Genomic DNA, 230,686 nt, shown 5'->3' on the forward strand with positions numbered 1-230,686 from the left:
CACGGAGAGAAATGGCTTCCCGGTACGGCCTATCTGGAAATGGCCAGAGCGGCGGTCCAGCAAGCTGTTGGACTTTTCGACAAATCCTTGCAGGTACGGTGTATTCAGAAAGTCACATGGATGACGCCTCTACAGGTTGATCAGCCGGTTGATGTTCTGATCGAACTTAAACAGCAGAATGATGAAATCGTAGGTTTCGAGATCTATAGCTTCACTCATGGATCTGAGCAACTCAAACGAACACATTGCAAGGGTTCCGTTCTGCTGGGGGGAATACAGGCATCCGTTCAACCAACCGGAAACAAACCTTGGCTGGTTGAGAAGGCGGAACGTGTCCTTTCAGGTAAGGAGTGTTATTCCTTGTTTGACGGATTGGGTCTATCCTACGGGCCCGCCTTTCAGGGACTTACACAGCTATTCATCCAGGATCATCAGGTTTGGGCACCGTTGCGGTTGTCTCCGGCAGTCGGACATACAGAGCAATATGTAATGAATCCATATTTGCTTGATGCGGCGTTCCAGGCCTCCATGGGTCTTTTGCTGAAGCAACATGTGGAGGGGGGCCGAAGTCCTGATTCAGTGCCACTGCCGTTTACACTAGATCATCTGGAACTCCTGCATCCTTGCACAGAAGAGATGTGGGTGCGTGTCCAACGGATGGATCACTCTTCTGGGGCACAGGGGCTGATTAAGTTTCAGATTGAAATGTATAGTCCAGACGGAAAGTTATGCATTCGGATGACCGAATTGGCATGTAAAGCGCCCACAGCGGATAGGCTTCCTTTATTTCAAAATCCGTTGACGACCGGGGGTACACCTCCTGTTGGACATGTTCTGATGACACCCATATGGAGTGTATTTACGCCGGAGGAGACAGCGCATCCGCTATCCGTTGATAACAAGGTGCTCATCATTAGTGACAACGATACAAGTCATAAGCAAGCCCTGAAACTATATCCGGGCGCAATGCACATGTTGCCCCATAACAGCATACGCGGTTGGAAGGACAGCCTGTCGGAGTTTGCCATTCTGGATCATATCGTATGGCAGGCCCCGTCTCCCGGTAATGTTGGCATGACAGATGATTCCATTGTTGAGGGACAGGAGCAGGGGGTTCTTCAGCTGTTCAGAATGATCAAGAGTCTACTAGAGCTTGGATACGGTAATCGAAGCTTGAGTTTGACCCTCATTACGACAAATGCGATCCCATCCTCTCCAATGGACGAAATTAATCCTACCCATGCAAGCATTCATGGTTTTGCGGGCTCTTTGGCCAAAGAATACTCCCGGTGGAGCATAAAACTGCTCGATCTGGAGCATGAGGTGGAATGGGCGGAGACCCAAATGCAGGAACTTCCTTGGAATGCGCAAGGAAACGCCTATCTGTACAGGGATAACGAGTGGTTACGCCAGGAGTTGATCCCGGTAAATGTGCACAATGAACATGCAATCCAGGATGCTTATCGCCAAGAGGGAGTATATGTGGTCATTGGTGGGGCAGGTGGCATTGGACAGGTGTGGAGCGAATACATGATCCGGCAGTACAATGCACGTATTATCTGGATCGGGCGCAGGGAACCTGATTCAATCATTCAACGCTGTATAGAACGTTTGGAGTCTCTGGGGAGTGCTCCCGAGTACATTGTGGCAGATGCGACAAATGGAGATTCCCTCCAGAAGGCCTATGAACAGATCAAGCAAAGACATCCCTATATTCATGGTGTAATTCATTCTGCGATTGTATTGCAGGATCAGAGTATCGCCAATATGGAGGAGGATCGTTTTCAGGCTGTCTTATCTGCAAAAGTCGCTGTAAGTGCACGCATGGCTCAGGTATTTGGACAGGATGACCTCGACTTCATGCTGTTTTTCTCATCCTTTAATTCGTTTACCAGGTCACCTGGGCAAAGCAATTATGCGGCTGGCTGCACCTTCAAGGATGCGTTTGCTCATCAGCTTGCGAGGGAGCGTTCCTATGATGTCAAAGTGATCAATTGGGGTTATTGGGGAAGTGTGGGAAGTGTAGCCTCGGAAGAATACAACACACTTATGAGCAATGCCGGTATCGGTTCTATTGAAGTAGCTGAAGCCATGAAAGCACTGGAAATCCTTTTGACAGGATCACTGGATCAACTGGGGCTTGTCAGAACGACCAGACCTCTTTTTATGCAAGAGCTGAACTTGAACAAAGTTGCATCCCTGAATGTGTAACAGAACGAAGTGTTGACAGGGTGCATGAACCGTTTTGCACGGTACGGGAGAGCAGCAGAACATAAATGTTTCTGATGAATGGGCATCTGCTGCCACAGGGAGGTTAAAACAATGGATGATCAGGTGTATATTCCGATTACAAAACATATTCCCGAGGGACTTCGCAGTGAGACAGATCAGTTACACGGGTGGCTTGTCGCATTATTGTCAGCGGAATTAAAGGCAATGGGGTTGTTTGAAAAAAGCTATTCCAGCACCCGGGAATGGTTAGAGAAAAACGGGATACCCGTTTTGTTTCATCGCTGGATGGAAGAGACACTTGCTGTGTTAGCCAAAGAAGATGGGAATAGCGCTGCAGGCGGGCAAACCGCTACTACCTTCGAGAATGTGTGGCAGAAATGGGATGAAGTTAAACAGCAATGGCTGCAAAAGGGCCATCTTCGATCCCAGGTCCTTTTGGCAGAAACGGCATTAAAACACCTGCCTGATATTCTTCGGGGCCACAAGCAGGCAACGGATGTTCTTTTCCCCAATTCAAGCATGACACTTGTCGAAGGCATATACCAAAACAATCCCATCGCCGACTATTTCAATGAGGTTCTGGGATCGCAACTTATAACAATTATTGAAGAAAAAAGAAAAAAGAATGCAACCATCCGGTTGAGAATCATCGAATTTGGCGCGGGTACAGGCGGAACCAGTACCCCTGTGCTGGACATGCTCAGACCGTATGCCCAGCACATTGAGGAATATTGTTATACGGATATCTCTTCCTCTTTTCTGTTGCAGGCAGAGCAGCGCTATGGGAATGAACACTCATATTTGACCTACAGAAAAATAGATGTGACCAAGCAGCTGAAGGGTCAATCCATTAATGAAGCTGTCTATGATATAGCGATCGCGGCCAATGTGCTGCATGCTACACCGAATATTCGTCAAACCCTCAGACATATCAAAGCAGCACTCAAAAAGCAGGGGCATCTGCTCCTGAATGAGATAACTGATAATACACTTTTTGCCCATATTACGTTTGGTTTGTTGGAGGGCTGGTGGTTATACGAAGATGAGGCACTGCGTATTCCGGGCTGCCCGGGACTTACACCTAATACATGGAAAAAGGTACTCGCCAAAGAGGGGCTCAGAAATGTTCGTTTTCCGGCATTAAATGCTGAAGAGTGGGGGCAACAAATCGTTGTATCTCAAAGTGATGGCATCATTATACACGAATTAGAACAGAGCCCTGCATCTCATTCTGTACAGACACAAACAAAAGCGATTCCTGAGGTGGAGTGGAAGCCCAGTCCGTCCTTGGTCACGGGGACTGGAAACATTCAGCCTACAGCAGATATTCCGGACCACCTGATCCGGGATCATATGATTACGGTCATCCGGGACAGCATAGAGACATCCTTGAAGATGAGCCAGGACCGGATCGATAATCATCAAAGTTTCTCTGAATATGGCGTCGATTCCATTGTTGCCGTGAATCTGGTCAATCTCATTAATGAGCAATGTGGAATAGTGATGCAGACTACAGTGCTGTTCGATCATAACACGGTCCATGCCCTAAGCAAGCACATGCTGGAGCAATATCGACAAGAAATTGTGGCGTCCATGCTGCCTGCCCCGGCTGTTACATCTCCACAGAGGAAAGACGAACAAGTCAGCATTATGGACATAAGCAGCGATAATCATACGGCTGAGAAGTCTGCTGTGCATAGGAATGAGGATCGGTTGCCGGTTCGGGATGAGAGGACTAATCCTAATTCGACTTGGACAAGCACAAGGGTTGATAACGTAAAGCTGGGATCCGGTTCGGAAGGTGTATATTATCGATTGCTGCTGGAGAAACCTGGAGAACCGGAAGAGCTTCAACTGATTCGGGATCAATCGCGTTCACTCCAGCCAAACGAAGTACAAATTGCTGTGCATGCTTTTTCACTTAATTTTGGAGATCTGTTATGTGTAAAAGGGCTGTATCCAACCATGCCCCTTTATCCGTTTACCCCTGGCTTTGAAGTCAGCGGGGTCGTCGTTCAAACAGGTTCCGAGGTCACAGACCTTCGGCGCGGTGATGAAGTGGTGGGCATGATGGGTGAGCAGATGGGTGGTCATGCCAATATGGTGATCTGTCCGGCAGCTCATGTTGTACCCAAACCGAAAAGATTAACATTTGAAGAAGCCTGCTCACTGCCGGCCGTCACGATGACCATGCTTGATGTGTTCCACAAAGCCAAACCGCAGCCAGGTGAAAAAATATTGATACAGACGGCGGCCGGAGGGACAGGTCTTATTGCGGTACAGCTGGCCCAGCACTATGGTCTGGAAATCTATGCCACAGCCGGTTCAGATGTGAAACTGAACTATCTGCAACAGCAGGGTGTGCACCATACCATTCAGTATGTGGAGCAGGATTTTGCCGAGGAGATTCACCGTCTTACGAACGGGCAAGGTGTAGATATGGTCATCAATACCTTATCGGGTGATGCGATTCAAAAGGGTATGGCTTGTCTTGCTCCAGGTGGCAGATATATTGAAATTGCCATGACTGCCCTCAAATCAGCCAAAAATATTGATTTATCCTTGTTATCGAACAATCAGGCATTCTTTTCGGTAGATTTGCGACGGATGGCCTTCCGTGATCCTTCTATCATTCGAACCTATATGAAGGAAATGGCGATTCTAATTGACCAGAACATCATTCGTCCGACGATATATGCCACTTATCCTTTTCAGCAAGTGAAAGAAGCGTATAAGGCTATGGGAAACCGCAGTAATATCGGCAAAATTGTGGTACATATCCCTGAAGAAGAACGTTTTAAGCCGGATTCTGTTAAGCCATGGGAGCAAAACGTTGTGGTAGAAGAGGCCACAATGAATCAAGAAACACTGCCCGTCCGGGATGAAATAGCGATTGTTGGAATCAGTGGTCGATTTGCACAAAGTCGCAATCCTGAGGAGTTATGGCAACATTTGCAAGCCGGGCATGATCTGATTGGAGAGGTAAAACGTTGGGATCTGGACGCTTATTACGCTGATCAGCAGTCCTATTGTCGACATGGCAGCTTTATAGAGGATTTTGATCGTTTCGATCCTCTGTTTTTTAATATATCCGGCGTGGAAGCCACCTATATGGACCCGCAGCAGCGCATTTTTTTGGAGGAGTCCTGGAAGGCGCTTGAAGATGCAGGTTATGCTGGCAAAAAGGCCGAGGGCCTTCAATGCGGCGTTTATGTAGGCTGCAGTGGTATGGATTACCAGAGCATTTTTGGACATGAGGCCCCCCCGCAAGCTTTCTGGGGGAACGCCAATTCTATTGTGCCTGCTCGTATAGCCTATTACCTGAATCTGCATGGTCCGGCCATTACAGTGGATACGGCCTGTTCCAGTTCATTGGTAGCCATTCATCTGGCATGTCAGGGATTATGGTCAGGAGAGACCAATATGGCCGTTGCCGGAGGCGTATTCATCCAGTCCACCCCTGGCTTTTACCTTGCCTCCAATCGAGCGGGAATGCTGTCTCCAACAGGACGGTGTCATACCTTTGATGAAGCGGCAGATGGTTTTGTACCGGGAGAAGGTGCAGGGGTTGTTATCCTGAAAAGGCTCAGCGAGGCGCTGGATGACGGTGATCAGATTTACGGAGTCATTCGAGGGAGCGGAATAAACCAGGATGGGTCCACCAATGGAATTACTGCTCCCAGTGCGAAATCTCAGGAACGGCTTGAGCAGAACGTATATGAGACTTTTAATATTAATCCTGAACATATCCAGCTTGTTGAGGCTCATGGGACAGGGACCAGGCTGGGAGACCCGATTGAGTTCAATGCATTGACGCAGGCGTTCAGAAAACATACGGACCAAAAACAGTTCTGTGCGATCGGCTCGGTAAAAAGCAATATCGGTCATACGGCCACGGCAGCCGGAGTAGCGGGTTTGTTTAAAATTATGCTGGGGATGCGTCATCAAAAAATAGCCCCCTCTATTCATTTTCATCAACCCAACAGCCAGATTGCCTTAAATGAGAGCCCGTTTTATATCCCTACAGCCACGATGGAATGGAAAGCCGGATCAAGTGGCAGAAGATGTGCTGCAATCAGTTCATTTGGTTTCAGTGGTACGAATGCCCATATGGTCATTGAGGAGGGACCACTGCGATCCAGACCGTCAGAGCCGATGCCGGGATATTTGATTGCACTTTCAGCTCGTACCGCCGAACAATTGCGTCAGCAGGTTGAACAACTCACCGCCTACGGAAGACAATTGCCGGAACTCGATTGCGGTAACCTGAGCTACACCCTGTTATTGGGACGCAAACATATGGATTTCCGCCTAGCTTGTGTGGCCCGAAGTCTGAATGAAGCGATAACGTTACTTCAACGCTGGTTGGGCAAGGGAAGTGCACCACAGGTTCGGGTTTCACAAGGAACACCGGACACTTCACGTGAGCACTCCTCATTGCAGCGATATGGGAATGAATGTTTGCGGAGCTGCCGGAAGACGACACATGCAAGCGAATATTTGGAGCAGCTGGGCACTGCGGCGGATCTGTATATCCAGGGATATGAACTGGATTATGATCTGTTGTTTGAGCGGGGTCACTATCGAACCATTTCACTCCCCACCTATCCATTTGCCAGAGAGCGGTATTGGGTGGAGCCCGAAGAAATGAATGACTCAGCATTAGCAGAAAAACCAACAACGGTTAAGCCATTAAATGAAAGCATATTACTGCACTCCATGCTGCACCATAACCGCTCGGATCTGCTGCGAGGCCAGTGGTACAGTAGCCAGTTTAATGGCAGAGAGCCCTTCCTAAGCGATCATGTGGTACAGGGGCACAAGCTGCTTCCCGCTGTCGTTCAACTGGAGATGGCCCAGGCAGCAGCAGCATACGCAGCGAACTGGCCTCCGCGCACACATAGCCTGTTACTGCGCCATGTCATGTGGAGCAGGCCGCTCATCGTTGGGGAGGAGCCTGTGGAGGTTCATCTTGCACTTGAAGCCGAGGCCGATGGGAGCCTGTCCTATGAAATATCGGCAGCGTCATCCACCGAGTCTGCCATCGAGTCTGGGGAAGCGGTGTATAGTCAAGGGCGTGTGAGCATCGGACGCCCCCTGGCAGAAGCCGTGCAAAGTCTGGATTTGCAGGCCGTACGCAGCCGTTGCACCCAAGGACAGGCCAGCGGGGAAGTCTGTTATGAAACGTTCCGGAAGCTGGGCTTGGAGTACGGTCCGTCCCATCAGGCGATTGTCGAACTACACTGGGGGGCGGACGAGGCCTTGGCGCAGCTTCGTCTGCCACACGCCCTCTTCGAGGGGCAAGCGGACACCGTGCTGCATCCGGGTATGGTGGATGGAGCCTTGCAAGCGACCATCGCCCTATTGGCAGGAGATGAGATCGCGGCAGCGTTGAGATCCACACCTCTGAAGGGTGAAGTAAACTTGGAGGGCGCTGCCCTTGGGAGCACAGGAGAACGGTATGGAAACCAGCCGGCTTCCGCTCCGTTACCTTTTGCGCTGGAGGAGGCGGAAGTGATGGCTCCTTGCCAAGCGCAAATGTGGGTGGTAGTGCGTGTTCGCCCCGATCCTGCGGCATCTTCCGCCGCGGAGGTGAGGGTCCGTAAACTGGATCTGGAACTGTGTGATTCAGAGGGACAGGTTTGCATTCGGCTGCGGGGCATTACCTCGCGTGTACCGGAAAGCCGGGAAGGCGTACTGTTGGTGCAGCCCGAGTGGCAGGAACTGCCGCAACGCGCTCTAACGCCTGGGGTTCCGGCAGTCGAGCCGGCGGTGCTGCTGTGTGATTGGGCCCCGCAAGGTTTCGCGAATGCAGATGCGGATTTGCCCTGGGAGCAGATGGTGTTAACGGGGGCGTTGGAGGCGCGGTACGGACAAGCTGTTCAGGCCGTCCTGCATCACATTCAGCAGCAACTTTCAAAACAGCGAAGCGGCGGAATGGCCTTGCAAATTGTCATAGCTGGAGATGAAGAAGGAAGACGGTTCGCTGGCCTGAGTGGGCTGCTGCGGACGGTGCGGTTGGAGCATCCGGGCTGTCTGGCACAGCTGGTCGAAGTCCAGCCAGAGACAGCCGCCGCAGTGTTGGCTGAACAACTGCACCAGTGTGCGCTCCATGCGAAGGAAACTCACCTGCGTTGGGAAGCAGACGGGCTGAAGCGAGCAGGCTGGAAGGACGTGGACATGGATGAACATTTGATTCGAAATGTACATGCGGAAGCCGAGATGGAGCCGAAGACAAAGACGGGATTCCCGCTGTTGTCCCCCTGGAGGGACGAAGGCGTCTACGTCATTACAGGTGGAGCTGGTGGACTGGGACGGATTTGGGCCCAGGAAATTGCTGCTCAAACAGAAGGCAGTACACTCATTTTGACCGGCCGATCTCCGGCGATGCCAGAGACGGTACAACGAGAGATGGCGCAGCTTCCGGCCCGGGTGCTTTATGAAATGGTGGACGTCACCAACAGAGAGGCGGTCGATGCACTGTTTCGGCGTCTTCGTCAGCAATACGGTCGGGTGAACGGGGTGCTGCATTGTGCCGGAGAGATCCGGGACAGTCTGATTCGGTACAAAACGGAAGCCGACTGGCAGGCGGTGCTGGCCCCGAAAGTAAATGGCACACGGAACCTGGAAGAAGTGATCGGGACAGAGGCGCTGGATGTACTGCTGCTGTTTTCCTCCGGTGCAGCGGTGACGGGGAATGCAGGGCAGGGCGACTATGCCGCCGCGAATGGGTATATGGATGCGTATGCGGTGAGCCGAAATGCACGGATGAAGCGCGGGGAGTGTCAGGGTCGAACCTTGTCCATCAACTGGCCGCTGTGGGAAGAAGGCGGGATGCAGCTGGAGGAAGAGGGGAAGGCACGTCTGTGGAAACAGCATGGGCTGAGACCGATGGGAACCGCTTCGGGTGTGAAGGCGCTGTATCAGGCCTGGGCGAGTGGAAGCAGTCAGGTGGCGGTTGCGGAAGGCAATCTGTTGGTGCTGCGCAGAAGCCTGCTGGAACCGGGAGATTCGTGGTCGGGCCAACCGATCGAGCCGGTAAAGGCAGACAAACTTGAACCGGTGTCGGAATGGCTACCCACCCACACGGAAACGCCACAAGTTGCGTCTCAGACGTCTCAGGCGGGAAGCGCAGCTGAGCTGGAAGCAGTGCTTACGTTGGAAGTTGCCGCCTTACTAAACGTGGCGGAGCAGGAGATTGATCCGGATATAGACTGGAGTGAATATGGTTTGGACCCGGTACAATGGAGCGAGCTTTCCCGCAGACTGCTGACCCGGCATGGATGGGACATTTCCGCAGAGACACTGTTGGAACACTTAAACATGAGTCAAACGATCCGGCATGTTACCGGTCAGATCCACCCACTGGGGAAGGAGCGAATGGACCTGGATATGAATGAAGAGAAACATGACCTTGCGCAGAAGAATGATGCTGATTTGCGAGTAAAAACAGTTCTATTTCTGCAAGAGCGTTTAGCCCGTGTCATCGGACTTCCAACATCAAGGATTGATGCAGATACAGCCATGGATCGATATGGTATAGATTCGCTGCTTATTATGCAGATGACTACCCATTTGGAAGAACAGTTTGGTCTCTTGCCCAAAACGCTTTTTTTCGAGTATCAGACCCTTCGGGCTCTGAGCGAATATTTTCTTGAGCACCATCATGAACAACTGCGACTCATTGTAGGGGGAGAACGTTCTAAGGAGTCCGTTAGTATATCTCCAACCTCGGTTGCTGTACAAAAGCCAAAAATAGAGGACGTTAACTCCAAGGGCATTTTACGCCAAAAGAGGACGTTAAAGAATCAACAAGCTACTAATCCAGAGTCGAAGAATGCAGCCCCAATGAATTCTTTGAATTCGATAAATCCAACTGAATCATCCATTCAGGTGCAAGAGAAGGAGGAGAAGCAGGACATCGCCATTATTGGTGTGGCGGGAAGGTATCCGGGAGCGCGGAATATCCATGAGTTTTGGGAGAATCTACGCAGTGGAACAGACAGTATCACCGAAATCCCGCCAGAACGCTGGGATCAGGAGCAGGTGTATGATCCGGCGCCGGGCACGCCGGGCAAGACCTATGGACGCTGGGGTGGATTTCTGGACGGTGTGGACGAATTCGACCCGTTGTTCTTCCAGATCTCTCCCCGGGAAGCCGAGATGATGGACCCGCAGGAACGATTGTTCATGCAGTGTGTGTACGAGACGCTGGAGGATGCGGGGTATACGCGGGAGCGTTTGGCGGCGGACATCGTGGGGGTGTACGTGGGTGTGATGTACGAGGAATATCAGCTGTACGGGGCCGAGTCCTCAATTGCGCTCTCGGGTAATCCGGCGTCCATCGCCAACCGGGTGTCGTATTTCTGTAATTTCCGCGGACCAAGTTTGGCGGTGGATACGATGTGTTCGTCTTCGCTGACCTCCATTCATCTGGCGTGCCAAAGTCTGAGACAGAACGAATGTCAGGTAGCGGTGGCGGGCGGGGTGAATGTGTCGGTCCACCCGAACAAATATATCATGTTGTCCCAGGGACGATTCCTGTCCAGCAAAGGCCGTTGTGAGAGCTTTGGTGAAGGGGGCGACGGGTATGTGCCGGGTGAAGGCGTTGGCGCGGTCCTGTTAAAGCCGCTCGCACGAGCCGTTGCAGACGGGGACCGGATTTACGGCGTGATCAAAGGGTCGGCCTTGAATCACGGTGGAAAAACGAACGGATATACCGTGCCGAATCCCAACGCTCAAGCGGACGTCATCGGCCGGGCCTTGCGTGAGGCGGGAGTTGACCCGCGGACGATCAGTTATGTGGAAGCCCATGGCACGGGTACGTCGCTTGGTGACCCCATCGAGATTGCGGGGTTGAGTAAAGCTTTTCAGCAAGAGCCATCGGAAGAAACCTACTGTGCCATTGGCTCAGCGAAATCCAATATCGGACATGCGGAGAGCGCAGCAGGCATCGCGGGAGTCACCAAGGTGCTGTTGCAATTGCAGCATGGGGAGCTGGCGCCGTCCCTGCATGTGCAGCAGACGAACCCGCATATTGACTTTAGTCAAACCCCGTTCAGGGTCCAGCGGGAGTTAGACGTTTGGGCACGGCCAAGGGTGGACGGTCAGAACGTACCGCGACGGGCGGGAATTTCCTCGTTTGGTGCAGGTGGAGCGAATGCTCATCTCATTTTGGAGGAATACCGGGAACCCGAACTGGGGCAAGAACAGGCGAACGAGCAACACGAGAAAAGCGAGAAAAATGAAGTTCCCGGGATGGTTGTGCTGTCGGCGAGAAACGAGGAACGACTGGTCGTTCAGGCGCGTCAGCTGCGGGATACACTTCGCATTGGGCAGAGCAGCTGGAGTGTAAGGGAGATCGCCTATACGCTGCAAACCGGACGTGAAGCAATGGAGGCTCGGTTGGGCGTACTGGCGCAAACGGTGGACGAGCTTCTCGCCAAGCTGGACAGCTATGTGGAACAGGCGGGTCAGGCGGAACCGGTAGGCAAAGGAAGCCAGTATTATCAGGGTCATGTGAAGCAAGGGCAGGACAATCCGGGCTGGTTAACAGACGAGGAAGACATGAAGGAGAATGTGAAACGCTGGCTGTCCCAGGGTCGTTATGAGCATGTACTGGACGCCTGGACACGAGGGGCAGTGATTCAGTGGATGGAGCTATACGGGGACAACAGACAGCAGCACCCGCGTCGAATCAGTTTGCCGTCCTATCCCTTTGCAAGAAATCGTTATTGGGCTCCAATGAAATTAGAGGTAGCATCGTCCAACTCCAACGTAATTGGAAGTAATGGGCCAGCCATGCTTCATCCACTTGTGCACAGTAATACTTCGGATCTTCATGAGCAGCGATACAGTTCACTCTTCACGATGGATTCACCTATGCTTATGGAGATCCATGAAGAACAAACAGCAAAATTATTGCCTGACTTACTTCATCTGGAGATCGCCTATGCAGCTATGGAATTGGCGATACCTGATCATCATGATCCAGAAGAATCTGAATTATCGATCCAGTTGCAGGATGTGATATGGGACAGCTCTATTTACGTGTCTGATCAGACACTTCCGTTACACGTCTCATTGCAATCCGAACCACATTTAACCGTGGGATACGTCATATATGGTGAACATGCAGGGGGACTCCAACCCATATACAGTAGCGGAATGGCCAGAAAGGTGGCTTCTGAGTTTACAGCATCAGATGCTCTGGAGATTGGTTCTATCGATGAGCTCGACACGGTTGAGCTGGATTCGTCGATCACTGCTTTTGCGAACCATGCTTCAAAGCCACTCTTGTCCTCATCTCCTTATGCGGTAGAACGTATATATGCGGGGGAAGGTCATATCCTGATCAAGTTTGAACATGCAACGGATGTGTTATCTGTACCATCAGTGTACAAACTGCCAGTAGATGCCATTCAGCTTGCCGTTTATGGGGGGCTGGGCTGGACGGAAATCGAAAATGAAGCAAATCAGCAGTTGGATATGTCTGCTTCACGTCCTGTTTACATTCAATCCCTTCAAAGACTTGATGCAATAGGAGCATCAAACATTTCTTGGGCGAGAGTAGACAGAAGAGAACGGATGAACGGGGCACCAGGGCTTGAAGTGTTGGACATTCGTTTGTATTCATCAGAAGGACGCATAGTGTTAAAGATTCAGGGATTAGAAGCAGGATTTACAGCCATATCGCCAGAGGCAGAAAGCGAAGGAATGGTGGTCCATTCGGATACTGCAAGTACAAGTACAAGTACAAGTACAAGTACAGGTGCATTTGCACTTGATTCTTCATTTAGTAAATCCGAGAAAGAAACCGTGATCCTCTCAAAAGAAGCTTCATCTGCTCTCATGGTTTCTCGCCGGAGACCGGAGCTTTTGGGCCTAACAACGTCGGAGTGTGTAAGATGGGAGTTAAGGGAACTGGCGGGGCAAACGTTGAAAATTCCAAGAGAACTGATTGATGGCAATGAAAATCTTGCGGAATATGGATTTGATTCCATTAGCCTGACTGAATACGCAACGGTTCTTAATCAGCATTTTGGAGTGGATCTGGCACCATCCATATTTTTCGATCACACCACACTCTATGAATTGGCTCATTATCTGGAGCGAGAATTCGAGCAGGCCATCACGGATCAATATGCAGATCACGAAATCCAAACGGAAGAAAAACATACAGAGCAAGCTGCACCGATTAAAAGCAAAGCGGCACAGCATCGTGCCAAAGCCCGAAAGTCTAAGGCCCAAAGACAAGCATCTGGCAAGTACTGGCGTTTGGGAGATACACGTCGAATGCAAACGGCCGATGAACCTGTTGCCATTATTGGCATCAGCGGACGATTTCCCGAAGCGCGCAATGTAGATGAGATGTGGTCGATTCTCGTAAATGGGCAAACGGCTGTTAAGAGCGTTCCCTCGGATCGATTCACCAGCAGTAAAAAGGATGCCTGGAAATGTGGTCTTGTGCCAGGGGTACGGGAATTTGACCCCCGCTTCTTTGAAATTTCTCCGCGTGAAGCCGAGAGCATGGACCCGCGTCAGCGATTGCTATTGCAGGAATCCTGGAGAGCGCTTGAAGATGCCGCTTATGGCAAAAGACAGCTTTCCTCCGGCCGGGTCGGTATGTTTGTCGGGGTGGAGAACAATGAGTATTTGCAATTTGTTGGCCTGGACGGCCCGCTTACATCCAATCACAATGCCATTCTGGCCGCTAGATTAGCCTATTTACTGGACCTGAATGGTCCCAATATGGCGATTAATACGGCTTGTTCTTCGGGGCTGGCGGCTGTTCATCAAGCCTGTGCCAGCCTGCGAGCCGGAGAGTGCGATACGGCTCTTGCGGCAGGGGTGAGTCTGCTGCTTACCGAGCAGGGATTCGAAGCGATGTCCCAGGCGGGCATGCTGTCCGAGGATGGACGCTGTTATGCGTTTGACCAGCGTGCCAATGGCATGGTTCCGGGAGAAGCGATAGCGGTTGTTGTATTAAAGACCTTATCGCAGGCTGAGGCGGATGGAGACTCGATCTACGGGGTCATTCGGGGCAGTGGCATGAACTATGATGGCAAAACGAATGGAATCACCGCGCCGAGTGGGGTGGCACAGACAGCACTGATGAATGAGGTATATACCCGGTACGGCATTCGAGCGGAGAACATGCAGTACATTGTGACTCACGGGACGGGAACACGTCTCGGAGACCCAGTCGAAATCAATGCTTTGCAGGAGGCCTACAAAACGCGAAATATGGAGCCAGGCTCCTGTGCACTGACGTCGGTAAAAACGAATTTGGGTCATACCCTCGCCGCTTCGGGAGTGGTGAGCCTGATTAGCCTGGTACAGGCGATGCGTCATGAGACGATCCCGGCAAGTCTGCACTGTGAAGAGGAAAGTGAATATATCCGGTGGTCGGAGGGGCCGTTTTATGTGAATAAAAGCAATCGGTCTTGGCCACGAACAGAGCAGGCGAGGTTGGGTGCGGTAAGTGCCTTTGGCATGAGTGGAACCAACGTGCATGTCGTAGTGGAAAGTTATGAAGGCAACAGGCAAAAACAAATGGCTGGAAATGCAGCGCCTTATTATTTGCTGGCACTGTCGGCCAAAACGGAAGCAGCACTACAACGCAAGGTGGAAGACATGATCGCTGTACTGGAACGGGAAGAGATGCCGGATCTGGCGACAATCAGCTATACGCTGCTGGAGGGACGACAGCATTTCCGTCACCGCTGCGCGGTGGTTGTACAGTCCAGGGCGGATGCTGTGCATGTCTGGAAACAGTTCGGTACGAAAGAAAATAACGGGAAGATGTTCCGCGGGACAGTGGGCCGGGAGTTCATTGAACAGCGCATTGTCCGGGAACATGGTCATGAGCTATTACATCAACTTCAGCATGAAACTCAAGTACCCTCAACCGGGGCATACCGTGACATTCTTCATGTCCTGGCTGATTTATACTGCCAGGGTTACGCGCTGGATTGGGTGAACATGTACGGCGAGGCTGCTCCTGGACGTATTCATCTGCCATCCTATCCGTTTGCTCAGGAAGAATATTGGGTGACCCCGTCATCCGCTGCAACAGTCCAGATGAACGAGCAGCATCATACAGCAAAGCTTCATCCGCTTATACACCGGAATACGTCAACGCTGCGCGAACAGCGGTATAGCTCTATTTTTACACTGGAAGATCCGTTACTGCATGAGCCTATGGAATCGGGTTACAAATGTCTTCCTGATGCAGCCCATGTGGAGATGGTGCGGGCAGCGGTGTCATGTGCGTTAAAAGGAGCGGACGGGATGAATCAGGCTCCGGTTCACATGAAGCTGTTCGACCATCAGTGGGTTAATCCAATGGTGGTGACAGAGGAAGCTCTGGAGGTTCATTTGGTCATCATTCCACAATCAGATCAATCCTTAATCTATGAGATATTCAGTGAAAGAGATGAGGGTGATGAAGAGTTATGGGGCAGGGGTCGCATCGAGTATGAACTTCTGGAATTCGTGAGGCCCCCAATGGATGTGCAGTCCATTACCGAAAGATGTACGCAAGTGGAGCTTAGGAACCTATCGTCAGAAGGTATATGCTCATCCATTGTTTGTTGTTATACCGGAGAGAATGAAGTGTTAATAAAGCTCTCGCCTAATCGCAATGATCAGGATCGGGCTTTGCTGATTACACCGAAGTCGCTGACTGAAGCCGTATCACTGGCGGCAAACATCTTTCAGACAAGAACGGGAGCGGCAGCAGATTATCGTAACAAAACGATACCAGTAAGTGAGGTAGGCGACTCGCTTGTACATGAGATAGGAGAATCGCTTACACATGAGGTACAGAGTCAAAGACATACCTGGCTTTCCATGGAGTCTATGGAATTTTCCGCAGATCACTTGCAGCATCCGCTGTGGATGTGGATCAGGGAGTTGGATTCCGGGCTGGATGTTACTTTCTATGATGCGAAAGAACAGGTAGTTGCACACATGGCGGGTTTACAGGTCCAAAAGAATCTGATGACAAAAGATGTACCGGAGGACATGGAAAGAAAGGAGATCGGACGCGAGGTTGCAGATGATAACCTTCTGATGGCTTTTGAGGAAATATGGGAAGAATCGGAGCCAGAACTTCATCATGAAGAGAACCCACAGACTATGTTATGTGTACTTTCCCGTCAGGAGAATCAGGAGAGGTTCGTTTCACGGATGAAACATCACAACCCTGAGATCCAGCTGGTCTTCATCGATCCGGGACTGTGGGAAAACGAGACGGATACCGTTCATCTAGCGAAGTACAGAGAAGCGCTTCAGGAGATCAGCCAGCAATATGGGAACGTGGATACTGTACTATATTTGTCGGCACTGGAGGAACCGCTACTGCTGCAGGACACGAAGCCGATATTACTTTTGCTTCAGGCATTGGCAGCAGAGAAGATCAAGCCTGGCCGAATTCTGCTCGCCGGGGAATACAGAACAGGGATCGAGCGGTGTTACCTGGATGCATGGATTGGTTTTGAGCGTTCACTTGGGCTCGTTATGCCCCATACGAAATTACAGGTAATCAGCAGTGATGTGCAATCCATAAACGAAGTGAACTGGCAATGGTGGAGTGAACGGTTATGGCAAGAATTAAGGTCGAACCAGCGATGCAGCGTACGTTATGAGCATCAGCAGCGCAAAGTAAGCCGTATCAGATCAATCCCACCTGTCGAGCATTACAAACAGGGAACAGAATACGTGTTGCCAGGAAAGACATATTTGATTACAGGCGGATTGGGAGGAATTGGCCTCGCTTTTGCCAGAGCATGGGCTCCGTTGGGAGTAAATCTGGTGTTGATGGCCCGATCTTCCCTGGATTCTGTGAAACAGCAAAGAATTGATGAGTTGACCGAGGCGGGCAGTCAGGTCATGTATGTTCAGACTGATGTTGCTGTATTAGAACAAGTCGAAGAAGCGGTGCGAACAGTTAAACGAAGATTTGGCGAAATTCACGGACTGATCCACGCTGCCGGGATTGAAAGTCGGGTAAGTGTGCTGGATAAATCAGCAGCAGATTTTGAGCGTGTGCTTGCTCCCAAAATCCGGGGAACAATGGCATTGGACAAGGCGCTTGGTAACGAACCGCTGGAGTTCCGCAGTTATTTCTCTTCCTCATCGGCTATTTTGGGAGACTTCGGTTCCTGTGATTATGCTGTGGCGAATCGATTCCAGATGGCCTATGCCCAAGAACAGCATCGCACGGGTCCTATTCACACGGTATCCATCAACTGGCCGCTTTGGAGAGAGGGCGGAATGGGCACAGCAGAAAAGAATGCTTCGGCCATGTATCTCAAAACCAGCGGTCAACGTTTTCTGGAAAAAGACGAAGGGCTAGCATTATTTCCAAAAATTCTAAATGAACCTTACGCTCACCAACTCGTTATGGCGGGGAAACCGGAACGCATATATCGTTTTCTGGGTGTTGAATTCACACCTGATGGAGCTGACAGCATGCCTCAGCCTTCACATGGAGTTAGGAATCCGGTTTTTACGAATCCTTCGGTGAAGCGGCGTGTACGTATGGAGTTACGTGGCAAAACGGTGGCTGAATGCGCGCAATGGGAGCTTGGAGAAATAGCAAGCGAGCTGTTAAAGATACCTCATGAAGAATTGGACCCTCAAGCCAATCTTGCGGAGTTTGGATTTGATTCCATCAGCTTGACGGAGTATGCAGCACGGTTAAGCCATCATTACGGAGCGGAAGTGACACCATCCATTTTCTTTGGACATTCTACACTGAAGGGATTGGCTGAATATCTGGAAAACGAGCATCGGGATGTTTTAATTGGCATGTACGAAGAAAGGGAAGTCGTGACCGACATGAAATCCGATGTCGCGGACCGAGGTTACCGATCTGAACGTTCCGGAAGATGGGCTGGCGGCAAATCCTTCCCTGCATCCGATCTTCGCCCAACTGCACGTAATCTGGACAAAATGGATCAATTCACGGAACCTGTTGCCATTATTGGTATGAGCGGACGGTTCCCCGAAGCACGTGATGTGGACGAGATGTGGTCGATGATCAGTCAGGGTAAGGAAGCGATAAAAAGGGCACCGGAGGACCGGTTTTCCACCCGCAATGGGCGTGGACCTTGGAAATGCGGTCTTGTGCCAGGGGTACGGGAGTTTGACCCCCGCTTCTTCGAAATTTCTCCGCGTGAAGCCGAGAGCATGGACCCGCGTCAGCGATTGCTATTGCAGGAATCCTGGAGAGCGCTTGAAGATGCCGCTTATGGCAAAAGACAGCTTTCCTCCGGCCGGGTCGGTATGTTTGTCGGGGTGGAGAACAATGAGTATTTACAAGTTGTTGGTCTGGACGGGCCGCTTACATCCAACCACAATGCCATTCTGGCCGCTAGATTAGCCTATCTACTGGACCTGAATGGTCCCAATATGGCGATTAATACGGCTTGTTCTTCGGGGCTGGCGGCTGTTCATCAAGCCTGTACCAGCCTGCGAACTGGAGAGTGTGACACAGCTCTTGCGGCAGGGGTGAGCCTGCTGCTTACCGAGCAGGGACTCGAAGCGATGTCCCAGGCGGGCATGCTGTCTGAGGATGGGCGCTGTTATGCGTTTGACCAACGTGCCAATGGCATGGTCCCGGGAGAAGCGATAGCGGTTGTTGTATTAAAGACCTTATCCCAGGCTGAGGCGGATGGAGACTCGATCTACGGGGTCATTCGGGGCAGTGGCATGAACTATGATGGCAAAACGAATGGAATCACCGCACCAAGTGGGGTGGCACAAACGGCACTGATGAATGAGGTATATACCCGGTACGGCATTCGAGCGGAGAACATGCAGTACATTGTGACTCACGGGACGGGAACACGTCTCGGAGACCCTGTCGAAATCAATGCTTTGCAGGAGGCCTACAAAACGCGAAATATGGAGCCAGGCTCCTGTGCGCTGACGTCGGTAAAAACGAATTTGGGTCATACCCTCGCTGCTTCGGGAGTGGTGAGCCTGATTAGCCTGGTACAGGCGATGCGTCATGAGACGATCCCGGCAAGTCTGCACTGTGAAGAGAAAAGTGAATATATCCGGTGGTCGGAGGGGCCGTTTTATGTGAATAAAAGCAATCGGTCTTGGCCACGAACAGAGCAGGCGAGGTTGGGTGCGGTAAGTGCCTTTGGCATGAGTGGAACCAACGTGCATGTCGTGGTGGAAAGTTATGAAGGCAGCAGGCAAAAACAAACCTCTGGTTATGCGGCATCTTATTATTTGCTGGCGTTGTCAGCCAAAACTGAAGAGGCACTACAGCGCAAGGTAGAAGATATGATCACCGCACTGGATCGGGAAGAAGAGCCGGATCTGACGGCAATCAGCTACACGCTGCTGGAGGGACGACAGCATTTCCGACACCGTTGTGCGGTGGTTGTGCAGTCCAGGGAAGATGCCCTATACATGTTGAAACAACGGGGGCAATCCAAGTCAGGGGTTTTGTTTGAGGGCGTGGTGCCAAGAAGGTTTACTGGACAAAAGCTGTTACAGGAGCATGGGGACGAATGGATTATCAAAAGCACCGAAAGAAGTCTGTCCGCGGAGAAACAGAGGGATATACTCCATGTGCTGGCTGATCTGTATGCCCAGGGCTATGATCTGAACTGGGGCCAGATGTATGGCGATGTACCACCATTACGCATCAGCCTGCCAACGTATCCTTTTGCCCGAGAGGAATATTGGATGGCGTCAAAGGAAAGGGAGCAAAGGGAAGAGCCGCCATCGCGGGAGCGCTCTTGGACTTCTCTTCACCCCCTGGTGCAACAAAATACGTCTGATTTCACTGAGCAAAGGTTCAGCTCGGTCTTCAATGGAAGAGAATTTTTCCTTAAGGATCATATTATTCATGGAGTCTCCGTACTTCCCGGGGTGGCCCAATTGGAGATGGCCCGGGCTGCATTGCAGCTTACCGTTGCCGGAACAAGACCTGTTTTTCTGCAAAATGTGGTGTGGATCAGTCCCGTTGTCATGGACGGAGATGCAGCAATTCATAACAGCATTCAGGTCGGAATCGGATTACATCCTGTCACAGAGAATCCCGAGCTTATAAGTTATGAGATATACCGACAAGGCCAGCAGGCTGAGGGGAAACGTCATGTATACAGTCAAGGACAGTTGGGATGGAATGAAAAGACTGAAATGGCTCCAATTCATGATCTGAACGAACTCATGACTGCATGCAGCCGATCGACTTGGACGGGTGAAGATTGTTACAAGGCATTTAGGCAAGCTGGTATCCAGTACGGACCTGCATTTGAGGGAATACAGCAATTGTTCATCGGTGAAAGGGAAGTTTTGGCCCAACTGAAGCTACCTGAGCATTTGTTGCCGGAAATGAACTCACATGTCCTTCATCCCTGTATATTGGACTCCGCGTTGCAGGCCTCTATTGGCATGATGCTGGAGCAACCTGATGTGGATGGGAAAAAGGCGGGACATGGTTCAGGTGAACCACAGCCTTCGGTTCCTTTTGCGTTGAAGAAAGTCCAGATCTACAAAGCTTGTGCTCAGGACATGTGGGCATGGGTGCGCTACAGCTCCGATTCCAGTTCGGATGGGAAAGGAATGACGCTTGATATGGATTTGTTTGATCAAAAAGGAGATGTCTGTGTTCGTTTAATTGGCTTTTCCTCCAGACAGCTTCCCGATCCAAAATCCACAGCGCCAGGTGCTGACACACCCGCTCAGTCTGAAATGCTGCTGTTAAAGCCGTACTGGCGGGAGATGGAGGTGGAGGTGGAAGGAGCAGGTCGGAGCCGGAAGACTCCAGACGCTGAGCATATCGTTATTTTATGTGGTGCATTCGCTTGCAGGTTGAGTGAGATGGAGCTTGAATTTCCGTCAGCATCGTTTATACCGATTGGGTTGGATCAGGGAATGGCCACTGCCGAAAAGTGGTTTGAGGATGGTGCCTTGCAGGTGTTTGGTACACTTCAAACGATACTGTCCAGTGAATCGAATAAACCGCGGATTATACAGGCCGTTGTGCCTAATGATGGAGAGCAGCGTTTGTATGCTGCGCTGTCAGGTATGTTGCAAACTATTAAACTCGAGTATCCGGCTGTTGCAGGACAGTTGATCGAAATGGACGAACAGTTGGACAACGCAGATATTTTACAGCAATTGAAGTTGGACGTTTGCGAGCCTAAAGATAGCTGGATTCGTTATACGGGTCGTCGACGGGAATGGGCAGACTGGCAAGAGATTGATCCGTCCACTGTTCTTGAACAACGGTTTTGGCGTGATCATGGTGTTTACCTCATTACAGGCGGTATGGGAGGGATTGGCCTTGTATTTGCGCAAGAGATCGCTACTCAGGCCAAGCATCCAACGCTTGTTCTCGTGGGCAGATCACCGATGGATGGTCTCATGGAACAATCCCTTGAAGTATTGCGAGAGCAGGGGGCACGGGTGGACTATTTGCAGGTTGATGTAGCGGATGGTGAAGCCGTGGAGAACCTTGTTGATAGCATCAAACAAGTCTATGGCGCTATCCACGGCGTTATTCATGGAGCAGGATTAATCAGAGACAGCTTGTTTCTTGCCAAGACAGAGGAAGAATGGCGTGAGGTTATGAAACCCAAAGTGGCGGGCACTATACACCTGGATCGTTCTACACAGCAGGAAGCCTTGGATTTCTTCATCCTGTTCTCCTCTGGAACTGCCGTGCTCGGCAATATGGGGCAGAGTGATTACGCTACAGCCAATGCATTCATGGACCTATACGCAACATACCGGGAAACGATGGTGAGTCAGGGCAAACGAAGCGGCAGGACACTGTCCGTAAACTGGCCATTATGGGAAAATGGCGGCATGAAGGTGGACGCATCTGTCAAACAAATGATGTGGCGGCAAATGGGAATGAGACCCCTGCATTCGAGTCAGGGAATAAAGGCATTAACCCTTGCACTATCATCCGGTTCTTCCAGAGTGATGGTCATGGCAGGGAACCCTGAACGAATTCGGGACAAGATCAGAACTGTAAAATCACAAACACTAGATATTTCCTCTCCAATGTATACAGCTTCTCCCAAAGGGGAAAAGCACAGGGACGACCTCTATTCGGAACTGGTGGATCGTGTTCTGGACGGGGAACTAACGGAAGCGCAATTTGTTGAAGCGTTCATGAAGGAATAGGAGTGATCGGATGAAAGACGACTTGTATCAAATATACAATGATATCAGAACACGTAAACTAAATCCGCAAGATGCTGCCAATCAACTAACCTCTTTAATGGCGCAAAATCAACACAGCCAGACTTCCGGCGAGTCTCAGGAATCCGGGAATACGCTTCAGGCTAATACCGAGTTACATGAAAAGACACGCCGAATGTTGACTAAGGCTGTAGCTGATCAATTGAAGGTACGACCGGAGGAAATTGAAGCCGATGTGGAGCTCAGTGAGTATGGATTTGATTCCATTATGTTAACCGAACTGAGCAACTCCCTGAACAAGAACTACAGACTGAATCTGACGCCGGCCGTTTTTTTTGAACATTCAACTTTAGCGCAATTTACAGACTATGCTTTGGAAACCTATGTTGATCAATTTGCAGAACTGTGGACATCTCCTGCCGAGGCAAGAGATGTCCAGAAAACACATATTTCATCTGAATCCACAATGAAGAACAGATTTAAGTCATCCGAGAATTTCGAAATGGCTCACCATGATGAGAACGCTGAGACTTCTGAGAATGCTGGAACTTCCGTAAATGATGAGAGCTTTCATAAAGCTCAGGAAAACGCCAAGCATGGAAACTCCCGTCTGATGAGAGATACCAGCCCGCGATCTCAGGAAAGCCAATCTCGAACCCTTCAGCGAGCAGATAAGGCGATAACAACGTTTGAACCTGTTGCGATCGTAGGCATGACAGGAAGGTTTCCGATGGCAAAGGATACGGATGCGCTGTGGGAAAATTTAATCGAAGGAAGAGACTGTATCACCGAGATTCCATTGTCACGCTGGGATTGGAAGTCCATTTATGGAGATCCCCTAAAGGAATCGAATAAAACCAACATTAAATGGGGCGGATTTATAGATGGGGTGGATGAATTCGATCCTTCATTTTTTGGCATCTCCCCGCGGGAAGCGGAACTTATGGACCCACAGCAGCGTCTGCTAATGCTCTATGTATGGAAGACCATTGAGGATGCGGGCTATGCTGCTCAAAGCTTGTCTGGAAGTAACCTGGGTATATTCGTAGGCACCTCCGGAACGGGATACAGCAGTCTGATTTCCCGTTCCGGAATGGCTATTGAGGGGTATAGCTCAACCGGAATTGTTCCATCCGTAGGACCTAATCGAATGAGCTATTTTCTGAATGTACATGGTCCAAGTGAACCGATAGAGACGGCTTGTTCAAGCTCGCTAGTTGCCATCCACCGTGCAGTAACAGCGATGAGAAATGGGGATTGTGATGCAGCCATCGTTGGCGGTATTAATACCATCCTGACCCCGGAAGGACATATCAGCTTTAACCGTGCTGGGATGCTGAGTGAAGACGGACGTTGCAAAACCTTTTCCGAACAGGCTGATGGGTATGTTCGCGGTGAAGGTGTCGGCATGCTGATGCTAAAGCGGGTGAAAGATGCAGAACAAGCGGGAGATCACATCTATGGACTGATTCGGGGTACAAGCCAGAACCATGGTGGACGGGCTAACTCCTTAACGGCACCCAATCCAAAAGCACAGGCTGACCTATTGATCCAGGCCTATCGCAAAGCCGATATTGATCCAAGAACCGTCGGTTATATCGAAATCCATGGAACGGGGACACCTCTGGGTGACCCCATTGAAGTGAACGGGCTGAAGGCCGCTTTTAAAGAGCTGGCTCGTCAATCAGGAGATGAACCGCTTGGAACACCGCATTGCGGTTTGGGTTCTGTAAAGTCTCATATTGGACACCTTGAGATGGCTGCTGGTGTGGCGGGTGTCATGAAGGTATTGCTTCAGATGAAGCATCGTAAGCTCGTGCCAGGCTTGCATCTGGATCATATTAACCCCTATGTCCAATTGGACAACAGCCCGTTTTATATTGTGCGGGAAACAAGAGAGTGGGCTGTCCCGAGAGATAGCTATGGCAGGGAAATGCCTAGACGTGCGGGCGTGAGCTCCTTTGGTTTTGGCGGCGTGAACGCACATATCATTTTGGAAGAGTATATTCCGAATCGGGAGAATCATGAAAAAAATACAACAGCAATCCCCGGACAGCACCCTGCGATCGTAGTGTTGTCGGCCAGAAACGAAGCACGATTGCGTGAACAAGTGAATCAATTGCTTCTGGCCTTGCGTGAAGGAAAGTATGCAGAGAACGATTTGGCTAATATGGCCTATACGTTACAGATCGGACGCGAGCCTATGGAGGAGCGATTGGCACTGATTGTGGGAACTATGGCTGAATTGGAGACTGGCCTGACACATTACATGCATGAAGGAACAGTCACAGGTCATGACGGGATTGAAATCTACAGAGGGCAAGCCAAACGCAAGGATACACTCCTGTCACTAACAGAAGATGAGGAAATGCAGGATCTGGTCCATAAGTGGTACCTGCGTGGCAAGCTGGGCAAAGTCGCAGAGATCTGGACAAAAGGGTTCATTGTCCAATGGTCAGCCCTGTATGATGGGAAGAAACCAGCCAGAATCAGTCTGCCAACGTATCCGTTTGCCCAAGAGAAGTATTGGGTTCCTATCCCGGATTCCCGAATGCCGCGGCCATTCGAAGATGAATATTCGAACTGGGCAGGGGTTCTGCATCCCCTTGTACACAGTAACATTTCCAATTTATACTCACAGCGCTATGGCTCTATTTTTACTGGAACCGAGTCATTTTTGCAAACTTCTGCTACATCGGACAAACGGACTTTTCCCGATGTAGCCTGTATGGAAATGGCTCGTGTGGCGGCGCAGCATGCCATGGAGTCATCAGACGGGGATGGGCAATCGGTGATGGAGCTCAGATTATCCGATGTGAGGTGGGTGCAACATGACACAAACACCCTGAACACGGAGTTTCCATTACAGATTAAAATTGAGATTTACCCTGAAGAAGATCAGGAAGAACTTTTTTTCGAAATCAGCAGTGCAGGCAACAACAAGGGACGGCAGTTATTAACGTCGGGAAGAGTCTCCAGACTGGAAAGCTCTGCCTATGACCTAACAAGGTTTGACTTGCAAGCTGTACGTAAACGGTGTGAGTTGGATTCCAACCCAGCTACATCGGATGCAGATAATGCATGGTCTGGCGGGCAGACGACGGGCCGTGTGAAACAAAGTTATAAGGGGAATGGAGAAGTGCTGCTGCACATCTCCAGTTCCGTAGAAACTACAAGATCTACGAACATGATCATTGACCCGGAAATGCTGAATGACGCCATTCAAGTTGGAATGTGTGAACTTTGTGGGCAGCAGGGTCAAGTGAACCTCGGGGGAGCGGTTACATTAAAATCAGTCCATTCCTTGGAGGTTGTGCAGGATGGACAACCTGTTTGGGTATGGATTCGCCTGGGCACGGCGCCACATCATGACTCGACTGGAGCGGTTAGATCCGATCTCAGACTGGACGTAGCCATAGCCAATGATGCTGGTCAGGTTCTGGTCTGGATGGAACAAGTCACCGTGAGTGTGCCCGAGGTAGAAGGCGTAATCCTTCTGGAGCCATACTGGGAAACGGTCCCCAACCGCATGTCTTCTTCCGTACCGGTTTCATACAGCGAACACCGGATTATTCTGTGTGGTGAGTTGACAAATTTCACGATGACCGAAATGTTGAAACAGGAAATGCCAGGGGTTTCCCTGATACAACTCGGTTCAGCAGGGACCCTTGCAGAGCGTTACGAAGCATATGTGCTTGCCCTGCTGGAGCAGTTCAAAGATGGTGAGAGCCTCCGTCATGAAGGAAGCAAATTCATTCAGGTTGTCATACCTGATGATGCAGAACAATCCAGACTCTGTACAGGGCTGTCTGGTCTGCTTCGTACCGTTCAGCTTGAACATCCGCAGGTGCGCTGCCAGCTTGTTGAAATGCAGCGTGATACTTCACTGGAACAATGGCTGGAACGGCTTAAGTCCTGTGCAAATTTGCCGAATGAGGATCACTTGCGATATATGGAGAATCAACTGTACCGTGCATCATGGAAAGAACTTGTTCAGGACGTATCCGCCGAGGCAGTGAGTTCCATCGGTGAGCGTTCGAATCGGGATGGCCATGAGCATCTGCCAGCCCATCCGTGGCAAGACGGGGGCGTATACGTGATTACTGGAGGCGGCGGTGGTCTTGGAGCCATCTTTGCACAGGAGATCGCACTCAAGGCGACCGGGACAACGATTATTTTGACAGGCAGGTCTCCAGCGTTGCCAACTGCCGTCAGGCAGAGGATACAGGAACTGCCCGCCCACATTCAATATTTGACCATGGATGTAGCGGATGGAGAGAATGTTCAGACAGTGCTGGCGATGGTCCGTCATACGTATGGGAAAGTGAACGGGATTTTGCATGGCGCTGGCATTACCCGGGACCGTCTGCTTGAAAATAAAACAGGTGCAGAATGCAGAGAGGTGTTGGCATCCAAAGTTGCAGGGACGGTTTATCTGGATGAAGCAACACGGAGGGATGATCTGGATGTCATGATTTTATTTTCTTCCGGTACAGGCGTGACAGGTAACATTGGACAGGCAGACTACGCAGCAGCCAATGCTTTCATGGATCGTTATGCTGCTTATCGCAATACGCTTGTCCAACGAGGAGAGCGGACCGGACAAACGTTATCGGTGAACTGGCCTCTTTGGGAATCGGGAGGTATGCAGATCAATGAACACCAATTACGCAATTTGAAAAAACAGACGGGCATGCACCCTCTGCGTGAAGAAGAAGGAACGGCAGCCTTGTATCAGGCATTGGCAAGTGGAAGAAGTCAGGTACTGGTTGCGGCAGGTGAAGTGACCCGATTGAGACAGAAGTTTTTGTCTTCCCCCGATGCTCTTGACTCACGGAATGCGGGGGAGCCAGCAATCCCAGAGGAACAGACGGATACAGCCTGGCTTGAACATAAGGTCAGGGAAACGATGGCTTCCATGATTTCGTCACTTCTTAAGGTGCAGGTTACACAAATTGATCCCGAGGTTGAACTTGGGGAGTATGGACTTGATTCCATCATGCTGACGGAACTGACCAACACACTTAACGAGAATTTCAACATGAGTCTTACCCCGGCACTGTTTTTTGAATATTCGACGCTGCAAGCCTTCTCGCAATATGTAACACGTACCTATCAACAACAATTTTTGACGAGATTCTCATCCCAGATGGTTTCCACACAAGCGAAGAGTGGGACTGAACGAGCTGAACCTCTTGTTTTCCGACGATTTGCAAGTAAACATGCCTCGGACGCGGGAAGGATGAAACCAACGAACGTCATGGAGGATCAAGGCATTGCCATCGTAGGCATGAGCGGTATTTTCCCGAAGGCTGCTGACCCGGACGAGCTGTGGGACAATCTGGCAGCCCAGCGGGATTGCATTACGGAAATTCCTCGGTCTCGGCGGGAAAAGTATGCCAATCAAAGGGATTCTTTTAACGAGACTGGGGAGCTTGACAAGATCTGGGGAGGGTTTATTGAGGGTGTGGATCAATTTGATCCCGGATTCTTTGGTATTTCTCCCCGTGAGGCGGAACTTATGGACCCGCAGCAGCGGCTGCTAATGTTGTATGTGTGGAAAGCGATTGAAGACGCCGGATATGCTCCGCAAAGCCTTTCTGGCAGCAAGCTGGGCATATTTGTGGGAACGGCTGGTACGGGATACAGCAATCTCATCGCGTCTTCAGGTATGGCTCTGGATAGCTATACGTCTACGGGAATTGTACCTTCGGTTGGACCGAACCGGATGAGTTATTTTCTTAACGTCCATGGCCCGAGCGAGCCGATTGAAACCGCATGCTCCAGTTCGCTGGTTGCGATCCATCGCGCAGTCACGGCGATGAGGAACGGGGATTGCAATGCAGCCGTTGTAGGCGGTATTAATACCATTTTGACACCCGAAGGATATATAAGCTTAACTAAGGCAGGTATGTTGAGCAGTGATGGTCGGTGTAAAACGTTCTCCGCTCAGGCTGATGGATATGTTCGAAGTGAAGGGGTCGGCATGTTGATGATCAAACCGCTCAAGGATGCCGAGGAAGCAGGAGATCATATCTATGCCGTTATCCGTGGAACAAACGAAAACCATGGAGGTCGCGCCAATTCATTAACGGCACCCAACCCCAAAGCTCAGACGGAATTGTTATTCGAAGCGTACCAAAAAGCAGGAATTGATCCGAGAACGGTAGGTTATATCGAAACACACGGCACAGGCACTCCTTTGGGCGATCCGATCGAGGTCAATGCGCTTAAAGCGACGTTTAGGAATCTGTATGAACACACAGGGGATAGCCAAATGGGTGAGGCGCATTGCGGACTAGGCTCGGTAAAAAGCAATATAGGGCACTTGGAGATGGCTGCTGGCATTGCAGGTGTAATCAAAGTGCTGCTGCAATTAAAACATCAAAAACTGGCTCCAAATCTCCATCTGGATGAAGTGAATCCCTACGTGCAACTAGAGGACAGTCCGTTCTACCTTGTTCGTGATCTCCAAGAATGGAAGCCGATTACAAATGCGGACGGAAAGGTGATGCCAAGACGAGCGGGGGTCAGTTCGTTTGGTTTTGGTGGTTCCAATGCTCACGTCATTCTTGAAGAGTATACGGGAAAATTGGATAAAAAAGAGGCGGATCACTCAGCGGCACCTGAATATCCGGAAATGATTGTTCTGTCTGCACGGAATAAAGGTGAGCTTCAGGAGCAGGTTCGTTTGTTGCTGAAGAGATTGCAGTACAATTCATATATGGATGCTGATCTCCGCGATCTGGCCTATACGTTACAAGTGGGACGTAATGCAATGGAGGAGCGGTTGGGTGTGCTGACTTCCAGCATCGCCGATCTAAAGGAAAAGCTTAGCGTAGCACTGGATGAAGGCATGAAACAACTACCAGAAGGTTTAATGTACCAAGCGAGTCTGCATGGTGGCAGTGAAGCATTACGGTTTAACATGGACGAAGGCACAGAGGAAATCGTAAACCAATGGCTGCAAAACGGATCCTATGGAAAGGTGCTGGATATGTGGACCAAGGGATATCCGGTTCGTTGGGAGCATTTATATAAAGATGATCCAGATAAACCTTCCAGGTTAAGCTTGCCCACGTATCCATTTGCCAAGGAAAAGTATTGGGTGTCGTATCAGTCCGTCCAAAAATTCGAATCGGGTTCCCCGGCCGAAAGACAACAATTTGGTTCTGAGAGTCAGCACGTACCATCGGAAGAAGCAACGGAACTGCTTTCTTTTCAGGAAATTTGGGAAGAATCCTCTCGTCTTGACTCAGATTCGGCCAAGCTGGCGAGAGAAGATGTCAGGGGACTGATATGTCTGTTATCGGATAAAAACAAACAGTCTATCATTCGCGAAATGTTGGCTCGCCGCAGTCCGAATACCGAGGTCTATTTTGTTGAAGAGGCAGGCCCGGAGGCCGGGGAAATGGATCGGGAAGCATACTGTCAGCAATTTCGTATGATCGCCAAGCAAGGAGATCATATTGATGCGGTTCTGTATCTGTGGCCGTTGGATGATGCCCAATATTTACGTGATACAAGTCCGATTGTACACATGATTCAAGCGATGGTTATGGAGAATATACATCCCAAACGTATTTTATTGGCTGGTGAACATGCCACTGCGCTGGATCAGTGTTACCTCGACTCATGGATTGGCTTTGAACGTTCAATAGGTCTGAGTATGAAGAAGACGAAACTAACCGTATGCAGCTCGCAGGCACGACAGAACTCGGATATGTTGGGATTTGCGGACCTGTCGAACCTGCTGTGGGATGAACTTTTATCGGAATCGCCACAAAGTGTTCGTTTTGAGCATGGACGTCGTTTGGTAAGTCGAATGAAGCAAGTTGATTTAACGAAACATGCTGATGAGTATACCCGTTATCCGAAGCCTGGACAGACTGTATTGATTACAGGTGGACTTGGCGGATTGGGTGTTATTTTCGCAAAAGTCTGGGCTTCAAAGGGAATCAATCTTGTTTTGATGGGGCGATCTCCGCTGGATGAGCTGAACAGGCAATTGCTCAAGGACCTTGGAAAAAATGGCAGTCAGGTCATATATGTTCAGGCAGATGTGAGTGAAGCGGCAGAAGTAACAACGGCTCTGCAATCCGCCAAAATGCAATGTGGCGATATCCACGGATGGGTCCATGCCGCCGGAATGGAAAGTCAGGAAACCCTTCTGTCCAAAAGCGTACAAGCATTCGAACGAGTGTTACGTCCCAAGGTTAAAGGATTACTTGTGATGGATGAAGCATTGCAAAACGAACCTCTGGCTTTTCGCTGTTATTTTTCATCCTCGTCGGCGCTGCTGGGGGACTTTGGTTCCTGTGACTACGCAGTGGCCAATCGTTTTCAGATGGCGTACGCCCAGATGCAGGATCAGAATATTCGTACAATCGCCATTTTATGGCCACTTTGGAGAGAAGGCGGAATGGGCTCCAGGACGTCAGAAGGTACGGACATGTATCTGAGAACAAGTGGATTGCGTTTTCTGGAAAAGGATGAGGGGATCGCTTTTTTTGATCAGGCGATCAGACAATCCGGTACACATCAGCTTGCTCTAGCAGGAAGGCCAAGCCGGATACATCGTTTTTTGGGCTTGGACATGCCGGCTTCCAAGCAGTCTTCCCCTGGATTGCGCACGAAAGCGAGAAATCAGGATCAGGCCCAGGTAAGGAATTCACATTCACCATTAGGCAAGACTTTACAGGAATGTCTAGAACAAGAACTGAGAGGCTGGGCTGCCCAACTGTTGAAAATGGAAGCAACCAAGTTGGACCCGGACCGGAATCTGGCGGATTATGGTTTTGATTCGATCAGTCTAGCAGAATTCGCTGAGCTTATGAGCCAGCAATTCCGGCTTGAATTGTCGCCGACCGTCTTTTTTGCACATTCCACCCTGAACAAACTTTCTCAGCATCTGATCACATCCTTTTCCGAAGAAATGGAAGCAAGGTACAGCATGATGTCAACCGCATATCCAACACCAATACAAGATCACTCCCATACAGATAGAAACACCAATCCATCTGTAATGGAGCAGCTTGACGGACCAATGGAGCATCCTGTCCCTGAGCCTTCCGAACTTCACAGGGAAGAGCCTATAGCCATCATCGGCATGAGCGGAAGGTTTCCGCAGGCAGGCACCATCGAGGATTTGTGGACAAATGTTGAATCAGGTTCTTCCTGTATATCGAGATTGCCCCGCAGTCGTTGGACCTCAGAAGGCGGGAAGGATGTAACCGATGAGAATGCTGGTATTCCTGCATGGGGAGGTTATTTGGCGGATATTGATCGCTTTGATCCAATGTTTTTCCATATTTCACCGAATGAAGCAGCGATGATGGACCCCAGACAACGTCTATTCCTGGAAGAGGCATGGCATGCTCTGGAGGATGCCGGTTATATGGGGGATCGTATTCGTGGTCAGAATTGTGGTGTATATGTTGGGGTTGAAGAAGGCGAGTATGGTTATTTGACAGCAGAAAAAGGATCGATTAACGGTAATCAAAATGCCACACTTGCGGCCCGTATTGCCTATGTTCTGGATCTGAAAGGGCCCAATATGGCGATCACCGCCGCATGTTCTTCAGGGCTGGTAGCTCTTCATCAAGCGTGTCAAGCGTTAAGAAGCGGAGAGTGCGACACAGCCTTGGCCGGGGCAGTGAGTCTGATACTGTCTCCCATGCTGCACACAGCTCTCCATCGGGCAGGCATGTTATCCCCCGACGGCCAGTGCCGCGTATTTGACGAACGTGCTAACGGAATGGTGCCTGGTGAGGCTGTGACCGCGTTGATGCTCAAACCTTTGAAACAGGCCATTCAGGACGGAGATCATATTTATGGCACAATTAGAGGCAGTGGTGTTAATTATAGCGGACGAACCAATGGATTGACCGCGCCTGATCCTGAGTCACAGGCAGCGTTGATGAAAATGGTGTACAAACGGTATCGGATTGATCCACGCAGCGTGCAGTTCATCATGTCGCAAAGTGTGGGATCACCGATAGGAGATGCAATTGAGATGCAGGCATTATCCAACGTATATGGTTCTTACAACAATCAGGATATATCCGTGGCGATTGGCTCCGTAAAACCTTTAATCGGACATACCTTTGCGGCATCCGGTTTGGTTAGCCTTATAACGATGTTGATGGCCATGAGGCATAGAACAATTCCGGCTGTGCATTCCTATGAAGAGCCTAATCGGCATATCAACATGAGCATGGGCAGCAACCTCATTATCAATAAAGAAAACAGACCGTGGAGAATGCCGTTGAATGCATCAAGGATGGGAGCGATTAGCACCACAGGCATCAGTGGGACAAATGCACATGTGGTCATCGAAGAGTACGTTGCCGCGGAAACAGAGCAAAATGATGCAGTGAGCGAAGATTCGGTGGCCCAAGTTGTCATTCTGTCGGCGTTGAACAAGGAACGCTTGCAGGCCGCTGCACAGCAACTCCTGAATACAGTCATATTAAATAACGAGCTGAGCTTGAGGGATGTGGCGTATACGCTGCAAGTGGGCAGAGAAGCGATGCCGGAACGCTTGGCTCTAATTGTGAGTAATAAAAAAGAACTCATTATCGGGCTGAAGAAGTTTTTGAAAGCGGAAAAGGCAAATAAAAGCATGGTCGATTCTTGTCCGATGTTTACTGGAAGGGCAGAAGAAGACTCGGCAGTGAAGGAGCTGTTGTCAGGAAGGACTGGCGAAAAAATATTGAGAGCTTTCATGGCTGAGGGCAGCCTTGATAAAATTGCACTGTATTGGTCCAAAGGAGGCAACGTTTCATGGGAAGGTCTGCATGAAGGAAAGCCTGCCCAAATCATTTCATTGCCTGGTTATCCATTTGAAAAGAGAAGATGCTGGGTTGACCTTACTCATACTCACACTCATGCTAAATCTGTGGTCATTTCCAGCCTGGAGGAAGGGGCTCCTGATTCCGGTGTGGATGTAGCCGGGAATACATCACTGGAACACAGGATCACAGCCATCATCCTGAATCTGCTTGGCTTGGAAAGCGGTGAGATTCAGGAAGAAACACCTCTTGTGCAATATGGAATGGACTCCATCGTGTTTATCCAGTTCATTCAACGATTGCAAACCGAGCTGAATCCTGAAATCAATGCAGCAGATTTGCAACATTGTTTGACTTTGGCAGACCTCATAGCAAGTCTGACAGACAGATTAAATCAGACCCCTATGCTTCAGGGCAAGCCAACAAGTTTTAGTGTCACCGGACCGGAAGAGCAAACAAATGGCTCTTTGAAGTCGGTTGCTAAGGCATGGCCACAATTCCCCGAACTTGTTCGGCTGAATCATGCTTCTGAAGGCAGACCCATCTTCTGGTTTCATGCCGCAATGGGTGGGGTTGAAGGTTATCAGGTTATTGCATCCCGGTGTACGCGACCCTTCTACGGTATTCAGGCAAGAGGCTGGATGACTGACCGCTCTCCGTTATATGGGATCGAAGGCATGGCGATGTATTATGTGCATGTCATAAAAACCGTTCAGCCGGAAGGGCCGTATGATCTCGGTGGTTATTCTCTTGGCGGCCTGATTGCATATGAGGTGTGCAGGTTACTTCAGAATCAGGGTGACCAGGTGAACAGCATGGTGATGCTGGATTCGATCTATCTCTCTGATGAAGACGAAATGACTTCGTCGGACAAAGGTTATATTTTACAGTCCGTTAATATGTCGCTAATGTCTTCGATTCTTCATCAACCGGAGAAAATTGCAGACACGTTAATTCACCGCGATGAAATCAATATGGAATTAAGTAATGAGGATTTTCTTAAACACTTAACAGAAATTGCGAAATCCAGAGGGCTTTTCAAAAATGAGAAGCATCTGCAGCAGCTCATTGAGCAATGTGTCAAGGTTCAGCAGGCGTATCAGGCAGACCAGTACCAAGTTCAATCGCTTGCAGATCGAGATGCTGTGGCATGTTATTATTTCCGCAATCAAAGCGGACATTTCTTTGGTGAACTTGAGCCTTACTTTGTCACAGATGAAGATTGCATCGAACTGAACAACTCAACCTATTGGAGCATATGGGCGGAGAACATTCCGAATTTTAATATGTTTGACATCGATGTTTCCAACCATATGTTACTGTTGTCCAATCCCGCAAGCTCTGATCGAATAGGTGCTTTCTGCAAGCAGTTGTATTCAAATGAAGGGGTTACGGAAAAAGACATTCAATCCTTCAAAAAAAGCACCAAAGCAAAAGTCCCACGCAAGAGTTCCAAAAACCAGATCAAATAAGATCAGAAAAAAGCGTTGCTCATGAAAAGAGCGACGCTTTTTTTCGATCTTACGATCTTACATAATGGTCATCTATTGTTCAAGCGGACAAGCAACCGTTGAAGACCGCGAAAGCCTACATTGGAAAGCCATTCAGGCTCATCCTGTATCCATTCCATATGGGGATACCTTGCGATTAGGCGGCTCATGGCAATCTCTGTTTCCATCATCGCCAACTGGGCACCGATGCAAGAATGAATTCCTACACCAAAGGCCAGATTCCGCGCTTCATTACGTTCAATATCAAATAGATGAGGATCGGTAAATTTTCGCGGATCATGATTGGCTGAACCGAAGCAGAACATGATCAATTCTCCCTTTTTAATCTGCTGATCTAGAATTTCCATGTCCTCAAGGGCGGTTCTTACGGTAATCTGTGCAGGGCTTTCATAGCGAAGGACTTCCTGAATGGTGCTTTTGATCAGACCCGGAGATTCTTTCAATTTCTGAAGTTGTTCCGGATGTTTCATCAGTGTAAGCATGCCATTCCCAATCAGGTTACGTGTGGTCTCATGTCCGGCGAAGAGAAGCATGGCACATTGTGCATGAATTTCTTCAATTGTCAGGTGCACACCATCATCATCAGTTGCTTCTATAAGGTAAGTAATAAAATCTTCCTGAGGATGTATTCTTCGTTCTTCAATCACATCTGTTAAATAGGCAGTCAACAGAACCAAAAGATTTTGTGCACGCGTGACATCCTCATATGTAACCGTCATGGAACCGAACAAGTGAACGAGGCTATCTGCACATTCGGCCACACGTTCATATTGTTCCTCAGGCAGACCCAGCAGTTTCATAATGACTTTGGTGGGAAGCGGGTAAGCATAATCCCGAATCAAATCCACCTCTTCTTTTCCTTCCAGTTCATCAAGAGAGTCGTCGATCAGATCCATAATGTAGGGAGCCAGATTTTTGACCGACACGGAGAAGGCCTGGGTTAACATTTTGCGATATCTGATGTGAGAAGTGCCATCCTGAAGGGACATCCACATCGAGAACAGACGAATAAACTCCAGAATTCCATAGAGCTGTTGCTCCGAAAACTGGACGGCCCAATATTGTTGTGCCGTGTTATGGGAAATGCGTGGGTCTGCAATGTACTTGTTTACGGTTTCATATCCACCGATGTACCAAAGTCCTCCATAAAGATTCACTTTGTGAATTTCGCCTTGCTGAATCAGCTGTCGATACACGTCATACGGATTACCGAAGAAGTTTTCATTATAGAATGTGGTTGGATCATTGACATCAATGACAGGCATTGACAAGTGGTTTCCTCCTTTTATCACGCGCTTTTTGAAAAATAAAGGAAATTATACAAAAATAGAGTAGCATGTATACTAGAATCTGTCGAGTTATCCTCAGAATATTCGCCAAATTTTACTTTCATTTTACTTAATAAAGCAAATAAGTAAATATATTGACATGGAAATTTCAGGATAATATAATAAAAGTATTCTGCTTACAAAGGAAGGATATCGTTATGATTACTGGACATTCCAATATCAGAGAGAATCCGACAGTGAAAGAGAACAGATCAGACTATCCCCGCAATCATACCATCCATCAGTTATTTCAAGAACAGGCCAGTCTGCAACCCGATGCCATTGCGGTAGCTTCAGACACCATTCAATACACGTACAAGGAAGTAGATCAGTATTCAAATCAGATTGCCGCATTTCTTCGTCAGAAGGGGGCAGACCGCACCAAAATAATCGGTATTATGTTAGAGAGATCCCCTGAAATGATAATTGCTTTAATAGCCGTTCTCAAATCAGGGGCTTCTTATTTACCGATTGATTCCGAAACACCTGAGGAACGAGTGAATTATATGCTCAAGGATAGTGGGGCATGTATGCTACTGACATCTCATCCTCAAGAGAATTACATAGAATGTATCGGTATGGAGGTTATTCATCCCACGATCGAGGATTATCGTGACTTTCCATCCGATGCACTCACGGATATTAACCAAGCAGAAGATCCGGCTTACATCATTTATACATCCGGATCAACGGGTCTTCCCAAAGGAGTGGTCATCTCTCATCGATCAGCCATCCGTGTTGTATGTAATACCAATTACATCACTATTACGGAACAGGACCGCATGCTTCAGATGTCCAACTATTCATTTGATGCATCAGTGTTTGAAATATTTGGAGCCCTACTGAACGGAGCCAGATTGGTCATTATTCAGAAGGAAGAGGCACTTCACATGCCCAGCCTGGCCCGGTCCATTGAAAAAAATGGGATTACCGTTATGTTCATCACAACTGCTTTTTTTAATGCTATCGTGGAACGTGAAATATCCTGCTTCCAATCGGTTCGTAAAGTGCTCTTTGGCGGAGAAAGAGTTTCGTTAACCCATGTAAAAAAAGCGCTTGATTATATGGGGGGCAATAAGCTTATTCACGTTTATGGACCTACGGAAAGCACGGTTTTTACCACATATTATCCTGTAAATGGAATTAAAAAGGAAGCGCTTACAATACCGATTGGCGTTCCAGTCGCTAATACCTCCGTTCTGGTATTAGATGAGCATGATCAACCCGTCCCTGTCGGAACAGCCGGGGAATTATGCATATCCGGTGATGGACTTGCGCTCGGTTATTTGAATAACGATGAACTCACAGAACAAAAATTCATTCAGCATCCCTTCTTTACATCAGAACGGATGTACCGCACGGGTGACTTGGTTCGCTGGACGCCTGAGCATACCCTTGAATTTTTGGATCGAATGGATCAACAGGTGAAGCTTCGTGGTTTTCGGATCGAGCTGGGTGAAATTGAAACCCATTTGTCCCGGCATGATGCGGTAGCAGAGGCATTTGTCATGCTGCGAACAAACGATGCAGGCCATTCTTATCTGTGTGCATATATGGTGTTGATCCAGGAAACCTCGATTGAGGAGCTGCGTCTTTTCCTGGAGCAGAGAATACCGGAGTATATGGTACCGAGCTATTATGTCAAACTGGAGCAGCTTCCGCTGACTGCTAATGGCAAGATTAACAAGAGTGAATTACCCGAGCCGGATAGCAGTATCCATTCAGGCAGAGTTTACGTTGCTCCAACAACGGAGTTGGAACAGCGTCTGTCCTTGATTTGGAAGGATGTACTACAGATCGAGCAGTTGAGTGTAAATGACAGTTTTGCACATCTGGGCGGTCATTCCCTTAATGCCATTGAAGTGATTGCACGGATCAATGAGGATTTAAGTTCAAGTCTGCCATTAAACCAGCTTTTCCGTCTTGGAACGATCCAAAATATAGCAACATTTTTGGAAGAAAATAATGATGAGGATAACACGGAGGCTTACTTCACGGATCAAGGTGATCCTGCCAATATGCTTGAGCCATTTGGTCTAACGGGTATTCAGCTGGCTTATTTAATTGGACGTGACCCTGCATTTGAGATGGGTGGAGCTGCGACCAATTTTACGGTCGAATTCGAAGCCGAGGCGCATATGGATTTGGTTAATGCAACCTTGCAGAAATTGATCAATAGGCATCCTATATTACGAACAGTTGTGTACGAGAACGGGACACAGCAAATATTGAAAAGCCCACCGTTATACACGGTAGAAGTGATAGACGTGTCAGAATGGGATACGGCATATCGTAGCTCGCAAATGGAAGCAGAGAGACAACGAATGATGACAAAAGTGATTGTTCCAAGCGAGTGGCCCTTATTTGAAATGAAAGCTTACCGAATGTCAGAGAATCAATATTATTTCTATCTGAATCTGGACCCGCTCATCTGTGACGACAGCAGCTTGAAACTGCTCATCAAGGAATTCAAATGGCTCTATGCAAACGGGGATCAGGAGCTGCCGGAGCTTCAATATAATTTCAGGGACTACGTTCAGGCAATGGCCCGTTTCAAACAGTCTGCACGTTATTTCAAGGATCAGCGCTATTGGATGGACAAGCTGGAAGACTTTCCGGGTTCTCCGGCTTTGCCGCTCAAATGTAATCCGGCAGACATAAACGTGCCCCAATTCAGCAAATTCTCGAACTTTATAACGGGTGAACATTGGAATAAGCTCAAACAGCAGGCAAGGCAGCACAACGTTACCCCAACCTCCATTTTATGCGCAGCCTATGCCTATGTACTTGCGCATTGGTCGAACCAGGAGAGATTTGGGGTCAACCTGACCGTATTTAATCGGATTCCGTTTCATGAAGATGTGAAGAGGATGGCGGGAGACTTTACAACGCTGATGTTGCTGGATATTGATGCCCAAAAATCTCTGAATTCGTTCTGGACATTTACAGAGTCGGTGCAACATTCATTGCTGGATGCATTGGATCACAGACATTATGATGGCGTTGATTTTATAAGACAATTGGGCAAAAAACATGATATGCACAAAAGAGCAGTCATGCCAATTGTATTTACAAGTGTCTTAAATGAAAATGTGGAAGATTCATTTGACGCTTTGTTTAACTTTGACCAGATCAAGTATTTCAGTACAAGAACCTCACAGGTTTATATTGATAATCAGGTCTATGAAATCAATGGCGGGTTGTATATCACATGGGACTTTGTGGATCAATTGTTTGAAAAAGAAGTGATTGAATCGATGTTCCAGCAATATCTGAACATTCTGAACCAAGTGATCTCTGCAACACAAGTTACCAAGCTTGCGTTGAGTCAAGCGAGCAGGCAACTCATCAAACAGTATAACGATACGAGCAAGCCGTATACTCTGAAGCCTCTGCATGACTTGTTAACTGCAACAGCGATCAGCTTAGGAGATCGGGTGGCGATTCAGCATCATGAACGTTCCATTTGTTACATAGAGTTGGAACGCAGATCGAATCAGATTGCCAGGTATTTGATCGATCACGGAGTACAGCGGGGCGATTATATTGGTGTGTATGGCAAGAGATGCATTGACACCATTGTGAATATATTCGGTGTGCTCAAAGCGGGAGCAGCTTATATTCCGCTTGATCCGGACTATCCGGAGGAACGTAAGCAATATATTCGCGAAAAGGCCAACTGTAAATTTTTCATCATGCCAGAGTTATATGAGACGGAATCGTTAGAAACCTACTCTGCGGAATCCATAAACAGCGGAGTGACGAATGATGATATGGCCTATGTTATTTTTACTTCTGGCAGCACGGGCAAGCCCAAAGGTGTGCAGATCAAGCACGGCGCAGCAGCCAATACGATCCTGGATATGAATGAAAGATTCAACGTAACCTCCAGTGATCGAATGATGGGCATATCTTCATTATGTTTTGACTTATCCGTCTATGATATTTTCGGCGCAGTCAGCTGCGGGGCTTGTCTGGTTCTTATTGATGATCAGCGTGACATGTTTCAGCTCAAGAACGTGATGGAGCAAGAAAAAATCACCATTTGGAATTCGGTTCCTGCTCTTATGGACATGTGTGTTGATCTGTATTCACCGGGAGAGAAGAACAACGACCTTCGTCTGGTATTGCTTAGTGGTGACTGGATATCTCTGCGGCTTCCTCAGAAAATAGTAGATGTATTTCCTGCATCTGAGGTGGTTAGTTTGGGAGGAGCCACTGAAGCATCGATATGGTCCATCTATTATCCAATCACGGCAGTGTCTGAGCAATGGAAGAGTATCCCTTATGGTAGACCATTAGCCAACCAACAAATTCATGTGTTGAACAGACAACTTCAACCATGCCCTGTAGATGTTGAGGGGGAATTGTACATTGGTGGAAGCGGTGTAGCAAGCGGTTATCTTCATGACGAGGAAAAAACAAGACAGTCATTCATTGTTCATCCACAGTTCGGGTACATCTACAAGACAGGAGATTTTGGAGTCCTTCGATCCGAAGGCTATGTGGAGTTCCTAGGCAGAAAAGATAGTCAGGTCAAAATCAAAGGGTATCGGGTAGAACTTGGTGAAATTGAGAACGTACTTTTGCAAGCTGATGAAGTGCAAAAGACAGCCGTTATTGATGTTGCTGACGAGAATGGAGTCAAGAGCCTCTTTGCCTTTGTTGTTGCAGATCAGGATGTGGACACACTGCCACTGAAAGCACTTTTGCAAAGTAAATTACCAAATTACATGGTTCCGTCCATGTTTCTGAATGTAGATGAAGTTCCGCTTACTGCCAATGGCAAGGTCAACAAAGCGACACTTGAACAAGTGGCAAGACAGCATCAACTCAGTGTTCGTGAACATGCTGTAGTAGATACAGAGCCTGTCAATTCGATTCAGGAACAGCTGCTTCAGATCTGGAGTGATGTGTTTGGCTTGAAGCAGATTGGCATGAACGTAAGCTGTTTTGATCTCGGCGGAGATTCGCTGAAAATTATGGCAATGGTGGCTGAAGTGAAGAAGCGTCTTCATGTTGAAGTTCCCATTGGTGAAATGTTCCGAAATGATACGATATACAGCTTGGAACAATACTTGGTTACCAAAGCACATGTCAAACCTGCTGTGCTCATTGAGAAGTTAAGTCGCCGTGACCGGTATAAGGCTTCTGCAGCCCAGAGAAGCATGTACACCCTCTCGCTGCTTGAAAATAATAGGGGAGCTTATCACATTCCCATGGCGCTGCTTATGGAAGGAGAAGTACACTTCGTAAGGCTTGAGAGAGCGCTTCAAACGTTTATTGAGAGGCATGAAATACTGAGAACTGGATTTGAAGTGATAGAGGATGAGCTTGTCCAGACGGTTCATACAAGCGTAGCCTTTGAACTTGAATATGATGATCTCGGAGAACTCGATCCAGATGACCATGAACTTGTTCGTATGACAAGCAACCTGTGCAAACAGTCCACTCAAGCTTTTGACCTCTGCCAGCCTCCTTTAATGAGGGCAAAACTGGTGAGAATTGGCCATGGACGTCATTTGTTTATTATCAATTTCCACCATATTGTGGCTGACGGTACATCTCAGGGCATATTGATGAACGAATTGCTGGAGCTCTACAGTGGCTCGATTCTGCCAGACGTTGATGTGCATTATCAGGATTATACGGCATGGCAGGAACAGTACAGTCATTCGGATGAGATGGCAAAACAGGAGGCGTACTGGCTGGATATCTATAGTAGTACCCCGCCAACGCTTGAGCTTCCGTACGACTTCAAACGACCTGAAGTTAACAGGTATGAAGGAAACAACATTTACAGTCACTTGGGCGAGAGCCTGACCCGCGACATCAGGCAGCTTGCCAAGGATACCGGATCAACGTTGTATATGGTGATGCTTAGTGCCTATTTCCTCTTACTGCACCGGTATACACATGAGAAAGACCTGGTTGTGGGTACGGCTGCCTCCGGCCGTCTGCATGAGCCGTTACAACATATGTTTGGAGTATTCGTGAACACCATTGCATTGCGAAACCAGATGAACGAATCGGATACGGTCAGACAGTTTATTGAGCAAATCAAACAATCAACCGTAGCAGCCTTTGAACATTCAGAGTATGCATTTGATGAACTGGTGCGAAAAACAGGTGCGCAGCGTGAGGCCAATCGTAATCCGTTGTTTGACACAATGTTCTCGCTGGAGAACGCTTCGCTGTTTACTCGTGAAAAAGAGGGTATCCAGGTGTCGCCTGTCATGTTTAATCTGGATAATGCAAAATTTGATCTGACATTCAACATCCTTGAGTTTGAAAATGAAATCGTGCTTAACGTGGAGTACTCCACCGATTTGTTTGGTCAGGAAACCGTTCAGCGCATGAGTGACAACTATATTGCCTTAGTGGGCAACATGATATCCGGTCTGGAACAGCCGCTTAGCGAGATTGAAAGTGTGTCTTCGGGAGAAAGAGATCAGTTGATTCATACCTTTAATCCACCATCCATGGAGTATCCGTTGCATCAAACTGTGGATGAGCTCTTTGAACAGCAAGTGAGACGTACACCGGATCATGTTGCTCTGGTGATGGGCGAAAAACATGTAACCTATCGCGAGTTGAACCATCGGAGTGAACAGCTTGCTGATGTATTACGAAAAAAAGGAGTGCGTGATAGCAACATCGTCGGGGTTCTCGCAGAGCGTTCAATTGATGCGGTGATCGGAATGCTGGCGGTTCTAAAAGCAGGCGGAGCATACTTGCCCATTGACCCTGCTTACCCTAATGATCGTATCCATTACATGCTTGAAGACAGTCAGACCCGATGGGTATTAACACCGAAGGAACGGTTTGAACATGTCGTTCAGGGAAAAGAAAGCTCTGTCCATATTATTGATTTACAGACTGAACTTGTGCAAATGGACGAATTCCTGATTTCCTCTTCCTTGCAACCCATCCGGGGACAAAGCCAGAATCTGGCTTATGTGATTTACACATCAGGTTCCACAGGTGAGCCTAAGGGAGTGATGGTTTCGCACCAATCACTTGTTCATTTGTGTACATGGCATCAAAAGCGGTATCAGATCACCGATGCTGATCGCAGTGCCAGCTATGCAAGTTTGAGCTTTGACGCCTTTGTGTGGGAATTGTTCCCATATCTGTTGTCAGGCGCGTCCGTGCATCTTATTCAGGATGAAATCAGGCTGGATGTGGTTCGCATCAATGACTATTTCCATCAGCATCAGATCAGTGTTGCGTTCCTGCCTACAGCGATTTGTGAACAGTTTATCCGACAGGAGAACCATTCTCTTCGAACATTGCTGACGGGGGGAGACAAGCTGAATTATTTCGAACCCCGGAAGTATGAAATTGTGAACAATTATGGCCCAACTGAAAATACAGTCGTCACTACCAGTTTTACCATCGATCAGATGTATTCCAATATTCCTATAGGTCACCCCCTGCCGAATACCAACGTGTTTATTCTGAGTGGCAGTGACCAGCTGTCGCCCATAGGGGTTCCGGGTGAATTGTGCATAAGCGGAGCTGGACTTGCAAAAGGGTATTTGAACAGGCCCCAGTTAACGGCAGAGAAGTTTGTACAACATCCGCTTAATCCAGAACAACGGATGTATCGGACCGGAGATTGGGTGCGTTGGCTGCCGGATGGCAATATTGAATATCTGGGTCGCATGGATGATCAGGTGAAAATTCGCGGATTTCGTATTGAGCTTGGAGAAATTGAACATCTGCTGTTGCAGGACCCAAGGGTGTTAGAGGCGGCAGTTGTGGCGCAAATGGACCCGACAGACTCGACGTTTCTTTGTGGTTATGTCGTTTGTCATGAGGGGTATTCTGTGGAAGTTATCGATGAGATTAAAGAAGAATTGACCCGGCGTTTGCCTTCGTATATGGTGCCTGCCCATTTCGTGACGATGGATCGCTTGCCTTTAACAGCTAACGGTAAAGTGAACCGCAAAGCATTGCCGATTCCGACACTATCGGACAACCGGACGGCTATCGCGTATGAACCACCAAGGAACCCTGTTGAAGTTGCACTGGTCACTCTTTGGCAGGATATTCTAAAGGTTGGCAATTTGGGTGTCCATGAACGGTTCTTTGATATTGGCGGACATTCCCTGCTGGCCACCATACTAATCTCCAGATTACACAAGGAGATGCAGGTAGAAATGCCATTGGTACAGATTTTCCGTACGCCTACAATCCGGGACATGGCCCAATTCATTCTGGATCATAAAAAAAGCAAATATACATCTATTCCCCATGCGCCATTGCAGTCCTTGTATGATTTATCAGCAGCGCAGCAAAGAATTTATATTTTGAGCAATTTGGACCCTACGGGTACAGCCTATAATATGCCTCTTGCCATGAAATTGAAGGGAAGCATAAATAAAAAACAATTGAATGAGGCGTTCTCCCGCCTGATTGCAAGACATGAATCCCTTCGAACTTCATTTGTCATGAATCAGGGTAAGCCGGCTCAAAGAGTTATGCCAAGTGTCGACTTTGAAGTTCAGTACAGTTCCCTCCTTACAGAAGGGGAATCACCTGTTCTATCCGAGTGGGTACAACCTTTCTCATTGGAGCAAGCCCCATTGATGCAGGCTGAACTTGTGCAAATCAAAGCAGATGAACATGTCCTTTTGTTTGACATGCATCATATGATTTCAGATGGGATCTCGATTGGAATTCTGTTGCATGACCTGGCCGAGTTCTATAATGGCAAAAAATTGCCACCTGTAGCAGTGCAGTACAAGGATTATTCCCTCTGGGCACATGAACGGCAATCAAGTGACTCGGTCCGGCATGAAAATTATTGGTCTGATGTGTTGAAGGAAGAGGTTCCTGTTCTTGACTTGCCTTTGGATTTTGCACGGCCTAAGACCAAGACGTTTAACGGGGATCAGGTTCGTCTGCATCTGGACCAAACACTGACGGCTGCGCTTGAGCAGCTGGCCAATGATCAGGGAGCCACTATGTATATGCTGTTTGTCTCTGCATTTACAACACTGCTCTCCAGATATACCGGACAGGAAGATATCCTGATTGGTACGCCGGTATCAGGTCGGAATCATGATGATCTCAACCGTGTTGTCGGCATGTTTGTAAACACAATAGTTCTCAGAAATGCGCCGCTGGGCCATTATACCTTCCGGCAATATCTGGAACAGGTGAAGGAGAACACACTTCAGGCCTATGAGCATCAGGAATATCCATTTGAACGTTTGGTGGAACAGGTTGATGTGAAGCGTGATCCTTCACGCAATCCACTGTTTGACGTAATGCTTGTTCAAAATACAGATCATCTTCATCTCCAGATGAACGATGTGGAGGCCATATTGCTTGAAGATGGCATTCAACGTTCCAAATTTGATATGACGGCCAGAATGAACAAAACCAACCTGAGCTGGAATCTCGAACTGGAATATAACACGGATGTGTTCCGGGCGGAGCGTATTCAGCGCTTTGTTGAACATTTTGTCGAGATATTGAGACAGGTCGCTGCTGCTCCAGAAGTGCGACTGGATCAATTAGATATTCTGACGCAACCAGAGAAAACCGTTCTGACAGGGTTCAACCCGCCGAGACAGGCCTATGAACGGGACAAAACACTGGTCCAAATGTTTATGGAGCAGGTTGAACGCAATCCGGACAACATCGCTTTAGTTTTTGAGAATGAACAGCTGACCTACCGCATGTTGAATGAGAGGGCGAATGTCCTGGCTTGCGAGTTACGTAAGGAAGGAGCAGGACCAAATCACATTGTAGCTGTGATGGTGGAGCGCTCCATAAATATGATCGTTGCGATTGTAGGTGTGCTCAAATCAGGTGCGGCTTACATGCCGATCGACCCTGAACTTCCTACTGAGCGCAAGCGTTATATGCTGACTGACAGTGGTGCGCGTTTATTATGTACAGCAGATCATTCCATGGTGGATGACCTTGCGTTTGAAGGTACAGTTATTTTATTGGATGCATTGGATCGTTCAGGGGTACGTGAACCAGTACGTGAACCGGACATGATCAACCATTCCAGCGATGCGGCTTATGTCATTTACACTTCGGGATCTACTGGCAGACCCAAAGGAGTCGTTGTTGAACATTACAATGTTCACAATCTGGTGGACGGACTGGTGGAGGCGGTATATCAGCACTATGAGACCCCTTTGAATATTGCATTGATTGCTCCATATATCTTTGATGCATCCGTAAAGCAGATTTTTGCTGCTTTGCTGCTCGGACATGCACTGCATATCGTGCCTAAGAGCACAGTCTGGGAAGCAGATCTTTTGCTGAATTATTATGCTCATCATCATATTCATGTGTCCGATGGTACGCCTGCTCATCTGAAATTGCTCACCCTGGCCTCGGCCGGATGCAAACAGCAGTATGAACTGCAAGAGCTGATTATCGGTGGGGACGTGCTGACCTTTGACCTTCTCGATGAAGTATATACCACGCTCCCTGGAATGAGAGCAAACGTTACAAACGTATATGGACCGACGGAATGCACAGTGGATGCGGCTTGGAACAGAATCGTGTATGGAACAGCCGAGCGAACAGGGACGATTCCGATCGGCAGACCGATCCGAAATACAAGCATCCTGATTATGGATCGTTACAATCGTCCACAGCCGGTTGGTGTACCGGGTGAGTTGTGCATTTCGGGTGAGGGAGTGGCACGCGGGTACTTGAATCAACTGGATCTTACGGCAGAGAAGTTTGTGGATTCACCTGTAGATAGTGACCGGAAAATGTATCGTACAGGGGATATCGCCAAATGGCTGCCGGATGGAACCATTGAATTTGTTGGCAGACAGGATGATCAGGCTAAAATCCGTGGTTATCGAATCGAGCTGGGAGAAGTGGAATATCAGTTAACCCGTCTGGAGGTAATTCAAGAGGCGTTTGTTAACACAGGTCAGGATGACAGCGGTAACGACTATCTCTGTGCTTATATTGTGATTACTGATCCGGGGACTTCTATTATGGATGTTCGTGAGAAACTTGAGTTACAGGTTCCTTCATATATGATACCAGCCCATTTTGTCAAAATGGATCACTTGCCGAGAACGGTAAGCGGAAAAGTCGATCGCTCTCGACTTCCTAAACCGGGCAACAGCATACTGGATGACGCGAAGTATGAATCGCCAAGGAATGACAAAGAGCAAAAGCTTGTTCAGATATGGGAGAAGATCTTGAATCTGGATTGCATTGGGATTCATCATAACTTTTTTGTCATGGGTGGAGATTCCATCAAGGCACTCCAGACGATTTCGGGATTGTCCAAACTGGGTTTAAAAGTAGAGATGAAGGATCTTTTTGCCAATCCGACCATCCGGCAGCTTAGTCCATATGTCAAACAGTCACAGTCCCATTCTACTGGGAATGTTGAGGTGACAGGTGAGGTTTTCCTAACACCTATTCAGCAGCGTTTTTTTGCGAGAAATCATACTGAGCATAACCATTACAATCAGGCTTTTATGTTATTCAGGCAGGAAGGGTTCGATGAGAACGCCATTCGGCTTAGTTTCGACAAACTGATGGAGCATCATGACGGGTTAAGAATAGTTTATGAATATAGCTCTTCTGGGGAAATGACACAGACCATCCGGAACTATAGAAAGGGCATGTTTGAGTTCGACGTTGTGGATGCCAGAGGCGTAGTACAACCGGAAGTATTTATTGAAGAGCAGGCATCGTTGCTGCAAAAGAAAATGCGGATTCACGAAGGACAGCTTGTTAAACTCCGTCTCTTCAGGCTCGATGAAGGCGAACACCTGTTAATCACTATTCATCATTTGGTCATGGATGGAGTGTCCTGGAGAATTTTGCTCGAAGATTTTGAATGGTTATACATGCAAGCGGTTGAACAAAAGCCGTTTGATGTGGGACCCAAAACCGTTTCCTACCAGCAATTTGCTGCTGCATTAAAGTCATATGCTAAACATCACCTTCTGCAAAGAGAACAGGCATTTTGGGAAAACGTATCCAGTGTGTATACGCCATTCATGGATCATCAGCGTCCAGCAACGGATACAGTCCATGACTATGGTCATAGCGATACCCTTGTATCTGAGCTTGATCGTGAACAAACCGGCTGGCTTCTTCAACAGACAAACAGAGCCTACCAAACCGAGATTAATGACATTCTGTTGACTGCACTTATGCTAAGTGTAACCGAGATGACTGGTCAAACCCGGTTTAAAATCATGCTGGAGGGGCATGGCCGACAAGCGCTCGCAACCGAGATGGACGTCAGCAGAACGGTAGGGTGGTTTACATCCGTATATCCGTTGGTATTTGATCTGTTTCAGGAGCTGGAATTGCCCGAGGCAATTAAAACAGTCAAGGAAACACTAAGAGCCGTTCCCAATAAAGGGATCGGATACGGAGTTCTCAAGTATATGGCTGATCAGCATTGTTTTGCGGATGAAAAGGAAGCACCTATTTTGTTTAATTATATGGGTGAACTGGACAGCAGTCTGGAACGGAACTTGTTCTGTTCGTCTCCTATCCCGGTAGGACAAACGGTGGGTGGGCAACTCATCAGATCGCATGATTTTGAAATAAATGCAGTTGTAATGGATGGGAAGTTCACCGTTCATACGACTTACAGTGATGGAGTATACGAAGCTGAGATTGCTGAAAAGCTTAATCGGTTGTTCATGTACAACTTGCATCAAATCGTTCAACACTGCCGGAACAAGCAGGGCGCAGAGAGAACCCCGTCCGATTATGGGAAGCATCCTGTATCCATAGCGGAGTTGGAGGCTATACAAAATAAGGTTGATCCACTTGTGATCAGCAAAATTTATCCGTTGACCCTTATGCAATCCGGCATGCTGTACCATTCGCTGGGGCAAGAAACATCACATGCCTATTTTGAGCAGGTATTTGTGGAATTAAAGGGTAACGTTGATGTGGAGATATTGAAATACAGCTTTGGGCGGGTAATACAGCGCCACGAAGGGCTTCGTTCCATATTTGAATATCAACTTGTGCAACAACCTCGCCAGCTTATTATTGACCGGCAACAGGTTGAATGGTTGATGCTGGATTGGACCGGAAAGAGTCAGCATGAGCAGCTTCAACGGATGGAGCAGTTCATGACTGATGATCAGGAAAGAGGGTTTGATCTCAGCCGGGAGTTATTAATCAGATTTTGTCTGATCTCCAGAGGGGCGGATGCGTTCACACTGGTCATCAGTCATCATCATATTTTGCTCGACGGCTGGTGTCTGGACATCCTGATTCGTGAAATGTTTGAGATTTATGCCAGTCAGCAGGCTGGGCAGCCTGAAAGGTTGGAAGAAACCAGGCCGCTGGGGGACTACCTCGACTGGCTTGATCAACAGAACAAGGAGGAAGCACTGGCGTATTGGAAACAGTATCTCCAGGGCTACTATGAACGAGTCTCTTTGCCCAAAACAGGGACTAACCTGGATACAGCAGCGCCCACGTTGCGGGAGCAGGAAATTCAATTCCCGCGTGAACTCACAAGTCGGCTGAAACAGTTCGCTGTGAACAATCAGGTTACCTTTAATGCGTTGATTCAGGCGATATGGGGCATGATTTTGTGCAGATACAGTGGTACAGAAGATGTCATATACGGCACAGTCATTTCCGGCCGAGACGCTGACGTTGAAGGAATAGAGAACATGGTGGGGCTGTTTATTAATACCATTCCTACCCGGGTGAAGCTTGAACCGGAAGAGCTTTTTGCCGATGCTATCCGCAGGGTTCAACAGGAAGGAATGGAAGGTCAAAAGTATGGCTATGTACACCTGGCAGATATACAGGACCAAAGTGAATTAAAAGCCGATTTGCTTGACCATGTACTGGTGTTCCAAAATTTTGGGAATGAACAGGCTGCGGGCCTTGCGGCGGAACAAGGGACAGGAATCACGCTGGAGCGTGTTTATGGCAATGAGCATACACACTATGATTTGAGTGTGACTGCTGTTCTGGACGATACATTCAGACTTAAATGGTCTTATAACAGTAACGTACTGGATTCAGATCTGATGAATGGTCTGGGTGATCATGTTCTCTATGTGGCGGAGCAGATTAGTGCAAACCAGAATATTCGTGTAAGAGAAATTGCGCTTATTGGCGAGCAGGCCCGCCATAAGATGGAGTTGTTATCCCATGGCCCGATGACACCATTTCCCAAAGAAAAGACATTATCGCAGCTATTCGACGAACAGGCAGAGCGAACTCCAGATGCAGTTGCACTGGTAATGCAAGAAAAACAGCTCACCTATCTGGAGCTGCAGGAGAAATCAAATCAGATGTCGGAACGTTTGCGCATGCGAGGCATTCAAAATTCATCCATCGTAGGACTGATGGTGCAACGCTCTTCCGAGATGATTATAAGTATTCTTGGAATTCTCAAATCCGGAGCAGCCTATTTACCGATCGATCCGGAATGGCCAAGAGCGCGAATTGTGCACATGCTGCATGACAGTGGTGCCGCCTTGCTGCTTACGGAAAAACAATGGATGGAGGATTTCTCAGACGTCATTGAAGTCATGAATGTACGTGCAGATGTTGAAGAAGCCATCCGATTAGAGAGCCTAGGCATGAAGGAATCAGCCCCAACCTTGGCATTCAAGGATAAGGCAGGAGACGATCTGGCCTATATTATCTACACCTCGGGTTCTACGGGGAAACCAAAAGGTGTAATGATCTCCCATGCCAATGCCATTCGGGTAGTGAAAGATACGAATTATATTCAGATCTCTTCCTCTGATTCAATATTGCAGATCTCAAATTATGCTTTTGATGGCTCGATATTTGACATCTTTGGAGCGCTATTAAACGGCGCGAGGCTGGTCATGATTGAACAGGAGACCCTGCTGGATATCAACCAATTGTCTAAAGTGATGACAGAGGAGAGAATTACGGTCTGTTTCATGACAACTGCGTTGTTTAACTTGCTGGTTGATCGTGCGCCTCATTGTTTGCTGGGACTTCGGAAACTCCTGTTTGGAGGGGAGCGGGCTTCTGTCTCCCATGCCCAGAGAGCTCTTTCCCATATGGGAGCAGACAAACTGATTCACGTATATGGTCCTACGGAAAGTACAGTGTTTGCAACAAGTTATCCTGTACAAGCTATAGGTGACCATGATGGAAGTCTTCCGATTGGTAAGCCCATTGCGAACACATCTGCATGGATTCTGGACGACAATCAACAGTTTGTTCCAAATGGAGTACCTGGAGAGCTTTATCTCTCAGGTGATGGATTAAGTATCGGTTATCTGAACAATGAAGATCTGACCGAAGCCAAATTTGTCAATAATCCATATCAGCTCCATGGACGAATGTACCGCACTGGAGATCGGGTGCGCCGACAGTCTGACGGAACGATTGAATTTCTGGAGCGGATGGATCATCAGGTGAAACTGAGAGGTTATCGGATCGAACTTGGGGAGATCGAACAGGTCCTGATTTCACATGAGCATGTCCGTGAAGCCATGGTTGTTGCTGTCAAAGATTCGAGTGGGCAGGATTCATTGTGTGCTTACATTACTGCCTTGCAGGAAGTCAACCGGATAGGTATGCAATCCTTTATGGAAGCCCGTTTGCCAGGCTATATGATCCCATCCTATTTCAAGGTGTTGGAGCAGTTCCCACTTACGCCAAACGGGAAAATAGATCGCCAAGCGTTGCCTCGCCCTGAGATTGAAGTTAAATCAGAGACAACGTATGAGGCACCTTCCAATTATGTGGAGGAACAGTTAATAAACATATGGGAAGAGGTGCTGAATGTGAAGCCAATTGGCACCGCCCACCATTTCTTTGAATGCGGTGGGAATTCCCTGAAAGTGATGCATGCAGTTCAGCTGACTAACCGAAAGTTCCAAATGGAATTAAAAATCAGCCAATTTTTTGAATATCCAACGATTAAACAACAGGCCATTCATATATTGAGCGGTAGTACAGCTGGCCCTGATGTGAATGAATATGTAGAAGAAGAGATTTAACAGTTCGTTCTTTAAGTTCAATAAATGACTCAATGATCCGAGAGAGACTGCATCGTGTATTGCCTCTTCATTAGACGAGGTGTAAAGGTGCAGTTTCTCCCGGAATTCCATGTCTTAGGCGTCATACTGAAAGGAATGGTGAATTCCTATGAACATTGCGGAGTTTATGAATCATTTACAGAGAAGAAATGTGAAATTGTACCATCAAGACGGAAAAATCAAAATGATCGGACCGCGTGAGGAAATCGATGCTGACCTTAAATCACAGATTAAAGAACACAAACAGGCTCTTATTCAGTTTCTGATCCATCAGGAAGAAGTATGGAATGCGCCTATTCCAAAGGCTCAAGAGTCGACCAACGAGATGTACCCTCTGTCCAGGGCTCAGAAAAGAATGTATATTCTGTATCAAATGGACGATCAGGGAATTGCTTATAACATTCCAATGGCGGTGAAGCTGACGGGTCATCTCGAACTGGATTTACTTGAAGAAGCGATTGGATGCGTGATGGAGAGACATGAAGCACTTCGAACGTCATTTGTGGATGATCAGGGTGAGCCTGCTCAGAAGATTCACTCTGAAATTCGGTTTAAGCTTGATTTCAGTGAACGGAATGAATCAGATATGTTGGTCAAGATCAAACAATTTATTCGACCTTTTGATCTAACGCAGGCTCCGCTGCTGCGGGCTGAACTGGTCCGCTTGGATCAAGATCAGCATGTACTGCTCATGGACATGCATCATATTGTATCCGATGGGATGTCATTTGCGCTGTTTTTGAATGAACTGGCTGAACTGTACAGTGGCAAACCGATGACACCTGTTTCCATCCAGTACAAGGACTATGTAGCATGGGAGAAAGCCAAAGAACGTTCAGGTGATCTGAAAAAGCAGGAGACCTATTGGTTGGAAACGCTGAGTGGGGAACTGCCACAACTTCAAATGCCTCTGGATTATGCACGCCCCCCAGAGCAAAATTACGCCGGTCAACGAATGGTTACCGAATTGGATCAGGAATTAACGAGAAATTTGCAGCGCCTTGCCGATGAGCATGACGTAACGATGTATATGCTGCTTTTATCAGCCTACGTAGTACTGTTATCCAAATATACTGGACAGAAAGATATTATCGTGGGTACCCCGATCGCAGGCAGGTCGCATGATCATCTCAAATCAGTAATCGGTTTGTTCACCAATACAATAGCAACACGACATAACATAGACCCGGAGCAGACATTCAGCGCGTTTTTGAATCAGGTGAGAAGACATACCTTGAACGCATATGAGAATCAGGATTATCCTTTTGATGAACTGATTGAAAAACTGAACTTACCCATGGATCGAAGCAGACACACGCTGTTTGATACGATGTTTGATTTGCAGCACGCAGAGGATTATGTGTTCCAACTTGGTCAGCTTCAAGCGGAAATGTGTGAATTCGATCTGCCCGTCTCCAAATTTGATCTCAGTCTCACTGTAATCCATTACGGCAGTCACATGAAACTGGATCTGCAATATGCTTCCGAATTGTTTGCCCGAAATAGCATGGAACGTTTTTTAAGTCACTTGATGGATATGTTGAATGAGATTGCGTCAAACGCCATGCAAAAGGTAAGTCAGCTTCGCATGTTGTCCAGGCAGGAAGAAGATCAGGTGTTGTACCAGTTTAACAGCAAGCGAGTGGATTCGTACCAGGGCACATTAAATGATTGGTTTGAAGAACGCGCTGCATCTACACCTGAACGGATCGCAGTAGTCCACGGGGAAAAATCCATGTCGTACAAGCAACTTAATGAACGAGTAAATAAGCTGGCACGCCTGCTTCGAGTGAAAGGGGGAAAGCCCAATTCGATCATCGGTGTTATGGTGGAGCGATCCTTGGACATGATTGTTGGAATACTGGCAGTTCTCAAGGCAGGGGCTGCCTATCTGCCCATTGATCCTGAATTGCCTGATGACCGGGTATCATACATGCTCAGGGATAGCGGGGCTGTGTTGCTTTTGAACGGGTGTCCTTTCAGAGACAGGCTCCACATCACATCCGAGCTGGCGATGGACAATCCGGAGATTGAACATATGGAACCAGGCAACCCGGAACGAGTGAATCATCAAGGTGATTTGGCCTATGTGATCTATACTTCCGGTTCGACAGGTGCGCCGAAGGGAGTTATGACGACTCATGGAAATGTATTGAACTATATCTCTGCATTTTTGAACAGAGTACCGCTAACAGAGGAAGATACGGTTCTTCAGGTGGTGTCCTTTTCGTTCGACGCGTTCACTGAGGAAGTATTTCCGTTGCTGGCTGTATCTGGACGTATTGTTCTTAGTGGCAAGCTCAACGAAACGCATGTGGATGACCTGGTTATGCAGATTGAAAAAGAGAACATCACTGTTTTAAGCTGTTCCCCGCTTCTTCTGAACGAGTTGGACAAAAACAGGCACCTGCGTCCACATGCCAACATGAAATTTATCAGTGGTGGGGACGTCCTGAAATACGAATATGTCCGGAATATGGTCGGTTCGGCTCAAGTGTACAATTCATATGGACCTACCGAAGCAACGGTATGTGCTACATATTATCGTGTGATGCCACAGGACGAAGGAAGAGTATCTATTCCCGTAGGTAGTCCGCTTGGTAACTATGAGGTGTTTATACTTGATGAACATCAACAACCCGTTCCGATTGGTGTAGCAGGGGAATTATACATCGGGGGGGCAGGGGTCGCTAAGGGATATCTCAACCTTGCCGAGCTAACAGAATCCCGTTTTGTAGATCATCTGCTTGCATCGGGGACCAAAATGTACCGCACCGGGGATATGGGGAAATGGCTGCCGGATGGAAATATAGAGTTTCTTGGAAGAAATGATGAACAGATTAAAATACGTGGATATCGCGTTGAAATTCGGGAAGTGGAGCATCATCTGGCAGATCATCCTGATGTAAGCGACGCTGTGGTTATCACTCAAAAGGATCAGAAAGGTCAGCTCTGCCTATGTGCGTATATTGTCTGGAATTCGCCAGAGCATGTGCATGGCTTTGATGAACTGAAAACACATGCGAGAGAGCGATTGCCGGCTTATATGATTCCTTCATGGTTTATGAGTTTGGAGCAAATTCCACGTACCCTCAATGGTAAGGCAGATCTTAACGTTTTGCCCCATCCCGATGTGGACAGCATGGCCAATACGACGTATGTGGCCCCAAGCAATGAGCTGGAATGTATACTGGCGTCCATCTGGGAAGAGATACTGGAGCTTCGGCCGATTGGTGTAGATCATAGCTTTTTTGAGCTGGGTGGTCAGTCTTTGAGAGCCTTTGCTATGATGTCAGCCATTCAGAGAAAGTTAGAGCTTCGGATTACACTCAAGGATATCTTTAACATGCCTACAATCAGGCAGCTGGCTGCATGGCTTCGAACAGTGGAGACACAGCGCACTTTCCGAATCCAAAAGGCAAACGAAAAGCCACATTATCCATTGTCCGCTGCACAGCGCAGACTTTACATTCTGGATCGGGTGCAGCAAACGGGTTTGATGTATAACATGCCCCTTATTATCCGATTGTCAAAAGAAGCTGAACAGGTACGTATGGAGCAGACATTGCTTGAAATTATTCATAGACATGAAGGGCTGAGAACTTCTTTTACAGAAATCGATGGTGAGCCCGTGCAGCGTATTCATGCCCAAGTGAACTTCAATCTTCTTGTAGGCAACGGGTTGCAACAGGATTTCGATCCGTTCATACATTCATTTATCCAACCCTTTGATCTGGAGAAGGCCCCTTTGTTCAGAGCTGCATTATGGCGAACGGAGATCAGCCAATATTTATGTCTTGATATGCATCATTTGATTTCAGACGCGGTGTCCATAGATATCCTTATCCAGGAAATAGGGCAAATCTATGAACATAAACAACTGGCACCATTCACCCTTCAATATAAAGATTATGCTGAATGGTCTCTGGCTCCGGAACAACAGGAACAAAGGCAAGAGCACCAGCAATATTGGACAGACATGCTTAAAGGTGAATTGCCCGTGTTAAATTTGCCGCTCGATTTCTCCCGACCTGCGATTCAGAGTTATGAAGGAAACCGGCTTCAATGTGCAGTGGATTTCGAACTGACACAAAAACTGCGTTTGTTGGCTGCCGAAAACGGTGTAACGCTGTTTGTTTTGCTGTTAACCGCATATACGATACTTCTTGCCCGATACACTTCCCAGGATGACATCATTATAGGGACTACGGTGGCAGGAAGAGAGCATCCAGAATTGGAAGATATGGTGGGTATGTTTGTTAATACGCTGGCATTACGCTTCTATCCTGAACCCGATATGTCCTTGCAGCAGTTGCTTCATCATATTAGAGATACTACGCTTGACGGCTTTGCCCATCAGGACTATCCGTTTGATGAACTGGTAAGCAAACTTGAAGTGAAAAGGGATGCGAGTCGGAGTGCGCTATTTGATACCCTGTTTACCCTTCAGGCTGAACAGACAACGGGAATGGACGCTAATGGTTTGCTGGCTGAATACTATCCGTTCAGTCATCCCACAGCCAAGTTTGATCTGAGCGTAACCGCGTTGGAGACAGCGGAGGGGATAGAGATGTTTTACGGGTATGCCTCCAGGCTGTTCAAAGAAGAGACCATTGAGAAACTGGCCGGACATTATAACGAAATTTTGAAAGAGATTGTAAACGATACTCAACGCACCATTGGTGAGATCAATCTGGTGACAGAAAAGGAAAGGGAGCTGCTGCTGTACCAGTTCAACAACAATGTTCGGGACTACGCCCAACGAAAATCCGTTCCGGAACAGATTGCAGACCATGCAGTTCATTATCCCAATAAAGTAGCTGTTGTATATGACGGGCAACAACTAACCTATAGCGAACTGAATGAACGGGCTACCGATGTTGCGGAAGCTCTACTGGATCTTGGAGTGCATAAACAAATGCCTGTAGGCATTATGATGGATCGTTCATTGGAAATGATGGTTGGTTTACTTGGTATTCTCAAATCGGGTGGAGCATATATGCCTTTGGACCCTGCCTTTCCCGAGGAACGTATTCGCTACATGCTGGAGGATAGCGGTGCCAGCGTGGTTGTAACTCAAGCACATTTGTTATCTCAAGTGAACAGAGTCGGGGTTTCCTGTGAAGCCTTGGTGGTTGACGATCATTGCTCACCAATACAGAGCATTCGGGAGAAGGGTGGAAGAACGGCTCGGCATGGCGTGTCAAAAATAAGACATAATGACCATGATCTGGCCTACATCATTTATACCTCAGGCTCAACCGGATTGCCCAAAGGTGTATTAATTGAGCATGGATCATTCGCCAATTTCTGTTATGGCTTCATTGAATCTCAGCAGATAACGGAACGAGATCGTGCAGCAAATTATTTACAAATCACATTTGATGGGTCTATTATCGATATTTTTCCGACATTGGTGGTGGGGGCAGAGCTGCACATCATCCCATCTCAGTTGCGCCTGGATATGTCTCAGCTAAATGCATATATGAATGCACACTCCATTACATTGATCACGTTGCCGCCAAAGGTGTGTGAAGTTTTTATCCATCAACCTAATACCTCATTGCGTTTGCTAATTGCTGGAGGAGAACAGCTGAAACTTTCGTTTCTTCCTGACTACCCGCTGATCAATGCATATGGGCCTACCGAGAACACAGTTGCTACCACCTACCAACGGGTAGATCAGGTTCACGGCAATATCCCGATCGGCAAGCCGCTCCCCAACATATGGACGTACGTGATGAATAGTGATCATCAATTATGTCCAGTTGGTGTAGCAGGAGAGTTATACATTGCGGGCAACAGTGTAGCCCGGGGCTACCTTAATAATCCGGAACTGACGGCCGAGAAATTTGTAGACAACCCGCATGAACCTGGCGGCAAAATGTACCGGACAGGTGATCTGGTGCGCTGGCTACCTGGTGGCAACCTGCAATTTATGGGGCGTACCGATCAACAGGTGAAAATCCGTGGATACCGGATTGAGCTTGGCGAGATCGAGCAACAACTGCTGAAACATCCGGCGATCCGGGAAACAGCGGTTCTGGCTCATCAGGACCCGCAGGGAAATGGGGCGTTATGCGCCTATGTTGTAGCCGAAGGCGAAGCAGTGTGGACAGCTGCTACCGTTCGGGACTGGCTGGAAGCGGAACTGCCGGATTATATGATCCCAGCCTATGTGGTGCAGCTGGATCAGCTGCCGCTGACGTCTCATGGCAAGCTGGACCGCAAGGCGTTACCTGAGCCGGACCACCATCTGCCTGCCGCGCCGGAGACAGAAGCACCGCGCAACGAGGTGGAACACCTACTGGTGGACATTTGGCGTGACGTGTTAAACATGGAGGAGCTGGGCATCAATCACCAGTTCTTTGTCTCCGGGGGAGACTCCATCAAGGCACTCCAGATCGGATCACGTCTGGCCCGAGCGGGACTGCGGATGGAGGTCCGGGATTTGTTTGCCTATCCAAAGATTCGGGATCTCTCCCCGTATGTGAAATGGGATCAGCGTGAGCGCCGGAGCCAGGAGCCGGTGGAAGGAGAAGTGCAGCTGACCCCGATTCAGCAGTGGTTTTTTGCGAACAACACGACGGAACAAAACCACTTCACACAGTCCTTCATGCTGCATCGGGCAGCCGGGTTCAAGCCGGACGTGCTGGAACAGGTGCTGGATCGGTTGCTGGAGCATCATGATGCGCTGCGCATGAGGTATGAGATGCAAGCAGATGGTAGCATCCGCCAATTCAACCGTCCGGTTCAAACTGGAGAGCGGATGTATACCCTGCACCGATTTGATACACGGGGCTGGGATGAACCGGAGCGTCAGGTCTATGAGGCGGCTACCCGGGTGCAGCAGGCATGTAACCTGGAAGAGGGCAAGCTGGTACAGGTCGGGTGGTTTGAAGCCGAGAACGGGGACCATCTGCTGCTGGCGATTCATCACCTAGTCGTGGACGGGGTGTCCTGGCGAATCCTGCTGGAAGACATGGAAGTGCTGTATCAGCAGGCGGAGCGGGGAGAAGAGCTGGATGCGGGCGAGAAGACCGACTCTTACCAGCGTTTCGCAGAAGCTGTGCAGGATTACGCGAACAGCCCGCAGGCCGCGAAGGAGCGAGCCTACTGGAGTAGACTTGCAGCGGAGGGGGCGGGGCTGAACCTGGGAGAGCGGGAGGAATCGGCGGAACCAGATCGATTTGCGGACAGCCATACCGTGCAAAGCACCCTGAGTACGGAAGTCACCCGGCAGCTGCTGCGGGAGAGCAATCGGGCCTATCAGACGGAGATCAATGATCTGCTGCTTAGTGCGCTGTACCTCGCGGTGCGGAAGCTGACGGGTGAGCTGAAGCTGAAAGTGAACCTGGAAGGCCATGGCCGGGAGGATGTGCTGGAAGGCATCGATCTCAGCCGCACCGTGGGCTGGTTTACGACCCTGTACCCGGTACTGCTGGAAGGGGAGGCAGAGGACGAGCTTTCGGTCACCATCAAACGGGTGAAAGAAGGATTGCGCAAGGTACCTCATAAAGGCTTCAGCTATGGAGCGCTGAAATATGTGGCCCGGATGCCGGAGTTACAGGCGGAGAAGAAGGCTCCAATTCTATTTAACTATTTGGGAGAGATCGGAGCATCTGCAAATTCCGGGTGGGTTCATGCCTCGCATTTTAAACCGGGAGAAAGCATGGGCGAGCACATTGCCCGCATGAATCCGATTGAGCTAAATGTAGCCATCTATAACGGAAGCCTGGCCCTTAGCACAACCTATACCAAGTCTGCGTTTTCAGAAGAAATGATTCTTAATTTAAACCAGTATTATATTGAAGCCATTGAACAGGTGGTTGATCACTGTATCAGCAAAGAACATGCGGAGAAGACATCTTCCGACTATGGATTTAGTGACTTGTCATTAGAGGATCTTGAAGATTTATTAAGCGAATATGAGCTGATTGAGGATTAATATTTGTCTATTTTCATCCCAAGTTTAGGACAGCTTAGGTACGATCCAATAAGGAGATGATATCGGTCCATGAAGGCAAAAGTCGAGAAAATATACCCATTATCCCCGATGCAAAGAGGAATGCTGTTTCATGCGCTCGAAAATCCGTCTGAAGATGCCTATTTTGAACAAACGGTACTGGATATCCGCGGGGAGATAGATCCCGAAATTCTGGAGCAAAGCTTCAATCAGTTGCTTGAACGACATGAAATATTGAGAGCCTCAGTTCATACCAAATTGGAGGAGCCCGTTCATGTTGTGCTTGCGAGGCGGACGATCGGGTTTACCTTTCACGATCTGAGGGGCAGGTCAGACGATGAAGTCGCTGCCTTAATGCAAGATTTTATGGAGAAGGATCGTGCAAAAGGATTTAATTTGTCCAAGGACAGCCTGCTTCGAATCGCTCTTGTTTGTACTGGTGAACAGCATTTCCAGATGATCTGGACGTTTCACCATATGATACTGGATGGCTGGAGCATGGGCATTCTCTTCAATGAATTGCTGGATATATATGCTGATAGATCCAATGGCTTACCGTCTAAAATGGCAGATACCCGTCCCTATAGCAATTACATGAAGTGGCTCCAGCAGCAGGAACAGGAATCGGGCCTTGGGTACTGGGAGCATTATCTGTCAGGATACAGTGAGAAGACCGGCTTGCCTTCGATAAACCGACCAACAAGTGAGATGGCGTTCTCCAGAAGAGAGAAGAAAATAGAGTTTTCCCAAGCTCTCACCACAAAAATGAAAGAGATGGCGCAGAAACATGCCGTGACACTCCACACCGTCGTTCAAGCGATGTGGGGGTTTCTGCTCGCCAAATATAATGATAACGAAGATGCTGTCTTTGGGACCGTTGTATCTGGGAGGGATGCAGCCGTGGATGGCATTGAGAATATGGTTGGTTTGTTTATCAATACCATTCCTACACGTGTCACCTTTTCTGGAGAGCAACCATTTGTGGAGCTTATGAAAAAGATTCAGTCGGACGCATTGAACAGTCAGGCGTATCAATATTTAAGTCTGGCCGAGGTGCAGGCCCGCACTGAACTCAAACATGATCTGCTTGATCATGTCGTTGTGTTTGAAAATTATGCTCTGGATACGAGGAAGATGGCAGAGCGGTCCAATCTGGGTTTTGAAATCAACGAGATCACTGGAGAGGAACGAACTAACTATCCGTTTACAATGGCTGCTGGACTTGGAGAGAAGTTGACGCTGCTGCTCATTTATGACGAACATGTCTATGAACCGGCTCTGATGGATCAGATTGAGACGCATATGAAAGCGATTATCCATCAAATTACGTCAGATGAGAGTATTCATATCCAGGATATTACTCTCGTCTTGAACGATGAACTTCCGATGCTTGAAATGGTTTCAAATGGGGCTGTGACGGATTATCCCAAATGGAAAACCATTCCCCAGCTTTTTGATGAACAAGTCCAGAAAACGCCTCATGCCACCGCCCTTATTATGGATGATATGCACATCACCTACCGTGAATTGCAGGAAAAAGCGGATCAAATGGCATCCCGGTTATACGAATTTGGGCTACCCAAGCAGGCAGTGGTAGGACTGCTGGCAGACCGCTCGGTAGAGATGATTGTGGGCATACTCGGGATTCTGAAAGCAGGGGCAGCTTATCTTCCCATGGACCCGGGCTGGCCGGAAGAAAGAATAAGTCATATGCTTCAGGACAGCAGGTCTGCGGTGCTCTTGACACAGCCCGAATGGATCAGCCAGGCACCGCTGAATTTTCCAATGTTACCGCTGTATGGGGACTACATGAATCATATGCCTGCGGTCATGGAGATGGCGGCTGCCACACAGGTAATGGAAGTGAAGCCTGACAAGGAGAGCCGCATGGATGATCTGGCCTACATGATCTACACGTCTGGCTCTACCGGATTGCCCAAAGGAGTGATGATCTCTCATGCAAACGTAATTCGGGTTGTATGTGAGACGGATTACATTGATATTTGCCCGGAAGACCGGATTTTGCAGCTTTCGAATTATGCGTTTGACGGATCTGTCTTTGATATTTTTGGCGCACTTTTGAACGGAGCCAGTCTGGTTCTGCTCAAGCAGGACACGGTTCTGGACACCCAAGCGCTCGCCGAAGTTATCGTTCGTGAGAAAGTCACGGTTTCTTTCATGACGACCGCACTGTTTAATCTGCTCGTTGATCGTGAGCCGGAATGTCTTCGCGGCTTCCGCAAAATATTATTTGGGGGCGAGCGGGCATCCGTGGCCCAGGCCAGGAAAGGACTGGATATTCTCGGATCGGATCGCCTGATTCACGTATACGGACCCACAGAAAGCACGGTTTTTGCTACAGCTTATCCCATTAGGTCCATCGAAGCAGCGGTTACCAACCTTCCCATCGGAAAACCAATTGCCAATACTTCGGTCTGGGTGATGGACCGGTACCAGAATCCCGTTCCAGCTGGTATTCCAGGAGAGTTATGTATCTCCGGAGATGGTTTGAGCTTGGGGTATTTGAATAACAAGGAACTAACCGATTCCCGATTCGTTCCACATCCCTTGCTTGAGGGAACACGGATGTATCGCACAGGTGATCGAGTACGCCGGCTCCAAAATGGAGATATTGAGTTTCTCGAACGCTTGGACCATCAGGTTAAATTGCGCGGTTACCGCATTGAATTGGGCGAGATTGAGCATGTTCTGCTGGAGCATGAAGGGATTCGCGAAGGGGTCGTAGTGACGAGAAAAGATGCAGCCGACCAGGACATATTGATTGCATATCTAAAGGCTGATCCAGCGCTGACAACCACCGGAATTCGTACGTATGTATCGGAGCGCCTGCCGGACTACATGGTTCCTTCCTATTTTATCCTGCTCAATGAGCTTCCCCTAACAGGAAATGGAAAGGTTGATCGCAGGGCGCTACCTGAACCGGCAGAATGTATAGAGCATTTGAAGCATGACCAATATGAAGCACCAAGTACGGTGCTGGAGAATCGCATTTGCACCATATGGAAAGAAATTTTGGGAGTGCAGATTGCGGGGGTTCATGATCACTTCTTTGAGTCCGGCGGTCATTCACTCAAAGCGACAGCACTGGCATCACGAATTCACAAAGAGATTCAGGTGATGGTGCCGATTCGACAGCTTTTCCTTGCTCCAACCATCCGAGGTATTGCCAATTACATTGAATCTGCTGCCAAAGAGGACTATCTTTCCATACAATCGGCCGAATCAAAGCCCTATTATGCACTCTCTTCTGCTCAACGCAGACTTCATATGCTGCATCAGATTTCGGATACCGGAACTTCATATAATATGCCTGCAGTGATGAAGGTATCTGGAGAACTGGACGTGGTGCGATTTGAAGAGGCATTCCGGCAATTGGTACAGAGACATGAGTCATTCAGGACGTCCTTTGTCATTGTGGATGGCGAACCCGTCCAACGGATTCATTCACATGTTCCGTTTGCTGTTGAACATATTGAACTGGGAAGCCGATCTCTGGAAGAAACGCTTTCGGATCGAATTCGTCCATTCGAGCTGGACAAGGCCCCATTAATGCGGGTTGAACTTGTGAAAATCAGTGAACAGGAACATGCAGTCGTGATGGACATGCATCATATTATCGCAGATGGTGTGTCAACGGGTGTGCTTGTTCAGGAGTTTCATGAATTGTATGAGGGGAAATCTCTGCCTGAGCTGAAGTTACAGTACAAGGATTACTCCGAGTGGCAGAAGGATTGGTTTAATAGTGAAGGGCTGAAGACACAGGAGACCTACTGGCTCAATCGATTTGAGGGAGAAATTCCGGTTCTTCAATTGCCAACAGACTGGCCAAGACCGCAAGTGTACTCTTTTAAAGGAAACCGGGTGCGATTTGTTTGTGACGAACAGCTCACACGTGAACTGCATCAATTGGCCAGAGATCATGAAGCGACACTATATATGGTACTGCTGGCTGCTTATACAACTTTACTTTCCAGATATTCAGGACAAGATGATATTGTCGTGGGATCTCCGATTGCGGGGCGTAAACACGCAGATCTCCAGCAGGTGATCGGTATGTTTGTTAATACACTTGCCATGCGGAATTATCCTGTAGCGGAACGGTCCTTCAGTGATTTCCTGAGAGAAGTGAAGGAGAATGCATTACAGGCTTATGAAAATCAGGATTATCCGCTTGATGAGCTCATCAACAAACTTCGTGTCTCAAGAGACAGAAGCAGAAACGCATTGGTGGATACGATGTTTGTGCTGCAAAATCTGGAGCTTGAGCGTACATCCGGACAACAATGGATTGATTTACACGTTGAGCCTTATGAGACGGAACTGCCCATTGCCAAATTTGATCTGACTCTTGCTGCTGTTGTACAGAATGGCCAACTTGAGTTTGAACTGGAATATTGCAGTGATCTGTTTTCCCTTCAAACGGTTGAAAACATGAGCCATCATTTTATTCAATTGTTAAAAGGGATATTAAGCAATCCCCAAGGCAAGCTGGGTGAGTTTGAAGTCGTATCTGAGGAAGAGAAGCAGACGCTACAGCATGTCTATAATGATAACGCCTGCTCTTATCCGCTGCACCAGCGGGTGTACGAGTGGATTGAGCAAAATGCTCTGCGGACACCTGATCAGGTTGCGGTTATGCATGATGGCAGAAGCATGACCTATTATGAGCTAAATGAGGCGGCAGACTTCCTGGCAGCTCGCCTGCGTCAGCGTGGTGTAACCAGAGAAACGGTCGTTGGTATTATGATGGATCGGTCTGTAGAAATGATTGCGGGCATTCTCGGTATTATGAAATCAGGAGGAGCTTATTTACCACTGGACCCATCAACTCCGGTTGAGCGAATCCGGTACATGCTTCAGGATAGCGGGGCAGGACTGGTTGTGACCCAGAACCTTTGGTCAGATCGGCTCAGAGCTGCTGATTCCGAATGTGTGACATTCATTCTGGATGAGGCAGCATTGAAGGATTGGAATGCTGCGGCATCACTCCAAATTCCGTCTGTAGCTGATTCGGCAACGATGACCACAAACCCTGATGATTTGGCATATATCATCTACACTTCAGGTTCTACAGGTATGCCAAAGGGGGTACAGGTTGAGCAAAGCGCCTTGACCAACTTCTGTTGTGGATATATAGATGCTCTACAGTTAACTGAGAGAGACCGGGTGGCAAACTATCTCCAAATGACCTTTGACGCTTCGATTAGTGAAATTTTCCCTGCACTGATGTCAGGGGCTACACTTCATATCATTCCGACCGAGCTGAGACTGGATATATTGAGGCTGAATGAATACTTATCGGAGTATGGAATAACGGTTGCGACTCTTTCTTCCAAGGTATGTGAATCATTTGTTGAACTGCCAAATTCGTCATTACGTTTGCTCGTTTCGGGGGGAGAGCAGCTTAAACTTCATAATCTTCCGAATTACAAGCTGATCAACGCTTACGGACCAACGGAAAATACGGTGGTTACCACTCTGCATGAAGTCGATTCCATAGAGGGTGTCATTCCTATAGGCAAACCTTTTACGAATACAAGAATTTTTATTTTGAATGATCATCTTCAATTCTGTCCGATAGGTGTGACCGGGGAGATGTACATTGCCGGTCACAGTCTGGCACGGGGCTACCTTAATAATCCGGAACTGACAGCCGAGAAATTTGTAGACAACCCGTATGAACCCGGCGGCAAAATGTACCGGACAGGTGATCTGGTGCGCTGGCTACCTGGTGGCAACCTACAATTTATGGGGCGTACCGATCAACAGGTGAAAATCCGTGGATACCGGATTGAGCTTGGCGAGATCGAGCAACAACTGCTGAAACATCCGGCGATCCGGGAAACAGCGGTTCTGGCTCATCAGGACCCGCAGGGAAATGGGGCGTTATGCGCCTATGTTGTAGCCGAAGGCGAAGCAGTGTGGACAGCTGCTACCGTTCGGGACTGGCTGGAAGCGGAACTGCCGGATTATATGATCCCAGCCTATGTGGTGCAGCTGGATCAGCTGCCGCTGACGTCTCATGGCAAGCTGGACCGCAAGGCGTTACCTGAGCCGGACCACCATCTGCCTGCCGCGCCGGAGACAGAAGCACCGCGCAACGAGGTGGAACACCTACTGGTGGACATTTGGCGTGACGTGTTAAACATGGAGGAGCTGGGCATCAATCACCAGTTCTTTGTCTCCGGGGGAGACTCCATCAAGGCACTCCAGATCGGATCACGTCTGGCCCGAGCGGGACTGCGGATGGAGGTCCGGGATTTGTTTGCCTATCCAAAGATTCGGGATCTCTCCCCGTATGTGAAATGGGATCAGCGTGAGCGCCGGAGCCAGGAGCCGGTGGAAGGAGAAGTGCAGCTGACCCCGATTCAGCAGTGGTTTTTTGCGAACAACACGACGGAACAAAACCACTTCACACAGTCCTTCATGCTGCATCGGGCAGCCGGGTTCAAGCCGGACGTGCTGGAACAGGTGCTGGATCGGTTGCTGGAGCATCATGATGCGCTGCGCATGAGGTATGAGATGCAAGCAGATGGTAGCATCCGCCAATTCAACCGTCCGGTTCAAACTGGAGAGCGGATGTATACCCTGCACCGATTTGATACACGGGGCTGGGATGAACCGGAGCGTCAGGTCTATGAGGCGGCTACCCGGGTGCAGCAGGCATGTAACCTGGAAGAGGGCAAGCTGGTACAGGTCGGGTGGTTTGAAGCCGAGAACGGGGACCATCTGCTGCTGGCGATTCATCACCTAGTCGTGGACGGGGTGTCCTGGCGAATCCTGCTGGAAGACATGGAAGTGCTGTATCAGCAGGCGGAGCGGGGAGAAGAGCTGGATGCGGGCGAGAAGACCGACTCTTACCAGCGTTTCGCAGAAGCTGTGCAGGATTACGCGAACAGCCCGCAGGCCGCGAAGGAGCGAGCCTACTGGAGTAGACTTGCAGCGGAGGGGGCGGGGCTGAACCTGGGAGAGCGGGAGGAATCGGCGGAACCAGATCGATTTGCGGACAGCCATACCGTGCAAAGCACCCTGAGTATGGAAGTCACCCGGCAGCTGCTGCGGGAGAGCAATCGGGCCTATCAGACGGAGATCAATGATCTGCTGCTTAGTGCGCTGTACCTCGCGGTGCGGAAGCTGACGGGTGAGCTGAAGCTGAAAGTGAACCTGGAAGGCCATGGCCGGGAGGATGTGCTGGAAGGCATCGATCTCAGCCGCACCGTGGGCTGGTTTACGACCCTGTACCCGGTACTGCTGGAAGGGGAGGTAGAGGACGAGCTTTCGGTCACCATCAAACGGGTGAAAGAAGGATTGCGCAAGGTACCTCATAAAGGCTTCAGCTATGGAGCGCTGAAATATGTGGCCCGGATGCCGGAGTTGCAGACGGAGCGTCCAGCATCCATTTCGTTTAACTATCTCGGTGAGATGGACGGAGGCATGATTGGGGAAGCCATGTTCCGGGAGTCTCGTTTCTCTACGGGGCAAACGATTGGTGGCCATATCGCCCGAAATAACCCGATTGAACTGAACGCCTTCGTTTCCGGTGGGAAGTTACATCTCAACGTAACAGCAAACCAAACTGCGGTGGACATGCCGCTTGTAAGCCGATTTGCAGAGACGTTTTTCGAACGATTAACGGAAATTGTGGACCATTGCTTGTCTCAGCGTGAAACGACATATACGCCTTCCGACTATGGTGATCCAAACCTGGCACTGGAGGAGTTAGATCTTATTAAGTCAGCCTGTCCGGGCGTGATCATTGAACGGATTTATCCATTAACCAATATGCAGCAAGGCATGCTCTTTCACGCGATGGAAGATCCGTCATCAACTGCGTATTTCCAGCAAACGGTCATGGAGATTCGCGGGGAAGTGAACCCGGATGATCTGCAATCCAGTTTCAATGAGCTCATGAACAGACATGAAGCGTTGAGAGCTTCATTTATACATCGAGATTTGGAAGAACCGAGACAGGTCATTATGCAAAATCTCACCATTGAATTTGAATTTCAAGACTGGACAGCTTTGGAAGCAAATCAATCAGCAGCACAGTTGGAAACTTTTTCACAGCAGGATAAGGCTCGCAGTTTCCGTCTGGATACACAGCCGCTTATGCGTGCAGCTCTGTTTCGCACCACAGATGAATCCTATACCCTTGTATGGAGCCATCATCATATTTTGCTGGATGGATGGTGTCTGGGAATTATATTATCCGAGCTGTTCCAGATCTATAAGGCCAAGCTTGAGAATAAGGCGCACAACCTGAAGGAGCCGAAACGATATCATCAATATATTGAATGGCTCATTCGTCAGGACAAGGATGAGGCCCAAGCGTATTGGAGACGTTATCTGGAGAATTATGACACACAGTCGAGTGTTCCAGGTTTGCTTCTTACAGAGCATGATGTTCCGTATTTGCGAAAAGAACAGACGATATCTTTGGGTCAGGAGTTAACCCGCCAATTAAATGAAATAGGTGCTCATTATGGGGTGACGTTGAATACCGTCATTCAATGTATCTGGGGTCTGGTGCTGGCCAGATATAATGATACGGAGGACGTCATATTTGGAACCGTAGTCTCTGGCAGAGAAGCGCCAGTTGAAGGCATAGAAGAGATGATAGGGTTGTTCATCAATACGATTCCCGTTCGGATTGGTTACCCGCATCAAAAGCATTTTGGCGACGTACTCCAGGCCGTTCAGAAACAAGCCGTTGAAAGTCAGCGATTTAATTATTTGAATCTGGCTGAGGTTCAGGCATTGAGTGATCTCAATAAGGAATTAATGGATCACGTCTTTGTATTTGAGAACTATGCCCTGGATCATGGAGCCGTTCAACAATCCAGCACTGGGGTTGGTTTTGAAATTACCGGACTGCATGCGGAGGAACAGAGCAACTACGGATTCCTGATTTCGGCAACACCTGGCGACAGCCTGACCCTTGTGATTACGTATGATGGTAATAAATATGATTCATCCATCATCGAGCGTATGGATCAACATTTTAGGAGTGTGGCAGAACAAGTTACTTCAGCTGATCATCATCAGCTTGCTGACATTCAACTTGTGATTGGTCAAGAGTGTGAGGTGCTCCTGAATTCTTTCAATAACTCTGATGCGGATTACCCGCGAAATATGACCATTCATGAGCTATTCCAGCAGCAAGTTCGACGTACGCCTGATCGAATTGCTGTCCGGGATGAGCATCGTCATATGACGTACATGGAGCTGAATGAGCGTTCCAATCAACTGGCCCGTACGTTGTTTTCGCTTACAGGAGGAACAGAGCAATTCATTGGGATTATGGCGGATCGGTCAATCGATATGATCGTTGGCATTATGGCAGTGTTAAAAGCGGGAGCCGCATATATACCTATTGATCCCACTTATCCGGATGATCGTATTAGCTATATGCTGGAGGATTCGGGCATCCGCCTGCTGGTAGTTTCTGAAAAAGGAATGGATCGTGGACTTCACCGGGGTTCATACGTTGTCTTGGAGGAAGAGAACTCGTATCACCTGGATGCAGGAAATCTGGAGACATCCGTTCAGTCACATGATCTCGCCTATGTCATTTATACCTCAGGTACGACTGGGAATCCGAAGGGAACACTGATTGAGCATAAAAATGTCGTGCGTTTGTTGATCAATGACCGTAATCGATTTAATTTCAGCGAGAACGATGTATGGACGATGTTCCATTCCTTCTGTTTTGATTTTTCGGTGTGGGAGATGTATGGAGCACTGTTGTACGGAGGAACCTTACTTATCGTTCCACATCTGGTCGCCCAACAGCCTGGAGAATTCCTGCAATTATTAATCCGTGAAAAGGTAACCATTCTGAATCAGACGCCATCTTACTTCTATCGATTGATGCATGAGGAGGCAAAACGTCCGAGGAAGGAATTGAGTTTGCGAAAAGTCATTTTTGGCGGAGAAGCGCTAAGTCCGTCATTATTGACAGCATGGCATAAGCGTTATCCATCTACAAAATTAATTAATATGTACGGCATTACGGAGACTACGGTTCATGTTACCTATAAGGAGATTACCCTGTCTGATATGCAAATGGGCAGAAGTAATATAGGTCAGCCCATCCCTACACTCCGGGCATATATTCTGAACCAGTATCTCCAATTACAGCCTGTAGGATGTGCAGGTGAGCTATACGTTGCAGGAGAAGGGCTTGCCAGAGGATACCTCAACCGATCCAGTCTTACGGAAGAACGATTTGTCGAAGATCCGTTCTATCCTGGTGAGAAAATGTATCGTTCAGGCGACTTGGCCAGATGGCGTGCAGATGGCAACATGGAGTACTTGGGCCGCATGGACCATCAGGTCAAAATTCGGGGATATCGAATTGAATTGGGTGAAATCGAACATCAATTGCTTCAGCTTCCTGTCGTCAAGGATGCATTCGTTGTAGCCAGGGCGGATGAAGAGCATACACAATATATCTGCGCATATATCACCCTAAACGAGGTAGCAGATGACGCAGTTACGCAACAGATCAGACAACAGTTGTCTCTTCAATTGCCGGATTATATGATGCCAGCCTACATTGTAAAGATGGATCAATTGCCATTGACCTCCAACGGGAAAGTGGATCGTAAAGCGCTGCCAGCCCCGGAAGCGGGCATGTCTGCACTTGGGGGTTATGAAGCTCCGGGAAGCAGGGTGGAAGCGGAATTGCTTGCACTCTGGCATCAGCTTCTAAAGAATGACCGTATTGGCGTAAGCCACAATTTCTTTGAAGTTGGAGGACACTCGCTGAAGGCTTCGGCTCTCGTATCTCGTGTCCATAAGGCATTCGGTGTGGCCATACCCTTGAGACAAGTATTTGCAACGCCTACGGTTAGAGCCTTGTCCCAGTGGATTGATTCTGCTCGTTCCAGCAAATATGTGACCATAACCAAAGCGGAAACCAAGGAGTTCTATCCGCTTTCGTCCGCACAAAAAAGGCTTTTTATTATGCATCAGCTGGAAGATTCGAGCCTGGCCTACAATATGCCTTATGCTATGAAAATATCTGGAAATCTGGATGTACGCCAATTGGAAAGAGCCTTTCAGGATCTGATCAAGCGTCATGAATCATTCAGGACTTCCTTCCATATGGTTGATGGACAGCCAGTTCAACGAATTGATCAACAGGTGGAATTCAGGATCACATCTCTCGAGCTGGGTGACCAGACTTTAGAAGCGTGGCAGGCGAGATTTGTACGTCCATTCAATCTGACTCAGGCTCCGTTGCTGCGGGTCGAACTTGTGCAGATGGGGCCGGCTGAATACAGTCTGATTATGGATATGCATCACATTATTGCGGACGGTGTTTCTATGGGCGTTTTGACCAGGGAGCTGATCGCCCTGTATGAAGGACAAACGTTTGAACCACTACAATTGCAATACAGGGATTATGCCGAGTGGCAGGCACTATCCAGAACAACGGAAGTGATGCAGGCACAGAAGGACTACTGGCTCAGTGCCTATCAAGAGGAAGTCCCGCTCCTGGATCTGCCTATCGATTATGCAAGACCACAACACCGCAATTATGAAGGCGAACTGTTTCCGTTCGAGTTATCTGAGGGTGTGTCGCAACGGCTGTCTCAATTGGCTCATCAAGAGGGCGTAACCTTATTTATGCTTCTGCTTGCTGGTTATACAACACTGTTACATCGATACACCGGGCAAGAGGATATCATCGTGGGGACACCAATAGCAGGTAATTCACAGCCGGAGCTGGAAAATGTAATCGGTTTGTTCATTAATACGCTGGCACTTCGGAATCGTCCCGTAGGCACGTTTACGTTCAAGGAGTATCTGAACGAGATCAAGGAGAACACACTTCAGGCCTATGAAAACCAGGATTATGCATTTGATGAACTGGTTGAACAGCTTGCCTTGGCAAGAGATATGAGCCGAAGTGCCTTGTTTGATACGATGCTGGTATTCCAGAATTATGACAGTGAGGAGCTTGCGATAGAGGGTGTGCAATTCAGCTCACTTCCTCCAAGTAACATCCGATCCAAATTTGATATCACTTTAACCGCAATGGAAGCTGAGGGCCGGATCAAATGTGTATTTACGTACTCTACGGAGTTGTTTAAGCCTGAAACAATAGAGCGTATGGCAGGCCACCTGACTGAGTTGCTGGATAATATCAGTAACGATGCCGCGTTGCGGTTGCAGGATATTCAATTCATCACGTCAGAAGAGACAAAATCCATTATGCAGCTATCCTGTGGTCAACCTGTGCAATACAGAACAGATGCAGCCCTGATCGAACTGTTCGAGGAGCAAGTGAGGAAGTCATCCGGGCAACGGGCAGTTGTGTCAGGAGAAAACGAATTATCTTATGAAGAGTTGAATCGCAGCGCTAATCAACTGGCTCGCTCGTTGAGAGCAAGAGGGGCTGTACCGAATTCGGTTATCGCAGTAAGCATTAATCCATCTGTGGACTTGATTATAAGCATGCTGGCCGTTCTTAAAACGGGAGCCATCTATTTACCGATTGATCCTGAGCAGACTGTGAACAGGACAAATGTTATTTTGAAAGACAGTCAGGCTATCCTTCTGTTGACGGATCATCCGTTGTCCAAGGAGTTATCTTTCAGTGGCGATGTGTGTCAGGTTAACGATGGCAGTATCGAGAGCTTTGACTACACGGATCTATCTCTGCCGACTTCGCCTGAACAGCAGGTCTATATGATCTATACATCAGGTTCAACAGGTACTCCGAAAGGTGTCTTGGTTCGCAACCGAAATATTGTTAATTACACACAATGGTTCATCCGCGAGGCGGGAATTTCTACGGCAGATCGAACGATGCTGATGTCTTCCAGTGCTTTTGATCTGGGATACACAGGTGTATTTTCATCCTTGTTGCAGGGCGGAGAGCTTCACGTTCCAAGCAAGGAAGACTACACCAATCCGGCTAGAGTATTACAAATGATGGCTTCACAGCGTATCACATTCATCAAACTGACACCTTCATTATTCAATCTGCTGCTCCATGATCCTGCATTTACAGAATGGCAGCCTGTGCTGAGGCTGGTTGTGCTTGGTGGAGAGAAGACGAATACAACGGATGTGGAAAAGTATCTTCAAGAATATCCAAACAGCCGGATCATGAATCATTATGGTCCAACTGAAACGACGATTGGTGTCGTTTTTCATCACATATCGTCTGTAAATGTTCATTCCTTTATGGATTATCCGGTTATTGGCAGACCGATCGATAACACAGCGGTATACGTGCTGGATAACCATAATCATCTGGTGCCCCGGGGTGTTTTCGGTGAAATTTGTGTTACGGGTGAAGCAGTATCCACCGGCTACTTCAATCAAGCAGAACTGACCCGAGAGAAATTTGTTGAAGATCCATTTCAGCCGGGGCAGATCATGTACAAAACAGGAGATCTTGCCCGTTGGACACATGATGGTGAGCTGGAACTGGCAGGTCGGAAGGATAACCAGGTGAAAGTGCGTGGTTATCGGATTGAATTGGATGAAATCAAAAAACAAATGCTGCTTCTGGAAGGTGTACGCGAGGCCGTTATCGTACCTGGAGCCCAGGAACAGGCTGCCGTACTCTGTGCCTATTTCACCGCAAACAGATCGATACCATTGGACGAAATTCGCATTCATCTGGGTGTCGAATTGCCTGAATATATGATTCCTACGCATTGTATGCAATTGGATACCCTGCCTCTGAACGGCAATGGGAAATTGGATGTACGTGCACTTCCCGAACCGGATGCAAGCATGGGTGGAGAGACGGTCTATGAGGCCCCAAGAAACGAGGCGGAGAGGTTGCTCGTTTCGATCTGGGAAGAGGTGCTTGGCTTCAAGCCAATGGGCATTAACCATCACTTCTTTGCTTCCGGTGGTGATTCCATCAAAGCATTGCAAATTATATCCAGACTGTCCAGAGCTGGCAAAAAGCTCACCATGAAAGAGCTATTTGCCCATCCACAGATCAAGTTGCTGGGACGTTACATGAGAGAAGATTCCCTTATAAATCGGATGAAGCAGCCTGTGACGGGTCCAGTTGATCTTACACCCATCCAGAAGTCTTATTTCTTGCAGCATCAACGTACAGGAATGAACCACTTTAATCAGTCCCTGATGTTGTACCGCGAGGAGGGATTCAATCCAGAGACAGTCCGGCAGATCATGGAAGGGTTAATGATGCATCACGATGTCTTGCGGATGTCCTATCATGAGGAACAAGGCAAGGTGGTGCAGACCCAGCTCGATTATGAAGCAGGTCTTTTCCAAATGGAGGTACAGGACATGAACGGTCTTGATGAGCAGGAATTGTTCATCAAGGTGCAGCAGGCAGCCTCCCGTATACAGGAATCCATAGACATTTTCGAGGGGCCGCTGGTGCGAGCTGTCATTTTCAGAACCGATCAGGGAGATCACCTGCTCCTTGTAATCCATCATATGATAATTGATGGTGTATCCTGGAAAATTTTATTGGAAGATTTGGCGATAGGATACCAGCAGCTTCTGGAAGGACAAGATCTTTCTTTTTATCCGATTACGGATTCTTACCCGTACTATGCCTCTTTCCTGAACGACTATGCGAAGGGAGGGCGTCTCGCGAAAGAGCGGGCGTATTGGATCAAGACGGATCAGGAAGAGACCGGTTTTCTTCCAAGGCATGAAGTTCATCTGGATGAATACCGTTACGGTGATAATCGAATGAGCAGTGTGTCGCTGGACCGGGAGATGACCACTCAACTTTTACGAGAGACAAACCAGGCCTACTATACCGAAATTAATGACATTCTACTGGCTGCTCTCGCTCTCTCCATCAGGAAGTGTGCAGGAGCGAGCAAAATTAAGGTAACGATGGAAGGTCACGGTCGCGAGCTTATGGGAGACGAATTGGATATCAGTCGTACAGTTGGCTGGTTTACAAGCAAATATCCGGTATGTATCGATCTCGGGAATGAGGAAGGGCTTGGCACAACGATCAAGGATGTTAAAGAGCAGCTAAGAAGAGTTCCAGCCAAAGGAATCGGTTACGGCATATTGAAGTATATGTCCAATGAGTTGCCAATGTTGAAAGAGCAGACACCGCCCCTGTTGTTTAACTATTTGGGACAGATGGATCAGGACATCAATAGTGGTCTGTTTCGTTCTTCCTGGTTGTCAGCAGGCAATCCGGTTGGTGATGATGTGATTCGTGCCAATCCAATGGAAGTTATTGCCTATGTGGCTGATGGTCAATTGATGATTAACATCACTTACAATCACAAGTTGTTTGATGAATCCATTGTAGTGAACTTTGCAACAACCTACCAAAAAATGCTTCAACAGGTCATTGAACATTGCGCGCAGCAACAGCAGGCCGAAAAAACGCCATCCGATTATGGAGATCCATATGTAACGCTGCAAAATTTGAAAGTGATTACGCAAAAGTTCGGCCCAGAGCGAATTGAGAAAATATATCCTTTGGCCAACATGCAGCGCGGGATGCTGTACCATGCACTTGAGAATCGCGGAGACAGGGTTTATTTTGAGCAGCTGATCATGAATATCAGAGGAAATCTTGACATTGATCGGTTTCAGGAGAGTCTGACCCTGTTGATGCAACGTCACGAAATGCTTCGTGCTTCCATTGAATACCAAGTTACGGAAGAGCCGCGGAATATTATTTGTCAAAACCGCGGGGCTGCTTTTGTATACCGGGATCTTCGAGGATTGCCAGAACAGGACAGAGGCACTCGTGTATTGTCAATTGCTATGGAGGACAAAAGAAAAGGCTTTGACCTTGGAAAAGATACACTGGTTCGATTTGAATTGTTGCAGACCAATGAGGAGCAATACTCGTTAATCTGGAGTAACCATCATATCTTGCTTGATGGCTGGGCAAGAGGCATCATTCTTGCAGAGCTGGTCCATCTCTATGAATGCAAACGTACTGGGAAAAACATTCAGCTCCACGAGCCTGTACCTTACAGTGAATATGTGGAATGGTTGCAGGCGTTGAACAAGGATGAAGCCATCTCGTACTGGAGGAATTATCTGGGCGGATATGAGAACAAGGTTCAGTTGCCAGCAGGAGCTTCTCGTTCATTGAACGATGGGGTCACTCCACAGGAGCATCAATTCCGCATTTCCAGACAGCTCACGAAGCAAATGAATGACCTTGCCAACCGGAACCATGTCACATTTTATACGGTTATGCAGTGTGTCTGGGGAATCATGCTTGCGAAGTACAACGATACTTCGGATGTCGTCTTTGGAACGGTGGTATCCGGGAGAGAAGCGCAGGTAAGAGGGATTGAAAACATGGTTGGTTTATTTATCAACACCATTCCTGCACGGATTCAATGGGATGAGGGACATACCTTCAAACAACTGGTTGGAGATATGCAGGCCTTATCGATTGAAGGGAGTCAGCATCACCATCTGGGTCTGGCTGAAATTGCGTCTTTGAGCAGTCTGAAAAGAGATTTGATCGATCATATTATGGTTTTTGAAAATTACTCGGTGGATTCAAGTCTCGTGGAACAGGGCGCGAGTGATATTGGGTTTGTCATTGAGGATGTCCATAGTCAGGAACAGACGAATTATGGATTCAATCTCATTGCAATACCTGGTGAAGAGCTTGTAATCAAGTTTGCTTATGATTCGGGCAAATATGATGAAGCCCTGATGAAAGTCATGGAAGACCATATGCTTACGCTGTTGAAACAAATTGTGACAGATGAAAACTTGCGGGTTGATGATATCCAAATCATGACCAAACAAGAGCAGGTCATCCTGTTGGATCAGTACAACGATACCGCATCAGCCTATCCAAAGGGCAAAATGATGCATCAGTTGGTCAGTGAACAGGCCGCCAAGACTCCTGAACATATTGCCGTAGCGTTGGGCGATAATGCGCTGACTTACAATCAGCTCGACATAAAATCGAATCAATTGGCAAGACATTTAAAGGCTATCCATGTTGGTCCAGGTTCCATGGTGGGTATTATGGTTGAGCGCTCACCCGAGATGATTGTTGGCATTCTGGCTATTATGAAGGCGGGCGGAGCGTATGTGCCCATTGACCCGGAATATCCCGCAGAACGAATTACATTTATTTTGGAGGATAGCGGTTCACCGATTATATTGGAAATGGGAGAAGGCCATACCGTGTCAGGCAGAACATCCGTAGCGATTGATGCGGATTATAGCCATTATTCAGCAGAACCATTGGAACTGCAAGCTGGACCGGAGGATATAGCGTATATGATTTATACCTCAGGATCGACCGGGAAACCAAAAGGCACAATGATTCCGCACAGCGGTCTGATCAACTATATTTTCTGGGCGAAGGACGTTTATTTGCAGAATCAGGAGCTTGATTTTGCCCTGTACTCTTCCTTTGCGTTTGATTTGACGATCACTTCGATCTTTACACCGCTGGTTACTGGAAATAAAATAGTGGTATATCCAACCAGCGGAGATGAACCGGTGATCCTGAATGTATTCAGGGATCGGCAAGCAGGCGTGGTTAAATTGACACCATCACATCTGAATCTGATTAAGGATATGGACAATACCCGTTCCAGTATCAAGTGCCTGATTGTAGGTGGTGAGGACCTGAAATCGGAATTGGCTCGGGAAGTGTACGAAAGTTTCGGAGGCAAGGTTCAGATCTTTAATGAATATGGGCCAACGGAAACGGTTGTAGGCTGTATGATCCATCCGTACAATCCCGAGACGGACACGAGAATCTCAGTACCTATTGGGAAACCTGCTGCAAATGTACAGTTATATGTGCTGAATCAACAGCAGCAACTGCTTCCGGCTGGTTCACCAGGGGAACTTTACATTGGAGGTGATGGAGTATCCCGAGGATACTTCGGACGTCCAGAACTAACGGTGCAGAAGTTTGTACCCAATCCGTTCAAAGAAGGGACTACCCTATACCGGACAGGTGATTTGGTGCAATGGCTGCCTAATGGCGACATGGAATTCCTCGGACGAATCGATCATCAGGTGAAAATTAGGGGATACCGTATTGAGCCGGGAGAAATTGAACATCGTTTGCTACAACAACCGGAAGTCAAAGATGTAATTGTGACCCCCCGGCAAGATGATGCTCAGCAGAGCTATCTCTGTGCGTACATCGTACCTGTGGACCCGAGTAAAAAGATGGACATCGTTCAACTGAAACAGGGATTGCTTGACGAGCTTCCCGCATATATGATACCTGCATTCTTTATTGTGATGGATCAACTCCAATTGACGGTGAACGGAAAAGTGGACTTGAAGGCATTGCCTGAGCCCGAGGGCAGTGTGACAGCTCTACATTCCTATACACCACCGGAAACGGAACTGGAACGCCATATGACAGATATTTGGGAGGACATTCTTCCAGTGAAGCCGATTAGCATACATGCAAATCTGTTTGAGCTGGGTGCGAATTCGTTAAACGTGATGTCTTTTGTATCCCGTTTGTACAGTCTGTTGAATTTTAGAATCCCGTTTAAGGACATTTTTGAAAAACCGACCATTGCTGATCTGGCGGCCTTTGTTGAGAAAGCCAAAGATCTGCTGGAGGACTACACCGAAGATTACATGCAGCTAACCCGGACGAGCGAAAAAAATCGGATTATTTTCTGTTTTCCTCCCGCTGCTTCCATGGGGATTGCCTACATGACGCTTGCTCAGCATCTGGACTCGTTCGGAGTTTACAGCTTTAATTTCATCACTTCAGAAGATCGGATTGCTCGTTACGCCCAAATGATGATTGATATTCAAAAGGAGGGCCCGTTCACACTGATGGGTTACTCCTCGGGTGGAGTGCTGGCCTTCGATGTAGCCAAAGAGCTTAATCGCAGAGGATATGAAGTGCGTGACCTGATTATACTGGACTCAAAATACCGAACAGAGGTGGAAGAGCATCGTCTGACTGAAGAACAAATCAGGCAGGAGATTCAGCAAAAGTTCAACATGAGTCAATATCAAGACCTTGAAAAATTGGCGAATGACTATTTGCTGGAGCTGATTACGAAGTCTTACCTGTATGTTCATGAAGCCATAACCTTTGGTACGATTGATGGTAACATCAGTTATGTGACTTCAGGACTTTTGAATGCCAATGCTTCGATTGCCTTGTGGGCCCAATCCACCACAGGACAATTCAGACAAGTGAAAGGTTACGGCAAACATATGGAGATGATCGACAAAAACTATCCAGAAATTGTGGAACAGAATGCAATGCTCATCAACGAACTCTTGCTGACAAGCACTAAATAACATTATAAGGTTGGCGTTTCGTGAGTCAGAAACGCCAACCTTTTTTTAACATGAAAGTAGGTTGAAATCATGCAGAATATTCGTGTACTCATTGCGGATGACGATAAGGAGATTCGAGACCTGATCCGAAAATACCTGGAGCGAGAGATGTACACCGTGGATACTGCCGCAGATGGTGAACAAGCGCTGCAGCTGTTCCAACAGCACAAATATAATATGGTCATTCTTGACCTGATGATGCCTCAGATGGACGGTATGGAAGCTTGTCGAAGAATTCGCAGTATCAGTAATGTACCCATCATGATGGTAACAGCCAAAGACCACGAAACAGACAAAATTATAGGTCTTGGCATAGGTGCAGATGATTACATTACCAAACCATTTAGCATTCATGAGCTGGTTGCCAGAATTAAGGCACTTATGCGCAGATTTATGGTTCTTGGGACGGAGGTTCCTGACCACAGTGAGGTCATTCGTTTCAAAGGATTGATGATGAATTTGAAAACATACACAGTTGATGTTCAGGGAAAAGAGACCGATCTGACTGGCAAAGAAACGGAATTGCTCAAATTTATGATGTCCAATCCTGGCCAGGTATTTACCAAAGCCCAATTATTCAGAAATGTATGGGATAACGGGTACTTGGATGATGACAATACCATCATGGTACATATCCGAAAGCTGCGAATGAAGATTGAATCCGATCCTTCGAATCCACAATTCATAAAAACCGTTTGGGGCATCGGTTATAAATTTGTAGGTGAACGGGATGAGTAGAGATGCCGTCTTGATGTTATCCGGTCTACAGTTGATCATCGGAGCTGGGGCACTTGCCATGGAATACTACACGAGCTTGACGCATGGTTCACGAATGTGGTTGTTTGCAGCTTTCGTTTTCACCAGCATCATGGTACTCGTTAATCAATATCAGAATCGAAGCAAGCAGCAATCGATTGCTTCTGAACTGCATCGGGCGGTCAATGGAGAAGGAAAAAGAAGAATATTAAGCAAAGGGAATGTACTGCTGGATGAGATCGTTTTTGCAGCAAATGACCTGATGGAGCAGCTTGAAAGCATAAAGATCGATGCCCAGCGCTCTCAGGCAGTAAGAAAGAGTCTGTTTTCCAGCATTTCTCATGATATTCGCACACCTCTAACTTCGATGATTGGTTATGTGGATGCGCTCAAGGATGACATTGCTTCGACAGAAGAAGAGAGAAGAGACTATATGGATATTTTGTCGCGAAAATCGAAGGATTTGAAAAAAATGATAGATGAGATGTTCACCATGGCCAAACTGGATGCAGACGAGATGCCCATGCAGGCTGAACCGTTGGATCTGGCCGAATTGACTAGGGAGATTTTGATTGAATTTATACCCAGTCTCAAAAAAGCAGAGATGGATCTAAACATTCAGATTCCGGATTACCCTTGTTTCGTTATGGCAGACAGGCTGAGTATCCATCGTCTCATCAGTAATCTGATTCAAAATTCTATCCAGTATGGGCATGAAGGGGGCGTTCTGGGAATTGAAATAGCATGTTATCATCTTAATTTCCAATTAACCGTATGGGATCAAGGACCAGGGATATCGGAGAAAGAGCTAAATCTGGTGTTTGAACGTATGTATCGCAGTGATCACTCACGTAGCCCTGTCTTTGGGGCAAGCGGGCTTGGGCTTTCAATTGCCCGGACACTGGCTGAGAAAAATGAGGGGCATTTGCAGGCAGAGAGCACACCTGGCGTGAAAACATCCTTTATATTCACAATCCCCAAGTATAAGCTGCTGTCAAAGTCACAGCACAATTAAGAGATAGTTAAGATTTGGATAAGCGCTATTTAAAATCTGAAACCTAGAATGAAATTATCAGTTCTTGGAAGGAAGGTGCGCTAGACGTGAGTGTAATTATCAAAACAACAAATCTTACCAAACAATACGGGACTCAAAAATCAGTTAATTCACTGAACATGACCGTTCAACAAGGTGGGATATACGGCTTTCTTGGACGCAACGGGGCAGGGAAAACGACGACAATCCGTATGCTGCTCGGTCTAATCAAACCAACGCATGGTGAGATTGAGATATTTGGAGAGAACCTATTTACCAATCAAAAAGAAATATTAAGAAGAACCGGCTCGATTGTAGAGGTACCCGGGTTTTATGAGAACCTGACTGCCCGCGAAAATTTATCCATCAACGCTCGAATTATGGGAATATACAAAAAGAATGCAATCGAGGACGCGCTCGAAATCGTAGGTCTGCAAAATGAAACCAAAAAATTGGTTGGCAAATATTCTTTGGGAATGAAACAAAGGTTAGGCATTGCCCGAGCCCTGTTGCACTATCCAGAATTGCTGATTCTTGATGAACCTACCAATGGACTTGATCCGATTGGGATCAAAGAAATTCGCAGGCTGATTAAAAATTTGGCCACGGAGAGAAATATTACCATCTTGATTTCAAGCCATATTTTATCGGAAATTGAACAACTGGTTGATTACATGGGCATTATTCATGAAGGGAACCTGCTAGAGGAAATTTCATTTGAGCAGCTTCGGAAGAGGAACCGTAAATACACCGAATTTCAAGTTTCAGATGATAATAAGGCTGCGGTCATTCTAGACGGTTTGGATCAGGCTGAATATGAAATTCATGATGAACGCAATATCCGGGTGTATTCCCATCTTGGACAACAAGGGAAGCTAAACAGAATCTTTATGGAAAATGATATCAACGTAACCAAAATTATGGTGAGTGAGGATCGTTTGGAAGATTATTTCACCAAGCTGGTTGGAGGTGGAACCATTGGTTAATTTGCTCTACACTGAACTTCTCAAGCTGAAACGCTCCAAAATGTTTCTGCTTAGTATCATCGGAGCGGCCGTTGCCCCTTTGATGGTAGCTGCTGCCATGTTTGTGCAAATGAAAACAAAGGAGCCTTATCTTGTTGCACAATTCAGTGTGCTAATGTCCAACACAAGCATATATGCTGTACTGGTCATTGGAGTTCCGTTGTATGGTGTCATTACCGCTTATCTGTATAACAGGGAATATGCGGAGGATACAATGAAGAATCTGCTGACCATTCCGGTTTCCAGAGTCGCTCTGCTAATGTCCAAATGGATTTTGTTGCTGGGATGGATTATGCTGCTTACATTATCTGCGTGGGCGCTGGCGATCATTTTTGGTTCGCTGGGTCAATTTGCAGGTCTTACTCCACAGTTTGTGCTTAACTCGTTCAGCAATTATGTAGTGGCAGGTCTGCTGTTGTTTCTGTTGTCGACCCCGATCATTCTGATTACGCTCGTATTAAAAAGTTTTGTGCCGGCGATTATCGTAACCATTATTATTACACTGGTGAATGTGATGCTGGCTACAAGTGAACATCGCGGACTATTTCCATGGACCGCAGCACTGGATATCGCGAATGGAACACTGGAAGCCAAATATCCTCCAGAGTATTCATATATTTCGATCGCTGCTACATCCATCATTTGTCTTGGACTGGCCATTGGTTATTTTAAGAAAATAGATATTCATTAGTCTTGTCTTCAAACTTATCAAGAAACCTTCTCGGAAACATGCAAAATCCTAATCAAGTTGGTCGCATATGACTGCGAAAAACATAACGGAGAAGCCCTGATTAGTATGGATGAGGGCTTCTTTTTCAATGATCAGGTCAACCCGTAATTACGGGTTGGCCTTTTTTGTGCTCGTTTTCCGATGGGGGAAGCTGGGATGAAAAGCATAACGTCCACTGCCTGTTCCCCAATATCACTTAATGATATATACTTACCTGATCAAATATGATATTGATAATCAATATCAATTATTGAGTGATGTATACATTGGAAAAAGTGAAACGAGGAGTGCGGATAGATGCAAGAGGAAGAAGCAAGACAGGGATTTACACCGGAGATGATTGATATGATGGCCAGTATCTGGACACGTTCGATCATTACATTAATAGATGTACGCTTTCAGAACATAGCGTCACAATACCCGTTGGAGCAATATAAAATGCCTAGTAGCATGTTTATCTATGCATATGGGGGAGAAGCGCAAATCCAACTGAATGAAACCACATTTGCAATGGAACGCTTCGGTTTAGTTCACGGCGGGAAGGGGAGCATGCTCAGTATTACGCCTAAAGAGGAGATGGTGAAGACCTTTATGGTGTTTTATAGAGCAGAATCACCTCTTTTTTTCAAGAAACATCTGCAACAATTACTGGAGCAAGTAAATCCATTTGTTCAACAGTTTGGTTATACGCCAAGTAATCCCATCTTGTTACGCGATTGGTTCCAACGGATGATGAATGGCTGGAAACGTGGCAAAGCGATGGATCAGCTACAGGCCAAAAGTTTTTTATATCAATTGATTCATGAGGTCTACAGGGATTTGGAGAATGGTGAGATTCGGTATCTCCAGCCAGATCCAGCCGGTTCTGCCAAGATATATCTCGATAAACATTACAGGGAGCCGATTATGTTTCAACAAATTGCCGATATGTTTGGGATCAGTGGTGGACAATTAACGCGGTTGTTCAAAAAAAGGGAAGGGATGAACTTACAGGAGTATCTCATTCAGAGAAGGATTGAAGCTGCCTGCCATGACCTGAAACATACAGAAGCGACGGTTAAAGAAATCGCGACAGGAGCTGGTTTCGCAGATGAGAAAAACCTGTTCCGAATGTTTAAGAAGCTTTACAAGATGACACCAAGTGATTATCGGAAAATAAACGCACTATCCATGCAGGTTGATGGTATTGATAATGATTCTCATCTACCTTACGATGAGAGGGAACTAGCAAGTCTAGTCAAGTCTTATAGAGATGGGGAATCAACGATGTTTGGAACATTAAGAAGTAAAGAAATGATTTTGGCGGCGGCGATAAGCATGATGCTGTTATTGACGGCATGTACGTCAGGGACGCCAGCGAATAATGGGGGAAAGGCAAATACAACACCTGCGCAGACACAGCAGACGACACAACAGGAAGGGTCGGAGACAAAAGCTTCAGAAGCAGTCTCGCAGACCAGAACGATATCCACAGTTAAGGGTGATGTTGAGGTACCTAACAACCCTCAGCGAGTTGTAGTTGATTATTTGGTTGGTGATGTGGTGGCCCTAGGTGTAACTCCTTTAGGTGTGGCTAGAGCTGCACGGGGGGAGACAGAGCCTGTTTATGCTAACCAGATTACAGACTCCATAAAAGTAGCCATGGAGCCGGAAGATATCATGACGCTTGAGCCTGATCTTATCATTTTGGCATGGAGTGATGAGTCGTATGATGATTTATCCAAAATTGCCCCGACCATTTATGTTCCCTATGGTGATATGACTACAGAAGAGCGGATACAATTTATTAGCGATGTTTTGAACAAACAGGAAGAGGCTAAGGATGTTTTGAATGCTTATACCGGAAAAATCGAAGAAGCAAAGCTAGCCTTTCAGAATGCGGGCCTATCCGATGTGACGATTACGGTTGGAGAATTCAGTGATAAAAGTAACTACATAGCTGGAGCCAAGCATGCCGTTGGTGAGCTTATTTACGATGAACTTCAATTGCAGGCACCTTCAAAAGTCCAAACGGATATTATTGATGCAAATAAATATTGGGGTGATGTCTCCATGGAAGTATTACCCGCTTACTCTGGGGATTATATGATCTTCTTAGGAGATGGAAACGTTGCTGCTAATAATGCAGTGTGGAATGCCATACCTGCTGTGCAACATAATCGGATCGTAAAGGTGGATTCTTCGCTATCTTGGTCCACCGACGTAATGACTTCCAGTGCATTGATTGATTATATTGTTAGTCAATTGCTGGCATTAGCTAAATAAGAGTTAGAACGAAATTTTAATTGAGCACTCCAAATTTTCAAACATGACCAGTCGAATTTATGGACGTTAATAACCATATTCGTTTGGATTGTAAATAGGTGATGAAAGGGAAACGAGATGAAAAGCAAGCCTGAACAAAAACGCCGTGAGGCGATGAACTTCACCATGTACATGGTAGTAGGGCTTGGATTAACGGTTCTCATGTCGGCGGCATCAATTATGTTTGGTGCTGCTGATATGAGGTTAGCAACGGTATGGGAGGCTATTTTCCGATTTGATCCAATGCTCACTGAACATCAAATTATTCAAACCATGCGTCTTCCGCGTACCGTAGCTGATCTGATCGTCGGGTGTAGCCTTGCAGTATGTGGCGCGATCATGCAGGGGACAACGCGTAATCCGCTGGCCGACTCCGGGCTCATGGGGATTAGCTCTGGCGCAGCATTTGCAATTGCACTTTGCCTGGCCTTTCTGCCGGGCTATTCGTATTGGCAGATGATGTTGTTCGCTTGTCTGGGAGCAGCGATCGCCACCGGTATGACGTACTTTACCGCGTCACTGGGCAATCGCGGAATGACGCCTCAGCGGCTTGTACTGGCAGGTCTGTCTATTTCAATGTTGTTTGGTGCACTCAGTCAGTATTTGGCAATTAATTATGATTTGGGGCGAGCATTGACATTCTGGACGGCGGGTAGTACAGCGGGTGTCAAATGGGGTGAACTGTTGATTATCTCACCGCTTTTTGTTGGTGGTATACTGCTGGCACTGGCGCTTTCCCCTTCGGTTACATTGCTCAGTTTGGGAGATGATGTAGCAAGTGGACTCGGCATTCGTAGCGGACTGGTCAAAATTTTGTCGACAATTATTGTACTTGTACTGACTGGATTGGCTGTTGTTGTGGTTGGCCCGGTTGGTTTTGTGGGTCTGATTACCCCGCATATTGTGCGATATATGGTAGGTGTCGACTATCGATATATTATTCCGGCAGCGGCGTTATATGGTGCGTTGCTGACCGTATCGGCCGATTTGGCTGGACGTTTGATCAATAAACCGTTCGAAACGCCGATTGCCATTATATTTTCTATCATTGGTGTGCCGTATTTTCTCTTCTTGGCGCGAAGACAAAGGAGGGAATATGAATGACCAAGCGGCGTTATACGGTGAAACGAGGCATTATCATCAATGTAGTGCTTATGGTGCTCATCCTTGTGTTTGCGATCATTAGCATGAATTCTGGCAAGATGAATCTTTCACCGCTAGAAGTGCTGAACGTTCTCATAGGAAACGGTACCGATAAGCAAAATCTGATTGTGTTTGATTTTCGTCTGCCACGAATTGTACTTTCGATTTTGGTAGGTCTGGGAATGGGAGCGGCGGGGGTCGTGATGCAGAGTTTGCTGCGTAATGACATGGCTAGCCCGGGTACACTGGGAATTAGTTCGGGATCGGGTTTGTTTGTCCTGTTCTTCGTTGTATTCATTGAATCCACAGGCAAGAGTTCCTTTATTGCTCTGCCTCTGTTGGCTTTTGTTGGCGGACTATTGGCAGCGGGTTTGATCTTCTTATTATCGTATCGCCGCGGACGAGACATCTCGCCAATCGGTTTGATCCTGACCGGGGTCGCGTTAGGAAGCGGGTACGGGGCGCTGACGACCTTCTTGACACTCAAGCTGGATGATTCGCAGATGAACTTCATGCTGTATTGGCTGGCGGGGAGCCTATGGGGCGATGATTGGGGTTATATTTCCATACTGACACCATGGGTCTTGATCTTACTCGGCTATATTTTTTACAAGGCTCGCATACTGAATGCCCTCCATCTGGGCAATCAGACAGCACAGGGGCTTGGTGTTTCCGTGAAACGGCAGTTTTTTGGGTTGTCAATCGCTGCTGTTGCTTTATCCTCTGGCAGTGTAGCCGTGGGGGGAAGCTTCTTTTTCGTTGGCTTGATCGCTCCGCATATGGCCAGAAAACTGGTCGGTCCCGATCACAAATTGCTCATTCCGGCTGCCAGCTTGGCCGGGGGACTAATCGTGGTGTTGGCTGACACGATTACGCGCACGGTTAGACTCGTAGGAGATGTGCCGACAGGAATCGTTATTACAGTTATTAGTGTTCCATATTTTCTTTATTTACTAGCAAAAGCCAAATAACACAATCAATGATATGGTCTGAATATTTGTGGAAAACGGCTTGGCAGGATTGTGCGTTGCTTATTAAAGCAGAATGCACGATATCAAAAGTTCAACGATCGAAGCTAGCCTGCATTACCGCTAGGCTTCTTAATAAATAGCATATAGAAAAAGATGCCATTACGAGGATGTCGTATTGGCATCTTTTGATTGTACTCATTGTTTGATAGCCAAGTTGATTATCGGGAAATTACATCAGGATTTATAGGGCAGGCTCATCTGACAGCTGAAAACGGGAAACAAAATACCAGATGAGCTCGCGACGCGAGGATATCTTGGTTTTGGCGAAAATGGATTTTAAATGATCCTGAACCGTGTAGACGGAAATATGCATCGCAGCAGCAATTTCTTTGGATGAATAGCTGCGCAGCACATATCCGAGCAGTTCCCGCTCTCGACTGGATAATCCATGGCTTTCGGCAAGCAAGGGCAGCAAATCCTGCGGCATCGCCTGCTCCAAACGGATAGCAATCTGATCCGGTCCTTTAAGCTGTTGCATGAGACTGGCATGAAGTATGAGGTAACGCCCATCCGGAAGTTGAATGCAAACTTTGGATGGTGAGTCGGGAGCAAGTTGAGTATCTTCAGCCCGTTCAGCCCGATTCTTGCGCTGCAAGTGGGAACTCACTGCACGTACCGGACGGGGCAGAATGTCTGGCCCTACATGTTCCAGCGTACGCAATTGGGACAGCCAATACTGAGCGGAGGCGTTCAGCGATAAGAGCTGGAACGTATCTGAGCTGATCAAAATTCCGGGTTCTTCGGGACTTCCACTCGTGAGTTCATCGATCAGTGTCAGACTTGTGGACCGCAGCATCGATGCAATCGAAGCAGTCCAGGTCTGAATCAGCAACCGTTCTTCTTTTGTGAAAAAAGAATTCCCAGTCTTGCGATACAGTGTCAGATATCCCCAACAAGCGTCTCCGTTGACGAATACAGCGCGAAGTTCATCACCGAACCCCGCTGGCTGAAGAATGTTGATATAACGTGGGCTTTGTTCAAGCTGTGAGTTCATGGACGTATGAAGTGTAGCTGTGTGCTCACCGCTGCGAATTAATTCAGCGTATTTATGTATATCTTCTTCCATGTATTCATTGATGAATAACCGATCATGAATGGCCTCAATGCCATCTTCTGTCACGGCTCCTGTGGAGAGAAGAGTCAGAGGATCAACGGTAGTGAAACAGTATGCATCGTAAGGTATAACCGTATGGATCTGCTTGAGAACAGCTTCCCGATAAGTACGTGAGGTCCAGGTTCCTTTTTCAAGAGAAGTGATAAGTCTGTGGTTCCGATCAATACGTGATGTCAACAAGATTACTCCTCTCTCTGTGCGCATATCCCAATGTTCTGGGATTGTAGGCTCGGCGTATCCTTCTATAATGAAATTAGACGAACAACGAGTCAAGTCTAACTTCAATTCAAGAGGAGTGCGATATCCATGAATCACAATTCATCACCGATGAGCTGGGAAACAGCAGATGTTCATCGTTACGAACAATCGATAGCCCTGAAAATTCCGGGTTATTCTCATATGCATGATCTAATGGAACGGCTGCTTTCAGCATCTTTTGCAGATAACAACGATATTCATATCCTTGTTGCCGGTGCGGGAGGGGGAAAAGAGATTGCTCTGCTCGGATCACGTCATGCCGGTTGGACATTGACTGGAGTAGATCCATCACAGCCCATGCTGCAACTTGCTGAGAAACGAGTCACGGAAGCAGGCATCGGTTCCAGAGTGACGCTGCAACCTGTCACGGTTGAAGAGTTGCCGGAGGATATTTTATATGATGGGGCGACAAGCATGCTCATGTTGCATTTCCTTCAAGGGATGGAGGCCAAGAGAACGTTTCTGACCAGCCTCGCAACGAGACTTAAACCGGGTGCACCACTGATCATTGCGGCTGTAAATGCCGATCTTCGTTCACCTGCGCATCCAACTATGATGCAAGCTTGGAAGAATCACATGTTGAGTGTGGGCGTGCTTCCTGAAGAGTGGGAGCGCTTTGCTGCTTCTCTGGGCCGCGAATCTGATCCCATATGCTCTGAAGAGATGACTCAGCTACTCACCGAATGCGGTTTCTCACAAATCACACGTTACTTCGGGGCGTTCTGGGTGGAGGGGTATTATGCAATTCGAAACTAACGTGAAGCCGATGAAAGATCAGATCTGGGTGGTTGGTGGTTATGGTCAAGTGGGGCAGATGATATGTAGTCAACTGGGGAAATTGTTCCCAGGTAAAGTATGGGCTGCGGGTACACGCATGAACCGTGCGGAAGAGTTCAGTAGGTCTACAGGTGGTGCTGTGCTACCGCTTCAACTGGATGTAACACGACCTGTAGAGCCATCCATGTTAAGGCCTGTGAAGCTGGTCATCATGTGTGTTGATCAGAGCGATACCCGGTTCGTTGAAGCCTGCGCACAAGCCGGAACCGATTATATTGATATTTCTGCAAAATATGATTTTCTCGCTCAGGTTGAACAGCTGCATACCAAAATGCAACGTTCCCAATCGACCACGATCCTCAGCGTTGGATTGTCACCGGGAGTAACGAACTTGCTTGTACGCGAAGCGACCATGCATATGGATCGGGTAGAGGAAGCAGATATTACCGTGATGCTGGGACTTGGAGAGAAACACGGAAAAGCTGCTGTGGAGTGGACCGTTGATCAGATGAATGCCACCTACCAGGTGATGCAAAAGGGCAAGCCTACGGAAGTGCAAAGTTTCGGAGATGGCAAAAGGATCGATTTTGGAGCGGTATTGGGGAACCGGAAGGCCTATCGATTTAACTTTTCAGATCAACACGTGGTTGCTCGGACGTTACGAATTCCAACTGTATCCACCCGACTATGCCTGGACTCCCGCTGGATCACAGGATCCATGGCAATCTCCAAACGTGCAGGGTTGTTTTCGTTGTTGCGTATCCCGTCTATTCGGAATGGAACGGTGAAGGCCTTTGGTCTTATTCCTGGAGGAGAGCCGATGTATGCGGTCAAGGTCGATGCCATTGGATGGGAAAATGGGGAACAAGTCCGCGTCGAACAATTGCTTGTTGGCGATAAGGAAGCAGATGCAACAGCAGCCGTAGCAACAGCCGTGGCGGAACGCGTATATAGAACGGAGTCAGCGTTGCCTCATGGTGTGTTTCACATTGAACAGTGTCTCTCTTTACAGGACATTCAGGATGCACTTCATACGCCACTAGAGGTGACCACCCAGATCACCTAGTTTCATGTTCTTTTGCTGGGAACCTCCGATCTGCTATGATGGAACAATAATCATGGCATGAATGGAGGGAGGGAGATCATGAACTGCGTTGCTGTATTACCTTATTACAAAGTACAGAGAGAAGTGACGGGTCTCGCCCAAGAGATTGAGATGAATGCCCGCTCCATGATTCTGTATTCAGATAAAATCGTGACCAAATACCGCGAGTTCAACATTACGGAAGTGTTTGATATGTCATTTCGCCGTATGGGTGATGAAGGTGGATTTTTCTATCTGCACACAAGCACAGGAGTATATCCATATATGGTCGAGATTGACCCCAAACCCTTTATACAAACTTTCAGAAAGATGACGATCCAAAAATTAAAATGACTTGACCTTTCCGTTACGTGAAGGCTTACCCTCGGATATGGAATGAACCATAACCAATTCAGAGGAGCTGTGAATGTAATGAGTATACTGATTCAGCAAGCTACGATCCTGACGATGAAAGATGCCGATGCCCCCTTCACGGGGGATATTCGTGTTGAGGGAGATCGCATTACGCAGATTGCTGATCACATTGTGCCTCAACCGCAAGATGAGATTATCGATGGTCGCAATAAGGTTGCCATGCCAGGACTGATTAATGCCCACCAACATACACCAATGAGCCTGCTCCGGGGATTCTCGGATGATCTGAAGCTGATGGACTGGCTCGAACGCAAAATGTTGCCTGCCGAAGCGCGGATGAACCCGGAAGATATCTATTGGGGGGCCAAGTTATCCATTGCCGAGATGATCCGTTCGGGTACCACTGCGTTTGCGGATATGTATATCCATATGAACGAGATTGCAGAAGCGGTGAAGCAAACGGGTATGCGGGCATCGCTTACACGTGGAATGGTATTCATGGAGGATGATGGGGGACGCAGGTTGCAAGAGGCGATCGATCTTGTACAGCGCTGGTCTGGAGCGGCCGAGGGGAGGATTACAACCATGTATGGACCGCACTCTCCCTACACTTGTCCCATGGAGCCGCTCCGTGAAGTCGTTGCCATGGCTGTGACGGAGGATATCCCGCTGCATATTCATCTGGCTGAGACGAAGGAAGAAGTTGTGAAGATTCGTGAACGTTATGGCATGACACCGACAGAGTATTTGGAAGAGGCGGGTATGTTCGAACAGGCACATGTGTTGCTTGCGCATGGTGTACACCTCAATCGAAGGGATATCAGCAGATTGAAGGGTATGCGCGGTGGTGTAGCACATAATCCGGTCAGCAATCTGAAGCTGGGATGTGGAATTGCTCCGATTACCGAGATGTTGGCCCAGGGGATTAACGTGGGGATCGGAACCGACGGAGCGGGAAGTGCCACAACCGTGGATATGTTCGAAGAGATCAAAGCCGCGACCTGGCTGCAAAAGCTGGACTATGGCGATCCCACTTGCTTGCCAGCCAAGGATGTACTAAGCATGGCTACACGTGGAAGTGCTAGTCTGCTTGGTCTACAGGATGAAGTGGGTATGCTTGAGGTGGGGTGCAAAGCTGATCTGATCCTGATCGATCTGGCAAAACCACATCTTCAACCGGTACATGAGGTAGAATCGTTACTGGCTTACAGTGTAAATGGGGCGGATGTGGACACAACGATTGTGAACGGTCAGATCCTCATGCAAGGCAGGAAGTTGTTAACGATTGATGAGAATGAACTTTACCGTGAGGTGAAGGTTAGAGCCAAACGGATTGTTGAGGGAATTTAATTTTAGGGTGAATATGATCCAAACTGGAAAAATATCTGTGCTCAAAACGCTATGGAGGCTTACTCCATGGCGTTTTTTGTCGAATTATAGCTGGAAATAGTTCCATGGTCCTGTTCAGAATTGGTTCAGAATGACTCGTTATACTGAGCGTGTAGTTGTTCAAATTAGAAATGTATACGAGGAGGAACATGAATTGAAGGGGAAACAAAACAAAAAACGGCTTAAGCCGATATTGAAAAAAAGCATGTTGACTGCGCTCGGATTGGGTATTGCACTGCCTATAGGTGGAACGCTCCCGCAGGCTGACGCAGGTGCAATTGGTCCGGTAATAAACATTTCACGACCAGTTCTTAACGATGGCATCAACTGGTTTAGTTATTCATCGGAAGAAAATAATCCTTCTTTTGTGTCCGATGTGCCTATCGAGGTAACCATCAATAATATCGTCAGAATCAATCTAAGTACACATTTTCGATCCGATGAGTATAGTACGCTCACAGCTATCTCAAGTGATAGCAATATAGCTGAGACTTATGTAGAAACGAGACAAGATGAGAATACGCAAACGCCTATCAGTACATTGGTGGTTATTCCTCGCCAAAGCGGCATAATCAACATCGAATTGAAAGCAAATTATATGATCTCTGGTGCACCAGAAACGGTTACGGATAACATTGAACTTTACATTAGTAAAAAAGGGGATGTAAATGCAGACGGGAAAGTGAATTCTTTGGATGCAGCTGACCTTTTCAATTATCTTCGTAACATGATGACTCGCCGCAGCTTTTCTTATGTAGAGATGAACCGAATGGATGTGGATCGTAATATGGAACCCACTCTGGGGGACATGGATGCTTTGTTAATAGGATACAAAGGCAAAACACTTGGTGGAAAAAACAATGACTATGTGTTGACCTTTAAACAAGTAGATGATGCGCCGTATGTACTAAATGGTGAATTGAAGAATGCCATGTTAATTGGAAATGAAATTGGCGTTAGTCATTATATAATGGATATTGATTACAATGATTACATTAATACTCCTTCTTACCAGTGGTACCGCGCAACGGAAGCTTCGAGAGAAGATATGGTGCCAATCGAGGGGGAAACAGGAGCAAAGTATACCGTTAAAGATGAGGACGAAGGTTATTATCTTGTGCTCGAAGTTATTACTCAGTCCACTTGGGACTCGAATACGGAGCCTAGAAAAGTATACATTGTTGGAAAAGAAAAAATACAACGCCTTGATTAATTCATATTTTTATTTTAGATAACGAATAACAATATTTTTTTCAATCGATACCATCATTCCAATTGATACAGACATGGAGGCTAATACATGTTTCAACCGAAAAAGAAACGTCCAAGAATCAGAAGAACAATGTCAGGTCTTATCGCACTGACGCTACTCTCGTCTCTGGTATTCCCGAGTATAGCTGGGGCAGAACCGGTAGAACCAGCACAAGTACAATTTGCAAATGTAAGCGTACAAGCAGGGCAGACCGTTCATGTACCCGTTGCATTGAAGAAGTCATATTTCGGGGTGAAAGCTTATAATATGCAGATTGATTATGATACGTCTGCACTGGAAATTGTTCGGATCACTCCTAAATCGATCAACGCCATCACCACATCCCCAAATGAAGATGGTGTAGCAGATTTTCAGTACGAAATTAACAGTGCGGAAGGCTGGGTTCGAATCATATGGGTCGATTTTACCGGGGGTGACCATTCAATTGTAGATGAAACCCAATTATTTGATATGGAGATCAAAGCCAAAAGCAACGCGACGCCTGGAACGAAACAGCTATCCGTAGATCAAACGGATTCAGAACATTGGCATTTTACGAATGTGGAACATCAGAGCTACACTGAATTGTCCGGTGGAACAATCACAATTACAGCAGCAAACTCAGGTGGTGACAATTCTGGTTCGACACCTACACCGAATCCTGGTAACTCTTCGGGTGGAGGAGGAGGAAGTGTATCGCCAACCTCCCCTGTCATTACCCCTGTTCCATCGACTCCGGCGGTAAACAAAGGTGTAGACATCTATGTCAACGGACAGAAACAGGAACAATCTGCATCGGCTACCACATCAACGGTAAACAATCTGGTTACCACTACTGTTCACGTGGATAATGACAAAGTCATCAATCAGATTGGAAGTGGACTAAGAACGCTTCTGCTACCGATTACAGGTACTGGCAAGGGTGCGGTCGTTGGCGAACTGAACGGCAAATTGGTTAAAACGATGGAAGGAAGTAATGCCGAAGTTGTCATTCAGACAGACAGTGGTACGTACACTCTCCCGGCAAATCAGATTCAGATTGATCAGGTTCTGAACCAATTTGGAAGCACTGTTCCAATGGAAGATATCACCATTCAAATCGCTATTGCACCTAGTGCCACATCCAAGCAATCAGCCATTCAGGCCGCAGTGGATAAGATGCAAAATACTTCGGTCGTTGCAGCTCCAGTTGATTTTGAAGTAAAAGCCATCTGGAATGGACAACAAGTTAATGTGGATCGTTTCAACTCTTATGTAGAGCGCTCCATCACATTGCCAGAGGGAGTGGATGGTTCAAAGATCACGACTGGTGTTGTGCTTCAGCCTGATGGCAGCCTTCTGCACGTGCCGACTAAGGTTATCAAAGGCAATGGACATGATTCTGCTGTTATTAACAGCTTGACGAACAGTACTTACGCCTTGATCTATCACCCGACAACATTCAGTGATGTCACGAGTCACTGGAGTCGGGATGACGTACAGGATCTGGCATCCCGTCTGATCGTACAAGGTACTGGTGAGAACGTGTTTGCGCCAGACCGGAGTATTACGCGGGCAGAGTTTACGGCTGTTCTGTTAAGAGGTTTGGGTCTGCACTCCCCGATTAGCACAGAAGCGGCATCGTTCACAGATGTGAAGACTGGCAGCTGGTATGAGGGTGAGGTTCAGACGGCAGTGTCCTACGGCCTGATCTCAGGTTATGCTGATGACAGCTTCCGTCCGAACAGCGAAATTTCTCGTGCTGAAGCGCTGACCATTGTATCACGTGCGATGAAACTGGTCGGTCTGGCACAGGCCGATGCTTCAGAGACAACAAGTCTGCTGAGCACATACAGCGATAGCGCTAAAGTACAAGCATGGGCAGCAGAGCCGGTTGCATCGGCAATTAAACAAGAGCTGGTACAAGGTGCTGATGGCAAACTGATGTCAGATGCAGACATTAGTCGTGCACAGTCAGCCGCGATTGTGAAAAGGTTACTTGCAAAAGCTGGACTAATCTAATCAAATTTTGGACACCTACACTTCCTTGAAATGATTTATTTCAAGGAAGTTGTAGGTGCTTTTTTGTATATAGTTCTTTTGAACAACCTCTTATAGGTGCAATGGTCCAGTTCATTATCAGTTCATACTGATTTGTTACGATATGAACATCAAATAGATAGATATTGTGCTTGATCAGGAGAGGAAGAGATCCATATGAAAATACTAGAAGTTAAAAATGTGAAGAAATCCTACACCTTATATGGAAAAGAAAGAGTTCCGGTACTCCACGGTTTGAACTTAAGTTTTGAGACAGGGGAATTTGTCTCCATCCTTGGCGAATCTGGCTGCGGTAAGTCAACGCTGATGAATATCATTGGTGGCATGGACTCCGATTATGAAGGGGACGTTGTTGTTCGTGGCAAGAACTTAAGTTCCATGACCGAGAAAGAAATGGATGATTATCGGAAGAATAACATCGGCTTTGTCTTTCAAAATTTCAATCTGATCCCGCATCTGTCTGTCCTCGAAAATGTGACGATTGCGATGCAAATGACGGATACCAATGAGAAGGATCGCAACCAACGTGCTGTTGATATTTTGACAGAGGTCGGGCTGAAGGATCATCTGAACAAACGTCCCAACCAGTTATCTGGCGGTCAGAAGCAACGGGTTTCCATCGCACGGGCGTTATCCAACAATCCGGATATTATTCTTGCAGATGAACCAACGGGTGCTCTGGATAGGGAAAACGGAGATCAAATCCTCGCTCTGCTCGACAGTATAGCCAAAAAAGGAATGCTGGTGATTGCCGTAACTCACTCGCAGAAGGTCGCTGACTCCGGTACACGGATTGTGAAGGTTGAAGAGGGGCGCATTAGTGACGATATTCACCTGAAAGATCCTTCTACGGCTGTTTACGAGAGTGGTCAGGGTTCTTCCCGGAGCCTGGGCTTGCTTGCTTCGTTCAAGATGGCACTCAAGAATATGAAACTCAACGCCAAGCGTAATGTTCTGGTAGCATTGGGTGGATCGATAGGTATATTAAGTGTACTCCTGATGCTCTCCTTGGGGAATGGTATAACGACGTATATGAATGACGAAATCAATTCAAGTATGGACCCTTTGCTCGTGGATATAACCAAGCCGAGTGAAGAAGCCAAGGACATGCAAGGTCCTGAGGCCTTGATGGCACCAGGTGAACCTTTTACCGAAGCTGATGTTGAGACGATCCGCAATTTTCCTAATGTGGATCATGTAGAGACAATTACAACTATTACAGGCAAATCCACTATGGTGAATGAAAAACAAAGTGTAGGACTCACACAGTTAACGACATTAACGGATGCTTTTGATCCAGCACTGATGACAACGGGGGTTCTCCCGGCAGAAAATGAGATATTGTTACCCCTCGATACGGCGAATAAATTAAGCGGAAATGACCAAGCTGATTCCATGATCGGCAAGTCTGTGTTTCTATATATCAATGAGATGGATAGTAATAATAAACCAGTGACCTTGGAGAAAGAAGTAACGATCTCAGGGATCTATGAAGCCGCAGATCAACGATCTCCAATGCAACAATCCCCGGGATACATTTCATCAGAGACGTTGGAGCAAATGTATGCGGACAAAGGAATAACAATCGGGCCAATTCAAGTTAACGCCTATGCAACCGATATGAAATATGTAAATGATATCAATGAAGCTGCTGTGGATGCTGGTTTCGCAGGCTCTCAAATGGCCAAGGTCATGGAGAATATCACTACATATGTAAGTATGGCTTCCATTGTACTCGCGGGTATTGCAGGCATTTCGTTGATCGTATCCGGTATTATGATACTGGTTGTACTCTATATTAGTGTCGTGGAACGGACGAAAGAGATCGGGATACTGCGGGCGATTGGAGCAAGAAAGAAGGATATCAAACGAATATTCTTCTCCGAATCTGCCTTATTAGGCATATTTAGTGGTATTATTGCTGTAATCTTTGCAGTGATCATAAGTTATGTGTTAAATATACTTCTGGACAATGCGTTTGGAGCAAAACTGATTAATCTCTCTGGATATTACATCTTGTTTGGTCTCGTGGTAAGTACGGCGATTAGTATCGTGGCCGGTTTGATGCCATCATCAAAAGCGGCGAAGCTGGACCCGATGGAATCCTTGCGATACGAATAAAACCAATGGCGGAAAGGATAGGGTTACATGAACACGATTCTGGTGGTTGACGATGATTCCCATATCCGCAAATTAATCCGAATCTATCTTGAAAAGAATCAATTTTCCGTGCTGGAAGCAGCAGACGGTCAAGAGGCGTTAGATCTTCTCTCTCATACGAAAGTTGACCTGGCAATTGTGGATGTAATGATGCCGAGAATCGACGGCATTGAACTGACGGAAGATATCCGGTCTTATCTGGATATTCCGATCCTGATGGTGACAGCCAAGGGAGAATCCAAGGACAAAGTCAGAGGATTTAATGCCGGGTCAGACGATTACCTGGTTAAACCTTTTGATCCTGTGGAGTTAATCCTGCGTGTGAAATCGTTATTGAAACGATATAACAAAAGTTCATCAAATATCATTCAGATCAGCGGTGTAACGATTGATTTGGGCAATTTGATGGTCGTTGCGGACGGACAAACCATCGAATTGAAAAAGAAGGAATGTGAATTGTTATTTTCTCTGGCGAGTTCGCCAGGGAAAATATTCACACGTACACAGCTTATAGATGATCTATGGGGCATCGATTATGAAGGCGATGAGCGTACGGTCGACGTGCATATCAAACGGTTAAGGGAACGGCTTGAACCTGTACCTGAGCTAGTGATCTCAACGATAAGAGGACTTGGATATCGTCTGGAGCGGACATGAACATGTTGAGGAAGAGCCTGCGACTTCGAATTGTAGCTACGTTTATCGGGATTGTTCTGGTGAGTTTAATTCTCTCCTTTATGATCAATAACGGGTCCCGCGAAAAGGCGCCGAATCGTTTTATGGTTACCTTTGCTGAAGACATCGCTACAATGATTAACCTGATTGATGATCCGGAAAAAGTGAAATCTAGCTTGGGTATTTTTGCCCGCTATGGCTTGAATATCACGCCCGTGAATGAACAAAGTGACGTGTTGTCTTCCTTGCCAGAGGATAAAGTTCATTCGTTATTCGAGGCCGGGACAACCGATGCCATGTTCATGTCCAGTAAAGATGGCATTGCGACCATAGGTGTTCCCGGAACAAACGACGGGAACGGCACATTTCTGATTCAAAGTGATTTCTCCTCTCTTTTTCATACACTGCGAAACACGCTCTTAACTTCACTATTAACAGTACTGGTCATTGGCAGCCTACTGATCCTGTTCATGTCCGGGTACATTGTGAAACCAATTAAGAGATTAACGGTTGCAGCGAAGGAGATGTCGTCAGGTGACCTGTCGGTTCGGTTGAAACATAATAATCAGGATGAGTTTGGGGAACTGATGGAGAGCTTTAATCATATGGCCAGTGAGTTGCAAAAAATCGATTCGGTTCGTGATGACTTTGTCAGCAACGTCTCTCATGAAATGCAGTCTCCGCTCACTTCGATCAGGGGATTTACCAGAGCCTTACAAGATGGTGTTATTCCATTAGAAGAGCAGAAAGAGCATTTGGATATTATTTATGAGGAAACGCTGCGCTTATCGAGGCTCAGTGATAATCTGCTCCGGCTAGCCTCGCTGGATTCAGAGCATCATCCGGTTCATTTCACCACATTCCAGGTAGATGAACAATTAAGAAGGGCGATTTTACTGGCAGAGCCGCAGTGGGCGCAGAAGGACATCGAGATCGAACTGGACTTGTTGCCCTGTGAGATCACGGTGGACAAAGATTTGTTCGATCAGGTCTGGCAGAATTTAATAAACAATGCCATCAAATACACCGGTCCTGAGGGTACCATTCATGTCGAGATTGAGACGACATCTTCATTCGTGAAGGTAGTGATTAGAGATTCTGGACAAGGTATACCTGAGGAAGCACTTCCGTATATCTTTGATCGATTCTACATGGTGGACAAAGCGCGAAGCAGCTCGCTTCGAGGCAATGGGTTAGGGTTGTCCATTGTGATTAAAATTTTGAAATTGCATCAATGTACCATTGATGTAGAGAGCGAAGTGGGAAAAGGTACGCAGTTTATGGTCACGATTCCCAGATCGACCATTACACCTACATCTTAAGGCAAGCCAAAACAGAGAGAGCAATATGGAAACAATCGGTCCCTTTGCGTTCAGGGATTCAGATGGCTGCCAGATTGCTTTTTTTGATATCTGTATTCGCGACAAAATTTCACATATAGTTTTGTTTAGCAGTGGATCATTTGATAAAATAGAAGAGACGTTATGTGAATCTATGAACTTAATCAATTTATCATACACAGAATGGAGCCATCCAATGAAATATCGCAATATGGAAGATTGTATTAACGATCTGGAGCAGCATGGTCATTTGATTCGGGTCAAAGAAGAGGTTGATCCTCATCTGGAGATGGCAGCGATCCACATGAAAGTGCACGAGGCTAAAGGCCCGGCGTTGTTATTCGAAAATGTAAAAGGCTCAAAGTTCCAGGCCGTATCCAATCTGTTCGGCACGGTGGAACGAAGCAAGTTCATGTTCCGCGGTACGCTGGAAGGCGTACAACGGGTCATGGCAGTTCGTGACGATCCCATGAAGGCGCTTAAGACGCCATTTCAGCATGTCCAAACAGGTCTTGCTGCTTGGCAGGCGCTGCCAAAACAGAAATCTATTAGCCTGCCGGTGTCCGCGCAAGAGATTCAAATCTCGGATCTGCCGCTCATCAAACACTGGCCTATGGACGGTGGGGCATTTGTGACGTTACCACAGGTTTATTCGGAAGATCCGGACAAACCAGGCATCATGAATTCAAACTTGGGGATGTACCGGGTTCAACTGAATGGCAATGATTTTGAAATGAACAAAGAAATTGGATTACACTATCAGATTCATCGCGGAATTGGTATACATCAAGCCAAAGCGGTCAAAAAAGGAGAACCACTGAAAGTCAGCATTTTCATTGGGGGTCCACCAGCACATACACTCTCAGCGGTTATGCCTCTGCCTGAAGGACTCAGTGAGATGACATTTGCCGGTTTGCTCGCCGGACGTCGCTTCCGGTACAGTTACAAGGACGGGTATTGCATCAGTAACGATGCTGATTTTGTCATCACGGGTGATATCTATCCAGGAGAGACAAAACCCGAAGGTCCGTTCGGGGATCATCTGGGTTATTACAGTCTGACACATGAATTCCCGCTAATGCGTGTGCATAAAGTCTATGCCAAACCTAATGCTATCTGGCCGTTTACGGTTGTTGGTCGACCACCGCAAGAGGATACGGCTTTTGGTGATTTGATTCATGAGATTACTGGAGACGCGATTAAACAGGAGATTCCTGGTGTCAAAGAAGTGCATGCGGTCGATGCGGCAGGGGTCCATCCATTGCTGTTTGCAATCGGCAGTGAACGTTACACGCCGTATCAGGCGGTGAAGCAGCCGACAGAGTTGCTCACGATTGCTAATCGCATTTTGGGTACGGGTCAGCTCAGTCTGGCGAAGTACCTGTTTATTACTGCTGAGGATCGGCAACCTCTGGATACCCACAAGGAAGTTGAATTCCTAACCTATATCTTGGAGCGTATGGATATGCAGCGGGATATTCATTTCCATACCCATACGACGATTGATACTTTGGATTACTCGGGTACAGGACTGAACAGCGGCAGCAAAGTTGTTTTTGCAGCATATGGCGACAAGGTTCGAGAGTTGTGCACGGAAGTGCCGGGGTCTTTGAAAAACATTCGTGGTTATGAGAATCCACAGCTCATCATGCCGGGTATTGTTTCGATCCAGACATCGGCCTTTACGAGTTATGCGAATACAGCACAGGAGATGCAAGCATTCACATCTCTATTGAAAGAACAGGGAGGCCTGGACTCGTGTCCGATGATCATTCTATGTGACGACAGTTCGTTCCTGAGTGCTAACCTCAGCAACTTCTTATGGGCAACCTTTACTCGCAGCAACCCTTCACATGACATGTATGGGGTTAACAGCGGGTATGACCACAAGCATTGGGGTTGTGATCAGGTGATTATTGATGCACGTACCAAACCCCATCAGGCACCGCCGCTGATTCCCGATGCTTCGGTCGAGAAGAGCATTGAACGATTTTTTGTTAAAGGTGCTAGTCTGGGTTCGATCAAAATCTAATTTGAGATGATTTGAAGAAGTTCAAACGGAGCGTTTGAACTTCTTTGGCTTACTCTGATACGGCAATGAGGCATAAAAGTGTGTGAAAGTTTAAAACCGGGACTAATATAGATATTGGAGTGAGGATAAAGTCTTAGACGTTCGTATTTACCATTGTGATTAAGGTCGTTTGAACTATGTATGAAATGAAGAATTATAACGATATAAAGAAGTATAGGTATTTTTGTGGCCCCGTTCCGTTGGGTGCTGTTACTATAATGAATTGTTCAGGGGGAATACCGATTTGAGAATCCATATTATGAACCTGCAAGACGGAGACCGTCTAACTGCGGATACATTCAGCGATGCAGGATTACACGTTCTCGGGAAGGGAACTGTGATCAAAGGTGAGGATATCACCTTGCTTATGCAGCACCGTGTAGATTATGTAGATATTGAATCACGCGAAGAGGAAATCACTGAAGCAGAATTTTTTGCTGCAGCCGCCAAGCACGCTTCCGGGATAACTACGAAGGAAGAACCGCCTGAAGAAGAGCTGAAGTCCCAATTTATTCAGACTGTACATAATTATCAAAATGCTTTTCTCGAAGCTCTGACCGTTGGCAAGTTCAACGCCACCATGGTGGATGATGCACTGCAACCGATGGTTGAAGGACTGGATGAGCAGAAAGATGTCGTTCATCTCCTGATGATGCTGGAGCGGGATGACGTCAATAACTATACACATTCAATCCAGGTAGGATTGTTGTCCTTCTACCTTGCGAATTGGCTTGGATATTCTCAGAAGGAGAGTTATCAGATTAGTCGCGGTGGTTATCTGCATGACATTGGAAAGTGTAAAGTTTCCCACCGGATTCGGAACAAAACAGAACCGTTGACGGCTGATGAGCAGCTTGAAATGCGGCGTCACACGATATATGGTCATGAAATTATCAAAAATTCGATGACGGATGAAGCGACAGCACTGGTTGCTCTGCAACATCACGAGCGGGAAGATGGGTCGGGTTATCCGATGCAACTTGAGAAAAGTGAAATTCATCCATATACCCAGATTGTATCTGTAGCGGATATCTATATAGGCATGAGATCCGGGAACCACGGAGGCAGCAATCCAAATCTGATCAACAACCTTAGAGATATCTATGGAATGGGATTTGGTAAATTGAATGAAAAACCGGTTCAGGCATTGATGCAACATTTGCTTCCTAATTTCATCGGGAAACAGGTATTGCTCAGCAATGGAGAAAAAGGAGTTATTGTCATGAACAATACATCTGATATTTTCAAACCACTCATCAAAGTGGAGTCTGAAGAATATCGAGATCTCTCCAAAGAGCGTACGCTTGCCATTGATGAATTGCTTATTTAATCTAATTATGATCTGTATTCCTTACTTATATTGAGAACGGGCCTCCTGTACGAAGACAGGGGACCCGTTTTTTGTTATATCATGCTAAATGTGTTGTTCGACCAAGAAAGCAAGCGTATACTTTGCAAAGACCTTATTTTTCCTGCCAAGGAGCGATCGCCATGATTGAAGTGACTACCGAGATTACGATACATGCCTCGATTGAACGGTGCTTTGACTATGCCCGGGATATTAATATACATACTCAGACCGTCTGGCAACATACGCGAGAGCGAGCAGTCGCAGGAGTAACCACAGGAAGAATTGGAGCAGGGGATACAGTTACATTTCAGGCTACTCATTTTGGTATCAGACAGAAGTTGAAGTCCCGAATTGTGCAGTTTGAACGACCGTTCCTCTTTGTGGATCAGATGGAGAAAGGGGCTTTCAAGAGCATGCGACATGAACATCATTTTAGCGAATGCGGAGATCAAATGACTTGCATGAGAGACACACTTCGATTTGAAGCGCCATTTGGATTGTTGGGATGGGCAACGGAGCGCCTTGTGCTGAAGAGATATATGCTGGCATTTCTGGAGAGTCGTAATCGTAAACTCAAAGTGATACTTGAGCAGCAGCCGGAATTAAACGGATAAAGGAGAGAAGACGTTTGATGGATAATGAATATTTTGTAGGTTGGGGCACACTTGCCTTGATTAATGCCGGACTGGCTCAGGGAAAAAACAGAAGTGGTCGGAACTGGTTTCTGATTTCCCTGTTATTTGGTCCGTTGGCAACCCTCTTTATTGTAGTGTGGAATAAACTGGACTAATTCAACGATCGAGATTCCGATGCATATAACGATCGATCATCCAAAACACAAGGGCTGCTGCACTAACGCCAGCACCTAACCAGCATACGGCTGTCCAGCCCGCCCATGCATACACTTGGGTAGAAACGATGGAGCCGGTTGCACTGCCGATGGAATAAAAGATCATATAAGCTGCCGTCAGGCGGCTCTGTGCTTCGGGGCGAACTTCGTAGATCAGGCTCTGGTTGGTAACATGTACGGCCTGCACGGCGAGATCAAGCAGGATAACACCCAGGATCAGGAACCAGAGGGAATGATGGACATAACCGATGGGCAGCCAGGACAAGAGCAGAATGACAAGGGCGACACCGGTTGTTTTCTGCCCAAGGCCCCGATCGGCGAGTTTACCTGCACGGGCGGCAGCCAGTGCTCCAGCCGCTCCAGCCAGACCGAATGCACCTATGACCGTATGAGACAGGGACAGTGGAGGGCTACTTAGTGGCAGAACCATGGAAGTCCACAAGATGCTGAAGGCTGTAAAAATCAGCATTGCCAGCACACCTCGTACTCGTAACACACGCAACTCACGGTACAGTTGCAAGACGGAACCGAGTAATTGGATATAGCTTTGTTTCATTTGTGGGGATTGCTGCCTTGGGAGAACAAAAAATAAGGCGACAATTCCGAGTAATGTAAGGCTCGCGGAGAAGAGATACACCGATCTCCACCCGAGCCAATCGTTCAGCGTACCTGCAACCGTTCGTGCAAGCAAAATGCCAATGACGATTCCGCTGGTTACCAACCCGACAATACGACCACGTTCGGAAGGGGCTGCCAAGTGTGCAGCAAATGCAACGAGCGTTTGCGTTATGACGGCTAACAAACCAACGACAGCCATGCCCGTGAATAAAAGTGAACTGGATTGTGCGGTTCCTACGAGAACCAGTGCAAGCACGGATAAGAGCATTTGAATGATGATCAGCATGCGGCGATTTAAGAGGTCACCAAGCGGAACAAGAAGGAACAGCCCCAAGGCATAACATATTTGAGTCACTGTGATGACAATCCCTATGGATGATGGAGAGAGGCTGAATTCTTGAGCGATGGAGTCCAGCAAAGGCTGAGCGTAATAAATATTGGCGACCGCAAGTCCGCTGCACACGGCGAAAAGAAGAGCAACTAACCGTGACATGGCAGGACGATCCTTATTGGATAATTGTGCATCTGGAGAAGAAGTTTGCATGAGTAGTTGTCACCTTTCTTTTATGTACTGATCGGTATGTTATGTTTCGGGATAACCATACTTTATTTGCGTGAATTCTGTCAACAGAGAATTGGGTGAGGGTTAAACTGAAGATTATTTACCCATAGAATACGACGATAAAATAACCATGAGATCGCTTGTATTCCTGATTTTTTTCGATTCATTTATAGCTAAAAACTCCTTTTCTGTTATTAGGTTTTGACTTTGTAATAAGAGTGAGATTACAATATAAACATACTGATCGATACATAAAGAGGTGAATTGTATGGTTAGACAACGGGAATTTGATACGGATAAAACACTTGATGCAGCGATGCATACGTTTTGGGACAAAGGGTTCGAAGCGGCATCTTTAAATGACTTGACGACCGCAATGGGCATACAACGTCCCAGTCTTTACGCGGCTTTTGGCGATAAAAAGGAATTATTTGAAACAGCACTTCGCAGGTATACCACTCAGCATGCGGCTCAAGTCAGAGTCAGACTTCAACAGGGCTCCACGGTGCGAGAGGCCTTTCGTGGGCTGTTTGAACATATAGGAGCAGAGGGAAGTATAAACGAGCCCAGTCACGGCTGTTTTTGCATTAATACGATGGTTGAGCTGGCTCCACATGATCCCAAATTCGCTGTCCTTACACGGGAGCATCAGATGTACCTGGGTGTTCTTTTCAAAGAAACGATAGAACGAGGGCAACAGAGCGGGGAGTTGTCTACTGACATGAACGCAAATGCGGTCGCACAGTCTTTGGTAGTATCCATGATTGGACTGACTGTACTGATGAAATCAGGACCGGACCGCTTGTTTGTAGAGCAGAGTATCCAGGTTACGCTGTCTTTGTTACAATAATCGGAATGATACTTATGAAATTGATGCAGAGCACCTCATTTTACAAGGATGATGGAAGTTGTTTCCCTTCTCTTATCTGTGTCTGAGGGCATTGGGCAGATCAGGCCGGAGTTGCTACAATACAGTTAAGACTTGAGCAGATATAGGAGGAGATCAGGGATGAATACGAAGTTGCGCTGTGCCGTTTTGGATGACTATCAGAACGTTGCGTTGACGTCGGCAGACTGGAGTTCGTTGATGGATCGGGTGGAGATTCAGACATTCAACAACTATATGGGCTCGGAAGAAAAAGTCATTCAGGAATTGCAAGATTTCGATATTGTGGTCCTGATGCGGGAACGTACACCATTTCCGGAGAGGGTTATTTCGCAGCTCCCTAAGCTAAAACTTCTGATTACAAGTGGAATGCGCAATGCGTCCATAGACCTTAAGGCTGCGGAGCAAAAAGGGATCATTGTGTGTGGAACCGAGGGAAGCTCTAATCCGCCGACGGAGCTTACATGGGCACTAATTCTGGGGCTGTCCAGACAACTGGTTACGGAAAATAATGCACTTCGCTCTAACCGAAACTGGCAGAGCACTGTAGGGTTGGATTTGTATGGGAGAACACTTGGATTGCTGGGTTTGGGCAAGATAGGCACTCGCATGGCTGAGATTGCACAAGCATTTGGCATGAATGTGATGGCCTGGAGTGAGAATCTAACACAAGAGAAAGCCGAAAAACATGGTGTCATCTGGTCCGAGACCAAGGAGCAATTGCTTGCACAGAGTGACATCGTATCCATTCATCTGGTATTAAGTGATCGTACGCGGAATCTGATCGGACAAGCCGAATTTCAACAAATGAAATCGAGTGCGCTACTCATCAATACGTCGCGAGCGGGCATTGTCGATCAGGAAGCTATGGTAGAGGCATTGCAGAGTGGTGTGATTGCTGGTGCAGGTCTGGATGTATATGAGCAGGAACCGCTGCCGGTTAACCATGTGATGCGCACATTGCCCAACGTTCTGGCCACACCGCATCTGGGTTATGTGACTCGCGGCAATTATGAGATCTATTATAATCATGTCGTGGGAAATATAGAGATGTTCCTGAAGGGAACACCGATCAGGCAACTGCTTTCTTAGAATAAACGTATGCGGAGTATGACTCTGCTACAGTTATATAGAATCAACGACAAATAAGGTGCTGCCAGGAGAGAGTTAGACCTGAGCAACACCTTTTTAGTATATCTATGTAGCAGGACACCGCATAAAGGGATATTCGTAAAATATATTCTTTCCTACCGACCCATCCCCTCACCAAAACAAATTTAATTGTGTTGTCCTCGCTGGGAGGAATGAATCATGGCAACGCTTGATTCACGAACGATTAAGCGTGGTTCAAATTGGATGTGTTCGTAATCGGTCGTATTCATCTCCCGAATTCGTTTTAACAACAGCTCGGTAGCAAGTCTGGCGACTTCTTCGCCCATAATGGACACGGAACTAATCTGAGGAGACGTGACGGTCGTCCATTGATTATTATCCACACCCACAACAGCCACATCTTCAGGTACACGAACCCCTAACTCCTTGAACCGATTAACCAATCCGATGGCAACCATATCATTAATGGCATAGACTGCATCTGGCATATGCGTAAGTCCGTAGAAATAATCTGCAGCATTGGCACCAGTATTCAATGAAAAGTCCTCACCAAAGTAGACGAGAGAAATGTCCACATGGCCTACAGCTTGCTCATAAGCACGGAAGCGCTCTTCAATAATGTCCTTCGGTGCTCCTGCATAAGCGATTCGAGTCCGGCCGATTTTGAACAGATGTTCCATCACCAGTTTGCCTTCAGGTTGAGACAGAGAGACGATATCTGCCCTCATTCCGGGTTCCAGTTTCTTGCCGTAGTTAATCATAGAGATGGGGAGCGGGGCTTTATCAATCAGTCCCGGTAACGTTTTGGGATAGGCCAGAGGCATGAAGATCAATCCATCTACATGCAATTTTTTTACATTACGTATCGTTTCCAACTCGGTTCGGGCATTGCCTGCCGTGTTAATCTGAACGACATGGTACCCGTGCTGCTTCGCCGTTTGCTCAACAGACCAGGAAATATCCGGAATAATGGCGTTACGTATGTCGGGCACAACGAGCGCGATCTGGTGCGTTTGCCGGATTTTCAGACTCTGTGCGGAGGTGTTGGGTACAAAACCCAGTTCTTCAATGGCCTTCATCACCTTATCTCGTGTTTTAATGCTTATGCCTTCTGAATTGTTGATGGCCCGGGATACGGTAGCGATGCCCACGCCGGCACGCTCAGCCACATCTTTGATCGTCAGTTTCTGTTCTTTCCTCAATGTACGGTACCTCACTTTATCGGAAACGATTCCGAATATTTAGGGATATGTATGCACTTCACGATAAGTATATAACTTAATTATAACATTTGAGCCATGAAGTATCCCGTGATTGGACCACATTTATGCCGAAGTATGATTATATTTCATTCCGTCTGCAATATTATTTGTCAGGATATATCTTAATAACTTGGATTACACCGGTTAAACAATACCGCTAAATTAACTTTAATAAAAGTGTAAGCGTTCTTAATTAAACCCGATATGATCACGAAATAGACATATTAGTGGAGAAATATGTTTGACAGCGTATCTAAAATGTGACATATTTAATTTACGGAAACGTTTCCGATTATATCATATATTATGATCTGGGAGATGAAATGAATGAAAGCATTACGTTGGCATGGAGTCAAAGATTTACGTCTGGAGAATATTAATGAACCTCACCCTGAAGAAGGGAAGGTCAAAATAAAAGTGGAATGGTGCGGCATCTGCGGCAGTGACTTGCATGAGTACACAGCGGGTCCGATTTTCATTCCGGCTCAAGCACCACATCCGCTAACAGGGGAACAAGCGCCTGTAGTCATGGGGCATGAATTCTCAGGACAGGTGGTTGAGGTAGGCGAAGGCGTTACACGTTTCAAGGCAGGCGATCGTGTAGTTGTAGAACCGATCTATGCATGTGGACACTGCGAAGCTTGTAAACAAGGCAAATACAATCTGTGTGATAAAATGGGTTTCCTTGGACTCGCTGGAGGCGGAGGAGGATTCTCCGAGTATGTAACTGCTGCAGAAAACATGGTACATGCCATTCCGGATTCAATCTCGTATGAGCAAGGTGCATTGGTTGAACCTTCAGCTGTAGCACTTCACGCTGTGCGCCAAAGCAAGCTAAAAGTGGGAGATACGGCAGCCGTGTTTGGTGCAGGCCCAATCGGACTACTGGTCATCGAAGCGCTGAAAGCTTCGGGAGCGTCGGATATTTATGTGGTGGAGTTATCGGATGAACGGAAAGCAAAAGCCGAAGAACTCGGTGCCATTGTGATTGATCCAATGCAGTTTAATGTCGTGGAAGAGATCCATCAGCGTACACAAGGTGGCGTTAACGTAGCCTATGAAGTAACCGGTGTTCCACGTGTTCTGCAACAAGCCATCGATTCAACACGTATTGGTGGAGAGTTGATGATCGTCAGCATTTTTGAACAGGAAGCACCGATTCACCCGAACTCTATTGTTATGAAAGAGCGGACGGTCAACGGCATTATTGGTTATCGCGATGTTTTCCCGGCGGTTATCAGTCTGATGGATAAAGGTTTCTTCCCGGCTGACAAGCTGGTGACCAAACGGATTTCGTTGGATGAAGTGGTAGAGCATGGATTTGAAGCACTGTTGAAAGAGAAAAATCAGGTTAAGATTTTGGTAAAAGCTGAATAGAAATCACATAGAGTAAGAACAAGTAGACAGCACATCAGCAGATGTGATTGTCTACTTTTTTTGTATAAATAGGGCGAAATTTGTTGCATGTGCGGGTGGTTTTACATAGTATAAAAAGATACAAATTGTATCATCTTGGTGTGAAGGTAATGATGATGAAAAAATGAAGGAGGAAGCGGACATGCAGAGACATACAAAATGGACAGCCGTAATTTTGACCATTGTCGCAGGAATGAGCTGGATGCTTATGGGAAACTCCAAGCCGAAAAATACCACGTCAACGAGTCAACCCCCTGCGACGGAACGTGGGCTTGCCAAGGTGTCGAATGCACCGATCAGTTCAGCGGATGTAACATCGAAGATCGAACTGCTAGGCAGACCTTTTACCAAAACACCATATGCTAATAACGTCTGGGACATGCAACTGTACAACAGCAAAATATATTTGGGCCACGGAAATAGCAGCAATCTGGGCGTAGCTCCAAATTCAGGCCCTATTCCAGTCATTTATTATGATACAGCGAATGCGAAATTTAAGACCCAGTCGGTGACTAACAGCAACCCGGGCATCTTGCCATTAACGAAGATGTATGTGGATGAGGAACAGATTGATATCTACAGAGTACTAAACGATAAGTTGTATATTCCTGGCAATGATTCTGATAGTGAACAGTGGGAACTGGGTAACTTCTATCGTCTGGATGGAGAGGTGTGGACCAAATATCGCAATCTGCCGCTGGGTGTACACGTATACGATTTGGCATCTTATCAGGGTAAGATGTTTGCCGCGCTGGGGACAGACTCCAAACCAACGATATTAATCTCTCATAATGAAGGTGAAACTTGGCAGAAATATGCTACCATTAATACGTTTGGTTTCCGGGCTTATACCATGTTCCATCTTAATGGCAAGTTATATGCATCTGGTATGATGTATCCTGCCAATAAAATATGGAATGACAAAACTAATATTCTGGAGATTAACGAAAAGCTTGAGAAACGGGATGTTGTCATCTATGGTAGCAAAATGTTACCTGGACTAACCTATCAAACGGGCACGATTCCTTATAATAAAATAGGCAAAAATGTTAACTTCAATAATAAGTTGCTCTATATAGCGGGAGGGGTGTTCAATGATGGACAACTGCTGCCCAAATCCTTGAATGTTATGACAGATATTAACCAGGCCAAACGAGTTAATCTGCCAGATGCCAAGGCGCTTCCTACGGATATGCTGTTGCGTGATGGTAAGGTATATGTGCTTACGTACACGCGTCAAAGTGCCAATCTATATATCAATCGGGTCTACCAATCCACGGATCTGACCACATGGAATGAGATTTTACGTTTTAGTCAGGATACGTATGCCAAGTCATTTGAAGAGAACGAGGGTGACTTCTACTTTGGTCTCGGTACCGATCCGGATGTGTTATCGACTTCATCAGGGAAATTGCTTCGAGTGAATCGCAATGATATCCCCGTGAATGCTAATTAAATTGGAAGGGAGATTATGGATTATATACTATGCCGCATCCACATTATTGGTGACCGGGAAAATTCGTTAAGATGTAGTAGAGTGAATGTCAGACTGCTTCGATGGTGTGATCAAACAGAGGCTGCCGTTAAGGTAGCTTTCTTTTTTTATCTAAAAGATTAGTTTGAACGACTAACTTCGAAAATTTGAAAATAAAATTAAGAAACTATAAAATGGATAGAGAAATAATCCTAAATCAGTCAACTGGATTACACGTGTTACAATATACAAAAGCATGTCGCATTTCATGTAGATGCGGAGTTCCACACTTCCAATTGCAAAGGAGCAATGTACTATGAACGTACCTTCAGCATTATTCAAACCTTTCACCTCGGACAAGCTAACATTGTCTAATCGAATCGTTATGGCACCCATGACTCGCGGTTTCTCACCAGAGGGTGTACCTGGACCAGAAGTTGCTGAATACTATCGTCGCAGAGCAGCAGGTGGAGTGGGGCTCATCATAACGGAAGGTACAGGCATTAATCATCCATCTTCAGTTAGTGGAGCCAGTATTCCATTATTCCATGGTGAAGATTCGTTGCAAGGATGGGTTAATGTAGTGAAAGCAGTACATGAAGCGGGTGGCAAAATCATGCCACAATTGTGGCATGTGGGTACAGCACGTCGTTCCGGTGACTTGCCTAACACAGAAGCTGAGCCAGTAAGTCCGTCGGGGGTTAGCATGGCAGGTGAACCATCACATGAACCATTAACGGAAGAGGAGATTCAAGGTCTTGTACAGGCATTTGCCCAAGCGGCAGCGGATGCACAGCGAATCGGGTTTGACGGCATTGAACTGCACGGAGCCCATGGATACCTGATTGACCAATTCTTCTGGGAGCAGACGAATCGACGGACCGACAATTATGGTGGTGATTTGGTACGTCGAACCCAATTTGCGGTTGAAGTGATTGAAGCTTGTCGTGCTGAGGTTGGCCCTGACTTCCCAATTGTGCTCCGGTTCTCCCAATGGAAGATGGGGAATTATGAAGCACGTCTGGTGGAAACGCCAGAACAATTGGAGCAATTCCTGGCACCACTCAGTGCTGCTGGCGTGGATATATTCCATTGCTCTACACGGCGGTTCTGGTTACCTGAATTCGAAGGATCTGAGCTGAATCTCGCGGGTTGGACACAGAAAATCACTGGCAAACCAGCTATTTCAGTTGGATCGGTAGGGCTTGAAGCTGAATTTGTGGACAGAGCAACCGAGAACCAGGGAACAGGGGACGCCCATTTGGATCTATTGAATGAGAAGCTGGAGAATAATGAGTTTGACTTGATCGCCTTGGGTCGTGTTCTGCTTAGTGATCCCGAATGGCCTGCCAAAGTTCGTGAAGGTCGCATATCCGAAATCATTCCATTTACAACGGAAGTGTTGCAAACACTCCATTAATAGAAGACTAAGAACATTTGGTGAAAGGTGAACCAACACTGAACGGCAACGATTTACAACGAAAAGTAAAACAAAAACGAACAAATAGGCCGCCTTTTGGCGGCTTTTTGATCTACCTATACTAATAATTTCAATATATGAAAAATTCACAATAGAAAATCATTTCCTGCACCGTTGCTCCTATTGATTATCCCCACACGTCCCGCACGCGCTTGGTCACAACACCATTTAGTTCCATATTTCAGGTTCTATAGCAACCATTTTTTTCGCTGCATATATGTCAGCACAACGATTCAATCCTCAGAAGCGCTTATTTTGAAAATCATTCACCTTGTGATAAGGTTAGGCCTGAACCTAAGGGTTGCCAAGATGACATTACATAAGGAGGATGAATATCCTTGCACAACTATAGGTACAACTCGAACAATAAATGGAGAAAACCACTGCATATGATGTGTCTTCTGCTGGGGATCATTCTGCTTTTATCGGCATGTGGCCAAGCACAGAAACCTTCCTCCGCAACGGACTCGAATACCGGCTCCAATGCTGGCTCCAACTCAGGGCAATCTTCCTCATCGCCGGAGCAGAATACCGCTCCACCGCAGGAAGAAGTGCAAGAGGAACCGCAAGAGGAAGTCGATCCGGTGCAGGAGCAGCTCAGTTCATTAACGTTAGAAGAGAAGATTGGACAGATGATACTAGCCGGTGTTCAAGGGACGACGTTGGATGATCAAGCCAAACAGATGATTACGAATCAAAAGGTAGGGGGCATTATTTTCTATGCCAACAATGTATCAACACTAGAGGGAACAGCCAAGTTTGTACAATCCATCAAGGAAGCGAATCAGTCCAACCCAGTACCAATCTTCATGAGTGTGGATCAGGAGGGCGGCAAAGTGAGTCGTATGCCGGAGACGGTGGAATCCATTCCTTCCAGTAGAAAAGTAGGGGAGACGAAAGACAGCGCGCTTGCTGAAAAAATGGGCGAATTGCTGGCCAGACAAGTTCAGCTTGCGGGTTTTAATGTGGACTTTGCTCCTGTGCTGGATGTGAACAGTAACCCGAAGAACCCGGTGATTGGAGATCGTTCATTCGGCAGCTCGGCAGAACTGGTGTCACGTATGGGGATTGCAGAGATGAAGGGACTACGTAAAGAAGGCATTATTCCGGTAGTGAAACATTTTCCGGGTCATGGTGATACGTCCGTGGACTCCCATCTCGATCTGCCTGTCGTGAATAAAACGGAAAAACAATTGGCCGAGCTTGAATGGATTCCATTCCAGGCCGCAGTGAAGGAGCAGGTAGAGGCGGTCATGGTTGCACACATTTTGTTCCCGAAGCTGGATCCGGATCATCCAGCCTCCTTATCGGATGTCATTATTGGTGAACATTTGCGTGGGAAGTTCAAGTATGATGGTGTGGTCATCACAGATGACCTGAGCATGGGTGCAATCGCGAAGAACTTCAAGTTGGACCAGGCAGCCCTGGCAACGGTTAAAGCAGGAAGTGACATTCTGTTGGTAGCTCACAGTTATGAGAGTGCCAAGACGATTTTTGATACGCTAATAAGTGCGGTGAAGTCAGGTGAGATCTCTGAGTCTCGAATTGATGAAAGTGTATATCGTATCCTGGCGCTGAAGCAACAATACAAGTTATCCGATGATCAGAAAGCTTCTGGAGACCTGAAGCAATTGAATGCAGATATTGTGGATTGGCGTAAGCAAATCGATGCTAGATAATAAATCCTGTGTTATGATTTTGCCAGAGGTGAGATCCAATAATGTATACCATTATGATAATAGAGGACGATCCCAAGATTGCGGGATTATTGAAATCACATATTGAACGCTATGGGGACCGGGCCGTTCTGGTCGAGGATTTTGAGATGATTGTGCAACAGTTTGAGCAGGTACAGCCACATGTGGTACTTCTGGATATCAACTTGCCCAGTTACGATGGTTTCTATTGGTGCCGCCAGATTCGTACGCTGTCCACATGCCCCATTTTGTTTATCTCCGCGCGGAGTGGGAAGATGGATCAGGTCATGGCACTGGAGAACGGGGCGGATGATTATATCACGAAGCCATTTGAGCATGAGATTGTTATAGCGAAAATTCGCAGTCAGCTGCGCCGGGTATATGGGGACTATGCTGCACGTGATGAAGAACGCAAGGTGGAACTGGACGGCTTGGTCGTGTACTTGGAAAGACTGGAGATTCAGCTTGGTGATCGCAAAGTGCAGCTGACGAAGAAGGAAACGATCCTGCTGGAAACGTTACTGCGCCGCAGTCCAAAGCTTGTGAGCAGAGAGACAATCCTGGAGAAGCTGTGGGATGACTCTTTTGTGGATGACAATACACTCAGCGTTAACGTTACTCGGGTGCGTAAACGCTTAGCCGAACTTGGTATTACGGACGCACTGGAAACGGTCAGAGGTTCTGGTTACCGATTGAACAATACCTGGAAGGCCTCTTCACCATCATGAGATTGTTTATACGAGAACATCTCGCTTTAACGTGCTGGGTTGTTGCCATCTTGTTCACCGTTGTTGCAGTATTCTGGTATGACGGTTACAACGATTGGATCACGGCTGCTTATGCCGTAACGTTGGGATTATTTTTATACATCGGATATTTGGTGTATCGTTATTTTTCACATCGCTCCTTTTATACCCGGATGTCACGATCGATGGATTCGCTGAAGGAATTTGTACCATTGAACGAAACAAGTCCTTTATCACTGGCGCTGGAAAAGCTGCTGGATTCACAATACGGACAGTACCATGCTCATCTCCATCGGCTGGAACAACGGCAGCAAGAATATCTGACATTCATGAACCAGTGGGTCCATCAGATGAAGACACCGTTATCCGTCATTGAGTTGACCCTGGAAGGTCAGGAAGATGATGATCCTCGGTTCATAAGCATTCGGGAGGAAGCGGACCAGATGAGACGGGGATTGGAGACTGTGCTGTATGTGGCGCGGTTGGATACCTTCGAACAGGATTTCAGTGTGGAACCTGTGATGCTGAAGACCGCTGGGGAAGAAGCGATCCATGAGCTCAAGCGATTCTTTATTCGCAATCACGTCTATCCAGAGATGCATATAGAACCTTCGCTGGTTGTGCAATCCGATGCCAAGTGGCTTCGTTTTGTCTTGGTACAGTTACTGTCGAACGCAATAAAGTACTCCGCGGGCAGCGGGCAAAAGATCTATGTGCGTGCATATGAAGAGGAACGCTCTATCATGCTGGAAGTGCAGGATCAGGGCATCGGAATTCCGAAGTCTGATCTAAACCGGGTATTCCAACCTTTCTTCACCGGGGAGAACGGGCGGCATTTCAAAGAGTCCACAGGCATGGGGCTGTATATTGCCAAAGAAGTGTTAACGCGGATGAATCATCGGATTGATCTTGAATCTGTGTACGGCGAAGGAACGACCGCCCGAATCACATTCAGCTCCTGAAGTGACAGATTGAGGTAAGATTGGGACATGAGGTGTTTATTTTATTAAAGAAGTATGAGTGTGAGTATGAATTACAGTGTAAGTGTAAGTATAGACGTCTATTGCCTGATCGGGGCGAAGGCGTCTTTTTGATGTTCATGATGCAACCTTACAACATTGTCATGTTGATGAAAGGTTAAACCATAGGAGAATGGCTGAAACTTCGATAGACTGTAGTCATAAGAGTACAGGAAAGGCCACGCACAATACGCATGCACACAGCATGAAAAGTAACTTGATTTTGAATTCATACATCACTAAGGAGTTGTAACCATGGAGATTTGTTCTGTGAAACAGATCAGTAAAATCTACAAAGGCATCGTATCTTATGAAGCGTTATCAGGTATTGACCTCAGTATTCAGGAAGGTGAGTTTGTTGGCATCATGGGACCATCGGGTAGTGGCAAAACAACGCTGCTGAACATGATCTCAACCATTGATCATCCAACATCAGGCGAACTGCGGATTGCAGGGAAGAATCCGTTTGAATTGAATCAGGATGAACTCGCTCTGTTCCGCCGCAAAGAGCTTGGGTTCGTTTTTCAATCGTTCAATCTGTTAAATACCCTGACAGTCAAGGAAAACATTGTTCTGCCACTGACTCTTGACGGTGTTTCGCTAGCAGAGATGAACACACGTGTGGAACAGCTGGCAAGCAAGCTGGGGATCGAGGGTATTCTGAACAAACGGACATATGAGATATCAGGAGGACAGGCACAGCGTACGGCCATTGCCAGAGCGCTTATCCATTCCCCGAAGCTGATTCTGGCCGATGAGCCAACAGGCAACCTGGATTCGAAGGCGGCAAGAGATGTCATGGAGATTCTCGAAACTCGCAATCAGGAGGATCGGGCTACGATGCTATTGGTCACTCATGATGCAGTAGCTGCAAGTTATTGCAGTCGGGTTGTCTTTATCAAGGATGGCAAACTGTATAATGAAATTCACTATGGCGATAATCGCGCAGCCTTTTACCAGAAGATTATTAATGTATTATCCCTAATGGGAGGTTCAGGACATGAATTTTCGCCAGTTCGCCATTAATAACGTTGTTCGCAACAAACGAATTTATCTGGCTCATTTTCTGAGCAGTACATTTTCCGTTATGATCTTTTTTACTTACGCATTGCTCCTGTTCCATCCCGATTTGAAAGCGGGGTTAAAGGGATCAAGTGGGACGGTTACGTTGCTTGCGAATCAGGGGTTTGTGATTGCAGAGATCATTATATTCATCTTTTCATTCCTGTTCCTGCTCTACTCCGTTGGTTCATTTCTGAAGACGCGCAAAAAGGAATTTGGTATCTTCCTGATCATTGGCATGACACGTAAACAGATGAACAGACTTCTGTTTATGGAGAACATGTGTATCGGATTAGCTTCCATCATTACCGGGATTGGACTCGGAATTATTTTCGGCAAATTGATCCTGCTGATCTGTGGCTCCATGCTGGCTGTTGAGAACAGCCTTCGATTCTATTTTCCGCTAAAAGGCATTGCCCTGACGGCTGGTGCATTTCTGCTGCTGTTTGTTATCATTGCGATGTCGTCATCCTTGCTCATACGGAAAGGTTCGCTAATTGACCTTGTGAAATCAGAGGAAAAACCGAAACCGGAACCCAAAGCCTCACGTCTGCTCGCCTTGTTATCCGTATTGTTAATTGGTGGGGGTTATGCAGGAGTATTCACTTTTGTATGGATAAGCTTCTCCTTTCCGTTATTACTCGCAAGTGTCGTGGTTGTTATTGCAGGTACGTACTTTCTGTTCACACAGCTCAGTGTATACATCATTCGGACACTGAAAAGAAATCCAAGGTTGTTTTTCCGTAAAACCAATCTGCTCTTCCTATCTGAACTTACCTATCGAATGAAAGATAACGCCATCATGTTTTTCATGGTAAGTATCATTTCAGCTTCTTCATTTACGGGAATTGGCACCATGCTTGCTATTGCTGACCCGGGGTTGTCGTCCATGTCGAATCCGTACGCATTCAGTTATATGAATAACTGGGATACTCCCAACTCCGAGCGACATATTCGGCAGATTGAAGAAACGTTGATTGATCATCAAGTTCCCTACGTAAAGGGCAGTTATGTTCATATATCTGAAAATAATAATGGAAGGATCATCAAACTGAGTGATTATAACCGTCTGGCGAAGGCACTTGGGTACGAAGAACGTACGTTGAAACAGGTTGATGAGTCATTTATGACACCAAGTAATTTGGCGGTTCGTAAGAAGTACCGTGAACAGGCTGAACAAAGATTCTCAGGGGCGGAGGTCAAGCTGGAGATTGATAATCGGTCGGAACAGATTCGGCTAGTGACACCTGGTACCGATATTGTGATTCCTTATCAAAATGAAATTAATCTCTACGTTGTAACCAACGAATTGTTTGAGAAGTTGAGACCGGCGTATAACGAGGAAGTGGGGATGCCTGAAGATTTCTATTCCATGCGAACGACGCAATTTGTCGTAAAAGATTGGATGAGTACACGCAGCTTTGCTCCTGAATTGATCAAATCCATTCAAGATGATCATTCGGACAAAGGTTATTACGAGGTCAGCGCGCTTGTGGTGGACTGGCTTAATTCCAAACAAACAAACGGGATCATTCTGATCTTGAGCGGTCTGATTGGCATTGTTTTCTTCACCTTTGCAGCAAGTTTCACGTATTTCAGACTTTACGCAGATCTAGAACGGGATGAAGCGCAGTATCGCATGATTGGCAAAATGGGACTGAGTCGTCCCGAACTCCGTAAGATCGTAACAAGGCAGCTATTGCTTATGTTCTTCCTGCCGATTCTGGTGGCGGTCATCCACAGCTCGGTCGCTTTTGTAGCGTTGCAGCAGCTGGTTGATTTCTCGGTCTTCGGATACAGTCTACGCATCTTCCTGGTCTTTGCTTCCATGCAGATCCTGTATTTTGCACTTGTGCGCTGGCGGTACCTGCGTCACATGTATTCCAAATTAGTCTAACATAGCATGGCCCAACAGACACCGGACTCATCGCTCGGTGTCTGTTGACTTTTCTAGCTAAGGCACAGTACTATTTCATTAGATACAGAATGTATCATTACATAGTTTCTCAAGCAGTTAGAAGGATGGAGTTACAGAAATGTCAGGCCGGTGCCTGAGAGGGAGGACATATCATGAGTATCACGATGTCTCGTGGACAAGCTTACATTCAACGTTTGAATGATGAGCGGAATGTATGGCTGGACGGAGAGCGTATCCAGGTAACTGGGCATCAGGCCTTTCAGGGAACACTTCAAACCATAGAAGGTTTGTTCAATCTGGTGGATGACCCGGAGACAAGGGAAACCGTGGCCTATTGGGACGAACAGACGGGAAGTTACGTGCATCGCTCTTTTCTAGTACCCCGTTCACTTCCTGACGTGAAGAGCAGGGCGGATGCTTTTCGGCTGTGGGCCGATCGGACGTATGGGGTGATGAGCCGATTGTCTGATTATGCTCGATCCCGGCTGACCGGTTGGTATGCAACACGACATGAGATGACATCACATGACCCGGCATTTGCAGACAAAATATCGACTTATTACGAACAAGCCAAACGAAAAGATGCATTCCTGACAATTGTCCAGCGGGACCCACAGATTAATCGTTCCTTGCCTGTTGGAGAAGATGAGGATGCCATGCTGCGAATTGTCCAAAGCAATACGGAGGGTGTGGTGATCCGCGGGGCCAAAATGGTGGCAACAGCAGCGCCTTATGCCGATGATATCATTGCTTATCCCGTTCAACGAATTCCAGGCCACCTGCCAGAGCTGGCCCATATGGTCATTGTAGCCGCGGACAGTCCGGGCTTGCACATGATGTGTCGTGAATCTTTTGCCACAAAAGATACAGATAAATCACATCCACTCAGTGCGCAGTATGATGAGATGGATGCTGTATTATTTTTTGACGATGTATTTGTGCCCTGGGAACGTGTATTACTGCACAATAACCCTGAAGCCGTATGGCAGATTCGCTGCAATACAGCATCGGCCAGTCTGGCCTACCATCAGAGTGTCATTCGATTACACTCGAAACTGGAATTCATTACAGCTGTGACCTCAGCCATTGCCAAGGAGATCGGGGTGGACTCCTTCCTGAATGTACAGGAACAACTCGGAGAGCTGATCAGTCAGATGCAGACTATCGAGGGACTGATTATTGCTGCTGAAGTACAGTCCAAGCCGGACGCATTTGGCAACTGGCTGCCGGAATTCAAATATATTGAAACCGCACGTAATCTGGGCAATCACTATTATCCCCGCGCGGTGGAGATTTTGAAGACCATTGCTGCGGGTGGTCTGATTCAGATTCCTTCAGGTACGTTTGAGATGAATGAAATGATGGGTTCCATGGTTGGCAAATATCTTGGTGGAGTAACGATGCAAGCCACGGAGAAGATTCGACTCTTTCAACTCGCATGGGAGCTGACCGGAAGTCCACTCGGAGCAAGGCATGATCTATATGAACGTTTCTACGCGGGTGATCCCGTGCGCAATCGGGCGAACCAATATGTGCAGTATGACAAGGAACGTTTATTTGGGAAAGTTGAGCCGTGGCTTCGTTTGCTTAAGGACTAATCTGATGATCTAATACAAATGGTCCGAATGAAGATTGAAAAGCCTGAATGAAGAACGAAAAGCTTGAATGAAGGCTGAAAACAGCCCTATTTTATTTAATGCCTTGGCCTAAGCCAGGGCTCTATTTCTATTTATTTAGATTATCTTTAGAAATGATTTAGGTTGAATTAAGAGACGTAGTATATAGTAATAATGTAGAGATAGGCATAGAGTATAGGAAATGAGAGGAAAAACATGAGATACACCGTATTAATTGCAGATGACGAACCAGAGATTGTTGAACTGCTTCAACTATATCTGGAGAAGGACTATACCATTAAGACTGCGGTGAATGGAGCCGAGGCATTACAATGCATACGTTCAACACAGATCGATCTGGTCATACTGGACATCATGATGCCTGTAATGGATGGATTGCAGTTGATCAAACAGATCAGGGCCACATATCACATGCCTGTACTGTTCCTATCCGCCAAAAGTCAGGATCACGATAAAATCCTTGGACTTGGACTTGGGGCAGACGATTATATAGCGAAGCCGTTCAACCCGCTTGAGATTGTTGCCAGAGTAGAGGCGTTGCTCAGAAGAGTTAATCAATTTGATGCAGCGGAGATCCCCAGTGCGAAAGAACAAAATCTGGTATTGGGTGATCTGACGCTGGATCGATCCCAATGTATCCTTTTTCGTTCAGGAAATCCTGTAACATTGACCTCTACAGAGTATAAAATTATGGAATTGTTGCTTCATCAACCTGGCCGAGTGTTCACCCGTAAAAAAATATACGAAGCGGTCTGGGGCGATTATTATGCGCACGAGGACAGCACAATTATGGTACATATCAGCAACATTCGGGAGAAGATCGAGCGTGACTCCAGACAACCGGAATATCTCAAAACGATAAGGGGACTGGGATACAAAATTGAAGCGCCCATGGAAAGCTAGAGAAAAGCGACTGTTGCAGACATCTCTGACACTGGACTTCTTGCTGTTCAACTTCTTTTTGCTGTTACTGGTATTGATCGTGTACCTTATGGTTTCACTGGATGTCGTGGATTTTCGCATTTCGGATCAGGTGGTTGATCCAGATCTGAATGTTGAAGCCCACGTGTATGTAGCAGAGCTGGAGAACGAATTTTATTCCGGTGGAGGTTCGGTGTCGAAAGGCAAAGACACAGAGATTCAACGTCTCAAGGACAGCGGTGGCTGGATTGAAATTCTGGATGCCAATCGCAATGTCATTCGTCATGTGGGAGACAAGCAAGATGCGTTCACGCAATACAGTGAAGCGGATCTGTATGATGGACTGGAAAATCGGAGTGACCAGGAATACTATTATTCGATCACTCCTCTCTCGACAGAAGGAGCGGCAGCGTATGTATTGCTCAAAATCCCGCGTGATCTGGTCAGCGTGCGAATTAATGATAATCAGTTGATTACCAATCTGAAGCATCCACTATCCTTTTACATTATGATTGGCATCGGTTTGGTTTTATTATTGATCTTTGTCTATAGCTATTGGGTCGCACGGAGAATCAAAAAACCACTCAGCATCCTCTCCTCGGGTCTTACGCAGATGATACAAGGGAATTATAGTACACGGATGTCGATCTCTGCCGAGAGGGAGTTTGTCCAGATTGGTGAGACCTTCAACTACATGGCGGACGTCATTGAGAACACCTCTGCGGAGAAACGTTACGCCGAAGAGAGCAAACAGCGACTGATTGTAGATTTATCACATGATCTGAAGACACCGATAACATCCATACAGGGATATGCGCAGGCATTGGTGGAAGGACGTGGAGAGGACAAGGACAGGCAGCAAAGATATCTGGGATACATCTATAACAAATCCGTTCAAGTTGCACGCATGATACAGAATATGCTGGAGCTGCTCAAGGTGGATTCGCCCGATTTTCGCATGCATATTCAGAGAAGAGAAATTGGAGAATTCGTGCGCGAGATTATGGCAGATACCTATGGGGAGATTGAACAGAAACAGTTTGTCCTTCATGTACTTGTTCCTGATGAGGTGATCTACGCGAGGTATGATCCGGAGCTGTTATCCAGAGTCATCCAGAATCTGATTACCAATGCTCTATCTTATAATCCAATCGGGACCGAACTGCGCGTTGAACTCATTCCGCTTCATACCCATGTGGTGATTGAAGTGGCAGATACCGGAGTGGGCATACCTCAAGAACTGTGGTCAACGATCTTTGACCCGTTTGTACGAGGGGATGAGGCGCGGACAGCGACCGGAGGCACCGGACTTGGTTTGTCCATCGCACGACGTAATACGGAGAAAATGGGCGGACGGCTGATCCTTTCCCGGCGTGGGCGAGAGACCACCGTGTTTACCATTGAGATTCCAAATTAAATAAGAGAAGAAATGTCCATGTGGAGGGAAATATTTTGTTCAAAGTAAATACGTTTGTCCGCTTCAGTATTGCACTGGCGCTGATATTGGTTAATATCTATTTATTATCACGTGTGAGCTTCATCTTTCAGCCGCTCGTCACCATGATCACGGTCATTACCGTGCCGATGATGTTGTCGGTGTTCTTTTATTATCTGCTCAGGCCGCTTGTGAATTATATGGAGAAAAAGAAAATAAATCGCACGCTAAGTATTTTGCTAATCTATCTGGTTATTGCTATTCTGGGAGTGTTCTTCATCATTGGTTTATGGCCATCGTTACGTGAGCAACTGTTCAATCTGGTCGATAACGCACCAAGTTTAATTAATTCATTAAGTGACCAGCTGAGAGAGCTGGAGCAAAATGGTGCCATTCAGGCCTTGTTCCCGGAGGGCTCAACACCTTTCTCTCAGATCACGGAGTATATCAACAAAGGATTTAACTTTGTGACCAACTACGTAAGTGGATTTTTCTCACTCGTTTCCAGTTTTGCGATCATCTTGTTTACACTACCGATTCTTTTGTTCTATATGCTGTTACAAGGCGAGAAATTTGGTCGTAAATTGGCACATATCGCTCCAAAACGTTTCCAAAATGACAGCCGTGAAGTCGTAATTGAGATTGATCAGGCGTTGAGTGGTTTTATTGTAGGAAGAGTTTTGGTCAATCTGGCATTGGGTGTACTGATGTATATCGGTTTCTTGATCATTGGACTGCCGTACGCATTACTGCTCACGGTAATCGCGGTCATCATGAACTTTGTTCCGTTTATCGGAGCGATTGTGTCGTCCGTACCTATTGTGATCATGGGTCTCGTGGTATCACCATCGGTTGCCATCTGGTCTCTGATTATTATTCTTGTCGCTCAGCAGATTCAGGACAACCTGGTAGCACCGTACGTATTCGGCAAAAAGCTGGATATTCACCCGCTCACGACCATCATTCTGGTGTTGGGTGCAGGCGACCTGGGTGGAATTATTGCCATCCTGATTATTATCCCGGTTTATATGATCGTTAAGATTCTTTTGGTTCGAATCTATAACATGTTCTTTAAGGACAAATGGCAGAATGCATAGAATTTAATTATTCGAAGGAGTGGAGCACATGTCTGAAATTATCGAAAAACAATACAATGAACCTGAATATATCGCACCTCAATCTGTTCAAATGGGTACCATTCACATCTCGAACGATGTGTTATCCAAGATCGTGGGAATGGCCGCTCAATCAACGGCTGGCGTATCCTCCATGTCCGTTGGACTGACTGAAGGCATTGCCAAGAGCATCAGCGGCAAGAGTCTGCAAAAAGGGATTGACGTACACGTTAAAGACGATCAGGCAACCATCCAGCTGCGCATCAACATTCAATATGGCAACAAGATGCATGAGGTATGCCGTGAACTTCAACATAATGTTCAACAGGCCGTGGAGCAATTGGCGGGTGTTATGGTCAATGAAATTAAAGTGCAAGTTGTTGGCATATCCATGCCGGAGACGGTATAAACCAATGAAAAGAACGTAAGGAATAACAATTGTAAGGATAAGCGATTGGCACAAACAGCACCTTCCCAATTAACAACTCAACTGGGAGGGTGCTGTTTTATGTTTGCGATAATAGGTGGGCGCTTCGCCCATCACTTTTTTGAACATTTTGGAGAAAAGCAATTGATCCGTATAGCCCACAGAACGGGCAATATCACCAATGGTCAGACCGGGATCAAGCGTCAATTCGGCTGCCCTGCGCATTCGGTAATGGACCAGATACGATTGGATGCTGCTTCCCATCTGGTCCTTGAAGAGAGAGCACAGGTAACTGCGCTGCAAACCGACATGGGCTGCGATGGACTGCACGGTAATGGCATTGGCGTAGTTCATTTCAATAAAGTCCATTACCTGCGTTACGTATGTTTCCTTCGAATAATCCTGCATGGGTTGAAGATGCTCTGAATTGGCCTGATCAATCAAAATGGAGAAGAATTGATACAGCAAACCGGTCATGCTGATCTCCCAGCCTTTGTGGGTATGGCGCGAATTAATCATTCGATGCAGACAGGATCGCATCTCGTCATCCCCATTGCCCAGCTCAAAGATCGGGTGATGCTCCGACAGACAAGCTTGCTGTAAAAAGGTTTGGCTATTGCTGCCTTGAAAAGCAACCCAGCTGTATTCCCAGGGATCATCCTGATCTGCTTCGTAATGAACAACAGAATGCGGAACGATCAGAAAACCTTGACCTTTGTGCAGGGTGTACGTTTTGCCACCCACTTCGAAGGTGCCTTTGCCATTCAAAATATAATGAATTTTGTAATAGTCTCGCATGGCAGGGCCAAAGTGGTGGCCTGGTGTGCAGGCTTCGGTTCCATAATGAAGGAGCTGAAGCTCCTGAAAATGATTGTTTTTGAACATATACGTAATCAAGGGTATTCACTCCTGTGTGATTTCGTCTCATCTTGCATTTTAACATATTAGTTAGTGTAAATGGTGGATAATTGAAGATTACTTTGTATAGAAAACAATCATTTTTCCATATGTTCAAAGTGGAATGCCATATCGTTTTGCCCGAGAAATGTCTAAGATTAGAAGCAGCAAGGCAAACCCTACAGGAAAGTGAGAATAACGATGCCCTATACTGCGAGTGAACAACGATATGATGAGATGAAATATGTACGTTCCGGCAAATCCGGAATCAGATTGCCGCAAATTGCGCTGGGTTTATGGCAGAACTTTGGTGGCAACCGCACATTGGATATTCAGGAAGAAATGATTTTACGTGCCTTTGACCTCGGAATTAACCACTTCGATCTGGCGAATAACTATGGTCCCCCTCCAGGATCAGCGGAAGAGAACTTTGGTGTGATTTACAAAAAACATCTGCGTCCTTACCGGGATGAATTGCTTATCTCATCGAAGGCAGGTTACCATATGTGGAGTGGACCTTACGGCGAATGGGGTTCCCGCAAAAACCTCATTGCAAGCCTGGATCAAAGCCTTGGCCGGATGGGACTGGACTATGTGGACATTTTCTATCATCACCGTCCAGATCCGGACACGCCGTTGGAAGAAACGATGACGGCGCTGGATCATATCGTGCGGCAAGGTAAAGCTCTGTATGTGGGCTTATCCAATTATAATGCAGAACAGACACAAGAAGCGGTAACCATTCTTCGTCGTCTGGGTACGCCATGTCTGGTTCATCAACCAAACTACTCGATGCTGAATCGCTGGATTGAAGACGGTTTGCAGGACGTACTGGATGAGCAGGGCGTAGGTTCCATTGCGTTCTGTCCACTCGGCCGCGGTCAGTTGACCAATAAATATGTCGACAAGATCAAGGAAGAACGCGCCAATCCAACAGGCAATTTGAAAAAAGAAGCATACACAGACGAACGGATTGCCAAGTTCGATGCGCTTCAGGCAGTTGCCGAGCGAAGAGGGCAGACGATCTCCCAACTGGCTCTGAACTGGATCTTGCGAGGTAACCGTGTCACCTCCGCACTAATTGGTGCAAGCCGTGTGTCCCAGATTGAAGAAAACGTGGCTGCCCTCCAGGCACCGGATCTGACAACGGAAGAGTTGAATGAGATCGAAAGCATTTTGGAAGGTATGGGTAATTATCCGTGGTAATATACACTGTATAGCTGTGTGGAAATTATAGTTAGGTAAAACTAATGTAATATAAATTTAGAATGAAATGGCGCCTACCTGATCAATCAGGAAGGCGCCATTTTGTATATGTCATTTTCTTTATAGGATAAGATCCATTATAATAGTTCATTAATTGACCTATGTTTATTTTTTTCAGAATGAACCTAGTTCATAGCACCTGGTCCTAGGATTTAGGGTATAATATATAGAAGCTTTACAATTGAACTACGAAGGAGAGGCTCCATTTGAACTTTGAACAGTGGATTTCGCCTGAAAGCTATAACCTGACATCCGAGATGGAGAATCATCCATCAGACCGGATTGCACTTAGATGGCTCAGCGATCAACGTGAATTGGAAGAGATCACGTATGGTGATTTGTTCAAGCAGGCGAATCGTCTTGCTGGAGGTTTGCGTGAACTTGGACTAGAGAAGGGTGATCGGGTGTTGGTCATGGTACCACGCCGTATTATTGCCTATGTCATTTATATTGCTTGTCTGAAACTGGGGATTGCCGTTATTCCTTCCTCCGAGATGTTACGGGCTAAAGATCTGGAATATCGTCTGCGTCACTCTGAGGCGCGGGCTCTTATCGTATGGTCCGAGACAACCTCGGAAGTGGAAAAGATGGACGCGGATCTGCCGTCACTGGCACATCGTATCGTGGCATCACCTAATGGTGAAGCTAGCGTACCTGCTGAAGGTTGGGTCAATGTGCATGAGTTAATGCAAAATCAACCCGAAGAGATGGCTGCGGTGGAAACTCACCGTGATGATACAGCTATTCTTGCCTATACTTCGGGCACAACAGGTAATCCCAAAGGCGTTGTACATAGCCACGGTTGGGGATATGCCCACCTGCGGATCGCTTCTTCATTATGGCTGGATATTCAACCTTCGGATACGGTATGGGCAACGGCTGCACCTGGCTGGCAAAAATGGATCTGGAGTCCGTTCCTGTCGGTACTCGGAAGAGGCGCGACTGGCTTGGTCTACAATGGATCATTCCAACCCAAGCGTTATCTGGAACTGATGCAGGAACATCAAATTAATGTTCTATGCTGTACACCAACCGAATATCGGTTGATGGCCAAAGCCGATGATCTTGGACATTATGATCTGTCTCATCTGCGCAGTGCTGTTTCAGCGGGTGAACCGCTCAATCAGGAAGTCATTGAAATCTTCCAGCGTCACTTCGACCTCACTATTCGAGACGGATATGGACAGACCGAGAGTACGTTGTTAATCGGCAGTCTCAAAGATGCGCCTGTACGCATTGGCTCCATGGGTCAGTCGATCACACCTGGATTGATTGAAATCATTGACGAAGACGGACAGCCTGTTCCTGCCGGTGAAGTAGGAGATATCGCGGTACACAAAGAGATGCCAGCTTTGTTCCGGTCCTATTATCAGGATGAGGGACGGAAGGAAGCGAGTCAGCGTGGCGATTATTTTGTGACAGGAGACCGTGCACGTAAAGACGAAGAAGGTTACTTCTGGTTTGAAGGGCGCAGTGACGACATCATTATCAGTTCGGGTTACACGATTGGACCATTTGAAGTGGAAGAAGCACTCATGAAACACGCCAGTGTGAAGGAGTGCGCGGTGGTTGCGAGTCCGGATGAGATCCGTGGCAATATTGTCAAAGCTTTTGTCGTGTTGAGAGACGATTCACTGGCTTCACCAGAACTGATGCGTGAATTGCAGCACCATGTCAAAGAAATTACAGCACCTTATAAATATCCACGCAAGATCGAATTTGTTACGGATCTGCCAAAGACCAACTCTGGTAAAATCCGCCGGATCGAACTGCGCGAACAAGAAAAACGTAATAGTTAGATCATTTTGTATAGATGAACTTTTGGGAATTGAACCTGCGTAGTGAAAGAGAAGGAATCGATTCTGCAGAAGTGAAAGCGGTCGTACAATATATGAAACAGGAGTGAACACAACCATGAGTCAATTTGAACAAACCTTTGAAAAGTCATTGGAACAATACGCAGAACTGGTTGTTAAAGTTGGCGTGAATATTCAAAAAGGACAGGATCTGCTCGTCACTGCACCGATCGAAACGCTTGAATTCACACGTCTGATTGTGCAAAAAGCCTATGCGGCTGGTGCAAACTATGTACAAGTGGACTTCGATGACGACAACATTACCCGCAGTCGTTTTGAACATGGTTCCAATGACAGCTTTGACTACTATCCAGCCTGGAAAGCGGATATGATGGAAAAGTTTGCGGAAGCAGGCGGCGCTACCTTGACGATCAAAGTTCCAGATCCTGAACTGTATAACGGAATTGACTCCGACAGCGTTTCCCGTGCTACCAAGGCAGCTGCACACGCACGTCGCGGATATGCCAAATACACACGCAATCATGAAATTAGCTGGTGTTTGATCAAAGCACCGACCAAGGCTTGGGCGAACAAAGTGTTTGCCGACATCCCGGAAGAAGACCGAATCAACGTGATGTGGGAAACCATCTTCAAAATGAACCGTGTGGATGGCGGAGACGCCGTACAAAATTGGAGAGAACATCTGGATACCCTGAATACCATGAGTGATCTCCTGAATAAAAAGAACTATAAGAGCCTGCATTACCGTGCGCCAGGTACAGACCTGAAAATTGAATTGGTTAACAATCATATCTGGGGCGGTGGTGGCAGCGAAAATAAACAAGGCGTATACACGGTTGCCAATATGCCGACTGAAGAAGTATTCACCATGCCTAAGCGCAGTGGGGTGAACGGTTATGTTAGCAGCACCATGCCTCTGAACCTGAACGGGCAACTGGTTGACCAGATGAGAATCACCTTCAAGGACGGACAGGTTGTTGCCTTTACGGCAGCATCTGGTGAAGAGCATCTGAAGAACCTCTTTGCCACGGATGAAGGAGCACGTTATCTGGGTGAAGTGGCACTTGTACCACATGACTCTCCGATCTCCAACCTGAATCGAATTTTCTACAATACGGGTATTGATGAAAATGCATCTTGCCACTTGGCTGTGGGAAGTGCGTATCCATTTAATATGAAAAATGGCACAACGATGTCGAATGAAGAGTTACTGAAGCATGAGTGCAATGTGAGTTTAACACACGTTGATTTCATGATTGGTTCCGCTGAACTGGATATCGATGGTGAGTTACAAGACGGTACAATCGAGCCGGTATTCCGTAAAGGCAACTGGGCATTTTAATCTAGTTTTATAAGTTGAACTAAAGGTTATTTACACAGACACTACGATGCCAGAATAACCTTCCAATCGCTGTTATCCCCAATTTTTTTTGATTCCTTGCTGTAATAGTGCTTAACGAGAAAGTGACTTCAACCTGAAGTCACTTTTTTTGTTTGCTCGTATCGCGAATTACACGGGTCTTACAGGCACACATATCTCGCAATAATGCTGATTGAGCAGTTCCCAACGATATCGTTCTATAACCGGCTTGTTGTCCATCCGATAACCACTTGTTTGTAAATGAGGGATGATCACATTCCATGCCTGCTGAATAGCTTCTGCCGTATGTCTCACCTTGCAGATGAGATAATCTCCGCCTAGTAACTCGCCAATCTCAACCAACTCATCTTCCAGACGTTCAGATTCAGTAACAACAATAGAGGCATCATATCTGCAGTTCTGAGGAGGTGTGCTCGCCGGGTCATCCTGGGGAATACCGAATAAAATTGCTGTTTCATGAAGCAGTTGTTTTTTGTCTGCCCATTGTTTCAGCGTATTCATCGCTAGAGCATTGGCTGGACCGTAAGGACCGACTTGTCGAACATAGGCGATACGATATGACGGGAGGTTTTCGATATACATTTCCATGAAAATCATCCTCTCTGTACGATTTCTCTTACATGTTGGATGTTAACATGGTATAAAAGAATTTGCTTAGGTAATTGTTGAATCCCGGTGATGAAACTCATAGAATAGTGATAATATGTTGGAAGACTGTTCCAATAGAGCAAAACGAGAGGGGAGGCGTTAGACATGGATATTACTTATGCTTTCACGGATGAACGTTTCAGGCAAGTTGTGTTGGATCGTTTTTGTGATCAGCGGGATTTCATTCAGGAGAGCGACGTTTGTGAGGTTGAGATATTGCAACTTTCCAATCACAATATTAGCAATCTTAATGGAATCGAGTATTTCAGGGGTCTTCAAGAGCTGGATTGTGCCTATAATCAATTGACCGGTCTGGATCTAGCTCAGAACCACAAGCTGATGACGTTACGTTGCAGAGAGAATCAGCTTCTTACACTGGACCTCCGTTCCAATTCGGAATTGCAAGTGCTGGATTGCAGTTTTAATCGACTTCGAAAATTGGATCTTTCTCATAATTCCAAACTTATAACGGTGGAGTGTCATTGGAATATGTTGTCGGAGCTGGCTTCGGAGCACCTACAGCAGTTGGAGGAACTTAGTTGCAGTTATAATGCTCTTTTTTCACTTGAACTTGAACACAATAAGCAACTGCGGCGACTTGATTGCGCCAACAATTACATGTTGGAACTTGATGTAACCGGTTGTCCAAACTTGATTGAACTTCGTTGTAACCACAACCAGATCAAACAGTTGGAACTTCGTTCGAATTTGGTTTTGGAGAGTGTCCGTTGTTTTAACAACCATATTAGGGAGCTGGATATTCGCCATAACGTACAACTAAAAGAGTTGTACTGTTCCGAGAACAAATTAACCGAGTTGGATTATAGCGCTAATCCCAAGCTGGAGAGACTGCAATATGCAGACAATCTGATTTTTGAATCCAATCATGAAGTTCAGGGGATGGGTGTGTTTCAGTATGACGCATCGATGTCCAACTATCAGATGCGCTTACATATTCAGGATAAAGAACTGGTAGTCACTGCACAGGTTTCAACCAAGACAGAGATGGAAGCCTTATCCCCATATATGGAAGCGACGTGGAAACGATGGGACATGCTTGGTGAGCAGGCGCTTAAAACCATTGCCGAGACTCATCCGGACGAAGATATCAGTGCATTGATTTTGGCTGATGCAGAATTTCAGGGAGATCAATATTTCCGATTGGGTTATGATGCGGGGGATACACCTGCTGGCCGACTGTACATATATGCGGAGTTTGACGATGAATTTCACATGTTGGATACATTGATCTATGAAACGTATTAAAGCCACGAGAACGTGGCTTTTTTGCTGTGTCATTTAACTACTTTTATGTTATTCAGCGTGCATTTTGTTGAAGCTAACATATTCGTTAATTGGTTTACGGTAACCGCGTGGGCGTTGTTTGGCTTCCGACTTTTTGCCGATGGTAATCAGCATAACCGGTACGTAATGGTTAGGGATTTCCAAACTCCGTTGCAGTTCTTCCGAGTCAAAGCCAATCATTGGACAAGTATCCCAACCGCGATCCTGAGCGATCAGCATCAATTGCATGGCAGACAGGCTGGCATTGCGAATCGCATCCTCACGTTGGAAGAATCTGCCGCGAGATTCGTAAAATTCAGTGACACTTTGGGATTCCTGCTCGTATTGAAACGGAGTGAGTGCGCCCAGGTTCAGCAAGCCTTCGTTAATAGTGCGGATATGATGATGCGCGTTGACGTCGCCCAATACCACGATGACCGCAGAAGCTGTTTTTACCTTATATTGCTGGGAAGCTTCATAGACTTTCTCTTTCTGTTCCTCGTCTTTAATCACAAGATAGTGCGTGTGTTGCAGGTTAAAGGCAGATGGTGCAAATTTGTTCAGGGCAAACATCTCTTGCAGTTCCGAATTTGAAATTTCAATTCCTTCTTCAAAAATAACGGCCGATCTACGGTTTTTGACTAGATTCTCGAACTCACTCATGGTAGTTTCCCTCGCTTATGTATGATTTATAAACTGACTATAACACACTTAGTTACTTTATGTAAGTATTATTTTAGAATAAGACAAGGATTGTCTGCCATACGCTAAAATAAAACACTAGAGGTGATTCATGAAAGCATTGATCGCAAGGTTTATGGGAGGACATGACCCTCATGAATTTAGGGTATATGTGATCCAATCTTCAACGTTAAAACGTTTTGTAGTAGTGGAGATTATTCTAGGCCCTATCGTGTACAATGTCGCACTTTACTTGTGCCATAATGCAATACTTGCTGGAGTAGGCTCTTGGGCTGGAACAGAAGGTCTGAAGAGACTGCCACTTGTCTTTAGAAGAATCGTGGGGACATGATGAAGTGTGTAAATGAAAGATTGAAGCAGAAGAGGGCCAGTTGCGGCCCCATCTTCTCCTTCAGTTATGTTATCAATAGTCACGCTTCTTTTAATCTAATCAGATAGCTGTCTACGCTTTGGGTTCCAATCTGCCTTATTTGGCACGTTCCAAATACTGCTCGAGCGTAAGTTTCTGGTTGGTAATCTCACCAGCAATATATACTCCGACATAACGTACATGCCATGGCTCATAGGAGTAACCAGTCAATTTCTCCTGATCTTTGCCATAACGGATGATGAAGCCGTACTTGTGGGCATTGGCTTTTAGCCATTTGCCTTCTTTGGTGTTGCCAAAGCTTTGCTGAAGATCATAACCAGCCGAAGCGCTGGAGATATCCATGGCTAGACCAGTCTGATGTTCGCTTTGTCCTGGCCGAGCACTTGTTTTATTGGCAACAGCTTCACCTTTGATGCTGGCATTACGGTCAAAGATCGATTTCTGGGTCGCATAAGAGCGATAGCCAGACACCGCTTTGATATCAATGCCGTCTTTTTTGGCAGCCGCAAATAATTTTTCAATAGCGGTTGCAGCTACTTTACGCATTTGTTTCTTCGGACTGGAACCTGAGAAGCTAAAAGGAATATTAGGTATAACCAAATCTTGTGGTGCATAAGTTGAAGGCAGATTTCTCTTTTTATTGACAAGTACAACCGTACTGGACACATTGGTCACAGTTGCCACATTTTTAATCGTTTTGATCGTACGACCAGGTGCATTATCATGCAGAAATTGAGTGAAGCTAGAGCTTGCCGCAGACGCGACGGGATTAAGGCTTGAAGTGATAGGGAGCGTAGTAAAAGCAGAACCTGCTACAACAGAGCCTACGAGAATTGTAGATATGATGGATTTACGAGTAAAAGGTTTCATGATGTGTGTTCCTCCTCGGGAATATATGAATCTATATACCGAGTATACTAGAGGATTATATCCATAGGTTCTCCAATTGTTTCCGAGTTGTAAACAAAGTTTGTTAGAGTCTTCTTTTTGCAACTCTGATAGAGGCAAATAAGGAAAGAACATTAAAAAAGCCGTTGCATAAGATGCAACGGCTTTTGTTGTGAAGAGAAGAGAGATAATGCTAGATTACTGAAATTATGCTAGAGACTATGTTATAACATGCAAGCGTCGGATCCACCGGAGCTACCCACAGTTACGGCACGGGTGTCACGAACGCGAACGTTGGCGCTGAGCACACCAGAATCACTGCTTAATTTGAAAGAAGGATAATTTTCTTCCGTATCCAGCTTCATGTGTTGTTCTAGGTTCAGCTGCTGCTTCGGATCAACATAGAACGGAACCAGATTGGTTTCAATCTGCGCGTCGAGAGCCGCAAGTTCATCAACAATGATAATAGCGATAACTCCGTTACATCCGCAACCTTCCAAGTCATAGATCACTTTGAAATATCCAGGTTGGTCATTCAGGCTTTCCGTCAATCGTTTTGCAGCCAAATCTGTAATTTGAATATACATATAGGTACACTCCTTTATATGTTGTCATGGTTGGTAAATGGTAAAAGAATTCATTCAGCTTCTATTCACATTATACCACTTTGTCAATAATCAAAGCATTTATTTTCTTGACTGATCAGTCTGGAAAGGGTATTCTTTATTTAATGAATAGGGAGGTGAGGTCTGAAATTGGGAAGAGCCAAGGAGTTTGACACGGAGACCGTTCTAAGAAAAGCAACGTCTGTATTTGGAGCGTACGGTTATGAAGGTACATCTTTGAGCTTACTGCTAAGTGAACTTGGTATTGCGCGGCAAAGCCTGTATGATACCTACGGAACTAAACATGATTTATTTGTCTCTGCTCTTAAATTCTATATTCAGCAGAAGACAGAGGCGGGGATCAGACTATTAAACGAATGCACAAGTGTGAGGCAAGGCGTGTCCGAGTTGTTCAACGAAGCGGTTAACGTGTTGACAGACAACGAACGTCGTAATGAATGTTTCATCATTAATAGCGCGGTTGAACAGGCACCACAAAATCACGAAATCGCAGCTTTTATTCAAACCACTAATCAACAAATGGAAGATGTTTTTCATACTGCGCTGTTACGGGGCCAGAGGAGTGGCGAATTGAGGCACGCAGAGGAAGAATTGCCCGGGCTTGCCCGTTTTCTGAATTATTCCCGACTCTCATTGACCTTTACGGCGAAGAGCGGTGCAAGCGCAGAAGCGCTGCGAGATTTTGTACAGATGACCCTAAGGGCTATGGATTAACGTTTTACATGGTTTGAGTAAGATTCTTTATGGTTTTTTGAAAATGAACGCTTAGGGCGTTTATTTTTTGACTATTATAGACCGATTGGTCTGGAAAAAGAACACCAAACAAACTGAAGGAGGAAATAAGGATGACACAATCTCAGCAGATGGAAGCGGGCAATAGTATACCGCATCGGATCATGCATGGATTCACTAATTTGCTACTGGATGGAAAACTGGAACAGTGGTTGGAGCTATATACATCTGAAGCTATCTTCGAATTCCCATATGCACCAGCAGGATATCCTCAGAAACTGGAAGGCAAAGCGGCAATTACGAATCATCTTCATAATCTACTGGGGATGATTGAAATCCAGCAGTTTTCTGAACCGGTGATTTTGGCTGATTCCACGAAACAACAGTTTGTGGCTGAATTTACTTGTAAAGGGCGTTCATTAGTTACAGGCAAGCCATACAACCAAACTTACATCTCTGTTGTGAGCCACTCTAATGGGAAAATTACACATTATAAAGACTATTGGAATCCAATGGTCGTACTCGAATCGGACTTAGGAGGTAACAAGCATGATCAATGATAAACCGTTGACACTTATTATAGGGGCTAATGGAAAAACGGGAAGCCGTGTTGCGGCCATACTTCAAAAGCATCATTATCCGGTGCGTTTGGCAGGAAGAACTAAACCATCTCCTTCTGATTCTGCCAATAACTATGTCTATTTTGATTGGTATGATTCCGAGACATATGCGCTAGCGCTGAAAAATGTGAATCAGGTGTACCTTGTCGTGCCAGTTATGGACATGACCCCAGAAGACGTCATGATTCCGTTCATCAAGGAAGCATTGTGGAACGGAGTTAAGCGATTCGTTTTACTTGGCAGTGCTTCGATCGATGAGAATGGTCCTATATTTGGCAAAGTACATCAGTATTTAAAAGCGCATGCTCCTGAGTGGGCCGTATTACAGCCTTCCTATTTTATGGAGAACTTTACGGAGGGGCCGCATCGGGAGACGACGAAACAACTCGGGAAAATTTACAGTGCTACGGGTGAAGGGAAAATTGGATTTGTTAGTGCAGATGATATCGCGGTGGTGGCCTTCCATGCTCTGACAGATGTAGTTTCTCATAATACGGAGCATATCATTACAGGGCCGGATTCGTTGTCCTATGGACAGGTTGCAGACGTCTTGAGCCGTGTACTGGGTCAGTCTATCCAGCATGAATCTTTGTCCGATGATGAATTGAAAAACAGCATGATTCGCGCAGGAATGCCAGAAGAATACGCTGCTGCCCTGGCAGGACTGGATGTGCCTATCCGGGAGGAGGGGAGAGAAGACCAAACGACGGATACGGTGACAAAAATAACGGGGAATAACCCAATTTCATTCGAGAAATTTATTCAAAATCATATGGAAGTATGGAAATAATGGAAGAAATATTTTCATATTATGAGAAGACGGTGCCTAGTGCCCGTCTTTTTGCATGTCTACCAGCATGTTGACATCGTTGATTCAAATATGGATCTCTCCCTAACCTGGGACACTTCGGAAAGCAGTGATTATACGAACACACTTTTGGGGAAATAGATGAGGATGAATGTTAGGTAAAGGGGCGAATAGAGCGAATGATTCAGTTCGAAAATGTATCAAAACAATATCCTGATGGAACAACGGCTTTGCGCCAGGTTAACCTCAACATTAACAAGGGAGAACTGTTTGTCATGATTGGTCCGAGTGGATGTGGCAAAACCACCATGCTCAAAATGATCAATCGCCTGATTGAGCGAACAGATGGAATAGTGCGCATTAATAAACGCCCAATCGATGAATACAACATTCACGAATTGCGCTGGAATATCGGATATGTACTGCAACAGATTGCACTATTCCCGCATATGACAATTGCCGAAAATATTGCGGTTGTTCCTGAACTGCGAAAATGGAAGTCAGATCAAATCAAGGAGCGCGTACATACGTTGCTGGACATGGTTGGTTTGCACGGAGATACGTACAGTGAGCGCAAACCGTCCGAGTTATCTGGAGGACAACAGCAGAGAATAGGTGTGTTGCGTGCACTCGCTGCCGATCCTGAGATTGTATTGATGGATGAACCATTCAGTGCACTCGATCCGATGAGTCGGGAGAAATTACAGGACGATATTCTGGATATCCAGCGTCAGATGAAAAAAACAATTGTATTTGTCACCCATGATATTCAGGAAGCGATGAAGCTGGGGGATCGCATCTGCATTATGAAGGATGGACAGGTTTTGCAGGTAGGCACTCCGGAAGAACTGATCCGACAGCCAGCTAATGATTTCGTACGTGAATTTGTTGGAAGTCCTAACACCGATACGAGTTCACAATCTGAATTTGATCTCGAATCCATCATGTCACCACTCTCACCGGGTCATGTGCCAAAATCAGCTAAAACTGCTGTTCCTGCATCCATTACGTTGACGGAGTTAGTTGATATCATGGCTTCCCATGACCATCTGCTGGTTGAACGTAACCGCCAGATTATTGGCGAGATCAGTCGAGTTGATCTGATGAAATACTGGTCTGGTCAGTTACAGGAACGAGGTGAAGGACATGAGTAGATTCACGGAGGTGTTCAGTGAGCGCAAAGGTCAGTTGTTGTCTGCTCTGCTGGAACATATTCAGATCTCATTTATCGCATTGTTCTTTGCTGTCCTCATTGCTATTCCGCTGGGTATATACCTTACTCGCAAACCCAGAGTGGCTGAACCAATTATCGGGGTCACAGCTGTGTTGCAGACGATACCTTCCTTGGCGCTTCTCGGATTGCTAATCCCGTTATTCGGCATAGGTACCCTTCCTGCAATCATTGCACTGGTGGTGTATGCGCTGCTTCCGGTACTCCGCAACACGTACACAGGCATATCCGAAGTTGATCCTTCCATGGTGGAAGCGGCGAATGCGATGGGCATGAATAGTTGGCAACGCCTAATCAAAGTGGAACTGCCACTGGCGATGCCTGTTATTATGGCCGGAATTCGGACTGCTATGGTACTTATTGTAGGAACGGCAACACTTGCTGCTTTAATTGGCGCAGGAGGTTTGGGTGCATTAATCTTGCTGGGCATTGATCGGAATGATACGGCACTGATTATCCTTGGAGCCATTCCGGCAGCCTTGTTGGCTATTTTGTTTGATGTACTATTGCGTCAATTCCAGCGGTTATCCTTCAAGAAAACATTGGTTACCTTGGGTTCGCTAGCTCTGATCGCGATACTTGTGATTACCATTCCCTTCGTGGCACGTGGTGGACAGAAGGATCTCGTCATTTCCGGGAAATTGGGGGCGGAACCGGAGATTCTGATTAACATGTACAAATTGTTGATTGAAAAAGACACAGACCTGACCGTTGAACTAAAACCCGGATTAGGCAAAACGCCATTCCTTTTCAATGCACTCAAGTCGGGTGATATTGACATCTATCCCGAATTTACCGGGACAGCGATCTCCGAATTCATGAAGGAAACAGCAGTCAGCACCGATCGGACTGAGGTGTACGAACAGGCAAGAGATGGAATGCTGAGCCAGTTCAACATGGTGCTGCTGAACCCTATGGATTACAACAATACGTATACGTTGGCCGTTCCAAAGAGCATCGCAGATCAATACAATCTCAAGACCATTTCGGATCTCAAACCGGTAGAACAGCAAATGAAGGCAGGATTCACGCTGGAATTCTCGGATCGGGAAGACGGTTACCTTGGCATTCAGAAGAAGTATGGGATTGAATTCCCGAACGTTGCAACAATGGAACCGAAGCTTCGCTATGGTGCTGTTCAACGTGGCGATATCAATCTGGTAGATGCCTACTCCACAGATAGTGAGTTGAGACAATATGAACTCGTTGTGCTGGAGGATGATCAGGAGTTATTCCCACCGTATCAAGGCGCGCCGATGCTTCGTCAAGAAACGGCAGATCAATATCCACAACTGGTTGAGGTGTTGAATCAGCTTGCTGGCAAAATTACGGATGATGAGATGCGTCAGATGAACTATGACGTGAACGTAGAGGGAGCGAATCCTGAACAGGTTGCAGCAGAGTACCTTAAACAGGCTGGATTGCTGTAACTTCAGGCATCCCTGCAATAGATGTACCAAAAGGATGAGGAGGAACCATGATGACACAAGAAACGTATGACTTGATTGCAATTGGAACAGGAAGCGCGGCAAGCTCTGTAATCACCCGTTGCGCTGAAGCTGGCTGGAGAGTTGCTGTAATTGATGAACGTGAGTTCGGCGGAACGTGTGCACTGCGTGGCTGTGATCCCAAGAAAGTGCTGGCTGGAGCGGCTGAGCTGATTGACTGGAATGAACGGATGCAAGGGAAAGGTATTCAGGGACAGGCGACCATCAACTGGTCTGAACTTATGGCCTTTAAACGCACCTTTACCGAAAGCATACCTAGAGCAAGTGAAGATCAATTCAAACAGGCCGGAATGGATACGTTCCATGGTAAAGCTTCATTTGTCGATGAAAACCATATTCAAGTGGGAGAAGAAGTGCTCCATGGCAAACACATTCTGATTGCTACTGGTGCAAGACCTGCGCCACTTGAGATTGAGGGATCAGAGCATCTGATATATAGTGATGACTTTCTGGATCTGGAACAGCTGCCGGATCGATTAGTTCTGGTAGGCGGTGGATACATTGCATTTGAGTTTGCGCATATTGCGGCCAGAGCCGGGACGGAAGTCCATATCCTGCATCGGAGTGAACAGCCTCTGAAATCGTTTGATGCGGAGCTGGTAGAATCTTTGTTGCAAAAATCGAAAGAGATCGGCATTCATGTTCACTTGAACGCGGAGGTGAAGTCCATACGGCAAGAGGGGAACGCCTATGTCGTTCATGGCACACGCAATGGTGCAGATCACCAGTGGCAGTGCGGACTTGTCGTTCATGGAGCCGGGCGTGTTCCCAATGTGGATGGGCTGGAATTGGAGAAAGGCAACGTCAGCTACAGCAAAAAGGGTATTGCGGTGAACGAGTATTTGCAAAGTGAAAGTAATCCGAGAGTGTATGCTGCTGGCGATGTAACCGATACGAAAGGGTTGCCTTTGACCCCGTTAGCAGGTCAGGAATCCCGGGCTGTATCGTTCAATTTGTTGGAGGGAAATCAACATAAACCTAATTATAAAGTGATGCCTTCCATTGTGTTTACTGTCCCTGCCCTTGGAGCTGTAGGTATGAGCACGGAGCAAGCCAAGAATGAGGGCTACGAGGTGCAGGTAAATGATATGTCGAAATGGTATACTTACAAGCGAACTCATGAAAAATTTGCCATGGCCAAAGTGGTGATCGACAAATCAAGCGGACGTATTCTGGGTGCGCATGTGCTCGGGAGCAAAACAGAAGAATTGATTAACCTTTTTGCAATGGCGATTCAGTTCGATTTGACTATCGATCAGTTAAACACCATGAATTTTGCATATCCTACTGCTGCATCGGACCTGGGTTCTTTAATTTAGAAGTGATGATGAACTCCCTTTAGGGACGGAAGGAAGGATGAAAACAACAATGTCATCGGATTTTATTGGGCTTCATGAAGGCAAGTGGACGAAGGAACCCGTTGCTGCACGGATGGATGGGGATCGTTTCGTTGTGGAAGCTCGGGAAGGCAGTGACTTCTGGGAGAACACATTCTACGGGTTCTGTCATCGGGATGGACACGCCATGCTTGCTCCATGGGACGGAACGGAAGCGATTGAGGTATCGTTTGATCTAAGCTCATTCACCGAATTATATGATCAGGCGGGGTTGATGTTATGGCACGGAGAGGATCAATGGATCAAGGCCGGAGTTGAGGTTAATGACGGTGTTGCTCATGTTGGAGCTGTCGTGACGGATACATATTCGGATTGGTCCCTATCTCCTGTACCTGAGTGGGGTGGACGAATTGTGACGATTAGAGCTTCCTACAGTAATGAGGCTGTTGTCATTCGTGCTCGCACAGATGAGCATCCTTGGCGTACGATTCGGGTTGCACGGTTTGCCTATCCGACGAACAAACACGCAGGTCCATTTTTGTGTTCACCGAAGCGTGCAGGGTTCGAAGTAGCCTTTACCAAGTGGAGATCCACGACACCCGATCAAGACTTGCACACAGATCCACCGATTACGGATTAAAACAAGTTAAGATGCACGCTAAACAATGAAACATGAACAGGTGAATCTGGCTTAGAAAGCAAGACAACACAAATAAGCGAGTCTTCCATTAACGGAGGACTTGCTTATTTTTTGTGTTTAAACTTTGGACTATGAAGAGTCTTCAGTTACTCATTTCATCATTCACCGGGTTCAGCGAGTTCTTTCGCACATACAATAGAGTGCTTGCAAAACTTCTTGAGTTTAACGTTTATTTACTCGTGTCCGTATCCAGGGACTGGGGTTCAGTCTCTTTTTCACCCTCATCATCATTGGACTTATTGAACTCCAGCATACGCTCCTCGTAATCGTCCAGGAACCATAACGGGTCCATACTGTCTTCCTCACCGTTGTAATTGATGACGATTTCTTCGCCAGCCTTGATGTCTGTATACGCGTAGAAGTCAAAGGTGTGGTTATCAAAATTGATATCATAAGTAGCGTTAGGTTCATAGGAGTGGTTGATCAGACTGCCGTAACCGAGCAGAATGGCGGTATGATTCGCCCCGTATTCGAACACGTAATCTTCCAAAATCGTTTTTTCGACATGCTCATGATCTTCATTTGGGTAAGGCACAACGGGTGCCTGATGGATAAGCGTTCCTTTGGCAATATCAACGGTAGCAAATACCCCGCGGTTAAACTCACCACCATCACCCAACTTGGATTGTTTCACTTCAATCATATTTTTCACCTGATGCTCTTCGAAGAGCTCCGTTCTATATAGTAATAATTCGTTAAGGCAAAATTTTAACCCATACTTTCATATAAGGCAAATTTCAGACAAAAAGGTGTAATATTTTTTAATAGGGCGTTGAGTTGTGCAGGAGATAACGCTTATAATATACAAAGAATTAAGTCTATATAGAAAAGGTGTCATGAATGAGCATATTAAATGTAGAAAAATTAAGTCACGGTTTTGGTGACCGTGCTATCTTTAACGACGTTTCATTCCGCCTATTGAAGGGCGAACATATTGGTCTGATCGGGGCTAATGGTGAAGGTAAATCCACCTTCATGAACATTATTACAGGAAAACTTCAGCCAGATGAAGGCAAGGTGGAGTGGTCCAAACGGATGCGTGTTGGTTACCTGGACCAGCATGCTGTATTGAACAAAGGCCAATCCATCCGTGACGTGCTTCGCGGCGCGTTCCAGTATTTGTTCGACATGGAACAGGAAATGAATGATATGTATGGCAAAATGGGCGATGTAACTCCTGAGGAGCTTGAACAACTTCTTGAAGACGTGGGTACGATTCAGGATACGTTGACAAATCAGGATTTCTACATGATCGATGCCAAGGTGGATGAAACCGCACGTGGTCTGGGTCTGACGGATATCGGTCTGGATAAAGACGTCAATGATCTGAGTGGTGGACAGCGTACCAAAGTACTGCTTGCCAAGCTGCTGTTGGAAAAACCCGATATTTTGCTCCTAGATGAGCCTACGAACTATCTTGATGAATTGCATATCGAATGGCTGAAACGTTATTTGCAGGAATATGAGAATGCTTTTATTCTGATCTCTCACGATATTCCGTTCCTGAACAGTGTAATCAACTTGATCTATCACATGGAGAACCAGAATCTAACTCGCTATGTGGGCGATTATGATCATTTCCAGGAAGTGCATGAGATGAGAAAACAGCAGTTGGAGTCGGCTTACAAGCGCCAACAACAAGAGATTGCTGACCTCAAGGATTTTGTAGCGCGTAACAAAGCAAGTGTAGCTACACGTAATATGGCGATGTCCAGACAGAAGAAACTCGACAAGATGGATGTCATCGAGATCGCCAAGGAGAAACCGAAACCGCAGTTCAACTTCCGTGATGCAAGAACATCCGGCAAGCTCATTTTCGAAACCAAAGGTCTTGTAATTGGTTACAACGAACCGTTGTCCAGACCACTGGATCTGCGTATGGAGCGTGGACAGAAGATCGCCCTTGTTGGTGCGAACGGAATTGGTAAAACAACTCTGATGCGTAGTATTCTGGGTGAAATTCAAGCTCTGGAAGGAACCGTTCAACGTGGTGAACATCTGGAGATTGGTTACTTCCAGCAAGAGATGAAGGATGCCAACTACAATACATGTATTGAAGAGATCTGGCAGGAGTTCCCTTCCTATACCCAATTCGAAGTGCGTGCTGCACTTGCAAAATGTGGTTTGACTACAAAACACATTGAGAGCAAGGTAGCTGTACTAAGTGGTGGGGAGAAAGCCAAAGTGCGTCTCTGTAAGCTGATCAATAACGAAACCAACCTGCTTGTACTCGATGAGCCGACGAACCATCTGGACGTTGATGCCAAGGAAGAGTTGAAACGTGCACTCAAGGCTTACAAAGGCAGTATTCTTCTAATCTCCCACGAACCGGAATTCTACCGTGATGTAGTTACAGAGACGTGGAATTGTGAGTCGTGGACCACGAAAGTATTCTAAATAGAGGTTGTTCAAAAGTCACGGACTAATAATACGTGCGAGCTTGCGAACAAGCTCGAAGCATGAGAAAAGGCGCGAATTTTGCTTGCAAAACAGGCAGAACTCGCGCCTTTTTTGCGTGGTTTTAACGAAAAATGTTGGAGCCCAATTCACAGTTGACAGCTTGAATAAGGCAATAATATAATTCAAGAAAGCGATTACATTTATATATTAGAAACCTGTTTCACTGCATAGGGGCGAAGAAGACACGGTATTCCGTATGGGTACCAGTTTGCACTTAGAAGGGAAGACGGGTCTTTTTTTACTCTTTAATGAAACCGGTTTCATTAAAATAAGGAGGTGGACCCCGCTTTTGTACTGAACGCCGGCTGCTGAGGATAGGTTGAACAACAACACCGCGGCATCAAGAACCATGATTTCATCTTTCACGCCAAAGGAGAGAATGAACATTGGATAAACTCAGGAAACCCATGATATTCATGTTATCTGCAACACTTGCGCTGTCTTCCGGACCGTTGATGCTACCAAGTAAGGCGTATGCCGATCTGGGGAGTATACCCGCCACGTTGCTGCAGGACGATTTTTCGGATGGGGATTACACGGAATCACCCGCGTGGAACGTAAGCTCAGGCAACTGGGAAGTGATCACGGACCCGACAGATGCGTCCAACTTCACACTTTTCCAGAGCGATACCAATGAAGGCATCATCTCTACTGGAGACTCCATGTCGGACATGACCGTGTCCATGCGCTTTTATACAGGAGAAGGTAAAGGATTTCCGGGCATTTTGCCGCGGTTCCAAGATAAGAGCAACTATTATTATTTTCAAATGCAGGTGCCTAACAACAAATTGGTCTTCAGCAAAAAGGTAAATAACGGCGATACAACGTTGAAAACGGTGGACTATGCGTTTGCCAAAGATACGTGGTACACACTTAAGATAGTGCTATCAGGTAACACCATTCGAGGATATATCGCCGAAAATGGCTCCGATCGGTTGGTATTTGATTTAAACGATTCTTCCATTGGGTCAGGTGTTGTTGGCATTCGAAATAAGTGGCAGTCGGTACATATGGATGACGTTATTATTGCCGAGCAGCCACCAGTGAACGATGCTTTGCTCACCATTGCTGAGCAGACAGCGTCTTCGGTTTCCCTGCAATGGTCTGAAATCGTGGGTGCATCAGCCTATCGCCTGTACCGTTCAAACTCACCTGAAGGGGGCTATTCCCTGGTAACCAACACCGGAACTTTGGGACACACGGATGAAGGATTAAGCGGGGACACGATCTACTATTACAAGCTTGCCTATGAATACGGGGGGCTAACTGAGTCCTTGTGGTCTGCGCCGTTGGAAGTACGAACTACAGCGACCGCCCCTCAGGCTCCGAGCGAATTGAAGGCCGAAGCACTCAACGCAACGAGCGTGAAGTTATCTTGGTCCGCCGTGGACAAGTCAACGGGTTACCGCGTGGTTCGGGCTGAAGCTGGCAGTGAGCAATACGAGCAGATTTATGAAGGGAAAGGGCTTACATTCACGGATAAAGAACTTGAGCCGGGCAACAGTTATAGCTATCGCGTAATGGCCTTCAATACAGCTGGGGAGTCAGCCTTCACCATTGCAGAAGCTACGACGTACTCCATTGACTCTCCTACAGAGTTTGCTGCTACAGCTGTGACGGATACATCCATCTCTCTGGGGTGGAATGCCCTTACTGGATCTGATGTAACGTATACGCTCTCCAGGTCTACCAGTGCTACGGGTACGTATCAGCAGGTCTATAGTGGCAGTGAAAATACGTTTAATGATAGTGGTCTGACGATGGGCACAGGATATTTTTACATCATTCAGGCGACCGTGGACGGCGTAACTTCTCCAGCATCCGCACCGTTGGGTGTTGCCACAGTTCGCACAAGCATTACACCAGGGCAATTGTGGCCAGATCTGGATGGTCAACCGATCGATGCGCATGGGGCTGGTTTTTTCTACGATGAACAGACGGAGACCTATTACTGGTATGGCGAATATCATAAGGGCGGCTGGCCAGCGGTTGGTGTGCGTGTGTATTCTTCCAAGGATCTGATGAACTGGACAGATGAGGGCATGGCTCTATCGACACTTCAATCCATGGATGATTTTGACCATGACCCGTTGATTTCCAAATTGTATGCGGGGCGTGAGGACCGCGTGGATATCTGGGCAGATATTCGCAAAGGACGGATCATTGAACGACCGAAGGTCATCTACAACGACAAAACAAAGAAATACGTGATGTGGGCCCACATGGATGGTGACAAGGACCCATACAACGATAATGCGAACTACGGTAAGGCGCGGGCCGGTTATGCAATCAGCGACTCTCCAACTGGACCTTTTGTGTATCAGAAGAGTTACCGAATGGACAGAGCTCCGGAAGGGGAGAAAGATTATTTCCCAAGTGATAAGGGCATGGCACGTGACATGACATTGTTCAAGGATGATGACGGCACCGGTTATCTGATCTATTCCAGTGAAGAAAACCTGACGCTCTATATCTCCAAACTGAATGAAGACTACAGTGACGTAACAGGTTGGCATAAGGAAGGACGAACGGATGACAAAGGCAATCCGGTACGTGATTCCACCTATCAGGCCGAGTACGGCGTAGATTACGTGCGGGTGTTCCCTGGAGGGCAACGCGAAGCACCGGCAATGTTCAAGTATCAGGGAAAATATTATATTTTGACTTCCGGAGCTTCCGGCTGGGCCCCTAACGAAAACAAAGTGACGGTGGCGGATAACATTTTTGGGCCGTGGTCAACGCAGACCAATCCGTTCGTGCGCACGTTGCCGAGTGATCCTGATCCAGGCAAGGCATTTGGCACACAGACCACATCCGTCATTCCGGTCGATCCCGAAAAAGGCAAATTCATTTACGTTGGGGATACGTGGAATGGTGGCAATTTCTCGAATGATGCTGCAAAATACGTGTTCTTGCCCATTGAGTTTGGAATAGGCTCCGACATTGCGATCAAGTGGTATAACAGTTGGACACCGGATCTGCTGAATTCGATGGGCAAGGTGGATATCGCTGATCCGTTGCCAGAAGCGGTAGCGCTTGGCAAAGTGCCATCTCTGCCAACGACATTGAATGTACGCGACGGTGGTGAACTGGTGTCAACGCCAGCAGTATGGACAATTGATAACCGGGCCATGACGGCAGAAGATTTTGCTAAGCCAGGACCACTCACATTACAGGTAACGACACCGGAATATAACAACAAAAAGCAGGCGGTTCGTGTAAACGTCATTCCAGAGAATGCCCTATATTTTGTGAATAGTGGAGGGTACGAAACGGCTGATTACAATCTTATGGGTGCCTATATGAAAGGAACACTGGCTAACCCGGGAACGGCAGACCAGATGTACGCTCCGGCAGAGGGTCGCAATTGGGGATACACCAGCGCAGATGCACTGTCATCCGGCTCGAATGGCGGAGATATTTTCTCGACCGTACGTTATCTGAACGGTGGCAATATCAGCAACTCTCCAAAAGGCACAGACTTAACCTACAGATTTGATGTACCGAACGGAACATATGATGTGTACGCCGGATTCAACGATCCGTGGACGAATGCATCGCGCAGAGCCAATTTCATCATCAATGGCACCAATACCGGGGCTGTTACGTTTACGCCTGCCAGTGTTAGAGCCGACAAAGGCATCATTGTGTCGGACAACAAACTGGAGTTAACCGTACGCAACACGGCATCACAGGACCCGATGATTAGTTGGATAATGATCGTTAAGCCAGATGCTACGCCACCAGTTAATGACAGTGCTGGTCTCAATGCGGATGCGGTGGATTCAACGAGTGCAACGCTTCACTGGGATGCTCATCTTGGAGCAGCAAGCTACAAGCTCTACCGCTCAGATCGCGAGCAAGGTGAGTACAAGGTGGTCTATAGCGGCAATGGACGGGAGTACACGGACAGTGAACTGAACCCCGGCACGGAATATTATTACAAAGTGGAAGCTTTGGATGCGACAGGGCAGTCCGTGAGAGGTATATCTTCCGCTTATCAGGTGCATACGGCTCAGCAGACTGCTGCCGATGTAGCTACAGGCATTACGGCACTGGAACAACCTTCAGTAGGTGCGAAAAAAATGAAATTACCAAGTGTGCCGCAAGGTTTCACGGTGAAGATCGCTTCCAGTTCGGTACCGTCCGTCATTCAGACGGATGGAACGATTGTCCCACCTTCTAAGGAAACAACAGTACTACTGGAGTTGGAAATTACTCGAATTTCTGACGACACAAGAGCCTTGACTGTACCTTTGACGGTGAAGGTGCCTGCATCTGTTTCTTCCCCCGGAGGATCGGACCCTGGTTCGGGTAGCAACCCGGGCGGCAATTCAGGTGGAAATTCAGGGAGTAGTTCAGGTTCAAGCAACAATGGCGGACAATCAGAAGGTGTTAGCCCAGGTGCAGGGAATGCTGCACCACAACCTAAACCGGAGAAAGACCGTTCCGTTCTGGAGTTGCAGGGAAAGCCTGACCAGAAGGGTGTAGTGCAGTCCAACGTGGATGCTTCAACGATCAAAGATGCTTTTAAAGTTGCCCCCGTAACAGATGCGGGTCGGCGCTTGGTCGAACTACGGTTGAAGCCGGTTTCGGGAGCAACGGCATATGAAGTATCTCTCCCTGCCTCTGCGTTAATAGATCAGGGTGAGTCACATGTGTTCAACATGGTTACAGAGCTGGGCATGTTGGAGCTTCCTGCGACACTGTTAACGAAGGACATCGTTGGTGATGGGATGGCATCCATCCGATTGGTCAGAACCGAGTTACCAAAAACAGTTGCAGATCAGCTTGGCACGCAATATGGAGTCCAGCTCGAACTTCAACTGGATGGTCAACCATTGCCATTGAAAAGCGGATTGAACCTTCATCTGCCTTTCCCATCAACACAAAATGCTCAGCAGGATCGGATTGTAGCATTTGTCATTGGCGCGAACGGTGTGGCAAGCCCCTTGCCGCAAAGTTACTACGATCCAAACAGCGGGCAGCTTGTATTTTCCGTAACGTCACTCACCGAAAATTATGCTGTTGTGTCTGTGGAGCAGACATTCGCAGATCTTGCAGAAGTGCAGTGGGCCAAGAAAGCGATGGAGGCATTGGCAGTCCGAGGCGTGATTGATGCCGAGGCAAGTGGTGATTCCACAGAGTTGCATCCAAAACAGGAGATGACTCGCGGTCTATACATGCAATGGTTGATGACTGCGCTCGGCTTGAATGCTTCTTCCGGGAATGCGTTCACTGATGTAAACGAAAAGGCTCCGTACTACGAAGCAGTTACAGCTGCGCGCTCACTAGGTATCACCAGTGGTACTGGTGACGGGCGCTTCCTGCCAGAGTCCACGATCACTCGTCAGGAGATGATGACGTTGACAGTCAGAGCACTTGCAGCGGCTGGACTGGTTAACTCCGAGACGGCTGCAACAGATAAACTTACTCGTTTCAGCGACGCTTCCGAGATTCGCTCTTATGCACGGGATAGTGTGGCCTTACTTGTGGATCTGGGCATCGCCAACGGGTACAACGGTGAGGTGAAGCCTCTTGCCGAAGCGACCAGAGCTGAATCGGCTACGTTGCTGTATGCGATGATGAGCAAACTGGTATGGAATAACTAATGTTACACCAGAATCGTAGTGTATGAAAAAGAAGGCTTACTCTGACCTGGAACTTAGGTTGGAGTAAGCCTTCTTGATTGTACGCCCCCAATGGGTGAAAAGTAGGCTACTCAACGAACGAGTAACTTCCTATGCTTTTGCAGTAGTTAATTGTAATGTTAGTGCATTGTTAATTGTAGTTTTTTCCGATTTGATAGGCTTGTTCCAGCAAGCCTTCGATATGTTCTTTGGATTCTGAGATCGTTTCATAGAGAAATTCGACTCGGGATTCCTGCATTCTTGCATAACCTGCGATCCCATTATTCAGATAATTGGAAATCATGTTGTAATAGTCGTATTTATGGAATGAAGCCTCCGTTCCTCCAGCTAGTGCAATCCACAGAGCCTTTTTGGAGTTTGCCTTGTTCAGCAGCCCCATGTTCCATACCTTGTCCAGATAAGCTTTGAGCATGGAGGGAACATTGTACCACCAGATCGGGAAAACAAATACAATGGTATCAGCCGCAAGCACACGATCCAGCTCTTTGCGAATCACAGGGGCATGCTGTTTATCGGGATTTTGCCAGTCTCGTTCATCTTCTACGCCATATAGTGGATCAAATCCGTCATGATATAGATCGAGGATATCGATTTCATGGGAATTCTCCTGCATACCTTCTATAAAACGATTCATCACGGCAAATGTTAGGGAATCCTGTCTTGGGTGAGTAACGACCAGTTTAACTTTCATGTAGGAGTAACCATCCTTTTTTCTTTTTTTTGGTTAAACATTCTGACCAATGTTATTATAAGATTCATGACATCGTATTGAGAAGTACGCACCTGAGAGTGCTGTAGATACCTTGGGGTTCTTCGGTTACTTTTAATAACGGGTATACATATATGTGAATTATGGGGGAGTACAAGTGGAACAAGAAATGAAAAAATATGAGAGCGGTGTGCAGGCGATGCTGGAACTGGTCGGTGGAAAATGGAGGATTCTTATCCTGCATCAACTGATATCAGGTAAAAAACGAACCAGCGAACTTCGCAGAGCCATTCCTGGCATTACCCAGAAGGTCTTAACCCAGCAGCTTCGTGAACTGGAAAAGAATGAAATCATCCATCGAATCATCCATCCCCAGATTCCGCCCAAGGTAGAGTATGAGCTGACAGAGTACGGCTTGACACTACAGGACATCATTGATCGCATATGTCTGTGGGGAGAAAATCATTTGGACAGAGTATACGGAGATAAAAGCAGTGTGCTGGGAGATCATTTTAGTGACTATATTCCACTCTCAACTTCAACTTGAGCTGGCCGTGCAATTAAAAATAAAACAAAACCGTCCTTGAATTGAAAAGGAGGGTTTTTGTTGTTTTTTGTCCTTTATCAGCGAAACTGATAAATGCTATAAAATCATTGAAATTGACCCTCAACACCCGGTGTGTTAGGTTTTAGAGAGAAGAAATTAAATTAATGTGATGATTTTAGTCGGAATTAAAATCGAAGCAATGCGCGAGGTGGCAAACAGTGGAACTTCAAGTGACAAATAGCCCTTTTAATCAAGAACAAGTTGAACTGCTTAATCGTCTTATTCCTACATTGACCGATGGACAACGGGCTTGGTTGAGCGGATATATTGCAGCAATTCAGGCAAGCGCAACAATAGCGGCTCCAGCTAACCTGGTACAGGCTGCACCAACTACAGGTGTTGCACCTGAAAGTGCTAAGCCAGTATCTCGGGAAGTTACCGTGCTCTTCGGTTCGCAAACCGGTAATTCCAGTGGCCTATCGAAGAAGCTGGCCAAGAAACTTGAAGAGCAAGGTCTTCAGGTAACGTTGTCATCGATGGGGGATTTCAAACCGAACGGACTCAAGAAAATTGAAAATCTCCTCATCATCGTCAGTACGCATGGCGAAGGCGAACCACCAGATAATGCGATTCCGCTGCATGAATTCCTGAACAGCAAACGGGCTCCGAAGCTTGAAGGACTTCGTTACTCGGTGTTGGCTCTGGGAGATACCTCCTATGAGTTCTTTTGTCAGACAGGTAAGGACTTCGATAAACGATTGCAGGAGTTGGGTGGTACAGCCCTTGTACCGCGCGTGGACTGTGATGTTGATTTTGATGAAGCAGCTGCGGAGTGGATGAATGAAGTACTGGCATCCTTGAGCAGTACATCTGCTGCTTCGAGTACGGTAACCACTGAGGCAGTTACAGCTGCGGTGAACGGCGGGGAATCCGAATATGATCGTACGAATCCATTCAAGGCGGAAGTATTGGAGAATCTCAATCTGAACGGCAGAGGATCGGACCGTGAAACACGCCACATTGAGTTGTCTTTGGAAGGCTCCAGCCTGGACTACGAGCCAGGTGACAGCCTTGGCGTATTCCCTGAAAATCATCCGCGCCTTGTGGAGGAATTGATTGCAGCTATGGGATGGAATGCCGATGAACGCGTGACCGTGAATAAAAACGGGGATCAGGCATCTGTGCACGAAGCGTTGCTGCGTTATTTTGAAATTACAGCGGTGACGAAACCGGTCGTGGAACAACTTGCGAAACTGAATCCTGGGAGTGGCCTGACGGCGTTACTCGCAGATGATTCCGAATTCCGTACAGTCATGAATAGCTGTGATCTGCTGGATCTGGTTCATGATTATAATCTGAAAGGGATTCCTGCTGCAGAATTCGTCGCTGCTCTTCGCAAAATTCCGGCACGTCTGTACTCCATAGCGAGTAGTTCGAAGTCTTTCCCGGATGAAGTTCATCTTACCGTTCGCTCGGTACGTTATGAAGCGCGTGGCAGAGAACGTTATGGTGTGTGCTCGGTACATCTGGCTGAACGGATCGAAGCTGGCGACACCCTGCCTGTATATATACAGCATAACCCGAATTTCAAGCTGCCTGAGAACCCGGATACACCGATCATCATGGTTGGCCCAGGTACAGGTGTAGCGCCGTTCAGATCTTTCCTTGGTGAGCGTGAAGAAACAGGAGCAGAGGGCAAGACATGGCTGTTCTACGGAGATCAGCATTTCGCCACTGACTTCTTGTACCAGACGGAATGGCAACATTGGCTCAAAGATGGTGTGCTCACGAAAATGGATGTAGCCTTCTCACGTGATACGGAACAGAAAGTGTATGTACAACATCGTATGCTGGAACACAGCAAAGAGTTGTACCAGTGGCTTCAGGAAGGTGCAAGCATATATATCTGTGGTGACGAGAAAAAAATGGCACATGATGTGCATGCTGCGCTCACCACGATTCTTGAACAAGAAGGCGGTTTATCGCCTGAGCAGGCATCGGAATATTTGACACGGTTACAGCAGGAGAAACGTTATCAGCGGGACGTCTATTAATTACCGGCCTAGCCGGACTGCACCATCCCGCAGAGACGAGAGGAGAAAGCAGCATGGTTTATAATAACTTACTTAACCCACAGCGCACGAATAGCGATGTGGAAGATATAAAGATCAAAAGTGATTACTTGCGCGGAAGTCTGACCGAAACGTTGGCTGATCGCATCACGGGTGCAATTCCAGAGGACGACAACCGTCTGATGAAACACCATGGCAGTTATATGCAGGACGATCGCGACCTGCGTAACGAGCGTCACAAATCCAAGCTGGAGCCTGCATACCAATTCATGTTGCGTGTGCGTGCTTCCGGTGGAATTGTAACCCCGGAGCAATGGTTGATGATGGACAGAGTGGCACATAAATATGCGAATGAGACCATTCGTCTGACCACACGTCAGTCTTTCCAACTGCATGGCGTACTGAAGTGGGATCTTAAGAACACCATTCGCGAAGTGAACGATTCGTTGCTAAGCACACTGGCTGCATGTGGGGACGTAAACCGTAACGTGATGTGTAACCCGAATCCAAATCAATCTGATGTGCATGCTGAAGTGTATGAGTGGGCATGTCAGGTGAGTAATCATTTGGACCCTCGCACACGGGCTTATCATGAGCTGTGGCTGGACGGAGAGAAAGTGATTGATTCCCAGGACTCCGACGAAGAAGTTGAACCAATCTATGGCAAAGTGTATTTGCCACGGAAGTTCAAGATTGGTATTGCTGTACCACCATCCAATGATGTGGATGTCTATTCACAGGATCTTGGCTTTATTGCTATTGTGGAGAACGGCAAGCTGCAAGGCTTCAACGTATCCGTTGGCGGTGGCATGGGGATGTCTCATGGTGACGCCAAAACCTATCCTCAGGTGTCCAAAGTCATTGGTTTCTGTACGCCGGAGCAAATGATTGATGTTGCAGAGAAAACAGTTATGATTCAGCGTGATTATGGAGATCGTGCAGTTCGTAAACATGCTCGTTTCAAATATACGCTGGATGATCGTGGTGTGGAATGGTTTGTCGAAGAGCTGACCAGCCGTCTGGGATGGAAACTGGATGCGGCACGTCCGTATCATTTTGAGACGAACGGAGATCGATATGGTTGGGTAAAAGGCAATAATGGCAGATGGCACTACACGCTGTTCATTCAAAATGGTCGTGTAAAGGATGTGGATGGATATCCTCTCATGACGGGTTTGCGTGAGATTGCCAAAGTGCATACGGGTGATTTCCGTCTGACTGCGAACCAAAATCTAATCATCGGTAATGTTAGCAGCCAGAAGAAGAAAAAGATTGAAGCACTCATTCAACAGTACAACCTGACCGATGGTGCACATTATTCTGCGCTGCGCAGAAGTTCGATGGCTTGTGTTGCGCTTCCAACCTGCGGCCTTGCGATGGCTGAGTCCGAACGTTACTTACCGTCTCTGATCGACAAACTGGAGCCTGTACTCGACGAAGCCGGGCTGAGAGACGAAGAGATTGTCATTCGTATGACGGGTTGCCCGAACGGATGTGCAAGACCGATGCTGGCGGAGATTTCATTTATCGGTAAAGCACCTGGGAAATACAATATGTATCTCGGTGGCAGCTTCACCGGACATCGCTTGAATAAGCTGTATAAAGAAAACATTGGCGAAACCGAGATTCTGGACACGTTAACTCCAATGGTGAACCAGTATGCCAAAGAGCGCAATGAAGGGGAACATTTCGGAGACTTTGTCATTCGTGCGGGTTATGTTCCTGAAGTGTTGGATGGTCGACAATTTCACGCTTAATGGACCGGGTAAGATGACCTGAAATTAGGACTGATTTAGGGCGGAAGCATTCCTTATGGGGTGCTTCTTGTTTGTTATATATGGAGTGAGTAGAGGTAATGTTAGTTGTTGCTGAGAGATTATGAGAGGATAAACTGAGGCTAATCTTCAAATGGAGATGGATAATCACCGCAGTTACTCCCCGTTTTTCGTAGGTATTAACTTGTTGAAGTACGCTCAACAAGATATAATGGCATAGTAGAAAGCAGATTACATGTTGAAAGTGAGCGGAAACGATATGGGTCGTAAGTGGAATAATATCAAGGAAAAAAAAGCTTCAAAAGATGCAAATACGAGCCGGGTCTACGCTAAATTCGGCGTTGAGATCTATGTAGCTGCCAAGAAGGGCGAACCGGACCCGGAAGCGAACCGTGCACTGAAAGTCGTGCTGGAACGTGCCAAAACGTATAATGTACCCAAAGCCATTATTGATCGTGCGATGGAAAAAGCAAAAGGCAGCGGGGATGAGAACTATGAAGAGTTGCGTTATGAAGGCTTCGGACCGAATGGTGCGATGGTCATCGTGGATGCACTTACCAACAACGTAAATCGTACAGCGCCGGAAGTACGCTCTGCGTTTAACAAAAACGCGGGAAACATGGGTGTCAGCGGTTCTGTTGCTTACATGTTTGATCCTACAGCGGTAATCGGTGTAGAAGGCAAGAATTCCGAGGAAGTACTTGAACTTCTGCTTGAAGCAGACGTAGATGTACGTGATATCGTGGATGAAGACGAAGCGGTGATCGTATATGCAGAACCGGATCAATTCCACGCTGTACAGGAAGCATTCAAAGCAGCCGGTATTACGGAGTTCACAGTAGCCGAGCTGACCATGCTTGCGCAAAATCATATTGAACTTCCAGAGGATGCACAAGCTCAGTTCGAGAAACTGATCGATGCGCTCGAAGACCTTGAAGATGTTCAGCAGGTCTACCATAACGTAGAGTTCGTTTAAGAGAACGAGGCGATACGTGGTTTGATTGTAAAAAAAGAGTGTCTGACCAATCTACGGGATTGGACGGACACTCTTTTTTTGTTCGTTTATGAGTCAGACTGAAGTGTTCCAGGGGACTGCTCTGATTTTTCCGATTTCCCCCCACCGAACTTGAACAATACAATTCCCCCAACAATGACAAGTACACCAAGCAGCTGATTCCACGAAAAAGGAATTTGCTCCAGACCGAGCCACCCCATGGAATCAAATAGTAGCGCAAAACTCAGTTGGGATGTCAGTACGATCGAGATGGCATATGTGGGGCCAAGCAGCTTCATACCTTGCACGAGACAGAAGACCACACCAACACCAATGGCTCCACTGAGCCAGTACCAGAGTTGCATATGCTGAAAGCTGAATGTATTCTTGCCCTCCACGAGCAGAGAGATGAGGAACGAAGCAATGAATCCGGTGAAAAGCACCAACGTTGTTGTGGACCATGAACCGGTGCGTTCATTGACTTTGCTATTAAAAATCGTTTGCAGACTGACAAGTGCACCTGCCAAGAGCGCAAGCGAAATCCCTGTAATTAACATGGTTGTCGAACTCCTTATTCATAAATGTTGTGACCTGCTATTTCACGTAGACCCGATCGATCTTTGATCATAATCAATCCTTGATGTCGTTCAATTAACCCGTCTGCACAGAGCTTCTGGATGACCCGGTTCAGGTGTCTGTAACTGGTACCGATCAGATTCGCAATGTCGGTCAGATTGAACGCGTCCAGATCTTCGTGAACGACACTACCAGCTTCTTCTGTCGAGATGGAGAGAAGGTAGCTGGCTAGCCGAACCTCAACGGGATACATCAGGTTGAAGTTGGAGAAGTTCGAGTCAATATAGAACTTGTGTGAGATGATTTTGAGCAAAAATTTAAGTAAAGGTGCATAATCGCCGGCAAGCTCAGCGAGCCATTGATAATGAATGCGAAGCATCACCACAGGTGAGACGGCCTGAACTGTATTGACAATATCGCTTTCACGGACATATTCTATGTCACCGACGACTTCAAGCGGTGACTTGAAGCAAAGCACCAGCGTTTTATCCTGAGCTGAGGTGGTGAAAATCTTGATTTTACCCTCGACCAACACGTATAAATATTCAGAGGCTTCCCCTTCACGACAGATCAGTTCACACTTCTCGAAGTGGCATAACGTCATATGGGGACGCAGGGGCTCGTGAAATACCTTTTCGAGTTGATATTGCTTCAGATAATGTATTAATTGTTGCTCGTTATGGATCTCTTCCACGCTGTTGTTCACCCCCGACGATATGTTTCAATTCTTCTCCAAAACTATAGTTTCATAATAATAACACCAGTCACCATTAAGGCAATGCCCAGAAATTGCGGCAGTTTCATCTTTTGTTTCACCACGCCGAACCATCCGTTGCTATCCACCAAAAAAGTCAGGAATAGCTGAGCAATGAGCAGGGCCGAGATCGTGAATGTAACCCCGATTTGCTGAATGGCCGTCACTTCACTGAAAATAATGACGGCGCCAAAAGCACCTCCAGCCAAGTACATGGGTTTTACTTGTTTGAGTCCTTGAAGGTTGGTGTCTCTAACAAACATTAGGATCAGCGCTGCTAATATGAATCCTGTCAGTTGTGTAATCGTAGCGGCCTGCCATGTGCCCATGTCGGTGCTAATCCGAGTATTGGCAACACCTTGGAGCGTGATACACGCGCCGCCCAGTAATGCAAAAATAATTCCTCTCATATGTACGCTCCTTATTCAATCACTTCGACTTCTATTATTAAATGATAAATTGACTCTGAACGCCAAGGACAAATGTCCTGAGCTTTGAAGTCACAGCATCTAGAGTACAATAAAGAACCCGGGAAATCCAGTTGGGGCATGAAGAGATGCGCGGTAATGCGCGGGAGCACTCATTTTTGGTGAGCATGATCTCTAATGAACCAGTGACACCTTATTGTATTGATTCGATTGAATTGAGAAATCTAGGGGACCTAAGCGACGTTAAATGGGTCATGTCGGTTAGAAATGGGCGGTAAAACAGGGGGGGATGAAGGAATAGGGTGTCTACGATTCGTTACTTTTGAGAATCGGCAAATCTTAGCTCAATAGAGTGTGTCAGGTACGTTAGCTATCCAGGAAATGAAACGAGAGTCTGCCCAGCGTCCCCGGAGCATAGTAAGTATCCAAAGCTCCAGGGTAGGACAGGCAATGAGATTAGATGCAATGTAATCAGCTAGAAAATCCACTCCGTACAAATCAATGATCCTATTAGATCACAGTGTACACAGGCTTCTCGCCTACAAAACGAACAGACAATTCGGGAAACCGTTCTGCCAACCTGTCTGCCAATAGATTCATTCCCGGAGCCTCGCTCTCAGCATGCCCCAACATGATCAGTGCCTTGGACTTGCCTTGTTGTACGGCATCACGGATATATTCCGGTGTCTCCCACTCGAATCCTTCCCCAGCAATGATGAGGTCCAATTGCTCATTCTGAATCAAGGGAATCGTCACATGTCCATTACCACGAAAACCTACCAATACCGCTGCGCGTCTACAGACTATTTCCGGATTGCCTGCAACGCGGACATAATCGATCCCTAGGCAACGTTTCACATGGTGAGCAATAGCTTGGGCAGTGCTTCCTTCCGGAAAAGAAAGGATGTCTGCTTCCGGTATTCGTTGCTCCACATAAGAGGACCATCCCAAGGCCTGAATCAGTCCTTCGGTAATGCCATCCGGTTGGAAGCGGTGGATGATATCATGACATCGATAGATGGAGATGCCTGCTTCGTCGATCAACTTCCTTTTGTCCGTATAAACCAAATCAGTTGCAAGCCAATCCGTATGACTGTGATGATTATAAAATGGAGATTCATGCGCAATGATTAAGTTAGCACCTTGCTGTATGGCTTGTTCAATCACATATTGTGTGGGCATAAAAGCGATGACAATACCTGTGACCTTACAATCAAGTGAGCCGGTAATGAGCTGATCCACCGTGTTTTCCGGCAATTCAATGTTATCTGTGAGATGAAGTACAACGTCTTGAACAGTAAGATCCATAGATTGTATTCCTCCAATGACAAGATATAAAAATAGTGTAACATGTTCACAACTGAAATCTACTGCCATCCAGATTATGGGGTCACTTTTATGGTTTTCGGTTAATACTAAACATACAGATTACAGCGAGTTAAGATAACAACGGAGAAAAGTGTTAACTTGGTACTGATCTTGGATTCGTATAGTTTTCTCAAACAAGAATAAGTATACTTACATAGAGTCTTTATTGCATGAAATGAGCTGTTTGCAACGAACACAGTTTTTATTTCAATATATACTGAGATTCAGTTGAGGATAAGCACTCATTGGCAACAACAGAACAGATTGTGAAAGGGGATTACTACGATGACAGCAACAACTATTATGGAACGTCTGAAGAGCGAGACAGCTCATTACCACAGACAAGTAGAACAGAACCCTTATGCAAAAGCCATTATGAATCAAACTGTGACTATAGAAGAATATAGAACATATCTAGAAAAGTTTTATGGATTCCTCAAACCGCTGGAAGACCAGGCTGTACAGCAGCCTTTCTGGGAAAGTACGGGACTGGATATTGAGATTAGAGGCAAGGCTGAACTCTTGGAAAAAGATTTACGAAATCTGGGTGCATGTGAAGAGGAAGTTAGCCAACTTCCGCGCTGTAAAGAACTGCCGGATATTTCGACACCTGCCCGTTTGTTTGGATACCTGTATGTCATTGAGGGGTCCACGAACGGTGGACAGATCATGACCAAACGTTTGTCGCAGTTCCTGCCCATTGAAGCAGATCGTGGTTTGGAATATTTCAATGCCTACGGCTCAGAGACAAGAACAAGATGGAGCGAGTTTACGGGTTTGCTGCAGCAGTCCATCAGCACGCCAGAAGATCATGACAACATGGTACACAGTGCATCAGAGACATTCCGACTGCTGGATCAATGGATTAATACGGACAAGTAATTTAAAAGAAATCTATATAAGTTGAACTAATCATTTCCACTTATATAACATCATGAGAGGGGATTTTCCTGGCCATGGCCGAACCGAAGTCCAAGAAAGAACAAAATTTGTTGAACCGCACATTGCTTCATCAGGGAACATACACAAATGATCCAATAGATCTGAATAACTGTGATAAAGAACCGATTCATATCCCCGGCTTTATTCAACCTCATGGTGTTCTTTTGGCCATCAATACCAGTATTATGCCAACCATTGTTCAGTGTAGCCAAAATACGGAGGACCATCTGGGCATTGCCTGTGAAGATATTCTGGGCATGCCTTTGGAGAACCTGATTGGCCAGAAAGAAGTAAGCAAACTGTTGGGTAGCAGCTTCAATGCGGATGTCACCTCTGACCTGCATTACATGGATCTAACCATTAAGGTATCCGGTGAGGAACGGGTATTCTCTTCTGTTCTTCATGAGAGTGAAGGTCTGCTCATTCTGGAGATTGAGCCTTTTTATGAAAAAGAGGACATGGAGACTACCGACTTTGAGTGGATATCCCGTTTCTTTGGCCGGATGAAAAGTACAGACAGTCGCGTGGAGGCAAGTCAGATTGCAGCTGAACAGGTCAAGGAAATGCTCGGTTACGACCGGGTAATGATCTATGAATTTGACGAGCAATGGAATGGTAAAGTTATTGCTGAAGCGCGTGAACAAGAACTCGAACCATTCCTGGGACATCACTATCCGGCATCGGATATACCCAAACAGGCTCGAGAGTTGTATCTTCGCAATTGGCTGCGGACTATTGTAAATGTAAATTATAAACCCGTCGAGATTGTGCCTACGCTACAACCGCTCACTGGCAAGCCGCTGAATTTGAGTCTTTCGGTCCTGCGCAGTGTATCTCCACTTCACATCGAATATCTGCATAATATGGGTGTAGGTGCGACCGTAACGATCTCGCTCATTCATAACAATGAGCTGTGGGGACTCATCACATGCCATCATTATTCGGCCAGATATGTACCCCATCGCGTACGGAATCTGTGCAATTTCCTGGGGGCATTCTTCTCGAATGAATTGTTCCAGCGTCAGCAACTCGATGATTATCAATCAGAGATTCAATCACGTGAAGCCGCTTCACGAATTGCCAACATTTTTATCGGTAACACAAGTCCTGCCCGAGTGCTTGAGGAATTGCAGGGAGAAGAAGAGACGGTGTTAAACCTGATGGGGGCTGCCGGAGCAGCAATCTGTTACCAGGACAAGTTGTTGTTGTATGGTGAAACGCCAACCAGCGGCCAGATTCGGGAACTGGCAGGTTGGCTTGCAGGAAAGTCTGAGGATTACAGTTACTATACTTCGAAACTGAGTTCAGAGTATGAAACAGCCAAAGCTTATCCGGATAAGGCTTCCGGGGTTATTTATGTTGCCATTTCGCCTGGACAGCATAACTACATGATCTGGTTCCGACCTGAGGTCGTCCAGGTTGTCGATTGGGCGGGTGACCCTGCCAAAGCGGTGCTCAAGACGGATGACGGCATGCGGTTGTCTCCTCGTAAATCATTCGAGAAATGGCGTGAGGTTGTAAAGTCAACTTCATATCCATGGGCTACGAAAGAGCTGAGCGTGTTACCTTTACTCAAAACCATTGTACGTCGGCAGACGGAGAACCAGTTGGTTCAGGCCGAAGAACAGGCCCTGCAGAATGCTCGTATTTTGCGACAAAATGAACAGCGTTATTTGCAGTTAATGGATTACTCGCCCGTGGCATTCTTTACTTTGACTGACGGTCAGATTATCTACTGTAATACGAAGGCTGCCGAGTTGCTCGGGTTCGAGAGTTCCAAAGACCTGATGGGCAAGGACTTCAGGGCGTTTGTACCTGAGCAAACAAGAGTCACATTACAACAGAATTTTGAGGAATTAAAGCACAATAATACAAGTTTGATTACCAGCCAGTCGTATTTCACTACAGCAGCAGGTACCTCATTGTTGCTTGAAATTACACTTGCTTCTGTTACGCACGCGGGTAAGCCTTCCGTAATGGTACTTCTGCACAGTGGAGCGTCCCATCATGAACAGGACAATTACACTGAAACGACGAGCCAGCTGCAAAATTACTTGAACACAGATCCGTTAACAGATATGCCAATTCAAACGGTATTCAAGTCTCAGCTTCAGGATGACTGGGATGATTGTTTGGAGGAGAAATGCAGTCTGGGGTTGCTCATTATAGATATCGATGATTTCCGTTCATATAACGCGGCATACGGACTTCAGGGAGGAGATCTGTGTCTGCAATGGATCGGTGAGGTACTTACTGTGGTCAGTGAGCAGCACAATGCACTAATTTCCCGTCTTCGCGGAGGTACATTCATGTTGAAAATGAAGAGCACAACTTCTGAAGATTCAGCACAGCTTGCGGAAGAGATTAGACAACATGTTCTGGCTCTGCAGATCCAGCGAGAATCATCGGGTCCGAGTGGAATCGTCACGGTTAGTGTCGGGGGTGCAGTACTGGTACCTGATGAGCAGTCAAGTGTATCCGAACTGATTGAAAAAGCTACTCAAGCGCTGGCCCAAGCGAAGAGTGAAGGGAAGAATCGAGCGATCGTTGTCTGATTTTAGGGAAGGTACCCTTACTGCTGAAAGGAATACACCTGTATGATCAATATCATATGAATATGAACCAAAAGAGAGCAGAACTGCTCTCTTTTTTGGTTTTAATAATGTGTTAATTTCATCACCGCAGACACAGCACTAGTGTTATAATGATCCCTATGGATACACGTGTTCGTATTCTGCCTTGGAGGAGGGTGAGATAACGTTCTATGAAAGACAACTCTAGACAATTGGAATTCATGGAGATAGATCTGAGCGAAGAACCCGTAACAGCATCAGTTCCGGTTCCTGATCGTTCAACCATTGTGCAGTCTGCACATGATACGATGCAGCATCGTGGAGTCATATTGTCCTCGGAGAAACGTTTTGTAGAGGAAGCAAAGCAATGGTCAGAGATGGAAGGAGATGTATCTCCCTGGGTTCCATTTATGAGCTACTGGCCAACGTATGGTGTAATGAACGAAACCCAACGCAAGTGGTATATGTTTTGGAGGAAGGAAGTTCGTCAGGGGAGGTACCCGGATACTGATCTGTCCTATCTATTTGTTCATATATATGAGTTGATTAACGGCATTGGCTGGCAGAATGCTCAGGATGGTTATGATCAATTAAAGCAGCTATGGGTGAACTACCGTGAACGGCTTCCTCAATTAAATATATATATGCAAGAGTGGATGGTCGATTATGTGCTGGTCCATCAACTGGACATGTTTTTATCCGAGGTCATGGGCCTTTCGGGCGGTTATCTGCCAGCAGAGATGTTGGATAGGGAGCTGCAACGTATTCTGCAGGATAAGGTATCGGATATTTCGCTGAATATGCTGCAAAGATACTATGATTACGATATTACACTCAGTAAGTTCTATAGAGATGGCGGTAAAGAAGTGATGGAGCAGTATATTCCACGGGTCACGGCCTTGGTTCATTCGTACCTGGAACGTACGCGAGAAGTTGGACTGTTGCCAGTGTTTCAACCCAATGATGAACGCACGGTGGAGCGCATACTGTTTCGCAAAGCGGTCTATGATGATTCGATCTATGGAAGATCGGTATCATTCAGATATATGCCCATTGGTGAACAGGCTGAATTTGTACAGATGGTTACGCGGATCTATCGATGTACTGAAAATAAACTTCGTGAACTGCTCGGATTCAGAGGACGATTGCGTGGACAAACATTAGAGCCCGAACTTGCGAATCTGATTGAACGATACCTGGACAAAGCATACGCGACCGAGCAGGCTGAGGCTGTGGAGCAACCGGTGATCCGTATTGATACGGAGAAACTGGCATCGTTACAGCAGGAAAGTGAGTACGTGCGATTGGCGCTTACAATTGAGAATGATCACCCTTCTGAAGTGAAGGATGACGAGGTTAACAACGCAGATATTACAAGCAATCGAGTAGATGCACTGGAAACAAGGAATGAGATCACTTCAACTGAAGGTCCCATGGGGCCAGCTCCATCTGCAGTAGAGATTGCAACAGGAGCGCAAGTAGAATCTATTAGGTTGCAGTGGGGCGAGTCTGCTGAGGCTGATCTGGATGAAGAATGGCTGATCTTTGCCAAGGAACTCTCCCCTCAGCAGGTGCAGACGATTCATGTTCTACTTGGCGCAAGTCCAGATACGGAGCTGATGCGTCTGGCTGAGCAATATGGAACGATGCCTACGCTTTTGCTGGATGAAATTAATGATGTAGCTATGGAAACGATCGGTGATCTTCTGATTGATGGTGATCGGATTGTTCCTGATTATATAGATGTGTTCGAACATGTGAAGAGGTGATACGCAGTGACAGAACTTAAAATACCGAAGCGGCTGACCACCGCACTTGTAAATTCATTAACGGCGGGTGTTGTCCCGCGTATAGGACTGGAACAGATTGCAGTTGGCCGGAAATCGGAAGTGGAAGCCATTTTGCGAGATATGGACAATATTGCGGAGGGTGGCGCAGCGTTCAAACTCATTACCGGCCGTTACGGTAGCGGTAAAAGTTTTCTTTTGCAGATGATTCGTAACTATGCGATGGACCGGGATTTTGTTGTGGCAGATGCCGATCTGTCGCCAGAGCGACGATTGGTCGGTACCAAAGGTCAGGGACTTGCGACATACCGCGAACTGATGACTCGTCTGTCTACACGCACACGTCCGGATGGGGGAGCGTTGGAGCCGATTTTGCAAAAATGGATCGCAGGGTTGCAACAATCCACGATGCAGAGTCAGAACTTGCGCCCGGATGATCCCGCTCTGCCGCTTGAGGTAGAGAAACAGATTTATGCGGTGACGGGGGAGATGCAGAATCTGGTTCACGGCTTTGATTTTGCTAAAGTACTGGCGTCATACTGGAACGGATACAAGCTGGCTGATGATGATCGCAAACAGGCGGCCCTTCGCTGGCTTCGAGGAGAATTTGCAACCAAAACGGAAGCGAAAAAAGAACTGGCTGTTGGCGTTATCATTGACGATGACAACTGGTATGACTACTTCAAATTATGGTCTGAATTCACAGCGCGCATTGGTTACAAAGGATTGCTGTTGTTCATTGATGAAGCGGTGAATCTGTACAAAATTACAAACAGTGTCTCCCGTCAAAGCAACTATGAGAAATTGCTGACCATGTTCAATGATACGATGCAGGGCAAGGCAGAGCACCTGGGTATATTTGTAGGTGGTACGCCGCAATTTGTGGAGGATGAACGGCGCGGACTATACAGCTATGAAGCGCTTCGCTCTAGGCTTATTGAGGGTCGTTATGCAACCAAAGCGTATGCGAATTACACAGGTCCGATCCTGAAGCTGGCGATGTTATCGCATGAAGAGATTCTGATTCTGCTCCAGAAGCTGCGACAGATTCATGCCTTGCATTTTGGATATAGTGCAAGTCTTACGGATGAACAATTGGTTGATTTTATGCAAACGGCGGTGAACCGACTGGGGGCGGATGAATTGCTGACCACGCGTGAAGTGGTACGAGACTTTATGGATGTACTGCATACGCTCCACCAGAATCCTGAAGTGACTTATAATCAATTACTTGGTGAACGGGCTGTCAAACCTCAGGAAACGGGCAAAGGGGCGGATGCTTCCGCAAATTCGGATGATCTGGACGACTTTCTGGCGGAGTTTGAATTATGAGTGATAATCCATTCTATCGGCTGGCGCCATTCGTGCAGGAATTTATTTATAAAAAAAGATGGGAATCGCTTCGGCCTGCTCAGATCGAGGCCTGCAATATCTGTTTTCATACCCCGCATCATATGCTGATTGCGGCAGGCACGGCCTCCGGCAAAACGGAGGCGGCTTTTTTTCCTGCATTGACCGAGCTGCATGAACGGCCTTCCAAATCAGTGGGCATTTTGTACATTGGACCTCTGAAAGCCCTGATTAACGACCAATTTGAACGTCTTAAGGATCTGTTAACCGAAGGAAATATTCCGGTTTGGCACTGGCATGGGGATGTGCCTCAGGCGGAGAAAACAAAACTGATGAAAAATCCGTCCGGTGTGCTTCAGATTACGCCAGAATCGCTGGAAGGTCTGCTCATGAATCGACCGAATGCGATCCCGGCGCTGTTTCATGATCTGCGCTATGTCATCATCGATGAGGTGCATGCTTTCATGGGAGCGGATCGGGGCATTCAAGTACTCAGCGAGCTTGCCAGAATCGAGCGTATGGCTGATTGTGCACCGCGAAGAGTGGGCTTGTCCGCTACGCTTAGTGACTATGATGCGGCTACATCTTGGCTTGCTGCCGGAACACAGCAGGGAGTGGATGTGGTCTCTTCTCCAGGTGGTCGCAAGCTGCGACTGCGGGTGGAACATTTCTCTTTTCCAGATGCCCAGGATGAAGAGCAGGCGGAGCAGCTTCATAACGCACGCAAAGCTTACTACGACTTCATCTATGAGAGCACACATCGTAAAAAAGCGTTGATCTTCACCAACAGCCGTACGGACGCTGAGGTCACTATTCTTGAGATGCGGCGGGTCGCTGCTCGCAGGCAAGAGCGTGATGTGTTCCATGTGCATCATGGAAGTATCTCCGCCATGCTGAGGGAGGAAACGGAAGCCGCCCTCCGTACTGGAGCAGGCCCCGCGGTTGCTGCGGCAACGGTCACGCTCGAACTGGGTATCGATCTGGGTGAACTGGAACGTGTGGTTCAGCTCGGTGCACCGTATAGTGCTTCCAGCTTTGTACAGCGTCTGGGACGTTCAGGGAGACGAGAGGACATGGCATCAGAGATGCTTTTTGTATGTCCGGAGGAAGAGGATGAGGAAGCGCAATTGCCAGCACGTATGCCGTGGACGTTGATGCGTGCGATTGCTGTTATCGAACTATATGTAAAAACGAAGTGGGTCGAGCCGCTTGAAGCCCGCAAAATGCCCATAGGTGTGCTCTACCATCAAACGATGAGCATGCTGAAAAGTATGGGGGAGGCGGAGCCGAGAGATCTTGCAGAAGCCATCCTGTCGCTGGCCCCATTTGCGTTGATTAGACCTGATCAATATCAGGCTTTCCTGAATTACCTCATTGAGACGGATCATCTGCAATGGACAGAGGATCGAACATTGATTATCGGTCTGACAGGTGAGAAAATCGTGAACAATTATCGCTTCTACGCCGTGTTTAAAGACGATGAGGAACATAAAGTATTAAACGGCTCAGAAGAGATTGGTTCGATTACAACCGTGCCCCCACCTGGCTATTGCTTCTCGCTCGCAGGCAAACTGTGGAAGGTGGAAGAGGTCGATCACAAGCACAAGGCTGTGTATGTGAAGTCTGCAAAAGGTAAGGTAGATACGTTATGGCTTGGAGCGGGAGGAGATATTCATACGTCGGTGGTACAGAAAATGCGTGAAGTGTTGTCCGACTCAGTGATCTATCCTTACCTGTCACCACAAGCCGTCAATCGACTTGAACGGGCGCGCCGCTTAGCTCGTGAAAGTGGACTGTTGAAGCAGGTTGTCATTCCGGCAGGGGGAGATTCGATGTATGTTCTTCCTTGGGTGGGAAGTAAATCATTCCGTACATTGGAGCGCCTGATGAAGCATAATCTGTCCAAGAAACTTGCCTTGCGGTCCGTTGTGCCGATGGAGCCATATTATTTTGTGGTGTCCGGCAAGGTCGATGAACGAACATTATTAGCCGAGATCATGAGTGAGTGTCGGACGGCTGAAGACGCATCTGCGTTACTGGCTGAAGATGAAGCTCCTTATCTGGGCAAGTATGATGAATTTGTCGCGCCGCCTTTGATCCGTGAGGCTTTTGCCGTGGATGGGCTGGATCTGGATGGATTGAAGACAGGTTTACAGCAAACATTGGAGTGGGACTCCTCAGGCTCTAATCGAACCTGACGTTTTTTTATGCGGAATAGGGTTGACACCATCTCACCTCCCATGTAATATATGAAAAGTCGTCACACACGAAATACATCAAATTGCATATATCATTTCGTATAACCTCGCAGGCCGAAAGTGTACACAGGGCGAGGGTCTCTACGGGAAGCCTATACTTCCTAACTACGATGCCAAGGAATCAATGTATTCCTTGCTCGTAGTTAGGATTTTTTGCATTTAGATGGTGTCTGTGACCTTGGCATGAACCAACATGCGGGCGTATTTTTCTTATCATCAGGAGGTTTATTCACAATGAAATATTATCTGTCCGTTCTCGCGGGAGCGATGAGCTATGGCATATTATCCACGATTGTGGTTCTGGCGTACGGCGAAGGATATAAACTTGGAGAGGTTGTGGGAGCACAGCTGATTACGGGCTTTCTTCTATCCTGGATGCTGGCGCTATACACAAGATTTAGAACAAAACGTAAGTCACAGGCAAATGGCAAAACATCAGGAGCCGTGGCACAGGTATTCAAGCGGTTGTCGTGGAAACAACGTCTGTTATTGATGGCTGCTGGAACACCAACGGTAATTACAGGGCTCGTGTATTATCAGTCTTTGCGTTATATCCCGGCTTCACTTGCCATTATCCTGTTGTTCCAGTTCACATGGATTAGCGTATTGATTCAGGCGATAAGCAAACGTCAACGTCCAGACAAAGTCACGTTCCTGACGTTGATCATTCTGTTTGGTGGAACCTTGCTGGCAGCGGGTTTCCTGGAACAAGGATTGGGTGAGTTTAACGGTCTGGGTATTACGCTTGGACTAATGGCAGCCGTAAGTTATTCCCTGTTTGTCTTGTTCAGCGGCAAAGCGGTTCCTTCAGCGCATCCAGCCTTCCGCAGTGCGTGGATGGTTACAGGCGGATTGATCCTTCTGTGCATTTTGTTCCCGCCGACATTCCTCTTTAACGGATTGATCTGGAGCCAGTTGCTTGTATTTGGATTGTTACTTGGATTCTTCGGGGCATTCATTCCACCCGTACTGTTTGCTATCGGCGTTCCGCATATTGGTGGTGACATGGCCGGAATCTTGGGTGCAGTGGAGCTTCCAATTGCAGTTTTGTTATCCTCAATCGTGCTCCATGAGCATGTCAGCGGATTGCAATGGTTCGGAGTTATCATTGTACTCATTGGTGTAGCCCTGCCAGAGTTGTATAAATTACGTATGAGACGAAGTCGGAATACACCGATATATTCCTGAGTTATACAAAAAGGGATATTGCGAAGTATGAACGGGAATACCCGTAGATAAGCCTGAGAAATCAGGCTTTTTTTATTGAAGTAATATGGCTCAATCGCAATAGCCCAGAGGGGTCATTTTCATTGTCACGCGAATCAGGTATGCTTAAAGAATAAATCCGTCTGTGGATTGAATATGGATGGGACATCGAATGAGGAGTGTTTATATGAAAAGCTGGTTTGGAAAAACATGGCCTTGGTTAACGCTGGGTCTGACCGTTGTTGTATTGCTTGGATCATTTTTGGTTTATTTTATGGGCAAAGACGTATCCCCAGGATCGGGAAGTGCGGTAACAGCACAAGCCGAGACTCCGGAGGATTTGAAGGGATATGAAGTCATTGATGTGGACGTGAGCAACGATGGTTTTGGACCAGACGTTATCGAGGTGAAAGCTGGTGTACCGACCAAAATCAACTTTATTCTGACCCGGTCGGTGACACATGTGAAATCAGTGGGATCACAAAAGCTTGGCATGGATCTATACATGCAAAAGGGACCCAATTATTATACGGTCGACAAAGATCTGCCCAAGGGAGAATATGAGATCCATTGCGGCATGTACATGATATATGCAACGATTAAGGTCGTATAAGCAGAAGGAGCATGGTTTCGGGTTACCGAGCTTTGCTCCTTTTTTTGGTGCGTGATATCATGGGAAAGTGGGTAAAATCGATCAGGAGGTGGCGAAATGAAAGCGCTATTTATTGGAGGGACAGGCACCATCAGTACGGCCATTACGGAGATGCTTGCACAGCAAGGCTGTGAACTGTATTTGATTAATCGAGGCAATCATAACGATGACTTACCTAGTGAGGTCAACGTACTTCAAGCGGATATTAATGACGAGGCACGTGTAGCGGAACTGATTGCTGATCTGGAATTTGATGTTGTGGCGGATTTTATCGCTTTTGTACCGTCTCAATTGGAGCGAGATTACCGTTTGTTCAAGGATAAAACCAAGCAGTTTATTTTTATAAGTTCAGCATCAGCGTATCAGACACCTCTGGCAGATTACCGAATCACGGAAGGAACGCCATTATCGAATCCATTCTGGGAGTATTCGCGCAACAAGATTGACTGTGAAGACTATCTGATGAAACAATACCGCGAGCACGGATTTCCAGTGACCATCGTGCGTCCGAGTCATACGTATGGCGACAAATCGGTACCTCTCGGTGTTCATGGTGCTCAAGGCAGCTGGCAGGTTCTCAAACGCATACGTGAAGGTAAACCCGTTATCATCCATGGAGATGGTACCTCACTGTGGACCATTACGCACAATACTGATTTTGCCAAAGGGTTTATCGGGCTTATGGGAAATATCCATGCCATTGGTGAATCGGTACATATCACCTCAGATGAATCTGTCACCTGGAATCAGATTCATGAGATTATTGCCGGCGTGTTGGGAGTTAAGCTTCATGCGGTACATGTACCTTCCGAGTTCTTGGCAGCATGTAGTGACCAGGATCTTCGCGGCGGTTTGCTGGGGGACAAAGCCAATACCGTTGTGTTTGACAACAGTAAGCTGAAACGGCTTGTTCCGGAATTTGTAGCAACGACAAGAGCTGATCAGGGCATTCGAAGTACGATTGAGCACATTCTGGAGCATCCTGAGTTACAGACCGAAGATCCGGAATTTGATGCATGGTGTGACAAGGTCGTTGGCGCATTGGACGAAGCGTTATTAAAGATCAGAGATGAGAAATGAGAAGTAAGCGTTCATGATCAAGTGTTTACATTCATGCTCTTAATCGTTATAATCAAGAAAAAATGACACTTGTTAGGGGAGGCACCCCAACTTAGGACATCGTTCCTTTGTTGGGGTGCCTCCTTTTTTTTGTGTGCCAAAAAGGAGAGTAGACGTTGAAGAAATCAGGAAAACGTGTGAAAAAACAAGTGAAACAGTTAACCAAAGTGGTACTGGCATTTGCATTATTATCACCTCAAGCCCTGCTGCTTGAATGGGGCGCAACGATGGTAATGGCTGAAACGGTTGAAACAATCGGGATTGTATCCGACACGTCCAGCATGAAGGCTGTACAGTCATCCAAGGTGAAAGTAGAGATGAACAGTGATGGCAAATACAGAATTGTATTACTACCAAACACAAATGTATTTTATGGTGGTGATACAGGGAATGTATCTACCATTATCGACCATAATGGATCACCCGTGAACTTCAAAACATTGCCTTTGAATTATTACCGAATTAACAATAATGTGATTGAAATGTCCCGGCAAAAGGACAATGTGGAATATATTTTGCGTGTTTCTATCGTTAATGCTACCTCACAAGGTGGGTACATGAAGGTTGAACTGGAAGCTATTAACCGAAGTGGAACGGCACTAAATTTGGGTGGAACATTTTATTGGGATACGATGGTGAATGGCAATGATGCTTCTCCATTTGAAGTCATTGAGAATGGATGGCGCAATTACAGCGGGGGTGTTCAGGTCACGGCTTTTTATGCAAATACGTACAATGTTGTGAATGCAGATCGCATATATATGGGTCAGTACAGCAGCCCAGACAGCGCCCAACTCACAGGAGGGTCTTCACCTTCAGCGTTCACTCCAGGCCAGACCGTTACGGCGAGTGATACAGCTGCACAATTTTGGTGGGACGCCAAGACAACAGCGAATCAGGCTTCACGTAAATTTTCAACCATTGTGGGGATTGGCCCCAAAAATGCTCCACCTTCATTTACCTTAACAGCACCCTCTTCGGGACAAACCTATTACAAAGGCGAGCAACTTCAGATCTCTGGTACAACGCGAGATACGGATGTAGGCGACCTGTTGACCGTGAAATGGTCCATTGATGGTGGGTCCGAGAACATTCTTACCCAGATGACCGCAACGGGTTCAAATCAGTCTTTCAACACCAATTACACATTGCCTGATACCCTGCCAGATGGCACACACACATTGCAAGTATGGGTCATGGATGACAAAGGTGGGGTGTCCTCCGCAGGAACCGTTAACTTTACGGTAAGAAGTTTTGTTGTGCCCGGAACGCCGACATATTCATTGGTTAATTCTAATAACTTGACGGTAAATTGGGATAAGAAGGCGAATGATGCATCCGTTACCTATGAACTGAAGAATATGACGACGAACCAGATCGTGGATACAGGTATGTCAAACAGTCGGCAAGTGACAGGGCTCACTCCGAATACCAGTTATTCTTTTGCCGTACGGGCCAAAAATTCAAGTGGTTCCTACACGGGTTACTCCAGTCCAGCTTCCAAGTATACACTGGCTAATCCACCTGCTGCGGCGGCTGTGACACAATCAGGCAACTCTGTCACAGCGAGCTGGAGTAATAATAGCAATCCTGACGGCACTCAGTACAAAACCGAAATACGCAGTCCAGGTGGGCAAGTTCTCGCAACGGGAACAACAACTTCCACTCGTACAACGTTTACCCTGACTGGACTCGCGGATGGAAAATATGAAGTATTTGTTGCGGCACTGAATGGAGAAGGGATACAGACCCCATTTATATCCGCTGGAGAGATGATGAAAGATACGACGGGCCCAACTGCTCCTTCTGTTACACTCACGCCATCCTCATGGACCAAGGAAGATGTTCTAGTCACGGTTGAAGAGGGAAAAGATGCCTTGAGCGGAACTCAAAAGACTGAAGTGAAAGTCGGTCTGGCAGGAGAATGGCGTGAATACAGTGCTGCGTTTACCGTAAGCAGCGAAGGCAACACAACGGTTATGGCACGCAGTATGGATGCATTTGGTAATACAGGACAGGAAACGGCTGTGACAGCCAGGGTAGATCGGACAGCACCAACGCCACCTGTCATCTCGTTGAATCCGCCCGAATGGACAAAAGCGGCAGTAATTGTGACATTAACAGAGGGTACGGACGCAGCAAGCGGCATTGGTCTGACACAGTATAAGCTAGGAAGCGAGGGAGAATGGATCGACTACAGGACCCCTTTTACACTCAGTGAAGAAGGGATAACCGAGATTTATGCACGAGGTGTTGATCGGGCTGCCAATGTCAGTGCTTCCACTTCGGCAACAGCCAAAATCGACAAGACTGGGCCTGAGCAACCAACGATAAGGTTAAGTGAAGAGAATTGGACGAATCAGGATGTAACTTTTGCAATAACCAGTGGTGAAGATGCAGGCAGCGGGCTTGCCAAGAGCCAATATCGACTGAGCGAAAAAGGTCCCTGGATCGATTACATGGGCGAAGTGAAGGTTACCGATGAGGGAGAAACGATCGTATATGCACGCTCACTTGACCATGTAGGCAATATAAGCACGCTTGCTCAGGCAAAGGTTAGAATCGACACGACAGCGCCAACCGAACCGATAATTAGTTTAAGTTCTGCTGGATGGAGTAACGAACATGTACAATTTACGATTGCTGGTAGTGTGGATGAACGAGCGATATCCTATGAATACAGCATGAATGACGGTCCGTATATGGCAGGAAATATGGGTACAGTAAGTACAAACGGGGCTACTACCATTCGGGCCAGAGCAAGGGATACCGTTGGCAATGTAAGCAAGGAGGTCAGTCGAATCGCCTATGTGGATCAGATGGCGCCAACCATTACATTTTCACCGAACGGACATGACTGGACAGACATGGATATGTCCACTACCATTCAGTATGCCGACGATCACTCAGGCATTCAGGAACTGGAACGATTTTATCAAATTACGAACAGTGCAGAATCACCGGATCATTGGCTTGAGGCACGCTCTGACGAGCATAAAATATCCATCGAATCGGAAGGCATATGGTACATCCATGCCAAAACCATGGACAGAGCAGGCAATACATATGAGACAACATCATCACCTTACCATGTTCAACGCAAGCCCGAGCAGCCGAAACATGTGAGAATGACACAGATCGCGGAGACATCAGCTGAACTTACAGTGGATTTGCCAACGGGGGAAAGATATACCGATGGATATCAGTATGAGATAACGAATAAAACGACAGGACAGTCATGGACACTGGATTATCCTAACCACAGTATAATCGATCACTCCCTAAGCGGTGGTCAGGTCTATGAATATGAAGTTAGAGTGAGAAACCACACCGGAGTAAGTGATGCAGTAAGCGCTCAAGTATTAACGATCCCGGCAGCTCCCGGAACGTTGCACGTTCGAAAAGTAGATTTCCAGCCCAATTTGGCCGAAATTCAATTTGATTCAGTAAGGGGAGCAGATGCTTACCGCATCATCGCTGCTACTTTGGACGGCTCCACCGTGTTTGATCAGACAGTATCTGACCCTGCCAACCTACCCTATATCAGTAACCTCGTCCCAGGAACCATGCATAACATCTCGGTCACGGCAATGAATGAAAGTGGGGCAGGCGGTAGTAGTAGAACCGGATTTCTCACACTGCCGGCAGTGCCCGGTGAATTCATGGCTGTTCAAATTCGGGAGCATGATATTTCATTAACATGGGAGACAGTGACTTCTGCAACGTATTATGGTCTTTCGCGTGATGGAACAGCCATATATGAAGGAGAACAGACGGAGTATCTGGACTCGGGTCTGGATAGCGGAACGGAGTACAGCTATACGTTAATTGCCGGAAATGAGACAGGAACAGGACCGTTGGCAGGATTACCCTTGCTCAAGACGTTACCTGGACAGGTGTCCGGCTTACAGGTATCAGATGCTTCTACAGCGAGCCTTCGTCTGAATTGGGAAGCAGTACGAGGAGCCGATCGTTATGAGTTATTGTTGAATGGAGAGAAGTCGGGAACGGTTCCTGCTGGAACCCAAGAATGGGTCTTTGCGGGACTGAGTTCAGGAACATCTTATCAACTGGATGTACAAGCAGTGAACGAAAGTGGACAAGGTATGCGCAGTTCGGTGTCAGGAACAACGCTACCCGAGAGTCCGTCGGGACTTCATGTTGTTCAAGTAACTGAACAGGGAGCGATCTTGAGCTGGGAGCCTGTAGTTGGGGCAATGAAATATGAGGTGGTCATCAATGGACAGAGCCATGAGATATCAGATACACAACTGTCAGTTCACCATCTGTCAAGCAGTCGTGAGTATACCTATGAAGTAAAGGCGGGCAATGCTGCCGGGTACGGTGCATCCACCCGTAGTACAATTCTTACGCTACCTGGCAGGCCGGAAGGACTGAATGTCACATGGACTGGTGAAACAAGTATGGGGCTTGCATGGCAAGCTGTAGATACGGCGAATCTCTATATTGTGAAAATCAATGGCATAGAAGTGGGCAGAACAACAGGACTGGCCTACACGGCTGATGAATTGTTGCCAGGTACAGAATACATGTTGGAAGTTCAGGCTGTGAATACTTCGGGTTCGGGTGAGACAGCGCAGCTCATCCGATTGTCCAAACCTGTGTCGCCTGACGAGATAATTGCAGACCCAGCAGTACATCGGGCAAAAGTTTCCTGGTCGGTCGTGGAAGGCGCCGCTGAATATGTGATTGAGCAGAAGGGCAAAGAGATCTATAGGGGAATTGAGAATGAAGCCACGATTACAGGGCTCCAGGATGGAACGTGGCATCATTATCAACTATGGGCGGTCAACAGACAGGGGACTCGTTCTGAAGCGACAGATGTATCGCTGCTGACTTTGCCTGAGAAACCCGCTAAGGTTGCCGTATATGATGTGGCCAAAAACAGCCTTGGTCTGGATTTCAGCAACACAGGTGTCCAAGGGGCAGATCAGTACGTCATTGAACGGGATGGGAGAGAGATTGCTCAAATGGATTCAACTGAAACCCAATTCGTGGACAAGGATCTGTCGCCAGGAACGAAATACACTTATGTGATTCGGGCAGTCAATGCGAGTGGAACGAGTGCTCCGCTTACTTTCAGTATAATGACTCAAACTTTGCCATTGGTTGCAGAAGGGATCACAGTGAACGCTGAAACACATAAGGTGGATCTGGCTTGGGAAGTTGTTAAGGGAGCGGCTGCCTATGAGATTCGCAATCGGGTAACGGGAGATGTGCAGAGCGTGTCTGAACCGTCTGTACATCTCAATAGTATGCTGGATGGTACAGCGTATGAACTCGAACTCATCGCGATTAATGAAGAGGGTCATCGGTCAGAGTCTATTCAGATTCAGGTTTTAACGAAACCTATATCCCCTCAGACGGCAGGCATAACACACATCACAGATCAGACTGCGGTGCTGGATCTGACTGGAAGCTCTACACGGGGAGCAGAGCAATTCATCATCATGCGGGATGACGTTGAAGTCGCTAAGGTTCCGGCAGATCAAAATTCATTTGAAGATCATGGTCTGACACCAGGAGAGCGTTACCTGTACACCATCAAAACATCGAATGCAACGGGTGAGAGTGATTCTGGTTTCGAAGTTCACGTGCGAACGTTGCCTGCGACCATTACTGAACCTTTACATGCAAGTATAATTGGGGAAAAAGAGGGATTAATCTCTTGGCCAAAGGTACAAGGTGCTGAGGGATATACCATATGGATCGGAGATCAGATGTTCACCACTATTGAAGAAGGGGATATTACCGAGGTGAGATTAACTCATCTGGAGAGTGCAACCCGATATGATCAGGTACAGATTATTCCTTATAATACGGCTGGTTCAGGAAGCCCAATGACCGTGACTCCTTTTTATACCTTGCCTCATGTTGATTCACTGGAAATGAAGATATACCCGGAGACAGACCATGCCAAATTGGAATGGGACTTCCCTTATGGGAACGAAACATTCGTTGTATTGCTGGATGGTACAGAAGTATACCGTGGCAAGCAAAAAGAGTTTATCGTTGATCAACTGGATGCAGGCAAGCAGTACCCGATTGAAATTTACACAGAGAATGATCAGGGAGATGTATCGGAGATGAAGGCGTATTCTGTCCTGACCAAGCCAGCAGCGCCTGCCAAAGTGGAGTATCATTCGGTGAAGGACCACATTCGTCTTCTATTGGAACAGAGCCGGGTTGAAGGTGCCGAGCAGTTCATCATTGAGCGTGACGGTGTGGAGGTTGCTCGTGTTCCTGCTGACGAAATGTTCTATGACGACAAGGAACTTGAACCGGGCGTGAACTACAGCTATACGGTCAAGACCATGAATGCTTCGGGCAGTAGTGATGGTGGTTATTACCTTCATGCAATGACTTTGCCCGGTAGTGCTGCCTCACCTCCTGTAATAGAGGGGCGTTCAACGCATGGTGCAGACATCGTATGGGAACTGATTCCTGGTGCTGCGGGTTATCGAGTCTATCGAAATGAAGAGCTTGTGGGAACAACAACGGAGACATCCATACATGTGACTGAATTGAACAGTGCCGAGCGTTATACTGACTTTGCAATCATTCCATATAATGAGGCAGGAGAGGGAGATGCGCTCCAGGTTCCGGAATTCGAGACGTTGCCTTCCGAAGATCTGACAGTAGCAGCCGTAGCGCAAGGCACTAATACGATTAAGCTAACTTGGGAACTGGATTCAATGAATGAGGTGATTGTAATCACCCATAAAGATCGTGAGATCTACCGTGGTACACAGCGCAGTTATGTATGGACAGGACTGAATGCCGAGCAGCATTATGAGGTGGTTGTATGGACGGAGAATTCGGCAGGTGAGAAAAGTGAAAGCAAACGGGCCGCAGCCATGACTTTTCCGTATCCACCATCCGCCTGGAGCGGTAGTGGTACAGCTTCAAATCCAGCAGATACTTCGGTAAAAGCCGATGAGGTGAGTTCACAACCTGAACCTTCTGATGAGCAACCTGAGTTACCTGCGAAAAAAAATATCAAATTTATTGATATCAGCCAAACCTTTAATAAGGATCAGATTACCTGGCTGGCGGAACAAAATATCATTCAAGGTGTAAGTGAAACTCGCTTCGAGCCACGCCGTCCGATTACGCGTGCAGAATTTACCGCATTAATCGTACGTCTGATGGGTGTGGATACAACGGTTAATGAACAACAACATGGATTTCAGGATGTGAGTGCTAAGGATTGGTTCGCTCCTGAGATTGGGGCAGCCGTTCACCATGAGATGGTTCAAGGTATGGGAAACGGTAAGTTCGCTCCGTATGCGCTGGTAACACGTGAACAGGCATCCAAGATCATAGCCAATGTGGTTCGTAAGATCAGACCGGAACCGCTGACTTCCCCAAGAGCGTTTACCGACCAGACTGATGTATCTGATTGGGCCAAAGAAGAAGTGCAGGAGCTTGCAGGTTTGTACATGATTACCGGATATGAAGACGGCAGCTTCCGTCCCATGCAGCACTTAAGCAGATCCGAAGCTGCAGCGCTGATCTTCCGTTTAAATAAGCTGATTCAAGTTATGAATGAGAAGCATACAGATCAAGTGGAGAAAGCGTCAGCGTTCGATCATCATATCTAGATTGAATTGATTCTTACAAGTGATACTTTAATCATCGGCAGTAACGACATTACCGCTTGATTGGTTTTTAATGTTATAATAGGTTGCCAATATGATAAAAAAGGGTAATGAACAATGGTGATGAATAATGAATAATAAATTTATCCGGATATATGAAGATATTGCAGATCGTATTCGGACTGGAGAGATTGAGGCAGGCACGCTGCTTCAATCGGAACTGGATCTATCGGAAAGTTATCAAACGTCTCGAGAGACTATTCGCAAAGCATTGAAAATGTTGTACGAAGAAGGTTATATTCAGAAGATTCAAGGCAAGGGCTCAATTGTACTGGACATACGCAAGATCGATTTTCCCATCTCAGGTCTGGTTAGCTTCAAGGAATTAGCCAAAAAAATGGGACATCGCGCTCAAACGTATGTGAAGGTTTTCGAGGAGCAACAAGTGGATCAGGCGTTGCACAAGAAAATTAACTTTGGTCTGAACGAACAGGTCTGGGAGATCAGACGTGTGCGCAAAGTGGATGGAGAGCATGTCATACTGGACAAAGATTACATTAGCCAGCGGCTTGTTCCTGGGCTCAGCAAAGAGATCTGTAATGATTCCATCTATCAGTACATTGAGCAAGAGCTGGGGCTTTCCATTTCGTTTGCCAAAAAAGAGATTTTGGTGGAAGAACCCACCGCTGAGGACAGGGAATTACTTGACCTTGAAGGTTTCCACAATGTAGTTGTGGTGAGGAGCCAAGTCTACCTGGAGGATGCCAGTCAATTTCAGTATACGGAGTCGAGGCATCGACCGGACAAGTTCAGATTTGTGGATTTTGCACGTCGCAGATAAGTTAATCAAGATCGATCAGAGAGTACCTTTCACTGCATTATTCAGTGGATAGGTACTCTCTTTGGTTATGTGGGAATCCGAAGATCGTCCATCAAGAACCGCTTAATGTCAATGTTCTTCCTGCATGTCGGAGCGTATGATCACAATATATACGAGGCCGAGGAGTGAGCGAATTGAATCACGTGACAGCAAAATCAAATGTTCGCATATGGGAAGAAACCAGAGATATTCCAACCTATGGTACAGGTAAACCGGACAAAAATCCGATGTTTCTTGAAAAGCGAATCTATCAGGGAAGTTCGGGTAAGGTGTACCCACATCCCGTGATCGACAGCATTGAAGATGAAGCAAAAATGAAGTCGTATCGATTAATTATTCTCGAAAATGAATATGTACGTATCGAGATGATGCCCGAACTGGGTGGACGGATCTATCGCGCGCTGGATCGGACCAACAACTACGATTTTGTATATTATAACCGGGTAATTAAACCTGCACTTGTGGGTCTGGCAGGGCCATGGATTTCCGGGGGAATCGAATTCAACTGGCCACAGCATCATCGGCCCAACACGTTTGGTCCAGTCGATTATACATTTGGCAGTAATGAAGATGGAAGCGCTACTGTGTGGGTTGGTGAGATTGATCGCATGTATGGTACCAAAATGACCGCTGGCTTCACATTACATCCCGGCAAAGCCTATCTGGAAATCCATGCCGAGGTATACAATCGCACCAGCGCACCTCAAACTTTTCTATGGTGGGCGAATCCGGCTGTAGCTGTCAACGATCATACGCAATCCGTCTTTCCACCTGATGTAACGGCTGTGCTGGACCACGGAAAACGGGACGTATCCCGCTTTCCAATCGCAACCGGCACCTATTACAAGATGGACTATTCCGAAGGTGTGGATATCTCGCGCTACAAAAACATACCGGTTCCAACATCCTATATGGCGTATAAGTCGGATTATAATTTTGTAGGGGGTTATGACCATGGGATCCAGGCAGGCCTGCTGCATGTAGCCAATCATCATATTTCTCCGGGCAAGAAGCAATGGACCTGGGGGAATGGGGAATTCGGGCAAGCCTGGGATCGTCAGTTAACGGACGAGGATGGACCTTATATTGAATTAATGACCGGCATCTATACCGATAATCAGCCTGATTTTACGTGGTTACAGCCGTATGAAGCGAAATCATTCTCGCAGTATTTTATGCCGTATAAAGGAATTGGCATGGTCAAAAATGCAACGATTGATGCCGCAGTTAATCTGGAAATGGACGAAACGACCGGAATGGTAACCGTGATGGTATATGCGACGTCGGTTTTTGAACAAGCGACCGTTGAAGTGATAGGACCAATCGCGGTATATCTCCATGAGAAATGTAACATCTCACCTACGGAACTATATAAGTCTTCATTCCCGTGGAGCGGACAAGATGAATGGCATCAATTGAAGTTAAGTGTTCGAACTGCGGAAGGTAAAGTACTTGTGACCTATCAGCCTGAAAGGTCTGAGATACAGGAAGTGCCCGATCCGGCGAAACCACTTCCGCTACCATCCGAGATTCTTACGAATGAACAACTATATCTGGCTGGTCTTCATTTGGAGCAATATCGGCATGCCACGTATGAACCAGAACCTTATTATCTGGAAGGTTTGAAGCGTGATGCAACGGATATCCGTCTAAACATTGCGTATGGCACATTGCTGTTGCGCAGAGGTCTGTTACAAGATGCAGAGAAGCATTTCAGACATGCTGTACAATCGTTGACGTGGAAAAATACGAATCCATATGATAGTGAAGCATTTTACCAACTCGGTCTGAGTTTGAAACTACAGGGGAAACAGGAAGAAGCCTACGCAGCACTGTATAAAGCCGTATGGTCTGCACAGTATCAGGATACAGGTTATTACATGCTTGCTCAGATCGATACGGCGTTACATCGGGACATCGAAGCGTTGGATCACATCGAACGTTCGCTGATTCGCAACACCAGAAATTATAAGGCTCGGCATCTGAAGGTGGCTCTGTTACGCAGAATGGGTCAAGATAAACAGGCGATCCAATATGCGCGTGAGACATTGGAACTGGACCCGGTTGAATTTGGAGCCGCACATGAATTAGTCCTGATCTACAGCGGAGTAACTGCACCTTCAGAGAGAGAACAAGTGGAGCAAGCACGTGAGCATTTCCATCGTCTGATGCGAGGAGACGTTTATAATTATCTGAATGTAGCCGCGGATTATGCGGATAGTGGGTTGTGTGAAGAAGCACTTACGGTACTCTCCTATGTTGAATCCGAAAATTCACGGCCGTATCCTATGGTTGGTTATGCTCAGGCCTACTTGTATCGTCAGCTGGGGGATGTTGAGCAGGCCCGGGAATGTCTAAGACAAGGGAAAGCTGCTCCAACGGATTATTGTTTTCCTAATACGTTATTTGAATTCATGGTGCTTCAGGATGCATTGGCAGTGGATTCGAATGATGCGCGTGCTCACTATTACCTGGGAAATTGGTTATATGATCATAAACGATACGAGGAAGCAATCACCCATTGGGAAACTTCACGCGAGGTGGATGCTGCATATTCGACTGTACATCGGAATCTGGGACTGGCTTATTATAACAAGTCGAATCGGCCCGATCTTGCACTGGCATCATTAGAGGAAGCTTTCCGGTTGGATTCTCAAGATGCACGGATCTTCTACGAGTTGGATCAGCTGCGCAAGAAGATGGGGTATTCCTGCGAGCATCGAATCAAACAGCTGGAAGATCACATGGAGCTGGTTCATCATCGTGACGATCTGTACATTGAGTGGGTAACTTTATTGAATATGCAAGGTAGCCATCAAGAAGCATGGAATGCCCTTCAGACCCGGCGGTTTCATCCATGGGAGGGTGGAGAAGGCAAGGTAACAGGACAATATGTTACGGCACTGACGGAACTGGCGAAGCGAAATCTGGAGAAACAACAACCTGAACTGGCATTGGAGCTGTTGAAGAAGGCTTTGGTTTACCCGGAGAACTTAGGTGAAGGTAAATTGGAGGGAGCCGGAGACAACCCCGTTTACTTTTATCTTGGCTGTGCCTACCAGCAACTGAAGAATAATCAGGCGGCAGAGGAGAATTTCCACAGAGCATCCATCGGTTTGAATGAACCGGCAAGCGCGATGTTTTATAATGATCAACCGCCGGAATCCATCTATTATCAGGGTCTGGCCTGGCAGAAGCTTGGCAATGTGAAGGAAGCCAACCGACGCTTTAACAAACTCATTGACTATGCGGAAAGACATATGCACGATCACATCCGAATGGATTATTTTGCGGTATCTCTGCCCGATTTCCTGGTGTTTGACGATGATCTTAACCAGCGTAATGAAGAACATTGCCGATACATGCGAGCATTAGGTCTTCTTGGCCTTGGTCGGACAAATGAAGCCGAACTTGAGTTGGAGCGGGTTCTGGAGAAGAACCCCAATCATCAAGGGGCAGTCATCCATAGATAATTGCTAATCGACTCAACCCTATCCCATATATACCGAAGGAGTTATATAATCCATGAACGATAGTATAGCAGGAAGCCAGATTCGTTTTATACTGGATGCAAAAGATAAAGAGATTCGTGCGGGTCGCATGACGGGTAGTGGCGGCAAGAATCCACGAGGGGAGTCTTATGACTTTACCAACTATTATATGCTTCGTAATGATAAACCTCATATTCCCGTGGTAGGTGAATTTCATTTCTCCAGATTCGCTTACTTACAGTGGGAAGAAGAATTACTGAAGATGAAGGCAGGCGGGGTGAACATCGTCGCTTCGTATGTGTTCTGGAATTTTCACGAGGAGCAGGAAGGCGAGTTTAATTGGTCAGGAAATCTGAATTTGCGGCACTTCGTGGATCTGTGTGGCAAACATGAGCTGCCACTGATCGTGCGGATTGGTCCATTCTGTCATGGGGAAGTTCGTAATGGAGGGATGCCTGATTGGTTATTCAGTTATCCATTTGAAGTGAGATCGAATGATGAAGGGTATCTATATTATGCCAAGCGATTATATCGTGAGATTGCCCGTCAACTCAACGGTTGTTTTTATCAGGAGGGTGGCCCCGTAATAGCCGTACAGTTGGAAAATGAGTATATGCACGCTGGGGCACCTATGGATGCCTGGGGGTACACACGTGAAAAATACATTTCCTCTGGCCGGGACGGTCGTGAACATCTGAAGGTGCTTCGCGGTATTGCCGAAGAAGTCGGTATGCACCCCATGTTCTATACTGCTACGGCCTGGGGTAATGCTGCGGTGCCTGAAGAAGGAACGCTGCCTATGCTTGCGGGGTATGCGTACACACCATGGATTCCCAATCAGCCTCCAAGCCGAGAGTATTTATTCCAGGATCTGCATATGAATCCTGTTGAAGAAGTGGATTATGACAGTCTGGAGTATCCTGCGGCGTATTGCGAACTAGCAGGTGGCATGCAGGTCAGTTATCATGCTCGGCCGGTTGTAGATGCGGACAGTGTTGAGGCGATGACCATTGTGAAGCTGGCAAATGGCAGTAATCTGGTTGGATATTATATGTATCACGGTGGAACCAATCCGGTAGGGCAAAAAACGTATATGAATGAACAGGCATTGCCTAAAATGACGTATGATTACCAAGCCCCGCTCGGGGAGTTTGGACGTATTGGTGAATCGTATAACCGCATTCGAACCTTGTCCATGTTTCTGGAAGCATACGGTGAGCTGCTTGCGCCAATGGGCAGTGTTATACCGGAAGAGCAACATTCGATAACACCGGAGAACATGATGGATCTGCGCTGGTCTGTTCGTCAACAAGAAGGCTCAGGATTCCTGTTCATGAATAATTATCAGGATCATGTGGCGTTGCCTGATCGAGATATACAATTGGAGCTGCATACCGGCAAAGGGACTGCTTTTTATCCAAGAGAAGGCACGATGCAGCTGAAATCCGGCATGGCAGCCATTCTGCCTTTCCATATGAATCTGAATGGAATGAAGATCATTAGTGCTACCGTTCAGCCACTGACCCGATTTATGGTAAATCAGGAGCTCACGGCTGTGTTTTATGCCCATGAAGGCATGAAGCCTGAGTATGTTATTGATGCAACATCTGTTATAAATGTGGATATGCCCGAAGGTGCCGTTTCCGAGCAGGGTAATGAAGTTATTATTCACCCGATGGCTGGCATGGACCATCATCTGCGTATCACAACATCGGACGGTACGGTCATACGTATCATTACATTGACCCGTGAAGAGGCATTGCATGCCTACCGTTTCCGTATGGGCGGAGAAGAGAGACTTGTGATTAGCAGCAGTCATCTGTATGTGCAGAATGAGATGCTCATATGCAACTCCCTGGAGCAAACAGAGTTTGAGGTATCCTTCTATCCGGCTCCAGAGCATGTTTCACCTTCTAAATATGCTGTGTCATCCCAGTCAAAGCGGGGAATATTCGGTACGTACACATTCCAGATTTCCCCTTACGAGCCGGCTGTAGAGGTTGATTATCCGAAAGAGTATGCAGCAACATTGAGATTGGATACAGCGTGGCCGGAACAAGTAGATGACGTATGGGTTGAGATTGATTATGAAGGAGACGTTGCAGCAGCGCATATTCATCATCAGATGTTAACAGATCATATTCACTATGGGCATAGCTGGATGCTTGGTTTGAAGCAATCCCGTCATTTGTTGGCCGATCACGAGCTTCGTCTTTCCATAACTCCAATTCGAAGAGGAACGATCAAAAGTTATGTGAATCAGGCTTATGTGGAGCGGTTTGAGGGCGTGGAGATTGGGAAGTTTAACGAGATTCGGGTAAGACCACATTACCGGGTTGGGTTGGTATTGGCGGGAGTTAGGGAAGACACTTAGTCTAAATGAGGGATTTAACAACAGATAAACAAGACTTAAGCAAGAGTTAACTGACGTTTATAATGCAGAGGGTTCTTTCTCCGAACGATTGTGAGGGGAGAGAACCTTTTTATTGCTTTGTTATGTAAAACAAATGATTACTATTCATGGTAAAAAGATCTTGACTGGTAAGCGTTTTCAATTTATTATAACTCCATAACCTTAACGATAAAGTTTATTAAACTAAAAAACGTAATTATAATAAAGTTATTATTTGTTTATTTACTAACAAAAAACCTCTATTACCAACGATTTTAGTTAACTTATTGCCTAGAGCAGGGTTAATTGAAATAAAAAAACAAATACAGGAGGTTCCAAACGAATGGTTAATCTGAAAAAGTGTACCATATTCACGGTTATTGCTGCTCTCATGTTCATGGTATTAGGGAGTGCAGCACCCAAAGCATCTGCTGCCACAGGATTTTATGTAAGCGATAACAAGTTGTATGATTCCACAGGCAAGGCCTTTGTCATCAGAGGTGTTAATCACGGACATTCCTGGTTCAAAAATGATCTGAATACCGCTATTCCTGCAATCGCCAAAACAGGTGCCAATACGGTACGCATTGTTCTTTCGAATGGTAGCCTGTACACCAAAGATGATCTGAACGCTGTTAAAAATATTATTAATGTGGTTAACCAAAATAAAATGATTGCTGTACTTGAAGTGCATGACGCCACAGGGAAAGATGATTATAATTCGTTGGATGCGGCAGTGAACTACTGGATTAGTATTAAGGAAGCTTTGATAGGCAAAGAAGATCGGGTAATCGTCAACATCGCCAATGAATGGTATGGAACGTGGAATGGAAGTGCGTGGGCTGATGGTTACAAAAAAGCCATTCCGAAACTCCGTAATGCCGGAATCAAAAATACGCTAATTGTGGATGCAGCTGGATGGGGACAGTTCCCTCAATCCATCGTGGATTATGGACAAAGTGTATTTGCAGCCGATTCTCAAAAGAATACCGTCTTCTCCATTCATATGTATGAGTATGCTGGCAAAGATGCTGCAACGGTCAAAGCCAATATGGAGAATGTGCTGAACAAAGGATTGGCTCTGATCATTGGTGAATTCGGGGGATATCACACAAACGGTGATGTGGACGAGTATGCCATCATGAGATATGGTCAGGAAAAAGGGGTAGGCTGGCTTGCTTGGTCTTGGTACGGAAACAGCTCTGGTCTGAACTATCTGGACATGGCCACAGGTCCGAACGGAAGCTTAACGAGTTTTGGCAACACCGTAGTTAATGATACCTATGGTATTAAAAACACTTCCCAAAAAGCGGGGATTTTCTAATCCACCGATGAAACAGGAACACTCTGACGGTTACGTCAGGGTGTTTTTTTAATAAAATAGCTCAATCGTTGATAGTTTTTGAATATTTCCGTTTTGTTTTAAAATATTTTGTTTTCAAAATAAAACAAAGATGTTAAACTCGGATTAGGAATAAAACAAACATTATCGGAGGGAAACAAATGGTACAGAGTTTATGGAATGCATCGCAGGCATCTGAGAAAACAACAGGACTTGAGCAGTTGGTTTACCGATCCAATCTGATTGGATCTGATCGCAGTGTATGTAACATCTACGGTGGTAATACGTCTACCAAAACGACAGTGAAGGATTTTCGTGGTCGTGATGTAGAAGTAATGTATGTGAAGGGAAGCGGCTCTGATCTGGGTTCCATGGAAGCGAAACATTTTACCGGACTTGGGCTTGAAGACATTCGACCATTAATTGAACGTGAATCCATGTCGGATGAAGAGATGGTTGAATATCTGGGACATTGCATGATTGATGCCAAGCACCCGCGTGCCTCCATCGAGACTCTGCTGCATGCGTTCCTTCCATATAAACATGTGGATCATACGCACCCGGATGCGATTATCAGCCTGTGTTGTGCGCATAAAGGCAAGGAATTGGCGAAAGAGATCTACGGTGATCGATTTGTATGGGTGCCTTACGTACGTCCAGGGTTTACGTTATCTAAAATGATTGCTGAAAGCGTATTCTCGAATCCCAATGTCGAACTCGTACTGATGGAAAAACACGGACTTGTCACTTGGGGTGAAACATCCGAGGAATGTTACGCTCAAACGATCAAGATTATCAATGAAGCAGAAGCTTTCATCGAAGCACGGGTGAACGAAGAAAGTTTGTTTGGTGGTGTGAAGCACCCGGCGCTTGCCGCTGATGTTCGTCGTCAGATCGTATCACGTGTGATGCCAACGATTCGTGGAGCGGTATCGGATAGTAAAAAAATGATTTTATCCTTTGATGATCAAGAGGACGTACTTGCTTTTGTGGGAGGAGCAGATTCCCCGGAATTGTCTCAGGTGGGTGCAGCTTGCCCGGATCATCTGGTACATACCAAAGTGGTACCTCTGTTCATCGATTGGACGCCGGATGCGGAAGATATTGAAGGTTTAAAAGCCAAGCTGGTAGAAGGTGTAGCTGCCTACAAAGAGCAATATCAGCAGTATTTTGAGAGCAACAAAAACGAAGGTGATGTCATGTTCGAAGCGGCACCACGCGTTATTCTCATTCCTGGTGTGGGCATGATTAACACAGGCAAGAGCTGGGCGCTTTCCCAAGTAAGCGGAGCGTTGTATCACAGAGCGATTGCTGTTATGCGTGGAGCTACTAGCTTGGGTCAATTTGTATCACTCAGCGCAAACGAGTCTTACAATGTGGAGTACTGGCCGCTGGAATTGTATAAATTGTCTCTGGCTCCGGCCGAAACCGAATTCTCCCGCAAAGTGGCGTTTATCACAGGTGGCGCAGGTGGTATCGGAAGTGAAACAGCGCGGAGATTGGTATCTGAAGGCGCACATGTGGTGCTTGCTGATCTCAACCTGGAGGGCGCACAGAAGGTAGCACAGGAAATCAATGATCAGTACGGTGCGAATCGTGCTTATGCGCTAAAAATGGACGTAACCGATGAGGAAGCCGTTCAATCTGCGTATGCAGATGTTGCGGTGCAATATGGCGGAGTGGATATCATCGTGAACAATGCGGGACTAGCGACATCCAGCCCATTTGACGAAACGTCCCTGAAGGAATGGAACCTGAACATGAATGTACTGGGTACAGGGTATTTCCTTGTGGCTCGTGAAGCGTTCAAGCTGATGAAACAGCAGGGTATTGGGGGAAGCATGGTATTTATCGGTTCCAAGAACTCGGTGTATGCAGGTAAAAGTGCTTCTGCTTACAGCTCAGCGAAAGCGCTGGAAGCACATCTGGCACGTTGTATTGCAGCAGAAGGTGGAGAGTATGGCATTCGTGTCAACACGATTCTTCCAGATGCCATTCTACAGGGTTCAGCAATCTGGAACGGTTCCTGGAGAAATGAACGAGCAGCTGCATATGGAATTGAACCGGATCAATTGGAAGAGTATTATCGCAAACGGACGACATTGCTCGTGAATATCTATCCAAGAGATATTGCGGAAGGAATCGCATTCTTTGCTTCTTCGAAATCCGAAAAAACAACCGGTTGCATGATGACCATTGATGGCGGTGTACCGGCAGCATTTACACGTTAAAATAGGAGGGTTCTTGCGGATGGATAACCAAGTTAAGCAAGCGTATGAAGCAGCCAAGGCATTGTATGCCCAACACGGAATAGATACGGACGAGGTGCTGAATAAACTCAGGGAGATCAAAGTATCCGTACACTGCTGGCAAGGCGACGATGTCAAAGGATTTCTGAATAAAGATGGGGAGTTAACAGGGGGTATTTCCGTTACAGGTCAATATCCGGGGGCTGCGACCACACCAGCAGAACTTCGTAACGATCTGGAGCAAGCTTTTGCTCTGATTCCCGGCAAACATAAGGTCAATCTGCACGCGATTTACACGGATACAGACGAGCAGGTTGAACTGGATCAGATTGAGCCAAAGCATTATGAGAAGTGGGTGAAATGGGCCAAAGAACAAGGACTCGGTCTGGACTTCAACCCAACATGTTTTTCCCATGAAAAATCAAGTGACGGGTTCACGCTCAGTCATCCAGACCCTGAAATTCGCAAGTTCTGGATTGATCACTGCAAGGCATCCCGCCGGATTGGTGCTTACTTCGGGGAACAGCTTGGTCAGACTTGTGTAACCAATGTATGGGTACCGGATGGATTCAAGGATAATCCCGTTGATCGGTTGACACCACGCAAACGTCTCAAAGAATCGCTGGACGAAGTATTCGCTGAATCACTTAACCCGGAGCACAACCTGGACGCGGTAGAGAGTAAGCTGTTTGGTCTGGGTTCGGAAGCATATGTGGTGGGTTCTCATGAATTTTATATGGGTTACGGTTTGCAAAATGATACGTTGATCTGTCTTGATGCGGGTCATTTCCATCCAACAGAGGTTATTTCCAATAAACTGTCGTCCTTGTCATTGTTTACAAGTGGCATCCTGCTTCACGTAAGTCGCCCGATGCGTTGGGATAGTGACCATGTGGTAATTATGGACGATGAGTTGCTGGAAATTGCCCGTGAACTGGTTCGACATGATCTGCTTGCGACCACACATATTGGACTGGATTTCTTTGATGCAAGCATTAATCGTGTAGCTGCATGGGTTGTGGGTACTCGCAACACAATCAAAGCCCTTCTCCGAGCGATGCTCGAACCGGTGAATGCCTTGAAACAAGCCGAGTTGGAAGGGGATTACACGTTGCGCCTTGCCTTAACGGAAGAGTTCAAATCCTATCCATTTGGCGCGATCTGGGACTACTATTGTGCTCAGCAAGGCGTTCCAGTCCGTGAAAAGTGGATCACCGATATCAAAACCTATGAACAAGACGTATTGCTACAGCGTGATAAATCGTTGGTGTAACCGTATTATTTTTCGTATAAACCACTATGGAATGAAAATTCCGTGGTGGTTTTTTTGGCATAATCACACTTAATGCATAAGTGAGGCGATTGCTTCCATACTAGGAATATAGATCCGTATCGCATAAGGTTGCCACGCAGAGGAGGAATAATAGCGTTGATTCTAGCCCACAACAAACTGTATATCGCTGCACTTGGCGGCGTGAATGAAATAGGGAAAAATATGTATTTCATCCAGTACAATCAGGACATCATCGTGATTGACTGTGGTTCGAAGTTTCCCGATGAGACATTGCCTGGTATTGATCTGATCATTCCGGATGTAACGTATCTGCTGGAGAATTTGGATAAAGTAAGAGGTCTTGTGGTTACCCATGGACATGAAGATCACATTGGTGGCATTCCCTATTTGTTAAAACAAATGAACATCCCGGTGTATGCATCCAGGCTCACTCGCGGACTGATCGAGCTTAAACTGAAAGAGCATGGCCTGCTGCGCAAGGCGGACCTGCATACAATCGATGCTCATTCCAGCATTACGCTGGGAGGGATAGAGGTTTCCTTTTTTGCAACCAGTCATAGTATACCTGATTGTCTTGGTATCTTCTTTAAGACCCCGGCGGGCAATGTCGTGCATACTGGAGATTTCAAATTTGATATGTCTCCTGTACATGGACCTTTCCCAGATCTGCACCGCATGGCCGAGATTGGCAAACAGGGTGTCCATATTTTGCTATCCGAGAGCACGAATGCAGAAAGACCGGGATTTACACCTTCCGAGCGTGTTGTGGGAGATCACATTCTGGATGCCTTTATCCGTGCAAAACAAAAAGTATTTATCTCTACTTTTGCGTCAAATGTCAGCAGGGTACAGCAGATTGTGAATGCAGCATTCGAGACGGGTCGCAAACTGGCACTGTTGGGAAGAAGTATGGTGAATGTAGTATCGGTGGCCAGTGAATTGGGGTATTTGCAAGTTCCTGATGGATTATTGATTGAAGCTATCGATTCGGATCAGTTTCCGCCCGAACAGGTTGTTGTCTTATGTACTGGTAGCCAGGGAGAAGCGATGGCAGCATTATCGCGTTTGGCATCCGGTAAACATCCTCACGTAAGAATTAACGCCGGGGACACGGTCATTATTGCTGCCGGAGCCATCCCGGGCAATGAACGGAATCTTGCACATGTCATTGACAACCTGTATGTTCTCGGAGCACGTGTGATATATGGTTCAAGTGGTGCAGCAGGAATGCATGTATCGGGACACGGTAGTCAGGAAGAACTCAAATTGATGTTAACTCTGATGAAACCGGATTATCTGATTCCGATCCACGGTGAGTTTCGCATGTTGTATCAACACAGACTGCTTGCTGAATCCGTAGGTATAGAGCGTGATCATGTGTTTATCGTGAATAATGGGGATATGGTCCAATACAAAGACGGCATTGCTTCGCTAGGTCCAAAAATTGCATCAGGAAATAGTCTCGTAGACGGTCTGATCATGGGTGATGTCGGCAATATTGTACTTCGCGACCGCAGGCAACTGTCCTCCGATGGCATGCTGGTGATTGTGACTACACTGAGCAAAACGGAAAAACAGATGGTCACGTCACCCGAAATTATCTCCAGAGGGTTTGTATTTGTTAAGGATTCGGAAGAATTCATGCATGAGATTCATGAGCTTGTTCTAAACCGGATGGATGAGTTGACCGGGGCTGGGGTCAATCAGTGGAATGTGATCAAAAGAAAGCTGAAAGACGAGATCGGTCACTATATTTACGCTCAAACCAAGAGAAGACCTATGATCTTGCCAATTATTATTGAGGTCTGAGTCAGCAGGGATAGGGATTATCCTTGCCCTAATGGTCTGTGCAAACGGGATATGGAAGCTTAGCAGCCTGATGAATGTGGGATCATACTTCGGTATGAACGTCACATTGTCATCGGGCTTTTGCTATTACATCGAGAATGTACGATAGATATACCATAAACGGAGGTGAATCTAATTCGCCATGGCTTTGCGATTCGAAGTATAATAAAAGGTAAACTAGTTAAAGAAACAAGAGGAGTCTTTATGAATAAAACGATTTCTGATATCGCTCAGATGGCAGGTGTGGCGAAAAGCACGGTCTCTCGCTACCTGAATGGCGGATCGGTTAGTGAAGATACCCGCCAGAAGATTGAGCGTATTATCAAACAATACAATTATGTTCCCAACACATTTGCACAGAGTTTAAAGGCCAAGAAAACCAGTATTATCGGCACGGTTGTGCCACGACTCGATTCTTTTGCGACATCCCAGACATTGATCGGGATTGATGAAGAACTGCGAAGTAATCAGTATCAGATGCTGATCGCGAATACGAGTCAGGACATGCAGCGCGAGATTGATGCCATTTATGATTTTGCACGACAGAAGGTATCGGGTATTATTCTGCTGGCTGCTGAAGTGACTGAAGCACATCTGAAGGCCGTTGAGGATATACGGATTCCGGTGTTATTGGTGGGGCAACAGCATGAGCAACTGCACAGTCTGGTTCACAATGATGATCAGGCAGGTTATGAGATGGGCAGATATGTCGTCGAACAAGGTCACCGCAAGATCGTGTATATGGGAGTTAGCGAGAAGGATCGGGCTGTAGGGATCTATCGTAAACAAGGGTTCCAGCGAGCAATCGCTGAGTGTGGTGGATGTGAAGTGAAGTATTATGAGACAAGCTTTAAGATGTCGGAAGCCATCGTTACCGCTGAAGCCATTCTGAAAGAAATCACACCAACGATCATTGTAGGGGCCACGGATAATATCGCACTGGGTGTAATGAAGATTGCGTTCTCCAATAAAATTCGCATACCGCAAGATTTGTCCGTTACCGGATTTGGCGGATATGATATTACGGAGATGATTCACCCCACGCTGACGACTGTGAAATATCATTATTTGCAGGCGGGCAAAGTAGCGGCGAATCACATTATTCGTCTGGTGAAAGGCGAGTCGGTGGAGGAACGAACAACACTGGACGTAGAACTAATTCCTCGAGAAAGCGTTGACAAATTATAAAAACATCATTTATGATAATTCCATCGAACCGGTTCCATAGTGGATATCCAATACGGATATGCGAATACGGGCAGGCATTAATGCCAGGTGGAATTATTTTTTTGTACCCACTGGAACCGGTTCCTATAATTTGATTTTCGTATAAGTTAAATAAGAAATAAACATGACGGAGAGGGCAGAAAAAATCTGAAGAAACGGAGTGTTCGCCTTTATCACCGGATTTCACCCTTTAGATAAGGGATCAGGAAATCTGGGGATAACAGCGATCGGAGGATTGTTCTGCTATCGTAGTCCCAGTGTGAAATTTCTTGGTCTAACTTATATAAGCAAGAATGGAGAACAGCTATGAAAATGACTAGAGAGCAGCGCTACAGACGAATTGAGCAAGCTGAGCCTGGTGAGATTGCGAAGCTTGAAGCACAGATATCCGAGTGTCCATGGAGACAGAGTTACCATATTCAGCCTGTAACAGGTCTGCTTAATGATCCTAACGGCTTTGTATATTATAAAGGCTATTATCATCTGTTCTATCAGTGGTTTCCACTTGGAACAGAACACGGCATGAAATACTGGTATCATACCCGCTCGAAGAATCTGGTGAACTGGGAAAATGTCGGGATTGGAATCGAACCGGATAGCTGGTATGACTCACACGGAGCTTACTCCGGCAGTGCGATTGAAAAAGACGGCAACCTGCACTTGCTGTACACAGGCAATACGAGGGATGAGGCTTGGGTCAGACATCCGTATCAATGCTTGGCAGTCATGGATGAAAGCGGTTCAGTAACCAAACTGAATTATCCCGTAATCTCGTCTGTTCCAGCCGGATACACGGAACACTTCAGAGATCCCAAGGTGTGGCAACAAGGAGACACGTATTATTGTGTAATTGGTGCGCAGAGAACAGACGAGACGGGATGTGCGGTACTGTATCGCTCAATTGATCTAAACAACTGGGAGTTTCTTGGTGAAATTCGCACGCAATTAACCTCCTTTGGTTACATGTGGGAGTGCCCGGATTATATGGAGATGGACGGGAAAGGTGTACTTGTTTTTTCCCCACAAGGCTTAGATGCTGCGGAAGATCATTATCAGAATATTTTTCAGTCCGGTTATCTGATCGGTGAGTCGCTCGATCTCCAGACGAGAGAGTTCAATCATGGTGAATTTCAGGAGTTGGATCGTGGATTTGACTTCTATGCTCCGCAAACCATGCAGGGCCCGGACGGAAGACGTATTCTTGTTGGTTGGATGGGGCTTCCCGATCTGGCGTATCCGACAGATGATAACGGTTGGGCACATTGCCTGACCATTCCTCGGCAGTTGACACTACGAGACGGGAAGTTAATTCAACAACCGGTTGCTGAAATGATCCAATTGCGTCAGCAGGAGGAAGGCACGCATATTCGCGCAACGATTGACCATGAGAGTCGATCTTTCACTGGTTTGAAGGGAATTTCCTTTGAGCTGATCTGTGAGATAAGCCAAGTAGATGCAGAGATGGTGGGCATCGAATTCCGTGCAAGTCGAACTGAGAAAACGATTCTTCTGTATGATCGGATTCAGCAGAAAGTTATTCTGGATCGGACGATGTCTGGTGCCGAGCTGGCAGAGCAGAATGGCGTTGTACGACAGTGCACACTTACTGCGGAAGTGATTAAGTTCCATCTGTTCGTAGATGCATCTTCAGTCGAGGTTTTTGTGAACGATGGGGAAGAGGTCTTTACCAGCCGGATTTTCCCAAGCCGGGACAGCGTGGATATTCGTTTCTTTGCACGCGGAGGCAAAGCTGATTTTGAAGCAACACAATGGCATTATTAAGTATTACGTGAGAGGAATGAGATAACATGTCGGAGAATCAACGCATTGCCCAGGAAGTCATTCATGCCATCGGGGGCAAAGAGAATATCGCATCATTTGCACACTGTGCAACACGCCTTCGCATCATGGTGAAAGATAAAGAAAAGATTGATCAGAAAACGGTCGAGAACATCGAGAAGGTGAAAGGCGCCTTTTTCAACTCGGGTCAATATCAGATTATCTTTGGTACGGGAACAGTGAATCGAATCTTTGAAGAGGTTGAGAAGCTGGGCATCGAAGGATCGTCCAAGGATGATGTGAAGAGTCAGGGGAAAAAGGAAGGAAATGCTTTTCAACGGGCTATCCGCACGTTTGGTGACGTATTTGTACCCATCATTCCCGTACTGGTAGCTACAGGGTTGTTCATGGGCTTGCGCGGATTACTTACCCAGAATGAAATTTTGGCGTTGTTTGGGGCAACACCTGATGATATCTCTTCCAATTTCCTGTTGTTCACTCAGATTCTGACGGATACGGCATTTGCGTTTCTACCTGCACTTGTAGCGTGGTCCGCATTCCGCGTATTTGGTGGAAGTCCGGTACTTGGTATCGTACTCGGGCTAATGCTGGTCAATCCCGCATTACCCAATGCTTACGCGGTGGCAGATGGATCAGCACAGCCGCTGCATATGCTCGGTTTTATACCTGTCGTGGGTTATCAGGGATCGGTTCTGCCTGCGTTCTTTGTAGGTTTGATTGGAGCCAAGTTTGAAAAGGTATTAAGAAGACGTGTACCTGAGGCACTGGACTTGATTCTGACTCCTTTTATTACGTTAACAGTCATGATTACGCTTGGACTATTCGCGATTGGTCCCGTTTTCCATTCCCTGGAAGAGTGGGTACTGCATGGAACAACTGCCGTATTGGATCTTCCGTTTGGCATCGCAGGTATAATCATTGGATTCTTCCATCAGATTATTGTCGTTACCGGTGTACATCACATCTTTAATTTCCTGGAGATTCAACTACTGGAGAAAACGGGATTCAATCCGTTCAACGCCATTATTACCTGCGCCATGGCAGCACAAGGAGCGGCTTGTCTCGCAGTCGGTCTGAAGACCAAAAATATGAAACTCAAAGCACTCGCATTACCTTCTTCCTTGTCCGCATTTCTAGGCATTACTGAGCCAGCCATCTTCGGAGTTAACTTGCGTTACATGAAACCATTTATTATGGGACTGGTTGGTGGTGGTGTAGGTGGTTTCATCGCTTCCCTGTTCCATCTGCAAGGTACAGGCATGGCAGTAACGGTTATTCCCGGTACACTGCTCTATCTGAACAGCCAACTGCCGTTGTATATCTTGTCCAACGTGGTTGCCATGGCCATTGCTTTTGCACTTACCTGGTTCTTCGGATATAAGGACCAACCGGTTGCAGAAGAAGTGGTGAGCCATGAAAACAGTGGAGTAACATCAACTGAAGTTATAGCAGAGGAATCTAATCCGCGTATTAATTCAGTTACCGATGCCGTTACAAGCAATCGTCCTAAGGTAGATTTTCTCGAAATAGCTTCGCCAATGAACGGTACCGTCGTTGCTCTGGAGCAGGTTCCTGACCCGGCGTTCTCGGAAAAACACATGGGTGAGGGCATTGCCATTGAGCCATCAGAAGGAAAAGTGTACGCACCGTTTGATGGTGTCATCGCACATGTGATGAACAAGAGTAAACATGCGGTGATTCTGGAGCATGAAACAGGTGTGCAGATGTTGGTTCATATCGGAATTAATACGGTTGGACTGAAAGGGAACGGTTTTACCGCGCATGTGAATAGCGGAGATCGTGTAACTGCAGGTCGATTGTTGATTGAATTTGACATGGATGTCATTCAGGCCGCGGGTCTCCCTTTGATTACACCTGTCTTGATCCCAAGTGGAAACGAAGCGATAGAAACTGTAACAGCAACGTCAACTGGCCATGTTCAAGCCAATGGGGAAGCAGTACTGGTAGTGAAATTTACTGAGCCACAATAAGTGATCGTTTGAAATAGAAATGTACTGGAACATGGAGGTAGAAAAATACAAATCGCAAAAGGCAAAGGGAACCTGTGTGTATCATCAGGTTTCCTTTGCCTTTTTGCATTACTTTCAGCCAAGGTATTAAGACATTTTGCTTTGAATCTGTACATGTAAGCGATTAAAAAGAGATATAAGGAGATCCAGAGCGTAAAGGGCATATTAGACAGGATATGAACAGGATTACGGTCTGGAATCAACCAGGAAGGTGCAGAATCGGATACGGCTCAATTGCGGAAAGGAAGATAGAGGACTATGATTCGCACATAACGTACTTGAAATGAAATATGCGGATCTGATGTGAAGGCGAGGTAGACAGCAATGGATGAAGCAATGATTGTTGTATCAGCAGGGCACAGTGCAGCGGGGATGAATTTTGTAGATTTATTACTGAAAAAGGGATTAGCCTTCGTTGTGCTTGTACACAGTGAAGAGGAACGGGAACAACTTCAAACCCTTGGAGCATTTCCTGTGCGTTATATTCAAGAAACGGAAGGGATGCAACAGACTCGTCCCGAATATATGGTCACCAATGCATTTGTGTTCGAGAATAATCTGCCTCAGTGTTGCCAGGATATCCAGTTGTGTCACAGCTGGTATCCGCAGCATCTCTATGTCGTTTCCAGTAACAAGGCTCCAGTTGGTCTTGTATATAAAGGGCTTGGTGCAACGTATGTCATTCATAGCCAGAGTGGAGATGTTTCGTTTTTATTGTGAACGGTCATTCATAATGGGATACGGATTATCTGATTAAAAGGAAAAACGTTCTGTTCGAACCGCTGGCTCTGGACAGAACGTTTCGTGATTCCCCACAGGTATAGATCAAGTGGGGAATCCTTATAACTATTATGAAGCTACGCCAACAACGCTGGTTCCATTTTTCGTGATTTTGTACGTCAGCACATCTCCGTTCCAGAAATGGAACTTAAGCGTGACTTCGCCATCATTGGTTTCATTGAAGAAGTTAGGTTTCAGCTCAATCACATTACGTTCGTAATCTGGGCTAAATGTGTAGGAGAATTCTTTGAACGAAGTCCAGTTCTGTGGACCGGCGTTCTCTCCGTTTGCATATGTTGCTTCCATCGTGGCCAGCTGATTGCCGTTAAACGTAGTCGGAATGGCAAATGCACTGGTTGTACCAGTTGCATCGTTCAACTTAGGTGTGTCATATTTAATGATATTGAAGTTCCACTCAGCACCTTGGTTGAATCCAGCTGTGAGTGTGGCATTTACGCCCAAATCACCAGAGGCTGTCAATTGGGTTAACAGATTGGATTTTAACGTAAGTACATCTTTTTTGATCGTATAGTCTTTACCTCTGACAAGAGGGGTAGTGCCATTCTTCAACGAATTGAATTTGTTCCCATTCAGATTGAGTTTTACCTTTTTATCTTGAATAGCTTCATTTTGTTTAAGATATACGAGGTCCGTTTCGGCTGTGGATGAGCGACCTGTCCAGCTGGCTTTCATGGTATTGAATAGTTCCTGATCAGACCAAGTAAAACTTGTGCGCCCGAAGTGCTGTCCGTTGTCCCACAACATCGTTGTCATCTGTTTTTGGCGCAGATATTGTCCAACAAATTCGAAGAATTTCAGTTTTTCGCCTTGCTCGATGACACCTGTGTGCTGGTCAAAACCAAGCAAGCCATACTCACCAACGATAACCGGAATGCCTTTCGCTGAGAGTGCATTGTATACCCGATCAAATGTGTCAGTAACGTCCTTCTGTACTTCCTCGTTATATTTGGTGTAACCCGCGATGTTCACACTGAATGGCCAGAACCCGTAGTAGTGAACGGTTGCAATAATATTGCTGTCATTCAATTTTTGAATGGTCTTATTAAGTTCATCCAGATCAGGTTGAGCGGAAGAGGTATGCATCGTTGGAAGCACAAGTGGACGTGTCTCGTTGTTTCCACCCGAAGTTCTTACGATCTTGTGAAAAGAAGTATTCAACTCGTCCAGCATGCGATATCCAATCGCTGCATCTGTTGTGCCGCCTTCGGAGAAACGTGGTTCGTTAACACTTTCGAAGATAAGTTTATCGGATGCATCTTTGAATTTGTCCGCAATCTGAGTCCAAGCAGCGTTGTAACGTGCAAGCACGTTGTCATGGTCTTTCTCCATGTAACTGATCCAGCGCCAAGAATCATGGTGAAGATTGATCATGACGTAGAGATCCGCATCGAGGGCCCAGTTTACCACTTCTTGAACCCGATTCATGTAAGCGGAATCAATTATGTAGTCGGGTGCGTCACCGATGTGGGCTTCCCAGGTCACAGGAATACGGATACTGTTGTAGCCCTCAGCTGCAATCAACTGAATTAGTTCCTTCGTAATGCGTGGGTTGCCCCAGGCTGTCTCATCCTCACCAACGGCGTCCAGAGAGTTACCCAGATTCCAGCCAGGCTCCATGGCGTTCACATAGGTCTGCATTTTACTTGGAGGGGGTGAGGCACTGGCCTGTTCGCTGTTGTCAGTTGCAGCTGAAGCCATAGCGGAGGAGAATAGGGATAGAATCAGGGCAGTCACAAGTGTAAGAGATAGGACTGATTTGCGGTTTTTTTTCATTAATATAGTCTCCTTCGAATAGAGAATGGTTGAACGTGAATAGCGGTTAAGCAGGGTGAAAATAGAGCTCAACGCAAACAAAAATTCACTTGTTTAATACTGGAATCACCACCGATTTATGTACTGAAAGCGTTTTCGTAATTTACTATATCATGATTTAATATTGGACAATACCTGCACAATTGGAATAAAAATCATGTGAAAATCAGTGATTGCTTTTTAATGATAATAAATTTAAATACCCTGGGAGAGATCTAATATGAAGCTGGATGCACATCAACATTTCTGGGAATACAATGTCGCCGAGTACGGATGGATTGGCGAAGAGATGAAAACCATTCGTCAATCTTTTCTTCCGCAAGATCTTGAACCTTTATTGGTCCAATCAGGACTGGTTGGATGTATTGCGGTACAAGCCAGACAATCACTGACAGAAACCGAGTGGCTTCTGCAGCTGGCAGATCGGCATGAATGTATCAAAGGTGTTGTCGGATGGGTAGATCTTTGTTCAAATGAAGTTCGGAATCAGCTTGAACTATTCGCATCCAATCCGTATTTGAAGGGCGTACGTCATGTCATACAGGATGAACCTGATCTGGATTATGTATTGAGAGAAGACTTTCAGCGCGGAATTTCATTGCTAAAAGAGTATGATTTGGCCTATGATCTGTTGGTATCCAAGGAGCAACTGCCTTATGCCGTTGAATTGGTTAAGGCGTTTCCTGAGCAGCGATTTGTACTTGATCATCTTGCCAAACCCGACATAAAATCAGGTATAATCTCACCATGGAAAGAAGCACTTGAGTCATTGGCCGCACAACCTAATGCGTACTGTAAACTTTCAGGAATGGTGACGGAAGCAGACTGGGCGAATTGGACTCCGAGCGACTTTACAGCCTATCTGAATATCGCCATAGAAGCCTTTGGTGCGGAACGGTTGATGTTTGGGTCCGACTGGCCGGTGAGCAACGTTTCAGCTACGTATTCTGAAGTATACGGTCTCATTAACTCTCACATTAATGTCTTACCTATACTAGATCAACAGATGATTCTTGGCGGCACATGTGCTGCGTTCTATCAAATATCGTAGTGGGCAATCCGAAGCAAAACCGGTTTCAAGAAGTTGACAACTGTTCTGATTCTTGCTAAAGTTTTATCCAATCCGCATAATCATGATCTGGGAATGTTACCGATATGGGCATAACCTGAGCTGGCTTGTTTACACGTAATCGTGTACCCAGGCTGGTTCGGGTTTTTTCTATTTAAGTTGAACAACCGTTTTACACGTGACGACTGCGCGGACAGAACAATCTTCCAATCGCTGTTATCCCCAGATTTTTTGATCCCTTTTTAAAGGGGAAATCCGGTGATAGCGTATGCTTCCGATGTAGCTTTCTTGCAGAAAGCTTGTAGGCGAACGCTTCGCTTCTCCAGATTTTTTCTGTCCTCTCCGTTTATGTGTAATTGTGTAGTTCAACTTAAATATTTTGTCTTTTTAATGTTTCTTACGATTGGAGCGGACAGCTGAATTACATATTTGGAAGGAGAATGATGATGACGAATTTTAAATTTCCTAAAGACTTTTTGTGGGGTGGAGCCATTGCTGCCAATCAGGCGGAGGGCGCGTATCTGGAAGATGGCAAAGGGCTGAGTATCGTTGACTTGCTGCCAACAGGAGAGAACCGCAGAAGTATTATGAAAGGTCATGTTCCAGCTTTCACGCCGCTTGCTACCGAGTTCTATCCTTCACATGAAGCGATCGACTTCTATCACCGTTACCATGAAGACATTGCTCTGTTTGCCGAAATGGGATTCAAGGCACTGCGTGTCTCCATTGCCTGGGCACGGATTTTCCCGACAGGAGAAGATGCACAGCCAAATGAAGCCGGATTACAATTTTATGATAACCTGTTTGATGAATTGTTGAAAAACGGCATTGAACCTGTGGTTACATTGGCTCACTTTGATGTGCCTGTGCATCTGATCGAGAAGTATGGCAGCTGGAGAAGTCGTGAACTGGTAACGCTATTTGAAACGTACGCTACAACGGTATTCACTCGCTACAAAGACAAGGTGAAATACTGGATGACATTTAATGAGATCAACATGCTTTTACATCTTCCGTTCCTTGGGGCGGGGCTGGCGTTTAATGAAGGGGATAACATTAAGGAAATTCAATATCAGGCTGCTCACCACCAACTGGTTGCAAGTGCACTGGCAGTCAAGGCATGTCATCAGATTATTCCTGGTGCCATGATTGGGTGTATGCTCGCCGCAGGAAGCTTCTATCCGTATACTTGTAATCCGGAAGATGTGTTCCAGGGGATGGAAAAAGATAGAGAGTCCTATTTCTTCATCGATGTGCAGTCACGTGGGGAATATCCGGGTTACGCCAAACGTTTCTTCAAAGATCACGAATTGAACATTGTTATGCAGCCGGGTGATGCGGAAATCTTGAAGAATCATACCGTAGATTATATCGGGTTCAGCTATTATTCAAGTCGTACAACTAGTACCGATCCGGAAGTTATCAAAAATATGACCAGTGGTAATGTATTTGGCTCGGTAGCCAATCCATATCTGGCGAAGTCCGAATGGGGATGGACGATTGATCCCAAAGGATTCCGTATTACCGCCAATCAACTACATGATCGTTATCAGAAGCCTCTGTTTGTTGTTGAGAATGGATTTGGTGCCAATGATGTGGTTACCCCGGAAGGTGAAGTGGATGATGCGTACCGGATTGACTACTTGAAACGGCATGTAGCTGAAATGGGTGAGGCCATTCAGGATGGGGTGAACATTATCGGTTACACCAGCTGGGGACCTATTGATATTGTAAGTGCATCCTCAGGTGAGATGAGAAAACGTTATGGCTACATTTACGTGGATCGTAATAATGAAGGTCAAGGTGAGCTGACACGACTGAAGAAGAAGAGTTTTAATTGGTACAAAAATGTGATCGAATCCAACGGATCCAACCTGGGTGACGCTTAGTCATAAAGGTAAATCGGATTAGCTCTAATTATAAGCAATCGGAAGAACCATGAATTTATGGAACTTCCGATTTTCCTCACATTGAAAGCGTTGACATATAGTCAGGTTCGCGCTATACTTGACGCAATTATATCGTTTCTGGGATTGTTACTACTTGAAGTAGGCAAAACCTAAGCACCAAAAAAAGCAGACCACCATGTCTTGTTTATTTTGTGATGCTTCAGGTTTTTTTTGTATGCCCAAAAGACGATGTATAACTGCCAAGAGAGTGGAACGTGACGGGGGGATTGAAGTGAAAATAGCAAAGGTTATCAACAATAACGTCATTAGCATCTATCAGGCGGATGGAGCAGAGCTTGTGGTGATGGGACGTGGGATTGCCTTTAAGAAAAAGCCGGGGGATAAAGTAGACGAGACCCGCATCCAGAAAGTATTTGCATTGAAAAACAAACAAACTTCCGATAATTTCAAAATGCTGCTGCGTGAAGTTCCGATGGAACTGATTGAAATTGTGGAAGAGATCATCACGTATGCGCGTGAGAATCTGGGCCGAAAGCTCAATGAGAACATCTATGTGTCCCTTACGGATCATATTAACTTTGCCATCGAACGTTATCGGGAAGGCGTGGAGATCAAGAACGCATTAATGTGGGAGATCAAACAGTTGTACAAGCCCGAATTCGAACTCGGCCTGAGGACGCTGGAACAGATCAACACCCGAATGAATATTGAGCTTCCACCAGATGAAGCCGCTTTTATTGCCCTTCATATTGTCAACGCAGAGATGAACGAAGAAGTTATTACAACGATGAATATTACGAAGTTTATCCAGCAGATTATTAATATAGCGAAGTATCATTTCAAAATGGAATTTGATGAGGACTCTCTTAGTTATTTTCGCTTTATCACACATCTGAAGTTCTTTTCCCAGCGTGTGCTCAGTGGTATGCATTACGACAACAACTATGATCATTTCTATGACATGATCAAGGAGAAACATCCGGATGCCGCAGCGTGTACGGAGAAAATTGAGTTGTTTGTCAAAAAGGAATACAATCATGAGCTGACCAATGAAGAAAAATTGTATCTGACGGTTCATATCGAACGAGTGGTTAATCGATAATATTTAAATGTTGACAAAAATGGTTTAATTATAATAATATGTGATTAACAGGAATTGAATACGATTTAACTGGGATTGTTACTGGTTATGCAGGCAAAACCTAAGTCATGAGAAGGTCAGGACCATTGTGTCCCCCTGCTCAAGGCTTAGGTTTTTTGCGTGCAAAAAAATCGGTAAAGGGCCTGTTTGAGAAAAAGTGGGGGTGCAGATCATGAGTCAAGAGAAACTGGCCAAAGAGATTGTAGAACTGGTCGGCGGTGAGAAAAATGTGGAATCGCTGGTTCATTGTGCAACACGATTACGGTTTGTATTGAAGGACGATGCCAAGGCAGACAAAGCCAAACTGGAGAAAACAGAAGGCATCATCGCAGTCAAAGAAAATGGAGGACAGTTCCAGGTAGTTGTTGGTAACAAGGTGCCTGAAGTCTATAGTGCCATTGGACAGATCAGCAACATTCTGGATGATTCGTCAAACAAAGAAAAACCGGGCAAAAAAGCCAAGGGGATTGGCGGTATCATTGATATCATTTCCAGCATCTTTGCTCCACTTCTGGGAGTTATGGCGGGAGCCGGTATTCTAAAAGGGTTATTGTTGATTGCAAGTAATATCGGATGGCTGGAAACGACAGAAACAACTTATACGATCCTGTATGCAGCAGCAGATAGTCTCTTCTACTTCCTGCCTCTGTTGTTAGCGGTTACAACAGCACGTAAATTCCAGGGAAATATGTTTGTTGCGATGACGATTGCAGGGGCACTTATCTATCCATCCATCGTCACGTTGAAAGCAGAGGGAACACCAACGGATTTCTTCGGTATCCCTGTCATTCTGATGAACTATTCATCAACGGTTATTCCTATCATTTTAGCTGTCATTGTCATGAGCAAGTTGGAGAAGTTCTTTAATAAGACACTTCACGATAGTGTGAAAAACTTTGTTACACCATTGTTTTTGTTAGTGATTATGGTACCGCTGACACTGTTGGTATTCGGACCATTTGGTGTGTACGTTGGTAATGCAATTGCAGCCGGGCTCGTTGCCGCATTTGGATTCAGTCCATTGCTCGCTGGAGCCGTTATGGGTGCAAGCTGGCAGCTGCTCGTGATCTTCGGAATACACTGGGGTCTTATTCCGGTATTTATCAATAACGTTGCAGTGTATGGACAGGATGGCGTAAAACCCGCTGCGACAGCTTCAATCTTTGCTCAAACGGGTGCTGCTTTTGGGGTTATGTTGAAAACCAAGAACAAAAAACTGAAAACGCTGGCGGGATCATCCACGTTGACGGCTTTGTTCGGTATTACGGAACCGGCCATCTATGGGGTAACATTACCACTGAAACGTCCATTCATTGCAGGAGTTATCGGTGGTGCAGTTGGTGGAGCTATCATTGGTCAAGCGGGTACATTGGCATTTGCATCCGGTGCACCAGGGTTGCTGACCTTGCCAATCTTCTACGGACCAGGTGGACAAGGTTTCCCAGGATTGATTCTGGGTATCGTAGTATCCTTTGTTGTTTCGGCTGTACTCACGTACATTATGGGCTTTAAAGATCCGGTAGAAGAAGAAACAAAAACCGAACCTGCTGCATCTGCCGAGCAACCTGTTCGTGCAGCGAATGCTTCGGACGAAATTGTATTTAGCCCAATCGAAGGAACAATTGTTGAATTATCGGAAGTTCCGGATCCGGCCTTTGCATCGGGAGCCATGGGTAAAGGTATTGCGATTGAGCCAGCTGTGGGCAGAGTTGTAGCGCCTTTTGACGGTACAGTTACCGTTGCATTCAAGAAAAAACATGCTTTGGCTGTAGTGTCAGACACTGGTGCTGAAATATTGGTTCATGTGGGAGTTGATACCGTTAAATTGGATGGGCAGCATTTTGTTTCCCATATCAAGGAAGGCGATCGGGTCCAAGCGGGAGATCTGTTGCTTGAGTTCGATATTGCACAGATTAAGGCTGCTGGTTTTCATACGGTGACACCTATTATTGTAACCAACTCAGCCAACTACGAGGATGTAATTCCACAGGCTACAGGTCAGGTTCATAGCCAGGAGCTTCTATTGAAGTTGAATAGCGGAAAGGGACAGGAATAAAAGTAGATTGATGTATTAATCTGATGGTGAAGTGTTTTCATCGTTCCGTTGACATGGTGGAATTGGAAAATTATAATTAGGATTGTACATCTATACATGATAATGAAAGGTGGATTATTGAACATGACACATGCGATGAGACTGCGTTTCCTCCCTTTGAATCGGTAATTGAATACGTTCAAAGGCTCTGACCATTGGTTCAGAGTAAACGGGATCAGTCTGTCATTTTCAATCATCCTGACCTTAAAATAAGTGTTTTACTCGCTTTCCCGTTTACGTTGAATCACAGGCTGTGGCCTGTGATTCTTTGTTTTTTCTTCTGATTATTTTAATCAGGTAAAGGCGCTCAATACAGACTACCGGAGGTAACCGCTATGATGACGTTACTGTTCTATTGATACGAGCTGGCACGATAAGCTCGTATCGATAGAAGCGTGCTTCGCTATCGATACGAAATAAATCTTATTTCGGAGGTAGCGAATATGGAAAAGATATGTTTTGAATTAGAACAGGTTGAGATGACCTATATGGATAAAGTAATACTGAACATTGAGCGACTGGCTGTGCATCAACTGGATCGCATTGGTGTAGTAGGTGGTAATGGTCAGGGTAAAAGTACACTATTGAAACTCATTACGGGGCAGATCCAGCCAACTGCCGGAAAGGTAAAACGTTTTGCAGATTTTGGTTATTTGGAACAAGTGGAACCACCCCAGTCTAACGAAAGTATTGAAGTTGATGGGGCTTTACTCAGTAAATTAGCCATACCTCAACACGATCAACCATGGAGTGGCGGAGAACAGACCCGTCTAAAACTGGCTCAAATGTTCACTCATTATCATGAAGTACTGTTACTGGATGAACCAACAACACACCTGGATCAAGAGGGCATTACATTTTTACTGGATGAATTGCGTTATTACTATGGGGCAATCGTGCTGATCAGTCATGACCGTGCGCTTCTGGATGAGCTGGTGACCACGATCTGGGAAATTCATCAGGGAGAGGTACACGTATATTCCGGTAACTATAGCGATTATCGGCAACAGAAGAGGCTGGAGCGTGAACAGCAGAATCTGGCCCATGAACAATTCTCCAAAGAGAAAAGACGATTGGAACTGGCCGCCCGGGAAAAGATGAAGAAAGCCGAGAAAATAACGCAGGCTGGAAGCATGTCCAAAAAAGAATCCAAGGCAAAAGCAAACCGCATGTTTGAAACCAAATCCAAAGGTACAAGTCAAAAAGCAGTGCATCGTGCTGCTAAAGCGATTGAACAACGCATGCAACAACTTCAAGAGGTGAATGCGGTGCAGGAGGATCGGCCGATTATCTTCCGTCAGCCGAAGACATTGGAGTTGCACAACCGATTTCCAATTATGGCAGATCGCCTTACGCTTGAAGTGGGTGGAAACATATTATTGAAGGATGTAAGTTTTCAAATTCCATTAAAACAAAAAATAGCGATTACCGGAGCCAATGGCAGCGGGAAAAGCACATTGCTTAACCATGTTTTCCTTGCTGGAGATGGCATCACGATGTCTCCAAAAGCAAAGCTCGGTTATTTTCAGCAAATGAGCTATCGTTTCACGATGAAAGATACTGTATTACAATTTCTGAAAAATCGTTCGGAATATGAGGAATCAGAGCTGAGAAGTGCGTTGCACGCGATGCAGTTTACAGGGAATGACTTGCTCAAGAATGTGGGGACATTAAGTGGAGGAGAAGCGATTCGTCTTCAATTATGTCACTTGTTTCTAGGACAATATAACATTCTATTGTTGGATGAGCCGACGAATTTTCTTGACATGCATGCCTTGGAAGCGTTGGAACGTTTTATGAAGGCGTATGAAGGAACGATTCTGTATGTATCTCATGATCAGAGGTTTATTGAAAATACAGCGGATCAACAATTTCAGATTACAGAGCGTCAATTAATTCAGGTGAATATATAAGTTGAACTAAAGAATATTTACACTGGACACTACGATGACAGAACAACCTTCCGATCGCTTCGCTTCTTCAGGCTCTTTCTGTCCTCTCCGTTTCGTGTAAATGTTTATTTCAATTTATATAGAATATAAATTTATAGGGGATGAGAAGTAACGAAAACCGCCAAAGTGATTTTGGCGGTTTTGTCGTTTTCAAAGATAGGCAGATCGGATGCCTTATGTAGCTTCTATTAAGACTCCGCTTTTACAACCGCTGAATGCATGTTACCTGTGAGACGTTGAGGTGGGAAAACCATGCGCACGGGCGCAATGATGATGGCAGCAAATACAGCTTTAATCAGATCCCCAATAATGTAAGGATAAAACCCTTGAATCATGGCCTCAGGTAGGTCCATTTTGTAAGCATAAGCAAGCCAAGGGACACCCGATACATACACGAGCAGTGAACCAAATAGTTCAAATACAACAAAAGCGAGAATGAATCCTGTGACACCTTTGATGTTGATTCGTGCAAGCAACAGTCCAATTAATAAAGCGGAGATCGGCCACATCATCACATATCCTCCGGTAGGTCCAAGAAGTACCGCAAGTCCTCCGGTCCCGTGCAGCAAGGGGAAACCAAGAGCGGTGAGCAGAACAACCATGGTAACGCTTAGGAAACCATATAGTGGACCAAGTAATCCTCCGGCCAGCATGACAGCCAAGGTTTGTAATGTTATCGGTACAGGGGAGAAGCCAATGGGAATGCTTATGTAACCAAAAAGTACTAAAATTGCGGCCATAAGTGCGCTGAATACAATACCTCGCAAAGATAATTTCATGTTTGAACAATCCTCTCCATTTTGGTAATATGATTGTTAACCAATTATATAAATGTGGTTGACGATTAGGATCGTACCACATAAAAATAGAAAGGGAAAGGACTAATTTACGATGCAAGGCAACCTGCCTATAATTACATTAGAAGATGTTCGAGTGCATTATGCTTCCGAAGGTGGTCAGGTGAGAAAAGCACTGGATGGGGTCTCACTTATGCTGCACCAAGGAGAATGGATTAGTATTGTAGGGGCGAATGGCAGTGGAAAAAGCACACTCGCTGGACTACTGATTGGATTCATTCCACTATCTGGAGGGGTACGGGATATCTCGGATGAACTTACCGTTCGGGGTGTATTGCAGCAACCGGATGCACAGGTACTAGGCGATACGATTGAAGAGGAGTTTCATTTTGCGCTGTCACCATTGATGGATTCTGTAGAAGAGCAATTGGAGCACAGGCAGGATGCATTACATACCGTAGGACTTCAATATCCCCCGGAGAAGGCCGTCTCACAATTATCCGGTGGACAGAAACAACTGCTTAATATTGCTGTAGCGCTCGCAGCCAAACCGGATATATTGATTCTGGATGAGCCAACAGCAATGCTTGATCCGGGAGCAAGAGACCGTATCGAGGCCATCGTTCAGAAGATTACCCAGCGGGGGACAACGGTGGTCTGGATTACACACCATCTGGAGGAAGCAACCCTGTGTGATCGAATCATTGCTATGGAGAGGGGACGTTGTGTGTACAACGGGGAGCCGGAGTCCTTTTTCTATGAAACAGAGCTGAATGAGAAGGCTACACGGGAAAATGTACAGCTATCCCCCTGTGAACGGTTAGGGTTGGATCCTCCTTTTACTGTAAAAACTGCGTTATTGCTCAAGCAAAAAGGTATGATGCCAGAAGCCATGCCACTGCGACCTGAGCAACTGGCTAAGGAGGTCGCACGTTGGAGATCGAGCTAACCAGTATACGTATAGAAGCATCGGAATCGAGCAAACGTGCACTGCTTGAAGATGTGAGTGTCCAGTTGAACAGTGGGGAAATCACCTTGCTGCTGGGCTGTACGGGTTCAGGAAAAACGACTTTACTACAGACGTTGGCTGGTCTGAGACCACCCGATGCAGGAAGTATCACATTGGATGGCACACCTTTCTGGAAAGAAGGAAAAGTGCCGCAGTCGATTTTATTGCAAATGGGACTACTGTTTCAATTTCCGGAACAACAACTGTTTGCCCGAAGTATTCAGCGTGAATTCACATATTCTCTGCGTCCCTATCGACTTTCAGAGAAACAGCAACAAGAGCAGATCACAAAAGCACTGAAGCAATGGGACCCGCCAGTGTCCTCAGAGTTGGACCGACGTTTTCATCTGGACAGGTCGCCATTTGCTCTAAGTGGGGGAGAGAAGCGCAGGTTAGGTCTTGCTCTCGGAGGTGTGACCAATCCACACTGGCTTCTGCTGGATGAGCCAAGCGCCGGGTTGGAAGCGCAAAGTGTCGGGCTTTTGCTGGATGTATTGGAGCAACATCGTCTGGCAGGTGGTGGGGGCGTGGTAGCAACCCATGATCTGGATACATTTTTGCCTTGTGCGGATCGAGTATTGCTGTTGCAGGAAGGCCGTTTAATCGCCGATCTTACGCCGAGAGAACTTCACAAAAGGCCTGAACTGCTGGAGCAGACAGGAATCGGACTGCCACCATCGATGAGACTGGCACAGCAGTTTAGAGCAGCGGGCCTTGAGCTGCCTTTGACCGCGATGACGCCAGAAGAGATGACTGAGTGTATTGTTCAGTCCAAGCCAGTTGAAGTACAGATTCAAAATGAATCGATAGAAGCATCATGGACGGTAACGAAGGAAGTCAAGAGCGTTGCAATGGAATATGAAGAAGAAGCACTGATGCTGTCGTCCATTAAAACGGTAGATGATCCAAAGCTTCTTCCAAACACATTGACTCATTCAGGCGGATTATATGGCGTCATGGACCCGCGTCTGAAATGGATTCTGTATATCTTGCTGGTCACTGCTGCGATGCTTCAACAGCGCTGGTTGGGATTGACGTTAACACTGGTGCCGGTAATAGCAGCACTTGCCGTGCTCCCGCGTCAGACTTTGGCTGGATGTATGAAGTTAATGAAGCCACTGTTATTCTTTTTCATCATATCAACGGCGTTATCTGGGACAACCCTTTCAACAGAGGGAGGAGGTCTGCACTTTGGCTTTTCCCTGATGCAGGCGGAGGGCACTTTGCTGAATGTGTATCGTTTGTTTATCGTCACGTTGGCAAGTCTATGGTTTTCACTGACGACGCCTTATGGGCGAATGGTAGAAGGGCTTAACTGGGTACTCGGTATCGGTAAAAAGATCAGGTTGCCCGTAGCTTCGTTCGCTCTAGCTGTTTCGTTAATCTTTCGGTTTATCCCGATGATCTGGAGTGAGTGGCAGCGATTCTCACTGATCGTACGGGCACGTGGAAAGGCAGCTTTAAGACCAAATACCGTTCGAATTCGTGACCTGGGTCCGATGGTGATTCCCTTGTTAATGGCACTGTTCCAACGTGCAGAGGATATGACCATTGCGATGGAAATGCGTAAAGTTAGAGAGCACTCTATGCTCGGAGGACGTTCATCGTTATTAGTATGGTCCAAACGTGATACCTGGATTAGCCTCGCTGGCCTCATTGTTTTTGTACTATTAATATGGATTCGCCAATTGTGATGGCGATAATGATCGTGATGGATCCGGTAATGGATCGAAACCTAAACGCAGTGTTTTCCAAAGATCATGCATAAATGCGTTTGTCCTCGCTCACAATAAGTGGACGTTGATCATCTGAAGTGGATCAGGAGGGATAAACGATGAAAGATAAGTTTTTGCGTGAAGAACGGCAAGAATATACCGATGTGTCTACGGTGGAGTCGCAGCGAAACGATATCACTCTTGAAGAATTCCCGGAGGGTCCTTACGGTTCATCTCTGTTATCCGAGTCTCTCGGGAAAAGTTCTCCGTGGCGGGTGGATCAAAGGTCTGCACATCGTTTTGATTATGAAAATCATGAACTTCACGAGGGAGACGTACGGGATTATCCGGGTCAGGATGTTTTTGACGAAACGGTTCCGGATAACGTGTCCAAACCTAAATACCCGGAAGAATCGTAATGACAATTTGAGATAAATTAGAGTATAGCCTCCGACAGGTTTTGTCCTGTTCGGGGGGTTATTTTTCGTTGTATTTAATGAAAACAAATCTCCTCCAATTCCACATTATGGGTTATTATGTTTGTAGCTCGGAGTAAAAAATTGGTTGAATAGGCGGAGGATTCGGAATGAGAGAGATCGATTATAGTCAATATTTCTGGCAGGATGATAAGGTCAGGTTGCGTGCTTTGCGTGAAGAAGATTGGGAAGATCATTATTACAACCGCTTTGATACACCTGCCCGGCGGTTATTGGAGTGTGCAGTAGAGTTACCGCCAACCCATGTTGAAGCGAAGAATTTCACGGAAAACTTCTCTGATTTTTCTTTAGCCAAAGGACGGATCATGTTTACCATTGTAAATATGGATGGTGAAAATGTCGGAGGTGTGAATCTGAACAGCATTGATGAAAGGAACGGTACCTTTAGCATTGGCATTCAAATTGACAGGGATCATCGAGGAAAAGGATACGGAACCAGAGCCGTACGAATCTTGCTGAAGTATGCCTTCTTCGAACGCAGGCTCAACAAATTCAATGATTCTGTACTTGAAGGAAATGAACCTTCTGCAGCCATGATGAGAAAACTTGGATGTGTTCAGGAAGGTGTGCGTCGCCAGGTGATCTACACCGATGGAAAATACCAGGATATGATCCTCTTTGGATTAACCAAAGACGAGTTTATGGCAAAAGAGGGCCTTGTTTGAAGTAAAGGCTAATAAGGTGTAATTAATGTGAAGTAGGAGGAACTATGAACCAACCCATACTAACCGATGAGTTAATCATCGATTGCAAGGATATTTATTTGCGCGAATATCGACTTGAAGATTTGGAGAAACTGCAAGAAATTACGTGGCAACCTGAGGTGTATGAATTCTTACCGGGATGGAACGCTACAATGGAAGAGAGGACCCTGTGGCTCACCGAATATGAAATTCCTGAGAATCAGCGTTTTAAACAAGCTGTGATGGCGGGTGGCAATATCGGAGAGTTATATTTACGTATGGCTATCGTACTTAAAGAGAATGATGAGTTCATAGGATGGTGCTGCTCAGGGATCAAGGACGAACTGCCAGCACCCAATCGGGAGATTATGTACGGTATTTCGAAACACTTCAGGAATCGTGGCTATACAACGCAGGCAGTAAAAGGAATGACACAGTATTTGTTTGAACATACCAACGTGGAAATATTAAATGCCATCGCTTTGATTACCAATCAGGCATCCAACAAGGTCATACAGAAATGTGATTTTGAACGGTTAAATTTGATCGAGATCGAGGATGAACCCTATATCCATTATCAACTGTGTAAGCGCGAAGGTCTTTTTTGATTGAACTTTTTTATCCTCTTTAAAATCGCTATAGGTTAAACACTTCAGATCAGGTTAGACAGTTATTGCTGGCTGCCTGATCTTTTTCTTTCATTTAATTTATAGGACAAGATTATTTTAAAAATTTTCTCCTCGATAATAGCGCTCCAGTTTGTTATCCAAATGAACAAGCTGCGCTTTTTTCTCCTCGATATCATTCAGCAACTTTTGCTTTTGGTCCTCAATCAGCTTGGTTCTTTCCTTCAGGGTGGAGGTTCCTTCATTGACCTGATCATAATACTTTTTGATGTCTTCCACACTCATCCCCGTTTCGCGAAGGCATTTGATAAAGACCAGCCAGTTCAGATCATCCTCCAAATAAAGACGGTTATTCTGCTCATTTCGTGCAGCAGGTTTCAGCAGTCCCTTTCTTTCATAAAAGCGGATCGCTCCAATTGAAATCTCAACTTTTTTCGCTACTTCTCCGATCGTTAACATGTGAATCTCCCTTTTATAAAAATAATTTGACCTACACTAAGTGTAGCATAGTAACTTATACATTGTTAAATAAAAATCATATTAGGGAAAGAAGGATTCGCATGAAAAAGACTGTTTTTGTAACCGGAGCAAATAAAGGGATTGGATATGAGATCGTAAAACAGTTGGGTGAAGCAGGTTGGAAAGTTATCCTCGGCGCACGCAGTGTCGAACGAGGGGAAGCAGCTGTTTCGGAGTTAACTTCCAGGGGATTAGATGTAGAATTTGTGCAGATCGACATGATCGACATGAAGAGTATCGAGCTGGCAGCTGATACGATCTATAAGAAGTATCCCTCAATAAACCTTCTGATCAATAATGCAGGTATGCCTGGTGCATTCTCTCATTCCTTCACGGATACGAAAGAGGAAGATCTGCGGAACGCCTTCGAAGTGAACTTTTTCGGCACGTTCCGTTTGAATCAGCGCTTGTTCCCGTTAATCAAAGATAATGAAGGTACAATTATTAATGTATCGAGCGACATGGCTTCTCTGGACCATATGCAAAATGCGGAATTTACTTTAAATGCCTTCGACTATAACTCATCCAAAACGGCCAACAGTGCCATGACACTTTCGATGGCTTATGAAGTCAAAAACAGCAGGGCTCAAGTCTTTGCGGTAACACCGGGATTCACGTCAACAGATCTTAACGGCAATGCCGAAGGCGGTAAATCAAAAGAAGCCGGCGCTGCAATTATCGTGCGCTATGCGACAGACGGTAAACGTCATAACGGGGAGTTCCTTGATGAGAATGGCGTATACCCTTGGTAATTCATAAGATGATGTGTATGAGGATCTAAAAATTTTTGAGGTGCATTCTGCTGATCTTGTCCCTTGGATGATAGCGAAAGATTAGATTAAGCTATTGGTGTGGTTCCGTTACTTAGGTAGCAAGGAATATGAGAATAGAACGTCGAATAAGAAAAATATGTTAGTTCTAACTTGTTTATTTGTTGAAAGTGAAACAAATACCAAACGTAGACGAACATCTTTCTTGTACCAAGGTAACAGAGCACGTACTATAAAATCGTATTTCTAACAAGTGTATCAATCGGAGGTATTTATTTAATGGGGGTTTCATTGGATAAAGCAGATTTGAAAGATGCAGTGACTGTTCATGAGATGAAAGTCAAAGCATTTATGCCTTTGTTAGAAAAATATCAGGATTTTGAAACAAGCCCCGCTAATGAAACCGTAGAAAGAATTATTACTCAAATCAATCAATCTTTTACAGATTATTTCATAATTCGTCATCTTGAAATTGCTGTTGGTGGAATTAGAGTCGTGAAAAAAGATAATCGGATCTACAGTATTAGCCCAATTTTTATACTGCCAGAACATCAAGGAAAAGGAATTGCTCAAAAAGTCTTAACAATGGTCGGGCAGATATATGATGATGCAAAGTCATGGAAATTGGGTACCATCTTACAAGAGAAAGGGAACTGTTATTTGTATGAAAAGATAGGCTACAAAAAAACGAGTGCAACAAAAGCAATTAACGACAAAATGACAATGGTATTTTATGAAAAGCACTTATAAGTTTCAAAGCCTTGAATAAGACGCCTTAGATTCGTTAGCCTGAAAGTCTGAAATTCCGAAACCAATTGGACTACCACTATACCAATTGGATACCCAAAGAATCCCCCACTCATTTCTCAACCGAAATGATGGGGGATTCTTCGTGCAGTGAAAAGCGGAATTAATGTGAAGAACCTGAATTAAACTGGAAGAAAAGAAGCGTTTGGTGAGCTGGACCAGGAGCTTGCGTAATGATCAAGTAGATTTTACGTAGAGCTGCTAATAGCCAACTTATAGCTTACGTAGAACCTACGCTCAGTCTAGACATCAGTCTTATATAGCGGCATCAAAATCATAAATTCAGTTCCCACGCCTACCTGACTTCGTACTGTAATTTTCCCACCATACGACTCCACAATTGAGCGGGTAATGGCTAGACCGAGACCTGCACCACCTTGTTTGCGCGAACGAGAACTGCTTGTGCGGTAAAATCGCTCAAAGATATGAGGCAGATGTTCAGGTTCGATGCCTGTGCCGTTATCCTTTACTGACAATTCAGCCTTATGGTGCGTGGCATACAACGTTATGGAGATGGCTCCGTGCTCTGGATCGGTGTGCTGCACCGCATTATGGAACAGATTCAGCACAACCTGCTTCAGCTTGTAAGGGTCAGCCAGTACATATACTTCAGCCGTCAGATCGAGATAAATGGATCTTCGTTGAGCCATCATGGCAAGTTGTGGTTGCATTTCGAGCAGCAGACTATCCAGCTGAATGACCTCCCGCTCCTGCCTTGGAGCCTGATCCAGCTTGGTTAGTAACAGCAAATCTTCAACCAGCTTGTTAATTCGTACGGATTCGCCGTGCATGCTGTCCAGTGCTTTATACAATTGATCTTGATTGGTCGCTGCACCCCGTTGTAGAACTTCAATGAAGCCGTGAATGGAGGTGAGCGGGGTACGAAGCTCATGGGAAGCATCAGACAAGAAACGCTGCATCTGCTCTTTCGATTCCCGCTCCGCTTCAAACGAGTTCTCCAGCCTTTCAAGCATGCCATTGAATGAAACTGCGAGCTGATCCACTTCCTCTTGTCCCTGAACGACAGGAAGGCGTTCTGCGAGGCTACCTGCATCGATCTGCTGTACTTTATTCACCATGTTGGACAGGGGAACCAGCGTCCGGCGTAATACCTTAGTGTATAAAATAAGACCGGCTACCATGGCCAACAGCGATAACATGAGGAAGATCAGAAGCTGTTTAATAATCAAGTCTCTCAGTGGCTTCGTAGCTGTGCCCATCTGGACCATGGGTAAGCCTCGATTGCGTGGACCCGGTGAGGCGAATACAATCAATTGTTCATTCCCTTGGCTATCCGTTACGATCCGGTAGGGAATATGTTTTTGTTCTTTCAACTCTTCTGTAATGTCTTGATATTCAACGCTTGATAGATGAGGAGCTTTCAGACCGTCTTCCCCAAAAACATCCTCGAACGTACCTTGATTATCAAACAGGGCCAGTGAACGGTCCGGAATAAATAGCACCCGATTGCCAGACCCGTTTCCTGCCTGTCCACCGAAAGGATTGTTGGAAGAGCCACTACGTGACTGAATTCCGAGCCAAACCGGGGGCATGGACATGAGCTGTTCTTCCATGGTTTTTGCCTGATTCCGATAGAGAAAGCTTTCCATGATCCAGAATTGCAGGATACCGATTAACAATAGTAGCCCAGCAAGCACGAACAGAGAACGTGAGAGCAATTGAGAACGCAGTGAACGAGGCCAGATCCATTGGTGAAGACGTCTTAAACGTAGTTTATTTTTCTTAGGCAGCGAGTTCATTAGAGATCCACCCTGTACCCAACACCCCGAAGCGTGCGTATGAGTTTATGCTCTTTGTCCCCGAGTTTGTCGCGCAAGGAGCGAACATATACCTCCACAATATTTTCTTCTCCGCCAAAATCATACCCCCATACCCGGCTCAAAATGGTTGCTTTGCTAAGTACAATCCCATGATTAAGCACAATAAATTTTAACAGTTCGTATTCGGTAGGAGATAGCTCCAGGACCTGATTCTGATAGGTTATTTCTTTGCGCTGATCATCAATTCGGAAGGGACCGTGGGTGACAGCTCCTATTAATAAAGGAAATTGATTGCGCAGTCTGGCCTGAATCCGAGCGAGCAGCTCGTCGAAGGCAAAGGGTTTGATCATGTAATCATCAGCACCTAGCCAAAGGCCCTTAACCCGATTCTCGACTTCGTCCTTCGCTGTCAGCATAATAACGCCAACCTGAGTTCCGGTCTTACGAAGTCGCTCGACCACTTCGAATCCATCCATCTCTGGCATCATGACATCCAGAATAGCCATATGTGGCCTGAATTCAAGTGCCAACTCAAGCGCAGCCGCTCCATCCGGTGCCGTACGCACATCGAAGCCTTCATTGCTTAATCCAAGCTCCAGAAATTGCAAAATATGCGGTTCATCATCAGCCAATATTATTTTAATTCCGCTGCTAAGCTTCATAATGCGGGGTTCCTCCTTGCTTGCTTCCATCTTAGTTCTCCCTCAATTAAGAGAGGGACTGTATGTTGTATTATCGCTTGCCAAACTGAAATTTAGCTGAAAGGATTGTGAATTATCCTCAGACAACATTCAGCGGGTACTCATCCCAGTTTTATTTTGGCATGTCACAATATTAGACATGAAGAACTTTGAAGGAGTGATTAACATTGAATAACACCAAAAGAAGGATGGATCTTGTCCTTCTGCCGATTGTATTACTGGCGGCGTTTCTGAATGGGTACGGTATCTGGAACGATCAATATGCCAATTCCTACTATACGACTGCCGTTGGTAGTATGCTCAGCAACTTCCATAACTTTTTCTATGCTTCATTAGACTCGGCAGGCTCGGTCACTGTAGATAAACCACCTGTTGTCTTCTGGATTCAAACGGCCTTTGCCTATGTCTTCGGATTGCACGGATGGAGTGTTATTTTGCCTCAGGTATTAGCGGGGATCGGTTCGGTGCTCCTGATCTATTTCATGGTGAAACCTACATACGGTCTTGCAGCAGCACGGATCTCGGCGCTTGCAATGGCGACTGTGCCTGTCGTGGCGGCAGTCAGCCGGACCAATAATATTGACAGCATGCTGGTGTTTACACTACTGCTGGGTTCATGGTTTTTGTTCAAAGGCAGCAAACAAGGCAGTGCTTGGCGCATTCTCGTTGCCTTTGGGTTAATAGGCATAGCCTTTAATATGAAAATGCTTCAAGCCTACATGATTCTCCCGGCTTTTTATTTGTTCTATTTGCTTGCATTTCAGGCGAAATGGAGAAGGAAGATCATCCTGATGATCGGCAGCACAGCAGTTCTGGCGGTCGTTTCCTTATCCTGGGCAGTCACAGTGGATTCTATCCCTGAAGACCAAAGACCTTATATCGGCAGTAGTGAAACGAACTCGGTCATGGAACTCGCCTTTGGATACAATGGTCTGGCTCGCCTAACGGGTCAGCAGAATACCGCAGGTAACGCCGGTAAGCCAAATGGGATCGGACAGGGAAATAATCGTGGCAATCGAGGGGATTCGACCTCATCTCCCAATCAGACAGGCAGTGGTGTGACTGAGGCTGGGCAAGATGTCGATGCACCGGATAACGATAATATGAATGGTTCGAACGGCTTGAACGTCATGGGCGGCATGAAGGGGACGAATGGTAATTTCCCGAATGGGCAGATGCCAAATGATATGGAAATGCCAAACGGAAGAAATTTTGGCGGTAATGGTGGCGGAGGCATGGGAGGCATGTTTGGTACGGGGGAGAAAGGTCCTCTGCGTCTGTTCCAGACTGAACTTTCAGGTCAAGCTAGCTGGCTTATGCCAGTTGTGCTGCTTGGGTGCATTGCCATATTTGCAGGGTTAAGACGGAGAAGTATAACCAGCAAGCACAAGGAGGCCTTGTTCTGGTTGGCCTGGCTGCTTCCGGTTGCTGCCTTTTTCAGTGTGGCAGGTTTCTTCCATCAGTATTATCTGATTATGCTTGCACCTCCAATTGCAGCGCTGACTGGTGCAGGATTTGTAGCGATGTGGAAATTATATCGTGATCGCAGCGGATGGCAGGCATGGTTGCTTCCGGTGTCCGTGCTGCTGACGACACTGTTTGGCTGGTATATCATGCAGGCGTATAACGATACGATTGGTGCAGGATGGTCCATAAGTGAATTAATTGCAGGCATTCTGGTCACGGTCATCCTGGTCGTTATGCTTCATCGCACACATAGATGGAAACAGGGCTTCATTATTGCGGGATTCATGGTGATGCTGATCGGTCCGATCTATTGGGCATTCACCCCAATTACTTATGGTGGTAACAGTATGATTCCGGCAGCAGGACCGACGGGTTCCAATAGCATGTTTGGTGGAGCCGGAATGGGCATGCCGATGGGCAACGGTGCAGGAGATACAGAAATGCCTTCAATGGGCGGCCGTGGCGGAATGGGCAACCGTAACGAAGGATTGGATACAGTCACACTGAATTATCTGAAAGAGCACAATACAGGCGAAACGTATCTCTTCGCCACTACGGACTATAATCAGGCAGCACCTTATATCATCGATGAGAAAGAAGCAGTGATCACGCTTGGCGGTTTTTCCGGATCAGACCCGGTGTACACAACAGAGGAACTTGAGCAACTCGTCAAGAGCGGGCAAGTGAAATACTTCATGGTTGGTGGCATGGGTGGTCGCGGAGGAAACTCAGAAATTACCGATTGGATCAAAGAGCATGGAACCGAGATTCCAACTTCAGAATGGAAGACAGGCACCGACAGCGGATCTATGGATAACGGAGACACCGGAAACAGAGCTGGCTTTGGATTTAGCGGACAGACCACCTTGTACGAAGTGAAATTGTAGCTATATAAATTGAACTTGTCATTTACACAATAACGGAGAGGACAGAAAAAACCTGAAAAAGCGAAGCGTTCGCCTACAAGCTTTCTGCAAGAAAGCTACATCGGAAGCATACGCTATCACCGGATTTTCCCTTTAGAAAGGGAATCAAAAAATCTGGGGATAACAGCGATTGGAAGGTTGTTCTGTCATCGAAGTGTGCAGTGTAAATATTCTCTAGTTCAATTTATATAGAGTGAAAATCTCGAACGAAGTCCATTGGAAAAAGGAGGGGACGAACATGGCTCAAGCGTACCGATACAGCATTATTATTCCCATGTATAACGAGGAAGCGGTGATCGAGGAGACTTATCGGCGTCTGAAGAAGGTCATGGGCAGCACAGGAGAGAGCTATGAACTGTTGTTTATCAATGATGGCAGCGTGGATCGAAGTGCACAGATGATCCGTGATTACGCACGTTGGGACGAGAGTGTGAAGCTGATTGATTTTGCTCGTAACTTCGGACATCAGATTGCGATAACAGCGGGTATGGATTACGCAGTGGGGGATGCGGTGGTTATTATTGATGCGGATCTGCAGGACCCTCCCGAACTGATACTGGATATGATCGCCAAATGGAAAGAGGGTTATGAAGTCGTATATGCCCGTCGCACCAGACGAAGTGGAGAAACTCGCTTCAAGAAATGGTCGGCAAGTCTGTTCTATCGTGTACTTCGTGCCTCAACGGATACGGATATCCCAGTGGACACCGGAGATTTTCGCCTGATTGACCGCAAAGTATGTGATGAGATGAAACGTCTTCCGGAGAAAAACCGATTTGTGCGCGGGTTGGTCAGTTGGGTTGGATTTCGTCAGACGGCTATTGAATATGAACGTGATGAACGTCTGGCAGGCGAAACAAAATATCCGCTAAAACGCATGCTGAAGCTGAGCCTGGACGGCATTACTTCATTTTCGTATAAACCGCTCAAACTTGCAGGTTATGTAGGTGCGATCCTGTCGGTTGGCGGATTCATCTATATGTTAACGGTTATTGTTTCGGCCATATTTACGGATTCAACAATTAAGGGATGGCCATCCATTGTGAGTATCATGCTGATGTTTAATGGATTCATCCTGATCATGCTGGGTATTCTGGGCGAGTACGTTGGCCGAATCTATGATGAGACCAAGGCACGTCCACTATACATCGTAAGAGATGTGGTTCAGGCCGAGAGTCAGCAAGCGCAATCCCGATTGACAGCCCGAGTTGCTCATCATGACTAAGCGTCTGGTAACAATCTTCAAGTTTGGTATTGTAGGTGTTGCGAATACGGTAGTGGATGCGTTGGTGTTTGCTTTACTCGCAGTGGTCGGTGTGCCGGTTCTGATTGCCCAGGTAATCTCGTACAGCTGCGGTGTTGCGAACAGTTATTGGCTGAATGGTAGGTGGACTTTTCGAAATGCGGCACGAGGGGGTAACGCTAGAGCGAAACTTATTCGTTTTCTAATCACCAATCTCGTCGTTCTCGCGTTATCTGCCCTCATTCTGATGACTTTGCACGATATGTTGGGTTGGAGTCTCGTGATGAGCAAGATCCTGGCGACATTGATGGGAATGGTCCTGAACTATATGGCTAGTAGATATTGGGTGTTTCGTATAGCAACTTAGCTGCGCGCAGTATGAAATATTAGTTATACGAAGCATATGAAAGGAGTGTGTGATGAAATGCGAATTAAAAAAGCAGTTATTCCGGCAGCGGGTCTCGGAACTCGGTTCCTGCCAGCGACCAAAGCACAGCCCAAAGAGATGTTACCGATTGTAGACAAACCAGCTATCCAATACATTGTTGAAGAAGCAGTGCAATCAGGCATTGAGAATATCCTCATTGTGACCGGACGCAACAAAAAATCCATAGAGGATCATTTTGATAAATCAGTTGAACTTGAACATTCGTTATACGCCAAGGGCAAACAGTCTTTGTTGGAAGAGGTGCAAGCGATCAGCGAGATGGCCAATATTCATTTTATTCGTCAAAAAGAACCGCTGGGTCTGGGGCATGCCATTGGGTGTGCACGGCAGTTTGTAGGAGATGATGCCTTCGCAGTACTGCTCGGTGATGACATTATGGTGTCTGATCCGCCTGCACTTGCGCAGATGGTTCATCTCTATGAAAAGACAGGTAATCAGATTATAGGTGTCCGTCAGGTAGACACGGCAAATGTGAGCAAATATGGCATCATTGATTCCAACGGTGCAGAGGACCGGGTTCATCGAGTCACTAATTTGGTTGAAAAACCTTCCCTTGCAGAAGCCCCATCCCGAACAGCTGTAATGGGACGATACATTCTGAAACCTTCCATTTTTCCAATCCTTGATCAGATTGAGAGAGGGGCTGGAGGGGAATATCAGTTAACGGATGCCCTGAAAGTAGTGAGTCAAGTGGAGGAACTGTTGGCCCTTGAACTGGAGGGACGTCGCTACGATATTGGCGATCAATTCGGATATATTCAGGCGATCTTGGAGATCGGATTGATGCGCAAGGAATTACAGCCCATGCTGACACCCTATCTTCAAAAGCTTGCAACCCAGTGGGCATAGAAATTAATTTGTAGCAGAGGTTCATATCTGTTGGTACAAGAGAGCCTCTCCTTCGTACATGGTTCTTTCTTAGAATCCGGCATTGTACAATGTTTCCAGTAACGCTACAATGAGCAAGAAGTTCAAGTTGCTCTTTGAGGAGTGAGGAATCATGAATGAGACTATCATCAGGGACCTTATTAAGTATATGGACGTGGAGGACAACGCCGCCATTCAGTACATTCAGACTGAGCATCGGATGAAATTGGGACTCTTTTGGGGAATCAAGGAAGGAAGCCGTGTTCTGGAAATCGGGTGTGGTCAGGGAGATACAACGGCCGTGCTTGCACATCTGGTGGGGGAGCATGGGTACGTTCATGGTGTAGATATTGCTCCAGAGAATTATGGTTCACCGCTGACCGTAGGCGAAGCGGCAGCCAAGTTGCGGAGTTCTCCGCTGGGTGATCGAATTCGAATGGATTATGATTTTGACATTTTAAGCGATCAAGCCCAATTTGCCGAGAATGAGTATGATGTGATCGTACTTTCCCATTGTTCCTGGTACTTGAAATCGTTTGACGAACTCGCCCGGATTCTTAGCAAGGTCCGGACTTGGGGACATCAGTTATGTTTTGCCGAATGGGATGCACGCGTTACAGATGTGAGCCAGCTCTCGCACTGGTTATCTGTTCTCATTCAGTCCCAGGTTGAATGTTACAAGGAGAACAGCTTCTCCAATGTGCGTACGCTTTTTACACCGGAGGATATACAAGAACTTGTCACTTCGGCAGGCTGGACGATCAAGGAAGAGGCTTCAATCCATTCTCCTGAGCTGCAAGACGGTCGGTGGGAAACTGAAATGACACTGGCAGAAGCACCTGTGGAACTAAAACTGCTTCCGATCCCGGAAAAGGTAAAAACTCTTCTTCTTTCCGAACTGAAATTACTTAGGACACATCATGCCTTGGGGCCTGGGAGTCCACTCGGAACGTATGCGTTGGTTGCCAACAAACAGTAAGGAAATAACGAATAAATTCCATGATCTAAAAAAATGTGTTTACTTCATCACGGTAATTTTGATATTATAATCGCAATATCAAATGCGACGAAGAGACGAGTAGATAAAAATCATTCTTTCAAAGAGAGCTCCGGTAGCTGAAAAGGAGTAAAGAATCTTTTATTGAATAAAGACTCAGAGCAGCACATCGGAACTTGGCATTAAGGGGATGGTGTGACAGGCGCTCCTGTTACAGAGCTAGAGTATGGATGGTCTACAGCTTGCAATATGGTTGTATACCTTTACTTGAAGAGGCGGATATGGTGACATATTGGCGAATCTGGGTGGTACCACGAGAGTTCAATCTCGTCCCTGAGACTATTGTCTTGGGGATGGGATTTTTTGGTTTTTTTCGGGGCTGTGACTACACGCTTTGAAATTGCCTGAATAGTGTTAATTAGGAAGTCCATTTCATAATACGTTTTTTGTGAGTTATGAAATGGATCAATGAGAAGAATCACTTAAACCGAAAGGAAATGATGATTGAATGTCAGCAAAATTGAAAGTTGGTATCGTCGGAGGAACGGGAATGGTAGGGCAGCGTTTTGTGGACCTGCTCGATCAACATCCATGGTTTGAAGTAACAGCTATTTCTGCAAGCGCCAATTCGGCAGGTAAAACATATGAAGAATCCGTACAAGGCAGATGGAAACTCGCAGTTCCTATTCCGGAAGCTGTGAAGAAAATCGTTGTTCAGGATGCTTCCCAGGTCGAAGCTTTTGCCAGCCAGGTTGATTTTATTTTCTGCGCGGTTGATATGAAAAAGAATGAGATTCAAGCGCTCGAAGAGGCTTATGCCAAAACAGGAACACCTGTCGTGTCCAACAACTCGGCTCACCGCTGGACAGCAGATGTACCTATGGTAATCCCTGAGATTAACCCGGGACATCTTGATGTGATTGAAGCTCAACGCAAACGTCTGGGTACCAAAACTGGATTCATTGCCGTAAAACCAAACTGCTCGATTCAGAGCTATGTGCCAGCACTGCACGCCTTGCGTGAGTTCAACCCGACTCAGGTTGTTGCTTCCACGTATCAAGCCATCTCCGGTGCAGGTAAAAACTTTACGGACTGGCCTGATATGCTCGATAATGTCATTCCATACATCGGTGGCGAGGAAGAGAAGAGTGAGCAGGAACCACTACGCATCTGGGGCAGCATCGAGAACAATCAGATCGTCAAAGCTTCTGCTCCATTAATTACGACTCAGTGTATTCGTGTGCCAGTAACGGATGGTCATCTGGCTACCGTGTTTGTAAACTTCGAGAAAAAACCAAGCAAAGACGAAATTCTGGAGCGTTGGTTGCAGTTCAAAGGTCGTCCGCAGGAACTGGCTCTGCCAAGTGCACCAAAACAATTCATTACGTATTTTGAAGAAGAGAACAGACCACAGACAAAACTGGATCGTGACATCGAACGCGGAATGGGTGTCTCCACCGGCCGACTGCGGGAAGATTCACTCTATGATTACAAATTCGTTGGATTGTCCCACAACACGCTCCGCGGAGCGGCAGGTGGGGCGGTTCTGATCGCTGAATTGCTTAAAGCTGAAGGATATATCCAGCCGAAATAAGCATCAAAGAATCATGAACAGCAACAGATTTCTGCAAAGAATGATTAGATGAAAACCATCACTTGTTGATGGTTTTTTTTGTGGGCTATATCGGAAAACGGAGTGGAGTCATGGAGTGGTATGAAATATGTAAAGTAAAAAACGCCGACAGGATTGTCAGCGTTATTTACTGCGCAGCTGCCGGGCACTGACTCGAAGCTTTGGTTTCAGGAAGAATACGACTCTTTAGCCGAGAAGCGGGACAGCTACCTTCTTCGTCGCGTTTGGTTTCCCAATTAATAGGATTGGTCATATCCGGGATGTGTTGCTCCAAAATGGCCTGATATTGACGTGCTTTCTCTTCCAAATGAGCAACACGGCTCTTGGCTTCTTCAAGCTGAATCAGCGCTGCTTCCTTGTACTCCATCATAAGTGCGAATCGTTGTGCAACGGTTGAATCTCCTTCAAGACAGAGATCGACGTATGTTTTAATGTTTTCAATCGGTAAGCCTGTCTGTTTAAGGCATTTGACGCCGTGCAGCCAGTTGATGGATTCCTCATCAAACACCCGAATGTTATTTTTATTGCGTTGAATGCTTGGAACCAAACCTTTATCCGTGTAAAAGCGTACCGCGTGCTCTGTGAGTCCCGTAAGCTGGGCAGCATCCTGAACCGTATACATATGTAATCCTCCTCGTAAAAAATATATTGGAGACCGCTTGACTTCGTGTAACACGAAGGAGCTAGGGTTATTGTAACGCAAGTCGGACGGAAGTGGAACAACTGCTTTTTTTGCTGAATTTCAGCAATACGTGAAGACTTGCGATTCACAATATGACCTTAGGAGGCGTTAATATGCAAACTGTAACTTTAAATAATGGAGTGAAAATGCCGATCATCGGCTTTGGTGTCTACCAGGTTCCTGATGTCGATGAATGCGAGAACACGGTATATGAAGCATTGAAGGCAGGTTACCGCTTAATTGATACGGCCGCCGGATACCTGAACGAAGAAGCAGTTGGACGCGCGATCAAGCGCAGTGGCATACCGCGGGAAGAACTGTTTATCACGACCAAGCTATGGATTCAGGATGCCGGATATGAAAGTACCAAGCTGGCGTTTGCCAAATCGCTAAGTAAGCTGCAGCTCGATTATCTGGATATGTACCTCATTCATATGCCTTTTGGTGACTACTACGGCGCTTGGCGTGCGATGGAAGAACTGTACCGCGAGGGCAAGATCAAGGCAATTGGCGTCAGCAACTTCCTGCCAGACCGTCTGATGGACCTTATTGTTCATAATGAAATTGTGCCTGCCATCAATCAGATCGAAACACATCCGTTTCAACAGCAGGTCGACAGTGCTGCTTTTATGAAAGAACAGGGCATACAACACCAGTCATGGTCACCGTTTGCGGAAGGTCGCAACAATTTATTTAGCAACGAAGTGCTGGCTTCCATTGCCGAGAGACATAACAAATCCATCGCCCAGGTTGTACTCCGCTGGCTTGTGCAACAAGACATCGTGATTATTCCCAAATCGGTACGCAAAGAGCGGCTTATTGAGAACTTTGATATTTTCAATTTTGTACTGAGTCCGGAAGAGATCGCAACCATTGCCACGCTGGATACCAAGGAAAGTCTATTCATGAAGATTGACGACCCTAAAGTTGCCCAGATGCTAGGTAAGATGAAAGTGGATTTGTAAAAACAGAAACGAATGACTAGATTTACGAAGCGGAGCAGTATCGTAGCGATATTAGTAATAAAAGCAATCCAATGCAAAACGCCGACAATCATGTCGGCGTTTTTTACATTCCAATATGTTGTTAAGCTGCAGATGTCTTATCTGACTTTTGCAGAAGCTGCGAGCGACGACCGAGCAGGTAACCTGTCAGGGAAGCGAGCATCTGTTGGAATACCATGCCGAGCACGATAGGGACGGCAACAGGTGGTGGAAAATACGATACAGCGAGTACTGCACCTGCGCTGATATTACGCATGCCTCCATTGAACACAAGAGCGACCTGGTCTGCCTCATTCCAGCCCAACAATCGAGCAATAAAGTAACTTAGTGCATAACCGAATGATGCCAGGAAAATAATGATGACCGCAAGACCAGCCAACTTCCAGTTGAAATCGGCCAAATAAGGGGCAACAACAGATCCGTTAATTGCAACGACAGACGCCATGAACAATTTGGATAATGGATTCAACCTTGGTCCCCAGACCGGGACAATGGCGCCTTTGGTCCACTCATTCAGCAACATACCGAGCAGGGATGGCACTACAATCATCCAGAATAGACTGCTCATCATGGCTGCTGTGTCCAGTGTGACGCTGGTTCCGATTAACAGGGATAACACCCCGGGCACTACGAAAGGAGCAAGCATTGTATCAATCAGGATGATGGAAAGCGTAAGTGCGATATTGCCCCGATAGATGCTGACCCAGATGAAGCTGCTTATTCCTGTCGGAATCACGGCTGCCAGAACAAGTCCTGTTATGGTGTACGCATCTGTAGGGAAAACCAGATGACCCATACCAAGAGCAATTAGAGGCATCGCCAAATGCAAAATAAACAGACATACAAACAAGGGGAACGGCTTCTTAAGCACGTTCACAAAATCCCGTATCCCAAGACTGATACTTCCAGCGAACGTCATGAACGCAAAAAGCCAAGGGGATAAAAAGGTATAAGAAGAAAGAAAACTCCCGCATAACACGCCAATAATAATACTGATTGGGGTAATCAGTGGCATGATGCGGTTCAAGCGTTGGTTCAAGGCTTGAAGCATAATCATGACATCCCTTTACCGTGTGATTTTACTATTATACATGTTAATAACGCTGGCTGCAGACCCATTTGCAATGCAGCAGTCTGAACAGGTATCATGGACTTGGAACAAGGATTCCGATTAGGAGAAGGGGAGATGATCATGTTTATAAGAAAAAGAAAGCACACATTAATGATGACAGGCCTTATTGCATCAAGTATTCTGCTGATTTCAGCCTGTTCTGTCGTGGAACAAGCCAATCAAAGTATAAATTATGTGAGTGGGGCTACTGATTATATAGAACAGGTATCAAACGCCGGGGCTGATCTGCAAGAGCTTGCATCGGGCGCGGTGAATAATCCGGAGATAACAACGCAGATTCAGGAGAAAATTGATCTGATCCAAGCAGAAGCAAGCGAATTTTCTCAGCTGGCTGCTCCTGCAATAGGAGAGAGCATTCATGAAAATCTGGTCAGCTACAATACGCAATTAACAGAAGTTGTGGACAATTTCGAGAATACAATTGCTGAGCAAGGTTTTACGGCAGAAAATTGGGAGAAGACAGGCATTCCTGAACTGATCACCAACATTAATAATTTAAAAGATCCGCTTAGCGGACTTCAGGGTGAATAAATTGAATTAATTTTCAATATGGAAGACAACACAGTTTGAAATTCTCATATTTTATAAGGGCGAGATATCGGAATGATTGAATTACCGTTATGCTCGCTTTTTTATTTTCCGAAAACGGATGCATATTTAATATCACAGGAGCTAGACTATATCATGTAAATAGGAGATGTATATGACATTTATCTCATATTTATGTGAAGATGATCTATGATTTGACAAGGTTGGGACAGAGGCGTATGATAAGCATATAAGTTAATAAAGTATAGTTACTTACTATAAGTTATAAAAATATTTTACCAAAGGAGAACTAAATCATGACGGAGCACAATGGAAAAGTAATCATTATTACAGGTGGAGCAAGTGGTATTGGTAAAGAGACAGCACTTCAACTTTCGGATCAAGGTGCGACTATTGTGGTCGCTGACTATAATGAAGACGGAGCGAAGAAGCTTGCGGCAGAGATTGAAGCAGCAGGCGGAACAGCGGGCGCGTACAAAGTGGATGTATCCAAAGGGGACGAGATCAAAGCCCTGATCGACTGGACCGTAGAGCAATATGGTACGTTAAGCGGTATTTTCAATAACGCAGGCATTGGACTTGTGAAGCCATTTCTGGAGATGGACCCGGAATCCTATCACAGAGTCATTGATGTAGATCAGCACAGTGTATACTACGGTATGTATTATGGCGCGAAAAAAATGGTTGAATTAAATGTACAAGGTACTATTGTAAATACAGCTTCGATCTATGGAAGTGTTGCTGCAGTAGGCAGCTTCAACTACAACGCAGCCAAGGCTGCTGTTGTTATGATGTCCAAATCCGGTGCATTGGAACTTGCTGAGCATGGAATTCGTGTAGTTGGTGTAGCACCTGGCTTTATCGAAACACCGATTCTGGGTGATGACCAAGCCATGAAGGATGCGCTTGCTACTCAACATATGCGTGGAGAGCTTATTCAACCGGAGAAAGTAGCCAGTGTGGTTACATTCCTGTTCAGTGATGCAGCAAGCGCAGTGAACGGTACAACCGTAGCCGTAGATGATGGATTCCTCAGCTTCAAAACCAAATAAGTACCCTTTTATAATCAAGGCAACTCATCTCAAAAAACAGAAAAAAACGGTGCAGAACGATTTATTCGTTTTGCACCGTTTTTGTATTTTCATTATAACGTAATCGTAGCATGTGAGATGGAAATAAGTTTGTCGAATCATCCCGAAATTTCAGAGATCGTGATACAATTAACAAGGCTATAGCTTTTTATCATTTTGTGGTGTCATATACAATTCGAACTCCGAGAGACCCATAACTCTCTTCTTTGTAATGACATTGAGAACAGGTTTTGGTCGAACATAACGCATCGTTATGAACTTGTAATTTTTCGTTGCACTGTGGACATTTATTTTCAAAAAGAGTCTTCAACACGTTAAACATGCTTAATCACTCATTTCGGATTAATTTACTTGGTTTTCATTATAACGGATAATATTCGCCTTGTATAGCACTTTTGAGTGGTATCGAAATGAGATTTATATTGCACGAAAGGAAGCGCATAACCGATGGATCTTCTGCTTTTTGTCATCATGTTTATACTGGGTCTGGTCGGTTCATTCTTCTCCGGTTTGTTGGGTATTGGTGGGGCCATTATCAATTATCCGCTGCTGTTATATGTTCCATCCTGGATGGGACTGGAGCCATTCTCAGCACATCAGGTATCTTCGATCAGTATGTTTCAAGTGTTTTTCGGTTCACTTGCAGGTGTGGTTGCATTCCGCAGAAAAGTAAAGACGGGTAGAAGTGGTGGGGCGATCGTTCACCGCGGTTTGGTGCTGTACATGGGCTCCAGCATTCTTGCTGGCAGTCTGATCGGCGGGTTCATATCCGGTCATCTGGACGGAAGGGTTATTAATCTGATCTATGGCATTCTGGCGATCATGGCGATTGTGCTTATGCTGATT

At 46.5% G+C, this 230,686-nt stretch carries 122 protein-coding genes, 1 riboswitch and 1 other annotated feature (2 of these 124 only partly in view); of the genes, 100 read left to right on the forward strand and 22 right to left on the reverse strand.

Annotated elements, in window-relative coordinates:
* From F0220_RS13105 to F0220_RS13115, 3 genes are all read left to right on the forward strand, one after another.
* A protein-coding gene (locus F0220_RS13105) for an SDR family NAD(P)-dependent oxidoreductase (RefSeq protein WP_149846567.1) crosses the window boundary here: on the forward strand, positions 1-2,211 show its final stretch. 7,809 nt of this gene lie to the left of the window's left edge; the window shows 2,211 of its 10,020 coding nt (coding positions 7,810-10,020); its start codon lies beyond the left edge, outside the window; its stop codon occupies positions 2,209-2,211.
* 111 nt (positions 2,212-2,322) lie between these two features.
* The gene (locus F0220_RS13110) at positions 2,323-22,398 is read left to right on the forward strand and encodes an SDR family NAD(P)-dependent oxidoreductase (protein WP_188310545.1); all 20,076 of its coding nucleotides are present in this window, start codon (positions 2,323-2,325) and stop codon (positions 22,396-22,398) included.
* A gap of 10 nt (positions 22,399-22,408) precedes the next feature.
* Positions 22,409-34,681 (forward strand): SDR family NAD(P)-dependent oxidoreductase, encoded by a 12,273-nt coding sequence (locus tag F0220_RS13115; RefSeq protein WP_105598479.1) that lies wholly within the window; start codon positions 22,409-22,411, stop codon positions 34,679-34,681.
* Between the two features lie 68 nt (positions 34,682-34,749).
* Here the strand turns inward: F0220_RS13115 and F0220_RS13120 are convergent, their stop codons facing one another.
* On the reverse strand, positions 34,750-35,985 hold the full coding sequence (locus tag F0220_RS13120) for a cytochrome P450 (RefSeq protein ID WP_105598480.1): 1,236 nt from the start codon (positions 35,983-35,985) through the stop codon (positions 34,750-34,752).
* Between the two features lie 221 nt (positions 35,986-36,206).
* Between F0220_RS13120 and F0220_RS13125 the strand changes: the two genes are divergently transcribed.
* The 10 genes from F0220_RS13125 to F0220_RS13170 all read left to right on the forward strand — a co-directional run bounded on the left by F0220_RS13125 (position 36,207) and on the right by F0220_RS13170 (position 87,321).
* Positions 36,207-52,034, forward strand: a complete 15,828-nt coding sequence (locus tag F0220_RS13125; RefSeq protein WP_105598481.1) for a non-ribosomal peptide synthetase — start codon at positions 36,207-36,209, stop codon at positions 52,032-52,034.
* A gap of 166 nt (positions 52,035-52,200) precedes the next feature.
* Entirely contained in the window at positions 52,201-60,021 is a 7,821-nt protein-coding gene (locus F0220_RS13130; RefSeq protein ID WP_223199935.1) for a non-ribosomal peptide synthetase, read from the forward strand.
* A gap of 69 nt (positions 60,022-60,090) precedes the next feature.
* Positions 60,091-79,320, forward strand: a complete 19,230-nt coding sequence (locus tag F0220_RS13135; RefSeq protein WP_149846570.1) for a non-ribosomal peptide synthetase — start codon at positions 60,091-60,093, stop codon at positions 79,318-79,320.
* 69 nt (positions 79,321-79,389) lie between these two features.
* On the forward strand, positions 79,390-80,097 hold the full coding sequence (locus F0220_RS13140) for a response regulator transcription factor (RefSeq protein WP_105598484.1): 708 nt from the start codon (positions 79,390-79,392) through the stop codon (positions 80,095-80,097).
* Positions 80,090-81,130, forward strand: coding sequence for a sensor histidine kinase (locus F0220_RS13145; protein WP_105598485.1), 1,041 nt, complete (start codon positions 80,090-80,092; stop codon positions 81,128-81,130). The genes F0220_RS13140 and F0220_RS13145 overlap by 8 nt, the downstream gene beginning before the upstream one ends.
* 86 nt (positions 81,131-81,216) lie before the next feature.
* Positions 81,217-82,134 carry an ABC transporter ATP-binding protein gene (locus F0220_RS13150; protein WP_105598486.1) on the forward strand — a complete coding sequence of 306 codons (918 nt, stop codon included), beginning with the start codon at positions 81,217-81,219 and terminating at the stop codon, positions 82,132-82,134.
* A complete protein-coding gene (locus tag F0220_RS13155) occupies positions 82,127-82,864 on the forward strand; it encodes an ABC transporter permease (RefSeq protein WP_146117027.1) in 738 nt (245 codons plus the stop codon). The genes F0220_RS13150 and F0220_RS13155 overlap by 8 nt, the downstream gene beginning before the upstream one ends.
* 336 nt (positions 82,865-83,200) lie before the next feature.
* Positions 83,201-85,168 (forward strand): AraC family transcriptional regulator, encoded by a 1,968-nt coding sequence (locus tag F0220_RS13160; RefSeq protein ID WP_105598487.1) that lies wholly within the window; start codon positions 83,201-83,203, stop codon positions 85,166-85,168.
* 117 nt (positions 85,169-85,285) lie between these two features.
* A complete protein-coding gene (locus F0220_RS13165; RefSeq protein ID WP_091016820.1) occupies positions 85,286-86,311 on the forward strand; it encodes a FecCD family ABC transporter permease in 1,026 nt (341 codons plus the stop codon).
* A complete protein-coding gene (locus F0220_RS13170) occupies positions 86,308-87,321 on the forward strand; it encodes a FecCD family ABC transporter permease (protein WP_105598488.1) in 1,014 nt (337 codons plus the stop codon). Before F0220_RS13165 ends, F0220_RS13170 begins: the two co-directional genes overlap by 4 nt.
* 241 nt (positions 87,322-87,562) lie before the next feature.
* Here the strand turns inward: F0220_RS13170 and F0220_RS13175 are convergent, their stop codons facing one another.
* Positions 87,563-88,672 carry a helix-turn-helix transcriptional regulator gene (locus F0220_RS13175; protein ID WP_223199936.1) on the reverse strand — a complete coding sequence of 370 codons (1,110 nt, stop codon included), beginning with the start codon at positions 88,670-88,672 and terminating at the stop codon, positions 87,563-87,565.
* 129 nt (positions 88,673-88,801) lie between these two features.
* Here F0220_RS13175 and F0220_RS13180 point away from each other — a divergent pair, with 129 nt between their 5' ends.
* The 13 genes from F0220_RS13180 (at position 88,802) to F0220_RS32480 (ending at position 104,057) form a co-directional block, all read left to right on the forward strand.
* Complete coding sequence (locus tag F0220_RS13180; protein ID WP_105598490.1) at positions 88,802-89,509, forward strand: class I SAM-dependent methyltransferase; 708 nt, start codon at positions 88,802-88,804, stop codon at positions 89,507-89,509.
* A complete protein-coding gene (locus F0220_RS13185) occupies positions 89,493-90,596 on the forward strand; it encodes a saccharopine dehydrogenase family protein (protein ID WP_105598491.1) in 1,104 nt (367 codons plus the stop codon). The genes F0220_RS13180 and F0220_RS13185 overlap by 17 nt, the downstream gene beginning before the upstream one ends.
* 78 nt (positions 90,597-90,674) lie before the next feature.
* The gene (locus tag F0220_RS13190; protein ID WP_074094818.1) at positions 90,675-90,968 is read left to right on the forward strand and encodes a hypothetical protein; all 294 of its coding nucleotides are present in this window, start codon (positions 90,675-90,677) and stop codon (positions 90,966-90,968) included.
* Positions 90,969-91,046: 78 nt separating this feature from the next.
* Complete coding sequence (locus tag F0220_RS13195; RefSeq protein WP_105598492.1) at positions 91,047-92,339, forward strand: amidohydrolase; 1,293 nt, start codon at positions 91,047-91,049, stop codon at positions 92,337-92,339.
* Positions 92,340-92,532: 193 nt separating this feature from the next.
* Positions 92,533-93,591 carry a dockerin type I domain-containing protein gene (locus tag F0220_RS13200; protein ID WP_105598493.1) on the forward strand — a complete coding sequence of 353 codons (1,059 nt, stop codon included), beginning with the start codon at positions 92,533-92,535 and terminating at the stop codon, positions 93,589-93,591.
* An 87-nt stretch (positions 93,592-93,678) separates the two neighbouring features.
* Positions 93,679-95,631 (forward strand): S-layer homology domain-containing protein, encoded by a 1,953-nt coding sequence (locus tag F0220_RS13205; protein ID WP_105598494.1) that lies wholly within the window; start codon positions 93,679-93,681, stop codon positions 95,629-95,631.
* A gap of 195 nt (positions 95,632-95,826) precedes the next feature.
* Positions 95,827-97,791, forward strand: a complete 1,965-nt coding sequence (locus F0220_RS13210) for an ABC transporter ATP-binding protein/permease (protein WP_105598495.1) — start codon at positions 95,827-95,829, stop codon at positions 97,789-97,791.
* 27 nt (positions 97,792-97,818) lie between these two features.
* The gene (locus F0220_RS13215) at positions 97,819-98,487 is read left to right on the forward strand and encodes a response regulator transcription factor (RefSeq protein ID WP_091016806.1); all 669 of its coding nucleotides are present in this window, start codon (positions 97,819-97,821) and stop codon (positions 98,485-98,487) included.
* A 2-nt stretch (positions 98,488-98,489) separates the two neighbouring features.
* Positions 98,490-99,827: a sensor histidine kinase gene (locus F0220_RS13220; RefSeq protein ID WP_223199937.1), complete on the forward strand. Its 1,338-nt coding sequence runs from the start codon at positions 98,490-98,492 to the stop codon at positions 99,825-99,827.
* Positions 99,828-100,041: 214 nt separating this feature from the next.
* Positions 100,042-101,877, forward strand: a complete 1,836-nt coding sequence (locus tag F0220_RS13225; RefSeq protein ID WP_105598497.1) for a UbiD family decarboxylase — start codon at positions 100,042-100,044, stop codon at positions 101,875-101,877.
* 283 nt (positions 101,878-102,160) lie between these two features.
* Entirely contained in the window at positions 102,161-103,246 is a 1,086-nt protein-coding gene (locus tag F0220_RS13230; protein WP_036608620.1) for an HD-GYP domain-containing protein, read from the forward strand.
* A 161-nt stretch (positions 103,247-103,407) separates the two neighbouring features.
* Positions 103,408-103,881 (forward strand): SRPBCC family protein, encoded by a 474-nt coding sequence (locus tag F0220_RS13235; RefSeq protein WP_091016800.1) that lies wholly within the window; start codon positions 103,408-103,410, stop codon positions 103,879-103,881.
* A 14-nt stretch (positions 103,882-103,895) separates the two neighbouring features.
* Positions 103,896-104,057: a hypothetical protein gene (locus tag F0220_RS32480; protein WP_155985038.1), complete on the forward strand. Its 162-nt coding sequence runs from the start codon at positions 103,896-103,898 to the stop codon at positions 104,055-104,057.
* 1 nt (position 104,058) lies between these two features.
* Here F0220_RS32480 and F0220_RS13240 read toward each other — a convergent pair whose 3' ends face one another.
* On the reverse strand, positions 104,059-105,279 hold the full coding sequence (locus tag F0220_RS13240) for an MFS transporter (protein ID WP_105598498.1): 1,221 nt from the start codon (positions 105,277-105,279) through the stop codon (positions 104,059-104,061).
* Between the two features lie 286 nt (positions 105,280-105,565).
* Here F0220_RS13240 and F0220_RS13245 point away from each other — a divergent pair, with 286 nt between their 5' ends.
* Together F0220_RS13245 and F0220_RS13250 are read left to right on the forward strand one after the other, a co-directional pair.
* Positions 105,566-106,147 (forward strand): TetR/AcrR family transcriptional regulator, encoded by a 582-nt coding sequence (locus tag F0220_RS13245; protein WP_105598499.1) that lies wholly within the window; start codon positions 105,566-105,568, stop codon positions 106,145-106,147.
* A 159-nt stretch (positions 106,148-106,306) separates the two neighbouring features.
* Positions 106,307-107,275, forward strand: a complete 969-nt coding sequence (locus tag F0220_RS13250; protein WP_105598500.1) for a D-2-hydroxyacid dehydrogenase family protein — start codon at positions 106,307-106,309, stop codon at positions 107,273-107,275.
* Positions 107,276-107,460: 185 nt separating this feature from the next.
* On the opposite strand, the gene F0220_RS13255 is transcribed toward F0220_RS13250, so the two are convergent.
* Positions 107,461-108,498, reverse strand: a complete 1,038-nt coding sequence (locus F0220_RS13255) for a LacI family DNA-binding transcriptional regulator (RefSeq protein WP_105598501.1) — start codon at positions 108,496-108,498, stop codon at positions 107,461-107,463.
* Positions 108,499-108,885: 387 nt separating this feature from the next.
* Here F0220_RS13255 and F0220_RS13260 point away from each other — a divergent pair, with 387 nt between their 5' ends.
* From F0220_RS13260 to F0220_RS13320, 13 genes are all read left to right on the forward strand, one after another.
* Positions 108,886-109,935 (forward strand): 2,3-butanediol dehydrogenase, encoded by a 1,050-nt coding sequence (locus F0220_RS13260; protein ID WP_091016793.1) that lies wholly within the window; start codon positions 108,886-108,888, stop codon positions 109,933-109,935.
* A gap of 181 nt (positions 109,936-110,116) precedes the next feature.
* Positions 110,117-111,430 (forward strand): hypothetical protein, encoded by a 1,314-nt coding sequence (locus F0220_RS13265; protein ID WP_105598502.1) that lies wholly within the window; start codon positions 110,117-110,119, stop codon positions 111,428-111,430.
* 334 nt (positions 111,431-111,764) lie between these two features.
* Entirely contained in the window at positions 111,765-112,868 is a 1,104-nt protein-coding gene (locus tag F0220_RS13270) for an NADH:flavin oxidoreductase (RefSeq protein WP_105598503.1), read from the forward strand.
* 398 nt (positions 112,869-113,266) lie between these two features.
* A complete protein-coding gene (gene nagZ / locus F0220_RS13275) occupies positions 113,267-114,607 on the forward strand; it encodes a beta-N-acetylhexosaminidase (RefSeq protein WP_223199938.1) in 1,341 nt (446 codons plus the stop codon).
* 41 nt (positions 114,608-114,648) lie between these two features.
* Positions 114,649-115,353 carry a response regulator transcription factor gene (locus tag F0220_RS13280; RefSeq protein WP_047842720.1) on the forward strand — a complete coding sequence of 235 codons (705 nt, stop codon included), beginning with the start codon at positions 114,649-114,651 and terminating at the stop codon, positions 115,351-115,353.
* Positions 115,350-116,333, forward strand: a complete 984-nt coding sequence (locus F0220_RS13285) for a sensor histidine kinase (RefSeq protein ID WP_146117029.1) — start codon at positions 115,350-115,352, stop codon at positions 116,331-116,333. The genes F0220_RS13280 and F0220_RS13285 overlap by 4 nt, the downstream gene beginning before the upstream one ends.
* Positions 116,334-116,645: 312 nt before the next feature.
* A complete protein-coding gene (locus tag F0220_RS13290; protein WP_105598505.1) occupies positions 116,646-117,416 on the forward strand; it encodes an ABC transporter ATP-binding protein in 771 nt (256 codons plus the stop codon).
* Positions 117,391-119,349: an ABC transporter permease gene (locus F0220_RS13295; RefSeq protein ID WP_091016786.1), complete on the forward strand. Its 1,959-nt coding sequence runs from the start codon at positions 117,391-117,393 to the stop codon at positions 119,347-119,349. The genes F0220_RS13290 and F0220_RS13295 overlap by 26 nt, the downstream gene beginning before the upstream one ends.
* A 173-nt stretch (positions 119,350-119,522) precedes the next feature.
* Entirely contained in the window at positions 119,523-120,968 is a 1,446-nt protein-coding gene (locus F0220_RS13300) for a 4-hydroxyphenylacetate 3-hydroxylase family protein (RefSeq protein WP_105598506.1), read from the forward strand.
* 234 nt (positions 120,969-121,202) lie between these two features.
* The gene (locus F0220_RS13305) at positions 121,203-121,910 is read left to right on the forward strand and encodes a response regulator transcription factor (RefSeq protein ID WP_105598507.1); all 708 of its coding nucleotides are present in this window, start codon (positions 121,203-121,205) and stop codon (positions 121,908-121,910) included.
* A complete protein-coding gene (locus F0220_RS13310; protein WP_105598508.1) occupies positions 121,888-123,345 on the forward strand; it encodes a sensor histidine kinase in 1,458 nt (485 codons plus the stop codon). Before F0220_RS13305 ends, F0220_RS13310 begins: the two co-directional genes overlap by 23 nt.
* Before the next feature lie 35 nt (positions 123,346-123,380).
* The gene (locus F0220_RS13315) at positions 123,381-124,460 is read left to right on the forward strand and encodes an AI-2E family transporter (RefSeq protein WP_105598509.1); all 1,080 of its coding nucleotides are present in this window, start codon (positions 123,381-123,383) and stop codon (positions 124,458-124,460) included.
* Between the two features lie 28 nt (positions 124,461-124,488).
* The gene (locus tag F0220_RS13320; protein WP_074094839.1) at positions 124,489-124,887 is read left to right on the forward strand and encodes an Asp23/Gls24 family envelope stress response protein; all 399 of its coding nucleotides are present in this window, start codon (positions 124,489-124,491) and stop codon (positions 124,885-124,887) included.
* Positions 124,888-124,956: 69 nt separating this feature from the next.
* Here F0220_RS13320 and F0220_RS13325 read toward each other — a convergent pair whose 3' ends face one another.
* The gene (locus F0220_RS13325) at positions 124,957-125,802 is read right to left on the reverse strand and encodes an AraC family transcriptional regulator (RefSeq protein ID WP_105598510.1); all 846 of its coding nucleotides are present in this window, start codon (positions 125,800-125,802) and stop codon (positions 124,957-124,959) included.
* A 201-nt stretch (positions 125,803-126,003) separates the two neighbouring features.
* Between F0220_RS13325 and F0220_RS13330 the strand changes: the two genes are divergently transcribed.
* The 3 genes from F0220_RS13330 to F0220_RS13340 all read left to right on the forward strand — a co-directional run bounded on the left by F0220_RS13330 (position 126,004) and on the right by F0220_RS13340 (position 130,227).
* Positions 126,004-127,008, forward strand: coding sequence for an aldo/keto reductase (locus tag F0220_RS13330; protein ID WP_105598511.1), 1,005 nt, complete (start codon positions 126,004-126,006; stop codon positions 127,006-127,008).
* A 266-nt stretch (positions 127,009-127,274) separates the two neighbouring features.
* Positions 127,275-128,867, forward strand: a complete 1,593-nt coding sequence (gene mbcS / locus F0220_RS13335) for an acyl-CoA synthetase MbcS (RefSeq protein WP_374954389.1) — start codon at positions 127,275-127,277, stop codon at positions 128,865-128,867.
* A 115-nt stretch (positions 128,868-128,982) separates the two neighbouring features.
* On the forward strand, positions 128,983-130,227 hold the full coding sequence (locus F0220_RS13340) for an aminopeptidase (protein WP_105598512.1): 1,245 nt from the start codon (positions 128,983-128,985) through the stop codon (positions 130,225-130,227).
* A 168-nt stretch (positions 130,228-130,395) separates the two neighbouring features.
* Here F0220_RS13340 and F0220_RS13345 read toward each other — a convergent pair whose 3' ends face one another.
* Positions 130,396-130,854 (reverse strand): AraC family transcriptional regulator, encoded by a 459-nt coding sequence (locus F0220_RS13345; RefSeq protein ID WP_105598513.1) that lies wholly within the window; start codon positions 130,852-130,854, stop codon positions 130,396-130,398.
* Between the two features lie 165 nt (positions 130,855-131,019).
* On the opposite strand from F0220_RS13345, the gene F0220_RS13350 reads away from it, so the two are divergent.
* Entirely contained in the window at positions 131,020-132,180 is a 1,161-nt protein-coding gene (locus tag F0220_RS13350) for a leucine-rich repeat domain-containing protein (protein ID WP_105598514.1), read from the forward strand.
* 48 nt (positions 132,181-132,228) lie between these two features.
* Here the strand turns inward: F0220_RS13350 and F0220_RS13355 are convergent, their stop codons facing one another.
* The 3 genes from F0220_RS13355 to F0220_RS13370 all read right to left on the reverse strand — a co-directional run bounded on the left by F0220_RS13355 (position 132,229) and on the right by F0220_RS13370 (position 134,745).
* Positions 132,229-132,861 carry a nitroreductase family protein gene (locus tag F0220_RS13355; protein WP_105598515.1) on the reverse strand — a complete coding sequence of 211 codons (633 nt, stop codon included), beginning with the start codon at positions 132,859-132,861 and terminating at the stop codon, positions 132,229-132,231.
* 505 nt (positions 132,862-133,366) lie between these two features.
* Positions 133,367-134,140 carry a M15 family metallopeptidase gene (locus F0220_RS13365; RefSeq protein WP_105598516.1) on the reverse strand — a complete coding sequence of 258 codons (774 nt, stop codon included), beginning with the start codon at positions 134,138-134,140 and terminating at the stop codon, positions 133,367-133,369.
* A 242-nt stretch (positions 134,141-134,382) separates the two neighbouring features.
* Positions 134,383-134,745: an iron-sulfur cluster biosynthesis family protein gene (locus tag F0220_RS13370; RefSeq protein ID WP_017688778.1), complete on the reverse strand. Its 363-nt coding sequence runs from the start codon at positions 134,743-134,745 to the stop codon at positions 134,383-134,385.
* A gap of 168 nt (positions 134,746-134,913) precedes the next feature.
* On the opposite strand from F0220_RS13370, the gene F0220_RS13375 reads away from it, so the two are divergent.
* From F0220_RS13375 to F0220_RS13405, 7 genes are all read left to right on the forward strand, one after another.
* Positions 134,914-135,498 (forward strand): TetR/AcrR family transcriptional regulator, encoded by a 585-nt coding sequence (locus F0220_RS13375; protein WP_105598517.1) that lies wholly within the window; start codon positions 134,914-134,916, stop codon positions 135,496-135,498.
* Positions 135,499-135,629: 131 nt separating this feature from the next.
* Positions 135,630-136,076: a nuclear transport factor 2 family protein gene (locus F0220_RS13380; RefSeq protein ID WP_105598518.1), complete on the forward strand. Its 447-nt coding sequence runs from the start codon at positions 135,630-135,632 to the stop codon at positions 136,074-136,076.
* The gene (locus F0220_RS13385) at positions 136,066-136,926 is read left to right on the forward strand and encodes an ergot alkaloid biosynthesis protein (protein ID WP_181155388.1); all 861 of its coding nucleotides are present in this window, start codon (positions 136,066-136,068) and stop codon (positions 136,924-136,926) included. The genes F0220_RS13380 and F0220_RS13385 overlap by 11 nt, the downstream gene beginning before the upstream one ends.
* A 197-nt stretch (positions 136,927-137,123) precedes the next feature.
* Positions 137,124-138,098: an ABC transporter ATP-binding protein gene (locus tag F0220_RS13390; protein WP_105598519.1), complete on the forward strand. Its 975-nt coding sequence runs from the start codon at positions 137,124-137,126 to the stop codon at positions 138,096-138,098.
* A complete protein-coding gene (gene opuFB / locus F0220_RS13395; protein WP_091016761.1) occupies positions 138,091-139,605 on the forward strand; it encodes an osmoprotectant update ABC transporter permease/substrate-binding subunit OpuFB in 1,515 nt (504 codons plus the stop codon). The genes F0220_RS13390 and opuFB overlap by 8 nt, the downstream gene beginning before the upstream one ends.
* A 50-nt stretch (positions 139,606-139,655) precedes the next feature.
* Positions 139,656-141,002 carry a dihydrolipoyl dehydrogenase family protein gene (locus tag F0220_RS13400; protein WP_105598520.1) on the forward strand — a complete coding sequence of 449 codons (1,347 nt, stop codon included), beginning with the start codon at positions 139,656-139,658 and terminating at the stop codon, positions 141,000-141,002.
* A gap of 37 nt (positions 141,003-141,039) precedes the next feature.
* On the forward strand, positions 141,040-141,660 hold the full coding sequence (locus tag F0220_RS13405) for a DUF1349 domain-containing protein (protein ID WP_223199939.1): 621 nt from the start codon (positions 141,040-141,042) through the stop codon (positions 141,658-141,660).
* 229 nt (positions 141,661-141,889) lie between these two features.
* Here F0220_RS13405 and F0220_RS13410 read toward each other — a convergent pair whose 3' ends face one another.
* A complete protein-coding gene (locus F0220_RS13410) occupies positions 141,890-142,363 on the reverse strand; it encodes an SET domain-containing protein (protein WP_091031152.1) in 474 nt (157 codons plus the stop codon).
* 197 nt (positions 142,364-142,560) lie between these two features.
* Between F0220_RS13410 and F0220_RS13415 the strand changes: the two genes are divergently transcribed.
* Positions 142,561-144,117, forward strand: coding sequence for an ABC-F family ATP-binding cassette domain-containing protein (locus tag F0220_RS13415; protein WP_017688769.1), 1,557 nt, complete (start codon positions 142,561-142,563; stop codon positions 144,115-144,117).
* Positions 144,118-144,596: 479 nt separating this feature from the next.
* Positions 144,597-149,792, forward strand: a complete 5,196-nt coding sequence (locus F0220_RS13420; protein ID WP_223199940.1) for an S-layer homology domain-containing protein — start codon at positions 144,597-144,599, stop codon at positions 149,790-149,792.
* A gap of 169 nt (positions 149,793-149,961) precedes the next feature.
* Here the strand turns inward: F0220_RS13420 and F0220_RS13425 are convergent, their stop codons facing one another.
* Positions 149,962-150,522 (reverse strand): NAD(P)H oxidoreductase, encoded by a 561-nt coding sequence (locus tag F0220_RS13425; protein WP_105598523.1) that lies wholly within the window; start codon positions 150,520-150,522, stop codon positions 149,962-149,964.
* Positions 150,523-150,709: 187 nt separating this feature from the next.
* Here F0220_RS13425 and F0220_RS13430 point away from each other — a divergent pair, with 187 nt between their 5' ends.
* The 4 genes from F0220_RS13430 (at position 150,710) to F0220_RS13445 (ending at position 155,910) form a co-directional block, all read left to right on the forward strand.
* Positions 150,710-151,087 carry a winged helix-turn-helix transcriptional regulator gene (locus F0220_RS13430; protein WP_105599126.1) on the forward strand — a complete coding sequence of 126 codons (378 nt, stop codon included), beginning with the start codon at positions 150,710-150,712 and terminating at the stop codon, positions 151,085-151,087.
* A gap of 218 nt (positions 151,088-151,305) precedes the next feature.
* Positions 151,306-153,141, forward strand: coding sequence for an assimilatory sulfite reductase (NADPH) flavoprotein subunit (locus F0220_RS13435; protein WP_105598524.1), 1,836 nt, complete (start codon positions 151,306-151,308; stop codon positions 153,139-153,141).
* Positions 153,142-153,194: 53 nt separating this feature from the next.
* Positions 153,195-154,916 carry an assimilatory sulfite reductase (NADPH) hemoprotein subunit gene (gene cysI, locus F0220_RS13440; RefSeq protein WP_105598525.1) on the forward strand — a complete coding sequence of 574 codons (1,722 nt, stop codon included), beginning with the start codon at positions 153,195-153,197 and terminating at the stop codon, positions 154,914-154,916.
* Positions 154,917-155,193: 277 nt separating this feature from the next.
* Positions 155,194-155,910 (forward strand): YebC/PmpR family DNA-binding transcriptional regulator, encoded by a 717-nt coding sequence (locus tag F0220_RS13445; RefSeq protein ID WP_091017712.1) that lies wholly within the window; start codon positions 155,194-155,196, stop codon positions 155,908-155,910.
* 86 nt (positions 155,911-155,996) lie between these two features.
* Here F0220_RS13445 and F0220_RS13450 read toward each other — a convergent pair whose 3' ends face one another.
* The 4 genes from F0220_RS13450 to F0220_RS13465 all read right to left on the reverse strand — a co-directional run bounded on the left by F0220_RS13450 (position 155,997) and on the right by F0220_RS13465 (position 158,994).
* A complete protein-coding gene (locus F0220_RS13450) occupies positions 155,997-156,485 on the reverse strand; it encodes a DMT family transporter (protein WP_105598526.1) in 489 nt (162 codons plus the stop codon).
* A 14-nt stretch (positions 156,486-156,499) separates the two neighbouring features.
* Positions 156,500-157,198 (reverse strand): Crp/Fnr family transcriptional regulator, encoded by a 699-nt coding sequence (locus tag F0220_RS13455; RefSeq protein WP_105598527.1) that lies wholly within the window; start codon positions 157,196-157,198, stop codon positions 156,500-156,502.
* 44 nt (positions 157,199-157,242) lie between these two features.
* Entirely contained in the window at positions 157,243-157,668 is a 426-nt protein-coding gene (locus F0220_RS13460) for a DMT family transporter (RefSeq protein ID WP_036608521.1), read from the reverse strand.
* 528 nt (positions 157,669-158,196) lie between these two features.
* A complete protein-coding gene (locus F0220_RS13465) occupies positions 158,197-158,994 on the reverse strand; it encodes a Nif3-like dinuclear metal center hexameric protein (protein ID WP_091016740.1) in 798 nt (265 codons plus the stop codon).
* Positions 158,995-159,339: 345 nt separating this feature from the next.
* On the opposite strand from F0220_RS13465, the gene F0220_RS13470 reads away from it, so the two are divergent.
* The 20 genes from F0220_RS13470 to F0220_RS13565 all read left to right on the forward strand — a co-directional run bounded on the left by F0220_RS13470 (position 159,340) and on the right by F0220_RS13565 (position 197,836).
* Complete coding sequence (locus F0220_RS13470; protein ID WP_105598528.1) at positions 159,340-159,936, forward strand: biliverdin-producing heme oxygenase; 597 nt, start codon at positions 159,340-159,342, stop codon at positions 159,934-159,936.
* Positions 159,937-160,010: 74 nt separating this feature from the next.
* Positions 160,011-162,551 (forward strand): diguanylate cyclase domain-containing protein, encoded by a 2,541-nt coding sequence (locus F0220_RS13475; RefSeq protein ID WP_105598529.1) that lies wholly within the window; start codon positions 160,011-160,013, stop codon positions 162,549-162,551.
* Between the two features lie 209 nt (positions 162,552-162,760).
* Complete coding sequence (locus F0220_RS13480; protein ID WP_105598530.1) at positions 162,761-164,338, forward strand: TerB N-terminal domain-containing protein; 1,578 nt, start codon at positions 162,761-162,763, stop codon at positions 164,336-164,338.
* 6 nt (positions 164,339-164,344) lie between these two features.
* Positions 164,345-165,688 (forward strand): ATP-binding protein, encoded by a 1,344-nt coding sequence (locus F0220_RS13485; protein ID WP_105598531.1) that lies wholly within the window; start codon positions 164,345-164,347, stop codon positions 165,686-165,688.
* Positions 165,685-167,904: a DEAD/DEAH box helicase gene (locus F0220_RS13490; protein WP_105598532.1), complete on the forward strand. Its 2,220-nt coding sequence runs from the start codon at positions 165,685-165,687 to the stop codon at positions 167,902-167,904. The genes F0220_RS13485 and F0220_RS13490 overlap by 4 nt, the downstream gene beginning before the upstream one ends.
* A 77-nt stretch (positions 167,905-167,981) precedes the next feature.
* A riboswitch (purine riboswitch) is annotated at positions 167,982-168,092 on the forward strand.
* Positions 168,093-168,198: 106 nt separating this feature from the next.
* A complete protein-coding gene (locus tag F0220_RS13495) occupies positions 168,199-169,152 on the forward strand; it encodes an EamA family transporter (RefSeq protein WP_105598533.1) in 954 nt (317 codons plus the stop codon).
* Between the two features lie 205 nt (positions 169,153-169,357).
* Positions 169,358-169,783 (forward strand): cupredoxin domain-containing protein, encoded by a 426-nt coding sequence (locus F0220_RS13500; protein ID WP_017688751.1) that lies wholly within the window; start codon positions 169,358-169,360, stop codon positions 169,781-169,783.
* A gap of 96 nt (positions 169,784-169,879) precedes the next feature.
* Positions 169,880-170,902, forward strand: a complete 1,023-nt coding sequence (locus F0220_RS13505; RefSeq protein WP_105598534.1) for an SDR family oxidoreductase — start codon at positions 169,880-169,882, stop codon at positions 170,900-170,902.
* 155 nt (positions 170,903-171,057) lie between these two features.
* Positions 171,058-178,566: a fibronectin type III domain-containing protein gene (locus F0220_RS13510; RefSeq protein ID WP_149846572.1), complete on the forward strand. Its 7,509-nt coding sequence runs from the start codon at positions 171,058-171,060 to the stop codon at positions 178,564-178,566.
* Positions 178,567-178,693: 127 nt separating this feature from the next.
* Positions 178,694-179,404 (forward strand): trehalose operon repressor, encoded by a 711-nt coding sequence (gene treR, locus F0220_RS13515; protein WP_076249494.1) that lies wholly within the window; start codon positions 178,694-178,696, stop codon positions 179,402-179,404.
* Between the two features lie 173 nt (positions 179,405-179,577).
* On the forward strand, positions 179,578-182,916 hold the full coding sequence (locus F0220_RS13520; RefSeq protein ID WP_149846573.1) for a DUF5107 domain-containing protein: 3,339 nt from the start codon (positions 179,578-179,580) through the stop codon (positions 182,914-182,916).
* Positions 182,917-182,968: 52 nt separating this feature from the next.
* Entirely contained in the window at positions 182,969-185,308 is a 2,340-nt protein-coding gene (locus tag F0220_RS13525; protein WP_105598537.1) for a beta-galactosidase, read from the forward strand.
* A gap of 409 nt (positions 185,309-185,717) precedes the next feature.
* A complete protein-coding gene (locus F0220_RS13530) occupies positions 185,718-186,650 on the forward strand; it encodes a glycoside hydrolase family 5 protein (protein ID WP_374954400.1) in 933 nt (310 codons plus the stop codon).
* Positions 186,651-186,829: 179 nt separating this feature from the next.
* Positions 186,830-188,899 (forward strand): bifunctional aldolase/short-chain dehydrogenase, encoded by a 2,070-nt coding sequence (locus tag F0220_RS13535; protein WP_149846574.1) that lies wholly within the window; start codon positions 186,830-186,832, stop codon positions 188,897-188,899.
* Between the two features lie 19 nt (positions 188,900-188,918).
* The gene (rhaA, locus tag F0220_RS13540; protein ID WP_105598540.1) at positions 188,919-190,190 is read left to right on the forward strand and encodes an L-rhamnose isomerase; all 1,272 of its coding nucleotides are present in this window, start codon (positions 188,919-188,921) and stop codon (positions 190,188-190,190) included.
* Positions 190,191-190,349: 159 nt separating this feature from the next.
* Positions 190,350-192,020, forward strand: coding sequence for a ribonuclease J (locus F0220_RS13545; RefSeq protein WP_181155454.1), 1,671 nt, complete (start codon positions 190,350-190,352; stop codon positions 192,018-192,020).
* Positions 192,021-192,263: 243 nt separating this feature from the next.
* A complete protein-coding gene (locus F0220_RS13550; protein WP_105598542.1) occupies positions 192,264-193,247 on the forward strand; it encodes a LacI family DNA-binding transcriptional regulator in 984 nt (327 codons plus the stop codon).
* A gap of 345 nt (positions 193,248-193,592) precedes the next feature.
* Positions 193,593-195,068, forward strand: coding sequence for a glycoside hydrolase family 32 protein (locus F0220_RS13555; protein ID WP_105598543.1), 1,476 nt, complete (start codon positions 193,593-193,595; stop codon positions 195,066-195,068).
* Between the two features lie 26 nt (positions 195,069-195,094).
* Positions 195,095-197,077, forward strand: a complete 1,983-nt coding sequence (locus tag F0220_RS13560; protein ID WP_105598544.1) for a sucrose-specific PTS transporter subunit IIBC — start codon at positions 195,095-195,097, stop codon at positions 197,075-197,077.
* A gap of 363 nt (positions 197,078-197,440) precedes the next feature.
* A complete protein-coding gene (locus F0220_RS13565; RefSeq protein WP_091016706.1) occupies positions 197,441-197,836 on the forward strand; it encodes a hypothetical protein in 396 nt (131 codons plus the stop codon).
* Between the two features lie 129 nt (positions 197,837-197,965).
* Here the strand turns inward: F0220_RS13565 and F0220_RS13570 are convergent, their stop codons facing one another.
* Positions 197,966-199,690 (reverse strand): cellulase family glycosylhydrolase, encoded by a 1,725-nt coding sequence (locus F0220_RS13570; RefSeq protein WP_105598545.1) that lies wholly within the window; start codon positions 199,688-199,690, stop codon positions 197,966-197,968.
* A gap of 259 nt (positions 199,691-199,949) precedes the next feature.
* Between F0220_RS13570 and F0220_RS13575 the strand changes: the two genes are divergently transcribed.
* The 5 genes from F0220_RS13575 to F0220_RS13595 all read left to right on the forward strand — a co-directional run bounded on the left by F0220_RS13575 (position 199,950) and on the right by F0220_RS13595 (position 207,857).
* On the forward strand, positions 199,950-200,780 hold the full coding sequence (locus tag F0220_RS13575) for an amidohydrolase family protein (RefSeq protein WP_091016702.1): 831 nt from the start codon (positions 199,950-199,952) through the stop codon (positions 200,778-200,780).
* 464 nt (positions 200,781-201,244) lie between these two features.
* The gene (locus F0220_RS13580) at positions 201,245-202,687 is read left to right on the forward strand and encodes a 6-phospho-beta-glucosidase (protein ID WP_105598546.1); all 1,443 of its coding nucleotides are present in this window, start codon (positions 201,245-201,247) and stop codon (positions 202,685-202,687) included.
* 292 nt (positions 202,688-202,979) lie between these two features.
* Positions 202,980-203,810 (forward strand): BglG family transcription antiterminator LicT, encoded by an 831-nt coding sequence (gene licT / locus F0220_RS13585; protein WP_149846575.1) that lies wholly within the window; start codon positions 202,980-202,982, stop codon positions 203,808-203,810.
* Between the two features lie 211 nt (positions 203,811-204,021).
* The gene (locus tag F0220_RS13590; RefSeq protein WP_091016697.1) at positions 204,022-205,905 is read left to right on the forward strand and encodes a beta-glucoside-specific PTS transporter subunit IIABC; all 1,884 of its coding nucleotides are present in this window, start codon (positions 204,022-204,024) and stop codon (positions 205,903-205,905) included.
* A 482-nt stretch (positions 205,906-206,387) separates the two neighbouring features.
* Positions 206,388-207,857, forward strand: coding sequence for an Msr family ABC-F type ribosomal protection protein (locus F0220_RS13595; RefSeq protein ID WP_149846576.1), 1,470 nt, complete (start codon positions 206,388-206,390; stop codon positions 207,855-207,857).
* Between the two features lie 227 nt (positions 207,858-208,084).
* Here the strand turns inward: F0220_RS13595 and F0220_RS13600 are convergent, their stop codons facing one another.
* The gene (locus tag F0220_RS13600) at positions 208,085-208,675 is read right to left on the reverse strand and encodes a biotin transporter BioY (RefSeq protein WP_124114451.1); all 591 of its coding nucleotides are present in this window, start codon (positions 208,673-208,675) and stop codon (positions 208,085-208,087) included.
* Between the two features lie 112 nt (positions 208,676-208,787).
* Between F0220_RS13600 and F0220_RS13605 the strand changes: the two genes are divergently transcribed.
* From F0220_RS13605 to F0220_RS13625, 5 genes are all read left to right on the forward strand, one after another.
* Positions 208,788-209,642 (forward strand): ATP-binding cassette domain-containing protein, encoded by an 855-nt coding sequence (locus F0220_RS13605; protein ID WP_149846577.1) that lies wholly within the window; start codon positions 208,788-208,790, stop codon positions 209,640-209,642.
* On the forward strand, positions 209,627-211,396 hold the full coding sequence (locus F0220_RS13610; RefSeq protein ID WP_149846578.1) for an ATP-binding cassette domain-containing protein: 1,770 nt from the start codon (positions 209,627-209,629) through the stop codon (positions 211,394-211,396). The genes F0220_RS13605 and F0220_RS13610 overlap by 16 nt, the downstream gene beginning before the upstream one ends.
* A 140-nt stretch (positions 211,397-211,536) precedes the next feature.
* On the forward strand, positions 211,537-211,836 hold the full coding sequence (locus tag F0220_RS13615; RefSeq protein WP_149846579.1) for a hypothetical protein: 300 nt from the start codon (positions 211,537-211,539) through the stop codon (positions 211,834-211,836).
* A gap of 167 nt (positions 211,837-212,003) precedes the next feature.
* Positions 212,004-212,579, forward strand: a complete 576-nt coding sequence (locus F0220_RS13620; protein ID WP_149846580.1) for a GNAT family N-acetyltransferase — start codon at positions 212,004-212,006, stop codon at positions 212,577-212,579.
* Positions 212,580-212,623: 44 nt separating this feature from the next.
* Positions 212,624-213,205, forward strand: coding sequence for a GNAT family N-acetyltransferase (locus F0220_RS13625; protein ID WP_149846581.1), 582 nt, complete (start codon positions 212,624-212,626; stop codon positions 213,203-213,205).
* A gap of 117 nt (positions 213,206-213,322) precedes the next feature.
* Here F0220_RS13625 and F0220_RS13630 read toward each other — a convergent pair whose 3' ends face one another.
* On the reverse strand, positions 213,323-213,682 hold the full coding sequence (locus tag F0220_RS13630) for a MerR family transcriptional regulator (protein ID WP_091016682.1): 360 nt from the start codon (positions 213,680-213,682) through the stop codon (positions 213,323-213,325).
* A gap of 101 nt (positions 213,683-213,783) precedes the next feature.
* On the opposite strand from F0220_RS13630, the gene F0220_RS13635 reads away from it, so the two are divergent.
* The gene (locus tag F0220_RS13635) at positions 213,784-214,494 is read left to right on the forward strand and encodes an SDR family NAD(P)-dependent oxidoreductase (protein WP_149846582.1); all 711 of its coding nucleotides are present in this window, start codon (positions 213,784-213,786) and stop codon (positions 214,492-214,494) included.
* Between the two features lie 297 nt (positions 214,495-214,791).
* On the forward strand, positions 214,792-215,262 hold the full coding sequence (locus tag F0220_RS13640; protein ID WP_091016679.1) for a GNAT family N-acetyltransferase: 471 nt from the start codon (positions 214,792-214,794) through the stop codon (positions 215,260-215,262).
* Positions 215,263-215,561: 299 nt separating this feature from the next.
* Here the strand turns inward: F0220_RS13640 and F0220_RS13645 are convergent, their stop codons facing one another.
* Positions 215,562-217,079, reverse strand: a complete 1,518-nt coding sequence (locus tag F0220_RS13645) for a sensor histidine kinase (protein WP_149846583.1) — start codon at positions 217,077-217,079, stop codon at positions 215,562-215,564.
* Positions 217,079-217,762, reverse strand: coding sequence for a response regulator transcription factor (locus F0220_RS13650; protein ID WP_149846912.1), 684 nt, complete (start codon positions 217,760-217,762; stop codon positions 217,079-217,081). Before F0220_RS13650 ends, F0220_RS13645 begins: the two co-directional genes overlap by 1 nt.
* 227 nt (positions 217,763-217,989) lie before the next feature.
* Here F0220_RS13650 and F0220_RS13655 point away from each other — a divergent pair, with 227 nt between their 5' ends.
* The 6 genes from F0220_RS13655 (at position 217,990) to asd (ending at position 225,343) form a co-directional block, all read left to right on the forward strand.
* A complete protein-coding gene (locus F0220_RS13655; RefSeq protein ID WP_223199988.1) occupies positions 217,990-220,155 on the forward strand; it encodes an ArnT family glycosyltransferase in 2,166 nt (721 codons plus the stop codon).
* A gap of 277 nt (positions 220,156-220,432) precedes the next feature.
* On the forward strand, positions 220,433-221,419 hold the full coding sequence (locus tag F0220_RS13660; RefSeq protein ID WP_149846585.1) for a glycosyltransferase family 2 protein: 987 nt from the start codon (positions 220,433-220,435) through the stop codon (positions 221,417-221,419).
* Complete coding sequence (locus F0220_RS13665; protein WP_149846586.1) at positions 221,412-221,804, forward strand: GtrA family protein; 393 nt, start codon at positions 221,412-221,414, stop codon at positions 221,802-221,804. Before F0220_RS13660 ends, F0220_RS13665 begins: the two co-directional genes overlap by 8 nt.
* A gap of 57 nt (positions 221,805-221,861) precedes the next feature.
* Positions 221,862-222,734 (forward strand): UTP--glucose-1-phosphate uridylyltransferase GalU, encoded by an 873-nt coding sequence (gene galU, locus F0220_RS13670; RefSeq protein ID WP_149846587.1) that lies wholly within the window; start codon positions 221,862-221,864, stop codon positions 222,732-222,734.
* 151 nt (positions 222,735-222,885) lie between these two features.
* Positions 222,886-223,731, forward strand: a complete 846-nt coding sequence (locus F0220_RS13675; RefSeq protein ID WP_149846588.1) for a class I SAM-dependent methyltransferase — start codon at positions 222,886-222,888, stop codon at positions 223,729-223,731.
* A 78-nt stretch (positions 223,732-223,809) separates the two neighbouring features.
* Positions 223,810-224,087: a binding site (T-box leader), on the forward strand.
* Positions 224,088-224,257: 170 nt separating this feature from the next.
* Positions 224,258-225,343: an aspartate-semialdehyde dehydrogenase gene (asd, locus tag F0220_RS13680; RefSeq protein WP_074094892.1), complete on the forward strand. Its 1,086-nt coding sequence runs from the start codon at positions 224,258-224,260 to the stop codon at positions 225,341-225,343.
* A gap of 166 nt (positions 225,344-225,509) precedes the next feature.
* On the opposite strand, the gene F0220_RS13685 is transcribed toward asd, so the two are convergent.
* Entirely contained in the window at positions 225,510-226,004 is a 495-nt protein-coding gene (locus tag F0220_RS13685) for a MerR family transcriptional regulator (RefSeq protein ID WP_149846589.1), read from the reverse strand.
* Between the two features lie 173 nt (positions 226,005-226,177).
* Here F0220_RS13685 and F0220_RS13690 point away from each other — a divergent pair, with 173 nt between their 5' ends.
* On the forward strand, positions 226,178-227,029 hold the full coding sequence (locus F0220_RS13690) for an aldo/keto reductase (protein WP_149846590.1): 852 nt from the start codon (positions 226,178-226,180) through the stop codon (positions 227,027-227,029).
* A gap of 121 nt (positions 227,030-227,150) precedes the next feature.
* On the opposite strand, the gene F0220_RS13695 is transcribed toward F0220_RS13690, so the two are convergent.
* Entirely contained in the window at positions 227,151-228,119 is a 969-nt protein-coding gene (locus tag F0220_RS13695; protein ID WP_149846591.1) for a bile acid:sodium symporter family protein, read from the reverse strand.
* Positions 228,120-228,260: 141 nt separating this feature from the next.
* On the opposite strand from F0220_RS13695, the gene F0220_RS13700 reads away from it, so the two are divergent.
* From F0220_RS13700 to F0220_RS13710, 3 genes are all read left to right on the forward strand, one after another.
* The gene (locus tag F0220_RS13700; protein ID WP_143786521.1) at positions 228,261-228,731 is read left to right on the forward strand and encodes a DUF6376 family protein; all 471 of its coding nucleotides are present in this window, start codon (positions 228,261-228,263) and stop codon (positions 228,729-228,731) included.
* 314 nt (positions 228,732-229,045) lie between these two features.
* Positions 229,046-229,801, forward strand: a complete 756-nt coding sequence (locus F0220_RS13705) for an SDR family NAD(P)-dependent oxidoreductase (protein ID WP_076211740.1) — start codon at positions 229,046-229,048, stop codon at positions 229,799-229,801.
* Between the two features lie 486 nt (positions 229,802-230,287).
* Positions 230,288-230,686, forward strand: the beginning of a protein-coding gene (locus F0220_RS13710; protein WP_105598562.1) for a sulfite exporter TauE/SafE family protein. 399 nt of this gene lie beyond the right edge of the window; 399 of the gene's 798 nt are visible here — the first part of the coding sequence; its start codon is at positions 230,288-230,290; its stop codon lies beyond the right edge, outside the window.

The organism is Paenibacillus sp. 37 (assembly GCF_008386395.1).
In the GTDB taxonomy this organism is placed as follows: Bacteria; Bacillota; Bacilli; order Paenibacillales; family Paenibacillaceae; genus Paenibacillus; species Paenibacillus amylolyticus_B.

What these genes read in the sequence shown, in the direction of transcription:
- F0220_RS13110 (WP_188310545.1), top strand. Translation starts at nt 2,323, where the DNA reads ATGGATGATCAGGTGTATATTCCGATTACAAAACATATTCCCGAGGGA.
- F0220_RS13115 (WP_105598479.1), top strand. Translation starts at nt 22,409, where the DNA reads ATGAAAGACGACTTGTATCAAATATACAATGATATCAGAACACGTAAA.
- F0220_RS13120 (WP_105598480.1), bottom strand. Translation starts at nt 35,985, where the DNA reads ATGCCTGTCATTGATGTCAATGATCCAACCACATTCTATAATGAAAAC.
- F0220_RS13125 (WP_105598481.1), top strand. Translation starts at nt 36,207, where the DNA reads ATGATTACTGGACATTCCAATATCAGAGAGAATCCGACAGTGAAAGAG.
- F0220_RS13130 (WP_223199935.1), top strand. Translation starts at nt 52,201, where the DNA reads ATGAATCATTTACAGAGAAGAAATGTGAAATTGTACCATCAAGACGGA.
- F0220_RS13135 (WP_149846570.1), top strand. Translation starts at nt 60,091, where the DNA reads ATGAAGGCAAAAGTCGAGAAAATATACCCATTATCCCCGATGCAAAGA.
- F0220_RS13140 (WP_105598484.1), top strand. Translation starts at nt 79,390, where the DNA reads ATGCAGAATATTCGTGTACTCATTGCGGATGACGATAAGGAGATTCGA.
- F0220_RS13145 (WP_105598485.1), top strand. Translation starts at nt 80,090, where the DNA reads ATGAGTAGAGATGCCGTCTTGATGTTATCCGGTCTACAGTTGATCATC.
- F0220_RS13160 (WP_105598487.1), top strand. Translation starts at nt 83,201, where the DNA reads ATGCAAGAGGAAGAAGCAAGACAGGGATTTACACCGGAGATGATTGAT.
- F0220_RS13165 (WP_091016820.1), top strand. Translation starts at nt 85,286, where the DNA reads ATGAAAAGCAAGCCTGAACAAAAACGCCGTGAGGCGATGAACTTCACC.
- F0220_RS13170 (WP_105598488.1), top strand. Translation starts at nt 86,308, where the DNA reads ATGACCAAGCGGCGTTATACGGTGAAACGAGGCATTATCATCAATGTA.
- F0220_RS13180 (WP_105598490.1), top strand. Translation starts at nt 88,802, where the DNA reads ATGAATCACAATTCATCACCGATGAGCTGGGAAACAGCAGATGTTCAT.
- F0220_RS13185 (WP_105598491.1), top strand. Translation starts at nt 89,493, where the DNA reads ATGCAATTCGAAACTAACGTGAAGCCGATGAAAGATCAGATCTGGGTG.
- F0220_RS13190 (WP_074094818.1), top strand. Translation starts at nt 90,675, where the DNA reads ATGAACTGCGTTGCTGTATTACCTTATTACAAAGTACAGAGAGAAGTG.
- F0220_RS13195 (WP_105598492.1), top strand. Translation starts at nt 91,047, where the DNA reads ATGAGTATACTGATTCAGCAAGCTACGATCCTGACGATGAAAGATGCC.
- F0220_RS13205 (WP_105598494.1), top strand. Translation starts at nt 93,679, where the DNA reads ATGTTTCAACCGAAAAAGAAACGTCCAAGAATCAGAAGAACAATGTCA.
- F0220_RS13210 (WP_105598495.1), top strand. Translation starts at nt 95,827, where the DNA reads ATGAAAATACTAGAAGTTAAAAATGTGAAGAAATCCTACACCTTATAT.
- F0220_RS13215 (WP_091016806.1), top strand. Translation starts at nt 97,819, where the DNA reads ATGAACACGATTCTGGTGGTTGACGATGATTCCCATATCCGCAAATTA.
- F0220_RS13220 (WP_223199937.1), top strand. Translation starts at nt 98,490, where the DNA reads ATGTTGAGGAAGAGCCTGCGACTTCGAATTGTAGCTACGTTTATCGGG.
- F0220_RS13225 (WP_105598497.1), top strand. Translation starts at nt 100,042, where the DNA reads ATGAAATATCGCAATATGGAAGATTGTATTAACGATCTGGAGCAGCAT.
- F0220_RS13235 (WP_091016800.1), top strand. Translation starts at nt 103,408, where the DNA reads ATGATTGAAGTGACTACCGAGATTACGATACATGCCTCGATTGAACGG.
- F0220_RS13240 (WP_105598498.1), bottom strand. Translation starts at nt 105,279, where the DNA reads ATGCAAACTTCTTCTCCAGATGCACAATTATCCAATAAGGATCGTCCT.
- F0220_RS13245 (WP_105598499.1), top strand. Translation starts at nt 105,566, where the DNA reads ATGGTTAGACAACGGGAATTTGATACGGATAAAACACTTGATGCAGCG.
- F0220_RS13250 (WP_105598500.1), top strand. Translation starts at nt 106,307, where the DNA reads ATGAATACGAAGTTGCGCTGTGCCGTTTTGGATGACTATCAGAACGTT.
- F0220_RS13260 (WP_091016793.1), top strand. Translation starts at nt 108,886, where the DNA reads ATGAAAGCATTACGTTGGCATGGAGTCAAAGATTTACGTCTGGAGAAT.
- F0220_RS13265 (WP_105598502.1), top strand. Translation starts at nt 110,117, where the DNA reads ATGCAGAGACATACAAAATGGACAGCCGTAATTTTGACCATTGTCGCA.
- F0220_RS13270 (WP_105598503.1), top strand. Translation starts at nt 111,765, where the DNA reads ATGAACGTACCTTCAGCATTATTCAAACCTTTCACCTCGGACAAGCTA.
- F0220_RS13280 (WP_047842720.1), top strand. Translation starts at nt 114,649, where the DNA reads ATGTATACCATTATGATAATAGAGGACGATCCCAAGATTGCGGGATTA.
- F0220_RS13285 (WP_146117029.1), top strand. Translation starts at nt 115,350, where the DNA reads ATGAGATTGTTTATACGAGAACATCTCGCTTTAACGTGCTGGGTTGTT.
- F0220_RS13290 (WP_105598505.1), top strand. Translation starts at nt 116,646, where the DNA reads ATGGAGATTTGTTCTGTGAAACAGATCAGTAAAATCTACAAAGGCATC.
- F0220_RS13295 (WP_091016786.1), top strand. Translation starts at nt 117,391, where the DNA reads ATGAATTTTCGCCAGTTCGCCATTAATAACGTTGTTCGCAACAAACGA.
- F0220_RS13300 (WP_105598506.1), top strand. Translation starts at nt 119,523, where the DNA reads ATGAGTATCACGATGTCTCGTGGACAAGCTTACATTCAACGTTTGAAT.
- F0220_RS13305 (WP_105598507.1), top strand. Translation starts at nt 121,203, where the DNA reads ATGAGATACACCGTATTAATTGCAGATGACGAACCAGAGATTGTTGAA.
- F0220_RS13320 (WP_074094839.1), top strand. Translation starts at nt 124,489, where the DNA reads ATGTCTGAAATTATCGAAAAACAATACAATGAACCTGAATATATCGCA.
- F0220_RS13330 (WP_105598511.1), top strand. Translation starts at nt 126,004, where the DNA reads ATGCCCTATACTGCGAGTGAACAACGATATGATGAGATGAAATATGTA.
- F0220_RS13340 (WP_105598512.1), top strand. Translation starts at nt 128,983, where the DNA reads ATGAGTCAATTTGAACAAACCTTTGAAAAGTCATTGGAACAATACGCA.
- F0220_RS13345 (WP_105598513.1), bottom strand. Translation starts at nt 130,854, where the DNA reads ATGGAAATGTATATCGAAAACCTCCCGTCATATCGTATCGCCTATGTT.
- F0220_RS13350 (WP_105598514.1), top strand. Translation starts at nt 131,020, where the DNA reads ATGGATATTACTTATGCTTTCACGGATGAACGTTTCAGGCAAGTTGTG.
- F0220_RS13355 (WP_105598515.1), bottom strand. Translation starts at nt 132,861, where the DNA reads ATGAGTGAGTTCGAGAATCTAGTCAAAAACCGTAGATCGGCCGTTATT.
- F0220_RS13365 (WP_105598516.1), bottom strand. Translation starts at nt 134,140, where the DNA reads ATGAAACCTTTTACTCGTAAATCCATCATATCTACAATTCTCGTAGGC.
- F0220_RS13370 (WP_017688778.1), bottom strand. Translation starts at nt 134,745, where the DNA reads ATGTATATTCAAATTACAGATTTGGCTGCAAAACGATTGACGGAAAGC.
- F0220_RS13380 (WP_105598518.1), top strand. Translation starts at nt 135,630, where the DNA reads ATGACACAATCTCAGCAGATGGAAGCGGGCAATAGTATACCGCATCGG.
- F0220_RS13385 (WP_181155388.1), top strand. Translation starts at nt 136,066, where the DNA reads ATGATCAATGATAAACCGTTGACACTTATTATAGGGGCTAATGGAAAA.
- F0220_RS13390 (WP_105598519.1), top strand. Translation starts at nt 137,124, where the DNA reads ATGATTCAGTTCGAAAATGTATCAAAACAATATCCTGATGGAACAACG.
- opuFB (WP_091016761.1), top strand. Translation starts at nt 138,091, where the DNA reads ATGAGTAGATTCACGGAGGTGTTCAGTGAGCGCAAAGGTCAGTTGTTG.
- F0220_RS13400 (WP_105598520.1), top strand. Translation starts at nt 139,656, where the DNA reads ATGACACAAGAAACGTATGACTTGATTGCAATTGGAACAGGAAGCGCG.
- F0220_RS13405 (WP_223199939.1), top strand. Translation starts at nt 141,040, where the DNA reads ATGAAAACAACAATGTCATCGGATTTTATTGGGCTTCATGAAGGCAAG.
- F0220_RS13410 (WP_091031152.1), bottom strand. Translation starts at nt 142,363, where the DNA reads ATGATTGAAGTGAAACAATCCAAGTTGGGTGATGGTGGTGAGTTTAAC.
- F0220_RS13415 (WP_017688769.1), top strand. Translation starts at nt 142,561, where the DNA reads ATGAGCATATTAAATGTAGAAAAATTAAGTCACGGTTTTGGTGACCGT.
- F0220_RS13420 (WP_223199940.1), top strand. Translation starts at nt 144,597, where the DNA reads ATGTTATCTGCAACACTTGCGCTGTCTTCCGGACCGTTGATGCTACCA.
- F0220_RS13425 (WP_105598523.1), bottom strand. Translation starts at nt 150,522, where the DNA reads ATGAAAGTTAAACTGGTCGTTACTCACCCAAGACAGGATTCCCTAACA.
- F0220_RS13430 (WP_105599126.1), top strand. Translation starts at nt 150,710, where the DNA reads ATGAAAAAATATGAGAGCGGTGTGCAGGCGATGCTGGAACTGGTCGGT.
- cysI (WP_105598525.1), top strand. Translation starts at nt 153,195, where the DNA reads ATGGTTTATAATAACTTACTTAACCCACAGCGCACGAATAGCGATGTG.
- F0220_RS13445 (WP_091017712.1), top strand. Translation starts at nt 155,194, where the DNA reads ATGGGTCGTAAGTGGAATAATATCAAGGAAAAAAAAGCTTCAAAAGAT.
- F0220_RS13450 (WP_105598526.1), bottom strand. Translation starts at nt 156,485, where the DNA reads ATGTTAATTACAGGGATTTCGCTTGCGCTCTTGGCAGGTGCACTTGTC.
- F0220_RS13460 (WP_036608521.1), bottom strand. Translation starts at nt 157,668, where the DNA reads ATGAGAGGAATTATTTTTGCATTACTGGGCGGCGCGTGTATCACGCTC.
- F0220_RS13465 (WP_091016740.1), bottom strand. Translation starts at nt 158,994, where the DNA reads ATGGATCTTACTGTTCAAGACGTTGTACTTCATCTCACAGATAACATT.
- F0220_RS13470 (WP_105598528.1), top strand. Translation starts at nt 159,340, where the DNA reads ATGACAGCAACAACTATTATGGAACGTCTGAAGAGCGAGACAGCTCAT.
- F0220_RS13475 (WP_105598529.1), top strand. Translation starts at nt 160,011, where the DNA reads ATGGCCGAACCGAAGTCCAAGAAAGAACAAAATTTGTTGAACCGCACA.
- F0220_RS13480 (WP_105598530.1), top strand. Translation starts at nt 162,761, where the DNA reads ATGAAAGACAACTCTAGACAATTGGAATTCATGGAGATAGATCTGAGC.
- F0220_RS13490 (WP_105598532.1), top strand. Translation starts at nt 165,685, where the DNA reads ATGAGTGATAATCCATTCTATCGGCTGGCGCCATTCGTGCAGGAATTT.
- F0220_RS13495 (WP_105598533.1), top strand. Translation starts at nt 168,199, where the DNA reads ATGAAATATTATCTGTCCGTTCTCGCGGGAGCGATGAGCTATGGCATA.
- F0220_RS13500 (WP_017688751.1), top strand. Translation starts at nt 169,358, where the DNA reads ATGAAAAGCTGGTTTGGAAAAACATGGCCTTGGTTAACGCTGGGTCTG.
- F0220_RS13505 (WP_105598534.1), top strand. Translation starts at nt 169,880, where the DNA reads ATGAAAGCGCTATTTATTGGAGGGACAGGCACCATCAGTACGGCCATT.
- treR (WP_076249494.1), top strand. Translation starts at nt 178,694, where the DNA reads ATGAATAATAAATTTATCCGGATATATGAAGATATTGCAGATCGTATT.
- F0220_RS13525 (WP_105598537.1), top strand. Translation starts at nt 182,969, where the DNA reads ATGAACGATAGTATAGCAGGAAGCCAGATTCGTTTTATACTGGATGCA.
- F0220_RS13530 (WP_374954400.1), top strand. Translation starts at nt 185,718, where the DNA reads ATGTTCATGGTATTAGGGAGTGCAGCACCCAAAGCATCTGCTGCCACA.
- F0220_RS13535 (WP_149846574.1), top strand. Translation starts at nt 186,830, where the DNA reads ATGGTACAGAGTTTATGGAATGCATCGCAGGCATCTGAGAAAACAACA.
- rhaA (WP_105598540.1), top strand. Translation starts at nt 188,919, where the DNA reads ATGGATAACCAAGTTAAGCAAGCGTATGAAGCAGCCAAGGCATTGTAT.
- F0220_RS13550 (WP_105598542.1), top strand. Translation starts at nt 192,264, where the DNA reads ATGAATAAAACGATTTCTGATATCGCTCAGATGGCAGGTGTGGCGAAA.
- F0220_RS13555 (WP_105598543.1), top strand. Translation starts at nt 193,593, where the DNA reads ATGAAAATGACTAGAGAGCAGCGCTACAGACGAATTGAGCAAGCTGAG.
- F0220_RS13560 (WP_105598544.1), top strand. Translation starts at nt 195,095, where the DNA reads ATGTCGGAGAATCAACGCATTGCCCAGGAAGTCATTCATGCCATCGGG.
- F0220_RS13565 (WP_091016706.1), top strand. Translation starts at nt 197,441, where the DNA reads ATGGATGAAGCAATGATTGTTGTATCAGCAGGGCACAGTGCAGCGGGG.
- F0220_RS13570 (WP_105598545.1), bottom strand. Translation starts at nt 199,690, where the DNA reads ATGAAAAAAAACCGCAAATCAGTCCTATCTCTTACACTTGTGACTGCC.
- F0220_RS13575 (WP_091016702.1), top strand. Translation starts at nt 199,950, where the DNA reads ATGAAGCTGGATGCACATCAACATTTCTGGGAATACAATGTCGCCGAG.
- F0220_RS13580 (WP_105598546.1), top strand. Translation starts at nt 201,245, where the DNA reads ATGACGAATTTTAAATTTCCTAAAGACTTTTTGTGGGGTGGAGCCATT.
- F0220_RS13590 (WP_091016697.1), top strand. Translation starts at nt 204,022, where the DNA reads ATGAGTCAAGAGAAACTGGCCAAAGAGATTGTAGAACTGGTCGGCGGT.
- F0220_RS13595 (WP_149846576.1), top strand. Translation starts at nt 206,388, where the DNA reads ATGGAAAAGATATGTTTTGAATTAGAACAGGTTGAGATGACCTATATG.
- F0220_RS13600 (WP_124114451.1), bottom strand. Translation starts at nt 208,675, where the DNA reads ATGAAATTATCTTTGCGAGGTATTGTATTCAGCGCACTTATGGCCGCA.
- F0220_RS13605 (WP_149846577.1), top strand. Translation starts at nt 208,788, where the DNA reads ATGCAAGGCAACCTGCCTATAATTACATTAGAAGATGTTCGAGTGCAT.
- F0220_RS13615 (WP_149846579.1), top strand. Translation starts at nt 211,537, where the DNA reads ATGAAAGATAAGTTTTTGCGTGAAGAACGGCAAGAATATACCGATGTG.
- F0220_RS13620 (WP_149846580.1), top strand. Translation starts at nt 212,004, where the DNA reads ATGAGAGAGATCGATTATAGTCAATATTTCTGGCAGGATGATAAGGTC.
- F0220_RS13625 (WP_149846581.1), top strand. Translation starts at nt 212,624, where the DNA reads ATGAACCAACCCATACTAACCGATGAGTTAATCATCGATTGCAAGGAT.
- F0220_RS13630 (WP_091016682.1), bottom strand. Translation starts at nt 213,682, where the DNA reads ATGTTAACGATCGGAGAAGTAGCGAAAAAAGTTGAGATTTCAATTGGA.
- F0220_RS13635 (WP_149846582.1), top strand. Translation starts at nt 213,784, where the DNA reads ATGAAAAAGACTGTTTTTGTAACCGGAGCAAATAAAGGGATTGGATAT.
- F0220_RS13640 (WP_091016679.1), top strand. Translation starts at nt 214,792, where the DNA reads ATGGGGGTTTCATTGGATAAAGCAGATTTGAAAGATGCAGTGACTGTT.
- F0220_RS13645 (WP_149846583.1), bottom strand. Translation starts at nt 217,079, where the DNA reads ATGAACTCGCTGCCTAAGAAAAATAAACTACGTTTAAGACGTCTTCAC.
- F0220_RS13650 (WP_149846912.1), bottom strand. Translation starts at nt 217,762, where the DNA reads ATGAAGCTTAGCAGCGGAATTAAAATAATATTGGCTGATGATGAACCG.
- F0220_RS13655 (WP_223199988.1), top strand. Translation starts at nt 217,990, where the DNA reads ATGGATCTTGTCCTTCTGCCGATTGTATTACTGGCGGCGTTTCTGAAT.
- F0220_RS13660 (WP_149846585.1), top strand. Translation starts at nt 220,433, where the DNA reads ATGGCTCAAGCGTACCGATACAGCATTATTATTCCCATGTATAACGAG.
- F0220_RS13665 (WP_149846586.1), top strand. Translation starts at nt 221,412, where the DNA reads ATGACTAAGCGTCTGGTAACAATCTTCAAGTTTGGTATTGTAGGTGTT.
- galU (WP_149846587.1), top strand. Translation starts at nt 221,862, where the DNA reads ATGCGAATTAAAAAAGCAGTTATTCCGGCAGCGGGTCTCGGAACTCGG.
- F0220_RS13675 (WP_149846588.1), top strand. Translation starts at nt 222,886, where the DNA reads ATGAATGAGACTATCATCAGGGACCTTATTAAGTATATGGACGTGGAG.
- asd (WP_074094892.1), top strand. Translation starts at nt 224,258, where the DNA reads ATGTCAGCAAAATTGAAAGTTGGTATCGTCGGAGGAACGGGAATGGTA.
- F0220_RS13685 (WP_149846589.1), bottom strand. Translation starts at nt 226,004, where the DNA reads ATGTATACGGTTCAGGATGCTGCCCAGCTTACGGGACTCACAGAGCAC.
- F0220_RS13690 (WP_149846590.1), top strand. Translation starts at nt 226,178, where the DNA reads ATGCAAACTGTAACTTTAAATAATGGAGTGAAAATGCCGATCATCGGC.
- F0220_RS13695 (WP_149846591.1), bottom strand. Translation starts at nt 228,119, where the DNA reads ATGCTTCAAGCCTTGAACCAACGCTTGAACCGCATCATGCCACTGATT.
- F0220_RS13700 (WP_143786521.1), top strand. Translation starts at nt 228,261, where the DNA reads ATGTTTATAAGAAAAAGAAAGCACACATTAATGATGACAGGCCTTATT.
- F0220_RS13705 (WP_076211740.1), top strand. Translation starts at nt 229,046, where the DNA reads ATGACGGAGCACAATGGAAAAGTAATCATTATTACAGGTGGAGCAAGT.